This window comes from Streptomyces siamensis, from assembly GCF_039543605.1.
Taxonomy (GTDB): Bacteria; Actinomycetota; Actinomycetes; order Streptomycetales; family Streptomycetaceae; genus Streptomyces; species Streptomyces siamensis.
In genome coordinates, this window is record NZ_BAABKB010000047.1 from 1 (window position 1) to 182,026 (window position 182,026).

Consider the following 182,026-nt stretch of genomic DNA (forward strand, 5'->3'; position numbering starts at 1 on the left):
GAGGACTCGGACTTCGACGGCTCCGACTTCGACGCGGAAGGCGACTCCGACTTCGAGGACTCAGGCTTCGAGGACTCGGACTTGGAGGGTTCGGACTTCGACGGTGAGGCCGAGGATTCGGAAGGTGAGGTCGACGTGCCCGACTTGGAGGGCCCGGACGACGTCGAGGAGGGAGAGGACGGCGACGTCGGCGGGGTGGTCGGTGCGCACGCCCCGCCACCGGTCGGGGTGACGCACGGCGTCGTTTTCGGCGTCGTCGGCGTGGGGGTCACGACCACCGTCGGGAAGGGCCGTGGCGGACGATGCGTCCGACGGTCGTGGTGCGTGTTGTCACCCCGGTACCGGGCCGTCCACTTGTCGTTGTGCGGGTCGACGATGACGAACACGTTGATGATCGTCACGGAGGGCGCTATCACCACGACGTTCTGCGGCTGGAAGGACGCCCAGCGTTGGCCCGTCTGCTTGGGCGTGGACTTCTGCTGGACGGGCTCCTTCAGCGGGTTGCCGCAACCGCAGCGCGTACGGGGCACACCGTGGGAGTCGACGAGTACCGAGGTGCCGGACTGGAGGATCGCCTGGTAGCTGGTGGGGCCGCCGGAACGGTAGCCGTGGTTGGTCACACGCGTGTCGGCGCTCAGTTGAACCGGCGTGAGCGACCGCAGGTACGAGGGGATCTGTCCCGCCGTGATGCCCTCCACCGAGGCGAAGGCCCTGGCTTTGGACGGGTCCGCCTGCAGCGCCTTGATCTGCTTCTCCACGTTGCACGGGGAGACGTTCTTCCGGCCGGCGTACAGCCCCGGCGCCGAACCCACCACGCCACGCGTCACGTTGCCGGGCACCTCGGTGGTGCCTCCGCCCTGCGTTCGTGTCTCGACGGGCGCGCCGGTGGTCTTCGGTGTCGTACCTCCCGGCGCCGTGGTCTTCGGCGGCGTGGTCTTCGGCGTCGTGCCGCCCGGCTCCGTCGTCTTCGGCGGCGTGGTCTTCGGCGTCGTGCCGCCCGGCTCCGTCGTCTTCGGCGGCGGCGTCCCGGGCTCCGTGGTCTTCGGCGCCGAGGTGCCGGTCTTCGAAGTCTCCGGCGCGGTGCCGGTGTCGGTCGCCGTCGACTCCGTGAACGGGTCGGGCCCGGCCGCTGCCGCCGGCTGGAGGAACACCTCACCGGCGGTGTTCTTGCCACCGCCGCCGTTGTTGCTGAACAGGAGACCGACGACCACGGCCAGCGCGACGACGCCGGTCAACAGCGCGACCCGGGGTGCCGACCTCCACCAGGGATGCTCGGGCCCCTGCCCCGGACCACCGCGCCCGGACGGTCCGCCCCCGCCGCCCCCGCCGCCTCCGCGGCCGCCCGGACCGGACCCACCCGGCGGCGGCTCCGAGGGAACACGGCTGTCGGGCTGCGTGGGAGTGGGACTTGGCGTGGGCTCACTCGGCTGCGACGGACGCGCCAGCGGGCCGGAGGGCGGTCCTGTGGGTTGGCCGCCTGTGGATTGGCCGGAAGTCGGCGGTTCGACGCTCACGAGCTGCTCCCGTTGTAGGGATTCCGCGGCACCCGGTGCATCTCGCGCCGCTTTCTTCCACAACTGAACCATTGTGTGCTCCAGCCCCGTGCCCCCCGCAAGCCGACGCGGTCGGCCCCCTCCGAGGGGCGGCCCGTGCGGGCCCTGCCTAACGTGGCAGCGTGCGTCCCGAAACCCCGTCCGACCAGGCAAGAGCCCTCCGTGGTGAGCGGACGGCAGCTCACCACGGCTGGGGTCAGGCCATAGTGGCCGTACTGGCGGGGACGGTAGTGATGACGGTCGTCGCGGCGCTGGGACTGTGGGCGGCGGGAGCAGCGGACCTCCCCGACGGCGCGTTCGCGCGCGTTGTGGCGGCGACCGTGGTCACCGCGGTCGGCGGAACCGTCGAATTCGCGGGCGGCGCAGGCGTCGTCGCCGACACCGAGGCCGGCCTGACGGTGACTCCGCTGTCGGTGACGCTCGCCGGAACCCTGGTCGTCGCGGCCGGTTTCCTGCGACCGCTGCGCCACCGGGCCGTCACCGGCTCCCGTGAACTGGCCGGATGGGCGGCGCGGATCGCCGTCGTATGGCTCGTGGTCCTCCTCGCGCTCGCGCTGCCGGCCCGTCACACGTTCAGGATCTCCCTCGGCGACGACACCGTCGGCGACATCGGCGACCTGTTCGGCGTCACGCCCGAGGTGGGGTTCGCGGCGAACGTGCCGCAGACCCTGGGCTTCGGGATGCTGTGGCTGCTCGGCGTGCTCGTGCTCGCCCTGCTGGTCTCGCCCGGGGCACCGCTGCCCGCCCGGCTGCTGCGCTTCCAGGAGTCGGTCCGTCGGGCCGCGTTCGCCATGGTGGCCCTGCTGCTCGCGTACGTGGCCCTCGGTGCGGTCGTGGGGCTGGTCGTGGCGGCGACCCGCGGTCATGCGGCGGACACGTTCGCGGCGATCCTCCTCGGCCTCCCGAACCTCGTCTGGCTCGCCTTCACCATCGGGCTGGGCGCCACCTGGCACGGGCGCGTGGACGGGCCCTTCGGGCTGCCCATGCCGCCCCTGCTCGAAGAGGTCCTCCGCACACCGGACGTCTCCACCGTCGACCTCGGCACCCTGGCCGCCCACGACGGCCGGGTGTGGTGGCTGCCGGTCGTCGACGCGGTGCTGCTGCTCGCCGCCGCGTTCCTGATGGCGGCCCGCTCACCGGCGCGGATGCGGAGCCGGCAGCACGCGGTGCACATGGCGGTGGCGCTCGTGCTCACCGTGCTCATGATCTGCCTCGTCGGCCGTGTCTCGGCACACCTCGGTCTGTCGGTCCTCGGCATCGGCGACCTCGGCGGCGGCCTGGGGGGCGAACTGCTGCTGCGGCCCGACGTCTGGTCCGCGCTCGGCTGGGCAGCGCTGTGGGGCCTCGTCACCGGCTTCGTGGGCGGTCTGTCGGCGAGGCGCGTACACCGCCGAGGCCAGGCCGGGGTGGCGCCCGGCCCCTCCGACAGCACGCCGTCCGCCTGACGCCGCACGGCCGCGGGTCCGCCCCGGTCCGGCCCATCAGGTCTCTCCCAGCTCGTCCCCGTCGTACGACACCAGCCGCGTGGGTTCCCGGTCGTCCCGGGCCGGCGCCTGGACGACCCCGGTCTGCTCCCGCGGGTACGGGTCCGCTGGGTGCTCCGGTGCCGCGGCCGACGGGTCGTGCTCGGCCGCGAAGGTGCTCAGCCGTGTCCCGTCGCAGTACACCCACCGTTCGTGCTCACCGTCGTAGATCCAGACCGATTCGCCGTCCACGATCACCCCGATCCGCTGGCCCCGCGTGCGGTCGCGGAAGCTCTCCCCGTCGATCCGTCCGGTCGCGAGTTCCTCGGCGGCCCTGCGGTAGCGGATGAGCGCGTCCTCCACACGGGTCAGCAGCGGGCGCGGGTCCGCGGTGCGGGCGAGCGGACTGCCCGCCTCGGGGGGCGCCTGCGGCACCGGTACCAGGAGGCGGCCGTCGACCCAGGCCGACCAGCCGTTGGAGCAGACGACGCGGCCCCAGTCGCCGAGCCGGTCGACCAACTGCACGGGCAGCAGCGGGTCGAGCGGCACGGTCGGCCGGGACGGGTCCGGTTCCTCCCAGGCCGGGAGACCGTCCTGCGGCACGACATGCGTGGGGTGGAAGCCGGGAGTCGTCATCGGCACCTACTTCCGCAGGACGGCGGGCTCGTGCCGCTGGAGCAGCCGGTCGACCAGCCGTCCGAAGACGACGCAGAGCACCACGAGCATCCCCATGTTGAACAGCCAGACGTCCGGCGAGTGCCGGAACAACGGATCGGCGGTCAGGTCCCAGGGGACGATCCGCGCCAGCCCGATGGTCCCGGCCATCGCGCCCAGGGCCCAGCGTGCGGGCACCAGCCACGACAACTGCTCGATGCCGGGCACGCCGTTCAGTTTCAACAGCGCTCCGCAGAAGACCACTTGGACGATGGCGAGCAGCACCAGCAGGGGCATGGTGACCTCCTCCTTGGTCACCAGGGCGGACACGAGGAGGCCGAGCATCATCGCGGTGAAGGCGAGCAGGGCCACGGCCACCGTGAGTTCCACGAGAGGCGGCATGAGGACGCCCTTGCCGCCGGGGGCATTGAGGTCGACGCCGAGGAGGGCGACGAGGGTGAGGACGACGGCCTGGAGCACGGTGATGATGCCGAGGACGACGATCTTCGACATCAGATACGCCGATCTGGACAGGCCGACGGCGCGTTCGCGCTGGTAGATCACCCGTTCCTTGACCAGTTCGCGCACGGCGTTGGCCGCGCCCGTCAGGACTCCGCCGACGCACAGGATGAGCAGCGCGTTCATCGCCGTCTCCTGGGTCAGCCGGCTGCCCGCCAGGGCGCGGGCCATCACGCCCATGACGAACGGCAGCACGATCATGACGGCGAGGAAGGTCCGATCGCTGCTGAGGGCCCGGGCGTAGCGGCGGACGAGTGTCACGAGCTGGACGATCCAGCTCTGCGGCTTGTGGGGCGGCGCGACGGGACCGGTCGACCCGCGTGCCAGATGGGGCTGTCTGCTGGCGTTCTCGATGTACTGGCGGTGGAAGGGCGACTCCCGGTACTCCTCCGCCCAGTTCCGGCCGTGGTCCCGTTCGAAGGCCTCGAAGGCCTCCGGCCACTGCCGGTAGCCGAAGAAGGCGAGAGTGTCCTCGGGCGGCCCGTAGTAGGCGACCCTTCCGCCGGGGGCGAGCACGAGCAGCCGGTCGCAGACGTCGAGGCTGAGCACACTGTGGGTGACCACGATGACCGTGTGGCCGTCGTCGGCGAGGCCCCGCAGCATGTGCATCACCGAGCGGTCCATGCCGGGGTCGAGGCCCGACGTCGGCTCGTCGAGGAAGAGCAGGGACGGCTTGGTCAGCAGTTCCAGGGCCACGCTGACCCGTTTGCGCTGGCCGCCCGACAGGCTGTGGATGGACTGGTCGACGCGCTGTTCGAGGCCCAGCTCGCGGATCACCTCGTCGACCCGCGCCCGGCGCTCGGCCTTCGCGGTGTCCTGCGGGAAGCGCAGCTGGGCGGCGTAGCCGAGGGCCCTGCGCACGGTCAGCTGGGTGTGCAGGATGTCGTCCTGGGGGACCAGGCCGATGCGCTGGCGCAGCTCGGCGTAGTCGCGGTAGAGGTCGCGGCCGTCGTACAGGACGGTGCCTTCGTCGGCGGGGCGCTGCCCGGTCAGGGCGTTGAGGAGGGTGGACTTCCCCGAGCCGCTCGGGCCGACGACGGCCAGGAGGCTTTTCGCGCCGACGGGAAAGGACACCTCGTCCAGGAGCCGCTTGCGTCCGCGGTCGGTGTCGACCGTGAGGTCCTGGACGTCGAGCGAGATCTCGCCGGTGTCGACGTACTCCTGGAGCTCGTCGCCCACCAGACAGTAGGCGGCGTGGCCGATACCGACGATGTCACCCGGTGTGACCACGGCGCGGCCCACGGGCCGGCCGTTGAGGAACGTGCCGTTGTGGCTGTCGAGGTCGACGATCTCGTACGTGCCGTCCGCGTGGGCCCGCAGCTCCGCGTGCTCCCGGGAGACGATCAGGTCCTCGATGACCAGGTCGTTGGACGCGTCGCGGCCTATACGGACGGTGCGGGTGGGCAGCGGCCGGACGGCGCTCGGCCGCCGGAACGTGCCGGTGGCGCCCGGCGCGGAGACGCCCGAGGGGCGCTCGGAGGCTGGGGGCGGGCGGTCCACGAGAACCACCCGGGGGCCGTCCGCGGGGTTGCCGAAGCGGATGACGCTGCCGGGGCCGACGCCCCACTCGTGGACGCGCCGGCCGTCGGCGTACGTGCCGTTCGTGCTGTGCTCGTCCTCCAGCGTCCAGTGGTCGGCCTCCGGGCGGATCACCGCGTGGTGCCACGAGACCCGCTCGTCCTCGAGGACGACGTCGCTCAGGGGGTCGCGCCCCACGCGGTAGTCGCGGCTCGGACTCATCACCGTGGAGCCGGTCTCGGTCTCGAGGACGAGTTCCGGCGCAGTGGGCATGACCGGCCGCTCTCGCATGCCAAAATTCTAACGATTCGCCCACATGTGCGCCTGATCGGCAGGGTCTCTCGGCCCGCCGGACGTGTGTGCCGTCGCGCCGTGGGGGGCGGGGCGCTCAGGCGGCGGAGATGCCCAGCACCGCGGCGGTCCGCTGCATCCGCAGCGCGTCGACGGACTCGGCGAGCAGCTCGTACTCGGTGGTGTCGTCGCTGGTGGCGACACGGACGAGTTTTCCCGCGGCCAATTCCTCCGCGACCAGCTCCTGTTGGGCGGTGTCCCCGCACCAGGCGCGCAGCATGCTCGGCACGTCCGGAACGGTGTCCGGCACCGGCGCGATCGAGTTCGGCGGGAACGCGGGGTCCTCGGGCTGCGGGTCGAGCCGCTCCGCCATCCACGCGGCGCGGTCGCGCATCCACCACAGGGCCAGCGCCAGAGTCGGCGCGCGATAGGTCCCGAGGGGTACGCCGACACGCCGACCACCGCATATTCCGTACGCGGTGACGTGGCACAGGAATTCGTCGTGCACGATCGTTCCCCCATTGGCGTCGCTCGCTGCCGGCCGGGCCTCTCTTTCCCCGCGGCTCGTCTGCTGTGCACGATGGTGCTGATCGGGCGGTGATGCTCACAGAGCGTGGCTGAATTGCCCTGGTATCGAGTATCGCCACTCCTGACCCTCTGTCACCACGCCATTCCAGCCAGTCTCTTGGCATATTCACCGCCGCGGTTGGCCGAAACCCCACACGGGGCCGCACAACGCGCGATCCGGCCGTCCCGCCCGTCCGTGCGGGCGGTGACGTCCCGTCGCGGCACGGCGGAGCCCCGGACATTACCCGGGGGGTAATCGACGCCCCCGACAGCGCCCGGCATGGTGGTCGTACCGCATCCCAACAGGGCGCGACAGCCCGGGATTCGGGCTCTGACCAGCAGTTACGACCTCGATGGAGGCTGATTCACCATGTCCGCGAACACCGACCGCTACGAGACCGCCGTCGCCCGCTACTTCGAGGCCTGGAAGGCGAGCGGGCAGGACGCGCTGACGAAGTCGGTCGCCGCCGCCTGGGCCACCGACGGCACTTACACCGACCCGCTGGCCGACGTGCGCGGCCACGAGCAGATCGCCGCGGTGATCGCCGCGGCGCACGAGCAGTTCCCCGGGTTCTCCTTCCGCCTCCTGGGCAGCGTCGACGGCCATCACGACACCGCGCGTTTCGGCTGGGAGCTGGTCGACGAGTCGGACGGCTCGGCACCCGTCGCCGGGTCCGACGTGATCACCCTGGACGGCGAGGACCGTATCCGGAGCGTGTACGGGTTCCTGGACCGCGTCCCGGGCTAGGCCGCGGCCCGGGGCGTGGTGCGGAGCTGCGGGCAGGACCACGGGGGTGAGCTCGGCCGGCGTCCACCGCCGGCCGAGCTCCCGGTCCTGTATCACTCCTGAGGCTGCGCCTCCCCCTCCGACGGCGCCGCGGCTTGCGTCGTGCCCTCCCCGGCGGCCCGCTCCTTCAGGCTCAGCGACAGCTCGTCGTCCTTGACGTCGGCGAGCACCGTGTCACCCGGGTTGAGCGTGCCGTCGAGCAGCATGGTGGACAGCCGGTTGTCGAGTTCGGTCTGAATGGTGCGGCGCAGCGGCCGGGCGCCGAACTCCGGCTGGTAGCCCCGGTCGGCCAGCCATTCCTTCGCGGCCTCGGTGACCTCCAGGTCGATCTTCTGGGCCCGCAGCCGACGCCGGCTGTGCTCCAGCAGGAGGTCGACGATCCGCACCAGGTCGGAGCGGTTCAGGGCGTGGAAGACGATGATCTCGTCGATCCGGTTGAGGAACTCCGGGCGGAAGTGCGCCTGGAGTTCGGCCATCAGATCGTCCTTGATCTCGTCGAGGTCGCCCTGGTGGTCGAGGATGTGCTTCGAGGCGATGTTGCTGGTCATGATGACGACGGTGTTGCGGAAGTCGACCGTGCGTCCTTGCGCGTCGGTCAGACGCCCGTCGTCGAGGACCTGGAGGAGCAGGTTGAAGACATCGCGATGCGCCTTCTCGACCTCGTCGAAGAGCACCACGCTGTACGGCTTGCGGCGCACCGCCTCGGTGAGCTGTCCGGCCTCCTCGTACCCGACGTATCCGGGCGGGGAGCCGACGAGCCGGGAGACCGTGTGCTTCTCCTGGAACTCGCTCATGTCGAAGCGGATCATGCGCTCGGGGTCGCCGAAGAGGAGTTCCGCGAGCGCCTTGGCGAGTTCGGTCTTGCCGACGCCGGTCGGGCCGAGGAAGAGGAAGCTGCCGGTCGGCCGGTTCGGGTCCCCCATGCCGGCCCGGCCGCGGCGCACCGCCTGGGCGACGGCGGTGACCGCCTGGTCTTGGCCGATGATCCGCTCGTGCAGGACGTCCTCGAGTTTCATCAACCGGTCGCGCTCGGTCTCGGTCAACTGCGAGACCGGGATGCCGGTGCGCACGGAGAGCACTTCGGCGATGTCGTCCGCGGTGACGCTGGGCGCGGGGGTCCGGCCCTCGCCCACACCGGCGAGCTCTTCCTCCAACTCGCTGATCTGAACCTTGAGTTCGCCGGCACGCTCGAAGTCCTCGGTGCTGACGGCCTCGTCCTTCTCGCGACGCAGCCGGGTGAGCCGGTCCTCCATGTCGACGGTCTCGGTGGAGTCGTCGACGCTGCGCAGACTCACCCGCGCGCCCGCCTGGTCCATCAGGTCGATGGCCTTGTCGGGCAGGAAGCGGTCGCTGATGTAGCGGTCGGAGAGCGCCGCGGCGGCGTCCAGCGCCTCGTCCGTGAAGCGGACCTGGTGGTGTGCCTCGTAGGAGTCGCGCAGCCCGCGCAGGATCTCGATGGTCTCCTCGACGCTGGGCTCGGGGACCATGACCGGCTGGAAGCGGCGTTCGAGCGCGGCGTCCTTCTCGATGTACCTGCGGTACTCGTCGATCGTGGTGGCACCGACGACGCTCAGTTCTCCGCGGGCCAGTGCGGGCTTGAGGATGTTGCCCGCGTCCATGGCTCCCTCGCCGCCGGCTCCCGCGCCGACGACCGTGTGGAGTTCGTCGATGAACAGGATGACGTTCTTCTCGGCCTCGGTGACCTCGTCGATCACCTTCTTCAGCCGTTCCTCGAACTCGCCCCGGTACTTGGCCCCGGCGACGAGCCCGGAGAGGTCGAGTCCGACCACCCTGCGGTCGCGCAGCGCCTTGGGTACCTCACCGGCGACGATGCGCTGGGCGAGACCCTCCACGATGGCGGTCTTCCCGACGCCCGGGTCGCCGATCAGGACGGGATTGTTCTTGGTCCTGCGGGAGAGGACCTCGACGGTCTGCTCGATCTCCTCGGAGCGCCCGACGACGGGGTCGAGCTTGCCGCCGCGCGCCTCCTCGGTGAGATCCCGCCCGTACTCGTCGAGGGTGGGTGTGTCGCCGTGCCCTCCGGCCGACGCCGCGCGGCCCCCGCCGGGCGCGGCCCCCTCGGCCCGCATCGCCTGGCCCGCACCGGAACCCGGATCGGACAGGAGTGCGGCGAGGATGTGTTCCGGGCCTATGTAGGACGCTCCGGCCGCCTGTGACCGCGCGTGCGCCGCGAGCAGGGCACGCTTCGCCGCCGGGGTGAGCGCGGGCTCACCGGTGCCCGGGCCGGAGGGCAGCGTGTCCCGCAGGTCCCGCTCCAGCTGGTCGATGTCCACGCCTGCGTGTTCCAGCGCCTGGCGCGCGGCGGGCACCTGGGTGGCGGCCCACAGCAGGTGCACGGTGTCGAGGTCCGAGCCGTCCTCGGCCGCGCGGGCGCCGGCCGCGGCCAGCAGCTCGTGCGCGGAGTCGCTGAGCAGGCGCCCGATGGGGACGCGCTGCATCGCCGGCGGGGACGTCGCCGGGCTCATGCCGAAGAAGCGGTTGAAGAGATCGGAGAACGGGTCGTTCGACCCGAAGGGCGAGATCGTCACGGGGGCCCACCTGTCCGGCGACGGCACCTCGGCCGTGTGCCGGCCGCCATCTGTGTCGATTTCCGATGCTCATCCAGTGTTGGCCCACTGCTTCGGTCGCACAAATGCACTCGCGTCCCACACGCCCCACACTGCGGTCGCGGGAGCCGTCGCCCCTCGGGGCAAGACGACGTGATGTCCGGCCGGGCGCCGGAGCGCCCGGCCGGTCCGTGTCACGGCTCGATGATCTCGTCGATGCGGGCGAGCTCGTCCGCGTCGAAGTCGAGGTTTCCGATGGCCGCGACGCTGTCCTCGAGCTGCTGCGGGCTGCTCGCGCCGATCAGCGCGGACGTCACGCGGCCGCCGCGCAACACCCACGCCAGAGCGGTCTGGGCGAGGGACTGACCGCGCTGCTTGGCGATCTCGTCGAGGGCCCGCAGCTTCCGTACGAGGTCCTCGGTGACGGTCTCCGCGCTCAGGAACGGGCTGTCGCTCGCGGCGCGGGACCCCTCCGGGATCCCGTCGAGGTAGCGACCGGTGAGCAGGCCCTGCTCCAGCGGCGAGTAGGCGATGGAACCGACCTGGAGCTCGTCCAGCGTGTCCAGGAGCCCCTCCGCCTCCGGGCGGCGGTCGAGCATGGAGTAGCGGGGCTGGTGGATGAGCAGCGGGGTGCCCAGCTCGCCCAGGATGCGGGCGGCCTCACGGGTCTGCTCCGCCGAGTAGTTGGAGACGCCGACGTACAGCGCCTTGCCCTGCTGCACGGCGGAGTGCAGGGCGCCCATCGTCTCCTCCAGGGGAGTCTCCGGGTCGAAGCGGTGCGAGTAGAAGATGTCGACGTGGTCGAGGCCCATCCGGGCCAGGCTCTGGTCCAGTGACGACAGCAGGTACTTGCGGGAGCCCCATTCGCCGTAGGGTCCGGGCCACATCAGGTATCCGGCCTTGGTCGAGACGACAAGCTCGTCGCGGTAGGGCGCGAAGTCGGCCTTCAGCGCGTCGCCGAGGGCCGACTCTGCGGCGCCGGGCGGCGGACCGTAGTTGTTCGCGAGGTCGAAGTGGGTGACGCCGAGGTCGAAGGCGCGGCGGAGGATCGCCCGCTGGGTCTCCACGGGCCGGTCGGGGCCGAAGTTGTGCCACAGGCCGAGCGACAGCGCGGGGAGCTTCAGGCCGCTGCGTCCGGTGCGCCGGTAGGGCATGTCCGCGTAACGGTCGGGGTGTGCGGTGTACAACGCGTACTCCTGGAAGGCCGGGAAGTCAGGTCTCCACTCTCGCCCGCGCCCGCGGCAGCGGTCCAACGGGAGAATCGGATGGCATTGAGCGACGAGGGCTCTCAATCGGCGGCTAGGCTTCCACGTCATGGAACTGCGCCACCTTCAGCATTTCGTCGCCGTCGCCGAGGACCAGCACTTCACCCGGGCCGCCGAGCGGCTCATGGTGTCGCAGTCGGGGCTGTCGTCGTCGATCCGCGCCCTGGAGCGGGAGCTTCAGGCCGCGCTGTTCGTGCGCACCACCCGCCGTGTGACGCTCACCGAGGCCGGCCGGGCCCTGCTGGGCGAGGCGGAACGGATCCTCGCGCAGGTCCGCTCGGCCCAGGACGCGGTGGCCGCCGTGCAGGGCGTGCTGCGCGGCACGCTCTCGCTCGGCACCGAACAGTGCATCGCCGGGGTCCAGGTGGCCCGGCTGCTCGCCCGGTTCCGGAGGCGTCACCCCGACGTGGAGATCCGGCTGCGGCAGGCGGGCGCGGAAGCGCTGGCCGAGGAGGTCGCGGCGGGCGGGCTCGACCTGGCCTTCGGGGTGCGGACCCGGGCGGACACCGACCAGCTGCGTTCGGTCCCGCTGACCGGTGAGCCGATGACCGTGCTCTGCCATCCGGCACACCGTCTCGCGGGTGCCGCGGTGGTCACGCCCGAGGAGCTGGGCGGGGAGGCATTCGTCGACTTCCACCACGACTGGGGACCGCGCCGCACCACGGACGCGGCCTTCGCCGCGGCGGACGTACGGCGGACCGTGGCACTGGAGGTCAACGACGTGCACAGCCTGCTGGAGCTGGTCCACGAAGGTCTCGGCATCGCCGTCGTGCCGCGGCACTTCGGCCTGAAGCGCGAAGCGGGCGATCTCGTCTCGCTCCCGTTCAAGGGGGCACGTGAGACGTCGTACGAGACCGTCGCCATGCTTCCACCGCCGGAGGCGACCAGTCCGGCGGCGCGCGCGTTGATGGCGCTCCTGGAGACCGCCGAAGAGGGGGTCTGACACCACCAGGGGTCCTGGCGCTCCTGGCAGCACCGTTCAGCCGCCGCAGAATCGTGGACGTCCCCACGGGAACGCGAGTCGGGAGCGCGCGCATGAGGGATCACACACGCGCACGGTGCTGCGAGGGGCGGCCGTCACGGCGGCGGCCGGGCCGACCGGCACGGCGGGCGGTCTCCGGGCGACGGCGGCCACCGCGCCTGGCGGGGCGGGTGCCAGTCGGCTTCCCCGGGAGCCGGATTGCGGACGCGTGAGGAGCGGTGATGCGCGATGGTGGACGCATGCATGCAAAGGACATCCTCATCGACGCGTTCAGCCGCATCCAGGAAGAAGTCCATGCCGTCGTCGGGGGACTCTCCCCCGAGGATCTCGACGCCCGTCCGTCCGCCGACGCGAACTCCGTCGCGTGGCTGGTCTGGCACCTCACCCGCGTCCAGGACGACCACGTCGCCGACGCGGCCGGCCTCGACCAGGTGTGGCTCGCGCAGGACTGGGAGAAGCGCTTCGGGCTCGGACTGCCCCGCCACGACACGGGGTACGGGCACAGCTCGCAGCAGGTGGCCAAGGTCCACGTGGACTCGGGCGACCTGCTGACCGGGTACTACGACGCCGTCCACGAGCAGACCCTCGGAGTCCTGCGCGAGGTGACCGCCAAGGACCTGGAGCGCGTCGTGGACGAGCGCTGGACCCCGGCGGTCACCTTCGGCGTCCGGCTGGTGAGCGTCCTGGCCGACGATCTGCAGCACGTCGGCCAGGCCGCCTACGTACGGGGGCTGCTCGGCGCCGGTTGACGGCCGGGCGGCGGGGCAGCGCCCCGGGGTTCCTCAGAGCGCGGCCGCGTAGCCGGGCAGTACCACGTCGTGGAGGAGGGCGTTGCGCTCGTCGAACGGGATGAACGCGCTCTTGACCGCGTTGACCGTGACGGTGCGCAGGTCCTCCACGGTCCAGCCCGCCTCCTCGACCAGCAGTGACATCTCGCGGGTCATCGTCGTACCGGAGACGAGGCGGTTGTCGGTGTTGAGGGTGACCCGGAAGCCGAGGTCACGCAGTGCGGTGATGGGGTGCTCGGCGATCGAGGTGGCCGCACCCGTCTGGAGGTTGGACGTCGGGCACATCTCCAGGGCGATGCGGCGGTCGCGCACCCAGCCGGCGAGCCGGCCGAGCTTGCCGTCCACGATGTCCTCGGTGATCCGCACGCCGTGCCCGATGCGCTGGGCGCCGCACACCTGGAGGGCCTGCTGGATGCTCGGCAGGCCGTGGGCCTCACCGGCGTGGATGGTGAACGGGACGCTCTCGCCGCGCAGGTGCTCGAAGGCGGCCAGGTGGTCGGCGGGCGGGAAGCCGTCCTCGGCGCCGGCGATGTCGAAACCGACGACGCCGGCGTCACGGAAGGTGACCGCGAGATCGGCGATCTCGCGGGTGCGGTCGAACATCCGCATGCCGCAGAGCAGGGTGCCGACGCGCACGGGGGTGCCCGCGGCGGCGGCCTTGGCCATGCCGGCGGCCAGGCCCTCCTGCACGGTCTCGACGACCTCGGGCAAGGTCAGCCCGCCGTTCACCATCAGCTCGGGCGCGTAGCGGACCTCGCCGTAGACGACGCCGTCCTCGGCCAGGTCGAGGACGTACTCCTCGGCGGTGCGCAGCAGTCCCTCGCGGGTCTGCATGACCGCGAGCGTGTGCTCGAAGGTCGCTATGTAGCGCACCAGGTCACCGGAGTTGGCGGCCTCGTAGTACCAGTCGGCCAGTGCCTGCGGGTCGGTGGTCGGCAGGGTGTGGCCGACCGTCCCGGCGAGCTCCACCAGGGTGGCGGGGCGCAGACCGCCGTCGAGGTGGTCGTGCAGCACGGCCTTGGGGAGGCGGCGGATGGTGTCGATGTCGATGCGGGGCGCGGTCATGCGTGTCTTTCCTCGGGGTTCTCGGCAGGCTCGGCGGAGCTCCGGTGGCACTCGGGGCTCGGCGGGTGGGACGTCGGGTGCGGGCCGGGCGGGTGCCGCCGGGCCGTGCGAAGGGGGCGGCGGACCGCTCAGGGGGCGGGCTGGAGCAGGTCCCAGCGGTTTCCGTACAGGTCCTGGAAGACCACGACCGAGCCGTACGGCTCGTGCCGCGGCTCCTCCAGGAAGGTCACGCCGGCCGCCCGCATCCGCTCGTGGTCGCGGGCGAAGTCGTCGGTGTGCAGGAAGAAGCCCACGCGCCCGCCGGTCTGGTCGCCCACCCGGCCGCGCTGCGCGTCGTCCTTGGCCCTGGCCAGCAACAGCCCACTGCCGTCACGCCCGGCGTCCGGCGCGACGACGACCCAGCGTGAGCCGTCGGGCCGCGGCGTGTCCTCGACCAGCCGGAAGCCGAGGGCTTGGGTGTAGTGGCGGATCGCCTCGTCGTAGTCGTCGACGACGAGGGTGACCAGGGCGATGCGTCTCATCGGAGCCCCTCCAGGGTTATACGTAACACGTAGAGTACGGCATCCCGCCGTACGGTCGGGATGACCAGCGGAGGCGGCGTGCGTCACGGAGATTCGCGAGACGCGGAGCCGCCGGATTCGCGCCGTCGCGTACGCGGCGGAATCGGGCGGCTCCGCACAGGCGGCGGAATCCGACCGGCCACCCCGGGAACGCACGCGCCGCGCCGATCGTCTACTGTTCTGTAGACCGTCTACAGAATTGTAGTCACCGGGTGCGCGGTGTCCCGCGCACCCGTGGTGGAGGCGTGGTGGAAGGGGTCCCGATGTCCGCAGCAGCCCGGTGCGCGGCGTCGTCAGCAGCCCGGTTCGCGGCGTCGTCGCGCGCCGCCGACAGGACGCTGTCGTGAAGCGCGAGGACACCACGGAGCTCGCCGGTTCGGCGGCACTGGGCAGCGCGGTCGCGTTCGTGTTGCTGACGCTGGTCGTCGCCGGCCGCGGCGGGACCCCGCTGTTCGGCGACGAGAACCTGACCGCATGGTCGGTGGGGCACCGACCGGACGTGGCGCTCGCCCTGGCACGCGGCGTGACGGACACGGGCACCGGAGTCGTTCCGTACGTCCTGGCCGCCCTGGCGGGCCTCCTGGTCGCGCGGACGGCACGGCAGCGGCTCACCGCCGTCACCGCCTGCCTCTTGTGCCTGGCCGCCGCGCAGGCGGTCCGGTACGGAGTGATGTCGCTCGTCGCCCGCCCCCGCCCCGCGGCCGCCGACTGGGCCACCCACGCCTCGGGCTGGTCCTTCCCCTCGGGCCACACCACCACGTCGGCCGTCGCCGCCGGACTGCTCGCGCTCGCCGTGCTCGCCAGGGCTCCGCGCGGCCGCCTGCCGATCGCCCTGGCCATCGGCTGCTGGGCCGTTCTGGTCGGGCTGTCCCGGGTCTATCTGGGCGTCCACTGGTTCTCCGACGTCCTGGGCGGCTGGTTGTTCGCCACCTGCTGGCTCGGCCTGTGCGCCTACGTCCTCGCACGGTTCGCGCCCCGTGCCCACTCCGCGATATCGGCACCCTTCCTCCGCCCCGGCCCCACGACGGAAGAGGGCCGCCATGCATCGCACACGGAGCGGGAAGACCGCCCTCCATCTGCTCCGTAGGCCCCTCGGCCTGCTCCGTGGGCCCCTCGACCGCTCCGTGGTCACCTCGGCCGGGCCGTGGGCGCCGCCTACCTCGCCGCCGCGACGGCGCCCGGTCCGGGTCTGTGGCTGCGCCGCACCCACCATGTGGGCGCCCCGGGCACTCTCCACGACGCTGCCGAACCAGCCGCACGTCCTGCTCCCGGTCCTCGCGTACAGCCTGCTCCAGAAGGTGGCGGCGGGCCGGGTGGTGCGAGGCGCGCGACGGTGTCGGGCGCGCACATGGCATGGTGGAGATCGATCGTGAAGATCGCCACGGGCCCGCATCCCTCATCGGGTTCCCGTTCCGACTCTGCATCACAGGAGTGGACCGCCATGTCCGAGCTGCCGAAGTCGACGGGCGCCCCGGCCCGTCAGAACGTCACGTTCCCGAGCGCCGGAGGCACCGCGCACGGCTATCTCGCGCTGCCGCCGTCGGGATCGGGTCCGGGAGTGATCGTCATCCAGGAGTGGTGGGGCCTGACCGATCACATCGCGAACGTCGCGGACCGGCTGGCGGCGGAGGGCTTCGTGGCCCTCGCCCCGGACCTGTACGGCGGCAATGTCGCCCACGACAGCGGCGAGGCCCTGCGGATGATGCGTGAACTCCCCGTGGCGCGCGGCGTCGAACTGCTCTCCGGGGCCGTCGGCCATCTGCTGGCACTCCCCGAGGTCACCTCGGAGTCGGTGGCCTCGGTCGGCTTCTGCATGGGCGGCGGGTTTGTCATCGAGCAGGCCGCGGCCGACCCTCGCGTCGCCGCCGCGGTGCCCTTCTACGGAGTGGTCCAGGGCGAGCTGCCCGACTTCTCCCGTCTGAAGGCCCAGATCCTGGGGCACTACGGCGAACAGGACACGAGCATCACGAAGGAGAGCCGCGAGCGGCTGGTCGAGGCGATCGAGCGGCAGTCGGGCATCACTCCGGACATCCGTCTCTACCCCGCCGGCCACGCCTTCTTCAACGACGGCCGCCCGGAGACGTACGACCCCGGGTCCGCCGCGTCCGCGTGGCAGAGCACGCTGGCCTTCCTGCGGGAGCAGTTGGGCTGAGCGCGACACCACCGCGCCCGCTCGGCCAGGGACGGCACTTGGCGTCGCACGGCAGGCACCTCTTGTCACGTAGGAGGCACTTGGCCTCGCACGGGAAGCACTTCACGTCGCACGGGAGGCGCTTGGCCTCGCACGGGAAGCACTTCACGTCGCACGGGAGGTACTTCTTGCGGACATCATTTTCCCGCACGGTAGTTACCTGACGGTAATTCCCGGTGATTTGATGTGCGGCGCCACTCAACCCCCCTCACCCACAGGGAGATCCAGTGCCGCTCTCCTCAGCGCGCCGCACCCGGGGCGCAGCCGCGCTCACCCTCGCGCTCACCGCCGCGGGCCTCGCCGGAGCCGCGCCCGCGTCGGCCGCCGCCCCCTCGGCCGACGCCGCGACACCCGCGATGCGGGTTCTGACGTACAACGTCTTCCTCATGAGCAAGTCCCTCTACCCGAACTGGGGCCAGGACCACCGCGCCGCGGAGATCCCGAAGACCGCGTTCTTCCGCGGCAACGACGTCGTCGTGCTCCAGGAGGCGTTCGACAACGGCGCCTCCGACGCCCTCAAGAGCGCGGCGGCGGGCGGTTACCCGTACCAGACGCCGGTCGTCGGACGCAGCAGGAGCGGCTGGGACGCGACGGGCGGGGCGTACTCGTCGACCACTCCGGAGGACGGCGGGGTGACCGTACTGAGCAAGTGGCCGATCGTGCACAAGGAGCAGTACGTCTACAAGGACGCCTGCGGCGCGGACTGGTGGTCCAACAAAGGCTTCGCCTATGTGGTGCTGAACGTGAACGGCGCGAGGGTGCACGTCGTCGGAACCCATGCGCAGTCGACGGACCCGGGCTGCGGCGCGGGTGAGGCCGCGACCATGCGCAGCCGTCAGTTCAAGGCGATCGACGCGTTCCTGGACGCCAAGAACATCCCCGCGGACGAACAGGTCCTGGTCGCCGGTGACATGAACGTCGACTCCCGCACCCCGGAGTACGCCTCCATGCTCGCCGACGCGGACCTGGTGGGAGCGGACGCACGCACCGGGCATCCGTACTCGTTCGACACGCAGGAGAACTCCATCGCGCACGACCGTTACCCGACGGACCCGCGCGAGGACCTCGATTACGTGCTGCACCGGGCCGGCCACGCGCGCCCCGCGGCCTGGCGGAACGAGGTGGTCAAGGAGTCGTGCGCGCCGTGGACGGTGTCCAGTTGGGGCACCGACTACACGTACACGAACCTCTCCGACCACTACCCGCTGAGCGCGTACGCGGGCTGACGGGCGAGGGCCCCTGCCACGGCCGGCAGGGGCCCTCGGTCTCCTTCAGCGCTCTGCGGTGTCACCGGCCCCGGCGCGGACCGCGTCGAGGCGGGCCGTCTCCTCGTCGGTGAGGCGCAGCGCGCCGGCCGCCACGTTCTGTGCGAGGTGGTCCGGGTTGCCGGTGCCGGGAATGGCGAGCACGTGCGGACCCTGCCGGAGCGTCCACGCCAGGCGGACCTGGGCGGGCGTCGCGCCGTGTGCCTCCGCGACCGCGGTCACCTCGGGCTCGTCGGCCTCCCCCGGGCCCATCGCACCGCCCTGGCCGGCGATGGCGAAGAACGGCACGAACGCGATGCCCAGTTCGCCGCAGGCGCGCAGGACGGCGTCGGCCTGCGGATCCGGGGTGCCGAGCCCGAACTCGTTCTGCACGGACACCACCGGCGCGATCGCCCGAGCCTCCTCCAGGTGCCTGACCTCGACGTCGGAGACGCCCAGGTTCCGGACCAGGCCCGCCTCGCGCAGCTCGGCCAGCGCCCCGAAGTGCTCGGCGATCGAGTCCTGCCGCATGCGCCGCAGATACACCAGGTCGAGGTGGTCGCGGCCGAGCTGCCGCAGGTTCTCCTCGACATGCGCGCGCAGTTGGTCCGGCCTGGCCGAGGTGCCCCAGTCGCCCGCATAGTCGCGGTACGGGCCGACCTTGGTGGCGATCACCAGGTCGTCCGCGTACGGTGCCAGCGCGCTGTTGATCAACTCGTTCGCGGACCGCAGCGACGAGAAGTAGAAAGCGGCCGTGTCGATGTGATCGACGCCCAGCTCGACGGCCCGTCGCAGCACGGCGATCGAACGCCCCCGGTCGCTCGGCGTTCCGTGGTGGAACGCGGCGCTGCCCGTCAGCCGCATGGCCCCGAAACCGATCCGATTGACGCTGAGTTCGCCCAGCTTCCACGTTCCCGCGGCGTCCGCGGTGATCATCTCTGAGGTCATCGGGGCAGTTTGGCACATGCCGTCAGCCACGGCGGGACCGACGGACGTCCGGCCCGCACGGCTGTCCCGTCGGCGGCCCGGGCCGCGGAGCCGCGCCCCGGCTCACCTCACTGGCCGACCCTTCCGTCGACGCACTCGCGCAACAGGTCTGCGTGCCCGCAGTGTCGGGCGTACTCCTCGACTCTGTGGACCATCAGCTCCCGCACCGCGATCCCGTCCTTGCCCAGACGCTCACCCAGATCCGGGTGCTCGGCCAGCGCGGCGTCGGTCGCGGCCTGTTCGCGCTCCAGGTCGGTGTACGCGGCGTCGACCACGGCCTGCTCGGCGACGGCGCCGTCGAAGTCCGCGTCACGCTCGCCGTACAGTTTCGGCAGCGGGTCACCGTCGCTGATCCAGCTGCGCCAGTCCCGTTCCACCTCGGCGAGGTGGCGGAGCAGACCGAGCAGCGACATCGTCGACGGCGGAACGGACCGGCGGGCCAGTTGCTCCGCGTCCAGGCCCTCGCACTTCATCCGCAGGGTCAGGCGGTAGTTCGTCAGGTAGTCGTGGAGTGTGGCGAGCTCGCCGTCCGGGCCGGGCCCTTCGCTGTCGCGCGGGTCGTCGTCCGGGTCGATCCACATGTCGGGGTAGACGGTGGCCCGGGTCCAGCGTGCGGGATCATCGCTCATGCGCCCATGATCGTGCGTGAGGTCCCGAGACCGCCAGGCCTTTTCCGCCCCTTCCCGGCGACCCCCCACGCACGACGGCCCCCTGCTGTCGCAGGAGGCCGTCTGTGGGTGAAGCCGGCATCCCACGAGAGGATCCGTCTCCGTGCAGCATGCTAGTGCGCACCGCGTCGCGCGCCCGCCCGAGCAGTTCTCAACACGCCGGGCACAGCGCTCACCCGGCGTCCAGGAGGGGTCGTTCGGATCAGCCCGGTCCGCGATGTCCGGCACGGCCTGAACCTAGCCGGTCCGAACGACACCCTCTAGAGCTCCCGGTCCCCTTGCCAGGTGACTGCGGTCATGGCAGCCAGGCCGCCGTTGGCCAGGCCCCTGTAGGTCACCCTCCTGCCGGGGCCGAGCTCGCGCGCGACCTGTCGCGCCAGGTCCTTCCCCTCTCGGAACAGCCGAGCGAAGTCGGCGTCGTACTTGCCGTCCTCCAGGTCCCGGACGTACAGGTTCATCGTGGTGTCGATGCCGGCGGCCCACGTGCGCAGGGCCGTGACGAGCCCGTCGGACAGGCGCAGGGCGGCGGCCGGGTCGTCGGGGGCGAAGTCCCCGAATCCGTCGGCGCGCAGCGGGCCGAAGCCGAACTCGCCTTCCACCGTGACGTCCACCGGATGCGGTGGCGTGCCATGGCTGTCGCGCTCCCAGTACAGCCGGTCGCAGCCCCAGCACACCCACTTCGACGTGCTGTGGCGCTCGTCCCGGTAACGAACGGCCCATGACGGCCCGAGATGCCTGGCCAGCCGCCGGGTGACCGCCAGGCCCTGTCCGACATGCTTGCGCAGGGCCGGGCGGGAGACGAAACCCTCCGGCGGGCGGGCCAGCGACCACGAGCGCAGCGGATCGGCCAGGTCGTCCGGCAGACCGAGCCCGGGCGCGTCCAGCGCGATACCGCGGGTGAACGTCTCCACGTCCTCGGGCGCTCCGCCCTCGTACGGCTCGTACAAGGGAGACCGCTCGCCCCGGGCGTGCACCAGCACGTGTCGAGGTTCCTCAAGCGGCATACGAACTCCCTTGTTCCTGGGCGGGCTTCGATCCGTAGGCCCGCCGGGATCAAGCCTGCGCCCTGACGGCCCGACGGAAGGGCGCTGCCGGCCACCGTGCCGGTCGGCGTACTCGTCCGTCGTCGCCGCGCCCTGTCCGGCCGGTCACGCGCGAGCGGTCAGGCGGTCCACTCGTCGGCGAGCAGTCCGAGGACCACCACGTCCTTGAACCCGCCGTACACCCAGGCCGAGCGTCGCAGCGTGCCCTCGATCGTGAACCCGCACTTCCGCGCGGCCGCGATCATCGGCGCGTTGTCCGCCAGGGTCTCCACCTGCAGGCGCTGCATTCCGCGCACCGCGAAGCCGTACTCGCACAGCACCCGGACGATGTCCGAGCCCAGCCCCCGCCCGCGGAAGGCGGGCAGGACGGAAATGCCGAGGTGCGCGGTCCTGTTGTGGCTGTCGATGGACCACAGCATGGCCGCGCCGACCAGTTCCTGCGAGTCGAGGGCGACCACGGAGAACGGCGCCACCTTCTCCGACGGTTCGGACACCGCGAAGGGGGAGGCCGCCGAGTCCTGCCCGATCGGCTGCCAGGGCCGGGTGTCGCTCTGCGAGCGGACGGGCACGTCCTCGTGGAGCCCCGTGTGCAGCACGGACACGTCCGCTTCGTGCCGGGCCCTGAGCCCGACCTTTTCGCCTTTCATCATCCGGCATGACTACCTCACGGCACCGGATCGATCAATCGGATTGGCCCCCTCGTTGCCAGCCCACCTTCTGGAAGAGGCTCGCGCACGTCATCGATCGGGGACACGGTCCTGTTGGCTCATCGTGGTGACGAGGGTGGAGGAGATGTGGGCCAGGGCGGGGTCCGCAGCGATGAAGAACGTCTCGACTCCGGCCAGTTCGCGGTTCATGCGGGCCATCGGCATCTCGTGGTCCAGGTCGGGAACGCCACGGACTCCGCGGACGACGACGTCGATTCCGACTCGGCTGCAGTAGTCGACCAGCAGGCCGTCGGTGTGGGAGTCGACCGTGACGTTGCTCAAGTCGGTTGCTGCCGCGCGGAGCCGGTCCAGCCGTTCCGTGACGGAGAAACGGCCGGTCTTGTTCGCATTGACCATCACGCACACGACGACCTCGTCGAACAGGCGGGCAGCGCGCCGGAGTACGTCCTGGTGCCCTTGAGTGACCGGGTCGAAGGATCCTGGGAAGAGGGCTCGCATGATCGGAAAGAGTAACAAGCGGCCGTCCTCGGTACTGGGGTGCCGGGACAGCCGAACCACCGGGATCGAGCGTGGCTGGGCGAACGTCCAGCAGGCCGGGACAAGCGCAACGTCAGACGTGGATCACAGCCACGTGGGACACGCTCCAAAGACCACCCGGCATCGGACGGCACCCCCGCACGAACTCGCCGGACGGCCCGGCGCTACCGGCCCTCCGGCTCGGAAGCCGGCCGCCCCGTGCTGTCGCGCACCACCAGTTGCGTGGGCACGAGCGTGGTGCCGTGCTCCACCCCCTCCTGCCGCATCCTCCGCAGAACGCCCTCGACGCACAGCCGCCCGATCTCGGCGAAGTCCTGGTGCACCGTGGTCAGAGGAGGCAGGAAGGAGCCCGCCTCGGGGATGTCGTCGAAGCCGATGACGCTGACGTCCTCGGGGATCCTGCGGCCCCGCTCGTGCAGGGCCCGGAGCAGGCCCAGTGCCATCTGGTCGTTGGCGGCGAACACCGCGGTGCAGTCCGGTCGTTCGGCGAGGTGCAGCCCGGCACGGTAGCCGGACTCCGCCGACCAGTCGCCGCGCACCACGGGGGGTACGGTCCGGCCCGCGCCGGCGAGTTCGGCGCGCCAGGCGTCGGCTCGGCGCTGGGCCGCGAACGACTCCTCGGGACCGGCCAGGTGCCAGACCGTGCGGTGGCCGAGGTCCAGCAGGTGGCGGACCGCGGAGCGCGCTCCTCCGACCTGGTCGGTGTCGACCACGGTGTACCGGTCACCGGCGTCGGAGTCGGCCACGACGACCTGGACGTGCGGCGGCAGGGAGATCGTCGCGGTGTCGAGGAGATGGACCTCCATGATGACGATGACCGCGTCGACGGCGAGCTCGCCGAGCCGGGAGAAGGCTCCGCGCACCTCGTCCTGGGTCGGGACCGCGACGGGGAGCAGCGTGACGGCGTAGCCCTCCTGCGCCGCGGACGTGGCGATCGCCTCCAGGGTGCGCATGTTGCCCGTGGTGGAGAGGTTGAAGGTGATGACACCGATGGTGCGGAACTCGCCGCGCTTGAGGGCGCGGGCCGCGCTGTTGGGCCGGTAGCCCAGCTCCTTCATCGCGGCGAGCACCTGCCGCCGCGTCTCCTCGTTGACGCCCGCGTAGCCGTTGGACACGCGCGACACCGTCTGGGACGAGACGCCTGCCAGGCGGGCGACGTCCGCCATGGACGCGGTCTGCGCGCGGCGCCGGCCCCGCCGGCCGGTGAGCGTTCGTGCCCGGTCCTCGCTCGTCGAGGCACCGTCCGCTGTGTCCACCCGTCTCCCCTACTGCCCGAGTCTCAGATTCATCAGGTGACCCTTGACCACCGAGATGGGGGCAGTGTAGACATGCCGCCATCAGATGTTTACGTAAACATAACAGCCCGGAGCGAACTCGGGGCATCGATGTTTGCGTAAACATCGCGACGGCGCCCGGCGCCGGTTCCGAGATGGACGAGCGAGGAACGACATGACGACGCTTCAGCCACCGGCCGCGACACGGCCGCCGACCCGGCCACCGGCGAGACGGGACCGCCGCTCCTGGACGGGGTGGGGATTCATCGGCCCCTTCGCGGTGGTCTTCGCCTTTGTCTTCCTGGCACCCATCGCGTATTCGATCTACCTCAGCCTCTTCCGCGACCAGCTCATCGGCGGCACCACCTTCGTGGGGCTGGACAACTACCAACAGGCCCTTCAGGACGACCAGTTCTGGTCCTCACTCGCCCGCGTCTCACTGTTCCTGCTGGTCCAGGTGCCGATCATGCTGGGCATCGCGCTGCTCGTCGCCCTGGCCCTGGACAGCGGACGGCTCTACGGCCGGGACTTCTTCCGGATCTCGATCTTCCTGCCCTACGCGGTGCCCGCCGTGGTCGCGACCCTCATGTGGGGCTTCATGTACGGCACCCGGTTCGGTCTGGTCAGCGACATCAACGACGCCCTCGGTGTCTCGCTGCCCAACCCGCTGGGACCCGACCTGATCCTGGCGTCCATCGGCAACATCGTGACCTGGGAGTTCGTCGGCTACAACATGCTGATCTTCTACTCGGCACTCCGTGTCATCCCGCACTCCCTCTACGAGGCCGCGCAGATCGACGGCGCCGGACAGATACGCGTGATCACCGCGATCAAGCTCCCGGCCATCCGCGGCGCCCTGGTGATCGCGACGATCTTCTCGATCATCGGCACCTTCCAGCTCTTCAACGAGCCGAGCATCCTCCAGAAGCTGGCGCCCAACGCCATCACCACCGACTACACCCCGAACTACTACACCTACTCGCTGTCCTTCTCGGGCCAGCAGCACAACTACTCCGCCACGGTCGCCATCGTCATGGGCCTGATCACCATGGTCATCGCCTACGTCGTCCAGCTGCGCGGCATGCGCAAGGGAGCGTGAAGCGATGAGCACCCCCGTCAGCACCGTCTCCCAGCCCGCGCCCCCGCCGGCCGGTACCGCCGCCCCGGCGCCCCGGCTGCGCGCCGCACGCCGGCGCAGCCCCGGCCGCCCCCGGCGCAGCATGCTGCTCACCGCACTGACCGGACTGGTCCTGCTGTACTCCCTGGTCCCGCTGGTCTGGCTCGTCATCAGCGCCACCAAGACCCAGGAGGGGCTCGCCAGTTCGTTCGGACTGTGGTTCAACGGCGACTTCGCCCTGTGGGACAACATCAAGGAGACATTCACCTACAACGACGGCGTCTTCTCCCGCTGGCTGCTCAACACCGTCCTGTACGTGGTGGCCGGCGCGGGCGGTGCCACCCTGCTGGCCGTCCTCGGCGGTTACGCCCTCGCGAAGTTCGCCTTCCCCGGCAAGCGCGCAGTCTTCGCCGTCGTCATCGGCGCCGTCGCGGTACCGGGCACCGCCCTGGCCGTACCCACCTTCCTGATGTTCAGCAAGATGGGACTGACCGACACTCCCTGGGCCGTGATCATTCCGTCCCTCATCTCGCCGTTCGGCCTGTATCTGATGTGGGTCTTCGCGACCGAGGCCGTCCCCGGCGAACTGCTGGAGGCCGCCCGCATCGACGGCGCGGGTGAAGTGCGCACCTTCTTCCAGGTCGTTCTGCCCCTGCTCGCACCCGGCATCGTGACCGTCTCGCTGTTCACGATGGTCGCCACCTGGAACAACTACTTCCTGCCGCTGATCATGCTCAAGGACCCCGACTGGTACCCGCTGACCCTGGGCCTGAACAGCTGGAACGCCCAGGCCGCCACCGCCGGCGGACAGCCCGTGTTCCACCTGGTGATCACCGGATCGCTCATCACCATCCTGCCGCTGATCGCCGCCTTCCTCCTGCTCCAGAAGTACTGGCAGTCCGGACTCGCCGCCGGAAGCGTCAAGGAGTAGGCCCGCGCCCCGGCTTCCCGCCTCCGCACCACGGCGCACCCGCTCCCCCACCCCCCGACTCCCCCACAGCTCCTCAACCCTCATCAGGCACGGTTTCGGCCACGACGAAGTGGAAGCACCTCCATGCACATGAACCCCCGCCGCCTGCTGCGCGGCCTCGCCCTGGTCTCCGCCCTCGCCCTGGGCGCGACCGCCTGCGGTGGCTCCGACGACAGCGACGCCGCGCAGAAGGCGGTGTCCGCGAAGGACATCGACGCGGCCCTCAAGAAGGGCGGCAACCTCACGGTCTGGGCCTGGGAGCCCACCCTGAAGCAGGTCGTCGCCGACTTCGAGAAGGAACACCCCGCCGTCCACGTCAAGCTCGTCAACGCGGGCACCGGCAACGACCAGTACAAGGCTCTGCAGAACGCGATCTCCGCGAAGAAGGGCGTCCCCGACGTCGCGCAGATCGAGTACTACGCGCTGGGCGAGTACGCGCTGACCAAGGGGCTCGACGACCTGAAGCCGTACGGCGCGGACAAGCTCGCGGACAAGTACTCGCCCGGCCCGCTGAACGCCGTGAAGGCCGGGACCGAGAACATCTACGCCCTGCCGATGGACTCCGGGCCGATGGCGCTGTTCTACAACAAGAAGGTCTTCGACAAGTACAAGATCAAGGTGCCGACCACCTGGGACGAGTACCTGACGGCCGCCCGCGACCTGCACAAGGCCGACCCCAAGGCGTACATCGCCAACGACACCGGCGACGCGGGAGAGACCACGAGCCTGCTGTGGCAGGCCGGTTCGCGGCCCTACAAGGTCGACGGCACCACCGTGAAGATCGACTTCTCGGACGCAGGCGCGAAGAAGTACACCGAGGTCTGGCAGAAGCTCATCGACGAGAAGCTGCTCGCGCCGATCACCGGCTGGAGCGACGACTGGTACAAGGGACTGGGTGACGGCACCATCGCCACCCTGGCCACCGGTGCCTGGATGCCCGCCAACTTCGCCTCCGGTGTGAAGGCCGCCTCCGGCGACTGGCGCGCGGCGCCGCTGCCCGCGTGGACCGCCGGCGACAAGGCCAGCGCGGAGAACGGCGGAAGCTCGCTCGCGCTGCCCGCGCTGGGCAAGAACAAGGAACTCGCCTACGCCTTCGTCGAGTACGCGAACGCCGGCAAGGGTGTGCAGACCCGCCTCGCCGCGGGCGCGTTCCCCGCGACCACCGCGGACCTCCAGTCCAGCTCGTTCCAGAACACCGAATTCCCCTACTTCGGCGGGCAGAAGGCCAACAAGGTCTTCGCGGACTCGGCCGCGAACGTCGCCGCGGACTGGTCGTACCTGCCCTACCAGGTCTACGCCAACTCCATCTTCAACGACACCGTCGGCAAGGCCTACGTCTCCGGCACCAAGCTGACCGCCGGTCTGCAGACCTGGCAGGACGCCTCCGTCAAGTACGGCAACGAGCAGGGCTTCACCGTTCAGAAGTAGCCGGCCCGGAAGCGACCGACCGGAAGCGTCCCCGTGGGCGCGACCGGTCGGGCGCGCCCACGCACCCCGTGCCGCACCGTGCGGAACACCGGAAGGACCACCATGATCTCCACCCTCCTGTCCCAGCACCCCCATGGGCCGGACGGTGACCCCACCCCGCGTCTCGCGTACGGCGCCGACTACAACCCCGAGCAGTGGCCGCGCGAGGTGTGGCAGGACGACATCCGGCTGATGCAGGAGGCCGGCGTCAACATCGTCTCCGTGGGGATCTTCTCCTGGGCACGCATCCAGCCGGCCGAGGACGAGTGGGACTTCGCCTGGCTGGACGACGTGATGGACCTGCTGCACGCGGGTGGCATAGGCGTCGACCTGGCCACCGCCACGGCGTCCCCGCCGCCCTGGCTCACCACGGCGCACCCGGAGATCCTCCCGGTGACCGCGTCCGGTGAGACGGTGTGGCCGGGCGCGCGGCAGCACTGGCGGCCCACCTCGCCCGTCTTCCGCGCCCACGCGCTGCGCCTGGTGCGGAAGATGGCCGAGCGGTACGCGCACCACCCCGCGCTGGTGGCCTGGCACGTCTCCAACGAGCTGGGCTGCCACAACGTCTACGACTTCTCGGACGACGCCGCCCGCGCCTTCCGCGACTGGCTGCGCGTGCGCTACAGCACCCTCGACGGGCTCAACCACGCCTGGGGCACGGCGTTCTGGTCGCAGCGGTACAGCGACTGGGAGCAGATCCTGCCGCCCCGGCTGGCCGCCTCCCACCCCAACCCCACGCAGCAGCTGGACTTCAAGCGGTTCTCGTCCGACGCGCTGAAGGAATACCTGCGGGCGGAGCGGGACGTGCTCCGGGAGATCACCCCGGACGTCCCCGTGACCACGAACTTCATGGTCATGGGCGGCACCAAGGGCATGAACTACGCCGACTGGGCCGACGAGATCGACTTCGTCTCCAACGACCACTACGTGGTGCCCGATCCGCAGGACCGGGACGAACTGTCCTTCTCCGCCAACCTCGTCAGCGGCATCTCCGGCGGACGCCCGTGGTTCCTGATGGAACACTCCACGAGCGCCGTCAACTGGCAGCCCGTCAACGTGGCCAAGCGCCCGGGCGAGCTCGCCCGCGACTCGCTCCTGCACGTCGCGCACGGCGCCGACGCGGTCTGCTTCTTCCAGTGGCGCCAGTCGGCCGCGGGCGCCGAGAAGTACCACTCGGCGATGGTGCCGCACGCCGGGTCCGACAGCGACGTGTTCCGTGCGGTGACCGGGCTCGGCCGGACCCTGCGGGAGCTCGCCCCGGTCGCCGGGTCCACGCGGGAGCCGGCCCGGGTCGGGATCGTCTTCGACTGGGAGTCGTGGTGGGCGAGCGAGCAGGACTCGCACCCCACCTCCCTGCTCGACTACCGGCGGGAGGCCCTCGACTGGTACTCCGCCCTGCTCGCGCTCGGCGTCCGGGCGGACGTCGTCACTCCGCGAGCCGACCTCGACACGTACCAGGTCCTGATCGCCCCGGTGCTGCACGTGGTCCCCGCGGCGCTCGCCAAGCAGCTCACCCGGTACACCGAGAACGGCGGCCACCTGGTCACCACGTACTTCTCCGGAGTCGTGGACGAGAACGACCACGTGTGGCTCGGCGGTTATCCGGGCGCCCTGCGCGAGCTGCTCGGCATCCGCGTCGAGGAGTTCGGGCCGCTGCTCGACGGCGACACGGCCGACGTCCGGCTGGGCGACGGCGTGCCGGACGGGGCCGCGGGGCGCGTCACGTCGGGCACCCTGTGGACCGACCGGATCTCGGTGGACGACCCCGAGGTGGAGGTGCTGGCGCGATACCTCACCGGCCCCTTCGCCGACCGTCCCGCCGTCACCCGCCGCACGTTGGGCCGGGGTTCGGCCACGTACGTCTCCACCAGGCTCGGCCCGGACGGCCTCAGCGGTCTGCTGCCCGCGTTGCTCGCCCACGCCGAGGTCGGCAGTGAACTGCCCGACGGCGCACGGGGAAAGGTCGAGCTGGCCGTGCGCCGCGACGCCGCCGGCCGCTACCTCTTCCTCGTCAACCGCACCGACGAGCCGGTGCCGGTCGCCGGGCTCACCGGAGAACCGCTGACCGGCGGCGCCGAGGAGGACGGAACGCTCGTCCTGTCCCCCAGGGGCGTCGCCGTGCTGCGGCAGCCGGCGACCTGACGACCAGGGGGTTCGTTCGGATCGGCCCGGACTCGAGCTGATCCGAACGAACCCCCTAGGTCCGTCGCGCGGTCGCCCTCCCCTGACACCCCCGGACGGTCAGGCGCCCGTCCGGGGGTCGTTCCGCCGTGCCCCGCGCGGGGCACGGCGGTGCACCGAAACGTCGATCGACGAGTTGGGAGCACACATTGGCACGCCGTACCCGCACAAGACGGCTTCTGGGAACCATCTCCGTCACCGCCCTGGCCACCGGGGCAGCCCTGCTCACCGCCCCGCCGACGCAGGCGGAGACCTCCGCGGCGGCCCAGGCGTCCGTCACCGTCCGGCCCGATCCCTCCTACAAGGAGCAGAGCTTCGAGGGCTGGGGCACCAGCCTGGTCTGGTTCGCCGACGCCACCGGGGACTACCCGCCGGAGATCCGCGAGAAGCTGGCTCACCTGCTCTTCGACGACGACGGCCTCGCGCTCAACATCGCCCGCTACAACATAGGCGGCGGCAACGCCCCCGACGTCCAGGACTACCTGCGTGCCGGCGGGGCCGTCGACGGCTGGTGGAAGGCACCGGAGGGCACCACCCGCACGGACACCGACTGGTGGAGCGCCGACGACGCGGCCGACTGGAACCCGGACGCCGACGCCACGCAGCGCTGGTGGGTGGACCGGATCAAGAAGGACGTCGACCACTGGGAGACGTTCAGCAACTCCCCACCCTGGTTCATGACGAAGAGCGGCTACGTCTCGGGCGGGTTCGACGCCGACGCGGACCAGCTCAAGGAGGAGTCCGTCGACGACTTCGCCGCCTACCTGGCGGGGGCGACCGCGCGTCTGGAGAAGGCGCACCACATCAAGGTCGACACCCTCGACCCGTTCAACGAGCCCAACACCGGTTACTGGAGCACACGGCTGGGCGCGGACGGCGAGCCGGTCGGCGGCCGTCAGGAAGGCGCCCACATCGGACCGGAGCTCCAGCAGAAGGTGATCCGGGCGCTGGCCCCGGCCCTGAGGGCCGCGAGGACGGGCACGAAGATCTCGGCGATGGACGAGACCAACCCGGGCCTGTTCACGCAGAACTGGAACACCTACCCGCAGGACGTCCGCTCGCTGGTCGGCCGGATGAACGTGCACACCTACGGCACGAGCGGGCGCACCAGTGTCCGCGACCTGGCCAAGGCGGCGGACAAGCCGCTGTGGATGAGCGAGGTCGAGGGCGACTGGGGCGACGGGCAGAGCTTCACGGACATGCGGCCCGGTCTCGGCCTGGCCCAGCAGATGGTCGACGATCTGCGCGAACTCGAGCCGCGGGCCTGGGTGTTCTGGCAGCCCGTCGAGGACTACGACAACATGAAGCCGGGCGGGGAGTCGGCCAAGGGCGGCAACTGGGGCAGCATCCAGGTCCCGTTCAGCTGCACGTCGGCGGACACCCTGGAGACGTGCCCGGTCCGCACGAACACCAAGTTCGACACGGCCCGCAATTTCACCCACTACATCAAGCCGGGCGACCGGCTCGTCAAGACCGACGACAGGTCCAGCGCCGCCGCCGTGTCCAAGAGCGGCAACGCGGCGACCGTCGTGCACGTGAACAGCTCCACCGACTCCCGTACGGTGACGATCGACCTGTCCGGGTTCGGTCACATCGCGGGCAACGCGGCGGTCACTCCCGTCGTGACGAGCTCCGACGGCAAGCTGGTGCGCGGGACGCCGGTCCGGGTCAGCGGGCGGCAGGCGACCTTCACCGTGCCCGCCCAGTCGGTGACGTCGTTCCTCGTCAAGGGCGTGTCCGGGGTGGCCGAGGACGCGGCCCTGCTGCGCGAGGGCCGCGCCTACGAGCTGACCGGTGTGCAGAGCGGCAAGGACCTGACCGTCGCGGACGACGGCACCAAGCTCGTCATCAGGTCCGCGGGCACCGGGCCGGGCGACGCGGGACAGCGGTGGCGGCTGCTCCAGGTCACCGGTGACACCGGCAGCCGGCAGCGTTACGTGTTCGCCGACGCGGTCGGGGGCAGGCGGCTGGCCGTGCGGGGCGGAGCCCCGGTGGTGGAGGCGGACAGCGGTCCGCGCGACAGGGCCACGCAGTGGATCATGTCGACCACCGGCGACGGCACGTGGACGCTGGTGAACGCGGCCACCGGCGGGTTGCTGGAGGTGGGCGGCCAGGCCACCGCCGAAGGGTCGGCGGTCACGATGTGGACGCCGAACTCCGGCGCCAACCAGCGTTGGAGAATCACCGACGTGACGGACCGTCGGGCTTCGTAGGCCTGGCTGTCTCGCCCCCCCTGCGCCCGTGCGTGTGCCCGCCCTTCCGGGGCGGGCACATCGGCGTCCGCGGGATGCCGGGACCGCGGATCGTCAGGGCGTGGCGGAGGTGCCGGGGTGCTCGATGCCCGCGACGAAGGCGGCGATGTCGGCGACCACCCGCTCGGGCTGTTCCCAGTGGACGGCATGACCCGTCCCCTCGTAGGCGAGCAGGCGTGATCCGTGGATGGCGTCGAGGATCGTCTGCTGGTCCTCGCGGGGCAGGATGCCGTCCTGCTCTCCCCAGATCACGAGAGTGGGCACCAGGATGCCCGCGAGGGTGGCGCGGAGATCGGCCTGCAGCAGACCGTCCAGGGTCTCCTGCCAGACGTGCGCGGGAACTTTGAGGTTCTCCTCGACCATGGTCTCGACGAGGCCACGGGCGACCGGGCGGTCCCCCACGGCGGCGGCCATGAAGGCCTCGACGACATCGCGTGGCACGGGATCCGACAGCCCCTGCACGCTCTCCCGCATCGCGTCGACCGCCGGTTTGTCCGCGAGCGTCGCCGGCACACCGAGCAGCACCAGCCCGGCGATCCGGTCGGGGTGGCTGCCCGCGACGATCCGGGCCGGCACGCCGCCGGCGGCGGCGCCGACGAGGACGGCGCGCGGGATGTCCGCGGCGTCGAGGAAGGCCACGAGGTCGGCGGCGAAGTCCTCGGGCGCGTACCCGGTGGCAGGGCGGTCGGCGTCGCCGTGGCCGCGCAGGGTGGGCGCGTATCCGTGCAGGGCCGCCGGCAGACGCCGCAGCAGGGGCTCGAAGGACCACCAGGAGTCGGCCAGCCCGTGGACGAGGACGAGCGGTGTGCCCCCGGGGTACCCGGCCTCGGCGTACGGGAGGGTGGGTCCGTCGCGCAGCTGCGCGGACTTCAGGGAGATCACGGTCACGGCGTGCTGCCTCCTTCGGCCCGTCCGCCCGGGGCCGGCAGCCGGGAGATGAAGCGGGTGAGCGCGTCGACGTACTGCTCCGGGTGGGTGATGTGGGGGATGTGCCCAGCCCCTTCGAGGACCTGGTACCGCGCCTGTGGCACGGCCGCCGCCAGCCGGTCGAGGACCCTCGCCGTCCAGGGCGGGCTCTCGGAACCCCGGCTCAGCAGCAGCGGTACGGAGCAGCGGGCGAGGCCGTCGAGATCCAGGGTCGCCCAGCCGGGGTCGGACTGTTCGTCCAACCAGGTGGGCGCGTTGTGCACGAACGTCTCGCGCACCTCGGCCGGCAGCCGGTCCCACATGCCCGGCCCGAGGGCGACCTCCTCCACGAACAGCCAAGCGGCCTGCTCGTACTCGCCGTTGCGCAGATGGTCGAGGGTGGCGTCGATCGTGGCCTGGGTCGGGCGGAGTTCCGCCATGGCGTCCTGGTCGTCGGCGACGATCGCGAAGAGCGGGGGTTCGTGGGCGGTGACGCTCCGGAACAGTCCGGGGCTGCGTGTGGCCAGGCCCAGCGTGATCGAGGCCCCGAAGGAGTTGCCCGCCACGTGCGCGGACGCCCCCGCCACCTGCTCGATCACGGCCGCGAGGTCGTCCTCGTCCTCGCGCCGGGTGCCCTGACCCGGTGCCGCCTCACTGCGGCCGTGGCCCCGCCGGTCGTAGGTGATCACCCGGAACGACGCGCGGGCGTCGGCGTCGATGGCCGGCCGCCACGACATGTGGTCGTTCCAGGAGCCGTGGACCAGGACGAGCGGGTCGCCCTCCCCGACGACCTGGTAGTGGATGCCCAGGTCGCCCGAGTGAAGAAGCGGCATGCCGTGACTCCTCAGCGCGTCCGGGGATGACAGGGCTGCGGGCCGGCCCGCCATACGGTTGCCCCCAGTGTCCGCCGGGACGTGTGCGGCGTCGCCCCCGCGTCGGACATACGGGCTAACACCTGGGCTCACCCGCCGGGCGCGGCGTCCGTTAGGGTGTGCGTCGTACCGGACACGGGGTGCCCCGATCGAGGGCTGAGATCACACCCGTCGAACCTGAACCAGTTCGTACTGGCGGAGGGATGTCTTCATGCCATTGGCGCATGTTTCCGGCGGGCTGCCCGCCGACGGCCGGCCCGCCGTCTTCGACGGCAGGATGCCGAGCGCTCCCGGTGACCTGAGGGTCGAGGGACACGGAATCGAGCCCGTCCCCGAGGGGAACCGGTACGGCGGGGCGGGACGGCTGTTCACGGTGTGGTTCGCCCCCAATCTGACCATGACGGGTGTGTTCACCGGGACCATCGGCGTCGCGCTCGGCCTGGACTTCGGCACGGCGCTCGCCGCGGTCGTCCTGGGCACCGTGCTGGGCGCCCTGCCCACCGCGTATCTGAGCACCTGGGGCGGCCTCACCGGCACCGGTCAACTCCCTCTGGCGCGGCTGGCCTTCGGCCGTGCCGTGGCGCTGCCCGGCATCCTGCAGTGGGTGTCGTCGGTGGCCTGGGACGCGCTGATCGGGCTGTTCGGCGGGGACGCGCTGGCCCGGCTGTGCGGGTGGCCGTTCTGGGTCGGCGTACTGGTCATGATGGCCGCGCAGGGCGCCCTGGGCGTCCTGGGGTACGAGGCGATCCACCGCCTCCAGATCGTCATGACCTTCGTGCTCGCCGTCTCGTTCGCGGTCATCGCCTGGCGGATGCTGGACGGTGTCCACCCCGCCTCGACGGGTGCGGCGGTGGGTGCCGACCGTGCGGGCGCGTTCGTGCTGACCAGCACCATCGCGCTGAGCCTCGCCCTGTCCTGGGCGCCGTACGCGACGGACTTCAGCCGGTATCTGCCGCGGGGCACCTCCCGTCCGCGCATGTTCTGGTGCACGTTGCTGGGTCTCGTGGTGTCGTTCGTGGCCGTGCAGGTCCTCGGACTGTGGGGCGCGTCCGTGCTCACGGACCAGACGGCCGCGGGCGTCGACGAGTTGCTGGGCGGCGGGGCCGCCGGCGCGTTCGGACTGCTGGCGGTGGCGCTGGCGGCGGTGTGCAGCAACGCGATGAACGACTACAGCGGCTCGCTGGCGCTGCAGACCGTGGGGGTGCGTGTGCCCCGCCCGGTGGCCGCCGCGCTCGCCGCCGTGCTCGGCTTCCCGCTGGTGCTGTGGATGCACGCGGCCGACACCACCACGCGTTTCCAGAACGTGCTGCTGTTCGTCGGCTACTGGATCCCCGGGTTCGTCGCGATCGTCGTCGTGGACTGGGTCGCACGGGCCCGCGCCCGCGGTGGTGCGGCGTTCGACGTCACCGCCGAGGTGTCGCTGCCGCAGCCGGCCTGGCCCGCGCTGCTGGCGTTCGTCGCCGCGTTCGCCGCGGCCGTCCCGTTCATGGACACCGGACTGTACGTGGGTCCGGTCGCCGAAGCCCTGCACGGCGCCGACCTCTCCTACTACGTGGCGTTCCTCGTCGCGCTCGCCGTGTACGCCCCGCTGCGGTCGCGCGTCCGCACCGCCGTTCCCGTCCGCTGACGGCCCTGCACGCCGTCCGCACGCTGCACCGCTGAGAGGAGCACCCCCATGCCCCGGCCACCCCTGGTCCTGACGATCGCCGGTTCCGACTCCGGCGGTGGCGCCGGAATCCAGGCCGACCTGAAGACGATGCTGGCGCTCGGCGCGCACGGCATGAGCGTGATCACCGCGGTCACGGCACAGAACTCGGTGGGTGTGCAGGGTGCTTGGGAACTGCCCGTGGAGGCGGTGCGCGCCCAGTACCGCAGCGTCGTCGACGACATCGGCGTACAGGCCGTGAAGACGGGGATGCTGGCGTCGCCCGGTCTGGTCACGGCGGTGGCCGAACTGCTGGCGGACGTGCCCGCTCCCGTCGTCGTCGATCCGGTGAGCGTCTCCAAGCACGGGGACCGGCTGCTGGCCGACGACGCGCTGGACGCGGTCCGCGGCCGGCTGCTGCCGCTGGCGACGGTGGTGACGCCCAATCTCGACGAGGTCGCCGAGCTCACGGGCGTGACCGTGGAAGACGAGACGGGCATGCGCCGGGCGGCCGGGCGGCTGCTGGACTTCGGCCCCCGCTGGGCCCTGGTGAAGGGCGGTCATCTTCCGGGACAGGCCGTCGATCTGCTCACCGACGGGACCCAGGAGCACTGGCTGCGCGCGCCGCGGCACGACAACCGGCACACCCACGGCACGGGGTGCACCCTCGCCTCGGCGATCGCGGTGGGGCTGGCCGAGGGCCGTTCGGTGCCCGACGCGGTGCGCCAGGCCAAGGAGTACGTCACGTCGGCCATCGCGGCGGGCTTCGCGCTCGGTGCCGGCATCGGCCCCGTCGACCACGGATGGCGGCTGCGGGAGCGGCCCCAGGAACTCACCGCGCGGACAACGCCTTCAGGCTGAACGCCGCGGCCCCCGCCGTCCGTACTTGACCAGGAGAGCGACAGTCGACTGCTCGCCCGTCAGGTACGCGGGGACGCAGATCCGGATCCAAGGAGCACACCATGAAGGCGACCGCGCAGATCGGTGTCACAGGGCTCGCGGTGATGGGCCGCAATCTGGCCCGGAACTTCGCCCGGCACGGGTACACCGTCGCCGTCCACAACCGCACCCCCGCCCGGACCAAGGCGCTGGTCGAGGAGTTCGGGCACGAGGGCGCCTTCGTGGCGGCCGGAACGGCGGAGGAGTTCGTGGCCGCGCTGGAGCGCCCGCGCCGCCTCATGATCATGGTGCAGGCGGGCGCGGCGACCGACGCCGTCATCGAGGAGTTCGCCCCGCTGCTCGAATCCGGCGACATGATCATCGACGGTGGCAACGCCCATTTCGCCGACACCCGCCGCCGCGAGCAGTCGCTGCGCGAGCGCGGCATCCACTTCGTGGGGGCGGGCGTCTCGGGCGGCGAGGAGGGCGCGTTGAACGGCCCGAGCATCATGCCCGGCGGGTCACCGGAGTCGTACGCCTCGCTCGGCCCGATGTTCGAGTCGATCAGCGCCAAGGTCGACGGCGAGCCGTGTGCCACCCACATCGGCACGGACGGCGCCGGGCACTTCGTGAAGATGGTCCACAACGGCATCGAGTACGCCGACATGCAGCTGATCGGCGAGGCCTACGACCTGCTCCGGCGCGTCGGAGGGTACACACCCGCGCAGATCGCGGAGATCTTCCGCCGCTGGAACAAGGGCCGCCTCGACTCGTATCTGATCGAGATCACCGCCGAGGTCCTGGCGCACTCGGACCCCGCGAGCGGCGCGCCGTTCGTGGACGTCGTGGTCGACGCCGCCGGGCAGAAGGGCACCGGCCGCTGGACCGTGCAGACCGCGCTCGACCTGGGATCCCCGGTCACGGCGATCTCGCAGGCGACGTTCGCCCGTGCCGCCTCCAGCCAGTCCGGGCTGCGCGCCGCGTACCGGGACCTGCCCGGCGGCACCCACTGGGAGCTGTCCGCCACCGAGGCGGAACGCTTCACCAGCCAGGTCGAGCACGCCCTGTACGCGTCCAAGCTCATCGCCTACGACCAGGGCTGGAAGATGATCCTGGATGCCGCCGACGAGTACGGCTGGGACATCGACCTCGGCGAGGTGGCGAAGATCTGGCGCGGCGGCTGCATCATCCGGGCCGCCTTCCTGGACCGCATCCGTGCCGCCTACGCCGTCGACCCCGCTCTGGTCAGCCTGCTCTCGGACGCGGGGTTCGCCGCAGAGATCAAGGATGCGCAGGTCCCCTGGCGCGAGGTGATCGCGACGGCCGCACGCCGGGGTGTACCGGTGCCGGCGTTCTCGGCCGCCCTGTCGTACTACGACACGCTGCGCGCCGACCGCCTCCCCGCCGCCCTCACCCAGGGGCAGCGGGACTACTTCGGCGCCCACACCTACCGGCGCACCGACCGTGACGGCAGCTTCCACACGCTGTGGGGCGAGGCGGGCCGGGCGGAGACCGAAGTGCTGTGACGGACCCCGAAGTACCGTGGCCCGCGCCGGTGTCCACCGGCGCGGGCCGTCGTTTCGGCTCAGCCGAGCGGCTTCTCCAGCACCGCCTTGCGGTGGCTGAACGTCTCGATGGACCAGCGGCCGTGGTAGCTGCCCATGCCGCTCTCCCCGACTCCGCCGAACGGCAGGTCGGAGACGGTCAGATGGGCGAGCGGCAACCCGAAGCCGAGACCTCCGGAGGACGTCTCCGCGGCGATCCGCCGCCGGGTGGTGTCGGAGTCGGTGAAGACGTAGAGGGCGAGGGGCTTGTCGCGGTCGTTGATGAAGCCGATGGCCTCGTCGAGGTCGGCCACGGTGACGATCGGGAGGATCGGGCCGAAGATCTCCTCCTGCATCACGGGCGACTTGGGGTCTACGTCGGCGAGCACGGTCGGCGCGATGTACTTGGTCTCCCGGTCGCTGTCGCCGCCGACGACCGTGCGGCCGGAGCCGAGCAGCGCGGCGAGCCGGTCGAAGTGCCGTTGGTTGACGATCCGCCCGTACTCGGCGGACGTCCGCGGCTCGGTGCCGAAGAGCGCCTCGGTGGCCCGGGTGAGTTCGGCCTCCAGGGCGCGGGCGGTCTCCGGGTCGGTGAGGATGTAGTCGGGCGCGACGCAGGTCTGCCCGGCGTTGAGGAACTTGCCGCGGGCCAACCGGTCCGCGACGGTGCCGAGGTCGGCGTCGCGATCGACGAACGCCGGTGATTTGCCGCCGAGTTCGAGGGCGACCGGGGTGAGGTGTTCGGCGGCGGCCCGCATGACGATACGGCCGACCGTGCCGTTGCCGGTGTAGAAGATCTGGTCGAACCGCTCGGCCAGCAGGGCCGTCGTCTCGGGGACGCCGCCCTCGACGACGGCGACCGCGTCGGTGTCGAGGTGGCGCGGCAGCAACCGCGCGAGCGCGGCGGAGGTGGCCGGCGCCAGTTCGCTGGGCTTGGCGACCACGGCGTTGCCGGCGGCCAGCGCGCCGAGCATCGGGGTCAGCAGGAGTTGCAGCGGATAGTTCCAAGGGGCGATGACCAGCACGACGCCGAGCGGGTCGTACTGCGTCCAGGCCGTGGCGTCGGCGCCGAGGTGCGCCGGGACCGGGGCGGATTCCGGCAGCAGCCAGCCGTCGAGGTGTTCCAGGGTGTGGTCGATCTCGCGCACGGTGAAGTCGATCTCGGTACGGAAGGCTTCGGTGGAGCTCTTGCCGAGGTCCTCGCGGAGGGCGGCGGCGAGGTCCTCGCCGTGCGAGGTGAGCATCTCGCGCAGTCGGCGCAGTTGGTCCGTTCGCCACGCGACGGGCTTGGTGCGGCCGGAGCGGAAGGTGGCGCGCAGCCGGGAGACGACGTCGGCGGGCTGTTCGGGGATCGACTGGTTCACGGTGCCTCGCTGGTCGGGGCGCGGGCCGGGGGGTCGGCCGCGCGAACGTGCTCGACGGTTGGATGTATAAGCCAACCGTATCTGGATGTAATTGCCAACCTTTCCGGCTCGTGGAGAAATTCCGGGAGCGGCGGACTACTTTCCGTCACCGGACGCGATCGCCAGGTGGACGGCGGGCCGGCTACACGTCCGGAAGGGTCCGCCGACGGCGTTCGAGATGCGCTCGCTCGGCGTCGTTCGTGGTGAGCGCGACGGCCGCCTCGTAGGCCTGCGCGGCTTCCGCCGTGCGGCCCAGCCGGCGCAGCAGCTCGGCCCGTACGGCGTGGTGGGCGTGGTAGCCGTCCAGGTCGAGCGCGTCGACGATCGCGAGGGCCGCCGCCGGGCCGTCGGTCTCCGCCACCGCGACGGCCCGGTTGAGGGTGACCACCGGGCTGGGCGCGACGACCGTCAGCTGGTCGTAGAGGCGGAGGATCTGACCCCAGTCCGTGGCGCCGGCGGTCGGGGCGTCGCTGTGCACGGCGTTGATCGCGGCCTGGATCTGGTAGGGGCCCGGCCGGTTCAGGCGCAGACAGCGCCGTACCAGGCCCTGACCCTCGGCGATCAGGCCTCGGTCCCACCGGGAGCGGTCCTGGTCGGCGAGGACGACCAGGTCGCCGTCCGCCGTCGCGCGGGCGGGCCGGCGAGCCTCGATGAGCAGGACCAGTGCGAGCAGACCGAGGGCCTCGGGCTCGTCCGGCATGAGCTCGACCAGCAGCCGCGCCAGACGGACCGCCTCCGCGCAGAGGTCCTCCCGGCCGCCGTAGCCCTCGTTGTAGATCAGATAGACGACGGCGAGCACTCCCTTGACGCGCTCCGGGAGGTCGGCGTCACGCGGCACCCGGTACGGGATGCCCGCGTCGCGGATCTTCGCCTTCGCCCGGACCAGCCGCTGCGCCATGGTGGGCTCGGGGACCAGGAAGGCGCGCGCGATCTGCGGGGTGGTCAGACCACCCAGGAGTCTCAGGGTGAGCGCCACCTGGGTCTGGGTGGCGAGCGCGGGATGGCAGCAGGTGAAGATCAGGCGGAGCCGGTCGTCGCGCACGGGTCCCTCCTCGGCGGGTGCCTCCGGTGCGTACAGCCGGGCCGCCTCGGCGTGCCGCGCGTCCCGGGTGGACTCCCGGCGCAACCGGTCGACGGCTCGGTTGCGGGCGGTGGTGACGATCCACCCGGCGGGGCTCGCCGGTGTGCCGGTCTCCGGCCACTTGCGCACGGCCGTGGTGAACGCGTCCTGCACCGCTTCCTCGGCGAGGTCGATGTCGCCGAGGAAGCGGATGAGGACGGCGACCGCGCGGCCGTACTCGGCGCGGAACACGGCTTCGATCTCCGCCGCGGTGGCGGTCACGCGCGCCGCCCCGCCGTGGTGACGGTCATACGTCCTCGGCCTCGTGCGTGAACGGCCGCACCTCGATGGGCAGCGTGGTCGCCAGCGTCGCCTTGCGGCCCCAGGCGAGCGCCTCGTCCAGGTCGGGTGCCTTGATCAGGCAGATCCCGCCGAGGTACTCCTTGCTCTCCGTGTAGGGCCCGTCGGTGACCAGGACGTCGCCGTCCCGGGCGCGCAGCACGGTGGCCGTCTCGGGCCCGTGCAGGCCGCCGGCGAACACCCACGCACCGGCCTCGCGCAGCTCCGTGTGGAAGACGTCCAGTTTGTGCATGATCTCTTCCAGGACCTCGGGGGCGGGCGGCTCGCCCACCGGCTGCATGACGCTCAAGAGGTAGTACTTCATGGGGTGGCCTCCTCGGTGGTCTCTCCTTGACTACACGAACGGGAGACCGCCGGATCGACACGCGCCACGGGAGAAGCGGGAGAAATCTTCGATGACCACCCCACCCCATCCGCTCGTCACCTCCGCCCGGCGGCTGGCGGCCGAGGTGCTGGCGCCCCGGGCGGAGCGCGTCGACCAGGAGGGCGTGCCGACGGACAGCATCGAGGCGGTCAAGCGGTCGGGGCTGCTCGGGCTGAGCGCGCCGGTGGCGTACGGAGGGGCGGCGGCACCGGCCGCGGTGGTCCGGGAGGTCGCGGAGATCCTGGCGGGGGCGTGCTGCTCGACCTGGTTCGTCCAGACGCAGCACCACACGCCGGTCACGACGCTAGCCCAATGCGAACACCCCTTGCGGGAGCGCCTGTTGAGGCGACTGGCGAGCGGTGAGCTGCTGTCGGGGGTTGCCTACGCGCAGTTGCGTGCCCATCCGCGCGTCCCCGTGCGCGTGTCACGGGAGCGCGGCGGCTGGCGCTTCGACGGCACGGTGCCCTGGTACACGGGGTGGGGCCTCAACGACGTGATGCTGCTGGCCGGTGTGACGGACGCCGACGAGGCGCTGTTCGCGTTCACCGAGGCCCGCGAGCAGCCCGGTCTGCGCGCCTCGCCGCCGATGCGGCTCGCTGCGCTCACCGCGTCCCGGACGGTGTCGCTGGACCTGGACGGCCTCCTGCTGCCGGACGACGCCGTCGCCCTACGGGTCCCCTACGCGACGTGGGCGGCGGGTGACCGTCCGAAGAACACCAACGCCTCCCCCGCCGTCTTCGGCATCACCGAGGCGGCGCTCGGCCTGCTCGACGCCCCGGACGGCGAACCGGCCGCGCGGGCCGCCGCGCAGGAATTGCGTGCCCGCCTCGACGAGGTCAGGCGGGTGGCGTACGGGCTGGCCGACCACCCGGTGCCGGGCGAGCGGATCGAGGAGCGGTTGGCCGCCAAGACGCGGGCGTACGACGTGATGCGCGCGGCCACGACCGCCGCGGTGGTGGCCGGCGGCGGCCGGGCCATGGGTCTGGACAGTCCCGCGCAGCGGCTGGCGCGGGAGGGGATGTTCCTGCTGGTGCAGGGGCAGACGGCCGAGGTGCGCCGGGCGCACCTCGGCTCGCTGGGATCGCCGGCGCCGCTCAGCCCGTGAAGGGGACCTGCGCGGCGGGTGCGGGCGTCGACGCGAACGGATGCCGCCACAGGCCCTGTTCGGCCAGCCTCGGCAGGACGCCCTCGCCGAACCAGTACGCCTCCTCGAGATGCGGATAGCCGGAGAGCACGAACTCGTCGATGCCGAGCGCGTGGTACTCCCCGATCCGCTCGGCCACCTCGTCGTGGCTGCCGACCAGGGCGGTGCCCGCGCCGCCGCGGACCAGGCCGATCCCGGCCCACAGGTTGGGGTGGATCTCCAGTCCGTCGCCGCTTCCGCCGTGCAGTGCGAGCATGCGGCGCTGCCCCTCCGACTCGCTGCGGGCGAGACCGGCCTGCACCGCACGCACCGTCTGCGGGTCGAATCCGTCGAGGAGCCGGCCTGCCTCGGCCCAGGCCTGCTCCGAGGTGTCGCGGGTGATGACGTGCAGCCGGACACCGAACCGGAGGCGACGCCCCTCGTTCGCCGCGAGTCCGCGGATCCACGCGATCTTCTCGGCGACCTGGGCGGGCGGTTCGCCCCAGGTGAGGTAGACGTCGGCGTGCCGGGCGGCGACCTCACCGGCGAAGGGTGAGGAGCCGCCGAAGTAGACCTCGGGGACCGGGTCGGGCAGCCGGGCCAGCCGCGCGTCCTCGACGTGGAGGTGTTCACCGGACAGGTCGACGGTCTTGCCGTCCCACAAGTCCCGGACGATCTGCAGGAATTCGCCGGTACGGCGGTACCTGGCGTCCTTGTCGAGGAAGTCGCCGTAGGCGCGCTGTTCGTGACTCTCGCCTCCGGTGACCACGTTCAGGAGGAGACGGCCGCCGCTCTGCCGCTGGAACGTGGACGCCATCTGCGCGGCGAGTGTCGGCGACACGAACCCCGGCCGGAAGGCGACCAGGAACTTGAGTCGCTCGGTGTGCCGGCTGACCATCGCGGTGGTCAGCCACGCGTCCTCGCACCAGGCGCCGGTGGGGGTGAGCGCGCCGACGAAGCCGAGATCCTCGGCGGCACGGGCGATCTGGCTCAGATAGCCGATCGTCGGAGGCCGGTCCCGGCCGGACACGGTGGCGGGTGTGCCGTGGCCGCCGCCGACGACGTCGCGGCTGTCGCCGTTGGTGGGCAGGAACCAGTGGAAGGTGAGGGACACGGCGGCGGTTCTCCGATCGTGGGGCCCGGCGCGCGTCAGAGCAGGCCGTGGCGGGGCGGCTTGGTGCCGTCGAGTACGTGCCGGCCGAGGTGTTGGAGCTTCCAGCGGGCCGGGTCGTGCAGGGTGTGTGTGCGGGCGTCGCGCCAGTGACGGTGCAGATTGGCGGAGTCGAGCGCGGCGCGGGTGCCCGACACCTCGAACAGCGCGTCGGCCACCTCGTCGTCGGCGATCACTTTCGCGGTCATGGTTCAGCTCGCCGCGGCCAGCACGGGCCTGCCCGTCAGTGCGGCCGAGAACTGGTCCACCACGTGGGCGAGGGCCTCGGCGGTGGCCGGTGCCACGGTGACGCTGCCGTCCTCGCCCCTGGTGATGTCCTTGTCGAGGGTGAACCAGCCCTGGACGATGTGCGCCGCCCCCATGGAATTCAGCACCGGGCGCAGCGCGTAGTCGAGGGCGAGGACGTGCGCGGTGCTGCCTCCGGTGACCAGCGGCAGCACGGTCTTGCCGGTGAGGGCGTACTGCGGGAGCAGATCGAGCAGTGCCTTGAGGACGCCCGAGTAGGCGGCCTTGTAGACGGGGGTGCCGATGACGACGCCGTCGGCCCGCGCGAAGAGCTCGGTCGCCTCGACGACGGCGGGATGGCCGAAGTCGGCGCCGAGCAGGGCCTCGGCGGGGATGGTGCGGACGTCGAGCGGAATCACCTGGTGGCCCTGTGCGGCGAGCCGTGCGTCCAGGTGGCGCAGCAGTCCGGCCGTGCGGGAGGAGGCGGAGGGGCTGCCGGAGACGGACAGGACGAGGGACATGGGTCCTCTTTCGTGAGCGGAGAGGCCGAGGAGGCAGAGGTCGGCGGCGAGCCTCTTGACGGACGGGTTCGGCGGCGCCGGTGACGGATTCCGTGACGGGAGCGGAGAACTCCCGGTGTGCGGAACGAAGGCATGGCGCATTACGGGCGCGGCAATTCCGTGGGAAATGCGCGGAGTCGAAGAGAAACGGCGGTTCCGGGGTTCACAGGGGCGCGCCGGGAGGAATTCACCGGGGCGGACCGGGCCTGTGCGAAGGAAACCCCGCCGTGGGGCCGTCAGGCTTCGCGGCAACAGGAGGAGCTGGAGACACGCGCGAGATCGACATGGCGTCGCCGCGTGAGGTCCAGTCGCATCTGCATGCCGTCGATCGTCGCAGCCCCCGGTCCGAGCCGTCAAGGAATCAACGGCCGATCTCGCATCCCGGACCGCCGAATTTCACGAAAGCGCGACAGGGAAACCCTTGAAACTCCGCGCGTGGCAGGCGCATTCCGTCGTCGCGAGAATGGAGCAGCCGGAATACATCGCGCCGGTCACCCGCCTCGACCCGGTTCGGTTCGCCGCACCGCGCTGAACGGCGCCGCGCTGAGCCGCGCCGCCGATGAACTCCGCCTCTCGCAGCCCACGTCGAGCGAGACCGTGCGGCACGGAGCGCGAGCCAGGGGTGGCCCTGCCGGAGCGCGAGCGCCCCGGGTGCGGCCGGTGCTCCGGCGCCGCCGGACCGACTCCGTGCCGCGCGCCGCGGGCGACCCGCACGACACTTTCGTCCGCAGGTCGCGGGAGCTCGGGGGCAGCATGACGCCCTCGCCGTGATCCGTCGGCCGGCCGGGGCCACGACCTCTGTGACCATCCGAAGAGTCACTCGTTTGAAGGATCGACGTGCCATCACGGCAGCTCCTTCGGAAGGCATTTGCTCCATGCCCATCCCCCCACTCCCGCGGACCGTCCTGCACACCCGGGCCGGACTGGAACGGGCCGAGAGCGCCCTGGTCGAGGAGTACGGCGGTCTCGTACGCCTGGCGTACCTCACGCTGCCTCCCTCACTGAGCAGGCACCGGCGTGTTCTGCTCGCCCATTCCCTGGTACAGCGGTCGCTGCCGGGTTCCCGCGCAAGGTCCGCTCCCCGGGTTCCGGCACCACGGGGGAGGAGGACAGGGAAGACACAGCCGGCCGTCGCCGAGAAGGACCGGCTGCGCTCACACGTGGTGCGCTCCGCCCTGGCATACGCCCGGCCGCCCCGCGGCTGGCCCCGCCGGATGCCTCCGCCGCGCACCCTGCTGCCGACGCTGCCCGTGGTGTGGGGGCTGCGGCTGTTTCCCCGCGCGGGCGGCGCCGACGAGATCGCCCTGGGGCAGGCGCTCGCCGGTACCACGGCCGCGGCACGCACCGCGTTCGTGCTGCGCGAGGTGGACGGGCTGCCCGACCCGTCGATCGAGGCCCTGCTGCGCACCGCCGGTGTCGCCGACCCCGCGAGCGCCCTGCGGTCGGCGACCCGGCTCCAGGAGACCGTGGGGACGGCGGCGCGCACCCTGCTCGCGTCGCGGGAGTTCGACGCCTGCTCGGTGCAGACGCGCCCCACCGATCTGCTGCGCCGCAGGCGTCGCGTGCACCTGCTGTGGGCCGCGCTGACGGCCGTCGTCATCACGGCCGTACTCCTCGCGTTCTCCTGGACGGAATCCGGTCCGTCAGCGCCCCGCGACGACGTGCCCGCGGGACTTCCCCGCCCCGCGGACCTGGTCCGCACGGCCGCGGACGCCTGGAGCCGCACGGCGCGGATCGACTTCACCGCCTGGCCCGCGCGCGGCGACCGCACCCACGACGACGACCTCCTCACCCGGGCGCTGTCCGCATGGGCCCACCCCTCGCACGGCCGGTACGACACGACGTCCGGCACCCCCGCGGACCCGCCCCCGCGGGCACCGCAACTGCTCTACGCGGGGGACGTCGACGGCATCACGGTGGTCCTGCTGCACGACGGCGAACGCCTGGTGCGCTACAGCGAGCCGCTCGACGCACCCGCCGAGGGCACGCTCGTCCTGGCGCGCGCCGACGACGCGGACGTGACGACCGCCGCGGCCGTGCTCGTCGCGCGCGGCGCGAAGGGCGGCCGGTATCTGCTCGCCCCGTGGGTCGCCGAAGCCGGGACACGTGATCTGCTCGACCCCGATTCGCCCGCACGCCCGCTCGACGTGGCCGGGGACGGGATCACCGCGCCGGTCCCCGCCCCGACGGGCGGCGCGGCCTGCGACCACCGTCCCGTCCTGCAACTGCGGTCGTCCGCCCGTATCGCGGAGAAGCACGCCTTCCTGCTGACCGACCTGGGTGAGCTGTCGCCCGTGCACCTCACGTACACCCCGCTGCCCGGGCACGGCAGCCCACCGGCACGGCAGCCCAGGGAGGCGACGGGCGCGACCGCCCTGCTCGCCTGGGCACACCTGGCCTGCGGACTCGAGGACCTGCGCGGGAGCGGTGTACGGGCGGTCAACACCTGGGACTTCGCCGAGCAGGACCTGCCGGAGGGCGGCGGGCACGTGGTGTGGTCGTGCACCCGGGCCACCACCTGGCGCGGGCCCGGCGACGTGGGGCTGTTCCTGCGCACGCCCGCCGACTCGCCCGCCGCGCCGGCGGACCCGGTCGGCCGGGCCCGGGGGACGGCCGCGTGCAGCCGGTTCGGCCAGCACGTGGTGGCCGACACCCGCTGGCGTGCGCGCACCGGCCACTGGTACCTCCTCGCGGCCGGCAGCCGCGCGGTCACCCGGATCGAGGTCAGCGGGGATGTGACCGCCCGGGCGAACGGCCGGACGCTCGCGGTCCGCGCCGCACAGGACGCCCGGACCCGGGTGACGGCACGTCTCGACACCGGCGCGTCACTGGAACCGGTCGGCGACGGGGCGGGCCGCTGAGCCCGCTCCGTGCCCGCACGGGCGAGGTCAGTCCTCGTCGCCGGCGGGGACGACCACGAGGAACGCGTCCGTCTTCAGATCCATGACCACGGTCGCGGGGACGCCCTCGGTGCGACGCCGGGCCGCGTACTCCTCCGCGGTCCAGGATCCGCGCGGGGCTCCGGCAGGAAATCGCTCCAGCACCTTCGTACCCATACCGGCAGACACCTCCACCTGTGGCCTCGGACTCGGGCCGACGAGTCCCGTGACCTCCGCTTGCCCGCGTTTTCCGCGGACATGTCCCATCGATCGTGCGAAGATCCGCCGTTCGCATCCGCCGGTGCCGCTCGCGTGGAAGGGATCAGTGGAGAGTGCGGAAGGGGGGCGGCGAGCCGGAGTGACGGAGGGACCCCATGAGCGACGACGACGCCCGCGCCGGGCTGAACTGCCTGGTGACGGGCGCCACCGGCTACATCGGCGGACGACTGGTGCCGGAGCTGCTGGCCGAGGGGCACCATGTGCGCTGTCTGGCCCGCTCTCCCGACAAGCTGCGTGACCACCCCTGGGCGGGCGACGTGGACGTCATGCGCGGCGACGTCACGAACGTCGGCTCGGTCGCCGAGGCGATGCGCGGCATCGACGTCGCGTACTACCTCGTGCACGCGATCGGTTCGAGCCGCGATTTCGAGGACACCGACCGCAAGGCGGCCCTGATCTTCGCCGAGCAGGCGCGCGCGGCCGGAGTGCGCCGCCTGGTCTACCTCGGTGGCCTCACACCGGCGGGGGTGCCGGAGGCGGAGCTCTCCCCGCACCTCAGGTCCCGGGCCGAGGTCGGCCGCATCCTGCTGGAATCGGGGGTGCCGACCACGGTGCTGCGCGCGGCGGTGATCATCGGCTCCGGCTCGGCCTCCTTCGAGATGCTGCGCTACCTCACCGAACGGCTGCCCATCATGGTCACGCCGAGCTGGGTGCACACCCGCATCCAGCCGATGGGCGTACGGGACGTGCTGCGCACCCTCGTCGGCAGCGCCCGGATGCCCCGCGACGTCAACCGGGCCTTCGACATCGGCGGCCCGGACGTCCTGACGTACCGGGACATGATGCGGCGGTACGCGGCCGTCGCCGGGCTCCCCCGCCGGATCATCGTCGCCGTGCCGGTGCTCACCCCCGGACTCTCCAGTCACTGGGTGGGGCTGGTCACCCCGGTGCCCGCGTCCATCGCGCGTCCGCTCACCGAGTCGCTGCGGCACGAGGTCGTGTGCCACGAGCACGACATCACCCGGTACGTGCCCGATCCGCCGGGCCGGCCGATCGGCTTCGACGAGGCGGTGGCACTGGCCCTGCAACGCGTGCAGGACGCCCAGGTCACCACCCGGTGGTCGTCGGCCGCCTACCCCGGTGCGCCGAGCGACCCGCTGCCCACCGACCCCGACTGGGCCGGCGGCAGCCTCTTCACCGACGAACGCGAACTGATCGTGGACGCACCGCCCGAAGCGCTGTGGAGGGTCATCGAGGGCATCGGCGGCGACAACGGCTGGTACTCCTTCCCGCTCGCCTGGGCGGTGCGCGGCTGGATGGACCGGCTGGTCGGCGGTGTGGGCCTGCGGCGCGGGCGGCGGGACGCCACGCGACTGCGGGTCGGCGACTCGCTGGACTTCTGGCGCGTCGAGGAGATCGTGCCGGGCCGTCTGCTGCGGCTGCGCGCCGAGATGAGGCTGCCCGGCCTGGCCTGGCTGGAGATGTACGCGGAGGTGGCCGACGACGGGCGCACCCGGTACCGGCAGCGTGCCCTGTTCCACCCGCACGGTCTGCTCGGCCAGTTGTACTGGTGGAGCGTGTCGCCGTTCCACGCCGTCGTGTTCGGCGGCATGGCCCGCAACATCGCCAGGACTGCGGCCAAGGAGACTCCCTCGCGCAGGGGACACACCGCGATGTCACGTTGACGGCCGCATCCGAGGACGTCGCCCGAACCGAAGCAGGTGAACGCCAAAACCCTCGCAGCCCCCACTCGGAGCCACGCCATGACCCTCTCCATCGTCCTGTTCACCTCGGACCTGCGGCTGCACGACCACCCGCCGCTGCGGGCGGCCCTCGACGGATCGACGGCCGTGGTGCCGCTGTTCGTGCGCGACGAGGGCATCGCCGCGTCCGGGTTCACCGCCCCCAACCGGGCGGCGTTCCTCGCCGACTGTCTGGCCGACCTCGACGCGGGGCTGCGCGAGCGCGGCGGCCGTCTGGTGGTGCGGTCGGGCGACGTCGTCGAACAGGTGTGCGCGGTGGTCGCCGAGTCGGACGCCGACGAGGTGCACATGGCCGCTGGAGTCAGCGCGTACGCCCAGCGGAGGGAGGAACGGCTGCGCGCCGCCCTGGAGGCGGAGGGGTGCCGTCTGCACGTCCACGACACGGTGATCACCGCGGTCGCTCCCGGCGACGTCACCCCGGCCGCCTCCGACCACTTCGCCGTCTTCACGCCGTACTACCGTCACTGGTCGCAGCAGCATCTGCGGGAGGCTCTGGCCGCGCCCCGGGTGGTCCGGGTGCCGGACGGCGTCGGTTCCGAGGAGGTGCCCGCCCGCGAGAAGGTCGCCGGGGTGTCGGAAGGGCTGGCCGCGGGCGGCGAGGGCGAGGGCCGGCGGCGGCTGACGGCGTGGCTGCGCGGCGGCATCGGTGCGTACGACGACCGCCACGACGACCTGGCCGGCGACGCCACCTCCCGGCTCTCCCCCCACCTGCACTTCGGCACGCTCTCGCCGGTGGAGCTCGTCCGCCGGGCACGCGCGGCGGGCGGGCCCGGCGCCGCGGCCTTCGTGCGCCAGGTCGCCTGGCGGGACTTCCACCACCAGGTGCTGGCCGCCCGTCCGGCGGCGTCGGACGCGGACTACCGCACACAGCGCGACCGTTGGCGGACGGGGGCGCGCGCCGAGCAGGACATCGAGGCGTGGAAGCAGGGCCGCACCGGCTACCCGGTGGTCGACGCGGCGATGCGCCAACTGCGGCACGAGGGCTGGATGCACAATCGCGGGCGCCTGCTGACCGCGAGTTTCCTCACCAAGACGCTGTACGTGGACTGGCGGGTCGGCGCGCGGTACTTCCTGGAGCTGCTGGTCGACGGTGACGTCGCGAACAACCAGCTCAACTGGCAGTGGATGGCCGGTACGGGCACGGACACCCGCCCCAACCGGGTCCTCAACCCGGTGGTGCAGGGCAAGCGCTACGACCCCGACGGCACCTACGTACGCCGCTGGGTGCCCGAGCTGGAGGGCCTCACGGACGCCTCCGTGCACGAGCCGTGGAAGCTGCGGGGCCTGGAGCGGGCCGCCTATGACTACCCGGACCCTGTGGTGGAACTCTCCGAGGGACTCGCCCGGTTCAAGAACGCCCGGGGCCGCCTCTGACCGGATCAGGGGGCGGTCTTTACCGGGGGCAGAGGATTCCTTTCCGCGGGCATCCGTACTGGTGGGCGACCGAACCACTCGTACCGGACCCGTCCGCACCGGACCGGTCCACGACGCGGCCGGCCGCGGTGTCCGGCTCCGGGCCGCCGCACCGGCCAGGAGGCTTCATGCGCATCGCACGGAACGTGGGAACCCTCTTCGTGACCGGCGCGCTGACCATGACCCTGGCCGCGCTCGCCTGTCCCGCGGTGCTCGGCCTGCAGACGACGGCCGGCGACCAGAGCCGTGTCATCGCGAACACGGCGGCGGGCCCGCTGACCGAGGCCGACCGTGACTTCGTGGTGAAGGTGCGCGCGGCCGGTCTGTGGGAGTACCCGTCCGGGCAACTGGCCCTGCAGAAGGGCACCGTCCCGGCCGTCAGGACAGCGGGTCAGCACCTCGTCAGGGGCCACGCCGCGCTGGACGCCACCTGCCGCAAGGTCGCCGCCCGGCTCGGCATCACGCTGCCGAACAAGCCGTCCCCACAGCAGCAGGGATTCGTGGCGACGCTGAGCGGCGACAGCGGCAAGCAGTTCGACACCGACCTGGCCAACATCCTGCGGGTGACGCACGGTCAGATCTTCCCGGTCATCGCGAAGATCCGGGCCACCACCCGGAACACGCTGGTACGGCAACTCGCCGACCAGGCCAACGACACCGTGCTGGACCACATCACGGTGATGGAGAAGACCGGACTGGTGAACTTCGGCCAGGTGCTGGTCCAGGAGACCAACCCTCCGAAGCTGCCCCAGCAGAACCTGACGCCCCCGGCGCCGCAGCCGGGCGAGCCGACCGTCGTGCTCACCCCGCCTGCCGGCGGCTTCCCGTCCTCCCCGGCGTCCCCGCCGGCCGCCGCCTCCCCGTCCCCCTCCCCGACGGTGGGGTGAGCGGCCGGCGGCAGGGCGCCGGGGAACCGTGTCAGGGCGCCGGCCGGCTCTCGCCGGGCGCGGCGAAGGAGTCGTACAGGTTCGCGAGCGTGGCCAGCGCCTCGCTCAGTCCCTGCGGGCGGAGCGTCCCCGGCACCTGCCGTCCCGCCCAGCCCGGCCCGCCGAGCAGGACGGTGGGCCGGGACCGCGCGCCCTTGACGCCCCAGCTGGTGCTCGCGACGTGCCGGGCCAGCGGATGGTCGGCCGTGGAGCGTGCCTGCGCCCACAGCACGACCGCCACCGGGCCGAGGCGCCGCACGGCGGCGGTGAGCGCCTCCGTGGGGACGGCCGCGCCGAACATCCGTGTGGGCAGGCCCATTTCCGTGAGGCTCGCGTCGAGCGCCTCCAGCGGCAGGCTGTGCTGTTCGCCCGGGACGCAGGCCAGCAGCACGGGACCCACGCCCTGCGCTCCGGGTACGGCCACGGCGATGGCTCGGTGCAGCGCGCGGGAGATGTGCCAGGACAGCAGGTGCTCGACCTCCACGTAGCGGTCCCCGGAGGACTCCCACTTGCGGCCGACCGCGTGCAGCGTCGGCACCATCACCTCCTCCCAGGCCACGACGAGGCCGTGCCGGGTGACCAGCCCGGTCAACTGGTCGTCCAGAGCGGGTGCGTCGAGCCGGACCGCGGCGCGCGCGAGGCCCTTGCACTCCTTGCGCGCGTCCCCCAGCGGCAGGGCGCCGGGAGCCCGCGACCGCGGCCGGGCGGCGTCCGCGCGGTCGGCCTGCGGGCGGTCGTGCTCGGACGGTGACCGGTCGACGCCCTCCAGGGCGGCCCGGGCCGCCTCGGCGGGCGGAACACCGGCCGAGGTCAGCCGGCACATCTCCTCCAGCATCGCCACGTCCTGAGGCGTCCAGCGGCGATGGTGCCCGCCGGAGCGCGCCGCCGGTCCCACGCCGTACCTCCGGTCCCAGGAGCGCAGGGTGGTGGGCGACACCCCGAGGCGGCGCGCCAGGGCGCCCGTGGTGAGTCCCGGTTCGGCGGGTTGTGCGGCCGGTCCGTGCCGGTGCGCCGGTGGCAGGTCACCCATGCGGCGACTATACGACGCAGAAACGACGCGAGTTGTGGGGATGGACGTGCGCTTCACACGATGGGGATCCGGACGTGCCGGGGGCAGCGGCCGGCACCCGCCGGCCCGTGCCGGGCAGGTCCGGCCGTCCCGGCCGCGGCCGGGACCGACCCCGCACGACCGAGGAGCCCCGGCCATGACCGCAGATCCGATCCCGGAGCCGTGCGATGCCCCGCCGGTCGTGTCCGGCGCACGCCGCGAGGTGGTTCTGCTCCCGCGCCCGCGGAGCAACGGCACCGTCTCCGTACCCGCGCGCTCGGAGCCGGTCGTCGTGACCGACCTGATCGCGGACGCGTCCATCGGTGCGCGCCTGGTGGCGGGCGACGAGGCCGGTCTGGCCGCCGCCTACCGTCGCTGGGGCGCTCTGGTGCACACCCTCGCGTGGCGCTCGCTGGGCGACACACGGGAGGCCGAGGACGTCACGCAGCAGGTGTTCCTGGCCGCGTGGCGTGGCCGGCAGGGCTACCGGCCCGAGCGTGGCACGGTCGCCGGCTGGCTTGTCGGCATCACCCGCCGCAAGACGGCCGACGCGCTGGCCGCGCGCACCCGCCGCAGCGAACTGATCGCCGCTGCCGCCGGCTCGTTGCCGGCAGACGCCGACGGCGCCTCGGTCCACCCGGAGGCCGTGCTGGACCGTGTCCTCGTGCAGGGTGAGCTGGCGAAGCTGCCCCCTCCGCAGCAGCACGTGCTGCGCCTCGCGTTCTACGAGGACCTGACCCACACGCAGATCGCCCAGCGCACCGGCTGGCCGCTGGGCACCGTCAAGAGCCACTGCCGCCGCGGTCTGCACCAGCTGCGCCGCTGTCTGAGGCCCGAGGCGCACTGCTGACCGGCCGCGCCCGGCCGGCCGGACGTCCCCGGCGCCCGAGCCCCCTGTCACGGCCGGTCGGGAAACCCGTCGCAGCTTCGCGCCGATGCGGCCAATCCGTCGGCGTACCGGTTCCGGATCACGTACGTACCGTCGCGCTCGCCCGTCCTGGAGGACCACCCCGTGAAGGAAGCCGTGGAGATCGGGAAGAACCCGGCTGCGGAACCGAATCTGCCGGATCTGATGGCCGAGGTCGCCCGTGGCGACACGGAGGCCTTCGCCACGCTCTACGACGTCGTGGCGGGCCCGGTCCTGGGGATCGTGCGGAGGGTGGTGCGGGACGGGGCCCAGTCGGAGGAGGTGGCCCAGGAAGTGCTGGTCGAAGTGTGGCGGACGGCCGCCCGCTACCGTCCCGAACGCGGCTCGGTGATGAACTGGGTCCTCACCCTCGCCCATCAGCGATCCGTGGACCGGGTCCGCTCGGTCGAGGCGTCGGCCGCCCGGGAGCAGCGGGCCGCCCTGCTCGACCGCACGCCCGAGTTCGACGAGGTGACCGAGCAGGTCGAGGCACGCCTGGAGCACGAGCAGGTGCGGCGCTGTCTGCGCACGCTGACGGAGCTTCAGCGGCAGTCGGTGACGCTGGCCTACTACCGCGGGCTGACGTACCGCGAGGTGGCGGAGTTGCTGTCGCTGCCGCTCGGCACGGTCAAGACCCGGCTGCGCGACGGCCTCATCCGCCTGCGCGACTGCCTGGGGGTGGCGGCGTGAGGACGGCCGATCTGCACACTCTGACCGGCGCGTACGCGCTGCACGCCCTCGACGACGACGAGCGGGCGCGGTTCGAGGCGCATTCCGCGGACTGCGACGCCTGCACGCAGGAGGTCCTGGAGCTGCGGGCCGCCGCCGCGCGGCTGGCCCTCGCGGTCACGGTGTCCCCCTCCCCCGCGCTCAAGTCCGAGGTCATGCGGCGGATCACCGCCGTGCGACAGGAGGCGCCCCGCACCGTTCCGCTCACGCGGCCCGGACGTCTCGCGGCCCGCGCGCACCGCATGTCGCGCTGGGTGCCGGCCGCCTGCCTGGCTGCCGCGGCCCTGTTCGGCGGTGTGGCGGTGTGGCAGCACGACCGCGCCGAGGAGGCACAGGACCGGGCGCGGCAGTCGGAACGGCAGGGCGACGAGCTCGCCTCCGTGCTGGCCGCCCCGGACGCCCGGACACGGACGGCGAAGCTGGCGGACGGCGCGACGGGCACCGTGGTGGTGTCCAAAGGCCTCGACCGGGCCGTGTTCATCGCCTCGGGGATGGCGGCACCGCCGGACGGCAAGGTCTATCAGCTGTGGTTCGACGACGGGGGCAGCATGCGGTCGGCCGGGCTGATGGACCCGGGGCGCACCGACGAGGCGGTACTGATGCGCGGCCCCGTGGACAGGGCGTCCGGTCTGGGCGTCACCGTCGAACCGGCGGGCGGTTCGACCGAGCCGACCTCCGCGCCGGTGGCGCTGCTGGACTTCCCCGCCTGACCGTCCCGTCCCCCTCCGGCCTCCGGGGGGCGGGACGGTCTTCCCCGCGTCGCCCGTCGGCCCCCTTCCGGCGGGCGACGCTCCTTGAACGGGGCCGGCCGGAAGGGGGCCTGTCAGGTCGAACTCGGGGGCGTGGGCGCGGGCCCACGACGCTTCGGCGGCAGGGGGAAGAATCCGCTGGTCCTCGCGACGTACTCGGCGAATCCCGGGCGCTCGGCCATGTGCCGTTCGAGCATGGGCTTTCCGCTGCCCTTGATGAGCAGGCCACTCATCACCAGGGGGGACACGGCGGCCACCGCCGCCGCCGCGCCGGAGTCGCAGGCGAGCAGGTACAGGCCCCACCAGACGCAGAAGTCCCCGAAGTAGTTGGGATGCCGTGTCCAGCTCCAGAGCCCCTGGTCCATGATCCGGCCCCGGTTGGCCGGGTCGGCCTTGAACCGGGCCAGCTGGGCGTCACCCACCGCCTCGAAGAACAGGCCGAGCGTCCACAGCGCGGTGCCGGCCCAGGCGAACGCGGTGAGCGGGCCGGGCACGTACTGGGCCGCCTGCACGGGCAGCGACACCAGCCAGACCAGGGCCCCCTGGAGCAGGTAGACCTTGTGCAGCGCGTACAGGTCCCGGTTGCCCGGTGCCTTGGCGAGCATCGCCTCGTAACGGGGGTCCTCGCCGTGACCACGGCCCCGCCGCGCGATGTGCGCGGCGAGCCGCAGCCCCCACACCGAGGTCAGCGCGGTCACCAGGATCCGGCGTCCGTCGTCGCCCGTGCCGTCGGACGCGACGAACGTCACGAGGGCGACGGCGGTGAAGCCGAGCCCCCAGGCGATGTCGACGATGCGGTGGACGCCCTTGCGGACGGCGACGGCGAAGGTGGCCAGCATGACGGCGAGCGCGGCGCCTGCCGCGAGAGCCAGGTTCTGGGCGAAGGCACCCCAGGGGAAGCCGCTCACGGCTCGACCGGTCCCGTGTACCAGGGCCGCGGGGTGGCGGGCAGTCCACTGCGTCCGTGGGCGGTGGGCCGCACGGCGAGGACCTGGTCGACGCCCATGCGGCGTTCCTCGAACGCCAGGGCGCCGCCGACCAGATACAGCCGCCACACCCGGGCCGTCTCCTCGCCGACGAGCCGCACGACGTCGTCCCAGCGGTCCTCCAACGTGCGGTGCCAGGCCTCGACCGTGCGCACGTAGTGTTCGCGCAGCGACTCCACGGACCGTACTTCGAGTCCGGCGTCCTCCAGCATGCCGACGGTCTGCCCGAGCGGACGCATGTGCATGTCGGGAGCGATGAACGCCTCGATGAAGGCGCCGCCGCCGGGAGCGGTGGTCCCTCGCGACATCTGCTGGACGAGGACGCGCCCTTGGGGGCGGACCAGCCGGCGCAGGGCGGCGGCGAAGGCCGGGTACTCGGCGTCGCCGACGTGTTCGCCCATCTCCACGGTGGCGACCGCGTCGTAGGCGCCTCCCTCGATGTCACGGTAGTCCTGGCACACCACGTCCACCCGGTGCTCCAGGCCGCGTTCGCGGACCTGCTCACGGACGTACGCGGCCTGTTCGCGGGCCAGGGTGACGGCGGTGACCTGCGCCTTGTGCTGTTCGGCCGCGTACAGGGTGAGGGAGCCCCACCCACATCCGATGTCGAGCAGCCGGGCGCCGGGGACCAGGCCCAGCTTGCGGCAGATCAGTTCCAGTTTGGCCCGCTGCGCGTCGGCCGGGGTGAAGCCGGGCTCGTCGGAGGTCCAGTAGCCGCACGAGTAGGCCATCGTCTCGTCGAGGACGAGCCGGTAGAACTCGTTCGACAGGTCGTAGTGATGGCTGATGGCGGCCCGGTCGCGGGCCTTGCTGTGCAGGCCTCCGTGCAGCCGTGCCTGGGACACGGGTGCCGGGGGCGGCGGGCCCACGGCTCCGAGGCGCAGGGCGGCGGCTGCCGCGCGCGCACGGTCTGCGGGGGTGAGGCGGGGCGCGTGCACTCCGCGTTCGCGCACGGCGCCGCACATTCTGCGCAGCCCGTCGGCGAGGTCGCCCTCGACGTCGAGCTCACCCGTCACGTACGCCTGCGCCAGGCCCAGTTCGCCGGGCTGCCACAGCAGCCGGCGCAGGGCGCGCCGCGAGCGGACGACCACCACGGGCGCCTCGGCAGGACCGGCCTCGCTGCCGTCCCAGGCGCGCAGCCGCACGGGAAGCGGGCCGCCGAGCGCGTCCTCGGCCAGCGCCGCCAGCCGGTGGGCGGTGCCCTCGTGGGCGGGGCGGACGGTAGTCATCGGCTGAGGTCCTCCTTGGTGAGCAGGTAGTGCTGGACGTCGAGGTAGCCGGAGCGGAATCCGGCTTCGGAGTACGCCAGGTAGAACGTCCACATGCGGCGGAAGGTCTCGTCGAAGCCCAGTGCGTCGACGTCGTCGGTGCGGGCGGTGAAGCGTTCGCGCCACAGCCGGAGTGTCTCGGCGTAGTGCGCGCCATAGGCGTCCCTGCGGGTGACGCGCAGCCGGGTGTGGTCGCGGACGGTCTGCTCCACGGCTTCGACGGAGGGCAGCAGCCCGCCCGGGAAGATGTACTTCTGGATCCAGGTGTGGGTGTGCCGGCCGGCGAGCATCCGGTCGTGCGGCATGGTGATGGCCTGGAGGGCGGCGCGGCCCCCGGGGGCGAGCCGTTCGTCGAGCGTGCGGAAGTACACGGGCCAGAACTCCTCGCCCACCGCCTCGATCATCTCGACGCTCACCACGGCGTCGTAGGTCCCCTCGGCCTCGCGGTAGTCGCACAGCCGGATGTCGACCCGGTCGTCGAGCCCGGCCCGTGCCACGCGTTCGAGGGCGAGGTCGCGCTGTTCGTGGGAGAGGGTGAGCGTGGTGACGTGGGCTCCGCGGGCGGCGGCGCGTATGGCGAGCTCGCCCCAGCCGGTGCCGATCTCCAGGAGCCGGGTCCCTTCGGTGACCCCGGCGAGGTCCAGCAGCCGGTCGATCTTGCGGTGTTGTGCGGCGGCCAGCGTCGGCCAGGTGGCGGGGAAGCCGCGGAAGAGGGCGGAGGAATAGGTGAGGGTCTCGTCGAGGAAGACGGCGAACAGGTCGTTGGACAGGTCGTAGTGGTGGCTGATGTTGTCGCGGGATCCGCCCGGTGTGTTGCGCTGGGCGTCGGGCTGTTTCAGGGCCCACAGCCGGCGCAGCCGTTGCAGCGGGGCCGGGATCAGGTCGGCCGCGTGGCCGGCGAGCACGGTGAGGGCCGCGACCAGGTCGGGTGCGTCCCATTCGCCCGCCATGTAGGACTCGCCGAAGCCGACCAGGCCGTGCACGCCGATGCGGCGGTGGAAGGCGTCCGTGTCGTGCAGGTCGACGCGGGGGCCGCCCGTGCCCAGGCGCGTCCCGTCGTCGCATCGCACCTGGAGCGGGAGGCGCCCGAGCGCTCCGCGCAGGACGGCACGCGTCAGCGCGATCCGTGCCCAGGAGGCGTCCGGCGGCGTCGCCGGGGCCGGGTGGCCGCCACGGTCCGCGTCCTCGTGCCGCGTGGTGAGGGCACGGGGCTCGGCTGTCGTCATGTCGCTTTCTCCTGATCTCGGTGGCGGCGGGGCTGGATGGGCAGTCCTCGCAGGAGGAGCCGGATGCCGTGGAGGCGGATCGCCGCCGAGACGGCCACGGTGGACCACGGGCGCCGAAGCGCCTGGCCGAGCAGCGCGCGTGACGTCGCGTCGCGTCGTGTGCCGCGCAGCGTCGCGGTGAAGGGACGCCCACCGGCGCGCTCCAGACGAATCGTCAGATCGAGTCGTGGGCCGGGCGGGGGCAGACGCATGCGGTAGTCGCCGTCGACGGGGAAGAACGGCGACACGTAGAACTCCTTGCGCGTGTGCGCGATCCCGTCGCCGTCGGGGCGGAGCAGGTAGCAGTGCCGTTCGCCGTAGGTGTTGTGGACCTCGGCGACCACGCAGCGCGGTGTGCCGTCGGGGTCGTGACACCAGTACAGGGTCAACGGGTTGAAGACGTGCCCGAGGACGCGGGCGTGGGTGAGCATCGCGACCGGCCCGCCGCGCAGGTCGATGCCGTGGGCGGCGAGGAAACGGTCCAGGCCGGCGCGGACGGTGGGCTGGTCGCCGTCGAAGTGGTCGCGGGGGTCGAATCGGGCCAACGGGCGTAGGAAGAAGGGAAGTTCGGGGGGATGACCGGGGTCCGTCAGCCACATGTAGGTGCGGTGGCGCAGCGTGTGGCGGACCGGCGCGGTGCGGACGTGGACGACCGTGCACGGGTAGAGCGCGGGGGTGCGGATCACCAGACCACCCCCAGCGCGGCGGCCGCGGTCACGCCGGACCGGCAGCCGTCCTCGTGGAAGCCCCAGCCGTGGTAGGCACCCGCGAACGCGGTCACCGCGGTGTTCAGGGCGGGCAGTTGCCGCTGGGCGGCGACGGACTCCGGGGTGAAGACCGGGTGTTCGTACTCCATGCGCGCGAGGATGCGGTCCGGGTCGACGCGGTCCTCGCCACCCAGGGTGACGACGTAGGTCTCGGGGGCGTCGAGGCGCTGGAGCCGGTTCATGTCGTAGCTCACCCGGACCCGGTCCGCGGCGGCGGCGCAGGACGGCATCAGGTAGTTCCAGGAGGCCCGGGCGCGGCGGGCGCGCGGCAGCAGGGTGGTGTCGGTGTGCAGGAGGGTGGAGTTGCGGGAGTAGCGGAAGGCGCCGAGCACCTCGCGCTCCCGTTCGGTCGGGTCCGCGAGCAGCTGCAGGGCCTGGTCGGAGTGGACGGCGACGACGACGGAGTCGTACGAGGCGGTGGTGCCGTCGTCCGTGGTGATCTCCACGCCGTCGGCGTGCCGGCGCACCGCACGGACCGGGGCCGAGGTGTGCACGGCGTCGAGTTGTTTGGCCAGCCGGTCGACATAGGAGCGGGATCCGCCGGTGACCGTGCGCCAGACCGGTGAGTCGCCGATCGACAGCATGCCGTGGTGCTCCAGGAAGCGGAACAGATGGACCGCCGGGTGGTCGAGCGCCGTGTGGGCGTCGCAGGACCAGACCGCCGACACGAGCGGGGTCATGAAGTGTGCGACGAAGTAGGGCGAGAAACGCTCGCGCGTCAGGAAGTCCCCCAGAGTGAGGGTGTCCCCCGCGCCCTCGGTCCCCTCGGCGAGCAGGCGGCGGGCCGCCCGGTGGAAGACCGGGACCTCGGCGAGCATGCGCAGGTAGGGGCCGTGCAGCGCGTTGCGCGGGCGGGCGAGAAGTCCGGCGGGCCCGCGGGCGCCCGCGTACTCGAGGCCGCACCCCTCGCACCGCACCGACATGCTCATCTCGGATTCCTGGGTGGCGACGTCGAGTTCGCGCAGCAGCCGCAACAGGTTCGGGTACGTGCGCCGGTTGTGCACGATGAAGCCCGAGTCGACGCGGTGCACTCGCCCGTCGGACGAGGCGAGGTCGTGGGTGTGCGCGTGGCCGCCGAGCCGGTCGTCCGCCTCGTAGAGGGCCACGCGTCGTACCCGGCTCAGTACGTGGGCCGCGGTGAGTCCGGCCACGCCCGAACCCACCACGGCAGTACGTCGCCGTATGTCGTGCCGTCCCCGCTCCGCGCTTCCCCCGCCCACGTCAGGGGCGTTCTCCGACGCTCGCCGCACTGTGTCCTCCCACCCGGCTCCGATCAGCGTTCACCCCTTGTTCCGGAGCTGGGGCGCTTTCGGATTGCCCGAACGCGACCTTCCTCCGATCGGATGACGACGAGCCGGGCGACGGGCGTCGCCGTCAGCCCGTGCAGCGGGCCAGTTCCCAGGGATCGTGGGCGCTGAAGACGTCGACCTCGTCGCCGTGCAGCCGCACCAGTTCGCGCAGCCGGGCGTGGTTGGCGAGCCGCAGCGGCCGGTCCACCTCGGTGATCTGCTGGAGGATGTCCATGCCGGGGTGTCCCTGCGGGGCGTCGGGGTCGATCTCGCGGTGGAAGTAGTAGGCGTCGCCGCAGTGCAGGAGCCGGCGGCCGGAGTCCTGCACGGCGATCGCGCAGTGGCCGCGGGTGTGTCCGCCGAGCGGCACGAGCAGGATGTCCGCGTCCACTCCGGCCAGCGGCCGCACCGCGTCGAATCCGTACCAGGGGTCGCCCGAGGTCTGCGTGTACGTCACCCAGTGCGGCCGATGGGCCCACTGGGCAGGGCGGTAGCGGACACGGTCCTCGGGGTGGGCGCCCGGCGCCGCCATGGCCGCCCGGTGTTCGTCCTCGGAGAGGTGGACCTTCGCCCAGGGGAAGTCGGGCAGGCCGCCCGCGTGGTCGAGGTCGAGATGGCTGAGCACGATGTGCCGGACGTCCTCGGGGCGGAAGCCGAGCGCGGCGACCTGGCGGACAGCGGTCTCGGCGGGGTCCAGGACCGGCTGGGCGCGGCCGAGGAAGTCGGCGCCGAGGTTCTCCTCTGGCCGCGCCACGTCGGCGGTGCCGATGCCGGTGTCGACCAGGACGAGACCGTCGCGGTCGGTTTCGACGAGCAGGCAGTGGCACACCGCGGGCAGGCTCCCGTGGGCGGTGTCGATCGTCCGCATGGAGCCGCAGTTCAGGTGGTGGACCTTCACGATGAGTCCTTTCGGCCGCCTTGGACGCGGTGTCGCACGAAGGGCGTCGGGACGCCGCGGGCGTCAGAGGGCGACAAGAATTAGATAACGAACGTTCGTGAGCTAATAGCGAACGGTCGTTAGGTTAAAGTGATCCCATGAGCCCGCGCAAGTCCGTCGCCGAGACAGCCGCCACCCGTGACCGGATCATCGAGAGCGCCTTGACGCTGGCCTCCGCCGAAGGACTCGAAGGCCTCACCATCGGCCGCCTCGCGACCGAGCTGGAGATGAGCAAGGCAGGCGTGATCGGTCACTTCGGCAGCAAGGAGGGCCTCCAGCTCGCCGTGCTGGACGCCGCGACGGAGCGCTTCCGGCTGCGGGTTCCGGCCCGCGCCGTCGGCGCACGGCCCGGCACGGAGCGGCTGACGCGCGCCTTCGACGAGTGGATCGACTACATGTCGCAGGACGAAGGGCACGGGGGCTGCTTCCTCACCTCCGCGGCCGGCGAGTTCGACGGCCGCCCCGGCACGGTCCGCGACCGCGTGCTCGACGCGCTCGACACCTGGTCGGCGTATGTGACGGCGGAGCTGACCACGGCGGTCGCGAACCGCGAACTGCCCGAGCGCACCGATGTGGAGCAGCTCGCCTTCGAGCTCAACGGCGTGGCCCTGGCGGCGAACCAGTCGATCCAGCTGCACCGCGATCCGCTGGCGCCCACGCGGGCCCGACGCGCCGTCGCGCGCCTGCTCATCGCCCCCTGAAACGAGTCCCCGGCCTCCACAGAGGGGCCGAGAACATCACTCACGACCCTCCAGACCCGCGAGCTCTACACATAAAGAGAAAATAAGCGCAGAATGGGCGTAAGCGGCACTTACCGCATGCGCACCGGACGCGGTCGGGCCGTGGAGTTCGAGAGAGATCGAAGGAGACGAGTCATGGCCAACGTCTCGCATACCAGGGGTGACATCACCAGCCACCCCGACGTATCCGAAATGCGGGCTCGGTACGACCGCGTACTCGGCGGTCGCGATGTGGCGCTCGTGGACGGGCCGGTGTTCCTGCTCGGCCTGTACTGCGCGGTGTCCCCGTGGATACTCCACTACACGACGAACCAGCCGGCGCTGGCGGCCCACAATCTGATCCTGGGGATCGCGATAGCCGCGCTGGCCCTCGGGTTCACCATGATGCCGGAAAGGATGTACGGCCTGAGCTGGGCCATCTGCGCGATAGGCGCATGGCTGATCATCTCCCCGTGGGTGGTCGGCACCAGCCCGGACGCCGGAGTGGTCATCAACAGCATCATCATGGGCGCGCTGGCCGTGGTGCTGGGCGCCGTGTGCGCGGCGACGACTACCAGGGCCAACACCAGGGCGTGACCCGGCAGTTGCGCGGTCCCGGGCCCACCCGGGCGACGGCACCTTCTCGGGCATGACCCGACGACGGCACGTTCCCGGACACGGCCCGGCGACGGGAGAGGAACGGAGGTCGGCCACGGACGATCGCGGGCCGGCCCGCACCGAGCGGGCCGGCCCCTCCGCGTCCGCGCCCGGTCAGCGTCCTGGCACCAGCCACGGCTCCTGCGGCAGCGGACTGCCGGTCTCCAGCAGGGACTTGAGGTTGGACAGCACCGCCGCCCAGCCCGAGGCGGCATCGCGCAGCTCGGACTCGTCGGCGAGGTCCTCGTGGGTCACCGTGAGCCGGACGATGTCGGCGTGCGGCTGGATGTCGAAGGTGACCTGGGAGTACCGGTCCGCGTCACCCTCGCGCTCGGGCGCGGCCCAGGTGGTCACGAGGCGTGTCGGGCGGTCGCTCTCCACGACGGTGCCGATCACGTCGGCGACCCCGGAGCCGTCGGTGCGGCGGTGTTCCCAGCGGGATCCCGGCCGCCAGTCCGAGACGTTGCTGTGGCCCCAGTACCGGGCGGTCAGGTCGGCATCGGTGAGTGCGTCCCAGACCTTCTCCGGCGTGCTCCGGATGTAGATGACGTACACGAAGTCGGGCTTGTCGGTCATGGCTTCCTCGGCCTTTCGTCTGAGGGCGCTCAGTGCGCGCAGGCGCGGGCGCTCGAACTTGTCGATCCACCGCTCCTGGATGTCGTGGAGCGGCACCGGATTGAGGTAGTGGAGCTTCTCCCGCCCCCGCCGCACGGTGCTGACGAGGTTGGCGGCCTCCAGGACGGCGAGGTGCTGCGTCACCGACTGACGGGTCATGTCGATGTGCTCGCACAGCTCGCCGAGCGTCTGACCGCTGTGCTCGTGGAGCCGGTCGAGCAGTCGCCGCCGGGTCCCGTCGGCCAGCGCCTTGAAGACCTGATCCATTCCGGAGTCACTCTCTGATCGCACACTCAACGTTATGCAGGCAATCACTTGCATGTCAACTTCCGTCCTGATCCGCCCGTCCTGCGGGCACCCTCCTGACCACGGTGTGCGAGGCCCGGAGCACCCGCGCCGCGCGAGGCCTCTTGGCCGCGCCCCGCCCGGCGCGGCACGATCACCCGATGGACAACCGACCTGCCTTCGACTTCCCCAGGCCGCTGCTGATCGACGGGCTGGGGCTTCAGCTGCGCGAATGGTCCGACGACGACGTGGCGGACCTCGTCGCGATCTACGACGATCCCGAGATCGACCGGTGGACGCCGGTCCCGTCACCTTTCGACACGGTGGCCGCGAGCGCCTATCTGGCCGCCGCCGAGCAGAAGGGTGTCGAGGGGCGGACGGTGCAGCTCGCCATCACTACGGACGGCGGGGCGGCGCAGGGCGAGATCCTGCTGTTCCGCAACGCGGTCGACGAGCGGGACCTCGAACTCGCCTACGGGGTGGGGCCCGCCCACCGGGGCAGGGGCATCGCGACCCGCGCGGTGCGTCTCGCGGTGGACTTCGCCGGACGCCGGGTCGCTCCGCGGCGCATGGTGCTGTGCATCGAGAACGGGAACACGGCGAGCGAGCGCGTCGCCAGGGCCGCCGGCTTCTCGCTGACGAACGACCGGCCCGTGGTCCGGGAGGCCAAGGGGCGCGAGGTCGTCCTGAGGACCTGGAGCCACGACGCGAGCGACACCTCCGGGAGCGCGAGCTCCTGATCCGGTCCGCGACGCGCCCCGGGTCTCAGGGGCCGAGGAGGCGGCCCGCGAGTCTCACCCGCGAGAGAGCGGGCTCGCCGAGAGGTCGAGGGTGAACGCCACCCGGTCGAGTCCGGGGCCGTCGTAGTCGGCCTTCACGGCCGACTCGGTGAAGCCGAGCCGGGTGTGGAAGCCCCGCGACGCGGTGTTCTGCGGGCTGGTGACGCAGTGCACGTAGCGGCGGCCGTGCGACCCCGCGAGCGCGAAGAAGGCCCGGTACAGGACGCGGCCGATGCCCTGTCCGCGCAGGCGCGGGTCGACGCCGACGAAGTGCACGTAGGCGGCGTCGGGCTCGGTCTGCGAGAGGAAGCCGACCAGGAAGGCGGCCACCTCTCCGCCGTCGCCTTCCACCAGGAACCCGGTCGTGGTGAAGTGCTGGAAGTACAACCGCGGCAGCAGCAGCGCGCGTTCGAGCGCACCCGCCTGTCCCTTCAGGCCGCCCCACCACGCGTCCAGCACCCCGAGCACCCGCGCGTGGTCCTCTTCGACAGGGTGCCGCGCCGTCAGTCCGGCCGGAAGGTCGTCGATCATCCGCGCAGTCTGCCATCCGCCTCCGGCACCCCACCACGCCCGGTTCCGGCCGCCGCAGCGTCGCGTGTCCGGCCGCACGGAACACCGGCCCGGCCCGGCCCGGTTCCGGCCCGGCCGCGACCTGCCGATCCGGCACCGCGGTGGCGGTGACCGTCGGGGCTCCCGCTCCGACGGTCACCGTGCGTCACGCGCCGACGGGCGCGCGTTGCCTCACCCCCCGACGGGTGCGCGCTGCTTCCCCCACCGACGGGCGCGCCGTGCATCACGCGTCCACGGGCACCCTGGCGACACGACGGCAGGCACTCCGTGGGTCACGCGCCGGCGGGTTCCGCGTCGGGTGCCGCCGGCGCGGCCAGGTACTCCTCGCTGGTCTCCTTCGGGCCGAAGGGCCACACCTTCTCCAGGCGCGCCCAGACGACGAAGGCGACACAGCCCAGCGCCACCCAGGCCAGGGACCATTCGATCGGGTGGCGGCCCGGCGAGTTCTTGTCCGCGTAGCCGTAGATGGTGAGCCAGCCCGCCAGGGCGACGAAGCTCGGCACCGGGTAGAGCCACATCCGGTACGGCCGGTGCAGGTCGGGCTGCCGCTTGCGCAGCACCGAGAGGGCGACCACCTGGGCCAGCGCCTGGACGATCACCATGACCGTGGTCAGCAACTGGATGAGGGTGGCCAGGTCCGTGTGCCGGCCGATGAGGAAGCCGATCGCGGAGACGACGCCCATGGTCGCGAGGCCGAGCATCGGGAAGCGGTGCTTGGGGTGCAGCTTGGCGTAGGGGCGGAAGAACACGCCGTCGCGGGCCGCGTCGTAGGGCACGCGCGAGCCGCCGAGCAGTCCGGTGAAGACCGAGGCGAACGCCGTGACGAGGATGAGGACGGTGACCGTGTCGGCGGCGCCCTTGCCCCAGGTCTTCTCCAGCACCGCCGAGGCCACGGACGTGGAGGCGATGTCCGAGGGGTCGGTCATCCGGTGCCAGTCGATGACGCCCAGCGTGCCGATCTGGAGCAGCAGGTAGATCGCCATGATGCCGAGGATCGAGAACACGATCGAGCGGGGCAGGACGCGGCCGGGGTCCTTGATCTCGGCGCCCATGTAGGCGGTCGTGTTGTAGCCCAGGTAGTCGTAGATACCGATGGTCAGACCCGCGGCGAAGCCGATCCAGAAGTGACTGCTGGTCAGTTCGAAGGCGTGGGCCGGGTAGGTGAACGCGAGGTGTGCGCTGAAGTCGGTGGCCGCGGCGAGGATCACCAGGACCACCGAGATGATCATCACGGCCCACATGACGGCGGTGATCCTGGCGATGTGCTCGATCCCCCGCCACAGCAGGAGCACGACGAGCGCGACGATGCACAGACCGACGAGGTCACCCGTGGTCTGCCCCATGCCGGGGGCCAGATAGCCCAGGTACTGGACGAAGCCGACCACGCCGGTGGACATGATCAGCGGGATGAAGAGCATCGCCGTCCACACGAACAGGAAGGGCATCAGGCGGCCCGTGCGGTACTGGAAGGCCTGGCGCAGATAGACGTAACTGCCGCCGGAGCCGGGCATCGAGGCGCCAAGCTCGGCCCAGACGAGACCGTCCGCCAGGGCCAGCAGTGCTCCGGCGACGAACCCGATGACCGCCTGCGGTCCGCCGAACGCGGCGACCATCAAAGGGATCGTCACGAACGGCCCGATGCCGCACATCTGGCTCATGTTGATGGCCGTGGCCTGGAACAGGCCGACGCGGCGGACGAATCCGCCGCTCGGCGGGGGGCTACCGGACATGGGTCCTCCTCGGACGAGGCACGGAGGGAGAGAGACGGGTGCGGCCTCCTCGTCGGCGGCCGACGGATCGGAGCGGATCAAGGACGGCGGATCGAGAGGCGGATCGACGGGCGGGTCACCGGCCGGCGCCGGCTCTCCCGCCGGCTCGCCCGGCAAGGCTGACTGGGCGATAAAGTTAAGGAGCCTTACTAGATGCGTCAAGAGGGTGACCCGCATGCGTGAGAATGGTGCGATGCCCGCCCGTGACGTCGCAGAGCAGCCCGAACAGCCTTGGAACCGCAGGCGGTTGCGCAGTACCAACGAGCGACTGCTGCTGGACCGGCTGCGTACCGGCGGCGCCGCCTCACGCGCCCAGCTCGCCCGCGAGACCGGCCTGTCGAAGCCGACGGTCTCCAGCGCGCTCGCGGCCCTCGCCGGGGCGGGCCTGGTCCACGAGGTCGGCACGCACACACCCGAGCGTGGCCGGGTGGCCGTCCTCTACGCCCCGGACCCCTCGGCCGGTCACGCCCTCGGCATCGACATCGGTCGCGGGTGGCTGCGCGTCGCGGTCGCCGACCTGGACGGCACCGTGATCGCACGGACCGACGTACGCAACCGGGCCCGCACCTCCGGCGCACTGGCCGACCTGGTGGTCGCCACCGCCCACCAGGTCGTCGCGGGCTCGGGCGTCGGCGCGGACGAGGTGGCCCACGCGGTGATGGGCACGCCCGGCGTGTACGACGCGACGCAGCGGCGGGTGCGCTACGCGATGCACCTGCCCGGGTGGGGCCGCGCCGGTCTGTTCGACCGGATGCGCGAGGACCTGGGCATCCCGCTGGAGGTGCACAACGACGCCAACCTCGCGGCCCTGGGCGAGTACACCTACGGGGTCGGCGCGGGCAGCCGGCTGTTCGCGTACATCATGATCGGGACGGGTCTCGGGATGGGTGTCGTGAACGAGGGGCGGCTGTTCACCGGGGCGCACGGCGGGGCCGGGGAGATCGGCTTCCTGCCCTGGCCGGGCCGGCAGAAGCCGGAGACGCTGGAGGACGCGGTGTCCGGCGTGGCCGTGGTCGAGGCCGCCAGGCACTTCGGCATGACCGGGCAGCTCACCGCGAAGGCGGTCTTCGACGCGGCGCGCGCGGGCACTCCCGCCGCGGTCGACGCGGTCCGGCTGGAGGGCGAGCGGATCGCCCACACGGTGGCGGCCGCGGCGGCGGTGCTCGATCCCGATCTGGTGGTGCTGGGCGGCGGGGTGGGCCACAGCGTCGACCTGCTGCTGCGCCCCATACGCGAGACGCTGCGCACGCTGACACCGCTGCGCCCGCGGATCGTGCCCGGACGGCTGGGCGAGGACGCGGTGCTGCTGGGGGCCGTGGCGACGGCATTGGGCACCGCGCGCGACGTGGTGTTCGAGCGCCGCTCGGCCTCCTGAACGGGATCGTCCCTCCGAGTGCTCCGCCCGGTGGCGAGCTCCCAGACGGAGCCTCACCTCCGGGGGACGGGGCTTCCCCCCTACGGACCACCTCTCCTTGCAACACATCATGTCCGGGGCCAGGCACCTTGCTCGCTCCCGACCCGCTTCCCGACGGCGACTCACGTCCCAGTGGAGGCACCTTCCCCCCATCGGGCCCACTGCCCGGCGGCGATGCGCATGACGCGGGAGGCGCATTTCCCCCAGGTGGCCGCCCTGCTGACGGGGACTCACCGGTACCGGCGGCGGTGATCCGTCCGCCGGCTCGTACTCCGCGGCCCGGACGGCACCGGACCTCGCGGTGATTGACATGAATTACTCACCGGCCTAGCTTGTGGGCGCAGTTAGTAAAGTTTCCTAACTTGAGCTGACTCTCGCAGTGTCGCAGCGCGGATGCTCCCCCACCCCCAAGGAGACCACCGTGTTCCACCGCCGTGCCGCAAGACGGCGCCTCGCCACGGCCACTGTCACCCTGTGTGCCCTGTGCGCCCTGTCCACGTGCGCAGTGGCCGAGGCCGACGGGCCGGCGACCGTGCGCCCCGCGCAGCGGTCCCCGGTGACGAAAGTGGCCTCCGCCCCCGGCAGCACCACCGCACTCGGCGGCTACACGATCCGGTCGAGCGCCCAGGTCACCGACTCACCGGCGAAGGTGTCGAGCCCCGGCTATCCGGCGAGCGGCTGGGTACCCGCGGGCCCGCGCTCGACGGTGCTCGCGGCGCTGCTCGCCGACGGGAAGTACGCCGATCCGTTCCACTCCACGAACCTCCAGAAGATCCCGAAGTCCGACTTCGCCGTGCCCTGGTGGTACCGCTCGGACTTCACGGTCGACGACACCTCCGAGCGCAGCTATCTGGACTTCAGCGGCGTGATCTCCGCGGCCGACGTGTTCGTCAACGGCCACCAGGTCGCCAAGACCTCCGACGTGAAGGGCGCGTACACGCACCACGAGCTCGACATCACCTCGCTCGTGCGGGCCGGCACCAACACCGTCGCCTTCCGGATCCAGCCCAACGACCCGACCAAGATGCTCACCATGGGCTGGCTCGACTGGCTGCAACCGCCGCCCGACCAGAACATGGGCATCGTCCGGGACGTCCTGGTCCGCCGCGGCGGACCGGTCGCACTGCGCGACGCGCACGTGGTCACCGATCTGGACGTGCCCTCGCTCGCCTCCGCGGACCTGACCGTGAAGGCGCGGGCACGCAACGAGACGGACAAGGCCGTGACCGCCACCGTCTCCGGCAGCATCGGCCCCGCGGTCTTCGCCCGGACCGTCCCGCTCGGCCCGCACGAGACGAGGACGGTCACCTTCACCCCGGCCGACTCCCCCGGCCTGCACCTGAAGGCACCGAAGGTGTGGTGGCCCGCCGGCATGGGCGGACAGCCCCTGTACGGCCTCGATCTGAGCGTCTCCGTCGCGGGCGAGCGCTCCGACCGCGCGCACGAGGACTTCGGCATCCGCGAGGTCAAGGCTCCCCTGAACCGCGACGGGGCGCGGCAGTACAGCATCAACGGCCGCAGACTGCTGATCAAGGGCGGCGGCTGGTCGCCGGACGAGTTCCTGCGCTGGGACCGGACCTACGTCGAGGACCGGTTGAAGTACGTGCGTGATCTGGGGCTCAACACGGTCCGGCTGGAAGGGCACATCGAGCCGGACGAGTTCTTCGACCTGGCCGACAAGTACGGCGTCCTCACGCTGCCCGGCTGGGAGTGCTGCACCAAGTGGGAGGGCAACGTCAACAGCGGCGAGGCCGGGGAGCCCTGGACGGCCGCCGACTATCCCGTCGCCAAGGCGTCGATGGCCGCCGAGGCCGCACGGCTGCGCTCCCATCCCAGCGTGATCTCCTTCCTCATCGGCAGCGACGCCGCGCCGGACGCCACGATCGAGAAGAACTACCTGGACGCGCTCCGCGCTGCCGACTGGCCGACGCCCGTGGTCCCCGCAGCCAGCGACAAGTCCGCCCCTGTCACCGGCAGTTCGGGCATGAAGATGACCGGGCCCTACGAATGGATCCCGCCGAACTACTGGTACGCCAAGCGCGAGGGCGGCGCGACCGGCTTCAACTCCGAGACCGGCGCGGGCCCCGACATCCCCACACTGGACACCCTGCGCCGCATGATGTCGCCCGCCGAACTGGACACGCTCTGGAAGGACCCGGGCGCCAAGCAGTACCACCGTTCACCGTCGTCGACCTTCGCCACCCTGAAGATCTACGACAACGCCCTGGCCGGACGCTACGGCGCCCCCACCGGGCTGACCGACTACGTGCGCAAGGCGCAACTCGCCCAGTACGAGAACGTGCGGGCCCAGTTCGAGGCGTACGGGCGCAACGCCACGGACGCCTCGAAGCCCTCGACCGGCGTCATCTACTGGATGCTCAACAGCGGGTGGACTTCACTGCACTGGCAGCTGATGGACCGTTATCTGGACCAGGGCGGGGCCTACTTCGGCGCGAAGAAGGCCAATGAGCCGCTGCACGTCCAGTACTCGTACGACGACCGCTCGGTCGTCGTGGTGAACAACCGGCACGAGCCGGTCTCCGGGCTGACGGCCCGGGTCACGCTCTTCGACACCGACGGCACACAGAAGTACAACCGGACGGCGACCGGTGTGGACGTGGCCGGCGACGGGGCGCGCAGCACCGCTCTCACGGTGCCGTCCTCGGTGAGCGGGCTGTCCCCGACGTATCTCGCCCGGCTGGTCCTGACCGACTCCCGGGGCAAGGAGGTCAGCCGCAACGTCTATTGGCTGTCGACGAAGCCGGACACCCTCGACTGGGCCCGCACCGACTGGTACTACACGCCGACCACGAGCTACGCGGACCTCAGGGGCCTCGGCTCGATGGCGCAGGTCCCGGTCTCCGCGACGGCGACCACGGACACCGGGCCCGACGGCATCGCGACGACCAGGGTCACCCTGCGCAACACGGGGACGGGGAAGACCCCCTCGCTGCTCACCGACGCGCACCTGGTCGACGCCGAGGGCAGGCCGGTGCTGCCGGCCCAGTGGTCCGACAACCAGGTCAGCCTGTGGCCCGGAGAGTCCACGACACTCACGGTGACCTATCGGACGGCCGATCTGCGGGGCTCGGCTCCGCGGATCCGCGTCTCGGGCTGGAACACACCCGAGACCACGGTCCCGGCGACCTAGACGGGAAGCGCCGGGAAGATCGCGAGAGGCGGAGGAGCAGGAGAAGGGCGGGCCCGGTGCCGCGGGCCCGCCCTTTGGTCCGCTGCGGATCAGCTCACGTTCAGGGCCGTGTCGTCGATGACGAACGACGTCTGGAGCATGGAGCCTTCGGTGCCGGTGAACTTGATCGTGACCGTCTGCCCGGCGTAGGCGGTGCCGAGGGCGAAGGTGCGCTGGGTGTATCCCGAGGCTGCGTTCAGGTTCGAGTACGTGGCCAGGGTCGACAGCACGGTTCCGCCGCTGTTCAGCACCTGGGCCTTGAGGGTGTCGTACGCCGTGCCGGTGGTCGTCTCGGCCGTGTCCACATGGAGGTGGAAGCTGAGGGTCGCCGAGCAGCCGGACGGGATGGTCACCGACTGGGAGAGGGTGTCGGTGTGCGCGGAGCCGTAGCCGTTCAGCCACGCCTTGTACGAGCCGGTGCGGGCGGCCTCGCCGGTGTCGGTGGTGATCACACCGCTGCTCGCGCTCCAGGACGTGCTGCCGGACTCGAAGCCGGGGTTGGCGAGCAGCTGGGCGGCCGTGCAGGTGCCGCCGCCCCCGCCCCCGCTGCCGCTCGCGCCGGCGAGCCACTCGGTGGCGTTCAGGGCCAGCGCGGCGTTGGTGGCGCCGGAGTCGTTCCAGCCGTCGTAGAGCGTGTTGCCGGACTGACCGGTGCCGTCGTCGATGGGCGAGCTGTCGCCCCAGAACGCGACCCGGCCGCTGCCGAAGGTGCTGGTCGCGAAGAACGCGCCGGTGTTGCCGGAGTAACCGGTGCGGTAGAGCAGGCCCTTGACGGCGGGGTTGTCGGCGGGTTTGAGCGTCGCGGTGGTACCGCTCGCGATCAGGCTCTTGGTGACGGTGCCGAACGAGCCGTGCAGGACGGCGTTCGTGCTGTCGGCGACGGCGCTCGGATAGTCGGAGCCGATGCTCAGCGAGTCGACGGAGAAGCCGAACGGGTCGGTGCTGTCGACGCTGTTCGCGGTCATCAGGTCGTTGAATATCTCGACCGCGTCGTAGCCGTCGTTGTTGCGGTCGGCGCCCGTGTGGTCGGAGATCATGAACAGGCCGCCGCCGTTCTGCACGAACGTCATGATCGCGGTCTTCTCCGCCGTGGTGAACAGCGTGTTGGGCTCGGGCAGCACCAGTTCGTCGAAGTTCTTCAGGTCGGTCGCGGCGGAGCCTCCGTAGGTGAGGCTCGACCCCGAGGGCAGTGTCTTGAGGCTGTAGTCGCCCGTCTTCTGCAGGGCCACGCCCCATGAGGACAGTGCGCCGGTCCAGTCCGTCTCGGCGGACGGGGTGGAGTCCTGGCCGAGCGGGTCGGGCTGGCTGGTGGAGACGATCCAGTCGGCGTTGCCGGCCGTCTCGGCGTGGCCGTTGTCGAACAGGACGCGGTGGGGGGTGGCGGCCTGTGCGGGCGTGGCACCGGCCGTCTGGACGGCGGCTCCCGTGACGAGGAGTCCGAACACGGCCAGCGCCGTGGTGATTCTGTGGCGGGAACGTCTGAGTCCGAGCATCCGGCGAACCTCCGAGTGGGGTGGGGAGAGGCGGTGCGGGCGCCAAGTCTGCGCGCGTAGAACGGTGGGTGGCCGTCCACCACGCGACAGATTTTTGAACGGTACATGACTAGTCGACCGTCGAACAGGAACCCGGCGGAACCCGATCCGAGGCGGGCGGCACCGGAGCGGGACTGCCTCGGCTTCCAGGGGGCACTAGATAACAGCAGGGAACCGACATAGAGGGGCGGAGATGGAGATCTCAGGCATCATCAGTGCCATAGTCATCGGCATCATCATCGGTGTGCTGGGACGGCTCGTCGTCCCGGGCCGCCAGCGCATCGGCATTCTGCTGACGATCGTCGTCGGCATCGTGGCGGCATTGATCGGCTCGGCACTCGCCGCCGCCTTCGACGTCGCCGACACCAAGGGCATCGACTGGATCGAATGGCTCATCCAGATCGGGCTCGCGGCGCTGGGCGTCGCGGCGCTGGACCGGTCGAGGGCACACCGCTGACCGGCGAGGCCATTGCGAGTACAGGAGCCGTGTGCCGTGGTGCGCGCTCAATTCCGTTGCGGAGCGCGCACCCGCAGGGCTAGTTTCTGCGGGCTTCGCATCGCACGCCCGACATCACGGAGAGATCTTGCCGCCACGCGTCACACCGCTGACCGACCCCGAGACCACACCCTCCAGCCGACGCCTCGCATGGCTGGCCTCCGGCACCGACGGCGCTCCCCTCGGCTCGGCCTTCCTCCGGCTGTTCACCAAGGAGGGACAGTCCCACCTCGCCGAGCTGGAGATGGCCGTGCACCCCGCCGAGCGGCGGCAGGGAGTGGGCAGCCATCTGCTGGACGCGGCCGTCTCGGCGGCGCGTGAGGAAGGACGGCGCTCGCTCGTCGCCCAGGCCGAGGCCGGCTCGCCCGGCGACCTGTTCCTGGCGGCGCACGGATTCCGCCGGGTGCTCGCGCTGACGTACGCGCGGCTCCCGCTGGCGGACGCGGACGTCGCGAGCATCACCGAGATCGCCGAACGTCCGCACTCCGGCTACGCGTTGACCCACTGGGAAGGCGTCGTGCCGTCCGGCCTCGCGCTGTCGTTCGCACACTCGCGGCGGGCCATGGACGACATGCCGATGGACGACACCGACTACGGAACCGTCGTGTGGGACGTGGATCGGGTCGTGTCGGCGGCCGAGGCGATCGCCAAGCGCGGCGAGTCGCTGCACACGGTGGCGGTGCTGGACCGCTCGGACGGCTCGGTCGTCGGATTCTCCGAACTCGTCGTGCCCGGCGACGGCCGTGGCGATGCCCAGCACTACGGCACGGGTGTGCTCCCCGAGCACCGGGGCCACGGCCTCGGGCTCTGGATGAAGGCCGAGTCGATCCGCCTGGCCCGCCGGCACCACCCCGAACTCGGCGGACTGCTCACCGACACCGCCGACAGCAACGCGCCCATGCGCCGCATCAACGACGCGCTCGGCTATCTGCCCACGCACAGTGCGGTGGAGTACCAGCTCGACCTCTGATCCGGTCGCGCCCTTCGCGGCGCACCCGGCGGCGGGGGTGCGCCGACGCCCGGCCCCCCGCCCGGCCCCGCCTGGGCGGCGCCGCGCGGCCGCCGCCGCCCCGGCGGCCGACGCGGCCAGGTCCTCCAGTGCGGCGAGGCCCTCCTGGCTGGACGGATGGGCCGGAGTCCAGCCCAGTTCCCGTTCCGCCTTCGCGGAGGAGACCCGCATCGACGTCCCCGTCATCGTGTGCGCGTACGACATCGGCCTCATCACCCAGCGCGGCACGGTCATCGGCGCGGGCAGGCCGAACCGTGCGGCGACCGCGCGGACATGGGCGGCGAAGCCCAGCGGCGTGCGGTCGGCGATGTTGTAGGCCTCGCCGGGGCGCCCGCGCTCGACGGCCGCGACGACCGCGCGCGCCGCGTCCACGAGGTCGATCCACGGCAGGACGCGGCCCCGGTCGTGGGTGACGGGAAGCTGCCGCTTGCGCAGCATCGAGACGATGCCGTCGGTACCGCCGGGGCCGTAGAAGAGACCGAAGCGCAGCGCGACGCCCTCCAGTCCCTCGGCCTCGAACATGAGCCGTTCCTTGGTGCGCATCGCCGCGATGTGCCGTTCCAGTTGCGGGGTGGCGCCGGGCGGTCCGAAGGGGACGTCCTCGGTGACGACCTGGTCGCCGTGGTCGCCGTATCCGTACCCGAAGATCATCGACTCCGCGACGAACCGCCGTGCGCCGGTCGCGCGCGCGGCCTCGACGAGATGTGCGGTGCCTTCCGTGCGCAGCGCGTCGGTCGCGTACATGTCCCGGTGCCGCAGGGGTGCCTTGCGCAGGGCGGTCGCGGCGTGGACGACCGTGTCGAAGTGCCGGCCGTCGACGGCCCGCAGCAGCGCGTCGCGGTCCATCAGATCGGCGCGGACGCCGTTGCCGGTGCCCCGGCCGAGACCGGTGACGTGGTGGCCGGCTTCGGTCAGGGCCCTGGTGATGTGCCGGCCGAGAACGCCGCTCGCGCCGGCCAGGAGGATGCTCTGGTTCGTCGTCATGCCCGTGCGACGAACGGCGCGTGCCGGAATGTGACATCGCTCGGGGCGGCTCACCCGCACGGACCTCGGACGTCGCCCTCCGGACACGGAGCGTCCGTGCCCGGAGCACCTCAGAGCGCGTACACGTACGGCGTGGTGGTGGTCAGCGGCTGGAAGCCCAGCCGGGCGAGGACGGGGCGGCTCTGGCCGGAGGCGTCGACCTGGACGTAGCGGTAGCCGCGGTCGGCCGCCACCCGGGCGCGGTGCGCGACGAGCGCCCGGTAGATGCCCCGGCCGCGCCAGGCCTCGACGGTACCGCCGCCCCACAGTCCGGCGAACCGGGTCCCGGGCAGCAGCTCCATGCGGGCGGCGCTGACCGGTACGTCGCCTGCGAGCGCCACGACGGCGACCACCGTGTCCGCCTCGCCGGTGAGCTGGGCGAGCAGTTGGTGGCGCAGCCGTGTGCCGTCCGTGCCGAAGGCCTGTTCGTGGACCTCGGCCACGAGGTCCACGCCCGCCCGGTCGGTGACGGGCAGCAGGCGTACGCCCTCCGGCGGTTCGGCGTCCAGCGCCAGGTCGCCCAGTTCGGCGACCATCACGGTCTCCTCGGGTTCCGCGGTGAAGCCCGCGGCGCGCAGCCGGGACCCGAGGTCCTCCGGCTTGTCGTGCCCGTACAGCTTCCACTCGAACTCCCGCCGGAGTCCGGTGAAGTGGCGGATCTGGTCGGCGATCGCCGCGTCGGCCGTCGTCTCGTCCAGGTCCGACCAGACCACTCCGTTCCAGCCGTGCTCGGCGCCGGTCTGGCGCACCACCTTGCCGGCGCGTTCGACCCGCGCGCCCGGCGCGTCGGGCCGCGCCCCTTCCCGCATGTCCCGGTCGAACAGGGCCAGTACCGCAGCGTGATCCATGGGCTCACTCCAGCACCCGGGGGCCGCTCGGGGCAACGGGGATTTCACCTTGTGGGCGGCCGTCCCCGGTCCGCGGTCACGTACGCGCCCGGCCGGGGCCGTGGGACCCCGCCCGGGCGCGCTCCCCCGCCGCCTCCGGTCAGCCGGTGGCGGTCAGTTCCTGCCGTGTGCCGCTCGTGGCCGGGGGCTGGACGCGGCGCAGCCCGGTCAGACTGACGAACACCAGGGAGAACAGGCCCGCGGCGGCGAAGGCGGTGAAGCCCGCGGTGGTCGAGCCGGTCGCGAGCAACTGGCCGCCGAGCCAGGGGCCGAAGACGGCGCCGAAGCGGCCCATGCCGGAGGTCCAGCCGACCGCGGTGGCGCGGTTGTCGTCGCTGGAGCGGGCGGCCACCGTGGCGTAGATCATGGCCTGGGCGCTGAAGAGGAACAGGCCGGTCAGGAAGACCACGGTGTAGGTGAGCGGCAGCGGCATACGGACGCTGAGGGTGTAGACGCCGACGGCGGTGGCGCCGAACCAGATCGCGGCGATCCGCGGTCCGCCGAACCGGTCGGTGAGCCGGCCGCCGACGAGCATGCCGACGATGCCGCCGAGGTTGATGACGATGACGAAGCCGATCGAGGAGCCGAGGTTGTAGCCGTTGGCCTTCATCAGCGAGGGGAGCCACTGGGAGACGCCGTACACCAGGAGGAGGCCGCCGAAGGAGGCCAGCCAGAAGAGCACGGTCTGGATCCACAGTCCGCCGCGGAACAGGGCGGCGACCGCGCCGAAGCGGTCGGCCGCGGCCGGGCGTTCCCCGTCCCGGGCGGTGGGCTCGACGCCGTAGCGGTCGGCGAGTGCCAGCGCTTCCGCGTCACGGCCCTTGGCCTGGAGGAAGGCCATCGACTCGGGCAGGTACTTGGCGGCCAGCGGCACGCCGATGAAGAGCGGGATCACGCAGATCCAGAAGGAGACCCGCCAGTCGCCGGTCCACAGGGCCACGAATCCGGCGACGATGCCGCCGGCCTGGTGGGCGGTCATCAGGGAGCCCACGATCAGCGCGCCCCGGCCGCGCGGGGCGTACTCGGACACCAGCGTGATCGCGCTCGGCAGCAGCCCGCCGAGGCCGAGCCCGGCGAGGAACCGGCCGAGGCTGAAGACGCCGAGGCTGCCGGCCGCGGCGCAGACGGCGGAGGCCAGGGAGAAGACGGCGGTGGACACGATGATCGTCTTCTTGCGGCCGACCCAGTCGCTGACGGTGCCGGAGGACAGGGCGCCGATCAGCATGCCGAAGGTGGCGTAGGAGCCGACGTCGCCGGCCTTGCCGGGGTCGATGCCGAGCGCCTTGGTCTCCAGCATGTGCGGGAGGACGGAGCCGTAGATGAACATGTCCAGGCCGTCGAAGAGGACGACCAGCCAGCAGAGGCCGACGACCAGCACGGCCAGTCTGCTGCCGCCGCGAGCGGGCAGGGCGAGGGAGGAGGACATCGTTGTTTCCTCTCGTCCAGGAGATGTGGGCCCTGGAAGGGGGATCGGTGAGGCGGGTCGACGCGGCTCGTGCGGCTGACCCGATGGTGCGCCAGACGCTAAGGACTGCGCCCAGAAAGTGTCAACACTTTTGTCAACAATCCAGAAGACGATTCGGCCACCGCGCGACCGTGTCATGGGCGCCTGAGAGACAGCTGAAGAGCCAGGTCACGACGTGAGCGGGCAGCACGAATCGGCGTGCCGCCCGCTCACGGACCTGGCCGGAACGAGGCACGGGACGGGGTACGGAACGAGCCGTCCGACGGCCTGTCGCCCACGAGGGAACCCGCGGCGAACGCCGGGCGCCCGCCGCTCAAGGGGTCAGTGGACCGGCGGGGTTCCGTGGGTGTGGAAGGACTCGATGGTCTTCAGACCCCAGGCCTGCCCCTTCTTCCGCTCGTCCTCGGTCCAGGTGATGAGCGGCCAGTCGGGTGCCAGCACCAGACGCGTCAGCGGGTTGCACAGCTCGATCCGGTTGCCGCCCGGCTCGTACACGTACAGGAAGAAGGTCTGCTGGATGGCGTGCTTGTGCGGGCCCGTCTCGATGAACACGCCGCTGTCGATCGCCAGGTCGGCCGCGCGCAGGATGTCCTCGCGGGTGTCGGTGGCGAACGCGATGTGGTGCAGGCGCCCGTTCGAGCCGGTCCAGTCCTCGGTGTAGACGACGTCGTACGACTTGTTGCCGAACGTCAGCCACTGGGCGGCGATCCGCCCGCTGTCGAGCCGGATCTGCTCGGTGGGGCGGGCGCCGAGGACGGCGCGGACGAAGTCCCCGTTCGACGCGACGTCGGCGGCGAGGTAGTTGACGTGGTCGAGGCGCCGTACGCCCACCCCGTGGCCCGGTTTGGCCTGCGGCTGGTTCTTCAGGGCCGGCTTCAGCTCGTCGGGCGCGCGGTACCACTCGCTCTCCCAGTACAGGGCGAGTTCGTGGCCGTCCGGATCGGTGGTCACGTACAGCGGGCCGATGCCCGGCTCGTCCTCCACCCAGCGGCCCGGACGACCGCTGTTCTCGATCTCCTTGACGCGCCGGTGCAGGGCTTCCTCACCGGACGCCCGCAGGGCGGTGCGGCGGATGCCGGGGGTCGTGTGCGCGGTGAGGGTCAGGCTGTGGTGCTCGTAGTCGTCCCAGGTCCGCAGGTGGACGGAGTCTGCGGAGCGGCCGTTCTCGGTCAGGCCGAGGTAGTCGGTGAAGAAGCGGACGCTGGCGTCCAGGTCAGGGGTGAGCAGTTCGACGTGCCCGAGGTGGGCGATGTCTCCGAGGGGCGGCGCCATGCGGGCCTCCTTAAGGGTGTTGTGCGGCTCCGGACGGCCGGGGGAAGACCGTGCCGTCGAAGATCTTGCGTGCGGTGCGGACGACGGCGGTGCGGAGGGCCACCGGTACGGCGCCGTCGCGGCCGTACTCGATGCCGGATTCGAGGTCGAGGAACCCGGTGGGGTGTTCGATGCGCAGCCGGTCCCCCGTCGCGGGCAGCCGCGCGACGTGCTGCCCGACACCGCCCTCCACGCGCAGCCCCGCGGCGACGCTCGCGGCGCCGAGGACACCGATGGAGGTGTGGCAGCGCACCGGGATGAACGTGCGGGTCATGACCGCGCCGCCGTGCCGGGGCGCGGCCAGCAGGGTCAGCTTCGGCACGGTGGCGGCCTCGACGTCGCCGAGGCCCATCAGCTTGCCCGCCGCCAGGCGGATCTCCCGGAGCCGGTCGGCGAGCGCGAGGTCCTCCTCCAGGTCCTTGGGTGTCTCGTAGCCGGTGACTCCGACGGCCGAGGCGGCGATCAGTACGGTCGGCATGCCGTTGTCCACACAGGTCACGGGTGTGCCGGCGACGATGTCGCGGGCCTGGCCGGTGGGCAGCAGCGGACCGCCGCTCCCGGGGAACTCGATCACCACCGGAGCGGCCGTACCCGGCACCCCGGAGATCTCGGCGCGCCCGGAGTAGACGACGCGCCCGTCCTCGGTGGGAAAGGTCGCGACCGCCAGTTCCCCGCTGTTGACCATGCGGATGCGTACGCGGGTGCGGCCCTCCCCCGCCGCGACCAGTCCTCGTTCGACGGCGAACGGTCCCACCCCGGCGAGGATGTTGCCGCAGTTCTGACGGTCGCTCACCTCCGCCCGGTCCACGCCGATCTGGAGGAAGAGGTAGTCGACGTCGGCCGCGGGGTCCGCCGAGGCACGGACCACGGCGACCTTGCTGGTGAGGGGGTGCGCGCCGCCCAGGCCGTCGATCTGCCGCGGGTCGGGACTGCCCATGACCCGCAGCAGCAGTTCGTCGCGGGCGGCGGTGTCGGCGGGCAGGTCCTCGGCCAGGAAGTAGGCGCCCTTGGAGGTGCCGCCGCGCAGGAGCATGCAGCGCAGCGCCTCGGGCGCGGTCATGGCCGGTCTCCGCCCTGCCCGGGCGTCGCACCCCGGACGTGGTCCTCGTAGGGCACGTAGGACACGCCCAGTCGTACGAGGGTCTCGCGCAGGCCGTAGCGGTCCATGCCGAGCTGCCCCTCCGCGAAGGCGGTGCGGGCGGCGGCCTCCTTGTTCTCGCGGGCCTCGGACGCCTCGGCGGCGCGGCGGGCGTCCTCGCGGGGTACGCACACCACGCCGTCGTCGTCGGCGAGGATCACGTCGCCGGCCCGGACGATCTGGCCGCCGATCGCCACGGGCACGTTGACCGAGCCGCCCGTCGCCTTCACCGTGCCCTGCGGGCTGACCGCCGCGCACCAGGCCGGGAAGCCCATCTCGCGCAGTTCGGCGGTGTCCCGGACACCGGCGTTGATGACGAGGCCGCGCACGCCGCGCCGCTGGAGCGCGGTGGCGAACAGCTCACCGAACATGCCGTCGGTCGAGGGCGAGGTGGTGGTGACCACCAGGACGTCGCCCTCGCCGCACTGCTCGACGGCCGCGTGGATCATGAGGTTGTCGCCGGGCCACGAGAGGACGGTGACAGCGGTACCGGCGACGCGCGTGCCCTGCTGGATCGGGCGCAGACGGGTGCCGAGCAGGCCGGTGCGGCCCATCGCCTCGTGCACGGTGGCGACACCGAACGCGGCGAGCGCCTCGACGGCCTCGGCGTCCGCCTTCGGCGGGCCGGTGACGATCACGCCGCTCATGCCAGCTCCTTCGCGATCTGCGGGTAGGGACGCATGTACGCCTCGGCCATCGTCTTGTGGGCGAGGCCCAGGTTGGGCCCGGCGTTGCGCTTGAGCTGGACGCCTCGGCGGACGGCGAGGTCGGTGTAGTAGTCCCACAGGTGCTGCTGGGCGCCGAGACACTCCATGGCCTTGCGCTTGGTGTCCCACACCTCGGTGATGTCCAGGAGGACTTCGGGCCGGAAGCCGCTCATCTCGGGCTGGTGCGGTTCGAAGAAGAAGACCGGCGGTGCGCCGATGATCTCGCCGGGGCCGGGGTAGCCGATGGCCTGGGCGAGGACGCGGGCCTCCAGGGCCATGCGGTGGGCGGCCGGGTGGTCGCCGTTGTACGGGTCCTCGGCCGGGTGCGTGAGGACGACGTCGGGCTGTGTGTCGCGGTAGACGGCCACCAGCAGGTCGGTCAGTTCCGCGGTGGGGGTCAGCGGGTAGTCGCCGGCGTCGAAGAAGCGGATCTCGGCGCCGAGCGTGGCGGCGGCCCGCTCGGCCTCCGCCCGGCGTATCGCCTTGATCTCCTCCAGCTTCTTGCCCTCGCGCCAGGCCTTGGCGGACTCGCCGCGCTCACCGAAGGTCAGGCAGGCGACGGTGACCTTCTCCCCTCGCGAGGCGGCCAGGGCGACGGCTCCCCCGGCACGCCACACGAAGTCCCCGGCGTGCGCGGTGACGACCAGCGTCGATCGTGGCGGGGTTCCCCCTCGCTCCGGCGGAGCCGGAGGCTCGGGCGAGGCAGGCGCTGTGCCGTGCGTCATTGCAGAAATCTCCTTGGTGGACAGGTGCGTGCCCACCTCGGACCGTCCGCCGCACCGCGCGTCGGCCGCGCGCTGCGTCAGTCGCGCAGCGCGTCGATCACGCTGCCGAGGTGGACGCGGACGGCCGCTTCGGCCGCCTGCGGGTCCCTGGCCGAGATCGCCTCGATCATGGCCAGGTGTTCACTCAGGGACTGCTGGGCACGCCCCGGCCGCAGGGCCAACTGAAAGCGGTGTCGCACCAGTTGGGCGTTGAGCCGCTCCAGGAGCCCCACGGCCACCTGCTGACCGGAGAACTCCCTGATGCGGGCGTGCACTTCATGATTGAGCTCGGAATAGGTCACCGGCTCGCCGTCGGCGACGGCCTTGGTCATCGCCGCGCCCAAGTCGGCCAGCTCGGCCAGCTGTTCATCGCTGGCCTCGACGGCGGCCTTGGCCGCGCACAGCCCTTCGAGCGCCATGCGGCACTCGGTGATGGCCACCGCTTCCTCGACCGTCACGACCCGGACCCGGGACCCGCGGTTGCGGATCCGCTCGACCAGTCCCTCCGACTCCAGCTCGATCAGCGCCGCCCGGACGCTGGCCCGGGTGACACCGAACTGCTCGGCGAGTTCGTTCTCCACCAGCCGCTGGGCCGGTGCCATCTCTCCGCGCAGAATCGCCTGCCGCAGCTGCACCAGTGCATGCTGCTTGGCCTGTTCGCCGGTGCCTGGACGGGCTTCCTTCTGCATTGCGCCCTCCCTGAGTGAGTGCCTGTCGAACGTAAATCTAGACGAACAAGATTGTCAACAATTTTGTTTCGCATCTTGCCGACCGTCTTGTCGGCGCAGCGGCGGGGCGCCTTGTCAACGAGGGCCGTGCACGCCGAAGACGCCCGGCTCCGGCGGACCGGGCGGGCGTCTTCGGGTGGAATGCTTCGGGCTCGCGCCCGCTGTTCGGCTCGGGCGCGAGTCGGCTCGGCCGGCTCTGCACGGGGGCGGAGCAGACCCGGCTGCCGCGCGGGCCGGCTCGGCCGGCCGTGTCCGGGGTCAGCCCGCGCGGTAGAGCGACGTGAGCAGTTCCATCACCGCGGCGGTGGCCGGATGCGGGTCGTCCCGCCACCAGGCGATCCGTACCGCGACCGGCTCCGCGTCGCGCACGGGCCGGTACACGACTCCGGGCCGCGGGTACTGGTTGGCGGTGGACTCCGCCGTCACGCCGACGCACCGGCCCGTGGCGATCACGGTGAGCCAGTCGTCGACGTCGTACGTCTCCTCGGTCACCGGGCGGGCGTCCGGCGGCCACAGATCCGTGGTCGTGGTCCCGGTGCGGCGGTCGACGAGCAGGGTGCGCCCGCCGATGTCGGCGAGCCGGACCGAACGGCGCCTGGCCAGCGGGTCGTCGGCGGCCAGGGCGCACAGCCTCCGTTCGAGCCCCACGATGGCGGAGTCGAACCGCCGGTCGCCGGGAGGCCTGCGGACGACGGCCAGGTCACAGGCCCCCTCGGCGAGTCCGGCCGTGGCCGAGTTGACCCGCACGAGGTGCAGTTCGGTCTCCGGATGCCGTTCGCCCCAGCTCCGTTGGAAGGGCAGTGTGTGGCGGCCGAGCGCCGCCCAGGCGTAGCCGATCCGCAGCTGGGCGGTGCCGGACGTGGCCTGGCGGACCAGTTCGTCCACGTCGGCGAGGACCCGGCGGGCGTGCGCGACGACACGCAGACCGGTCCCCGTCGGGGTGACCTCGCGGGAAGTCCGCCGCAACAGCCTTGTCCCGAGGGCGCGTTCGAGCGAGGCCAGGGTGCGGGACACGGCCGCCTGGGAGACGCCCAGCACCTGGGCAGCGTCGGTGAACGTGCCCTCGTCCACGATCGCGACGAGGCAGCGCAGCTGCCGGAGCTCCACATCCATGACTCAAGCGTATAGATGGTTCGGCGAATGCATTTTGCGCAAGAGTGCTACCGGCGCACGATCGGGCCATGGACGCAGCGCCCGCCCCCGCGGCGGCACCAGATCCCGCTTCGGCCCCGGCTCGGGGTGCAGGTCCGGCTTCGGCTCCGGGCCGGGTCGGCACGGGCCCGCCTCCCGGCGCGAGCACCGGCACCGGCACCAGCACCAGCACCAGCACCAGCGAAGGCGCTGGTTCCGGCTCTCGTGCCCGGGGGCCGGCCGTCGCCACGATGTTCGTCAGCGGCCTGTCCAACCAGATCGGGGCCGCGGTCGGCTCCCTCGCCTTCCCCGTCCTCGGCCCACTCGGCGTCGTCGCCGTCCGGCAGTACGTCGCCGCGCTCGCGCTGACCGCCGTCGCACGGCCCCGGCTGCGCACGTTCACCTGGCGGCAGTGGTGGCCGGTGCTGCTGCTGGCCCTCGTGTTCGCGGCGATGAACCTGTCCCTGTACAGCGCGATCGACCGCGTCGGCCTGGGCCTCGCGGTGACCTTGGAGTTCCTGGGACCGCTCACCGTGGCCCTCGCCGCCTCACGTCGCCGGGTGGACGCGTGCTGTGCGGTGATCGCCGCGGCGGGAGTCGTCACCCTGATGCGCCCTCAGCCCTCCACGGACTACACCGGCATGGCGCTGGGGCTGCTCGCCGCGGTCTGCTGGGCGTCGTACATCCTGCTCAACCGCACCGTCGGCCGTCGCATCCCGGGAGCGCAGGGTTCGGCGGCCGCGGCCTGCCTGTCGGCCCTCGCCTTCCTGCCGGTCGGTCTGGTCGTCGTCCTCCACGACCCCCCGACCGCGGGCGCCGTCGGGTACGCCGTCGTCGCCGGCGTCCTCTCCTCGGCGGTGCCCTACTTGGCGGACCTGATCATCCTGCGCCGCGTGCCCGCCCAGACCTTCGGTCTGTTCATGAGCGTCAACCCCGTCCTCGCCGCGGTCGTGGGATCCGTCGTCCTGGGGCAGACCCTCGGCCCATGGGAGTGGTCCGCCATCACGGCGGTCGTCTGCGCGAACGCACTGAGCATCCTGTCGTCGCGCGTGTGACGTCTCGGCGGGCGGCCCACACGGACCCTTGGCCCGGCGCACCGAGAACGGTATGCACGCGCGACGCACGTGCACGGCATGCATGCGCGCACCGTGTACGGCGTGAACGCGCCCACCGTGTACGGCGTGAACGCGGTGCGCCCGGACGATCTCGAGCCCGCCGGGGTCGGAGCGCCGGCCGGGCCACCGATCTCGTACGGTGATCACCGGCGTCGGGCGGATCGGTCCGGCGCCCCGCACGGGGGCTCGGCTTGTGCGGTGCCGCTCGACACCCTTCGAGGAAGGTCTCGTACCTTGACAGCCAACGGTCCGCTCCCGCATGCCCGTTCGGCGGTGCTGCGCGCCGTCGGAGCGCTGCCCTGCACGCTCGTCGTCTACCGTGGCTGCTGCTGCGGCAATCCGCGCAAGTATCCGCAGAGCGACCACGAAGGCCAACTGGCCCGGCTGCGGGCCGGTGCCGAGGCCTCCGGGGGCCGGTTCGCCGTGCGTACGACGGACTGCCTCGGCCCCTGCGACCAGGCGAACGTGATCGTGGTGCGGCCGTCGGCCGAGGGGCGGCGCGGCGGGGGCCGGGCCGCCTGGATCGGATTCGCCCTGGACGACGACTGCACCGAGGAGCTGATCGGCTGGGCGACGGCCGGAGGTCCCGGCGTCGCCCGGCCGCCGGCCGCGCTGGAGCTCCAGTTCGTCCGGCCGCCGCGCGGGACCCGGTCCCGGGGACGCCGCTGACGCGGCACGGACCGTCACGGCGCCCCGCGTCGCGACACTCCGTGCCCGGACGTCCGGGACGGAGCGGTCCTGGACCCCGCGTCGGGGCAGGACCGCTCCGCCCGTGTCACCGGACCGGCGTCTCGCGGGACGCCGTGCCCGGTGCGGGCGCGTGGCCGGTGGGCCGGGCGGTGAACACGCCGCGGCCCTGGGTGCGGCTGCGCAACCGGGTCGCGTAGCCGAAGAGTTCGGCCAGCGGCACGGTGGCGGTGATCACCGTCGCGTCCGCCCGTGTCAGCGAGCCCGACACCCGTCCGCGCCGTGCGGCGAGATCACCGAGGACCCCGCCCACCGCGTCGTCGGGCACGGTGACGGCGACCTCGGCCACCGGTTCCAGGAGCGCCATGGTGGCGGCCCGGAGCGCCTCGCGCAGCCCGAGGCGGCCGGCCGTGCGGAACGCCATCTCCGAGGAGTCCTTGGAGTGCGTCGCCCCGTCGGTCAGGGTGACCCGCAGCCCGGTCACGGGATGACCGCCCAGCGGACCCTCCGCCAGGGCGTCCCGGCAGCCGGCCTCGACCGCGCGCTCGTACTCGCGCGGCACGCGGCCGCCCACGACCGTCGAACGGAACTCGAAGCCCGTCGCGCTCGCGGCGCCGTCGCCCGGCACGGCCTCCAGCGGTTCCACGTCGAGCACGACATGGGCGAACTGGCCTGCGCCGCCGTCCTGTTTGACGTGCCGGTAGACCAGACCGGACACCCCGCGCACGACGGTCTCCCGGTAGGCCACCTTTGGGCGGCCGACGGCGACCTCGATGCCGTGGGCCCGCCGGATCTTCTCCACCGCCACCTCCAGGTGCAGTTCCCCCACGCCCGACAGCGTCGTCTGACCGGTCTCCGGGTCGGTACGCACGACGAGCGAGGGGTCCTCCTCCGCGAGCCGCGCGAGCGCGGACACCAGACGGTCGGTGTCGACGGCACGGCGCGCCTCGACCGCGACCGACACCACGGGCTCGGCGACCGCGGGCGGTTCGAGGAGCAGCGGAGCCGTCGGGGCGCACAGAGTCGCCCCGGCGTGGGCGGACTTCGGCCCGATCAGCGCGACGATGTCGCCGGCGACGGCCGTGTCCAGCTCCGCGTACCGGTCGGCCCGGACCCGCAGGATGCGGCTGACCCGTTCGGTGCGGCTTGCGCCCACGTCCACCACTGTCTCTCCCTTCCGGATCGTTCCCGAGTACACCCGCGCGTACGTCAGCCTGCCCGTCGCCGTCGCGTTGACCTTGAACACCAGGGCGGCGAACGGCTCCTCTGGGTCGGCGGCCCGCTCCTGCCCCGCGTCGGCGCCGGTGCCGCGTACGGCGGGCACGTCCAGCGGCGAGGGCAGATACGCCACGACGGCCTCCAGCAGCGGTTCGATACCGCGGTTGCGGTAGGCCGAGCCGCAGAGCACCACGACGCCCTCGCCGGTCCGGGTCAGGTCGCGCAGCGCCGAGGCCAGTGTGGAGGCGCGCACGGTGGAGTCGGTGCAGAACTCCTCCAGCGCGGCGGGGTGGAGTTCCGCCACCGCCTCTTCGAGAACCCTTCTGCGCCGCCGTGCCTCGTCCAGCAGGGCTTCCGGCACCGGGCCCTCCTCGGCGGTGTCGACACCGTCGGCCCACACGAGGGAACGCATGCGCAGCAGGTCCACCACTCCGGTGAAGGTGTCCTCCGCCCCGATCGGCAACTGCACCACGAGCGGCGCCGGATGGAGCCGCTGCCGGATCGACTCGACGGCCGCGTCGAGGTCGGCGCCGGCGCGGTCCAGCTTGTTCACGAAGGCGATCCTCGGGACGCCGTGCCGGGCGGCCCGCCGCCACACCGACTCGCTCTGCGGCTCGACACCGGCCACGGCGTCGAACACCGCGATCGCGCCGTCGAGAACCCGGAGCGAGCGCTCCACCTCGTCGGAGAAGTCGACGTGGCCGGGTGTGTCGATCAGGTTGATCCGGTGGCCGTCCCACGCGCAGCTCACGGCCGCGGCGAAGATGGTGATGCCACGGTCGCGTTCCTGGGAGTCGAAGTCGGTGACGGTGGTGCCGTCGTGCACCTCTCCGCGTTTGTGTGTGGTGCCGGTGGCGTAGAGGATCCGCTCGGTGACGGTGGTCTTGCCCGCGTCGACGTGGGCGAGGATGCCCAGATTGCGGACGGTGGACAGCGGGCTGGTCAGGTGACGGTGCAGGTCGGTGCGCACGGCGCATGGCCTTTCGGGTGGTCCGGATCGGGTGGCGCGATTCCCGGACGGCGGCCCGTGGTTCGGGCCGTGGGAGATCTCCTGCGCACCGCGCCGTGACACGGCGGGCGCACACCGCCGCCTCAGCGCCGACGGACCGGGCCGTCGGCGGGCGCACGCCTGGGCAGGCCGAAGGCTGCCGGTGTGCGCGCGGGGGCGACGGGCGGTGACGCCTGTCGGCGTGAAGGGCGAGGGGCGGAGATCAGACGGTCGTCTCGGGCCTCCGGTACCGGCCGCGCAGCGGGTACCGGGCCCACGAGGACACGAGGATCACCTCGTACAGCGACGGGGGAACCACGACAGCGGTGCGGTCACGCACGGCCCGGCTCCCCTCACTCGTCACGATGCGCGGCGCCGATGCGGCGGTGCGCGAATGTGTGAGGAGTCTAGGGAAGCGGGGAGCTGCCCCGCACCGGAATATCCTCCGGACGGCGGTGGCCGCTCCACTGCGCGGCGCTCGGGCTGGGGTGGGGCTCGCTGTCGTTCCGTTGCGCCGTCTGTCCGGTGGGTGGGTCGGGTCCGTGCCGGTGATCCGCCCGNGCAACGGGCATTTGATTCACCGGCACGGCCCCTTCGGTGGGATAGCGGCTGCGGGTGCGACCGGGCTGAGGTCCAGCCGGTGACCCGCCCGACGGCACATCCCGTCCGGTCCGACGGCAGTCCCCGTCCCGCCATGAGGGCAGAGAGCAATCCCTCAGCCCGTCCGGCGATTGAGGACGAGGCCGTTCAGGCCGATCGGGGGGCCGGGGGCGGAGCCCCCGGGGGTGCGGTCGGCATCGGCACAGCCTGTCGGACACGTTCCGCACACCCCTGTCGGCGCTCGTGAGCGGTCGCGATAGCGTCTTCCCGGCACTGCGGCTCGGGCCGCCCACAGGTCTCACACGTCGGGATGGTCATGCGCGAGGATGCGATCGTCGAGGCTGCCGCAGGAGTGCACCTGGTGCACGGCAGCAACACGAACTGGGTGATTCTGAGCGACGGCGACGCCGTCACCCTGATCGACACCGGCTATCCGGGGGACCGCGCGGAGCTCCTCGCCTCCCTCGAAGCGCTCGGCCACGCGCCCGAGGCCGTCCGTGCCGTCCTCGTCACGCACGCGCACAACGACCATCTCGGCTCCGCCGACCATCTGAACCGCACCTTCGGCGTCCCGGTCCTGATGCACGAGGCGGAAGTGCCGCACGCGCGCCGTGAGTTCCTGCACCAGGTGAGTGTGGGACAGGTGCTGCGCCAGGGGTGGCGCCCCGGGGTGCTGCCGTGGGCGGTGCACGCCCTGCGGTCCGGCGGCAAGGCGGACGTACGGATGACGCGGCCCGAGGCGTTCCCCCATGAGGGACCGCTGGATCTGCCCGGCCGTCCGGTTCCGGTGCACACCCCGGGCCACACTCCGGGGCACTGTGTCTACCATCTGCCGGACGCCGGGATCGTGATCTCCGGTGACGCCCTCGTCACCGCGCATCCCACCGCACGGGGGCGCGGCCCGCAGCTGCTCCCCGCGATGTTCGACACCGATCGCGACGGCGCTCGGACCTCCCTCGCGCGCATCGAGTCCCTGCCCGCCGACGTCCTGCTGCCGGGCCATGGTCCCGTGCACCGTGGCGCGGTGGGCGAAGCGGCACGTCGCGCCCGCGAACTCGCCGGCTGAGGGGCCGGTCCGACAGATCCCGCGGCGGGCTAGCCGAGTTCGAGCGTGGTCACTCCGTAGACGCGCTCTCCCGCGAACGGCCTGACCGGTCCGGTGTACATGCGGGCCGTCTCGAAGGAGGGCGTGAGGCCGAGTTCTTCCGCGAGAGCGACACCCGTCGTGTTCGTCCGGGGCACGTCCACCGCGATCGGACGGCCGGCGGCGGCGTCGGCCAGCGCGGCGATCAGCGCCCGGGCGTCGTCGGCGGTGTCGGCGAACAGCGGGCCGACGCGCAGGGAGTCACGGGCCGGACGGATCACGGCGTACCCCGTGAGGTGCCCGTCCGCGGCGGTACGGACGAAGGTGCGGTGGCCCGGACCGGCCAGCCACGAGGCCAGGAACACCGGCCGGTCGGCCGGGTAGCAGGCGCTGTCGTACGCCGTGATGGCCGCACGGTCCGCGTCCGTGGCGGCCCTGACTCCCGTGGGTACCTCGCCCGCGGGGACGATCCCGCCGAACCGGGCCGTGCGGTAGGCGAGTTCGAAGCCGGACTGGCGGTAGTTGTCCTGCTGCGCCACCACGCCGTCGAGGCCGACGGTACGGCCGCCAGCGTGCGCGAGGGCCGTCTTCCAGGTGGTGAGGCCGTAGCCGCGGCCGCGCAGGTCTGGCCGTACCAGGTAGAAGCCCAGGAAGGCGTAGTCGGCGCCGTAGTTGACGACCGAGACGGCCGAGACGGGCTCGCCGCCGACGCGTCCGACGAAGAAGCCCTCGGGGTCCTGGGCGAAGAAGCTCGCGCTGTCCGACAGCCCGGGATTCCACCCCTCGTCCGCCGCCCACTCGCCGACCACCTTCCAGTCGTCGATCGAGGCCTGGGCGACGACGAGATGCTCCGGTCCCGCAGAGGTCATGTGGGCGCTCCATTCCGTACGGGGTCGCTTCGGTGCGGTGGTCCGCCGCACGCGCAGCATCCTTCCCGATCTCCGTACCGATCGCAGCCGCGACCGTCCGGCGCCGGGAGAGATTCGGCCAGTCCGGCGAACGACGTCCGCCGACGTGGGCAGTGGCGTCAATCCGGTCCGTTCTCGGGGGTGTTGCTCCACGGGCGGCCTAAAGTTGCCGTCATGAGTGTCGAACACGTGACCCTGCGCCCGGTGGCCGAGGACGATCTGCCCGCCCTGGAGCGGTTCCTGACGGAGCCCGAGGTGTCGTCCCCTTTCCAGTGGTTCGGCTGGTGGGACATCCGGCGCTGGCGGCGGCAGTGGGCGGACACCGGCCTCATCACCGAGGACGGGGGCCATCTCATGGTGGTGCGGGAGTCCGAGCGGCTGGGATTCGTCGCCTGGCGGAAGATCTCCTCCAGCCGGACCACGCACTACTGGAACATGGGTATCGCCCTGCTGCCGGACGCGCGCGGCAAGGGCGTGGGGACCGAGGCGCAGCGGCAGCTCGTCCGTTACCTCTTCGCCCACACGCTCGTGAAGCGCGTCGAGGCCGACACCGAGTCGGAGAACTTCGCCGAGCAACGCGCCCTGGAGAAGGCGGGATTCACCCGCGAGGGGGTGCTCCGCAGTGTCGTGTTCCGCGACGGACGGTGGCGTGACGGCGTCCGGTACAGCATCCTCCGCGAGGAAGTCGCGCCCGACGGTTCACCGGCCACCGCCTCCATTGACGCGAGCACGTCAGGGGACTAGCTTCCGGGAGCGCTCTCCTCTCCCCCTCCCGGACGGAGGCCGATCATGTCGACAACGTTGTCGCAGCAGTTGCGAAGAGCCGTGTCCGTCCTGCTCGCCCTCGCGGCGGGCATCAGCCTGCCCTCGTCGTCCGCCGCCGCGGCCGGGGCGACGCCCGGGGCCGGGCCGACGCCCGCACTCGCCGCGGCCGTCTGCAACAGGTACTGCGACGCCCGCGACCCCGCCCTGTCCCCGCAGGACCGGACCCCGGTCTCCACCACCCTCTTCTCCCGCTCGATCACCCTGCACTTCGACGACGCCGACGCGATGGGATGGGCGTCGCTGGACAACGGCAGCCCCGGGGACGAGGTCTGGCTCGACCGCTCCTTCGACGGCGGCCGCACCTGGAGCTCCGGCAGCAGGCTCGGCGACACCACCGTGCCCGCGGGACAGCGGGGGTGGCGCACCCTGATGTACAACGTGGACGACTGGAACGCCCGTGGCGTCGGCGCACTGCGGGCCTGCGGAAAGGCCGGTGACCGTGGCGACATCGCGTGCACCGCGTGGGCGCGCGCGACATGGAACGCGGGCGAGCGCCGCACCGCCGCGGCCACGGCCGAGATGATGTTCTACGACAACGCGACCGGGCTCTTCGCCACCACCGGCTGGTGGAACTCGGCGAACGCGCTCACCGCCGTGATCGACAACATCCGGGCGACCGGCATGGGCAGCTACCGCTACGCCGTCGCCACCACCTACGACCGCCAGCTGAGCGCCCAGGGCGGGCAGTTCCGCAACGACTACATCGACGACACCGGCTGGTGGGGGCTCGCCTGGGTGGCGGCGTACGACCTGACCGGGGACACCCGCTATCTCGCCACCGCGCGGGCCGACGCAGACCACATGGCCGCCTACTGGGACACCACGTGCGGCGGCGGGGTGTGGTGGAGCACCGCGAAGACCTACAAGAACGCGATCGCCAACTCGCTCTACATCCAGCTCAACGCGGCCCTGCACAACCGCCTCCGCGGCGACACGGTCCATCTCGCGCGCGCTCGGGCGGGCTGGACATGGTTCCGGTCGACGGGAATGGTGAACTCCGCGCACCTGGTGAACGACGGCATCAGCCTGTCCACCTGCCGCAACAACGGCGGCACCGTGTGGTCCTACAACCAGGGCGTCCTGCTGGGCGCGCTGACCGAGCTGAACCGCGCGACCGGTGACGGCGCGGACCTGAGCGCGGCACGGCAGATCGCGGACGCCGCCACCACGTCCCCTGAGCTCAACACCGCGGACGGGATACTGCGGGACCCGTGCGAGAGCGGGGACTGCGGGGCGGACGGCCCCTCGTTCAAGGGCGCCCACGTGCGTGGCCTGGGCAGGCTGGACGCGGCGCTGCCCGACCATCCCTACACCGCTTATCTGCGCAGGCAGGCGGACGCCGCGTTCCGCGGGGACCGCAATGCTCTCGACCAGTACGGGCTGCGCTGGACCGGCCCGCAGGACCGGGTCGACGCGGCCCGGCAGCAGAGCGCGCTCGACCTGCTGAACGCCACGCCCTGAGGGGCACGCGGGGCATCCGGTCCGCCGGACACCGCTCGGGCCCCACCGGTCACGGATCCGGTGGGGCCTTCGTCGGTGGCCGTGGATCAGCGCACCGCGACGGGCCGGAAGCGCCGGTACAGGACGGCTCCGCCCAGCAGCAGCGCGGCGCCCGCAGCGATCGTGGGCCCCGTCTGGCCCGCGCCGGTGCTGGCGAGGGCGGGTACCGGCTGCCCCGGGACCTGCTGGGGCACCACGGGGCGGGGGTGCGCCTTGGGCGGCGCCGCCGGGGGCGGCGTCGGCGTGGCCGGCTGCTCGGGACGGCCGCCGGAGGTGTTGGTCGCCTCGTTGCCCACGGCCGCGTTGCCCACCCCGACGACGTTCACGGAATTGCCGCTGACGTTCACGGGCAGGTCCACCGGGAGCTGCACACCGTTGCCCGACAGCAGCCCCGGCGAATCCTTTGCGCCGCCCTCGGCGACCGCGCCGCCGTGTGTCGAGCTCGCCCCCGTCTCCTTCGCCGCTCCCCCGTCACTCCTGGTGGCGCAGCTGTTGCCCGCCGCAGGGTTGAGCAGTCCGACCACGTTCACGGTGTTCCCGCACGCGTTCACGGGAACGTGCACCGGGAGCTGGATGGTGTTGCCGGAGATCAGTCCCGGCGACCCGACCGCGGTGCCGTCCGCCGCAGAGTCGGCGTGCGCCGGCATCGTCACGGCGAGCGCACCCGAGGCGGCGGCCGCGGCGATCAACCCATTTCGGGTAGCCCGTTTCATAGGTTTCCTGCCTTCCAGACATCGTCGCGGGCACTCACCCGCATCGCGTAAAACGCAGGAGAACCATCCGAGTTATGGCTTATCGGTCTTTCACCCCATCGAGCGTCACCGTTTTCGAACGCCCGCGTGCCGGGTCGTGACGGATTGCGACAGGAGCGGTCGCGAAGGGTAAGGCACATCGGCCCGGGCCGCTCGCCGGGAGGCGTGCCCCCGGGGCCGCGCTTATCGTGATCGAGGGGGTGTCGCCGGTCCACCGCGGGGCGAGCCTGGAGGCATGCATGCTGTCCGTGCACCAACGAGGCACGGTCGCCGGAGCCGCGACCGCGACGCTCGCGCTGCTCGCGGCGAGCCTCCCCACGGTGGCAGCCGCCGCGGACCAGCCCGACCTGTCGCGTTTCTACCAGCAGAAGGTCAAGTGGGCCGCCTGTACGGGCTCCGGCATGCCCCACGACATGCAGTGCGGCAAGGTGACCGTGCCGCTGGACTACGCGCGGCCCGGTGACGGCACCCTCGACGTGGCACTCGCCCGCTATCGGGCGACCGGTGCGTCGCGCGGGTCGGTGGTGCTGAACTTCGGCGGCCCGGGGGGCGCCGGGATATCCCAGCTCGCCGCCGACAGCAAGGATTTCATGGGGCTCACCAACGGCTACGACGTGGTGACCTTCGATCCCCGGGGTGTCGGCCGGTCCTCGCCGGTCAGCTGCGGCACGGGAGCCCAGGACGTCTCCGCCACCACGGACCCCACCGCCGAAGCGGGCGACCCCAAGGCCGCGCTCAGGACGGTGGAGCAGTACGCCAAGCAGTGCGTCAAGCACTCCGGCCCGGTGCTCCAGCACATAGGCACGGTCAACGCCTCCCGGGACATGGACGTCATACGTCAGGCGCTCGGCGACAAGAAGCTCAACTACCTCGGCTTCTCCTACGGCAGCCGGCTGGGCGCGGTGTACGCCGCACAGTTCCCCGACAAGACCGGCCGGATGACGCTCGACGGGGTGGACACGCTCACCGAACCGCTCACGGAGCAGTCCCTGGTGAGCGCACAGGGGCAGCAGACCGCACTGGACGACTTCCTCACCTGGTGCGTCAAGGACGTGTCCTGCCCCTTCGGCCAGGACGCGCGCGGCGCGCGGAAGCAGGTCGCCCAGCTCGTCGACTCGCTCGACCGGGACCCGATCACGTCGGCCTTCGGGGACCAGTTCACCGGCCAGGACCTGGTGGGCTCGATCAGCCAGGCGCTCTACAGCGAGTCGCTGTGGCCCTCGCTCGAACACGCCCTCGCCGCCCTGATCCAGGACGGCGACACGCATGCCCTGTCCCAGCTGTCGGGCGGCATCGCGCTGCCCCGTGCATCCACGGTGGGCCGGAAGGACGGCGGCCTCGTCGGCGACGAGGACGTCCCCGTCGACAATCTCCTGGCCGCCCTGATGGCGATCAACTGCGCGGACGATCCCGACCGGCCCACCGCCGCCCAGCTCACGAACGACATGAGCCGGCTGCGCGCCACCTTCGAGGAGGCCTCCCCGGTCTTCGGCCCGTTCCGGCTCAACCAGGTGATGCTGTGCTACGGCCGGCCCAAGGGCACCGACTTCATCCGCGAGCACGTGCGCGACGTCCACTCCCCGAAGATGCTGCTCGTCGGCACCCGCGGTGACCCCGCGACCCCGTACCGGTGGACCGTCGAGACCGCCGCGCGACTGGGCCCGTCGGCCGTGGTGCTCGACAACAAGGGCGAGGGGCACACCGGCTACACGTCGTCGAAGTGCGTGCACCAGAAGGTCGACGACTTCCTGTTGTACGGCTCCCTCCCGGGCAGCGGCAGCTCCTGCGGGGCCGACGACAAGGCACGCTGACGGCCCGGTCCGGCGGTGACACGGCCGGGTGACACGGACGAGCCGGCTACAACCTCTCGTACGCCGCGGTGGTCACACTGGGCAGGGCGCCGCCCGGACCGGGCACGGCGCACCGTTCGTGACGACTCCAGGGGGAACCGCCGATGCGCATCCGAACCGTACTCACTCTCTCGGCCGCCGCCACCGCTCTGCTCCTCGCGGTGCCCCAGAGCGGCTCGGCCACCCCGCAGCACACCGCCGGCCGGATCGCGAAGTGTGCGCAGAAGGTCCTCCAGCTGCGGGCCGAGCAGTCCGCTGACGCCCGCGTCGTGCACATCGGCGTCACGAACCGTTCCCCCCGGACCTGCACGGTCGACCGCATCCCCACCGTCACCTTCGGGGACCTGGACGGCGCCGCCCTGCCGACGCCCGCGGGAGAGAGCGGCCCGTACCGCCTCGGCCCGGGCCGGACGGCGTACGCGGCCGTCCGGACGATCGCCGACCCGGCCGACCCCGAGGCCCGCAGGGTGGACTCCGTCACCGTGTCGGCCGACCCTTCGCTGTTCGGGCGTTCGTTCACCGCGGAGCAGCTGGGCGCGGGGGACGCCGTGCTGGTGTGGGAGCCGGTGACGACGTGGTGGAAGCCGTCCGTGGCGGCCGCGGACAAGGCGCTCGGCCTCGGCTGAGCGGCTCCCGGCATCCACCCGGCGCGTGCGGTCGCCGGGCCGCGGACAACCCGGGCGGCAGCTCAGCTTTCGCCCCGGGCCGCGAGGTGGGTTTGACTCGTGGTGTGCGCCGGATGCTCTTGCCGCTGATCGTCGCCCTCGGCGCGGCCGGGGCGCTGGTCCTGGCATGCGCCGTGTCGGCGTGGTGGTGGTGCGCCGCGGGCGTCCTGCTGGTTCTGACCGCGCTCGCCGTGCATGACCTGACGCAGCGCCGCCGTGCGGTGCTGCGGAATCACCCCCTGCTCGGCCGCTTCCGGCGCGTCGTGACGGGACAGCACTCCGCCGGACGGGCCGACGACGGGCGACCGTACGGCCCCGGGGTGGTGGCCCTCGTGCGCGAGCGTGCCGCCGGTGCCGAGGCGCCCGAGCCGTTCGGCACCCGACGGGACGTGTACGCCGTCGGGCACGAGTTCCTGGAACCGTCCATGCGTCCGGCCGAGGTGCCCGACGAGCCGCCCGTGGTCCGCGTCGGCGGCCCCGACTGCACCAAGCCGTACGACATGGCGCTGCTCAACGTGTCCGCGATGAGTTTCGGCGCGCTGTCCTCGCATGCCGTCCTGGCGCTGAACAGGGGGGCGGCGAAGGGCGGTTTCGCGCAGGACACCGGCGAGGGCGGTCTGTCGGACCACCATCTGCGCGGCGGCGGGGACCTGATCTGGGAGATCGGCACCGGGTATTTCGGCTGCCGCACCGCCGAAGGGCGATTCGAGGCACGGGAGTTCGCGGACAAGGCGGCGCTGCCCGAGGTCAAGTGCGTGTCGCTGAAGCTCTCGCAGGGCGCTCATCCGGGGGCCGGCGCGACCCTGCCGGGTGTGAAGGTCGGTGCCGAGGTGGCCCGGGCGCGCGGTGTGCCGGAGGGTGAGACCGTGGTGTCACCGGCGCACCACCGGGAGTTCTCCACTCCGCGGGAGATGGTGTGCTTCCTGGCCCGCATGAGGGAGTTGGCGGACGGCAAACCCACCGGGTTCAAGCTGTGCGTGGGTTCGCGCCGTCAGTTCCTCGCCGTCTGCAAGGCGATGCTCGCCGAGGGGGTCACCCCGGACTTCATCGTCGTCGACGGCGCGGAGGGCGGTACGGGCGCCGCTCCGCCGGAGTTCCCCGGCGCCGTGGGGACGCCGCTCACGGAGGGCCTGCTCACGGTGCACAACGCGCTGGTCGGCGCCGGGCTGCGCGACCGTGTCCGGATCGGTGCGAGCGGTGGCGTCGCCACCGGCGCGGACATCGTCGGGCGGCTGGCACAGGGAGCGGACTACACGAACGCCGCGCGCGCGATGATGCTCGCCCTCGGCTGTCTCCGGACCCGTCGCTGTCAAACCGGTACCCGCCCGACGGGAATCGCCACGCAGGACCCTCGTCGGGTGCGCGCCCTGGACGTCGCCGACAAGGCCGAGCGTGTCCACCGGTATCAGCGGGCGACCGTGCGCAGCGCGTGCCGGATCATGGCGGCGGCGGGGGTGCGGGACCCGGCCGGCCTCGTGCCCCGTCTCCTGCTGCGGCGCACCGACGCGGCGACCGTCTGCTCGTACGCGGAGCTCCACGAGTGGTTGGCGCCCGGGGTGCTGCGGGCCGAGCCGCCCGCGTCGTGGCGGGCGGACTGGCGGGCGGCGGACCCGGACGTGTTCTGAACGCCCGCGGTCGACGGGCTCAGAAGTCCACCGGGTCGCGGACGATGGGACAGGTCATGCAGTGGCCGCCGCCCCTCCCCCGCCCGAGCTCGGCGCCGACGATGGTGATGACCTCGATGCCGGCCTTGCGCAGCAGCGTGTTGGTCTGGGTGTTGCGGTCGTAGGTGAACACCACGCCCGGTTCCAGCGCGACGGCGTTGTTGCCGCTGTCCCACTGCTGGCGCTCGGAGGCGTAGACGTCTCCGCCGGTCTCGACCACGCGCAGTTCGGACAGACCGAGGGCCTTCGCGACGACGTCGGTGAAGGGACGCGAGCCCTCGTCGGTGAGTTCGATCCCGGGGGCCTTGTCGCTCGGGCGGAGGGAGAAGGTGTGGACCGCGTCCATGATGGTCGGGTACAGCGTGACGAGGTCCCGGTCGGCGAAGGTGAAGACGGTGTCGAGATGCATGGCGGACCGCAGTTTCGGCATGCCGGCCACGATGACGTGCTCGGCGGCCCCGTTCTCGAAGAGGGCCGCCGCGACCTGGGTGATGGCCTGCCGTGAGGTGCGCTCGCTCATGCCCATCAGCACGATGCCGTTGCCGACGGGCATGATGTCGCCGCCCTCGAAGGACGCCTGTCCCCAGTCCCGTTCGGGGTCGCCCCACCACACGGAGGAGCCCGCGAAGTCCGGGTGGAAGGTGTAGATCGCCTTCATCAGGAGCGTCTCGTCGTGCCGTGCGGGCCAGTACAGCGGGTTGAGCGTGACCCCTTCGTACAGCCAGCACGTCGTGTCGCGGGTGTACAGGGTGTTGGGCAGCGGAGGCATCAGGTACTCGCGGACTCCCGTCGACTCGCGGGCCAGGGCGACGTAGCCGGAGCGGAACTCGTCCGGCAGGTCGGCGGTGGCCAGACCGCCGATCAGGTACGTGGCGAGCTCGGCGGGTTCGAGGGTCTCCAGGAAGGCCCGGGTGTCGTCGACGAGTCCGAGTCCGACCTCGTTCGCGGTGATCTTCCGGTCCAGGAGCCAGTCCCGGGCGACGGGCATCGCCACGGTCCGGGCGAGCAGTTCGTGCAGTTCGACCACGTCGACGCCGCGTCCGCGCAGCTTGTTGACGAAGTCGGCGTGGTCGCGCTGGGCGTTCTCCACCCACATGACGTCGTCGAAGAGCAGGTCGTCGGAGTTGGTGGGGGTCAGCCTGCGGTGCGCGAGGCCGGGCGCGCACACCAGCACCTTGCGCAGTCTGCCGACCTCCGAGTGGACGCCGTACGCGGGACGGCCGGTGGTGTCCTGACTGGTCACGGTGTGCCTTTCTCCGGGTCAGAGGCTGATCCAGCCCAGTGCGAGGGCGACGATGCCGAGGGCCGCACCCGCGGTCGACACGACGAGGATGACGAGTTCGCGGGGCGAGAAGAGCCGTCTGCCCTGCTCGCGCCGTGCCATCACGAACAGAACCGTGGCGGGCGCGTAGATGATGAAGGAGACGAGGAGGAACTTCAGTCCTGCCGCGTACAGCAGGAAGGCGGTGTAGAGGGTCGCGAGGAGTCCGACGGCCAGGTCCCCGCCGCGTCCGGTGCGCGCGATCTTGACGGCGAAGGCTGCCGCCAGCAGGAACGGAATCAGTGTCAGGGCGCTGGTCAGGTCCAGCGCGAAGTTGAACGCGTCGTCCGAGAACAGGGTGACGACCAGCATGATCTGAGTGAGGATCGTCGACATCACCAGGGCGGGCACCGGCACGTCGGCGGCGGTGGAGCGGGCGAGGAAGCGGGGCATGTCCTCGTCCTTGGCGGCGACGAACAGCACCTCGGCCGCCATCAGCGTCCAGGCGAGATAGGCGCCGAGCACGGAGACGATCAGTCCGGCGCTGACGAAGACCTTGCCCCAGGTGCCGACCGCGCTCTCCAGGACCCCGGCCATGGACGGCTGGCGCAGCTCGGCGATCTCACTCATCGGCATCAGCCCGTACGACACGATCGTCACCGAGGCGAAGATCGCGAAGACGCTCACGAAGCCGAGGACGGTCGCGCGGCCCACGTCCTCGCGGCGTCCGGCGTGCCGTGAGTAGACGCTCGCGCCCTCGACACCGAGGAACACGAACACGGTCGCCAGCATGGTGCCCTTGACCTGGTCGAAGAGCGAACCGGCGTAGTCGGCGCCGGCGAAGTTCTCGGCGAACACCTGCGGTTTCAGGTAGAAGAGCGCGAGGACGACGAAGACGAGGATCGGCACGACCTTCGCCACGGTGACGATCCGGTTGATGGCCGCGGCCTCCTTCACCCCGCGGCGGATGAGGAGGAAGAACGCCCACAGGCCGACCGAGGAGATCAGCACGGCGAGGACGGTGTCGCCCTCGCCGAGCGCGGGCGCGATCGCCCCGACGGTCGACATGATCAGCACCCAGTACGTCACGTTGCCGACGCAGGCGCTGGCCCAGTAGCCGAACGCCGAGAAGAAGCCGAGGTACTCGCCGAAGCCCGCCTTCGCGTAGGCGTAGACGCCCGCGTCGAGGTCGGGTCTGCGGATCGCCAGGCGCTGGAAGACGAAGGCGAGCATCAGCATGCCGGTGCCGGCGACGGCCCAGGCGATGAGGGCGCCGGCGACGCCCGTCTCCTCGGCGAACCGGCTCGGCAGGGAGAACACCCCGGCTCCGACCATCGAGCCGACGACCATCATGGTGAGAGTCAGCAGCGTCAGCTTCGCGGCCGGCGGCGCCTGCGCGTCCGTGTCCACCTGCGTCATGGGCGTCCCGCCGGGAAGGGCATCGTCGTGTGCGACCACGATGCGGACCTCGTCATCTGGCGACGCAGTGACCCTAGCAACGAATTGCACCAAATGCCCGATAGGGGAATTGGTCCTATGGTGCTGTTATGGAGCACGCACTCAGCCCCGCGACCCTCTCCGAGCTGCGCAGGCCGCGGCCCTACCCGGCGGTGTCGGTGCTGACGCCGACACACCGCCGCGAGCCCGACAACGCCCAGGATCCGGTCCGGTTGCGCAATGTGATGGCCGAAGCCAAGAAGCAGCTGGAGGCCGATCCCGCCGTCACCCGCGAGCGGCGCACCGATGTCCTCCAGCAGCTCGACCGGGCCGTGTCCGAGGTCGACCTGGCACATGTCGAGGACGGTCTGGTGATCTTCGCGGCACCCGGCGAACACCAGGTGTGGTCCCTGGCACGCACCGTGCCCGAGCGCGTCGTGCTCTCGGACACCTTCCTGACCCGCAACCTCGTCGCCGCACAGGCCTCCGAGCGCCCGTTCTGGGTGCTGTCCGTCGCCGCCGACCGTGTGACCCTGTGGAACGGCGGCGGAGGCCATGTCGTCGAGGACCACACGGGCGGCTTCCCGCTGCTCAGGGACCGCGAGAACTTCGACGCGGAACGTCAGGAGCAGATCGGCGACATGCCGAGCACCTTCCGCGACGAGGGCACCCGCCGGTTCCTGCGCGACGCGGACACCGTCCTCGCCTCGATCCTGCGGGAGAATCCGCGACCGCTGTACGTCACCGGTGAGACCGCCGCGCTCTCCCTGCTGGACGAGCTCGGCACCGTGACCAAGGACGCGACGCACATCCCGCACGGCGGGCTCGCACACGGCTCCGCCGAAGCCGTGTGGCAGGCGATCCGCCCGCTGATCAACGCCCAGGAACGCAAGGGCGCGGACGAGGTCGCGCGCGAGCTCGAAACGGCCCTCGGCCGCAAGGAGTTCGCCGCCGGCGTCGACGAGGTGTGGCAGAACGCGACCGAGGGCCGCGTCCGGCTGCTCGCCGTCGAGGAGAACTACCGGGTGACGGTCCGCGACGACGGCGACCACCTCGTCCCGGCGGAAAGCGGCGATATGGACTCCCGCGAGGACATCGTCGACGAGATCGTCGAACAGTGCCTGGAGACGGGCGCCGAGGTCCGCTTCGTCCCCGACGGGAGCCTCAGGGACGCGAAAGGCATCGCCGGGGTGCTGCGTTACTGATCACTCCGACCGACAATCGGACAGAGAACCGAACGTCGGCGGAGAGGTACGGAGCGCGTGAACGACCTGTTGGGTGTCGCAGTCCTGGGTGCCGGACACATGGGAGCCGACCACATACGGCGGATCGACCAGCTGGTGAGCGGCGCCCGGGTCGCCGCCGTGGCGGACCCCGAGACGGACCGGGCGAAGGACGCCGTGGCCGGCATCGAGAACGTCTCGGTGCACGCCGAGGCCGTCGCCGCCCTCGACGCGCCGGGTGTGCAGGCGGTGTTGATCGCCTCCCCCGGCCCGGCGCACGAGGAAGCTCTGCTCGCCGCCTTCGCGCGCGGGCTGCCGGTGCTCTGCGAGAAGCCGATGGTGCCGGATTCCGCCGGCGCGCTGCGGGTGGTGGAGGCGGAGGCGCGGCTCGGCCGCCGGCTCGCCCAGATCGGCTTCATGCGCCGGTACGACGCGGAGTACCTGCGCCTGAAGTCCCTGCTGGACGGCGGCCGGCTGGGCAGGCCCTTGATGCTGCACTGCACCCACCGCAACGTGTCGTCGCCGCCCCACTTCACCTCGGCGATGCTGGTCAACAGCTCCGTCTCGCACGAGATCGACGCCGCGCGCTGGCTGCTGGGCCAGGAGCTCACGGCCGTGACCGTGCTCCGCCCCCGGCCCTCCTCGCACGCCCCGGAAGGCCTGCTGGACCCCCAGTTCGTGCTGTTCGAGACCGCGGACGGTGCCGTGGTCGACGTCGAGGTCTTCGTCAACTGCGGCTTCGGGTACCAGGTGCGGTGCGAGGCGGTCTGCGAGTCGGGCAGCGCCCGGATCGGTGACGAGCACACGATGGTGGTGACGTCGGCGGGCGGTGCGCACGAGGAGGTGGCGCAGGACTATCTCGTGCGGTTCGCCGACGCCTACGACCGTGAGGTGCAGGCCTGGGTGGACGCCACCCGGCAGGGCCGGGTCACCGGCCCCGGCGCCTGGGACGGGTACGCGGCCTCCGCCGTCGCCGAGGCGGGCGTCCGGGCCCTGGAGGAGGGCGGCCGGGTGACCGTCGAACTGGCCCCGCGCCCGGACCTGTACGCGTGAACGACGGCGGCGGGCGCCCGGGCCCGCCGCCGTGCGCCGTCAGCCGCTGACGCTCGCCGCGCCCGTCTCGGTGTGCCCGGTGGACGCCCATCCCGGTGTGCCCGGTGAACACCCGTCTCGATGCGCCCGGTGGACCGGCGCGGCGTACCGGCAGCCGGCCTCGGCGGACTTGCCCGCCTTGGTCGCGTCGCCGGTGAAGCCGCTGCTCGCCGTCGGTCCGCGGCCGACACATCGCGTGGGCCGGGCTGTCGTCACCGGGGGTCGGGTGCCGCGCCGTCCGCCGGGTCCGGGACGAGGATCACCTTGCCGGTGACGGTGCCGGACTCGGCGAGTCGTACGGCCTCGGCCGCGCGGCTGAGCGGGACGCGCGCCGCCACCTGCGCGGTGATCGCGCCGTCGGCGAGCAGGGCGAGCACCTGGCCGAGGTCGGTGCGCAGCCGCTCGTGGAAGGCGGCCGAACGGCGCTTGCCCGCCCAGATGTTGTAGAAGTGCGTGCGCCGGCCGTTGGGCAGCAGGTTCCACAGGAGCAGCCGGCCGATGAGCTTGAGCACGGGCAGCTTGGAGGACCCGGCGACGTCCCGGGTGGCCGCGGTGCCGTACGAGACGAGGGTGCCGCCCTTCGCCAGCAGCCCGAAGGAGTCCACGATGCCGTCGCCACCCACGTGGTCGAAGACGGCGTCGACGCCGCCCGGCGCCAACTCCCGGACCTGGCGGGGGAGATCGGCGGCGCGGTAGTCGAGCGGTGTGGCGCCGAGCGCACGCACCGCCTCGTGGTGCCGGGGCGAGGCCGTGCCGATGACCCGGATACCGGCGTGCCTGGCCAGCTGTACCAGGGTGGAGCCCACTCCGCCGTTCGCCCCGTGCACCAGAACGGTCTGTCCGGCGCGGACGCGGGCGACGCGGTGCAGCATCTGCCAGGCCGTGATGCCGTTGACGACCACCGTCTCGGCCTCGGCGGGGTCCAGCCCGCCCGGGACCTCGACGAGACCGGCGACAGGGAGCGCGACGAGGCTGGCCCAGCCGCCCACCTTGGTCAGCGCGGCGAAGCGCCGGCCGATCAGGGAGGCGTCCACGCCCTCGCCGGCCCGGACGACGACGCCGACCATGTCGTACCCGGGCACGAAGGGGAACGGCGGCTGGTCGTAGTACTTGCCGCGGCGCATCTGCTGCTCGGCGAAGGACACCCCGGAGGCCTCCAGGGCGAGGACGACCTCGCCCGCGGCGGGCCGCGGTGCGGGGCGGACGCGGATCTCCAGGCCGGAGGGCTCCACGACACCCGGGAGGACGACCTCGGTCACCGCTCCCCCGGCGGTGTCGCCGCGCTCGGAGGGGTCGGTGTTCTCGACGGGGTGACTCTCCATGACGGCCTCCGGGTTCATGACGGTCAGAGCTCCTTCGTTATCGTCTCTCGCTTGCGTGAGAGGTTCTAACTAAAGCTTGCTCCTCTATATTCTGTTAGTCAAGAGCGGTCACCACCGCACCCCCAGCAGACGAAGAGGTGATGACGTGACCACAGGAGGCCGGACCGGTACGGGCCCGCGCGATCGGTTCCGCGCGCAGGTACGACAGGAGGTCAAGACGGCGGCGCTCGGGCAGCTGGCCGAAGGCGGTCCGGAGGCACTGTCGCTCAACGCGGTGGCCAAGCAGTTGGGCATGACGGGACCCGCGCTGTACCGCTACTTCGCCAACCGGGACAGCCTGCTCACCGAGCTGGTCGTCGACGCCTACGGAGATCTGGCGGTCGCACTGTCCCGGGCGGCCGGCCGCGAGGCGAAGGACCCCGACAGCGGCCCGGACGACACCCCCACGACCGACGCGGGCCGCACGACGGACGCGGGCGCGAGCGGCGCGGAGCCCTCGGACGCCGTCGCCCGCCTGACGGCGATCGCCCGGGCCTACCGCGCCTGGGCGCTGGCCGAGCCGCACCGCTACCGGCTCCTCTTCCGGGCGCCGCTCCAGGGGTACGACGCCCAGTCGACCAGCCTGGTCGAGGCGTCCCAGCCCGCCATGAACGTCGTACTGGACGCGGTGAGCGACCTGGCACAGCCGGACTCGCCGACTCCGGAGGGTCCGGCGGCGAAGTTCGGGCAATGGATGGAACGCCACGGGATCGAGGACGTCCCGGAGGCGATCGCCGCGCGGGCCACCATCCTGTGGGCCCGTCTGCACGGCTTGGTCAGCCTGGAGATCGAGGGCAACTTCGCCTCGATGGGCATCGATCCCGCGGCCCTGTACGACGCCGAGGTGAAAGACTTCACGAGCACTCGCACATATGCCCCTCGAACGGGAGAATGAACGACGGGCACAACCCCGCATTCACCCGTCAAGTCACGTACGCCACCTACGACTTGACCCGCCGCACGCGTACCGCAACCGTCCCGGGCGACCGGCCCGGGAGGACTGCGGCATATGCCAGGTGCACCACCGTATCGGGTGTTGCCAAATCCCTTACAGCGCGTCGCAGGCTGTGCAACAGTCGTAACGGTCCTTCCGTCACACCAGGTCGTACCGTCCCCGCATCGGAGTACGTCATGCCCTCCCATCTCTCTGCGGACCGCTCCGCCGCCCAGCCGCCCCGGCGCGGCTCGGTCGACGCGCTGATCTCGCAGACGCGGCAGCTGCGGGGCGAGGTGGATGCCGTACGGCGCGAGGCACCCTCCGACGGCACGGATCCTCAGGATCGCTGGCAGCGTGCACTGTGCAACCTGGCGATGCATCAACTCAACGACCTCGACGCGCACTTGGCGCAGCTGCGGGACGGGCCACCACCCTTCCCCGCCCCACCCGCGGCAGCGCCGGCCACCACTGCGGCCGTGCCCGCCGTGTCCCGGCACGGCTCACTGCTGAGCAGGGTCGGCAGCGCCGAGTGGAATCTGCTGACCGACGAGGCCGGCTGGTCGGGCGAGCTCTACCAGATTCTGGGCCGCGACCCCGCCGCTCCCCCGCTCACCCTGGACGAGCTCCCCTCCCTGGTGCTCGACGAGGACCGGGCGAAGCTGACCTCGATGGTCACGGACTGCCTCATCGACGCCAAACCGATCGACGGGGAGTTCCGCGTAGTGCGCCCCGACGGCGAGGTACGGGCCGTCCACATGATGGCCGAGCCCGTGCTCGACGCCGACGGCAGCACCACCTCGATGTGGGCCGTGCTCCGTGACGTCAGTGAACTGCGGCGCAGCCAGCGGACGGTGAGCGAGCGCCGTGACTCGCTGCAACACCAGCGGCACCTCGCACAGACCGAGCGGCGCATCGCAGTGGAACTGCAGGAATCCGTGCTGCCGCCCTGGCGCGGTTCTCTGCGGTCCCCGCACCGGGGTGCCGGAACCCTGGATCTGGCCGCGCACTACCTGCCGGCCTCGACCGGCGCGCTGATCGGCGGCGACTGGTACGACGCACTCGAACTCCCGGGCGGGGAGATGCTGTTGAGCGTCGGCGACCTCACCGGCCACGGGGTGACCGTGACCTCGGGCATGGCGATGCTGCTCGGCGCACTGCGTGGGATGGCCATGGCGGGCACCGAGCCGGGGCAACTCATGTCCTGGCTCAACCAGTTGCTCGACACCACCGTCCAGCCCGCCCTCGGCAGCGCCGTCTGCTGCCGCTACCGGCCCGAGACCCGCACCCTCAGCTGGGCACAGGCGGGTCACCCCGCCCCCCTGCTGTTCCGCGAGGGGACGGGGCGCGCGCTGACAGCACCGGACGGCGTGCTGCTCGGGGCGACCTCGGGAGCCGTCTACGGGCAGGCCGAAGAGACACTCGAAGAAGGCGACCTGCTGCTCCTGCACACCGACGGACTGGTGCCGCGGCAGTGGGGGTCCCCTCGCCGGGCCGAAGCCGGGAGCGAGGCAGGAACGGCCGCCGTACAAGGTCTGCTCGGCCTGGCCCCACGCTTCGACGGAGCCCGAACCGCCCAGGACTGTGTACGGATGGTGGTCGAGGAATTCGGCGAATCCGAGCGCGCGGACGACGCGTGCGTGCTCATCGCCCGGGTCGGTTCCTGACGGCTTCGCGAGCGGGGATCACACCGCGCCCTCCGACGGCGCCAAGGACCGGAATCGCCCTTGACCTTGTCGAGAGACCGGAGTCAAGCCCGGACCCACACCCGCCCACCGACCCGTGTCGTCGGCACGGGCTCCTTACGCCCGCGCGCTGTTTCCGCCGCCCCTCGGCTTCAACGAACCGTTGGGCAGGGCCAGTTTGATCTCCTCACGCAGGTCGTGGATCTTCGGATAGCTGGAGTACTGCCCGGTGAGCCGGTACATCTCGCGCAGCCTGTCCCAGGTCCGATGGGAGGAGTTGGCCCCCATCGAGGTCAGGGCGAGTCGCGCGTACCGGTCGGCCTGTTCGGGATCGTCGGCGATGAAGCAGGCCGACGCCAGGGAGATGTGGTCGAAGATCTTCGACCGGTCCCGGCCCGACTCACGCAGCTTCAGCGCCTCCTTCGCGTGGCGCTGAGCCGTGGCCGCCGCCGACGGCTCGTGCTCGGCGAGGGTGCGGTAGGCGAGGGCCTGCATGCCGTGCATGTCGGCCTCGTCGAACAGCTGCATCCAGCTCGGCGGAGGGACGTCGCCCCGGTCGGAGACGAACAGGTCCTCCGCCAGGCCGAGGGTGCGCCGCATCGCCTGCCCCTTGCCCATGGAGGCCTGCGCCCAGGCCTCGATGGTGTGGAGCATGGCACGGGTGCGGGGCAGCACCTCCTCGCCGGAACCCGACTTCGCCAGCTTCATGAGGTCGAGTGCGTCGTCGGGCCGGCCCAGGTGCACCATCTGACGAGCCGCTCGGGAGAGCGCCTCGCCGGCGCGGGGCCGGTCACCGCCTTCTCGGGCCGCGTGTGCGGCGATGACGAAGTACTTCTGAGCCGTGGGCTCCAGGCCGACGTCGTGCGACATCCAGCCCGCGAGGACGGCGAGGTTGGCGGCGACACCCCAGAGGCGTCGCTGCAGATGGTCGGGGTGCCGGTAGGAGAGCATGCCTCCCACCTCGTTCAGCTGGCCCACCACGGCCTTGCGTTGCAGCCCGCCGCCGCGAGCCGCGTCCCAGGCCCGGAACACCTCGACCGAGCGCTCGAGTTCCTCGATCTCCTGCGACCCGATGGGGGCGGCCTCGTACCGGTCGAACCCAGCGGGGTCGGCGTGCAGGGGATCTTCGAATCGGGGAGCGTCGGCCGCGAGGGCCGGATCGGTGTGGAGCCAGTCGTGCATGGCCGTGCTGAGTGCGGATCCCGCGGCGAGCGCGGCACCCGCGCCCACCAAGCCGCGTCGGTTGAGCATGAGGTCCATTCCCGTGAATTCGGTGAGGACCGCGGCGGTCCGTTCGGGCGCCCACGGCACTCCGTCGGGATGTTCCGCACTCCCGCCGCTCTGCCGCTTTCCCGTACGCCCGTGCCGGACCAGACCGAGGTCCTCGATGGTCACGACACGGCCGAGACGCTCGGTGAACAGGGCCGCCAGCACCCGCGGCACCGGATCGCGCGGGATCTCTCCCATGTCGATCCAACGCCGCACCCGCGAGGTGTCGGTCGCCAGTTGGGGGTGGCCCATGGCCGCCGCCTGCCGGTTGACCATCCTCGCGAGTTCGCCCTTGGACCAGCCGGCCAGGCCGAACAGGTCCGACAGACGGGTGTTGGGTTGTCCGTTCACGTCAAGCCCCCAGGTTCTCGGCTGATTTGACAGTAACCGCCTGTCAGTTGCTGAGCGACTATTCGCCAGGGTTCGCCAGGGTGCGCCAGATGGTGTGCCAGTGGACCTCGGGTGTCAGGTAGGAACGCGCCACCCCGACCCGGTTGCCGCAGGGACACTCCCCAGGGTGTTCCGGCGCGGCCGGGGCGGGTAGCGCGGCAACTCGCAGGCACACGAAGGGATCTGTATCGCCCATGTACGCAGCATCGTCCTCCGTGTCCGCTCCGCCCCGGTCGTTGCACACCCGCCCGGCGGGCAGCGGCCCCTACCTCGACCCCGCCCGCCAGGCGCCCGTGCTCGGTGCCGGCCGGACGCGACGCGTCCCGGGGCTCGGCACCCAGCCGCTCAGCGGGAGAATCGACTTGTCCGGCCCTCAGGGCGCGCAGCTGCGCACGGCGATCGCGTCGGTGCACCGGATCTGTCCGGAGTTCGCTCCGGTACAGGTGCTGCGCCGCAGCGGACGCTCCGTGCTCCTCGTGGGCACGACGGGGCGCAGCACGGCCGTCGCCAAGTGTTTACTCGACCAGTCACCGATGTGGGCCGACCGGATCCGGCACGAAATAGCTGCCTACCGCTCGTTCGTCCGGCACCGGCCGCCGGTCCGGGTGCCGCGGCTGATCGCGGCGGACCCGGACAACGGCACCCTGGTCATCGAGCGGATGCCGGGCCGGGTCGCGGCGCTCCAGCGGCACCCCGCCGAGGCCCCGCCCCGCGCGGACATCCGGGCGGCGCTGGGCGCGATCTGCCGGCTGAACGCCTGGCGGCCGCCGGCGGGCACGTTCGACGCCCCGCTGGACTACGCGGAGCGGATCTCCCGATTCCACGAGCTGGGTCTGCTCACGGACCGGGACATGGGCGATCTGCAGAAGCTGGTGCACGGCATCGCCCATTCGGCGGGCCGTCAGGGCATGGGGCAGTTCTGCCACGGTGATGCTCTCCTGTCGAACATCCTGCTCTCACCGGCCGGTCCAGTGCTGGTGGACTGGGAGCACGCGGGCTGGTATCTGCCGGGGTACGACCTGGCGACCCTGTGGGCGGTCCTCGGTGACGCGCCGGTGGCGCGGCGGCAGATCAGCCAGCTGGCCCAGTCGGCGGGGCCCACCGCGCGGGACGCCTTCCTGGTGAATCTGATGCTCGTGCTGACACGGGAGATCCGCACCTATGAGACGGCCGTGCAGCGTTCGATGCACGACACGGCCCCGGCGGCGCCCGGTCCGGCTCACCCGGGTGCCGCGCCGTCGGGCGAGGAACAGCGGTTGCTGTTGAGGCGGCTGCACGACGACTGCCAGATGGCCCGCCGGGCCGTACGAGCGGCGGTCGGCACTCGCTGACGGGGACGGAGGTCCGCGGTCGCGCCAGGACAGGGGCGCACCGCGGACCTCTGTCGTGTCGCGACCTCACCCGTTCGGTCCATTGGTCCACGCCATTGACGCCGTGCAGGCCGCGTCACCGCCGCCACGAAAACCTTCACAACGTGCGCTGACATGGGAAATCGCCTTCCACTGGGCATGATTGACGGATCGTCGGAGAGCCGGTAGCACTGACGCAGTTCGGCCCCGCACGCCCCACCGCGCCCGACCGTCCCAGGAGGCTGCATTGCCCAGGTCCGCCACCGTTCCCCAGGCCCCCAACGGGCGCAGACGCACGCGCAGGACGGCGGGCGCCGTCGCCTCCGCGGCGCTGCTGCTGCCGCTGCTCGGTGCCGCCCCGTCCGGCCAGGCCGAGGCGGAGTCCTCGGCGCGGCTCCAGCGGGCCTTCGCGGCCGCGGCCGCGGAGTACCACGTGCCGCAGAGCGTGCTGCTCGCCGTCTCCTATCTCCAGTCCCGCTGGGACGGGCACGACGGTGCCCCGAGTGTCACCGGCGGCTACGGCCCGATGCACCTGACCGACGCCCGGACGGCGATCGCGCGGGCCCCGCACCACAGCGACGGGACGGAGGACGCCCGCGGCGACAGCTCGCGCCCGGCCCGCATCCCCACCGCGAAGGTGCCGGAGAGTTCCCAACTCCCCGACCGTCTGAAGACGTTGACGAAGGCGGCCGAGCTGACCGGTCTGCCGGCCGAGGCGCTGCGGACGGACGCGGCGGCGAACGTGGAGGGCGGTGCCGCGCTCCTCGCCGCGGCACAGCGGGACCTCGGCGAGCCGCTCAGCTCCGACGCGGCCGACTGGTACGGCGCCGTCGCGCGCTTCTCGGGCGCGGACGACAGTTCGACGGCGGCGACGTACGCACAGGACGTCTACGAGGTGATGCGCGACGGTGCGGAGCGCACCACGGACTCCGGTCAGCGCGTGGCGCTCGCCGCCCAGCCGGCGCTCAGTCCCGACACGGCGACGCTGCGGCGGGCCGGACTGCGGACGGCCTCCGCCGAGGGCACGGAGTGTCCCGCGGAGGTGTCCTGCGAATGGATCCCCGCTCCGTACGCCGAGTTCGGGGACGGCGACTACGGCAACCACGACCTCGGCGACCGGCCGGGGGCGCAGAGCATCAAGTACATCGTCGTCCATGACACCGAAGGCACCTGGGACGGCGTACTGAACCTGGTGCAGGACCCCACGTACGTGTCGTGGAACTACACCCTGCGTTCGACCGACGGTCACATCGCCCAGCATGTGAAGGCCAAGGACGTGGCCTGGCACGCGGGCAACTGGTACATCAACGCCAAGTCGATCGGCCTGGAGCACGAGGGCTTCCTCGCCTCGCCGGACGCCTGGTACACGGAGGAGATGTACCGTGCCTCGGCGCGGCTGGTGAAGTACCTGGCGAAGAAGTACTCCGTTCCGCTGGACCGGCAGCACATCCTCGGGCACGAGAACGTGCCGGGCCCGACGACCTCCACCATCCCCGGGATGCACACGGACCCGGGCCCGTACTGGGACTGGCAGCACTACTTCACCCTGCTCGGGCACCCCCTGCACCGGACCGTGAAGCAGGGCGGCGGGCTGGTGACCGTCCTGCCGGACTTCGACAAGAACCGGCCGGAGTACACGGGCTGCGTGACCAAGGGAGAGCCCTGCGCGGCGCACGGCTCCGGTGAGGTGCGGCTGCACACGCAGCCGGACGAGAACGCGCCGCTGGTCAAGGACATCGGCCTGTATCCGAGCGGCGCCGACTCGACCATCGACGTGAACGACGTCGCCTCCCGTGTGTCCACCGGCCAGCAGTACGCGCTCGCCGAACGCGACGGCGACTGGACGGCGATCTGGTACCTCGGGCAGAAGGCCTGGTTCAAGAACCCGGCGAAGCAGCCGACGGCGGTGAACGCGTCCGGGCAGGTCGTCACGCCCAAGGCCGGCCTGGCGGAGATCCCGGTCTACGGGCGTGCCTACCCGGAGAAGGAGGCGTACCCGGCGGGCGTGCCCGTCCAGGCGGTGTCGCCGCTGCCGTACAAGCTGCTCCAGGGCCAGCGGTACGCGGTGGGCGACAAGGTGCCGGGCGAGTACTTCTACTCGCCGACCTTCGACACGGCTCCGCACAAGGTCGTGATCGGCTCGGACATGTACTACGAGATCCAGTTCGGGCACCGGGTGGCGTTCGTCCGGGCCGCGGACGTGACCGAGCTTCCGTCGCACTCGTGAGACGAGCGGCCGGGCCCGCCTGACGCGGGCCCGGCCGCCCATGGGTCAGGGGTCACGGTCACCCGTTCGGGCGCCGGGCGCCCGGTGGTCAGCCCTGCTGGAACAGCTCCGCCGGCAGCGGCTTCAGGAGGGCGTACAGGTCGTCCGTGATGGGGCGGTCCCAGGCGGCGATGGTCACCAGGACGTTGTCGCTGCGGTCGAACTGGACGCACGAGATGCGCGTCTCGGAGAGCTTCAGACGCCGCACGATCATCAGGTTGTCGCCCTGCATCACCGGCATGTCCTCGGTTCCGGTGACGGTGACCTCTTCGTCGTTCTCCAGGGCGAGGAGCAGCTGGGCCACCTCGAAGGGGACCTCGTCCTCGGCGACGTCGCGGGCCAGGGAGCCCTCCGGCAGATTGCCGATGATCATCGCGGGACCGCGTCCGCCGAACAGGTCGTAGCGCAGGAAGACGCCCTGGCAGCTGCCGTCGGGGGCGGGCAGCAGGCCCGCGCCGAGGTTGCCCGGCCAGTCGCCCGGGTCCATGGCCAGAACGTCGAAGTCGGGCCCGGCGGGCGTGGCGCTGCGGCGGCGGAGGAAGGACATGCCGCAATGGTACGTGCACGGGCGTGTGTCGGGCCTCGGGGGCGCCCGACGCGGACCGGTGCGAAGGGGCCTGGTCCCGGGGTGTGGGCAGGGGTGTCACCGCCGGTCACGGGACGGCTGTCGGCCGGGGCCGGCCGACGGCCGCCCGGATCGCCGGATCGCCCGTCCGGGTCAGCGTTCCGTCGCTTCTCCCAGGGCGGCGGGCAGCCCCGTCGGGTCCGTGCCGACCTTGCGGTAGACGGCCGACAGCAGGCGTACGACCGTGGGCTCCTCGGTGCGCAGTTCCTCGGCGATCTGCGCCGTGGTCCGGCCCCGTACGGTGAGCGCGGCGGCGGCCCGCTCGCGGGCCGTGAGCGTGTCCGTCTCGGTGCCGTGCAGGCGGCGCGGGCGCAGTCCGGCGGCGGTGAGTTCGTCGCGGGCGTCCTCGACGAGGCCGTCGGCCCCGCACTGGACCGCGGCGTCGAGGCCTCGGTAGAGGTGTTCGGCGGCTTCCTTGGGCCGCCCGGCGCGCCTCAGTTCGGTGCCGAGCGCGACCAGGGCGCAGGCCAGTTCGTAGGCGGCCGGTGAGCGTTCCAGGTGGCAGACGGCCTCTTCGAGGAGTTTCACGCGGTGCGAACCGGCGGAGACGTCGGCGGCGGCGCGCAGCGCCTGGCCGATCCCGGACGGCGCTCCGTACTGGCGGGCACGGTTCACCGCTTCGAGTGCCGTGGTGACGGCGCGTTCCGGTGCGTCGTGGCTCTCGGCCCGGGCGAGGTGCAGCTGCCAGGGGCACCAGGCGGGGTTGCGCATGCCGCGCGGGTCGAGGCGGCGCCCGGCGGAGGCCAGCTCGGCGGAGGCCTCCTTGGTGAGGCCGCGGGCGAGGAGCAGTTCGCCGTGCACGGTCTGGGCGTCGGGGAAGACGACGGCGGCGGGGAACGGCGCGCCGAAGGCGTAGTCGTCGGCGGTGCGCGCGGCCTCGGCGACCCGGCCACGGGCCAGCAGGACCTCGATGAGGACGCCCACCGCGTACCAGAGCGCCGGGACCCGGGGCCCGACCCGTTCGGCGAGGCGCAGGCCCGCACGCACGAAGTCCTCGGCCTCGGCGAGGCGGCCCCGGCGGTAGCGCAGGTAGGCGAGCAGGGTGTAGCCGAAGGAGAGGTGGGCGCCGTGCCAGCCCTGGGCCTCGAAGTCGGCGATCCCGGTGGCGAAGAGTTCCTCGGTGCGGCCCGGGCGGTCGGCGTACATGAAGGTGAGGGCGACCAGGACGGGCACCTCGAAGCCGCGGTCGGCCTCGGCCCAGCCGAATCCGCCGGCCAGGGCGCGTTCGGCGTGGCGGAGGGCGACGTGGGCGGGCTCGCCGCGCAGGGTGGCGTCCCAGGCGCGCAGGCCGATGACGTACCGCTCGGTGAGGTCGCGTCCGGTGAGCCGGTCGGCGAGGCGCGCCAGGCGGCGGGAGCGGGCGGGCGAATCCGGTTCGTCGGCGCGGAACGCGTCCCACATGAACTGCTCGGACTGCATGCGCAGGCGTACCCGGGCGTCGCCCGTCTGGCGGATCTCGTGGGCGAGGGTCGCCGAGGCCTCGGCGAGGCGGTCGCTGTGGGCGAGGACCTGGGAGAGGCGGTAGACGGTGTTGTGGCGCAGCTCGGGGTCGGCGATGGGTTCTTCGAGTGCGGCGCGCAGATGGTTGACGGTGGTCGCCGGTTCGGTGAGCAGGGAGGCGCAGCCCAGTTCGTACAGGACGGCGGCCCGGTCCTCGAAGGGCGGCGGTTCGCGCAGGGCGCGGGCGAGGTAGCGGCGGGCGGCGTCGGGGGCTCCGGCGCGCTGGGTCTCGCGGGCGGCGGCGCGCAGCTGCTGGACGATCCAGGTGTCTCCGTCGGGGTGGGTCTCCATGAGGTGGCGGGCGGCGGCCGACGGGCCGAGTCCCTCGTCGACGATGCACCAGGCGGCCTGGCCGTGCAGGGCGACGCGGACGCCGCCGGGGATGGCGCGGTAGACGGCGGTGGCGATGAGGGGGTGGACGAATTCGAGCGTGCCCGCGGCGTTCAGCGCGCCGGTGAGGATGCGGGCACCGCGCAGGGCGTCCGCGGCGTCGGCGGCTTCCTCGGGGCCGAGTCCGGCGACGGCGGCGGCGAGCGTGGGGTGGATCTCGGTGCCGAGCACGGCGCACGCCCAGGCGAAGCGGACGGTGGAGGTGCCGAGGCGTTCGAGGCGGGCGATGAGGCCGCTGCCCTTGACGGCGGCGGCGAGGTCGCGCAGCAGGTGTGCGCCGTCCTCGGTCGGGGTCAGTCCGCGGTCGCGGACCTTCGCGGTGAGTTCGACCGCCTCGAAGGGGTTGCCCGCGGTGACGGCCCAGCACTCGCGGCAGAAGGCGTCGTCGGCCTGGGCGCCGAGGTCCTCGCGCACGAGGCGGGCGACGGCCGCGGCGCTGAGCGGTTCGAGGCCGAGCGGGCGTTGGCCGGCGCGGCCGGGCAGACCCCTGAACGCCTCTGCGTGGTCGGGGAGTTCGTCGGGACGGTAGCCGACGACGAGGAGCAGCGGGAGCTGCTCGGCGCGGGGTGCGAAGGCGGCGAGCCAGCTCAGCGATTCCGCGTCGGCCCAGTGCGCGTCGTCGAGGACGAGGACCATCGGGGCGCGCTGCACCGCGAGGTGGGTGAGCACCCAGTCGAGTCCGTCGCGCAGGCCCTGCTGGTCGGGCGGGGCGCCCTCGGAGGGCGCGCACAGGCCGAGCGCAGGTCCGACGATCGCGTACCAGCTCCCCAGCGAGCTGCGGAGTTCGGACTCGGCGGCTCCGGCGAGCTGGGGCTGGAGGAGCTGGCGGGCCACGTGGAAGGCGACGTGCTGTTCCTGTTCGCCGCCGCGCGCGGACAGCACCGTGCATCCCTTGGCGGCGGCGCGGCGGCGTACTTCCGCGAGGAGGGTGGTCTTGCCGATCCCGGCCCGTCCGGCGAAGGCGAGCAGTGCGCCGCGCGGGCGGTCCGGCGGCTCACCTCCGTCCCTGCGCAGGCCGGTGAGCTCGCTCAACGCCTCTTCCACGGCGGCGAGTTCGTTCTCGCGCTCGAACATGGTCCGACGGCTGCGGACGGCGCGCTGCGTCATGATCCACCCCCTGCCACGGTGATGCAGCCGGCGCGGGGAGCGGGTGCGCACCGTGACGTTCAGGCACCTCAGCGTACGCCCGGATCTTCTCCGATGGGGTCGTTGGAGCAGGACTGACCACGAACGCGGGACAACATCCGGTGACCCGGCGCCCGTTCCGGCACCGAGGGGTCGTTCTTCAGGCGCTCGTGCGGTGTCGCGCGTGGTGGCGGGCGACCCGTGCCCGGTTGCCGCAGGACGGTCTGCACCACTCCTGTCGCGGGTGCTCCTTGATGAAGTACCGCACGCAGCGCGGCGCGTGGCAGGCACGCAGCCGCTGTCGCTCGGGGCCCGCGAGGAAGGCGAGGACGGCGTGGGCGAGCGTCGCGGTGAGCTCCGTCCGGCCGTCCGGGGGCTCCTGTCGTACGACGGGGTCGGCGCCGTCGGCCCAGGACAGGACGGGGACGGTCGGCACGCGGGCGGCGACCGTGTTGAGCCGCTCGACCGCCTCGGGCACGGGCAGCAGACGGGCGGCGTCCGCGGGGCTGGGCTCGCCGGGGCGCACGGCGCGGGCGAACAGCGCCCGGACCGCCGCGCGCAGCTCGCGCACCTCGCTCAGCGCGCGGTCGTCGGCGACGTACGCCGGGGCGTCCGGCAGCAGGCCGGGGTGGTCCCTGACCCAGGCGGTGAGCCCGGCGGGTGCGGTCAGGTCGTCCGCGACCCCGCCGTTCCCGTCGTGCCGCACGGTCAGGGCGAGGTCGAGGGCGAGTCGTGCGTCGCCGCTGATCGAGTCGTCCATGGCGCTAATGATAGGTCTGCTGGATTCCATTAGCACCAGCGGTCGTCCGGGCCGGGTGGTGACACCATCACGGGGCACCCGGCCGGTTGCCGACGCCGGGACCTCGGCGGCGCCCCGGGCCGCGGCACCGACGCGGCCTCAGCTCTCGTCCGCCCCGCTCGGCGGCACCACCGCCACCGGGCTCGCGGCGTGCAGCAGGACGGCCCGGGTGACCGAGCCCATCATCCGTGCGGGTGCGAGCAGGCGGCGCCGGTGTCGGCCGACGACGACGAGGTCCGCGTCCTTGGAGGCGGCGACGAGGTGACCGGCCGCGTCGCCCGGCGCCACGGTCAGCTCGACGTGGACGCCGGGGTGCCGTTTGCGGTGCGGGGCGACGAAGCCGTCGGCCAGGGTGCGGGTCTCGCCCTCGATGACGTCCTGGTCGGTGGCGGCGGGCACGAAGTCGCCGGGTGCGGACCAGATCTGGACCGGCCAGGGATAGGCGGCGATCACCTGGACGCGGGCCCCGCTCAGACCGGCCTCCTCGAACGCGAGGGCGAGGGTGGCCTCGTCCGGACCGTCGACGTGGAGGCCGACGACGACACGCGGCCCGGGTTCGGCGGCGGGCGCGTCGGGCACCTCGCGTCCGGGGCGCGGCACCACGACGACGGGGCAGGCCGCGTCGGCGGCGACGGCCATGGAGGTGGAGCCGAGCAGCAGGCTCGCGAATCCGCCCCTGCCCCGCGAGCCGAGCACCAACAGCTGGGCTTCGGCGCCGAGTTCGGGCAGCACGGCGGCCGGGGCGCCCTCCAGGGCGACGTACTCCGGGACGGGCGGGCCGGTCCGGTCGGCCAGGTGGGCGCTCACCTGGCCGAGCACCGGGTCGTCGGCGGGGTCCGGCGGGCCGGCGACCAGCACGTCGGGCTGCCCCCAGGGCGCGTACTGCCGCACGTGGACCACGCGCAGGGGCGCCTCGCGGGCCCGGGCCGCGGTGACCGCCAGCTCCAGGGCACGCAGACTGTCGTCCGAACCGTCGACCGCCGCGATGACCGGCAGGGTACTCATGGAATCCTCGCCTCCGGCACAGACTTCCGATCTTCCTGGGGCCAGCCTGACGCAGGCCCGGTCCCCAGGAAGGGGTCGTGGGTCGAGTGTCCGGAAAAAGGAGAAGGATTCACCTTCGGGCACGTCACCCCGGGGTGACGCACCGGCTCACGTCAGGTCGAACTCCCCCTCGCGCGCTCCCGAAACGAACGCTCCCCACTCCGCGGGCGTGAAGATCAACGAGGGGCTCTGCGGGCGGCCACTGTTGCGCATCGCGATGAAGCCCTCGACAAAGGCGATCTGGACGTCTCCCCGCCCTCGGCTGCTGGACTGCCACTCGGCGTTGCTGAGGTCCAGTTCCGGCTTGTCCCAGCCCGCGAGCGGGTGCTGCTCGATGGTGCTTTCGGCCACGTCCGTGCTCCTCCCGGTTCGTCGTCCGCCGCCAGCCTAGCGATCGGTCCGGGCGGCGGACAGGCCACGTGAGGGGGACGGATTCAGGAGGTGGGCGGTACGGAGCCGACCAGCCACATGGAGAAGAACTGGGAACCGCCCCCGTAGGCGTGGCCGAGGGCCCTGCGAGCGCCGTCGACCTGGTGTTCCCCGGCCTGTCCGCGCACCTGGAGGGCGGCCTCGGCGAACCGGATCATGCCGGAGGCGCCGATCGGATTGGTGGAGAGGACGCCGCCCGACATGTTGACGGGCAGGTCCCCGTCGAGTTCGGTCACCCCGGACTCGGTGAGCTTCCAGCCCTCGCCCTCCTCGGCGAAACCGAGGTTCTCCAGCCACATGGGCTCGTACCAGGAGAACGGCACGTACATCTCCACGGCGTCGATGTCACGGCGTGGATCCGCGATGCCCGCCTGCCGGTAGACGTCCGCGGCGCAGTCCTTGCCGGCCTGCGGCGAGACGAAGTCCTTGCCCGCGAAGAGGGTGGGTTCGCTGCGCATCGCGCCGCCGTGCACCCACGCGGGCGGCTTCGGGGAGCGTGCCGCGCCCGCCCGGTCGGTGAGGATCATCGCGCAGGCTCCGTCGGAGGAGGGGCACGTCTCCGAGTAGCGGATCGGGTCCCACAGCATGGGCGAGGCCTGGACCTTCTCCAGGGTGATGTCGTGTTCGTGGAGGTGGGCGTAGGGGTTCTTGAGCGCGTTGCGGCGGTCCTTGTAGGCGACGAGGGAGCCGACCGTGTCGGGGGCGCCGGTGCGCCGCATGTAGGCGCGCACGTGCGGGGCGAAGAAGCCGCCCGCCCCGGCGAGCAGCGGCTGCTGGAAGGGGATGGGCAGGGACAGGCCCCACATCGCGTTGGACTCGGACTGTTTTTCGAAGGCGAGGGTCAGGACGGTGCCGTGGACGCGTCCCGCGACGAGGTTGGTGGCGACCAGGGCCGTCGAACCGCCGACGGATCCGGCGGTGTGCACCCGGAGCATGGGTTTGCCGACCGCGCCGAGCGCGTCGGCGAGGTAGAGCTCCGGCATCATGACGCCCTCGAAGAAGTCGGGGGCCTTGCCGATGACGACGGCGTCGATGTCGGCCCACGTCAGTGCGGCGTCGTCGAGTGCCCGCCGGGCGGCCTCGCGGACCAGGCCCGCGATGGACACGTCCCTGCGGGCCGCCACGTGCTTGGTCTGGCCGATGCCTACGACGGCCACGGGCTCCTTGCTCATCGGGCGTCCCCTTCGAGTACGGCGACCAGGTTCTGCTGGAGGCAGGGACCTGAGGTGGCGTGGGCGAGTGCCCGGTCGGAGGCGCCGCGGTGGATACGGGCGGCTGCCTCGCCGATGCGGACGAGTCCGGCCGCCATCACCGGGTTGGCGGCGAGCGCGCCCCCGGACGGGTTGACGTCGACGCTGTCGTCGAGACGTAGCGCCTTGCGCAGGACCACCTCCTGGGAGGTGAAGGGGGCGTGCAGTTCGGCGGTGTCGACGGGCCGTTCGAACGCGCCGGCCCGCTCGGCGGCCAGCCGCGTGGAGGGCGAGTCGGTCAGATCGCGGACGCCGAGACCGTGCGCCTCGATGCGGTGGTCGATGCCGCGGATCCAGGCGGGACGCTCGCACAGGTCACGGGCGCGTTCGCCGGCCGCGAGGATCACGGCGGCGGCCCCGTCACCGATCGGCGGGCAGTCGCCGGTGCGCAGGGGGCGTACGAGGTGGTCTCCGTGGTCCACCGGACCGCGCAGCTGGGCGTGGGGGTTGGCGGAGGCCGAGGCGCGGCTGCGGGCGGCGATGCCGGCGAGCGCGGGCTCGTCGGTCTCGCCCGCGTCGATGAGCGCCTGCGCCTGGAGGGCGGCGAGGGCCACGGAGTCGGGCCACAGCGGGGCCAGGTAGTACGGGTCGAGCTGCCGGGTGAGGACGTCGCGCACGGAGCCGGGGGACGACTTGCCGTACCCGTACACGAGCGCGGCGTCGGCGTCGCCGGTGAGGAGTTTGGTCCACGCCTCGTAGAGGGCCCAGGCGCCGTCCATCTCGACGTGCGACTCGGAGATGGGGGGCCAGGCGCCGACCCCGTCGAGCGCCATGGTGAAGGAGAAGGCGCGGCCCGCGAGGTAGTCGGAGGATCCGGAGCAGGTGAAGCCGATGTCGCCGGCTTTCAGGCCCGTCGCGTCGAGCACCTGGTGCAGGACGGGAAGGAGCATCTCCACCTCGGAGAGCTCGTCGCTGGTGCGCCGGTGGTCGGTCTGGGCGAACGCGACGACGGCGATGTCCCTGATGGGCCGCATCTACAACAGCTCCTTGTACGTCTCGTAGTCCGCGTCCGGTTCGCCGGTGGGCCGGTAGTGGTCGGGGTATCGGGCGCCCGGCGTCCATACCGGCTCCACGCGCAGGCCCATGCGCACCTGGTCGTACGGGATGCCGCCGATGCGGCCGTGCAGGGCGAGGTCGGCGCCGTCGAGGGCGATGTGCGCGTAGACGTAGGGCACTTCGATGTCGAGGTTCTTGGCCTTGATGTTGACGATGCAGTACGTGGTCACGGTGCCGCGGGGGCCGACCTCGACCTGCTCGGAGGTGGCGACTCCGCAGGTGGGGCACGCTCCGCGGGGCGGCACGTAGACCTTGCGGCACGACGGGCATCGTTCGCCGACGGTCCGCCGGCCGGACAGGGCGTGGATGTAACCGGTCTGGGCCCGGCCGGGAGAGTAGACGTAGTCGAGGCGGGCCTGGGCGACGATGCCGGTCACCTTGTCCGCGAACTCCCCGCCGTGGGCCGCGGGTTCCTCGCCCGAGGCACTGCCGTCGTACGGTTCGAAGCAGGCGATGTCGGTGATGGCACCGGAGCGTTCGGCGGCCCAGCGGACACGGACGCGCATGCCGGTGCGTACGGCGTCGGGGCCCGGGGCGTCGAGGGCGTGCAGCAGGGCGGTGTCGGCGCCGTCGAGCCTGACCAGCACCCAGGCGAAGGGGGTGTCGAGGGGCTGGCCACGGCGGGGCTCGTGGTTCCAGGCCCAGGTGGTGACCGTGCCGGTGGGGGCGACCTCGACGAGGTCGCCGATCTCCTCGGCCGTGACCGGGTCGTACTCGACGGGTGGGACCAGTGTCCGGCCGTCGGCGGTCCGTACACCGAGCACGACGCGCTCGCGCAGGCCGGTGAGGAAGGCGCTCTGCACGGGGCCGAGCGAGCGGGTGAAGGGGAATTCGACGACGAGGGGGGCTTTGAGGACTTCGGGCATCCCGGATGTCTCCTTCGGAGGTCGGGCGCGCCGGCCGCGTGGGCCCGGGCCGGGCGGACCCGGTCACGGGGCTTCGAGGACCGGGGCGCGCCGGTGCGGGGATTCGGGTCCGGGCGGGCCCGGGCTTCGAGGCGGTGTGCCCCGATGCCGGGCCTCGGGCCCGAGTGCGGGCTCTGTCGTGCCTGTCCGTGCCGTTCCTCGGGGGCGGCGCGCGGACGGGAGCCGCGGGATCAGGCGCGCCGGTAGACGGGCGGACGTTGCTCGGCGAAGGCGCGTGCGCCCTCCTTGGCGTCGGCGGTGTCGAACACCGGCCAGCCGCGCCCCAGTTCGGCGGCCAGACCGTCGGTCTCGGTCATCTCGGCGGTCTCGTAGACCGACGCCTTGACGGCTTCGACGGCGAGCGGGCCGGCGGCGTTGACGAGCTCGGCGATCTCCAGGGCCTTGTCGAGAGCCGTGCCGTCGGGGACGACGTGTCCGATCAGGCCGATGGCGGCGGCCTCGCGCGCCGGGTAGGCGCGGCCGGTGAGCAGCATCTCCAGGGCGTGCGTGCGCGGGATCTGGCGTTGCAGCCGGACCGTCGAGCCGCCGATCGGGAACAGACCGCGCCTGACCTCGAAGAGGCCGAAGGTCGCGGACTCCCCCGCGACGCGGATGTCGGTGCCCTGGAGGATCTCCGTGCCGCCCGCGACGCAGTGTCCTTCGACGGCGGCGATCACCGGCTTGCGGGGACGGTGGTGACGCAGCATCGCCTTCCAGTGCAGATCGGGGTCGGCCTTGAGCCGGTCCCGGTACTCCTGGCCCTCCATCCCCCTGCCCGCCAGCGCCTTGAGGTCCATTCCGGCGCAGAAGGCGCCGCCCGCGCCGGTGAGCACGACCGAGCGGATCGCGTCGTCCGCGTCGGCCTCGAGCCAGCCGTCGTACAGGCCGACCAGCATCGGCAGCGAGAGCGCGTTCTTGGCCTCGGGCCTGTTGAGCGTGAGCACCAGTGTGGCGCCTTCGCGCTGCACGGTGAGGTGTTCCGTCCCACCCATTGCCGTCCTCCCGTCTCAGGAACGAGAACAGGTTGCAGGAGGCGAGGAGTCAGTACAAGAGTTTTCTGACAGACAGTCAGATTTCTTCGCCGGGACCCTTCACAGTTGGGTCGGGCTTTGCTCTGATGACCGTCGAGCCGAGGGCAGCCACGGACGTTCGGGGTCAGGAGGAGCGGTGGAGTACAACCTTGCCGACCTGTTCGAGTCGGTCGTCGACGTGGTCCCGGACCGTGAGGCGCTCGTCTACGTCGACCACCCGGGCACGGGCGCGGAGCGCCGGCTGACCTACGCGCGGCTGGACGAGGCGGCGAACCGGATCGCCCACCACCTCGCCGACAGCGGCGTACGCCCCGGTGAGCATCTCGGCCTCCACCTCTACAACGGCGTCGAGTACATCCAGACCGTGCTCGGCTGCCTGAAGGCGCGGATCGTCCCCGTCAACGTCAACTACCGCTACGTGGAAGAGGAGTTGGCCTACCTCTACCAGGACGCCGACCTGACGGCCCTGGTCTTCGACGCGGAGTTCACCGACCGGGTGGCGGCCGCCCTGCCGCACGCCCCGGCACTGCGGCACCTCGTGCGCGTGGGGGACCCGGCGCCCGGGGCGGCCGCGCTCGACGCGGTGGCGTTCGAGGACGCCGAGGCCGCGGGCTCCCCCGGCCGGGGCTTCCCGGCGCGCTCGGCGGACGACCAGTTCATCATCTACACCGGCGGCACCACCGGCATGCCCAAGGGCGTGATGTGGCGGCAGGAGGACCTGTTCTTCGCCGGGCTCGGCGGCGGCGCCCCGACGGGCGAGCCGGTCAAGAGGCCGGAGGAACTCGCCGAGCGGGTCGCGGCCGGAGGCGAGGGGATCACCTTCTTCCCCACTCCCCCGCTGATGCACGGGACGTCGACGCTCACCGCGTTCATCGGCTTCAACTTCGGCCAGCGCGTCGTGCTCCACCGCAAGTACGTGCCCGAGGAGGTCCTGCGGACCGTCGAGAAGGAGAGGGTCACGAGCATGTCGCTGGTCGGCGACGCGATGCTGCGGCCCCTCGTCGACGCGCTGAGCGGGCCCATGAAGGACACCGACTGCTCCGCCCTGTTCAGCGTCTCCTCCTCCGGCGCGATCATGTCGGACACGGTGCGCGAACAGTTCCAGGCGCTCGTCCCGAACGTGATGCTGCTCAACAACTTCGGCTCCTCGGAATCCGGCTTCAACGGCACCGCCACGGCGGACTCGGGCCCTCAGCGCGGCTTCCGCGTACAGGTCAACTCCCGTACGCGGGTAGTGGACCCGGTCACGCACGAGCCGGTCGCCGTCGGCGAGCCGGGCCGCATCGCCCAGCGCGGCCATGTGCCTCTCGGCTACTACAACGACCCCAAGAAGACCGCCGAGACCTTCTTCCAGCGGGGCGACGAGCGCTGGGTGCTGCTCGGTGACATGGCCACGGTCGACGAAGAGGGCATCGTCACCGTCCTCGGGCGCGGCTCGCAGTGCATCAACACGGGCGGCGAGAAGGTGTATCCGGAGGAGGTCGAGCAGGCGCTCAAGTCGCATCCGGACGTGTACGACGCCTTGGTCGCCGGCGTTCCCGACGAGACGTGGGGCAACCACGTGGCCGCCGTCGTCCAGCTCCGCGAGGGCGCGCCGCGGCCGTCCCTGGAGGACATCCAGACGCACTGCCGCACCCGCCTGGCGGGCTACAAGATCCCCCGGCAGCTCGTGCTCGCGGACACCATCCAGCGCTCCCCCAGCGGCAAGGCGGACTACCGCTGGGCCCGGTCGGTCGCGGTGGAGGCGGCCCGCTGACCTCGCGTCGCAGTCTTTGCACGGCATTGACCTTCCGGTTGAACGCCAGGTGAACCCCGGACGTACGCATGATCGCGGCCTCTGATCTGCCCCGAGCCCGGTCTGCCGCGTCGATGCCGGGCTTCGCATGGAAGGACCTTCGGCGTGTCGCACTCCACGCGCACTCGTCAGCTGCCGCAACGGCCGGACACGGAACCGGAACCGGATACGGACGCCGGTACGGAGGTCGCGGCGCGCGCGGACGGCGACGGGGCGTCCGACGCGGACACGGGCGGGTCTCACGGCTCGGACACGGGCGGGACTTCCGGCTCGGACACGGACGCCGGGGTGCGGGCGGAGGAGGACGGGGCCTCCGGCTCGGACGCGGACGCGGGCACAGACGCGGGCGCCGCCACCGAGAAGCACACAGAGGACACCTCGGAGCGGGACACGCAGGCGGACGCGGAGACGGCGCGGGACACGAGGCCGGACGCCGACTCGACACCGGAGCGGGACACGGAGCCGGACACGAAGGCGGCGACCGACGCACCGACCGTGGTGAAGCCGGACCCGGACACCTCGACCGACGAGGAGCCCAAGGCGCCCGAGGCGCCCGACGAGGAGCCGAAGGCGCCCGCGGCCGACGCCTCCGCAGGGCAGGCCGACACCCCCCTCGCGCGGGCCGACGGCCCGTCACGACGGCGAGGCTGGTGGGGCTGGCGGCTCAAGTACCCGCGTGCGGCGCGTGCCGTGACCGTCGGCACCTCGGTCCTGTCCGGGGTCCTGGTGCTCTTCGCCCTGCTCGTGCCGAACGAGCTCGACCGCCTCGCGCCCGACGCCTTCCTGCGGATCCCCGTGGAGGGAGTCCTGCTCGCCGGTCTGCTGCTGGTGCTGCCACCCCGGCCCCGGCGGATCGCGGCGGTCGTGGTCGGGCTGGTCCTCGGCCTGGTGACCATCCTGAAGTTCGTCGACATGGGCTTCTACTCGGTGCTGGCGAGGCCCTTCGACCTCGTCCTGGACTGGATCCTGTTCGACGACGCCGCCGAATGGGTCAAGGAGTCCTTCGGGAGGACCGGCGAGGTGGTCGCCGTGATCGCGGTCCTCGCGCTCGTCGTCGTCCTGCTCGCCCTCATGACCCTCGCCGTCGTGCGGCTGAGCGATCTCATGGCCCGTCACCGCCCCGTCGCCACGCGCACCGTGCTCGTCCTCGGTACCGCGTGGATCACCTGCGTGACGGTCGGCGTGCAGTTCACCGACGTACCCGTGGCCTCGCAGATCAACGCGGAGCTGGTGAAGAACCGCGTGCACCAGGTGCGGGCGGGCCTGCGCGACGGGAAGGTGTTCGCCGAGCAGGCGTCCGTCGACGCCTTCGCCGACACACCGCCCGACCAGTTGCTGACAGGACTGCGGGGCAAGGACGTCCTGTTCACGTTCATCGAGAGCTACGGCCGCACGGCGATCGACGACCCCGCGATGGCCGACCAGGTCGGCTCGGTGCTGTCCGAGGGGACGAAGTCGCTGAAGGCGGCCGGGTTCGCCTCGCGCAGCGCCTGGCTCCGCTCGCCCGTCACCGGCGCCGGGAGCTGGCTCGCCCACTCCACCTTCCTGTCCGGTCTGTGGATCAAGAACCAGCAGCGTTACCGGAGTCTGACCACCAGCGACCGGCACACCCTGACGAGCTACTTCCAGAAGTCCGGGGCCTGGCGCACGGTCGGCATCGTGCCGGGCGTCCGCCGCGCGTGGCCCGAGGGCAAGTTCTTCGGCCTCGACCACATCTACGACTCGGAGCATCTCGGCTACCAGGGACCGTACTTCAGCTGGACGCCCGTGCCGGACCAGTTCAGCCTGGAGGCCTTCGAGCGCCTGGAGCACGGCAAGAAGGACCGCAAGCCGATGATGGCGGAGATCATCCTGGCGTCCAGCCACAACCCCTGGGCCCCGGTCGCCCACATGATCGACTGGAACGACCTCGGTGACGGATCGGTCTTCGAGCAGATCAAGAAGGAGGGCAAGGACCCCAAGGAGGTCTGGAAGAACCCCGAGAGCGTGCGCACCGAGTACCGGAACGCCATCGAGTACTCGCTGCACAGCCTCATCGAGTACGTGGAGCGGTACGGCGACAAGAACACCGTGCTGGTCTTCCTCGGCGACCACCAGCCCGTCCCCACCGTCACGGCCGGCAGTTCGAGCCGCGACGTGCCCGTCACCATCGTCGCGCACGACCCCAAGGTCCTGGACCGGATATCCGACTGGGGCTGGACGGACGGCCTCAAGCCGGCGAAGAACGCCCCGGAGTGGCGCATGGACACCTTCCGCGACCGCTTCATGACGGCGTACGGCTCGCGTCCCGGCGCGAAGGCTGGTGAGGCCCCCTGACAGCACATCGACCACCAGTAGGTGCGCCCTCGTCAGAGCCGCTCCGGGTCTTCCGGACCCATCTCGGGCCAGCGGGGTGAGCTCGGACCCATCAGACGCGGCCTCGGGTAGGGCGGGCCCGGAGCAGGTGTGACCTGCGCGTGCATGAGGTACTGCCGGGTGAGATGGGCGACGAGATGAGGCAGCAGTTCCATGAAGGACTGCAGAGTCGGCGTGGCAGTGACGGCCGAGCGATCACTGCCATGTCGGCTGCGGTCCAGGACACCGGGCATCGTGCGCGACAGCTCAACCCCGAGCCGCCGACCTTCCACGCTGTTGCTCTGTCGGTCCGCTCGGCTCCAGGGAGCGACCGCGCCCACCCATGGGCTGGCGCCTGAGTCGAAGGCCACGAGTCGGCGTCGCCGATCGTCATCAGTGAGCGCCCAACGATCGATGAGCACAATGCATGGGGTACCTGGCGACTTGCTGTCGCCCCCCTCGACATCCTCGTCGTCGAAAGCCGACACCGTGATCCGATAGTCCATGGAGCGGATCAGTTCCTCGGCGAGCGCGGGCAGCGGGCGGACGGACTCCGAGTGATAGGGGTTCCAGTCATGAGCGCTCTCGCCGTACGGACGTACGTCGCGGTCCACGGGCAGCTGATCGCGGCTGGGGGCCGCTACCGTCAGATGGATACTCCGCGGCCCGTGGCCACGCGGTTTGAAGGCACTCGGCGTGCTCTCGTAAGGGCGGGGCCGTCCGGGTGGCAAAGGAGACTCGTGTGCGACCCGTACGATTCGCTGGGCGAGCCCGAGAACGGCCTCCTCGTACTCGTCGCGCAGCCGGTTCAGCTTGATCAAGCCGTATATGCCGTCGGCCGCGTACCGATCGCCGAACTGTGCCTGATCGACGTGGATATGCCTTACAGAATCAGGGAGTTGGCTGTAGTCCATACGCGTCCAGAGCGCCGGCACGATCGCACTCCGACCTGGCGAGCCGCTGCTGCGGGCTCGGACGACTCGCTCGTTGAAGGCGAACCACTCGCGACCGCAACTTTCGCTCGCGAAGTACCGGGGCGAGAACAACGGCACGAATACTCGGCACGTCGCCAGATTCTCACTGAGTTTCTCCGACCATCCGTCCCCGGAACGCAACTCTCGATCCATGAATCCGGCGGGTGCTCCCGCCGGGAGATCCGTGAGCGCCATGATGTGATCGCACAGGTCGCTGAACAACTGGTGCACCCAGTGATCCGGATCTCCGACCCCATCTCCCCAGGTGGGCGTGTGAGCATAACTCAGATAGAAATACGGTCGGTTGTCGACGCCGGGGCTCCCGTAGGTCGGAAGCCCCCGGGCGTAGTCCGTTTCGGGTGCGGTCTCCCGGTCTGCTTCGCGAGTCGAGTCGCCGCGAGACATTCCGAGCAACTCCAACGTGAGCCGCTCGGCCCGTTCGAGCGGTGCTGACCCGGCCTGAAGAAGAGCCCGGTGCTCCGAGGCCGGCACCGCTGCCGAGAGGTCCCCACCCTGACGGACCTCGGAAGCCAGCGCGTGCGTCAATACCCGGTTGAGCTGCCACAGATCGTGCTCGGTGAGCTCGCTCCTCAACTCGCGCCGTACACCGTGCGGCAAGGTCAGCTCGAATGCTCCGTTCTCCCCCGGCTCCGCGGCCAGGAGGCCGCTGACGAGTAATTCGGCGACATCCGGCGGCGCAGCCTCGGGCACCAGTCCCTGGCGGATGAGCTGCAGAAGCGGCGTGCCGAGCCGGTCGAACGGGGAACACAGAACCGCCAGGCGCGCCGCGGCCGGCGAGGCGGTGTGCAGGAAGCCGCTGACGGTCGGGGCGATGGATCGAGTTCGGAGCGGCGTCGGAATTCGGCCCGTCCGTGGAACCAGGACAGCGGCACATCCTTCGGGATCCGTCCTCATCACCGCACGCGACCAGCGATCCAACGCACGGCGTGAAAGGGAGAGCACTGGGAGGGGTTGCCAGTTGCTCCCGCCCCCAATCCTCGATGTCTCTCGTTGGTCCCCTCCGTCGCCGACCCTGCCGTCCGTACCATCCGGGAGCAGTGGAACGGGCGTGGCGAGGACCAGATGCGCATTGGCGCTGCCCGGGGCTTCCGCCGAGACGCGCACCGTGGGCAGATCGAGTGCGGTCCTGCGCCACAGTTTCTGCGGCAGCGGATTGAGAAGAGCCACTGCCGTGGACCGCGACCACGCATGCAGCAGCTGCCACACTCCCGGTTGTCGCCAGCCCGGAGCGGCGCAGTCCGAGACCACCAGTACCAGTCGTCGGCCATCGGACGGCCGCAACTGATCAGGGCCCGTCAACCGGCCAAGCCTGTCGTGCAGTTCAGGGCCTTCTTCACCGAAATCGAGTTCGCGCACCTGAAGGGTTCGGAACGCACCGAGGCAGTCCAGCGTGGCGGTGAGGTGGGTGACCGTCTCCCGCCACATCCGCATTGCCGGAGAGCGATCCACTACCAGCACCAGGGAAAACCAGCGTTCGGGCGCGGGACCGAAGGCAGGAATCAATTCTCCGCTGCGGGCGTATCCCTCCACAGTTGCGTCAACGTCCCACACCGACCGGCGGCCACGAGACCACTGCCGTTTCCAGGGGCGTAGCGCCCGAGCCACGCCGAGCTCGGGTGACGGGATGGCCACACGCGGCACTTCGGCCACATCGTCCGGGATCTGCTCGCACGTCCTTGGCTGACGGTCCTGTTGATCGCGTTCGCCGACCGCAGCAGGCAAGATCTCTTGCTCAGGACTCCGTTCCGGCGCCGCCACAGGTGGCTGTTCGTCAGGCTCCGCTTCGGCGGGCGCCACCGTGTCCTCAGCCACGTCACCCGCCATACGGGACGCGAGCCACAGGACGTCGGCCAAGGCCGACCCGTCCCACTCGGGAAGGGCTGTGCTCAGCGCCGACACCGCCCGTGCCAGCGAATCCTGGGCCCCGGCGGATCGATCAGGCACGGGACAACTCACGCAGGACGAGATCCAAGACCTCTTGTCGCTCTCCTCCGGCCGGCACATCACCACTGGTCAAAAGATGAACGGCGTTCAAGAGTTGATCGATCGCCAAGCTCTCGCCGTCCGAGACCCGGGCGACGAACGCCTCGATGAGCGGATCGAACAGATCGGAGCGGTCGTCGGCAGCGATCCGAAGATGCGCCTCCACCACCCTGCGCAGAGCCTCGACCGTGGGTCGAGGCATGGTGAATCGGATACATCGCCGCAGGAAAGCCGCCGGGAAATCTCGTTCACCATTGCTCGTCATCACGATGAAGGGGAAGTGGGCGCACTGTATCCGCCCTCGTGCGACGTCGCTGCGGGTGTCGCTGTCCCACTCACGCACTGCGACGACGTCCCTGTTGTAACGGGCGAGTTCGGGAATCTCGAACTCGCCACGCTCCAAAACGTCGAGCAGGTCACTGGGCAGGTCCAGGTCGCTCTTGTCGATCTCGTCTATGAGGAGGGCGCGGGGACGGTCAACGGGCAGCAGCGCCGTTCCGAGCGGACCCAGCTGGATGAAGGGCGCTATGTCGTCATCACCGGAGCCCGCGAGCCGTTGAGCGTGTATGCGCCCCAGCGCGTCATAACGGTACAGGGCCTCCGCCAGCATGCTTCGCGAGGTGATGTGCCAACGCAGCACGGCACCGAGTTTCAACTCGGCGGCGACCTGTTCGACCACAGTCGACTTTCCCGATCCTGCGGGCCCGGTGACCAGGAGCGGACGACGCAGCATCAACGCGGCGTTGACAGCCTGGACCAGGCCAGGGGGTGGCTGGAACTGCTTGTGCAGGGCCTGCCGGGGAAAGCTCCGCCAGGGAGGCGGCGCCCCCAGATCGACATCACGTGGCGTGCCGTCCCCGACATAGAAGGGCTGCCAGGTCATGCGGAGTTCCCCCTTGCGGTGTTGAACTGCCCGAACCAATCGCAAAAGTCGAGCCATTCGGTGTCGTGCCACACCGTCCGCCACCGCGCGAGGTGCTCACGGCCGTCCATATCCGCCTGGGTCCACTGCCCCCAATGGCGTCGATAGGCCTCACTGAACTCCGCGGGCAGCAAATGCCAGAACTTGTCCAGGCTGTCCTGGAACGCACGTGGCAGGCATCCTTCGGATTCCGGCCAGAACACGATCGGGGCGTAGGCCAACAGCACCTCCATGACTTGCACGAGGCGCTGGGGGCGATGCTCCAGCGCGATGGCCCGGCCATAGACGCCGTTCCCGAGCCGCTCGCCCAGTTGGGCTTCCTGGCCCTGACTCGTCTCATGCTCGCCCAGCCAGTCCACCGGAGCCCGACCGCTCTCGTACTTGCTCATCACTTCCAGCTTGTCCCGGGCCCGCTCGTTGATCCACCACAGGTGGTCGGGGGGACAGAGCCGTTCGCTCCAGCGCAGCACCACGTCGTGCGCGACGCCCAGGCGCTCGCCGAAGTAGGCCTCCTCCGGCCGCCAACGCAGCAGTAGCGACGCGGAGGCGGCGATCTCGACCCTGCGCAGCCTCACTCCAACTCTCTGGGCCTGCAAGGACGCCCACCTGACCACACCGGCCAAACACTTCTCGACATCAGCCCGGGCGGGCCGACACTCGAATTCCGCCTGCGCATATTTCTCGCCGCGGTCGAGCAGCCATGCCTCAAGGGTCTCGGGCCACTCGTCGGCGACAGCGGAGTGCATCACCACGACCAGCCGCAACCGCATCTCGGAGCCGCGCCTGCGCATGGCCTCGAAGGCATCGCCGAGCTCCACTTCGGCGCCGACGTCGCGTGCCCACGCAATCAGTCGCGGGTCGGCTTCGGCAATGTCGTCCTCGGCAGCCAACGTGGCGACAAAGGCGGCGAGAGGTGCCGTGCGTGACCCGGGTCGGTCGAGTTCCTCGACACGGGGAGCCCGCAGGCGCAAATACTCCACGGCATCGCGTAGGAGCTCACTCCCGGATGAGTCCGGCAACCGCGCCGTGCAGCGTCCGGCGGCCGACCACAGCGCGCGCCGCAACCGCTGCGAGGTCAGAGGCCGCCCAGGCCAGGCGGAGAGCAAATCGATGGTGCGCAGGCCGTCCAGAAGCCCGTCGACGACGCGAAGGGCCCAGGCTGACTCGACCGTCCCCGCCGATATGGTCTCTTCACGCAATACGGTACGCAGCCGCTCCAAAGCCTCGGCGTCCGCCACGGGTGCCCGCAGCGCGGCGACGGGGCCCACGGGGACAAGTGCGTGTTCCAGTGCCTCACCTGCGAGGGGACCGAGTAGGGGACCTGGCCGAGCGGGGTGGGCCACGTTGCGGGACAGCCACAGCCGCCCGCCCGGCTGCACGCCGTCGTACTCCACACGCCGCGCGTCCTGTTCGGGTGCGAGGTTCCGTACGGCGTCGAGTAGCGTTCGGGGGTGGAGAAACTCTCCCGCCCCGGAGACACCCTCATCCAGCACTTGGACGGCAGCCCGCGAGAAGGCCATCTTGTAAGCCGTCTGCGCGGCTCCTACAGACATGAGCATGGACAAGCGCGCTGCGCCCTGACGCACACCGCCGTCGACCGACCTGAGATCGGGTATAGCGCCGCCGGCGTGACAAGCGTCGACGAGGGCCAGGACCCCCGGCAGCCCTGGTGTCTCCAGAACCTGGTTCAGCAGTTCCCCGACGTTCACAGCGGTGGCTATCTCATCGGCGCGGGAGTCGGTTGCCATGAGATAGAGGGAGGAGTTCTGGCCCGCCGTGCTGCCGTGTCCGATGAGTGCGAGAACGAGGACGGCGCCTTCTCGGCCGGCCCGTTCTGCCGCGCCCCGGACGGCCGCCTCGATCCCCGCCTGACTTGCTGAGGGGCCGTACAGCAACGAGGGTTCGGTCACGGAACCCTTGGCGCACATGCCACGCCGCCGGTCGGTGAGTACGCCGTGCAGGGCCCTGGCCACGTCGTCCAGATCGTCAAGCGGTCCCATGTTCACGCACTTTGGCGCCACGACGAGGACATGTCGGCGGATCGGTGCAGTCATCCCGTCGTGGCTCTCTGGATCGCCTCGGCGACCGGGCCCGCCACAGCCGCGTGGGCCAGGTACTTGGTGGCCGGGTGCACCCACATGCCGTCCGAGTCCACCCGCATGGTGACCGGGAGAACGCCCGTGCCGCTGGGAAGCAGCGAATTCTCGAGTCGCGGTCGTGCGGCGACCAGGTCGTCCCGGTCCCAGAAGTTGAGCCACCGCTCCACGGAATCGGGTACCCGCAGAGGCTGCGGCCTCATCCGGGGACGTACAGCCGCACCCATCCCGATGGGCGAGCCCAGCGTGATCAAGAGACGTAAGTCGCCGCGGTACCCGTGCAGCGTCTCCATGGACACGACCGTGCCCAGTGAGTGTGCGATGACGATGGTGGGACCGGAGGAATCCAGTGCCTGCTCGATGCAACGACGGATCCGGCTGTCGAGGGTCAGTCCACGTTCGTCCTCCTCACCCCGCCGAAGATAGCGCGCGACCTGCCGCAACTGGCCGACCATCAGGCCGGCACTTGCCCATCGGCCGAAGGCACTCAGACCCGGCAGCCCGAGCAGCGTGTTGGCGGCTGTCAGGACCTGCCGGGCAGCGGCACCTGGACCCTGCGGTGACCCTTCGGGGGCGAGCTGAGCGCGGGCCCGGCGCAGTACGCGCCACGTGTCTTCCGTCGTGGGCTCGGACAGCCGTTCGTCGACGGCCGCGAGGAGCAGCTCTCCGACGAGATCAGCGTCATCCGCTCCGTCACCGTCGTCCCCCTGCTTTTGATCGCGGTGGAACAGGTTCCCGTAGTAAGCGAATCGAGTGTCCGTCGCCCGTCCGTGCCTCAGTTCCGGGGCCCACCGCTCGTGGCCTGCATCACAGGCTCCTGCCGCCAACGCGGACAGCCAGGAGTCCTGTTCAGCGACCGGGTCCCGTAAGCCGCCGATGCCGTGGACGAACACCAGACGAGGCTTCATCGACCCCCCGAAACGCTCCCTGCCCGGGGCCTCCGGGCGCACTTTCAGGCTAGCAACCACCATGCATTCATGGCCCCTTGTCGGCACAGACGCCAGGGCGAACCGTCTTCGGCGAGGAGCGGCGCGGCCCGGTCACCGCCAGTCCGGAGCCCCCGAAGCGGGCGGCAGCAGTGCTTCGATCTTCGATCGTATCTCCCCCATGACGGAGACGACGAGGACCTCGTGGTCCGCGGTCAGCCGGTCAAGGGGGACGGAGCAGCTGATGGCGTCGACGGCCGGGGTGTCGTAGCGCAGGGCGAAGCCGAAGCCCGCGATGCCGGGGACGGTCTCCTCCAGGTCGACGGAGTGGCCGCGCTCGCGCACCGCCGCGAGATCGGCGAGCAGCGCGGTGCGGTCCGTGCGGGTGTTCTCGGTGAGGGCCGCCAGCGGTCCGGTGGGCAAGGGGAGCGCGTCGTCGGGGCGTTCGGCGAGGAGCGCCTTGCCGAGGGCGTTGGCGTGGGCGGGGATCCGCCGGCCGACGCGGCTGATGGTGCGCGCGTACTCATGGGACTCGCGGGTCGCGAGGTAGACGACGTCGGAGCCGTCGAGCCGCGCCATGTGGATGGTTTCTCCGAGGGCGTCCGAGGCCTCGTCGAGGTAGGGGCGGACCATCCGCACCCGGCGGTCGCTGTCGAGATAGCTGGTGCCCGTGAGCAGGGCCCGGATGCCGATGCCGTAGAGGGATCCGGTGGTGTCCGTGCGCACCCAGCCGCAGTCGACGAGTGTCCTGAGCAGCTGGTACATGCTGCTGCGCGGCACGCCCAGTTCCTCGGCCAACTCGTCCAGGCGTGAGGGGTGGTCGCCCCGGTCGGCCAGCAGTTCCAGCAACGCGACCGTGCGGGCCGCCGACTTCACCCCGCGGATCCCTGCGCTCTCCGGCATGGGCCCCATCGTAAATCCGCGTCGCCTCACCCATTGACCTTCGTGGTTCACGAACCTAGCCTCCATCCTCATACATGGACGCCATCTGCATATGAGGATGAGAGATGACAGGGTTCAGCGTGGAGGCCGAAGCCGTGGCGCAGCGACTGCGGGACGGCATGGCGGGCGGAGTGCTCTCCTTCCCGCTTACGAGCTTCCGGGAGGACGGCGACCTCGACCCGGAGGCGTACCGGGCCTATCTGACGGACCAGTTGGCCGCCGGACCGGGTGCGGTGTTCCCCGCCTGCGGGACCGGTGAGTTCAGCGCGCTGGACGAGGACGAGTACCGCACGGTCATCGAGATCACCGTCGAGGTCGCCGACGGCCGGCTCCCCGTCGTCGCCGGCATCGGCTACGGGTGGGCCCAGGCACGGCGGTTCGCCAAGATCGCCGAGGAGGCGGGCGCGGACGCCGCGCTCGTCCTGCCGCACTACCTGGTCGAAGCCCCGCAGGACGGCCTGGTCGAGCAGCTGCGCCGCATCGCCGCCGGCACCCGGCTGCCGCTCATCGCGTACCAGCGCGGCCCGGTCGCCTTCACCCCCGAGGGTCTGCGCCGGATCGCCGGTATCCCGACGGTCATCGGCCTGAAGGACGGGCACTGCGACCTCGACCGGCTGCAGCGGCTGACGCTCGCCGCCCCCGACGGCTTCCTTTTCTTCAACGGCGCGGCCACCGCCGAGATCCAGGCCCGGGCGTACGCCACCGTCGGCGTCCCCGCCTACTCGTCCGCGGTGCACGCCTTCGCGCCGGAGATCGCGAGTGCCTTCTTCACCGCTCTGCGGGACGGCGACGAGACGACCCTCACCGACCTGCTGCGCGACTTCTACATCCCGCTCGTCGAACTGCGCGACCGCGTGCCCGGATACGCCGTGTCACTCGTCAAGGCCGCCGCCCGGCTGCGCGGCCTCCCGGTCGGCGCCGTGCGCGCGCCGCTCACCGACCCCGGCCCGGCCGACCTCGCCGAGCTGGAGCGGATCCTCGACGCCGGTCTCCATCTCGTCGAGGCGGTGCGCCGACCGGCCCGGTGACCCCGCGCGGCCCGGACAGGACCCGGGCCGCCCCCAGATGTACCCGGCAGCCCGACCCACAGTTCAAAGGGGAACTGACTTCATGCCTCTGCTCGTAGTCGGAATCAGCGTGCTGATTCTGCTGCTCCTGATGACGAAGCTGCGACTGAACGGCTTCGCCGCCCTCCTCCTCGTGGCCGTCGGTGTCGGCGTCGTCCGCGGCATCCCGCTGGAGAAGATCCCCGACGTCCTGTCGGAGGGCATCGGGGGCCAGATCGGCGACACGATGCTCACCATCGGGCTCGGCGCCATGGTCGGCCGCGTCATGGGTGACTCCGGTGCCGCACAGCGCATCGCCGGCCGGCTTCTCGACGCGTTCGGCCCGCGCTGGGTCCAGGTGGCCATGGTGGTCACCTCGATGCTGATCGGCGTGACCATGTTCTACGAGGTCGCGTTCATCATCATCGTGCCGATCGCGTTCACGCTGGTGAGGGTCACCGGGGCGAAGCTGCTCTGGGTCGGGCTGCCGATGTCCATCGCGCTGTCCACCATGCACAGCTTCCTGCCGCCGCACCCCGGTCCCACCGCCGTGGCCTCCACCTTCCACGCGTCGATCGGGCTGACGCTGTTCTACGGCCTGTTCATCGCCGTACCGGCCGGCGCCCTCGTCTCGCTCGTCTGGCCGCGCCTGCCGTTCGTCCGGGCGATGGACCCGGCGATCCCGCAGGGCCTGGTCAGTGAGCGTGAGTTCACCGACCAGGAGATGCCCGGCCTCGGCTGGTCGCTGTCCGTGGCCCTGTTCCCCGTCGTCCTGATCGCCGGTGCCGCGGTGACCGACCTCGCGACCTCCGCCCAGACGCCCTTCCTGCACTTCGTCGCGTTCGTCGGCTCGGCGCCGATCGCCCTCCTGCTGACCCTGCTCCTCGCCGTGTGGGCGTTCGGACCGCGGATCGGCCGCAGTCTCGACGAGGTGAGCGCCTCCTGCACCTCCGCCGCGAAGGCCATGGCGATGATCCTCCTGGTCATCGGCGCGGGCGGCGCCTTCAAGAACGTGCTCGTCGAAGGCGGGATATCCGACTACATCAAGGACGCCACCGCGCACTGGTCGATCTCGCCGATCGTCCTCGCCTGGCTGATCGCCGTCATCCTGCGCATCGCGCTCGGCTCGGCCACGGTCGCCGTGGTCACGGCCTCCGGCGTGGTGCTGCCGCTGCTGGCCGGAAGCGGGACGCACCCGGAGATGATGGTGCTCGCCGTCTCCTGCGGCTCGATCGCCTTCTCCCACGTCAACGATCCCGGCTTCTGGCTGTTCAAGGAGTACTTCAACCTGTCCGTCATCGACGCGATCAAGGTCCGGACCACCTACACGACGGTGCTCGCGGTGCTCGGCCTCGGCGGTGTCCTGGCCGTCGAGTGGGCGCTGGACGTACTCAGCCTCTGACCTCTCCCTCATTACCCCCCAGCCCGTATCGCCCCGTATGCAAGGATTCCGATGAGAACGAGCCAGCAGCCGACCGTCACCGAGTTCTCCGTCTATCCCGTCGCCGGACGGGACTGCATGGAGCTGAACCTGTCGGGCGCCCACGGCCCCTACTTCACCCGCAACGTGGTCGTCCTCAAGGACTCCGAGGGCCGTACGGGTCTCGGCGAGGTGCCCGGCGGCGAGAAGATCACACGGACGCTGCGCGATGCCGCGCCGCTCGTCGTCGGTTCCGGGGTGGGCGACTACAAGCGCGTCCTGCGGGAGATCGGGAACCGCTTCGCGGACCGCGACGCCGGCGGGCGCGGCACCCAGACCTTCGATCTGCGCACCACCGTGCACGCGGTCACCGCCGTCGAGTCGGCGCTGCTCGACCTGCTGGGCCAGCACCTGGACGTGCCGGTCGCGGCGCTGCTCGGCGATGGGCAGCAGCGCGACTCCGTGCGGGTCCTGGGCTACCTCTTCTACGTCGGCGACCCGGACCGCACCGATCTGGACTACGTCCGCGAGCCCACTTCCGACGTGGACTGGTACCGGGTCCGGCACGAGGAGGCCCTCACCCCCGGGGCGATCGTCCGGCAGGCCGAGGCCGCGTACGACCTGTACGGCTTCCGGGACTTCAAGCTCAAGGGCGGTGTCCTGGAGGGCGCCGAGGAGGTCAAGGCCGTGCGGGCCCTCAAGGACCGCTTCCCCGAGGCCCGGATCACGCTGGACCCCAACGGCGCGTGGTCGCTGCGCGAGGCCGTCGAGCTGTGCGCTCCGCTGGTCGGCACGCTCGCCTACGCGGAGGACCCCTGCGGGGCCGAGGGCGGCTACTCCGGGCGCGAGATCCTCGCCGAGTTCCGCCGGGCCACCGGACTGCCGACCGCGACGAACATGATCGCCACCGACTGGCGGCAGCTGACGCACGCCCTGGCCCTCCAGTCCGTCTCCATTCCGCTGGCCGACCCGCACTTCTGGACCATGCAGGGCTCGGTCCGGGTGGCCCAGCTGTGCAATGCCATGGGCCTGACCTGGGGCTGCCACTCGAACAACCACTTCGACATCTCGCTCGCCATGGTCACGCACTGCGGGGCGGCGGCGCCGGGCGAGTACAACGCGCTCGACACCCACTGGATCTGGCAGGAGGGCCTGGAACGGCTCACCGTCGAGCCGCCGCGCATCACCGGCGGCGAGATCGCCGTCCCCGACGCCCCCGGCCTGGGCGTCAGCCTCGACATGGACCGCCTGCTCGCGGCCCACGAGCTCTACCGGGAGAAGGCCCTGGGCGCCCGCGACGACGCCGTCGGCATGCGCTACCTCGTCCCGGACTGGCAGTTCGACCCGAAGCGCCCCTGCCTGGTGCGCTAGCCACCTGCCGCGCGGCACCCCGGCCGCCACCAGAGCGCGGCGGCCGGGCCGCGCGGGCCCCTGAGCGCGAGAAAATCCGGGCCACCCCCTTGTCCGAGCACCGGTGAGCCTGAATTACTGATCCCGAACACATCGACCGAATGATCGGTCGCCCGGAATGATGCGGTTGGTGAGGGAGGAGTCCCCATGGCGGATTCCACGGGACCGAAGGACCTGCTGGACGCGGGCGAGCAGCTGGACGCGGACGGGCTGCGGGCGCTCCAACTGGAGCGGATGCGGGCGTCGCTGCGGCACGCGTACGAGAACGTGCCGTTCTACCGGGAGTCCTTCGACAAGGCGGGGGTCCGCCCGGACGACTGCCGTTCGCTCGCCGACCTGGCGCGCTTCCCGTTCACCACGAAGGCCGACCTGCGCGCGAACTACCCGTACGGGATGTTCGCCGTCCCGCAGGACCGGATCAGGCGGCTGCACGCGTCGAGCGGCACGACCGGACGGCCGACGGTGGTCGGTTACACGGAGAACGACCTGTCGATGTGGGCCGACATGGTGGCCCGCTCCATCCGCGCGGCCGGCGGCCGGCCCGGCGACAAGGCGCACATCGCCTACGGCTACGGACTCTTCACCGGCGGCCTCGGCGCCCACTACGGCGCCGAACGGCTCGGCTGCACGGTCATCCCCGCCTCCGGAGGCATGACCGCACGCCAGGTCCAGCTCATCCAGGACCTGAAGCCCGAGATCATCATGGTGACGCCCTCCTACATGCTGACGCTGCTCGACGAGTTCGAGCGGCAGGGCGTCGACCCGCGCGGCACCTCGCTGCGCGTGGGCATCTTCGGCGCGGAGCCCTGGACCGAGGAGATGCGGCGCGAGATCGAGGAGCGCTTCGCGATCGACGCGGTCGACATCTACGGCCTGTCGGAGGTGATCGGCCCTGGGGTCGCCCAGGAGTGCGTGGACACCAAGGACGGGCTGCACATCTGGGAGGACCACTTCTATCCGGAGGTCGTCGACCCGATCACCGGTGAGGTGCTCCCGGACGGCGAGGAGGGCGAGCTGGTCTTCACCTCGCTCACCAAGGAGGCCATGCCCGTCATCCGTTACCGCACAAGGGACTTGACGCGCCTGCTGCCCGGCACGGCACGGGTCTTCCGGCGCATGGAGAAGATCACCGGCCGCAGCGACGACATGGTGATCCTCCGCGGGGTCAACCTCTTCCCCACGCAGATCGAGGAGATCGTGCTGCGCACACCGGGGGTGGCGCCGCACTTCCAGCTGCGGCTGACCCGGGAGGGCCGCCTCGACGCGCTCACCGTGCGGGCCGAGGCGCGCGCCGGCGCCACCCCCGAGATCCGCGACGCCGCGGCGCGGGCGATCAAGGCGGCGGTGAAGGACGGGATCGGTGTGTCGGTCTCGGTCGAGATCGTCGAACCGGAGTCGCTGGAACGGTCGGTGGGCAAGATCAAGCGGATCATGGACCTGCGGGAACTCCGGACGCCGTGAGCCACGGGCCGCTGAGGCCTGTCCGGCGGTTCACGGCGTCGCCGGGCGGGTGCGATCCGTCGCCGAGCAGGCGGGAATTGTCGCCGGACGGGCGGGAGTCGTCGCCGGGCGGGCGGGAACCGCCTGACAGGACCTAGTCCTCGCCGAAGCGGTCCCGCAGCTCCCGTTTGAGGATCTTCCCGCTGGCGTTGCGCGGCAGCTCGTCCACGAACAGGACCCTCTTCGGTGCCTTGAAGTGGGCGAGCTTCTCGCGTGCGTGGGCGAGGAGTTCGGATTCGGTGACCTCGCCGCGGGCGACGACCACGGCGGTGACGGCCTCGATCCAGCGCTCGTCGGGCAGCCCGATCACGGCGACCTCGGCGACCTTCTCGTGCGTGTACAGCGCGTCCTCGACCTGCCGTGAGGCGACCAGTACGCCACCGGAGTTGATGACGTCCTTCACCCGGTCGACGACGGTGAAGTAGCCGTCGGCGTCGCGCACGGCGAGGTCCCCCGAATGGAACCAGCCGTCGCGGAAGGCCTCCGCGGTCTCCTCCGGCTTGTCCCAGTAGCCCTCGCACAACTGCGGTGAGCGGTAGACGACTTCGCCCGGCGTCCCGTCCGGCACGTCCTTGCCGTCCTCGTCGACCACCCGCGCGTCCACGAACAGCACGGTGCGTCCGCAGGAGTCCAGCCGCCCCTTGTGCTCGTCGGGGCCTAGGACGGTGGCCAGCGGTCCGATCTCGCTCTGGCCGAAGCAGTTGTAGAAGGCCAGCTTCGGCAGTCGTTCGCGCAGCCGCTCCAGGACGGGCACCGGCATGATCGACGCGCCGTAGTACGCCTTGCGCAGTCCGCCGAGGTCGCGGGTCGCGAAGTCGGGCCGGTTCGCCAGGCCGATCCACACGGTGGGCGGTGCGAACAGGCTGTCCGCGCGGCCGGCCTCGATCAGGTCGAAGAGGCGGTCGCCGTCGGGCGCGTCGAGGATGATGTTCGACGCGCCGACCGCGAGGTACGGGAGCAGGAAGACGTGCATCTGCGCCGAGTGGTAGAGCGGCAGCGAGTGCACGGGCCGGTCCCCCGCGCTCAGGTCGAGGGCCGTGATCGCGCTCAGGTACTCGTGCACCAGGGCGCGGTGCGTCATCATCGCGCCCTTGGGCAGGGCGGTGGTGCCCGAGGTGTAGAGCAGCTGCACGAGCGTGTCGCCGCGCGGCTCGTCGCCGTCGTACGGGACGGCCGAGTCCAACCGGGCGAGCAATGAGTCGTCGGCGTCCCGCAGCGCCAGGGTGCGCACGCCGTCGGGGAGCCGGTTTGCGAGGTCCGGGTCGGCCAGGACCAGGGTGCTGCCGGACTGCCCGACGATGTAGGCGAGGTCGTCGCCGGTCAGGTTCTGGTTGACCGGGACGTGCACGAGTCCGGCGCGGGCGCAGGCGAGGAAGCCGATCAGGTACGCGTCGGAGTTGTGTCCGTAGGCGCCGACCCGGTCGCCGGGGGTGAGCCCCTGTCCGAGGAGCACGCTCGCCGCACGGGAGACCGCGTCGTCGAGTTCCGCGTACGTCCACGAGCGCTCGCGGTAGTCGACCGCTGTGCGTGCCGGGGTGCGCCGGGCGCTGCGGCGCAGCACCCCGTCAACCGTGCTGCCCTGTCCTGGCGTCATGACACATGATCCTCGGTCCGCGGCACGAGGGAGGTCAAGACGAAGGCGCCGGGGTCTCGTCCGGATGCCCGGCGGCGCGCGGCCCGCGCAGCGGGATCGCGACGGAACCCCTCTCCGGACGACATACCCATTGGTACGCTCAACCGCCCTTTCCGCCAATGATGTTGGGAGGCACGATGCGCACCCGCCTGAGACGGTTCGTGGTCACGGCCGTCGCCCTGCTCACCGCCTCGGCCACGCTGCCCGCGGCCGCGGCCGAGCGGCAGGACCGTCAAGAACATCCCTCGCACGGCGGCCTGTCGGCCGTGATCCGCTACACCGAGTACGGCATCCCGCACATCGTCGCGAAGGACTACGCGAACCTCGGCTTCGGCACCGGCTGGGCGCAGGCCGCCGACCAGGTGTGCACCCTCGCCGACGGTTTCGTGACGCTGCGCGGGGAGCGCTCCCGCTACTTCGGTCCCGACGCGGCGCCGGACGGTTCGCTGTCCTCGGCGGCCAAGAACCTCTCCAGCGACCTGTACTTCCGTGGTGTCCGGGAGGCGGGCACGGTGGAGAAGCTGCTCGCGGAACCCGCGCCGCGGGGGCCCGGGCGGGACGCCAAGGATCTGATGCGCGGCTGGGCGGCCGGCTACAACGCCTGGCTCGCTCAGAACCGCGTCACCGATCCCGCGTGCCGGGGCGCCGACTGGGTCCGCCCGGTGACACAACTGGACGTGGCCGCACGGGGCTTCGCCCTGGCCGTGCTGGGCGGCCAGGGCCGGGGCATCGACGGCATCACCGCCGCGCAGCCGCCCGCGACGGCACCCGCCGGCACGGCCGCCCCGCAGGAGACGGGCAGCGCGTCCGCGTCCGGGACCACCGGGACCCCGAACGCACAGGCCACCGCCCGGGCCGCCCGGGAGCTCTTCGACAACGCCGACATGGGGTCCAACGCGGTCGCCTTCAGCGGTGCCACGACGGCCGACGGCCGGGGCCTGCTGCTGGGCAACCCGCACTACCCCTGGCAGGGCGGCCGTCGCTTCTGGCAGATGCAGCAGACCATCCCGGGGCGGCTGGACGTCCAGGGCGGGGCCCTGCTCGGTTCGGCGACGATATCCATCGGCCACACCGCCCGCGTCGCGTGGAGCCACACCGTCGCGACGGGCGTCACCCTCAACCTCCACCAGCTCACGCTGGATCCGGCCGATCCGACGTCGTACCTGGTGGACGGCACGTCGGAGCGGATGACACGGCGGAGTGTCACCGTGGCCGTGAAGGACGGCGCGCCCGTGACGCGCACCCAGTGGTGGACGCGGTACGGCCCGGTCGTCACCTCGCTCGGCTCCCAACTGCCGCTGCCCTGGACGTCCACCACGGCGTACGCGCTGGGCGACCCGAACGCGGCCAACCTCCGCGCCTCGGACACCGCGCTCGGCTTCGCCAAGGCCCGCGACACGGCCGGCGTGCTCGCCGCTCTGCGGCGCACCCAGGGGCTGCCCTGGGTGAACACGATCGCCGCCGACTCGGGCGGGCACTCGCTGTTCACCCAGTCCCAGGTGATCCCCCGCATCACCGACGACCTGGCGCAGCGCTGCTCGACCCCGCTCGGCAAGGTCACCTATCCGTCGTCCGGTGTCGCGGTCCTCGACGGCTCGCGCGGGGACTGCGCGCTGGGCAGTGACCCGGACGCCGTGCAGCCCGGGATCTTCGGACCGGCGAAGATGCCGGTGCTGCGGGACGCGCCGTACGCGGAGAACTCCAACGACAGCGCCTGGCTGGCCAACGCGGACCGGCCGGTGACCGGGTACGAGCGGGTCTTCGGCACGATCGGCACGCAGCGGTCGATGCGCACGCGCGGCGCGGTCGAGGACGTGGCGGCGATGGCGGGCCGTGGCCGGCTGACCGTACGGGATCTGCAGGCGCATCAGTTCGCGAACCGGGTGCCGGCGGGTGATCTGGCCGCGGACGACGTGGCGCGCGCGTGTGCCGCGCTGCCGGGCGGCACGGCGACCGGCAGCGACGGCAGGGCCGTCGACGTGACCGAGGCGTGCGGTGTGCTCGCGGCATGGGACCACTCCATGGACACGGGCAGCCGCGGCGCGCTGTTCTTCGACCGGTTCTGGCGGAAGCTGACGGCCGCCGTACCGGCCGCGCAGTTGTGGAAGGTGCCGTTCTCGGCGGCGGATCCGGTCCGTACCCCGAACACGCTGAACACCGGCGCGGCCGGCTTCGCCACGGCTCTCGCGGACACTGTGACGGAGTTGGGCGCGGCGGGTATCTCTCCGGACGAGAAGCTCGGTGCGCACCAGTTCGTCGTGCGCGGTGGCGAGCGCATCCCGGTGCCGGGCGGCACCGAGTCGCTCGGGGTGTGGAACAAGGTCGAGCCGGTGTGGAACCCGGCGGCCGGTGGGTACACCGAGGTCACCACCGGGTCGTCGTACATCCAGGCCGTCGGGTGGGACGGCAGCCGCTGCCCGGTCGCGCGCACGCTGCTGACGTACTCGCAGTCGTCGAACCCGAACTCGCCGCACTACAGCGATCAGACGCGGCTGTTCTCGGGTGAGCGCTGGGTCACGTCGCGGTTCTGCGAGAAGGACATCCTGTCCTCGCCGGGCCTCAGGGTGGTCCGGGTCGGCGAGCGCCGCTGACGCCTCGCACGGGGCCCCACCCTCCACGGGTGGGGCCCCGTGCGTCAGGACCGCCGGTTCACCGGCCCACGTGGCCCAGCTTCTCGGGGTTGAGGACGGCGTAGACCCCGTCGATGCGTCCGTCCTGCACGGAAATGGTGACGACCTGTTCGATGCCGTCGACCGCGAGCGCGAGGGCGGGGGCGCCGTTGGCGTCGACGACACGTGCCTCGCCGAACGGATAGCGGGCGACCAGTCCGGCGATGAACGCGACCACGTGGTCGCGGCCCACGACCGGGCGCAGCGCCGCCCTGACCTTGCCGCCGCCGTCGTTCCAGGCGATCACGTCCTCGGCCAGCAGATCGGTCAGGCCGCTCAGGTCACCGCTCTGCGCGGCCTCCAGGAAGCTCGCCAGCAGTTTGGCGTGGTCGTCCTCGGCGAGGGCGAACTTGTCGCGTCCCGAGGTGACCCGTCGGCTCGCGCGGTGGTGCATCTGACGGCAGTTCGAGGCGGTCGTGTCCAGGATGCGCGCGATCTCGTCGTAGGGCAGGTCGAAGGCCTCCCGCAGGACGAACACCGCGCGCTCCGGCGGTGACAGACGTTCCATCAGATGCACGGTCGCGTAGGCCACCGTGTCGCGCAGCTCGGCGGTGTCGAGCGGGCCGAGCGCTCCCGTCGCGACGGGCTCGGGGAGCCAGGGCCCGGTGTACGCCTCGCGGGTGACGCGGGCCGAGCGCAATTGGTCCAGGGCGAGGCGGGTGACGACCGTGATGAGGAAGGCCCGTGGTTCGCGGACGTCCGCCCGGTCGGTGCCGGTCCAGCGGAGGTAGGCGTCCTGGACGACGTCCTCGGCGTCCCACATGCTGCCGAGCAGCCGGTAGGCGAGGCCGAGCAGCAGCGGGCGGTACGCCTCGAACTGCTCGGTCGCCTGCTCCGGAGTCTCCAACTCCTCATTCCTTTCCTGCGGTTCGGCGTACGGCCGGCTCCCTGCCGATCAGCGCCCGGCCGTCACACCATTCAACTCGGCGGCGAACCCGGCGCGCCAGGAGGCGTACCTCGGCCGCCAGTCGAGGGTGAGCACGGCGCGCGCGTTGTCGGCGCCGCGCAGCCCGTTCATGAACGCCACGCCCCAGCTGCCGACGGCGAGCCGGGCGAGTGCCGCGGGTGCCTTCTTGGGCTCCTTGGCGCCGAGCATCCGGGCCAGCTCGGGCAGCCACTCGTGCAATGGCACCGGGGTGTCGTCGACGATGTTCAACGGGCCGCTGGCGGGCTTGTCGAGTGCGGCGATCACCGCGGTGGCGGCGTCGTGGGTGTGGGTGAAGGAGAACACCGAGTTCCCGCCGCCGACCAGCGGCACCTTCCCGGCCGAGACCTGCTGCACGAAGGACCCGTCGGAGGCGTAGACGGTGCCGGGCCCGTAGAGGTGTCCGAAGCGCAGGACCGTGCCGCCCGCGTCGGCGGTGCGCAGCTCCAGCTCCTTGAGCGCCTCCAGGACCGGGACGAACTGCTTCGGCGGGCGCTGCCACAGGGGGGCGTCCTCGTCGGCGGCGCCCTGTCCGGCCGGGTCGTAGGCGTAGGCCAGGCCCTGGGCGACGATCTTCTTGACGCCCGCGTCGTGGGCGGCCTCGTACAGGTTGCGGGTGCCCTCGGTGCGCAGCCGGTTGGTCAGGGCGAAGTCGCGGGCGAGGTGGCGCGGGTCGATGGCGGCCGGGATGGCGGTGAGCATGTTCACGACCGCGTCGGGGGCCGCCTCGCGCACCGCCTTGTGCAGCGACGAGCGGTCCAGGGCGTCGGCGGCGACGGTGCCCTCGCCGGGGGTGCGGGAGAGGGCCACCACCTCGTGTCCGACCGAGGCGAGCAGCGGGACGAGCGCCCGTCCGATGACTCCGGTGGCTCCGGCGACGAGTACGCGCATGGGAATTCATCTCCTGAATGTCGGGCCCCCGGGCGGTCCGGGGAGCAGCTCCCGGGGGCGTTTCGGCATCAGGACGGGCGAGTGCGTCTCCACGTGACAGGTCGCGAATGTGACCTGCGTCACACTGCCCGGGTGCGGCCCTCCCAGTAGGGGTCCCGCAGGCGCCGCTTGTACAGCTTTCCGTTGGGATCACGCGGCATGACCTCGATGAAGTCCACGCTCTTGGGACGCTTGTACCCGGCGAGCCGCTGCTCGCAGTGGGCGAGGATCTCCGCGGCGAGCGCCGGGCCCGGTTCATGGCCCGGTGCGGGCTCCACCACGGCCTTCACCTCCTCGCCCCAGTCGTCGTGCGGGATGCCGAAGGCGGCCGCGTCGGCTACGGCGGGGTGGGTGAGCAGCGCGGACTCGATCTCGGCCGGGTAGATGTTGACCCCGCCCGAGATGATCATGTCGATCTTGCGGTCGCGGAGGAAGAGGTACCCGTCCTCGTCGAGATATCCGAGGTCACCGACGGTGAAGAAGTCTCCGATGCGGTTCTTCCTCGTCTTGGCCTCGTCCTTGTGGTACGAGAATCCACCGGTGCTCATCTTCATGTACACGGTGCCGAGTTCGCCCGGCGGCAGCTCCTTGCCGTCGTCGTCGAAGACGGCGAGTTCGCTGATGGGCCAGGCCTTGCCGACCGTGCCGGGCTTCTTGAGCCAGTCCTCGGCGGTCGCGAAGGCGCCTCCGCCCTCGCTCGCCGCGTAGTACTCCTCGACACTGTGGCCCCACCACTCGATCATGGCCCGTTTCACGTGGTCGGGGCACGGGGCGGCGCCGTGGATCGCGTGCCGCATCGACGACACGTCGTAGCGCGCCCGCACCTCCTGCGGCAGCGCCAGCAGCCGGTGGAACTGGGTGGGGACCGTGTGGGTGTGGGTGCACCGCTGGGCGTCGATGACGCGCAGCATCTCCTCGGGCGTCCATTTGTCCATCAGCGCCAGCCGGTGCCCGATGTGCAGGGAAGCGCCGGCGAACTGGAGCACCGCGGTGTGGTAGAGCGGCGAGCAGACCAGGTGCACGTTTCCGTCGAACGGCTTGATGCCGAAGATGGCGAGGAAGCCGCCGAGGTACGACTCCTCGGGGAGTTTGCCGGGCAGCGGGCGCCGGATGCCGCGCGGGCGTCCCGTGGTGCCCGAGGTGTAGTTCATGACCCAGCCGAGGGTGCGGTCGGCGGGCGGTGACACGGGCTGCCCGTCGAGGAGTTCGGTGTACGGCCGGAAGCCTTCGACCGCGCCCACGGCGTAGCGGTGCGACGCCGGGAGCCCGGCCTCGTCGGCGGCCCTCCGGGCGGCGTCCCCGAACCGTTGGTGTGCGATGAGGACCTTGGCACCGGAGTCGGAGACGATCCAGGCGATCTCGGGGCCGACCAGGTGGTGGTTGACGGGGACGAGGTAGAGGCCCGCCTGGGACGCGGCGAGGTAGGCGACGAAGAACTCGGCGCAGTTGGGCAGGACGACCGCGAAGGCGTCGCCGCGTTCGAGGCCGGCGGCGCGCAGTCCGTGGACGAGCCGGTTGGCCTCGTCGTGCAGCCGCCCCGCCGTCCACTCTTCTCCGTCCGGCGCGACGAGCGCCGTGCGCCCGGGGTCGGCGGCGGCCTGGGCCCAGAATCCGTTCGGCGGTGTGTTCACGCGCGCTCCTCCCTGCCCGCGATGCGGTTGATGCGGTCGACGGCCCTCTCGAAACCCCGCGTCAGGTCGTCGAACACGGCCTGGACGCTGCGTTCGCTGTTCATCCGGCCGACGATCTGTCCGACCGGTGTGCCGAGCAGCGGCTCCACCTCGTACTTCTGGATGCGCGAGAGCGCCTCGGCCACCAGCAGCCCCTGGAGCGGCATGGGCAGCGTCCCGGGTCCGTCCGGGGAGTCCCAGGCGTCGGTCCACTCGGTACGCAGCTGGCGGGCCGGTTTGCCGGTCAGCGCGCGGGAGCGGACGGTGTCGCCGGACCCGGCCGCCAGCAGTTTGCGGGTGACGGCACGCGAGTGCATCTCGGCCTCGGTGACGGTCAGCCACAGCGAGCCGAGCCATACGCCCTGGGCCCCCAGGCTGAGCGCCGCGGCGACCTGCTGTCCGCTGCCTATCCCGCCCGCGGCCAGGACGGGCAACGGATCTACGGCGTCCACGACTTCGGGCGTCAGCACCATCGAGGCGATCTCCCCGGTGTGCCCGCCGGCCTCGTAGCCCTGCGCCACGACGATGTCGATGCCCGCGTCGGCGTGCTTGCGGGCGTGGCGGGCGCTGCCCGCCAGGGCCGCGACCAGGACCGAGCGGTCATGGGCGCGCTCGACGACGTCGGCGGGCGGTGAACCCAGCGCGTTGGCGAGGAGTTTGATCGGGTAGTCGAAGGCGACGTCGAGCTGGCCGCGGGCGACCTGCTCCATCCAGCCGGTGATGCGCCATCCGGACGCCTCGCCCTCCGCGAGCTCGGGCACGCCGTATTTGGCGAGGGTGTCCTCGACGTACTGGCGATGGCTTTCGGGGATCATCGCCTCGACCTCGGCCTCGGTGACGCCTTCCACCTTCTTCGCGGGCATGACCACGTCGAGGCCGTAGGGCATGCCTCCGACGTGCGCCTCGATCCAGTCGAGGTCGCGGGCGAGTTCGTCCGGTGCGGTGTAGCGGACCGCGCCGAGCACCCCGAATCCGCCCGCGCGGCTGATGGCCGCGGCGACGGCGGGAAACGGCGTGAAGCCGAAGATGGCGTGCTCGACTCCCAGTCTCTTGCTCAGCTCCGTCTGCATGGGCGCAGGATGCCGCAGTCCTCCGGACGAGGGAAGGCCTTTTCTGATGCTCCGTCAGATTTCTTCACGCCTCTCCGCGAGGGTTGACACGAGCACGTCTGACAGGAAAGTTTCACTCCGCACACTGGGTCCGGAAAGATACTTTCAGGCGACGCGGGAGGCAGCTCGATGACCGAAGGCGCTGAGGAAAGAGCGGACGGCGGGCTGACCCGTCGTCAATGGGGCCGCGCCGTACTGGCCGTGGGCGGGGCGCTGGCCCTCGCCCCGCTCCCCGCAGGCCCTGCGGTGGCCGCACAGGGGAAGGGGCATCGCACGACGCTGCGCCACGGCAGCGCCCGGGAGGCGGGCCTGCTCGGCGACCATCTGGATCAACTGGTCACGGACGCCGAGGCGTTCCTCGCGCCCTCGCCCCGACACCCCTGGTACGCCGGCGCGGTGCTCCTCGCCGGACGCGGCTCGACCGTGGCCCTGCACAGGCCGATCGGCATGGCCGTGCGCTACTCGGCGTACGACGACAAGACGGACACCGGCGTGGAGTTCCCGCCGGACCAGCAGATCCCGGCCGCCGAGGACACCGTCTACGACCTCGCCTCCGTGTCGAAACTGTTCACCTCCATCCTCGCGGTGCAGCAGATGGAGCGCGGCGCGCTGGAGCTGGAGGCGACCGTCGCCTCGTATCTCCCCGAGTTCGCGGGCGGCGGCAAGCAGGACGTGACCATCCGTCAGCTCCTCACGCACACCTCCGGATTCCGCGCCTGGATCCCGCTCTACAACGCGCCGACGCGCGAGGGAAAACTCAAGCTCATCTGGGACGAGAAGCCCCTCAACGCGCCCGGCACCGTCTACCTCTACTCCGACCTGAACCTGATCTCGCTCCAGCTGGTCCTGGAGAAGATCACCGGCCGCGCCCTCGACGTGCTCCTGCACGACGAGATCACCGCGCCGCTGGGCATGAGCCGCACCCGCTACAACCCGCCCGCCTCCTGGAAGCCGCGGATCGCCGCCACCGAGGACGCACGGCTTCCCTGGTCGGGGCTGAACCGCGGCCTCGTGTGGGGCGAGGTGCACGACGAGAACGCCTACTCCCTCGGCGGAGTGGCGGGGCACGCGGGTGTGTTCTCCTGCGCCTGGGACCTCGCGGTCCTCGGCCGGACACTGCTGAACGGCGGCGCGTACGGCAAGGCCCGCATCCTGCGGCAGGAGACCGTCGACCTGATGTTCACGGACTTCAACACGGCCTTCCCCGGCGACGAGCACGGCCTCGGCTTCGAGCTCTACCAGCACTGGTACATGGGCGCGATGGCCACCCCGCGCACGGCGGGCCACACCGGCTTCACCGGCACCTCGATCGTCCTCGACCCGACGACCGACTCCTTCCTCGTCGTCCTCGGCAACTCCGTGCACCCGGTGCGCACCTGGCGATCCGGTTCCGCTCCCCGGGTCGCCGCCGCGACCAACCTGGCACGGGCCGTGCCGGTCCGCCCCGCGCGCGGGCGTACATCCTGGTTCTCCGGTACGGCGAACGCCACGACGGCCACACTGGCCCTGCCCCCGCTCGACACCGCAGCGGGCCCCGCCCGCCTGCACTGCGCCCTGTGGTGGGACACCGAACCGCAGTCGGACCTCCTCTTCCTGGAGTCCTCGACCGACGACGGAGCCACCTGGCAGCCGGTGCCGTTCACCACGGCGGCGCCCGGTAAGGAGCCTCAGGAGCATCCGGCCGGTACGGCCACCGGCTGGTCCGGGCGGGTGTGGCACCGGCTCGTCGCCCCGCTGCCGCAGACGCCACGGCTCACGCTGCGCTGGCGGTACGCGACCGACCGCCTGTACGTCGGACGCGGCGCGTACGTCGACGGCCAGCGGGTCGAGAGCGGCGACCGTGTCTTCTTCGACGAGGCACGCCCGGCGGACGCCGCCCGGATCGAGGCGGTCGGCTGGGTGGCGTCCCGGGACTGACAGCTCACGGGTGACGGCTGTGCCGGCCGGCCGGGTGGGACGCGCCCGCACCGGCCTGGCCGGGACGGTCGTGGCAGCGCCCGGCCGGAACGGTCGTGGCAGCGCCCGGCCGGAACGGTCGTGGCAGCGCCCGGCCGGAACGGTCGTGGCAGCGCCCGGCCGGAACGTTCCCGGGAGCGTTCCGGCCGACGCGCTCGTGGGCGTGCCGGGCCGGAGCGGTCGTGGGAGCGACCGGCCGGCACCGCCGTCCCGACGCTCAGCTCTGCCGGCCGGCCTCCTCCAGCACGGCCATCGCCGCGTTGTGTCCGGGCACCCCGCTCACCCCGCCGCCGCGCACCGCCCCCGCACCGCACAGCAGCACGTTGGCGTGCCGGGTCTCGACGCCCCAGCGGCCCGTGCCCTCCTGCGCGTACGGGAAGGCGAGGTCGCGGTGGAAGATGTTGCCGCCCGGCAGCCGCAGGTCGCGCTCCAGGTCGAGCGGGGTCTTCGCCTCGATGCACGGACGGCCGTCGGCGTCGGTGGCCAGGCAGTCGGCCAGCGGCTCCGCGAGATGGGCGTCCAGCTGCGCCAGCGTCGACTTCAGCAGCTCGTCCCGCACCGCGTCGTTGTCCCGTTCGAAGAGCCGGGCCGGAGTGTGCAGGCCGAACAGGGTGAGGGTCTGGTAGCCCTGGTCGACGAGGTCCTGGCCGAGGATGCTCGGGTCGGTGAGCGAGTGGCAGTAGATCTCTGAGGGCGGCGCGGCGGGCAGCTCTCCGGAAGCGGCCTGCGCGTGGGCGGCCGCCAACTGCTGGTACCCCTCGGCGATGTGGAAGGTCCCGGAGAACGCCTCGCGCGGGTCGACGGCGCTGTCACGCAGCCGGGGCAGCCGCTTGAGCAGCATGTTCACCTTGAGCTGGGCGCCCTCGGCCGGGGTGGGCGGCTCGTCGCCGGTGAGGTGGGCGAGCTCCTGCGGCGACGCGTTGACGAGGACGTGCCGGGCCGCGACGACGCCCTCGCCGTCGGCGGTCCGGTAGGTGACCTCGGCGGACGTGCCGTCCGTCGCGACGCGGATCGCCTCGTGACCGGTGGCGATCGTGGCGCCGGCGTTGCGGGCCGCGCCGGCGATCGCGTCGGTCAGCGCCCCCATGCCGCCGACCGGCACGTCCCAGGCCCCGGTGCCGCCGCCGATCACGTGGTAGAGGAAGCAGCGGTTCTGCCGCAGCGAGGAGTCGTGGGCGTCCGCGAACGTCCCGATCAGCGCGTCGGTGAGGACGACACCGCGGACCAGGTCGTCGGCGAAGTACTCCTCCACCGCGGCGCCGACCGGCTCCTCGAAGAGCATCCGCCAGGCGTCCTCGTCGTCGACGCGGGACCGCAGTTCCTCGCGCGTGGGCAGGGGTTCGGTGAGCGTAGGGAACACCCGCTCGGCGACGCGGCCGGTCATGCCGTAGAAGCGCTGCCACGCCTCGTACTCGCGGTCGGAGCCGGTCAGCCGCGCGAACGCCTCGCGGGTGCGCCGCTCGCCGCCGCCGACGAGCAGCCCGGTGGGCCGCCCGTCACGCTCCACGGGCGTGTAGGAGGAGATGGTGCGCCCGCGGACCCGGAAGTCGAGGCCGAGGTCCCGGACGATCTTCCGGGGCAGCAGGCTGACCAGGTACGAATAGCGCGAAAGGCGCGCGTCGACTCCGGCGAACGGACGGGTCGAGACGGCCGCGCCGCCGGTGTTCCCCAGACGTTCCAGAACCAGCACGGACCGTCCGGCCCGGGCCAGGTAGGCGGCGGCGACCAGTCCGTTGTGGCCACCGCCGACGATCACGGCGTCGTATCCCTCGTGTGCAGGCATGGTTCTTCGTAGCACGTGATGATCTACGTCGGCCAGGGGTGCGCGGCAAGCGGCGGGCGCCCGAGCGGGCGGGGGCGGTGCTGACTCGCCGTTCAGCGGAGGGCGGGCGGCCGGCGCTCGGCGGCCCCGACAAGACGCCCGGCCGCCGCCGGGGTACGGTGCCCGGCGCTCCCGACACGCGGCCCGACCGCCTCCGGAGCGCGGTGGCGACACCCGGCCCGGTCGTCTCCGGAGCGCGATGCCGACACCCGGCCCGGTCGCCACCGGAGCGCGATGCCGGACGTGCGCGACACTCCGCCCGGCCGCCACCGGGTGGGGTGACCGGCGCTCCCGACCCGCTGCCCCGTCGCCGGCGGAGTGCGGTGACCGGTGGCCGGTGACCGGTGGCCGTGACTCCCCGTTCAGTGGCCGCCGGACGCCCGCTGCTGTCGTAACGCCGCCACCCTGCGGTACAGCTCGACGGCCTCCTGGCCGTGTCCCAGCTGCTCCAGGCAGTGCGCCTCGTCGTTGCGGCTGCCGAGGGTGTCGGGGTGGTCGGGGCCGAGGACCCGTTCGCGGGCGGCGGCGACGGCGCGGTACTCGGTGAGGGCGTCGGCCCAGCGGCCGAGCCAGCCCAGGCCGACGGCGACCTCCCTGCGGCTGACGAGGGTGTCCGGGTGGTCGGAGCCGAGGACGCGTTCGCGGATCGCGCACACGTCACGGGACTCCGCGAGCGCCTCCTCCCAGCGGCCCATGCGGCCCAGGTTCACCCCCAGGCCGTGCCGGGCGCGCAGGGTCTCGGGGTGCGTCGGTCCCTGCACGCGGACGCGGTCGTCGATCAGGTCGCGGTAGAGCGTCAGGGCCTGCGCGCTGCGCCCGAGCCTGCCGAGGCTGATGCCGACCTCGTAGCGGGCGGCGAACGTGTCGGGGTGGTCGGGCCCCAGCGCCTGGGCACGCGCGTCGGCCACTTCCTGGTAGGCGCGGAGCGCTTCGGGCCAGTGCCCCAACTGCCCGAGGGCGTAGGCGACCTCGTACCGGGTGACGAGGGTGTCGGGGTGGGTGGGGCCGAGGACGCGGGCCCGGGCGGCGGCGACCTCGCTCGCCATGCGGTACGAGTCCTCCAGCCGTCCGAGCCTGCTCAGGTTGAACGCGAGGTTGTGGCGGCAGCGCAGCGTGTCGGGGTGGTCGGCACCCATGGCCCGCTCGCGGGCGGCGAGCACCGAGGTGTAGGTCTGGTGCGCCTCGAAGTGACGGCCCAACTGGCCGAGCACGTACGCCATTTCCTGGCGCGCAGCGAGGGTGTCGGGGTGATCGGGCCCCAGCACCCGCTCCCTGGCCTCAGCAACGTGCGCGTACTCGCGCAGCGCGTCGGCGGGGCGCCCGGTGCGGCTCAGCGTGAAACCGACCTCGTAGCGGCTGGCGAGCGTGTCGGGATGGTCGGGTCCAAGAGCGTGCTCGCGTTCGGCGGCGACGGCACGGTGCACCTCGCCCGCCTCGGTCCACCGGCCGAGCCTCCCGAGGCTCAGCCCGGCGTTGTGCCGCCCCGCCAGTGTGGTGATCAACTCCGTTGACGGGGCGGGGCGTTCGGGGGCCGCGGGCCGGGCCGTCACGGCCGCCGAGGGCCGGGCGATCCAGTCTCCGGTGAGGCCGGCCGACGCGTCCGGCGGGGTGCTGCGCAGCCCGGGTCCAGCGGCCTTGTGGCCGGTGGTCATGCCATGGGTCCAGGACGGGAGCCGGGGTTCGCGGGACGGCGGCTGTTCGGGGCGCGTCTGTGTCGAGGGCGCCACCGCACGGCGGCCCGTGACCGCCGGGGTGACCACCGTCGGCACGTACATCGGGGTGGCGCGGCCCGCACCGATGCGGCGGGCCAGCTCGCGGGCGTCCTGCGGGCGCTCCTCGGGCTGCTTGGCGAGCAGGTCCAGGATGATCCGCTCGACGTACTCGGGCAGTTCGGCGCGATGGCTGCGCGGCGGCTCGGGCGGTGTGTCGCGGTGGCCGACGAGGACCGCCCACGCGTCGTCGAGGTCGAACGGCGGTGCCCCGGTGGCGATCTCGTAGAGCACGCACCCGAACGAGTACAGGTCGCTGCGCTGGTCGACATGGGAGCCGCTGATCTGCTCCGGCGACATGTAGTGCGGCGTGCCCATGGCGATGCCGGTGCCGGTCAACCGGGAGGTGAAGCCGATGTCGTGGCCGAGGCGGGCTATGCCGAAGTCGCAGATCTTCACGGTGCCGTCGGCAAGACGCATGATGTTCGCGGGCTTCAGGTCGCGGTGCACGATGCCCTGCTGATGGGTGTAGGCCAGCGCGGCGGCCACCTGGTCGGCGACGTCCACCACGTCGGCGACCGCCAGCGGATGGTGCTTGTTGTCCTCCAGGAGCTGGCTGAGGTTGCGCCCGTCCAGCAGTTCCATCACCAGGTACAGCACTCCGTCGGACTCGCCGAAGTCGTGGACCACGGTCACACCACGGTGCTGGAGGGCCGCGGCGACGCGGGCCTCGCGGCGGAACCTCTCACGCAGGACACGCGTGAAGGACTGGTCGTGGTGCGGTCCCAGCGGCTTGAGGCACTTGACGGCGACCTGTCGACCCAACGACTCGTCGCGCGCACGCCACACCTCGCCCATGCCGCCGCGCCCTATCAGATCGAGCAGCCGGTACCGGCCCTGGATCAGCCTGGAGTCCGCCATCTCGTGTGATCGCCCCCGTCACTGCTCAGCCCGCGCCCTCCCCCGGCCCGTCCAGTATGGCGAGCTATCTGCCGACTTTGTATGGTGCGGGGCGCGAGCCGGGGCCGAGCCGTGACATGGCGCGCAGAATGTGTTTGGGCGGGAGTTGCCAGCGCAGACGTGCGGGAACACAGCGCAGGGCGGTGCCCGTGACGCGCAGGTGCCGGGTCACCGAGGCGGGCGGCGGTACGGGCCTGCCGTACAACTCGTGGGCGTACGGCGGCAGAGAGGCGTACGCCAGCCGTGCCACGCGCCGCCAGAGCACGGCGCGCGCCGGGAGCAACAGCGGGTGGACGGGCGGACGCCGCAGGAAGGCGTCCACCTCCTGGGCCTCGGGCCCCGCCGCGAGCTCCGGAAGCATCTTGTCGAAGTAGGCGGCCAGCTCGGCCCGGCTCGCCGGTACGTCCGCGGGGTCGAGCCCGACCAGTCGCGCGCTGACCAGGTGTTCGGCGACGTACCGGTCGGCCTGCTCGTCCGTCAGCCGGAAGCCGGAGCGCCGCAGCACGTGGAGGTAGGAGTCGATCTCGGCGCAGTGCACCCACAACAGCAGTCCGGGTTCGTCGACCGGGTGGCGCTCCCCCGTGCCGGGGTCGGTCGTCGTGAGCATGCTGTGAATCTTTCGCACCCTCGCCCCCGCCTTCTCGGCGGCCTCACCCGTGCCGTACGTCGTCGTGCCGACGAAGTTCGCGGTGCGCATCAGCCGGCCCCAGGCGTCGCGCCGGAAGTCGGAGTTCTGCGTCACCCCGCGCACGACGCGTGGGTGCAGGGCCTGGAGGTACAGCGCGCGGATGCCGGCGACCCACATCATCGGGTCGCCGTGCATCTGCCAGGTCACGGAGCCGGGACCGAAGAGTCCCGGGTCGCCCGGGAACGTGCTCTCCACCGTGTCAGGCTAACGCCGGACCCGGGGCATCCCCAGTCCGATCCACGAGATGATCTCGCGCTGGATCTCGTTGTTGCCGCCGCCGAAGGTGAAGATCACCGCGGAGCGGTAGCCGCGTTCGAGCTCGCCGTGCAGGACGGCCCCCGCGGAGCCCTCCTTGAGCACCCCGGGCGCGGCGACGATCTCCATCAGCCAGGCGTATGCGTCGCGGCGCGCCTCGGAGCCGTACACCTTGACCGCGGAGGCGTCCTGCGGGGTGAGGGTGCCCTCCTGGACGGCGTTCACCATCTTCCAGTTGAGCAGTTTCATGGCGTCGAGCCGGGTGTGGGTCTGCGCGAGCCGGCGGCGCACCCACGGGAGGTCGGCCACGCGGCGGCCGTCGGTGAGCTTGGTCTCCATGGCCCAGCGCTGAACGTCGTGCAGGGCCCGGATCGCCATGGTGCCGTGCGCGGCGAGCGTCACGCGTTCGTGGTTGAGCTGGTTGGTGATCAGCCGCCACCCCTTGTTCTCCTCGCCGACCCGACGGGTGACGGGGACCCGGATGTTCTCGTAGTAGCTGGCGGTGGTGTCGTGCGAGGCGAGTGTGTTGATCAGCGTGCACGAGTAGCCGGGGTCGGAGGTCGGCACCAGGAGCATGGTGATGCCCTTGTGCGGCGGGGCGTCGGGGTCGGTGCGGACGGCGAGCCAGACCCAGTCGGCGGTGTCGCCGTTCGTCGTCCAGATCTTCTGCCCGTTCACGACGTAATCACCTTCGCCGTCACGGACCGCCTTCGTCTTCAGCGCGGCGAGGTCGGTGCCGGCGTCGGGCTCGCTGTAGCCGATCGCGAAGTCGATCTCGCCGGAGAGGATCCTGGGCAGGAAGTGGGACTTCTGCTCCTCCGTCCCGAACTGCATGATCGTCGGTCCGACGGTGTTCAGGGCCATCAGGGGCAGGGGCACGCCCGCCTGGGCCGCCTCGTCGAAGAAGATGAACTGTTCCATGGGGGTCAGCCCGCGCCCGCCGTACTCCTTCGGCCATCCGACGCCGAGCCAGCCGTCCGCGCCCAGACGTCGGACGGTCTCGCGGTAGAAGCGCTTCTGCGAGGCGGGGTCGGCGTACCGGGCGTAGGCGTTGTCGGGCACCAACTGGGCGAAATAGTCACGCAGTTCGGTGCGCAGACGCTGCTGCTCCGGCGTGTATTCGAGATGCACGGCGCCTCCTGTTGCCCGGTGCCCGAGCTGGTTCTCCCGGCTGGTCGGCGCACAGAGTAGAACGTGTTGCAGAACTTGGGAATGCCGATGACGCGTCAGAGGGATTTCCCGTGGGCCCCTTCGGCGACCACCGCCACTCTTCCCCCCGGGCCGGCGCGAGACGTGGACCTCGACGTCGGCCTCACGGCGCTGCTGGACGGCTTCGAGCTGCTGATCCGGCCGGCCTGACGTCCGGTGCACGCAGGAGGGCGGCCCCGGTCGAGGACCGGGGCCGCCCTTCCGTCACCGCTCAGTGGGCCACGGGAGTCGCCCCCGCGGTGACCTCCTGCCGGTCTCCGGCGGCCGGCTTCGGCGCCAGTACCCGTTCGGCCAGGAACCCGAAGACGAGCCCGAAGGCGGTCCACAGGGTCAGCTGGATGGCGAGGGCCGCGAGCCGGAACTGCCAGAGCAGGGTGCCCGAGAAGTCCTTCGGAACCTCGTTCACGGCCGGCAGGAAGGCGTAGGCGAGACCGATCGTGAGGACGAAGAACGCGCCCGCCGCGATCGTCGCGTTCCAATTGCCGAGGCGCGGCGCGAGGCGCTTGCCCAGGATCACGGTCGCGACGGCCAGCAGCACGCTGAGCACCATCATCAGGAAGTACAGGGTCGTGCGCTTCCCGATGGTGTCGGGATCGCCGACCGACGGCGGGTTGGCCGGGTACTTCAGGAACGGCACGACATAGACCGCGAGCAGGCCCGCCACCGACAGCAGCAGCGCGCTCGCCCGCGGCCCGAAGCGGCCGATCCTGCCGAGCGCGAAGCAGTACGCGAGAGCGGCGATACCACCGAACGCGACCCCGTAGACGAGGACGCCGGTGGCCAGGCCGCCGGTGGACTGCATCGTCCGGGACACCGCTTCCACGCCGTGCTCGTGCGCGTGGGAGTGCGCCTCTTCGTAGCCGATCGCCGAGTCGACGCGCGGCTCGCCCAGGAAGTAGGCGACGACCAGGGCGAGCAGGCCCGCGGCGAGTCCCGCGAGCATGCCACGCACCAACAGGTTTCTTACGATTGAGGAATTCATCGGCTCGTACGTCCCGTGTCCGTCAGTGGCACGGGAAGCCGAGCAGGTGGCGGGCGTCGTGGACCCACTCGTGGACGTTCTCGCCGGACACGACTGCGGTGGCGCCCTGTTCGGCGCCGACGAAGTAGAGCAGGACCAGCATCAGGATGCCGAAGAAGACCGCCCAGGGGGCGATCGCGCCGATCGGCAGCTTGGCGGGTACCGCGGTGGGTGTGGCGGTCGGCTGAGCGACGGACTGCGCCATGGGGCAGAACCTCCTGGGGAACTCGCGTCCCATTTCGGTGGTGCACTGGACGACAGCCGCGGGTCTGACTTGCCCCGCCCTCACCGCCCCTGGAGTGGGGGGTTCGTGCTGGGCTTACAGTGGCGCGACCGTGCCGGATTTCCACCGGGCTTCCGCCGAGCCGTCGTCGATTTCGACGCGACGGTACCGCGTCGGCGGGTTCCGGCCAAGGGCGCACGAGGGAGCACGGGGCGCGCCCCACGGACCGGGTGTGCCGCGGATTCCCTTGCCCCGTAAGGCTTTTCGGGTCGGCGGACACCACGAAACCCATGAGAGTGAGGACATGACAAGTCGAGTGATCTTGATCTCAGCCGCGATCGGCACCGCGCTGCGCGAGGCCCGCTTCGACGACGGACGTCCGCTCGACGCGTCCGGACTGCGGCTCGCGCGGGCGGCCGCGGGACGACTGCCGGCCGCGGAGCGGCAGTGGGTCTCCCCCGTCGTGCGCTGCCGTGCGACCGCCGACGCGCTCGGCCTCGAAGGCGTGCCGGACGCACCGGAGTTGGCCGGGCTCGACGTGGGCCGCTGGCGCGGTGCGACGCTGGCGGAGGTGAGCGCCGAGGAGCCCGAGGCGGTGGCGGGCTGGCTGGCCGACCCCGGAGCCGCGCCGCACGGCGGCGAGTCGGTACGGGCGTTCTGCGACCGGGTGGCCGGCTGGCTGGACGGCACCGCGCACGTGTCGGGCCGGACGGTCGCCGTGGTCGAACCGGAGGTCGTACGGGGCGCGCTGGTGCGGGTTCTGGGGGCGCCGGACGCGGCCTTCTGGCGCGTCGACGTACCGCCCCTGACCGCCACGGAGTTCAGCGGGCGATCGGGGCGCTGGAACGTCCGCGCGGGGCGGCCGCTGGTGGAGCCGGGCTGAGGTGACGGCCGGAGCGCGCCGCCGGCCGGACCTCCGTTCGCCCCACGGAGTTCCGGTCGCCCCACGGAGTTCCGGCAGCCCGTCGGAGTTCCGGTCGCCCCACGGAGTTCCGGCAGCCCGTCGGATTACGGTCGTCCCACGAAGTTACGGTCGTCCGTCGGAGCGCCGTTCCCGGCCCGGAAGTTCCCGTCCCGTCCCGCCGTGCCGCTCCCACCCGCGCCCGGGCGGGCAGGCCGGCGGCTCCGGAGGGTGCTCGGCCCAGAACGGCCGCCACGGCGCTCGGCGCCGACCTGCCCGGACGGCGCGCTCGGCGCCGGACGGCCCGGGCCGCGCTCAGCCCAGGATCGCGAGAAAGTCCGAGCACGCCTGCGCGCAGGCACGGCACTCCTTCGCCGCGTCCTGCGCACCGTCGTACTCGTCGAAGACGTCGGCGCCCTCCAGACAGACGTCGCGGCACCATTCCACCTGGGAGCGGACGGCGGCCTCGTCCCGGTGCACCCCTTCGGACAGCACCAGGCAGGTCGCGTCGCACACTTCCGTGCACTGGATGCCCTTGCGGCGTACGAGGTCCTGTTCCTTGGGCCCGTCCGGATCCATGAGGCTCGCGCGCAGCGCACAGACCCTGGCGCACTCGGTGCACGCCTGGGCGCAGGCGAAGCGGTCCTCGAGGAACCGGATGAGCTCCTGCCGGGAAGTCGTCGATGTCACGACGCGCGGGTAGCCGCGCGCCTTCGCGTCAAACCCGTCCACCGCCTCCGGAACGCGGTCCTCGTGCGCACGGTGCGCGCCGGGGGGCCGCCCGACGTCACGCGCCGGCCGCCTCCTGAGCGATCCGGTCGAACTGGGCTCCCATCGCCTCGGAGAGCGCCTGGGCGGCGGACAGCGGGCGGACCATGACCATGAAGTCGTCGATCTTCCCGTCCTCGTCGAAGTGGAGGAAGTCGCAGCCGGTGATCTTCTTGTCGCCGACCTTCGCCTCGAAGACGAGCGCGTGGTCGCGGCCGTCCGCGCCGCCGATCTCGCGGACGTAGTGGAAGTCGGTGAAGACGCGTGTGACACCGCGGAGGATGGCAGCGGTGATCGCCTTCCCGGGGTAGGGCTTGAAGGCGACGGGGCTGTGGAAGACGACGTCGTCGGCCAGCATGTCCTCGACCGCGGCGAGGTCACCGGCCTCCACGGCCTTGCGGAAGGAATCCATCACGCCCACCTCATCCTCATACCCATACTCAACAAATTGACTATTCGCTGATCACACTAGCCACGCGGCAGGGCGCCGTCCAGCCTCGGAGACCGTTCGGCCTCGGAGACCGTTCAGCCACCCGTCGGGGCGGCCGTGGTGCCGCGCACCACCAGGCGCGGGGCGATGACGGTCTCCTCCCCCGACCCGGACCCCTCCCACGGGCCCGCTCCCTCCGACGCCCCGCCACCGGAGGCCGCATCTCCCTCCAGACGCGCCAGGGCCCGGCCGACCGCCTCCCCCGCGAGCCGGGAGATGTCCTGGCCGACGGTGGTGAGGTCGATGTGCGCGAGGCGTGACAGACGGCTGTCGTCGAAGCCCACGACGGAGATGTCACCGGGCACCGAGACGTGGGCGCGCAGGAAGATGTCGAGGACACCGGTGGCGCAGCGGTCGTTGAAGGCCAGGACCGCGGTGGGGCGGGAGTCCGCGTCGAGCAGGGCGCGGGCCGCGGCGGCGCCGTCCTCCTCGGTCGGGCCGCCCGGCAGGACCCGGGCCCGGTCGCCGAGGCCGTGCCGGTTCATGGCGGTGCGGTAGCCGCGGCGCCGTTCGGCGGCGCCCGGTGCCCGGCCGCCGTCGATGTGCGCGACGTCGCGGTGGCCGAGTGCGACGAGGTGGTCGACGGCCCGGCGGGCACCTTCGTCGTCCGCGGTACGCACGACGTCCACCCCGGCGGGGGGCGGGCGCAGCCGCCGGGCCACGGACACGACCGGGACCTGGGCGGCGAGTTCAGCCAGCCGGGCGGTGGGGGCCCGTGGTCCGAGCAGGATCAGCGCCTCGCAGCGGTCCGCCAACAGAGCCTCCACCGCCTGCTGTTCGCCGCGGCTCGGGGTGACGGCACTGAGCGCGAGCTGGTAGCCGGCCGGCTCGGCGGCGGCGTACAGACCCTCGACCAGGTCGGCGTGGAAGGGCTCCTGGAGGCCGAACTGCACGCCGAGCAGGCGCGAACGGCTGCTGCGCAGCAGGCGGGCGCGCGCGTCGGGCCGGTAGCCGATCTCCCGCGCCGCCGCGAGCACGCGCTCGCGGGTGGCGGCACCGGCACCCTTGGTCCCGCGCATCACGATGGAGACCAGGGCGACGGACACCCCCGCCCGTTCCGCGACGTCGGCGAGGGTGGGCCGCTTCCCGCCCGGACCCGAGGAGCTCGGAGACACGGCTGCCCTCCCTGTTCGGCATGGCTTCCCGTTCGGCACGACTTCCCGTTCGGCACGACTTCCCGACGAGATCGTAGACCAGCGCCGAACGCACTGGTCGGAAGTACTGCAACGTTCTAGTCCACCGCGCCCGCGACACCTTGACAAGGCGCTCGACCGCTGGCGTACTGCTGCTCCGGGACTGGAACGTTCTAGCAAATGCGAGAGCCGGAAAGCAGGCGATGCACGGTGTACACGCTGGCGGTCTGTGCCGAGATGGTCTTCGGGGACCTCCCCGTCCCCGAGCGGGCGCGACGCATCCACGACGCCGGTTTCCAGGTCGAGATCTGGGACTGGACGCGGCACGATCTGACCGCCCTGGAGCGGAGCGGGGCGGCCTTCTCCTCCATGACCGGCTACGTCCGCGGAAGTCTGACGGATCCGGACGGCGCGGACGAACTGCTGCGCACCGCCGCGGAGTCGGTGCGGGTCGCGGAGCGCCTCGGCTGCCCCCGGCTCAATCTGCACGGCACCGGTCTCGACGGCGAGGGCCTGCCGGTGACCGCGGTGACCGGCGAGGCCACCGGTCCGATGTGGATCGCCGCCCAGCGCACGCTGAGCCGGGTCGCGGACCTGGGCGAGCGCTCCGGGGTGGTCTTCACGCTGGAGAACCTCAACACCGCCGTGGACCACCCCGGTGTGCCGTTCGCGAAGGCCTCCGACACGCTGGCCCTGGTGGCGGCCGTGGACCGGCCGGGACTGCGGATGAACCTGGATCTCTACCACGCGCAGATCGGCGAGGGGAATCTGATCGAGCTGGTCCGCCGCGCCCACGGCCTGGGCCTGATCGGGGAGATCCAGGTGGCGGACGTACCGGGCCGCCACGAACCCGGAACCGGGGAGATCAACTACCCGGCCGTCGCGGCCGCCCTGACGGACCTCGGGTACGACGGCACGGTCGCCCTGGAGGCCTGGGCCTCCGAGGACAGCGACCTCGCGCTGGAGCGCTTCCGGACCGCGTTCACACCCTGACGGCGCCGGCGCCCGAGTCGCCGAATCGCCGAATTGCCGAATCGTCGAGTCGCTGAATCACCGAATCGCCAACCGACGTACGGAGAAGCCGTATGACCACGCAACAACCCCTCGCCGTCGGCCTGGTCGGCGCCGGCCGGATGGGCGCCTTCCATGCCGAGACCCTCGCCCACCGGCTGCCCGGCGTCCGCCTCGCCGCGGTCGCCGACCCGGCGCCCGGCGCCGCCCGACGCCTGGGCGACCGGCTCGGCTGTACGACGACGTACACCGAGATCGCGGAGCTGCTCGCCGACCCGCGGATCGAGGCGGTGGTGCTGGCCACTCCGGCGCGCACGCACGCCGATCTGGTCGTGGCGGCGGCCCGCGCTGGCAAGGCCGTCTACTGCGAGAAACCGATGGCCGTCACACTCGCCGAGGCCGACCGGGCGACGGCCGCGGCCCGCGAGGCGGGCGTTCCTCTCCAGGTCGGCTTCAACCGCCGCTACGACAAGGGCTTCCGTGCCGCCCACGACAGGATCGTGGAGGGCGGCATCGGCACCCCGCAGCTGCTCCGCTCGCTCACCCGTGATCCGAAGCTCGCCGATCCGGCGCTCGTCCCGCCGTGGACGATCTTCCTGGAGACCCTCATCCACGACTTCGACACCCTGCGTCATCTCAACCCGGGGGCCGAGGCGGTCGAGGTCTTCGCACTGGCGGACGCGCTGGTGCGCCCCGACTTCAAGGAAGGTGGTCTGCTCGACACCGCCCTTGTCACCATCCGCTTCGACAACGGCGCCCTCGCCACCGCCGAGGCCAGTTTCCAGGCGGTGTACGGCTACGACGTGCGCGGTGAGGTCTTCGGTTCGGCCGGCATGCTCACCATGGGCGACATGCGCCGCACTCACCTGACCGGCTACGGCCCGCGGGGCGTCACCGCCGAGTGCGTCGACTACGACCAGGACCTCTTCCACGACGCGTACGTGGCGGAGATCGCCGACTTCACCGACTGCGTCCGCCGCGGGGGCACCCAGGCGGTCACCGGCGAGGACGCGCGCGCCGCCCTCGCCATCGCCCTGGCGGCGATCCGGTCGGTCTCCGTCCGGGGACCCGTCCGGCTCGACGAGCTCAAGAGCGACTGACCCGCGTGGTCGTGCCCCGGACTTCGAGAACGGGGTCGGCGAGGACGAGCGACGCGGGGCGGGCGGGATCGGCGATCCGGTCGAGCAGGCGCTGCGCTGCGCGGCGGCCGACGTCGTGGCCGGCGTTGTCCACGGTGGTGAGCCACAGGTGGCGCAGGCGCGCGAGGTAGGTGTTGTCGTAGCCGACGAGGGAGAGGTCGCGGGGCACCTGGAGGCCGAGCTCCTCGGCGGCCGAGAGTGCGCCGACGCAGGCCATGTCGTTGAACGCGAAGACGGCGGTGGGCCGTTCGCGTGCCGCGAGCAGCCGGACCATGGCCCGGTAGCCGCCCTCCTCCGTCAGGTCGCCCTGCTCCACGACCGCCTCCCGGCCGAGCCCGTGCTCGCGCATGACGGTCTCGAAGCTGCGGCGGCGCAGTTCACCGACGGTCCCCTCCCCCGCGATGTGGGCGACGCGGTGGTGTCCGAGGGCGAGGAGGTGCTCGGTGGCGAGCCGGGCGCCGCGCTCGTCGTCGTTGGCGACGATGTCCACGCCGGGCAGTTCGGGTTCCCGTGCACCGGCCACCACCGTGGGGACCCGCGCCGCCGCGGCCCGCAGCGCCTCGGAGGGCGGGAGGGTGCCGACGGCGATCAGACCGTCGACGCGCAGGTCCATGAACGTGCGGGTGAGGTCCTCGCCGAGGCGCCGGCTGAGATGGCCGTCGGCGAGGAGCGTGTGCAGACCGGAGTCGTGCAGCCGGGAGTTCAGGCCGTCGAGCAGTTCGACGAACCAGGGGTTGCGCATGTCGTTGAGCAGCACGCCGACGGTGCGGGTGCGGCGCTCGCTGAGGCTGCGGGCCGCGGCGTTGGTGCGGTAGCCGAGTTCCTCGACGGCGGCCAGCACGACCTGCCGCTTCTCCTCGCGGACCTGGTCGGAGCCACGCAGCACGAGGGAGACCAGCGACTTCGACACCCCGGCCCGCTCGGCGACGTCACGGATCGTCGGCGCTCTCATGGTCTGGACCGTTCCACAGCGGTGGCGAGCTTGTCAAAGGGTGGCAGGAGGGTTGACACGTGCACTGATGGAGCCCAGTGTGAGCTCGAGGCAGTCTTGGACCGGTCCAAAAAGGGGCAGTCATGGTGCGTACACTCGGCGTTGCGGTCGTGGGGTTCGGCTGGATGGGACGGGTGCACACCCAGGCCTACGCACGTGTGCCGCACCATTTCCCCGGGCTCACGCTGCGGCCCGAGCTGGTCGCCGTGGCGGACGAGGTGCCGGGCCGCGCCGAGGAGGCGGTCGCGCGGTACGGCTTCGCCACGGGCACCCGCGACTGGCGTACCGTCGCCGCCGACCCACGCGTCGAGGCGGTGAGCATCGCCGCACCGAACTTCCTGCACCGCGAGATCGGTGTGGCCATGGCCGAGGCCGGCAAGCACATCTGGATCGAGAAGCCGGTGGGGCTCACCGCCGCGGACGCCCGCGCGGTGTCGCAGGCCGCGGCCAAGGCCGGGGTGCAGGGCACCGTCGGCTTCAACTACCGCAACGCGCCCGCCGTCGCCGCCGCCCGCGAACTGATCTCCTCCGGCGAGATCGGCACCGTCACCCATGTCCGCATCCGGCTCCTCAGCGACTACGCCGCACACCCGGAGGGGGCGCTGACCTGGCGCTACGAGAGGGAGTGCGGCGGCAGCGGCGTCCTGGGCGACCTGGCCTCGCACGGCGTGGACCTGGCCCGGCACCTGCTCGGCGAGATCGAGGCGCTCACCGCGGACACCGCGGTCTTCCTGCCGCGACGGGCACGTCCGGCGGGTGCCACGGCCGGCCACGCACGGGCGACGGGCGGCGAGTTCGGCACCGTGGAGAACGAGGACTACGTCAACTGCCTGCTGCGCTTCGCCTCCGGCGCCCGGGGCGTGCTGGAGGCGTGCCGGGTCTCGGTGGGCGAGCAGAACAACTACGGCTTCGAGGTGCACGGCACCCGGGGCGCGGTGTTCTGGGACTTCCGCCGCATGGGCGAGCTCGCGGTCAGCCGGGGCACGGCCTACCAGGACCAGCCGGTCAGCACGGTGTACGTGGGCCCCGGACACGGCGAGTACGCCGCCTTCCAGCCGGGCGCGGCCAACAGCATGGGCTACGACGACCTCAAGGTCATCGAGGCGCACCACTTCCTGCGGTCCATCGAGGACGGCACTCCGCACGGGGCGACGCTCGACGACGCGGTGCACAGCGCGGAGATGCTCGACGCGATGGCACGCTCCGCCGAGCGGGGTTCCTGGGTGAGCCTCGCATGACCGGAGTCCTGCGCGGCGCGACGCGGGGCTTCGCCCGGGGCGACGCGGGCAGCGGACCTGCGAGGTGGGGGTGTGAGGGTGGCCGTGCCGCCCGACGAGGGCCCCGACAGGTGCGGGCACCTCTCACCCGCGAAAACCCGTTGGAACGACGACGGCCGCGGTGATTAGGGTCGGGTCATGAGTACGCGCACCTTCCGCATCACTGTTCGCGGTGTCTTCGACGGGCTCGGCGCCGACCAGCGGGCCGAGCTCCTTGCCCGGGCCGCCGAGCACGACGTCCTGCGCGCGGCGTTCACCCCCGAGGGTCACCTCAGCTACGACATCGCCGCACGCCCCGCCTTCACCTTCCGCTTCCTCGATTCGGGGGACGCCGAGGAGGACATCCTGGAGGCGACCGAACGCGCCGAGGAAGCCGCGAGGGCCTGGCTCGGCGAACGCGGTTACGGCTACAAGAACCTCAGGTCGCAGGCCGAGGACCTGTCCCAGGCGCCGCTGGGCAAGCGACAGCGCCGCGAGGCCGCCCGCAAGGGCGTGTGAGCCCGGCTCCGCGACCCCCGCGCGTACGGCGTCGCCGTGTCCGGTGCCGGACCGACGGCGCGCACCACGCGCGCCGGCCTCCCGGCCGCCTGCCACCTCCTCCGGTGTCTCCCCGCGTTCCGTGCTCAGGGCCGCACGAGCAGCTGGAACTCGAAGGCGTACCCCGAGGCACGGTAGATGTGGGTGCCGTACTCGACCGCGCGGCCCGTGTCGTCGTACGCGGTGCGCCGCATGGTGAGCAGGGCCGCGCCCGCAGGTTCGTCCAGGCGTTCCGCTTCGCCGGCGCCGGCCGAGCGGGCGCCGACCGACTGGCGTGCGCTGTGCAGGGTGATGCCGGCGGCACGCATCATGCGGTACAGCCCGGTCGACTCCAGCCGGGCGGTGTCGAGGTCCAGGAGTCCCTCGGGGATGTGGTTGCACAGGACGGCCACGGGCCGGCCGTGGGTGAGGCGCAGTCGTTCCAGACGGTGGACTCCGCCGCCCTCCGCGATGCCGAGGGCGGCGGCGACCTCGCCGTCCGCCGGCTCGACCGCGTTGTGCAGGACGAGGGTCGTGGGGAGCTGGCCCGCGTTCTCCAGGTCGTCGTAGAGGCTGGTGAGTTCCAGCGGGCGCTTCACCTGGCTGTGCACGACCTGCGTGCCCACGCCGCGGCGGCGGACCAGGAGTCCCTTGTCGACCAGGGTCTGGATGGCCTGGCGGACGGTGGGGCGGGACAGGCCGAGGCGTCCCGCGAGTTCGACCTCGTTCCCGAGCAGGCTTCCGGCGGCCGGTGTGCCCCGCTGGATACCTGCCTCCAACTGCCGTGCGAGCTGGTAGTAGAGCGGCACGGGACTGTTCCGGTCGAGCGTGAAGTCGAGGTCCGCGGGCGGGACGGCGGTCGTCGCCCGCGGGGATCCGGCGGCCTGCCGGGTTCGCCCCCTTGGCATCGTGTCCTCCTGACGGTCGAGCCACCGGGCCCCCGGTGCGGGGCCCTCGGGCGGCGGGGAGTTCAGAGGTGGTGCCGACGGTCGGCGACCCGACGGTCGTAGCGTTCACGGGCGCGCACGGCGGGTTCGCGGGCGGCGACCTCCGCGACGGGCACGTCCCACCAGGCCTCGGCCGCCGGGGCGGTGGGCGTCGGGTCGGTCTCGACGTACACGCAGGTCGGCCGCTGCGATCCGCGCGCTTCGGCGAGGGCGTGGCGGAGTTCGCCCACGGTCTTGGCGCGGAGCACGTCCATGCCGAGGCTGGCGGCGTTGGCGGCGAGGTCCACCGGGAGCGGGTCGCCGGTGAAGGTGCCGTCGGGGGCGCGGTAGCGGTAGGCGGTTCCGAAGCGTTCGCCGCCGGTCTCCTCGGACAGGCCTCCGATGGAGGCGTAGCCGTGGTTCTGGATCAGCACCAGGTTGACGGGCAGGTGCTCCTGGACGGCGGTGACGATCTCGGTGGGCATCATCAGGTACGTGCCGTCACCGACCAGTGCCCAGACCGGGGCGTCCGGCGCTGCCTGCTGGACTCCGACGGCGGCCGGGATCTCGTAGCCCATGCAGGAGTAGCCGTACTCCAGGTGGTACTGGCGCGGGCCGCGGGCCCGCCACAGTTTGTGGAGGTCTCCGGGCAGTGATCCGGCCGCGTTGACGATGACGTCGTCGTCACCGACGACGGAGTCCAGGACGCCGAGGACCTGTGTCTGGGTCGGGACCGCGTGCTCGTCCGGCGCGCGGAACGCGGCCTCGACGATCTCCTCCCAACGGCGTTTGCCCTCGCGGTACTCGGCCTCGTAGGCGGGGTCGACGCGGTGCGCGGCGAGGGCCGCGGTCAGCGCCTCCAGGCCGGTGCGCGCGTCGGCCACCAGAGGCCGGGCGGCGAGCTTGTGCGCGTCGAGGCCGGTGATGTTGAGGTTGACGAAGCGGACGGCCGGATTTTGGAAGAGCGTCCGGGACGCGGTGGTGAAGTCGCTGTAGCGGGTGCCGACGCCGATGACCAGGTCGGCGGTGCGCGCGACGGCGTCGCACACGGCGGTGCCGGTGTGGCCGATGCCGCCGAGGTCGGCGGGGTGGTCGTGGCGGAGCGATCCCTTGCCGGCCTGGGTGGAGGCGACCGGGACTCCGGTGGCGTCGGTGAACGCCCGGAGGGCGTCCTCGGCCTCGCTGTGGTGCACTCCCCCGCCCGCGACGAGGAGGGGGCGCCGGGCGGCGCGGATCGCCCGTACGGCCTCGGCGAGTTCGACCGGGTCGGGCGCGGGACGGCGTACCGGCCACACGCGTTCCGCGAAGAACGCCTCGGGCCAGTCGTAGGCCTCCGCTTGTACGTCCTGGGGCAGCGCGAGCGTGACGGCGCCGGTCTCGACGGGGTCGGTCAGGACCCGCATGGCGCTCAGCGCGGACGGGATCAGTGCCTCCGGGCGCGTGATCCGGTCGAAGTAGCGGGAGACCGGGCGCAGTGTGTCGTTGACGGAGACGTCGGCCTCGACGGGGTGCTCCAGCTGCTGGAGCAGTGGATCGGCGGAGCGGGTGGCGAAGTAGTCGCCCGGCAGGAGCAGTACGGGCAGCCGGTTGATCGTCGCGAGGGCCGCGCCGGTGACGAGGTTGGTGGCGCCGGGGCCGATGGAGGTGGTGACGGCCTGCGCGGAGAGGCGGTTGAGCTGGCGGGCGTGGGCGACGGCCGCGTGCACCATGGCCTGTTCGTTGCGCCCCTGGTGGAAGGGCATGGCGTCCTCGCCGGCCTCCAGGAGGGCCTGGCCGATGCCGGCCACGTTGCCGTGTCCGAAGATGCCCCAGGTGCCGGCGATCAGCCGGTGGCGTACGCCGTCGCGCTCGCTGTACTGGACGGACAGGAAGCGCACCAGGGCCTGGGCGGTCGTCAGGCGGCGCGTGGTGGGGCTCATCGGGACCTCTCGGGGGCGGTGTAGAGGGGCAGTCGGGGATCTACGGGCTGCTCGGGCCAGGTGTCGCGGATCCAGGCGTGGTCGGGGTGGTCGCAGATCAGCCAGGCGCGCTCGGTGCCGGGTCCCGCCATGACGTTCAGGTAGTACATGTGGTGGCCCGGCACGGCCATGGACGGTCCGTGCCAGCCGTCGGGGACGAGGACGACGTCCCCGTCGCGGACCTCGGCGAGCACGTCCGTGCCGCGTCCGTCTCCCGAGGGCGAGACGCGGTGGTAGCCGAGGCCCGGCGTGCCCCGATGGCCGGCGAACTCGAAGTAGTAGATCTCCTCCAGTTCGGACTCGATGCCCGGCCGGTGCTCGTCGTGCTTGTGCGGAGGGAAGGAGGACCAGTTGCCGCCGGGGGTGATCACCTCGACGGCGATGAGGCTGTCGCACTCGAATCCGTACTCCGGGCCGGCTCCGGCGGGGGCCGCGGCGGCGAAGTTGTTGACCTGCCGGGAGCAGGTGCCGCTGCCGCGCAGTTCGACCGGCACGTTCGAGGCCGGGCCGTAGCGCGCGGGCAGCCTGCGGGTGCAGCGGGCTCCGGTGAGCGCGAACCGTCCGCCGTCCTCGGAGACGATCGCGACGTCGGCGTCGCGAGGCACGTACGCGAAGTCGGTGACGCCGCTGAAGACATCGGCCCGGCCGGTCAAGGAGAACGTCTCGCCGTCGACGGAGACGGTGCACCCGCCGGACAGCGGAAGCACGATCCATTCGCTGTCGCCGGTGTCGAGGCCGTGCGTGCCGCCGGGCGGCAGTTCCAGTACGCGCAGACTCGAGTGGCCCCAGCCCGCCGACTCGGGGTTCACGTCCACGGCGTAGGCGCCGGTCGCGGCCTTGCCCGCGGGGAGATGGTGCGCGGTGGTCATCGGGCGTCTCCTGCAAAGGGGTTGGGGCGGGGGCTCGGGCACGGGGGCTCGGGTGGTGGCTCGGGCACGGGGTTCTGGCGGGGGCTCGGGCCGGCGTCTCGCCCACGGGACCGGGCCTGTGACTCGTCCTTCGGACCGGGCGAGTGGCTCGTCCACGGGACCGGGCGAGTGGCTCGTGCGCAGGGCATCAAACGGGTTGTTCCTGCGCGGAGTTCACGCGAGCGGCCGGCGCGCAGGGCCGACGGGAGGCTCACGCAAGGAGGTTCAGAGCAGCCCGACCGCGGTGTCCACCGCGCTCTCCACGCTGCCTTCGGCGGGATACAGCAGCGACCGTCCGACGACCATGCCCTGGACGGTGGGCAGCCGCAGGGCCTTGCGCCATCTCTCGTAGGCGCCTTCCTGGTCCCCGGCCACGTCGCCGCCGAGCAGCACCGCGGGCAGGGTGGACGTCTCCAGCACCTGGGCCATGTCGTCGGGGTCGGCGGTGACGGGGAGTTTGAGCCAGGTGTAGGCGGAGGTGCCGCCGAGCCCCGAGGCGATGGCGATGGAACGGGTGACGGCCTCGGCACCGAGGTCGTTGCGGACCGTGCCGTCCACCCGGCGCGAGACGAACGGCTCGACGAACAGAGGGAGTCGGCGGGCCGCCATGTCGTCGACGGCGCGGGCGGTGCTCTCCAGGGTCTCCAGTGATCCGGGGTCCTCGTGGTCGATACGCAGCAGGAGCTTGCCGGCGTCGAAGCGGAGCCGTTCGATATCCGCGGCGCGGTGGCCGGTGAAGCGGTCGTCCATCTCGAAGGACGCCCCGGCGAGCCCGCCGCGGTTCATGGAGCCCATCACCACCTTTCCGTCCAGGACGCCCAGGAGCAGCAGGTCCTCGAGGATGTCGGCGGTGCCGAGCACCCCGTCCACACCGGGCCGTGACAGGGCGACGCAGAGGCGTTCGAGGAGGTCCGCGCGGTTCGCCATGGCGAGCCGGTGACCGCCGACGCCGAGCGCGCCGCGGGCGGGGTGGTCGGCGGCGACGATCATCAGCCGGCCGCTGTCGCCGACGAGCGGGCGACGGACACGGCGGGCGGCCGCCTCGGCGATGGCCTCCGGGTGCCGGGCACGCACCGTGACGAGGTCGGGGATGCTGATACTCAAGTCGGGCTCCGTTCGGGGGTGGCCTCGGTCAGCCGCGCGCGAGAAGGTCCTCGACCTCGGACTCGGTGGGCATGGCGGAGGAGCAGGCGAGCCGCGACGCGACGATCGCGCCGGCCGCGTTGGCGTAGCGGATGGTCTTCTCCAACGGCAGTCCGGCCAGCAGGCCGTGGCAGAGCGAGCCGCCGAACGCGTCTCCCGCGCCGAGGCCGTTGACGACCTCGACGGGGACGGGCGGGACCTCTGCGACGGTGCCGTCGCGGTGGACGGCGAGAACTCCGTCCGGACCCTGTTTGACGACGGCGAGTTCGACGCCCGCGTCGAGCAACGCCTGGGCGCAGGCTCGCGGTTCGCGGACGCCGGTGGCGATCTCGCACTCGTCGAGATTGCCGACGGCCACGGTGGCGTGGCGCAGGGCCTCGGCGTAGTACGGGCGCGCGGAGTCGGGGTCCTTCCAGAACATGGGGCGCCAGTCGAGGTCGAAGACGGTGATCCCCGACCTGTCGCGCGCCTTCAGCGCAGCGAGCGTGGCCGAGCGGCTGGGCTCCTCGCTCAGGCCGGTGCCGGTGATCCAGAAGACGCGTGCCGCGCGAATGGCGAAGAAGTCCAGTTCGTCGGTGCGGATCTCCAGGTCCGGTGCCTTGGGCTGCCGGTAGAAGTACAGCGGGAAGTCGTCGGGCGGGAAGATCTCGCAGAACGTGACCGGCGTGGGGTAGGCGTCCACCGGTGTGACCCAGCGGTCGTCGACGCCGAACTCCTTGAGCGCCTGGTGGAGGTAGCCGCCGAAGGGGTCCTGACCGGTGCGGGTGATCACCGCGGTGCTCCGGCCGAGTCGTGCGGCGGCGACCGCGACGTTGGACGCGGAGCCGCCGAGGAACTTCCCGAAGGACTCGACCTGTGCGAGTGGAACCCCCGTCTGCAGGGGGTAGAGATCGACGCCTATGCGTCCCATGGTGATGAGGTCGAAGGAATCAACGGACTCAGGCATGCGTGACGCTCCTGATGCGTGGGATGCGGGCCGACGGGGCGCCCGATGCCTCTTAGGTGTAGGACCCTTCGTTCCCCTGTGTCAAGAGTATGTACGGACATTCGGACCTGCTCCTGAAATGATGTCTTAACAAAGTATTGACAGGCGGGTGCAACAGGGACTTGTATCCCGTCCCAACGAAGCAGCCGCGGCACCACCACACGACCCGGACCCCCGGTCCGGGCCCCGCTGGGTCTTGCGCCCCGCGCCGTCCCCTTCCCTTTCCCCGTCGCACAGTGAGGTGCTGGAAAGATGGACCGCACGTTTCACACCCGTTCACGCAGAATCGCCCCGCTCGTAGCGGTGGCGGCGGCATCCGCCCTCCTGGTCGCCGGCTGCTCCAGCAGCTCGGGCGGCAAGAAGGCGGAGGAGAGCAGCGCCGACGGGTCGGCCGGCAAGGCCAACACGCCCCGGATGACGGTCGCGCTGGTCACGCACCAGGCCCCCGGCGACACGTTCTGGGACATCGTCCGCAAGGGTGCGGAGGCCGCGGCCGCCAAGGACAACATCAAGCTCGTCTACTCCGCGGACCCGAACGCGGGCACCCAGGCCAACTTCGTCCAGAACGCGATCGACCAGAAGGTCGACGGCATCGCCATCACCCTCGCCAAGCCGGACGCCATGAAGGACGTCGTGGGCAAGGCGAAGTCGGCGGGCATACCCGTGGTCGGGCTCAACTCCGGTGTCAGCGACTGGAAGAAGCTGGGCCTGATGTCGTTCTTCGGCCAGGACGAGACGGTGGCGGGCGAGGCGCTCGGCAACAAACTCAACGCGGAAGGCGCCAAGAAGGCCGTCTGCGTGATCCAGGAGCAGGGCAACATCGGTCTGACCCAACGCTGCGACGGCGTGAAGAAGACGTTCAGCGGCACGACGGAGACGCTCTACGTCAACGGAACCGACATGCCGTCCGTGAAGTCGACGATCACCGCGAAGCTCAAGCAGGACAAGGCCATCGACTACGTCGTCGCCCTCGGCGCCCCCTTCGCGCTGACCGCCGTGCAGTCGGTGGGCGACGCCGGCAGCAAGGCGAAGATCGCCACCTTCGACCTCAACAAGGACCTGACCACGGCCATCGGCAAGGGCACCATCCAGTTCGCCGTGGACCAGCAGCCCTACCTCCAGGGCTATCTGGCGGTCGACTCCCTCTGGCTCTACAAGAACAACGGCAACTACAGCGGCGGCGGTGAGCAGCCGACCCTGACCGGCCCGGCCTTCGTCGACAAGAGCAACGTCGACGCCGTCGCCAAGTTCGCCTCGAAGGGCACCCGGTGATGAGCATGGCCCAACAGGCTGAGCCGGCGGTGACCACACCGCCGGCCCCCGGCCCCAAGGAGACCGACGGGCGGACGGCGCAACGCCCCCTGGCGCTCAGACTGCTCGCCCGCCCCGAGGTCGGTGTCTTCCTCGGTGCGGTCGCCGTGTTCGTCTTCTTCCTCGCGGCGGCGCCGTCGGTCCGCTCCGGCAGCTCGATGGCGACCGTGCTCTACCAGTCGTCGACGATCGGCATCATGGCCCTGCCGGTGGCCCTGCTGATGATCGGCGGCGAGTTCGACCTGTCGTCCGGCGTCGCCGTGATCACCTCGGCGCTCACCGCGAGCATGCTCAGCTACCAACTGACCATGAACGTCTGGGCCGGCGTGATCACCGCCCTCGTGGTGTCACTGGCGGTCGGCGCGTTCAACGGCTGGATGATGGTCCGCACCGGGCTGCCGAGCTTCCTCGTCACCCTCGGCACCTTCCTGATCCTGCAAGGCGTGAACCTCGCGATCACCAAACTGGTGACCGGCAACGTGGCCACCGACGACATCAGCAACATGGACGGCTTCGGCCAGGCGCGGAAGATCTTCGCCTCGTCCTTCGACGTCGGCGGCGTCCAGGTGAAGATCACCATCGTGTGGTGGCTGGTCTTCGCCGCGCTCGCCACCTGGGTGCTGCTCCGCACCAAGTACGGCAACTGGATCTTCGCGGTCGGCGGCAACCAGGAGAGCGCCCGCGCGGTCGGCGTACCGGTTACCTTCACCAAGATCACGCTGTTCATGACCGTGGGCTTCGGCGCCTGGTTCGTGGGCATGCACCAGCTGTTCTCCTTCAACACCGTGCAGTCGGGCGAGGGCGTCGGCCAGGAGCTGATCTATATCGCCGCCGCCGTGATCGGCGGCTGCCTGCTCACCGGCGGCTACGGCTCCGCGATCGGCCCGGTCTTCGGCGCCTTCATGTTCGGCATGGTGAACCAGGGCATCGTCTACGCCGGTTGGAACCCCGACTGGTTCAAGGCCTTCCTCGGCGTGATGCTGCTCGGCGCCACGCTCATCAATCTGTGGGTCCGCCGCACGGCGACCCGGAGGTGAACCGACCCATGACCATCAAAGGTTCCGGCCCCTCCGGCGCCGTACTCCAGGACACCCCGGCCGACGACGGCACCACCCCGATCGTCGAACTCCGCGCCGCCGGCAAGTCGTACGGCAACATCCGCGCCCTGCACGGCGTCTCCCTCACCGTCCGCCCGGGCCAGGTCACCTGCGTCCTCGGCGACAACGGCGCCGGCAAGTCCACCCTCATCAAGATCATCTCCGGGCTGCACCAGCACACCGAGGGCGAGTTCCTCGTCGACGGGCGGCCGGTCCGCTTCGGCAGCCCGCGCGAGGCCCTCGACGCCGGCATCGCCACCGTCTACCAGGACCTCGCCACCGTCCCGCTGATGCCGGTCTGGCGGAACTTCTTCCTGGGCTCCGAGATGACCCGCGGCCCCTGGCCGGTACGACGCCTGGACATCGCGCGGATGAAGCGGACCGCCGACCAGGAACTGCGCAACATGGGCATCGTCCTGGACGACCTGGACCAACCCATCGGCACGCTGTCCGGCGGCCAGCGCCAGTCCGTGGCCATCGCCCGCGCCGTCTACTTCGGCGCCCGCGTCCTCATCCTCGACGAACCGACCGCGGCGCTCGGCGTCAAGCAGTCCGGCGTCGTCCTCAAGTACATCGCCGCCGCCCGCGACCGCGGACTCGGCGTCATCTTCATCACCCACAACCCGCACCACGCCTACATGGTCGGTGACCACTTCAGCGTCCTTCGGCTCGGCACCATGGACCTCAGCGCGGACCGCGACGAGGTGGGCCTGGAGGAGCTCACCAACCACATGGCGGGCGGCGCCGAACTCGCCGCGCTCAAGCACGAACTGGCGCAGGTACGCGGCGTCGACGTCGAGGGGCTCCCGGAAGCCGAGGACCTCCAGGCCACCGCCCCCGTACCGGCCACCGAGGAAGGGACCTCCTGACATGACCCAAGCCCTGGACCGCATCCGGGTCGGCTCGGCCCCGGACTCCTGGGGCGTCTGGTTCCGCGACGACCCGCACCAGGTGCCCTGGGAACGCTTCCTGGACGAGGTCGCCGAGGCGGGCTACTCCTGGATCGAGCTCGGCCCGTACGGCTATCTGCCGACCGACCCGGCCCGGCTCGCCGACGAGGTGGCCGCCCGCGACCTGCGGGTGTCGGCCGGGACGGTCTTCACCTCCCTGCACCACGGGCCGGCCGTGTGGGACGCCACCTGGGAGCACGTCGGCCAGGTCGCCGCGCTCACCCGCGCCGTGGGCGGCCGGCACCTGGTCGTCATCCCCTCCTTCTGGCGCGACGACAAGACCGCCGAGCTCCTCGAACCGCGGGAGCTGACCGCCGAGCAGTGGGCCCATCTGACCAAGGGCATGGAACGGCTCGGTCACGAGGTCAAGGAGACGTACGGCCTCGACATCGTGGTCCACCCGCACGCGGACACCCACATCGACACCGAGGACCACGTCGAACGCTTCCTCGACTCCACCGACTCCGACCTCGTCAACCTGTGCCTGGACACCGGGCACTACGCCTACTGCGGCGGCGACAGCGTCAAGCTCATCGAGACCTACGGCGAACGCATCGGCTACCTCCACCTCAAGCAGGTGGACCCCACCGTCCTCGCCGACGTCGTCGAGAACGAGATGCCGTTCGGTCCCGCCGTGCAGCGCGGTGTGATGTGCGAACCCCCCACGGGCGTACCGGATCTGGAGCCGGTGCTGGCCGCCGCCCAGCGACTGGGCGTCGACCTGTTCGCCATCGTCGAGCAGGACATGTACCCCTGCGAGCCGGACAAGCCGCTGCCCATCGCCGTCCGCACCCGCGCGTTCCTCCGCTCCTGCGGCGCCTGACCACCCGAAGGGACCACCGACCACCATGACCCAGCACGCAACCCTCGGGGTCGCCGTCATCGGCACCGGCCGGATGGGCGCCGACCATGTGCGCCGCATCTCCGAGGTGACCAGCGGGGCGCGGGTGAGCGCCGTCGTGGACATCGACGCCGAGCGGGCCAAGCAGCTCGCCGCCGGCATCGCCGGATGCACCGCGTACACGGACCCGGCCGCCGCGCTGGCCGCGGACGACGTCGACGCCGTGATCGTCGCGTCCCCCGGACCCGCGCACGAGGCGGCACTCCTCACCGCCTTCGAACACGACCTGCCGGTGCTGTGCGAGAAGCCGCTCACCCCTGACGCGGCGTCGGCGCTGCGGGTCATGGAGGCCGAACAGCGGCTCGGCCACCGGCGGGTCCAGGTCGGGTTCATGCGGCGCTACGACGCCGAGTACCTGAGGCTCAAGGCACTGCTGGACAGCGGTGAGCTGGGCCGGCCGCTGATGCTGCACAACCGGCACCGCAACGCCGACGTCCTGCCGTACTTCACCGAGCAGATGCTCATCAACGACTCCGTCGTGCACGAGATGGACGTCGCCCGCTGGCTGCTGGACCAGGAGATCACCGCGATCACCGTGATGAAGCCGAGGCCCTCGGGCAACGCGCCCGAGGGCCTGTCCGACCCGCAGTTCGTCGTGTTCGAGACGGACGGGGGCGTCCTGGTCGACGTGGAGATCTACGCGAACTGCCGCTTCGGCTACCAGGTGCAGGCCGAGGCGGTCTGCGAGAACGGCACGGCACGCATCGGCGAGGCCCACGGAATGCTCGTCAACACGGCCGGACGGTGGGGCGGTTCCATCGCCCCCGACTTCGTGGAGCGCTTCGTGGACGCGTACGACCGTGAGGTGCAGGCCTGGGTCGACGCCACTCTGCGCGGCGAGGTCACCGGACCCAGCAGCTGGGACGGCTACGCGGCGGCCGCCGTCTGCGAGGCGGGGGTGCGTGCCCAGGCGGAGGGCCGCCGGACGGAGGTCGAGCTGATCGCCCGGCCCGCGCTGTACCGCTGAACCGGCGGCCGTCCACCCGGCGGCCGCCCCGACGGTTCCCGCGGCCCTCCTGCTCCGGGACGACCGGTCGCGATACCGGGGCGCCGCTCGGGCACCGGCGGATCGGGCGTGCGCGGCGCCCCGGCCGTCGTCCGCGCCTGCGGGCGGCCCGGAGACACCTGCGGTCCGTCCCCGCCGCGCGCGCATCCGGCGGGGGTCGCACACGACTCGTCGGCCGCGGGCGTCCGCCCACGTGACCATCACCCCTCGCGCCGGATTCGACCAGCCGTCCAAGGCGTTGCCGCTTCCACACGGTGCTTGCCGGAACGCTCACCGCCAAGCCCGTTGACCAGGAGTGACGAATCTCCCCGATTACACTGCAGGCGGCCGGTCACGTAGTGCGGCCGCCTGCCGCACCATGCCGCCGCGTCCGCGGCCCGACAGGGCGCGACGCCCCGTGGACAACACCCGACGCGCCGGCCGGAACGTCGCCACAGGCACAGGAGAGCCGGAGATGAGCATGCCCGAGTCGCTGAGAGTGCGCCGGGAAGTGTCCCCGGTGGAGTTGTTCTACGACCTCGTCTTCGTCTTCGCGGTCTCCCAGCTCTCCCACCACCTCCTGGAACACCTCACTTGGCGGGGCGCCGCGGAGACCGCCGTGCTGCTGGTCGCCGTCTTCGGCACCTGGGTCTACACCAGCTACGTGGCCACGCTGCTCGACGTCCACCGTGACGTCACCCGATGGATGGTGGTCATCGTCATGGGCCTGGGGTTGTTCATGAACTCCGCGATTCCCCGCGCCTTCGGGGAACGGGCCTGGGTCTTCGTCGTAGCGCTGCTGCTGATCCTGTTCTTCGTCTGTGCCGTGACCGCCGTGGCCGGCCGAACCGACACGCTGCGTGAGCACTTCCGCCGCACCCTGATCTGGATCTTGGCCTCCGCCCCGCTGTGGATCGTCGGAGCCATCGCGGGCTCCGGGCCCCGCCTGTGGTGGTGGGCCGTTGCCGCCTTGATCGACCTGACCGGCACCTGGCTGGCCCACCCGCTGCCCGGCCGCGCCCTCAGCAGCCAGGAACTCCCCTTCGACTCCGATCACATGATCGAACGCCTCCGGCTGTTCTTCATCATCATCCTCGGTGAAACCGTCCTCACCACAGGCACCGCCATGGCCGACACCCCTGTCGACGTGTCCAGTGTGCTCGCGGCCATCGGCGCGTTCACCGCCCCGGTCTGCCTGTGGGCGGTCTACTTCGGCGGTGCCGAGGACGCCTTCACCACTGCCGTCGCCACCACCACCGATCCCTTGCGGTCAGTCCGGATGGGCACGAACAGCGCCTACGCCGTACTGGCCGCCCTGGTTGCCCTCGCTGTCGGCAGCGAACTCGCCATCGTCCACCCTCTCGGCCACGGCTCCCTCGCCCTTGCCTTCCTCCTTTTCGGCGCTCCAGCGCTCTATCTCGCCGCCACCGCCTGGTTCTTCCGCACCACCACCCATGGAGCCTGGACCGAACGACTTCTCGCCTGCGCCGCCTGCCTGGCGGCCGGCATCGCTGCGATCTGGCTGCCCGCGCTCGCCTCCCTCGCCGTCCTCGACATCATCCTCATCGCGACCGCCACCGCCCTCTCGCACGTCCACAAGAATCTGACACGCTCTCTGCACGCCACCTCCGAAACCTGACGCCCTGCCAGAACCGGCGCGACATGATCCGTCCCGATGGCTCGCGAAGCCCATCGACAAGGGTCCGGCGGCTGTCCGTCAGATCGCCCACCGGGTGCGGTCCCGCGTTTTCCTCGAGACCAAGTCCGCTGCAGGTTTGGGTGACGGATTGACCTGCCCCACCTCTCAGGTTCCAGTTCTGCCGGCTGACTGACGGCCTTCACGAAAGGCTGCCGACATGTCCTGCGCCTGCTTCGCCACCTGCGAGCAGCAGGAGCCGTTGATGGGCTCAGTCTTCTGACGGAACGTCAAGTTGATGGTCGGTAGCCCAGGAAGCGAGGGTACGCAGCCGTTCGTGGGTGGGGGTGCCGACGGCGGCGGTCCAGATGACGAGCTGCTGCTCCGGGTCGGTGCTGGCCGTGAGCGTGTCCCAGTCGAGGGACAGTTCACCGACGGCGGGGTGGTTGAGCTTCTTGGATCCGACGGCGCGGGTGGCCACGCGGTGGGCGGCCCACCACTGGCGGAAGTGGGGGTCGAGGACGGACAGTTCGCCGACGAGCGCGGTGAGGCGGGGATCGTCGGGATACTTGGCGGCCTCCATGCGCAACTGGGCGACGGCCGTACGTGCGACGTTCTCCCAGTCGGCGTACAACGTGCGCATGGCCGGGTCGGTCATCAGGATCCGGAGGAAGTTGCGGTGCTTCTCGGAGATCGTCGCGAAGTCCGTGATGAGGGCGGCCGCAAGCTGGTTCCAGGCGATGATGTCCCCGCGCCGTCCGAGGACGATGGCGGGTGTGGCACTGAGGTCGTCCAGCAGTCGCTGGAGCTGCGGCTGGACCTTCTGCCGGGCGCGATTGCGCGGGCGCGGGGTCTGCTTCCCGGCGAGACCGAAGACGTAGGTGCGCTGGTCGTCGTCGAGGTGCAGGGCCTGTGCCAGAGCGATCAGAACCGCTGTGGACGGCTGGAGGCGGCCCTGCTCCAGCCGGGTGTAATAGTCGGTGGAGATCGCGGTGAGCTGAGCCACCTCTTCGCGACGCAGGCCACCGACGCGGCGCCGCCGTGGCGGGTCGGGAAGGCCGACGGTGCGGGGGCCGAGTTCGGCCCGGCGGGCCTTGAGGAACTCGCCCAGCTCGTTCAGATGCGCGTCAGGGCTCATGAAGTCAGTCTCGCATCGCCGTTCCCGCGCGAAGGGGGGAGAGTTTCTTCCCAGGATGATTCTCTCCCATGAAAAGACCCTCCCCTTTTCTTGCTCCAAAGTCGGCGTGAGGATTGTGCGTGCGGCTGTCGGAAAGACAGAGCGTCCATTCTTCGGATGGAAAGTCCGAGGGGGGCGTTGTCCAGCCACCAGCCCCCAAAGAGCGCGGCCGACCCCGGAAAGGGTGCTCGCTCTGCATGATTCGAACCCATGGAGAGCACGACATGGCACAAAAAGCCTCCGCCGCGCAGAAGGCCATCAAGCCTCGGTCCACGGTCGACCGCCCGGAGAGCACCTGGCTGCAGAAGGTCACGGAAGAGCACTACCGCGGCCCTCGCACCCGCAGCAACTGATCACACAGGCACACAAGCCCGTTCAGGGGCCGAAACACGAGTGGAAAGACCCCACCCGGCTTCGAGGCCCTTGAACGGCACCCCCCGCACCAACCCTTTCATCGGAGACTGGCCATGACGCAACTCCTCGCGGGCAAGACGGCTGTCATCACCGGCGCCAGCAAGGGCATCGGACGAGCGACGGCGGAACTCTTCGCCGCCGAAGGCGCCAACGTCGTCATCACGGCGCGCAACCAGGCCGGCATCGACGACGTCGTGGGCGCGATCACCGAAGCCGGCCACACCGCCATCGGTGTCGTGGCCGACTCCGCCGACCCCGCCGCCCCGAGCGCTGTCTTCGGCAAGGCGATCGAGGCGTTCGGCCAGGTCGACATCCTCGTGAACAACGCCGGTTACGGCGACATGTACGCGATCGAGGAAACGACCGATGAGCACTTCGAAGAAGTGGTCCAGATCAACTACTTCGGCGTGTTCCGCTTCTGTCGCGAGGCGGTCCAGCACTTCATCCCGCGCGACGAAGGCGTGATCGTCAACGTGACGTCGGTCAACGGCTCGTTGCCGGTGTGCGGTGTCGCCTACACCTCGACCAAGGGCGCGGTGAACACGATGACCAAGAACATCGCGCTCCGCTTCGCGGGCACCGGCATTCGCTGCAACGCGGTCGCTCCCGGGGAAACCGACACGCCGATGATGCAGGCCTGGGCCGCCGGCGAGCTGCCGGGCGGTTCGACCATGCTCGAGTACGCCGCCACCTACTCGAACACGAAGCTGGCGCCGACGCAGCCGATCGACCAGGCGAACGCCATTCTGTATCTCTCCAGCGACATGAGCCGAGCGGTCACGGGCCGCGTTCTCACCGTCGACAATGGCGCATACATGTACTAGTGAGAAAAAGCACGGCGTGGAGAAGGTCGAAGTCATGCTCGACGAACATGACTTCACGGTCGAGTTGAACGACAACAAGACCGTCGACAGCCTGCTTGGTCATCTCCAGATGGACATGACGGTGGGCGAGGACGGCGGAAGACGTAGGGCTACTGGACCTCTCCAAGTACCAGTACAGGATGACGATCAAACCGGCGTGATGCCCACCCCGGGGGGAAACGACAGGCTTCGCAGTCACACCCCAGGAACGGATTATGACAACGCAACAGCACGAGATCGGCTCGGGCTTCGGGTTCGGCAGCACCGCCGCCGAAGTCCTGAACGGTATCGACCTCACCGGAAAGCTCGCGGTCGTCACCGGCGGCTACTCCGGCATCGGACTGGCGACGACCCGCGCGCTGGTCGCGGCCGGAGCCCATGTCGTCGTCCCCGCGCGGCGGCCCGAGGCCGCCCAGGCCGCGATCGCGGATCTGGACGACGTGGAGGTCGACGAACTCGATCTCTCCGACCTCGACAGCGTCCGCGCCTTCGCGGAGCGCTTCCTCGCCTCCGATCGCGCCATCGACCTGCTCATCAACAACGCCGGCATCATGGCCTGCCCCGAGACCCGCGTGGGTCCGGGCTGGGAGGCGCAGTTCGCGACCAACCACCTCGGCCACTACGCCCTCGTCAACCACCTCTGGCCCGCGCTCGCACAAGGCGGCGCGCGTGTCGTATCGACCTCTTCGCTGGGGCACCAGCTCTCGGACATCCGCTGGGACGACGTCCAGTGGGAGCGCGGCTACGACAAGTGGCAGGCGTACGGGCAGGCGAAGACGGCGAACATCCTCTTCGCCGTACAGCTCGACGCGCTCGGCAAGGACTCCGGCGTGCGGGCGTTCGCGGTCCACCCCGGCAACATCATGACCGACCTGCAGCGCCATCTGCCCCAAAAGGAGATGGTCGCCTTCGGCTGGGTCGACGAGCAGGGCAACATGCTGGCGACCGACTTCAAGACGCCCGAGCAGGGCGCGTCGACCCAGGTGTGGGCCGCCACCTCCCCGCAGCTCGCCAACACCGGCGGCGTCTACTGCGAGGACACCGACGTCGCGGACATCAGGCCTGTGAGCCAGAGCAGCGGTGTGGAGGGCCTCGGCCCGGGCGTGGCGGCGTACGCGATCGACCGTGAGGCCGCGGCACGCCTGTGGCGGCTCTCGGCCGACCTGACCGGCGTGGACGCGTTCCCCGCGGCCTCCTGACGACGCCTACCCCGGCAGGACCGTCACCTGCCCACATGGTGCGGAACACGGACACGGCATCGCCGCGAACCGGTTCCTCGCCCTGTGGGCAGGCCCGACGGTCGACCGCCAGAAGCTCGGCCGATCGACAGAGGCAGCCGCGACGGTCGACGCCGAGGCGGATTTTCGCCCCTTTGTTGCTCCTCGCCGCCCGGATCGAGGAGCTTCTTGACGCCCACCCTCTAATGCAGTGCGGAGCGGATGCCTCGGGTCCTTCTGACCGATGAGGTCCCCTTGAAGACTGGCACCGATTCCGCAG

153 protein-coding genes, 1 pseudogene and 2 riboswitches are annotated in these 182,026 nt (G+C 71.6%); of the genes and pseudogenes, 68 read left to right on the forward strand and 86 right to left on the reverse strand.

Going from position 1 to position 182,026, the window contains the following annotated elements:
- On the reverse strand, positions 1–1,235 hold a 1,235-nt coding region (locus ABEB03_RS42070), incomplete at its 3' end, for a DUF6777 domain-containing protein (protein ID WP_425589381.1).
- 440 nt (positions 1,236–1,675) lie between these two features.
- Between ABEB03_RS42070 and ABEB03_RS42075 the strand changes: the two genes are divergently transcribed.
- A complete protein-coding gene (locus ABEB03_RS42075; RefSeq protein WP_345658348.1) occupies positions 1,676–2,998 on the forward strand; it encodes a streptophobe family protein in 1,323 nt (440 codons plus the stop codon).
- Between the two features lie 36 nt (positions 2,999–3,034).
- Here the strand turns inward: ABEB03_RS42075 and ABEB03_RS42080 are convergent, their stop codons facing one another.
- The 3 genes from ABEB03_RS42080 to ABEB03_RS42090 form a co-directional block, all read right to left on the reverse strand.
- A complete protein-coding gene (locus ABEB03_RS42080; RefSeq protein WP_345658349.1) occupies positions 3,035–3,652 on the reverse strand; it encodes an SH3 domain-containing protein in 618 nt (205 codons plus the stop codon).
- A gap of 6 nt (positions 3,653–3,658) precedes the next feature.
- Positions 3,659–5,998, reverse strand: coding sequence for an ABC transporter ATP-binding protein/permease (locus tag ABEB03_RS42085; RefSeq protein WP_345658350.1), 2,340 nt, complete (start codon positions 5,996–5,998; stop codon positions 3,659–3,661).
- Between the two features lie 97 nt (positions 5,999–6,095).
- On the reverse strand, positions 6,096–6,506 hold the full coding sequence (locus ABEB03_RS42090) for a hypothetical protein (RefSeq protein ID WP_095932216.1): 411 nt from the start codon (positions 6,504–6,506) through the stop codon (positions 6,096–6,098).
- 429 nt (positions 6,507–6,935) lie between these two features.
- On the opposite strand from ABEB03_RS42090, the gene ABEB03_RS42095 reads away from it, so the two are divergent.
- On the forward strand, positions 6,936–7,313 hold the full coding sequence (locus tag ABEB03_RS42095) for a nuclear transport factor 2 family protein (RefSeq protein WP_345658352.1): 378 nt from the start codon (positions 6,936–6,938) through the stop codon (positions 7,311–7,313).
- A gap of 92 nt (positions 7,314–7,405) precedes the next feature.
- On the opposite strand, the gene ABEB03_RS42100 is transcribed toward ABEB03_RS42095, so the two are convergent.
- Positions 7,406–9,901 carry an ATP-dependent Clp protease ATP-binding subunit gene (locus ABEB03_RS42100; RefSeq protein ID WP_345658353.1) on the reverse strand — a complete coding sequence of 832 codons (2,496 nt, stop codon included), beginning with the start codon at positions 9,899–9,901 and terminating at the stop codon, positions 7,406–7,408.
- Positions 9,902–10,113: 212 nt separating this feature from the next.
- On the reverse strand, positions 10,114–11,106 hold the full coding sequence (gene mgrA, locus ABEB03_RS42105) for an L-glyceraldehyde 3-phosphate reductase (RefSeq protein WP_345658354.1): 993 nt from the start codon (positions 11,104–11,106) through the stop codon (positions 10,114–10,116).
- Positions 11,107–11,233: 127 nt separating this feature from the next.
- Between mgrA and ABEB03_RS42110 the strand changes: the two genes are divergently transcribed.
- The gene (locus ABEB03_RS42110; protein WP_345658356.1) at positions 11,234–12,127 is read left to right on the forward strand and encodes a LysR family transcriptional regulator; all 894 of its coding nucleotides are present in this window, start codon (positions 11,234–11,236) and stop codon (positions 12,125–12,127) included.
- Between the two features lie 278 nt (positions 12,128–12,405).
- Entirely contained in the window at positions 12,406–12,915 is a 510-nt protein-coding gene (locus tag ABEB03_RS42115) for a mycothiol transferase (protein ID WP_345658357.1), read from the forward strand.
- Between the two features lie 33 nt (positions 12,916–12,948).
- Here the strand turns inward: ABEB03_RS42115 and ABEB03_RS42120 are convergent, their stop codons facing one another.
- Entirely contained in the window at positions 12,949–14,019 is a 1,071-nt protein-coding gene (locus ABEB03_RS42120) for an adenosine deaminase (protein WP_345658358.1), read from the reverse strand.
- 128 nt (positions 14,020–14,147) lie between these two features.
- The gene (locus tag ABEB03_RS42125) at positions 14,148–14,540 is read right to left on the reverse strand and encodes a VOC family protein (protein ID WP_345658359.1); all 393 of its coding nucleotides are present in this window, start codon (positions 14,538–14,540) and stop codon (positions 14,148–14,150) included.
- A gap of 382 nt (positions 14,541–14,922) precedes the next feature.
- On the opposite strand from ABEB03_RS42125, the gene ABEB03_RS42130 reads away from it, so the two are divergent.
- From ABEB03_RS42130 to sph, 3 genes are all read left to right on the forward strand, one after another.
- Positions 14,923–15,666, forward strand: coding sequence for a phosphatase PAP2 family protein (locus ABEB03_RS42130; RefSeq protein WP_345658360.1), 744 nt, complete (start codon positions 14,923–14,925; stop codon positions 15,664–15,666).
- Positions 15,667–16,020: 354 nt separating this feature from the next.
- Entirely contained in the window at positions 16,021–16,731 is a 711-nt protein-coding gene (locus ABEB03_RS42135; protein ID WP_345658361.1) for a dienelactone hydrolase family protein, read from the forward strand.
- Positions 16,732–16,997: 266 nt separating this feature from the next.
- On the forward strand, positions 16,998–17,996 hold the full coding sequence (sph, locus tag ABEB03_RS42140; protein ID WP_345658362.1) for a sphingomyelin phosphodiesterase: 999 nt from the start codon (positions 16,998–17,000) through the stop codon (positions 17,994–17,996).
- A 45-nt stretch (positions 17,997–18,041) separates the two neighbouring features.
- Here sph and ABEB03_RS42145 read toward each other — a convergent pair whose 3' ends face one another.
- The 6 genes from ABEB03_RS42145 to ABEB03_RS42170 form a co-directional block, all read right to left on the reverse strand.
- A complete protein-coding gene (locus ABEB03_RS42145; RefSeq protein ID WP_425589382.1) occupies positions 18,042–18,980 on the reverse strand; it encodes an aldo/keto reductase in 939 nt (312 codons plus the stop codon).
- Between the two features lie 89 nt (positions 18,981–19,069).
- Complete coding sequence (locus ABEB03_RS42150; protein WP_345658364.1) at positions 19,070–19,630, reverse strand: DinB family protein; 561 nt, start codon at positions 19,628–19,630, stop codon at positions 19,070–19,072.
- A gap of 299 nt (positions 19,631–19,929) precedes the next feature.
- Positions 19,930–20,673, reverse strand: a complete 744-nt coding sequence (locus ABEB03_RS42155) for a hypothetical protein (protein WP_345658365.1) — start codon at positions 20,671–20,673, stop codon at positions 19,930–19,932.
- A gap of 158 nt (positions 20,674–20,831) precedes the next feature.
- On the reverse strand, positions 20,832–21,362 hold the full coding sequence (locus tag ABEB03_RS42160) for a GNAT family N-acetyltransferase (RefSeq protein ID WP_345658367.1): 531 nt from the start codon (positions 21,360–21,362) through the stop codon (positions 20,832–20,834).
- 87 nt (positions 21,363–21,449) lie between these two features.
- Positions 21,450–21,878, reverse strand: a complete 429-nt coding sequence (coaD, locus tag ABEB03_RS42165; protein WP_345658368.1) for a pantetheine-phosphate adenylyltransferase — start codon at positions 21,876–21,878, stop codon at positions 21,450–21,452.
- A 203-nt stretch (positions 21,879–22,081) separates the two neighbouring features.
- The gene (locus ABEB03_RS42170; protein ID WP_425589383.1) at positions 22,082–23,173 is read right to left on the reverse strand and encodes a LacI family DNA-binding transcriptional regulator; all 1,092 of its coding nucleotides are present in this window, start codon (positions 23,171–23,173) and stop codon (positions 22,082–22,084) included.
- Positions 23,174–23,366: 193 nt separating this feature from the next.
- Between ABEB03_RS42170 and ABEB03_RS42175 the strand changes: the two genes are divergently transcribed.
- From ABEB03_RS42175 to ABEB03_RS42195, 5 genes are all read left to right on the forward strand, one after another.
- Positions 23,367–24,290, forward strand: a complete 924-nt coding sequence (locus tag ABEB03_RS42175; protein ID WP_345658369.1) for a carbohydrate ABC transporter permease — start codon at positions 23,367–23,369, stop codon at positions 24,288–24,290.
- A 4-nt stretch (positions 24,291–24,294) separates the two neighbouring features.
- On the forward strand, positions 24,295–25,239 hold the full coding sequence (locus tag ABEB03_RS42180; protein ID WP_345658370.1) for a carbohydrate ABC transporter permease: 945 nt from the start codon (positions 24,295–24,297) through the stop codon (positions 25,237–25,239).
- Between the two features lie 123 nt (positions 25,240–25,362).
- The gene (locus ABEB03_RS42185; RefSeq protein ID WP_345658371.1) at positions 25,363–26,706 is read left to right on the forward strand and encodes an ABC transporter substrate-binding protein; all 1,344 of its coding nucleotides are present in this window, start codon (positions 25,363–25,365) and stop codon (positions 26,704–26,706) included.
- A 102-nt stretch (positions 26,707–26,808) separates the two neighbouring features.
- Positions 26,809–28,887 (forward strand): beta-galactosidase, encoded by a 2,079-nt coding sequence (locus ABEB03_RS42190; RefSeq protein ID WP_345658372.1) that lies wholly within the window; start codon positions 26,809–26,811, stop codon positions 28,885–28,887.
- A 188-nt stretch (positions 28,888–29,075) separates the two neighbouring features.
- Entirely contained in the window at positions 29,076–31,139 is a 2,064-nt protein-coding gene (locus tag ABEB03_RS42195) for an RICIN domain-containing protein (RefSeq protein WP_345658373.1), read from the forward strand.
- A 93-nt stretch (positions 31,140–31,232) separates the two neighbouring features.
- Here the strand turns inward: ABEB03_RS42195 and ABEB03_RS42200 are convergent, their stop codons facing one another.
- Positions 31,233–32,066 (reverse strand): alpha/beta fold hydrolase, encoded by an 834-nt coding sequence (locus ABEB03_RS42200; protein ID WP_345658374.1) that lies wholly within the window; start codon positions 32,064–32,066, stop codon positions 31,233–31,235.
- Positions 32,063–32,917, reverse strand: a complete 855-nt coding sequence (locus tag ABEB03_RS42205) for an alpha/beta fold hydrolase (RefSeq protein WP_345658376.1) — start codon at positions 32,915–32,917, stop codon at positions 32,063–32,065. Before ABEB03_RS42205 ends, ABEB03_RS42200 begins: the two co-directional genes overlap by 4 nt.
- Before the next feature lie 165 nt (positions 32,918–33,082).
- Positions 33,083–33,177, forward strand: a riboswitch (TPP riboswitch).
- On the opposite strand from ABEB03_RS42205, the gene ABEB03_RS42210 reads away from it, so the two are divergent.
- The 3 genes from ABEB03_RS42210 to gndA all read left to right on the forward strand — a co-directional run bounded on the left by ABEB03_RS42210 (position 33,168) and on the right by gndA (position 37,006).
- The gene (locus tag ABEB03_RS42210) at positions 33,168–34,583 is read left to right on the forward strand and encodes a purine-cytosine permease family protein (protein ID WP_345658378.1); all 1,416 of its coding nucleotides are present in this window, start codon (positions 33,168–33,170) and stop codon (positions 34,581–34,583) included. (Overlaps the previous riboswitch by 10 nt.)
- A 48-nt stretch (positions 34,584–34,631) precedes the next feature.
- Positions 34,632–35,462, forward strand: coding sequence for a bifunctional hydroxymethylpyrimidine kinase/phosphomethylpyrimidine kinase (gene thiD, locus ABEB03_RS42215; RefSeq protein WP_345658380.1), 831 nt, complete (start codon positions 34,632–34,634; stop codon positions 35,460–35,462).
- 101 nt (positions 35,463–35,563) lie between these two features.
- Entirely contained in the window at positions 35,564–37,006 is a 1,443-nt protein-coding gene (gndA, locus tag ABEB03_RS42220; RefSeq protein WP_345658381.1) for an NADP-dependent phosphogluconate dehydrogenase, read from the forward strand.
- Positions 37,007–37,065: 59 nt separating this feature from the next.
- Here gndA and ABEB03_RS42225 read toward each other — a convergent pair whose 3' ends face one another.
- The 3 genes from ABEB03_RS42225 to ABEB03_RS42235 form a co-directional block, all read right to left on the reverse strand.
- Positions 37,066–38,388 carry an aldehyde dehydrogenase family protein gene (locus ABEB03_RS42225; protein WP_345658383.1) on the reverse strand — a complete coding sequence of 441 codons (1,323 nt, stop codon included), beginning with the start codon at positions 38,386–38,388 and terminating at the stop codon, positions 37,066–37,068.
- 181 nt (positions 38,389–38,569) lie between these two features.
- A complete protein-coding gene (locus ABEB03_RS42230) occupies positions 38,570–39,769 on the reverse strand; it encodes an RNA polymerase sigma factor (RefSeq protein WP_345658385.1) in 1,200 nt (399 codons plus the stop codon).
- Positions 39,770–39,794: 25 nt separating this feature from the next.
- A complete protein-coding gene (locus ABEB03_RS42235) occupies positions 39,795–40,151 on the reverse strand; it encodes a YciI family protein (protein WP_345658386.1) in 357 nt (118 codons plus the stop codon).
- A 91-nt stretch (positions 40,152–40,242) separates the two neighbouring features.
- On the opposite strand from ABEB03_RS42235, the gene ABEB03_RS42240 reads away from it, so the two are divergent.
- A complete protein-coding gene (locus ABEB03_RS42240) occupies positions 40,243–41,316 on the forward strand; it encodes an acyl-CoA dehydrogenase family protein (protein ID WP_345658387.1) in 1,074 nt (357 codons plus the stop codon).
- Here the strand turns inward: ABEB03_RS42240 and ABEB03_RS42245 are convergent.
- The 4 genes from ABEB03_RS42245 to ABEB03_RS45520 form a co-directional block, all read right to left on the reverse strand.
- Positions 41,306–42,448 carry an LLM class flavin-dependent oxidoreductase gene (locus tag ABEB03_RS42245; RefSeq protein ID WP_345658388.1) on the reverse strand — a complete coding sequence of 381 codons (1,143 nt, stop codon included), beginning with the start codon at positions 42,446–42,448 and terminating at the stop codon, positions 41,306–41,308. The two genes, ABEB03_RS42240 and ABEB03_RS42245, sit on opposite strands and share 11 nt — an antisense overlap.
- Positions 42,449–42,483: 35 nt before the next feature.
- The gene (locus ABEB03_RS42250; RefSeq protein WP_425589384.1) at positions 42,484–42,693 is read right to left on the reverse strand and encodes a hypothetical protein; all 210 of its coding nucleotides are present in this window, start codon (positions 42,691–42,693) and stop codon (positions 42,484–42,486) included.
- A gap of 3 nt (positions 42,694–42,696) precedes the next feature.
- Positions 42,697–43,251, reverse strand: coding sequence for an NADPH-dependent FMN reductase (gene ssuE / locus ABEB03_RS42255; RefSeq protein WP_345658389.1), 555 nt, complete (start codon positions 43,249–43,251; stop codon positions 42,697–42,699).
- Between the two features lie 275 nt (positions 43,252–43,526).
- Positions 43,527–43,610, reverse strand: a complete 84-nt coding sequence (locus tag ABEB03_RS45520) for a putative leader peptide (RefSeq protein WP_425589386.1) — start codon at positions 43,608–43,610, stop codon at positions 43,527–43,529.
- A 555-nt stretch (positions 43,611–44,165) separates the two neighbouring features.
- On the opposite strand from ABEB03_RS45520, the gene ABEB03_RS42260 reads away from it, so the two are divergent.
- A complete protein-coding gene (locus ABEB03_RS42260) occupies positions 44,166–46,151 on the forward strand; it encodes a hypothetical protein (protein WP_345658390.1) in 1,986 nt (661 codons plus the stop codon).
- 27 nt (positions 46,152–46,178) lie between these two features.
- Here the strand turns inward: ABEB03_RS42260 and ABEB03_RS42265 are convergent, their stop codons facing one another.
- Entirely contained in the window at positions 46,179–46,346 is a 168-nt protein-coding gene (locus tag ABEB03_RS42265; RefSeq protein WP_179332286.1) for a hypothetical protein, read from the reverse strand.
- A 197-nt stretch (positions 46,347–46,543) separates the two neighbouring features.
- On the opposite strand from ABEB03_RS42265, the gene ABEB03_RS42270 reads away from it, so the two are divergent.
- From ABEB03_RS42270 to ABEB03_RS42280, 3 genes are all read left to right on the forward strand, one after another.
- Entirely contained in the window at positions 46,544–48,073 is a 1,530-nt protein-coding gene (locus ABEB03_RS42270; protein WP_345658392.1) for an SDR family oxidoreductase, read from the forward strand.
- A gap of 78 nt (positions 48,074–48,151) precedes the next feature.
- The gene (locus tag ABEB03_RS42275) at positions 48,152–49,525 is read left to right on the forward strand and encodes a cryptochrome/photolyase family protein (protein ID WP_345658393.1); all 1,374 of its coding nucleotides are present in this window, start codon (positions 48,152–48,154) and stop codon (positions 49,523–49,525) included.
- 167 nt (positions 49,526–49,692) lie between these two features.
- Positions 49,693–50,451 carry a DUF4142 domain-containing protein gene (locus ABEB03_RS42280; protein ID WP_345658394.1) on the forward strand — a complete coding sequence of 253 codons (759 nt, stop codon included), beginning with the start codon at positions 49,693–49,695 and terminating at the stop codon, positions 50,449–50,451.
- 31 nt (positions 50,452–50,482) lie between these two features.
- On the opposite strand, the gene ABEB03_RS42285 is transcribed toward ABEB03_RS42280, so the two are convergent.
- Positions 50,483–51,520, reverse strand: coding sequence for a MerR family transcriptional regulator (locus tag ABEB03_RS42285; protein ID WP_345658395.1), 1,038 nt, complete (start codon positions 51,518–51,520; stop codon positions 50,483–50,485).
- A 175-nt stretch (positions 51,521–51,695) separates the two neighbouring features.
- Here ABEB03_RS42285 and ABEB03_RS42290 point away from each other — a divergent pair, with 175 nt between their 5' ends.
- The 3 genes from ABEB03_RS42290 (at position 51,696) to ABEB03_RS42300 (ending at position 53,884) form a co-directional block, all read left to right on the forward strand.
- Entirely contained in the window at positions 51,696–52,388 is a 693-nt protein-coding gene (locus tag ABEB03_RS42290) for a sigma-70 family RNA polymerase sigma factor (protein WP_345658396.1), read from the forward strand.
- Between the two features lie 162 nt (positions 52,389–52,550).
- Positions 52,551–53,135, forward strand: coding sequence for a sigma-70 family RNA polymerase sigma factor (locus ABEB03_RS42295; RefSeq protein WP_345658397.1), 585 nt, complete (start codon positions 52,551–52,553; stop codon positions 53,133–53,135).
- A complete protein-coding gene (locus ABEB03_RS42300; protein ID WP_345658398.1) occupies positions 53,132–53,884 on the forward strand; it encodes an anti-sigma factor in 753 nt (250 codons plus the stop codon). The genes ABEB03_RS42295 and ABEB03_RS42300 overlap by 4 nt, the downstream gene beginning before the upstream one ends.
- Positions 53,885–53,997: 113 nt before the next feature.
- On the opposite strand, the gene ABEB03_RS42305 is transcribed toward ABEB03_RS42300, so the two are convergent.
- From ABEB03_RS42305 to ABEB03_RS42330, 6 genes are all read right to left on the reverse strand, one after another.
- Entirely contained in the window at positions 53,998–54,831 is an 834-nt protein-coding gene (locus tag ABEB03_RS42305; protein ID WP_345658399.1) for a DUF1295 domain-containing protein, read from the reverse strand.
- Positions 54,828–56,138, reverse strand: coding sequence for a cyclopropane-fatty-acyl-phospholipid synthase family protein (locus ABEB03_RS42310; RefSeq protein ID WP_345658400.1), 1,311 nt, complete (start codon positions 56,136–56,138; stop codon positions 54,828–54,830). Before ABEB03_RS42310 ends, ABEB03_RS42305 begins: the two co-directional genes overlap by 4 nt.
- A complete protein-coding gene (locus ABEB03_RS42315) occupies positions 56,135–57,403 on the reverse strand; it encodes a cyclopropane-fatty-acyl-phospholipid synthase family protein (protein ID WP_345658401.1) in 1,269 nt (422 codons plus the stop codon). The genes ABEB03_RS42310 and ABEB03_RS42315 overlap by 4 nt, the downstream gene beginning before the upstream one ends.
- Positions 57,400–58,128, reverse strand: a complete 729-nt coding sequence (locus ABEB03_RS42320) for a DUF1365 domain-containing protein (RefSeq protein ID WP_345658402.1) — start codon at positions 58,126–58,128, stop codon at positions 57,400–57,402. Before ABEB03_RS42320 ends, ABEB03_RS42315 begins: the two co-directional genes overlap by 4 nt.
- On the reverse strand, positions 58,125–59,429 hold the full coding sequence (locus ABEB03_RS42325; protein WP_425589387.1) for an NAD(P)/FAD-dependent oxidoreductase: 1,305 nt from the start codon (positions 59,427–59,429) through the stop codon (positions 58,125–58,127). Before ABEB03_RS42325 ends, ABEB03_RS42320 begins: the two co-directional genes overlap by 4 nt.
- Before the next feature lie 154 nt (positions 59,430–59,583).
- On the reverse strand, positions 59,584–60,396 hold the full coding sequence (locus tag ABEB03_RS42330) for an MBL fold metallo-hydrolase (RefSeq protein WP_345658403.1): 813 nt from the start codon (positions 60,394–60,396) through the stop codon (positions 59,584–59,586).
- 137 nt (positions 60,397–60,533) lie between these two features.
- On the opposite strand from ABEB03_RS42330, the gene ABEB03_RS42335 reads away from it, so the two are divergent.
- Together ABEB03_RS42335 and ABEB03_RS42340 are read left to right on the forward strand one after the other, a co-directional pair.
- Positions 60,534–61,136 carry a TetR/AcrR family transcriptional regulator gene (locus ABEB03_RS42335; protein ID WP_345658404.1) on the forward strand — a complete coding sequence of 201 codons (603 nt, stop codon included), beginning with the start codon at positions 60,534–60,536 and terminating at the stop codon, positions 61,134–61,136.
- A gap of 174 nt (positions 61,137–61,310) precedes the next feature.
- Positions 61,311–61,751 (forward strand): SPW repeat protein, encoded by a 441-nt coding sequence (locus ABEB03_RS42340; protein ID WP_345658405.1) that lies wholly within the window; start codon positions 61,311–61,313, stop codon positions 61,749–61,751.
- Between the two features lie 174 nt (positions 61,752–61,925).
- Here the strand turns inward: ABEB03_RS42340 and ABEB03_RS42345 are convergent, their stop codons facing one another.
- Entirely contained in the window at positions 61,926–62,693 is a 768-nt protein-coding gene (locus ABEB03_RS42345; protein WP_345658406.1) for an ArsR/SmtB family transcription factor, read from the reverse strand.
- A gap of 179 nt (positions 62,694–62,872) precedes the next feature.
- Between ABEB03_RS42345 and ABEB03_RS42350 the strand changes: the two genes are divergently transcribed.
- Complete coding sequence (locus ABEB03_RS42350; protein ID WP_345658407.1) at positions 62,873–63,451, forward strand: GNAT family N-acetyltransferase; 579 nt, start codon at positions 62,873–62,875, stop codon at positions 63,449–63,451.
- Between the two features lie 54 nt (positions 63,452–63,505).
- Here ABEB03_RS42350 and ABEB03_RS42355 read toward each other — a convergent pair whose 3' ends face one another.
- Both ABEB03_RS42355 and ABEB03_RS42360 read right to left on the reverse strand, forming a co-directional pair.
- Positions 63,506–64,021, reverse strand: a complete 516-nt coding sequence (locus ABEB03_RS42355; RefSeq protein ID WP_345658408.1) for a GNAT family N-acetyltransferase — start codon at positions 64,019–64,021, stop codon at positions 63,506–63,508.
- 311 nt (positions 64,022–64,332) lie between these two features.
- Positions 64,333–65,790, reverse strand: a complete 1,458-nt coding sequence (locus ABEB03_RS42360; protein ID WP_345658409.1) for an APC family permease — start codon at positions 65,788–65,790, stop codon at positions 64,333–64,335.
- 232 nt (positions 65,791–66,022) lie between these two features.
- Here ABEB03_RS42360 and ABEB03_RS42365 point away from each other — a divergent pair, with 232 nt between their 5' ends.
- On the forward strand, positions 66,023–67,204 hold the full coding sequence (locus ABEB03_RS42365; RefSeq protein WP_345658504.1) for an ROK family protein: 1,182 nt from the start codon (positions 66,023–66,025) through the stop codon (positions 67,202–67,204).
- Between the two features lie 460 nt (positions 67,205–67,664).
- Complete coding sequence (locus ABEB03_RS42370) at positions 67,665–70,394, forward strand: glycoside hydrolase family 2 protein (protein WP_345658410.1); 2,730 nt, start codon at positions 67,665–67,667, stop codon at positions 70,392–70,394.
- Positions 70,395–70,483: 89 nt separating this feature from the next.
- On the opposite strand, the gene ABEB03_RS42375 is transcribed toward ABEB03_RS42370, so the two are convergent.
- Entirely contained in the window at positions 70,484–71,926 is a 1,443-nt protein-coding gene (locus ABEB03_RS42375; RefSeq protein ID WP_345658411.1) for a hydrolase, read from the reverse strand.
- A gap of 232 nt (positions 71,927–72,158) precedes the next feature.
- Between ABEB03_RS42375 and ABEB03_RS42380 the strand changes: the two genes are divergently transcribed.
- The 3 genes from ABEB03_RS42380 (at position 72,159) to ABEB03_RS42390 (ending at position 73,786) form a co-directional block, all read left to right on the forward strand.
- Positions 72,159–72,422, forward strand: a complete 264-nt coding sequence (locus ABEB03_RS42380; protein ID WP_345658412.1) for a GlsB/YeaQ/YmgE family stress response membrane protein — start codon at positions 72,159–72,161, stop codon at positions 72,420–72,422.
- A 127-nt stretch (positions 72,423–72,549) separates the two neighbouring features.
- Positions 72,550–73,431, forward strand: a complete 882-nt coding sequence (locus tag ABEB03_RS42385) for a GNAT family N-acetyltransferase (protein WP_345658413.1) — start codon at positions 72,550–72,552, stop codon at positions 73,429–73,431.
- Positions 73,432–73,468: 37 nt separating this feature from the next.
- Positions 73,469–73,786, forward strand: coding sequence for a hypothetical protein (locus tag ABEB03_RS42390; RefSeq protein ID WP_345658414.1), 318 nt, complete (start codon positions 73,469–73,471; stop codon positions 73,784–73,786).
- A gap of 47 nt (positions 73,787–73,833) precedes the next feature.
- Here the strand turns inward: ABEB03_RS42390 and ABEB03_RS42395 are convergent.
- From ABEB03_RS42395 to ABEB03_RS42435, 9 genes and pseudogenes are all read right to left on the reverse strand, one after another.
- Positions 73,834–74,454: pseudogene (locus ABEB03_RS42395) on the reverse strand (NAD-dependent epimerase/dehydratase family protein); the annotation flags it as partial.
- Between the two features lie 110 nt (positions 74,455–74,564).
- Positions 74,565–75,341 (reverse strand): GNAT family N-acetyltransferase, encoded by a 777-nt coding sequence (locus ABEB03_RS42400; RefSeq protein WP_345658415.1) that lies wholly within the window; start codon positions 75,339–75,341, stop codon positions 74,565–74,567.
- A 139-nt stretch (positions 75,342–75,480) separates the two neighbouring features.
- Entirely contained in the window at positions 75,481–76,806 is a 1,326-nt protein-coding gene (locus ABEB03_RS42405) for an MFS transporter (RefSeq protein WP_345658416.1), read from the reverse strand.
- A gap of 360 nt (positions 76,807–77,166) precedes the next feature.
- A complete protein-coding gene (locus ABEB03_RS42410; protein WP_345658417.1) occupies positions 77,167–78,117 on the reverse strand; it encodes a catechol 2,3-dioxygenase in 951 nt (316 codons plus the stop codon).
- Between the two features lie 10 nt (positions 78,118–78,127).
- Positions 78,128–79,216, reverse strand: a complete 1,089-nt coding sequence (locus ABEB03_RS42415; RefSeq protein WP_345658418.1) for a 4-oxalomesaconate tautomerase — start codon at positions 79,214–79,216, stop codon at positions 78,128–78,130.
- On the reverse strand, positions 79,213–79,941 hold the full coding sequence (locus ABEB03_RS42420) for a 4-carboxy-4-hydroxy-2-oxoadipate aldolase/oxaloacetate decarboxylase (protein WP_345658419.1): 729 nt from the start codon (positions 79,939–79,941) through the stop codon (positions 79,213–79,215). The genes ABEB03_RS42415 and ABEB03_RS42420 overlap by 4 nt, the downstream gene beginning before the upstream one ends.
- On the reverse strand, positions 79,938–80,726 hold the full coding sequence (locus ABEB03_RS42425; protein ID WP_345658420.1) for a PIG-L deacetylase family protein: 789 nt from the start codon (positions 80,724–80,726) through the stop codon (positions 79,938–79,940). The genes ABEB03_RS42420 and ABEB03_RS42425 overlap by 4 nt, the downstream gene beginning before the upstream one ends.
- Before the next feature lie 77 nt (positions 80,727–80,803).
- The gene (locus ABEB03_RS42430) at positions 80,804–81,454 is read right to left on the reverse strand and encodes a GntR family transcriptional regulator (protein WP_095932276.1); all 651 of its coding nucleotides are present in this window, start codon (positions 81,452–81,454) and stop codon (positions 80,804–80,806) included.
- Between the two features lie 297 nt (positions 81,455–81,751).
- Positions 81,752–82,606, reverse strand: coding sequence for a LysR family transcriptional regulator (locus ABEB03_RS42435; protein ID WP_345658421.1), 855 nt, complete (start codon positions 82,604–82,606; stop codon positions 81,752–81,754).
- A 269-nt stretch (positions 82,607–82,875) separates the two neighbouring features.
- Here ABEB03_RS42435 and ABEB03_RS42440 point away from each other — a divergent pair, with 269 nt between their 5' ends.
- Both ABEB03_RS42440 and ABEB03_RS42445 read left to right on the forward strand, forming a co-directional pair.
- The gene (locus ABEB03_RS42440; protein ID WP_345658422.1) at positions 82,876–83,679 is read left to right on the forward strand and encodes an EamA family transporter; all 804 of its coding nucleotides are present in this window, start codon (positions 82,876–82,878) and stop codon (positions 83,677–83,679) included.
- 294 nt (positions 83,680–83,973) lie between these two features.
- On the forward strand, positions 83,974–84,408 hold the full coding sequence (locus tag ABEB03_RS42445; protein WP_425589385.1) for a (2Fe-2S) ferredoxin domain-containing protein: 435 nt from the start codon (positions 83,974–83,976) through the stop codon (positions 84,406–84,408).
- Positions 84,409–84,514: 106 nt separating this feature from the next.
- Here the strand turns inward: ABEB03_RS42445 and fusA are convergent, their stop codons facing one another.
- Complete coding sequence (gene fusA / locus ABEB03_RS42450; RefSeq protein ID WP_345658423.1) at positions 84,515–86,614, reverse strand: elongation factor G; 2,100 nt, start codon at positions 86,612–86,614, stop codon at positions 84,515–84,517.
- Positions 86,615–87,548: 934 nt separating this feature from the next.
- Between fusA and ABEB03_RS42455 the strand changes: the two genes are divergently transcribed.
- Complete coding sequence (locus ABEB03_RS42455) at positions 87,549–88,298, forward strand: MBL fold metallo-hydrolase (protein WP_345658424.1); 750 nt, start codon at positions 87,549–87,551, stop codon at positions 88,296–88,298.
- Between the two features lie 29 nt (positions 88,299–88,327).
- Here the strand turns inward: ABEB03_RS42455 and ABEB03_RS42460 are convergent, their stop codons facing one another.
- Positions 88,328–89,185 (reverse strand): GNAT family N-acetyltransferase, encoded by an 858-nt coding sequence (locus ABEB03_RS42460; RefSeq protein WP_345658425.1) that lies wholly within the window; start codon positions 89,183–89,185, stop codon positions 88,328–88,330.
- Positions 89,186–89,398: 213 nt separating this feature from the next.
- Between ABEB03_RS42460 and ABEB03_RS42465 the strand changes: the two genes are divergently transcribed.
- Entirely contained in the window at positions 89,399–89,968 is a 570-nt protein-coding gene (locus ABEB03_RS42465) for a GNAT family N-acetyltransferase (protein ID WP_345658426.1), read from the forward strand.
- Between the two features lie 45 nt (positions 89,969–90,013).
- Positions 90,014–91,510 (forward strand): glycoside hydrolase family 76 protein, encoded by a 1,497-nt coding sequence (locus tag ABEB03_RS42470; protein ID WP_345658427.1) that lies wholly within the window; start codon positions 90,014–90,016, stop codon positions 91,508–91,510.
- 86 nt (positions 91,511–91,596) lie between these two features.
- On the opposite strand, the gene ABEB03_RS42475 is transcribed toward ABEB03_RS42470, so the two are convergent.
- Positions 91,597–92,262, reverse strand: coding sequence for a chaplin (locus ABEB03_RS42475; protein ID WP_345658428.1), 666 nt, complete (start codon positions 92,260–92,262; stop codon positions 91,597–91,599).
- A gap of 278 nt (positions 92,263–92,540) precedes the next feature.
- Between ABEB03_RS42475 and ABEB03_RS42480 the strand changes: the two genes are divergently transcribed.
- From ABEB03_RS42480 to ABEB03_RS42490, 3 genes are all read left to right on the forward strand, one after another.
- Entirely contained in the window at positions 92,541–94,112 is a 1,572-nt protein-coding gene (locus ABEB03_RS42480; protein ID WP_345658429.1) for an alpha/beta hydrolase, read from the forward strand.
- A 143-nt stretch (positions 94,113–94,255) separates the two neighbouring features.
- Complete coding sequence (locus tag ABEB03_RS42485; protein WP_345658430.1) at positions 94,256–94,777, forward strand: DUF4232 domain-containing protein; 522 nt, start codon at positions 94,256–94,258, stop codon at positions 94,775–94,777.
- A gap of 113 nt (positions 94,778–94,890) precedes the next feature.
- The gene (locus ABEB03_RS42490) at positions 94,891–96,441 is read left to right on the forward strand and encodes an FMN-binding glutamate synthase family protein (RefSeq protein WP_345658431.1); all 1,551 of its coding nucleotides are present in this window, start codon (positions 94,891–94,893) and stop codon (positions 96,439–96,441) included.
- A 19-nt stretch (positions 96,442–96,460) separates the two neighbouring features.
- Here the strand turns inward: ABEB03_RS42490 and ABEB03_RS42495 are convergent, their stop codons facing one another.
- The gene (locus tag ABEB03_RS42495; protein WP_345658432.1) at positions 96,461–97,723 is read right to left on the reverse strand and encodes an arginine deiminase; all 1,263 of its coding nucleotides are present in this window, start codon (positions 97,721–97,723) and stop codon (positions 96,461–96,463) included.
- Between the two features lie 18 nt (positions 97,724–97,741).
- Entirely contained in the window at positions 97,742–99,160 is a 1,419-nt protein-coding gene (locus ABEB03_RS42500) for a basic amino acid/polyamine antiporter (RefSeq protein ID WP_345658433.1), read from the reverse strand.
- Positions 99,161–99,288: 128 nt separating this feature from the next.
- Between ABEB03_RS42500 and ABEB03_RS42505 the strand changes: the two genes are divergently transcribed.
- Positions 99,289–100,383: a baeRF3 domain-containing protein gene (locus ABEB03_RS42505; RefSeq protein WP_345658434.1), complete on the forward strand. Its 1,095-nt coding sequence runs from the start codon at positions 99,289–99,291 to the stop codon at positions 100,381–100,383.
- Positions 100,384–100,440: 57 nt separating this feature from the next.
- Positions 100,441–101,454: a Gfo/Idh/MocA family protein gene (locus tag ABEB03_RS42510; RefSeq protein WP_345658435.1), complete on the forward strand. Its 1,014-nt coding sequence runs from the start codon at positions 100,441–100,443 to the stop codon at positions 101,452–101,454.
- Positions 101,455–101,705: 251 nt separating this feature from the next.
- Here ABEB03_RS42510 and ABEB03_RS42515 read toward each other — a convergent pair whose 3' ends face one another.
- Positions 101,706–102,815 (reverse strand): medium chain dehydrogenase/reductase family protein, encoded by a 1,110-nt coding sequence (locus ABEB03_RS42515; RefSeq protein WP_345658506.1) that lies wholly within the window; start codon positions 102,813–102,815, stop codon positions 101,706–101,708.
- Positions 102,816–102,960: 145 nt separating this feature from the next.
- On the opposite strand from ABEB03_RS42515, the gene ABEB03_RS42520 reads away from it, so the two are divergent.
- Both ABEB03_RS42520 and ABEB03_RS42525 read left to right on the forward strand, forming a co-directional pair.
- Positions 102,961–103,749 carry a TetR/AcrR family transcriptional regulator gene (locus ABEB03_RS42520; RefSeq protein ID WP_345658436.1) on the forward strand — a complete coding sequence of 263 codons (789 nt, stop codon included), beginning with the start codon at positions 102,961–102,963 and terminating at the stop codon, positions 103,747–103,749.
- A gap of 236 nt (positions 103,750–103,985) precedes the next feature.
- Positions 103,986–105,455, forward strand: a complete 1,470-nt coding sequence (locus ABEB03_RS42525; protein ID WP_345658437.1) for a PP2C family protein-serine/threonine phosphatase — start codon at positions 103,986–103,988, stop codon at positions 105,453–105,455.
- 135 nt (positions 105,456–105,590) lie between these two features.
- On the opposite strand, the gene ABEB03_RS42530 is transcribed toward ABEB03_RS42525, so the two are convergent.
- Positions 105,591–107,093, reverse strand: a complete 1,503-nt coding sequence (locus ABEB03_RS42530; RefSeq protein WP_345658438.1) for a DNA-binding protein NsdB — start codon at positions 107,091–107,093, stop codon at positions 105,591–105,593.
- A 233-nt stretch (positions 107,094–107,326) separates the two neighbouring features.
- Here ABEB03_RS42530 and ABEB03_RS42535 point away from each other — a divergent pair, with 233 nt between their 5' ends.
- A complete protein-coding gene (locus ABEB03_RS42535; protein WP_345658439.1) occupies positions 107,327–108,463 on the forward strand; it encodes an aminoglycoside phosphotransferase family protein in 1,137 nt (378 codons plus the stop codon).
- A 265-nt stretch (positions 108,464–108,728) separates the two neighbouring features.
- Positions 108,729–110,708 (forward strand): N-acetylmuramoyl-L-alanine amidase, encoded by a 1,980-nt coding sequence (locus ABEB03_RS42540; RefSeq protein ID WP_345658440.1) that lies wholly within the window; start codon positions 108,729–108,731, stop codon positions 110,706–110,708.
- Positions 110,709–110,796: 88 nt separating this feature from the next.
- Here the strand turns inward: ABEB03_RS42540 and ABEB03_RS42545 are convergent, their stop codons facing one another.
- The 9 genes from ABEB03_RS42545 to ABEB03_RS42585 all read right to left on the reverse strand — a co-directional run bounded on the left by ABEB03_RS42545 (position 110,797) and on the right by ABEB03_RS42585 (position 120,862).
- On the reverse strand, positions 110,797–111,294 hold the full coding sequence (locus tag ABEB03_RS42545) for a hypothetical protein (RefSeq protein WP_345658441.1): 498 nt from the start codon (positions 111,292–111,294) through the stop codon (positions 110,797–110,799).
- A 171-nt stretch (positions 111,295–111,465) separates the two neighbouring features.
- Entirely contained in the window at positions 111,466–114,369 is a 2,904-nt protein-coding gene (locus ABEB03_RS42550; protein ID WP_345658443.1) for an ATP-binding protein, read from the reverse strand.
- Between the two features lie 178 nt (positions 114,370–114,547).
- On the reverse strand, positions 114,548–115,147 hold the full coding sequence (locus ABEB03_RS42555) for a CGNR zinc finger domain-containing protein (RefSeq protein WP_345658444.1): 600 nt from the start codon (positions 115,145–115,147) through the stop codon (positions 114,548–114,550).
- A gap of 138 nt (positions 115,148–115,285) precedes the next feature.
- Positions 115,286–116,191, reverse strand: a complete 906-nt coding sequence (locus ABEB03_RS42560; protein ID WP_345658445.1) for a universal stress protein — start codon at positions 116,189–116,191, stop codon at positions 115,286–115,288.
- Positions 116,192–116,338: 147 nt separating this feature from the next.
- Positions 116,339–116,581 carry a DUF397 domain-containing protein gene (locus ABEB03_RS42565; RefSeq protein WP_028799506.1) on the reverse strand — a complete coding sequence of 81 codons (243 nt, stop codon included), beginning with the start codon at positions 116,579–116,581 and terminating at the stop codon, positions 116,339–116,341.
- 83 nt (positions 116,582–116,664) lie between these two features.
- Positions 116,665–117,831 carry a thiolase domain-containing protein gene (locus tag ABEB03_RS42570; protein WP_345658446.1) on the reverse strand — a complete coding sequence of 389 codons (1,167 nt, stop codon included), beginning with the start codon at positions 117,829–117,831 and terminating at the stop codon, positions 116,665–116,667.
- Positions 117,828–118,883 (reverse strand): thiolase domain-containing protein, encoded by a 1,056-nt coding sequence (locus ABEB03_RS42575; RefSeq protein WP_345658447.1) that lies wholly within the window; start codon positions 118,881–118,883, stop codon positions 117,828–117,830. The genes ABEB03_RS42570 and ABEB03_RS42575 overlap by 4 nt, the downstream gene beginning before the upstream one ends.
- Positions 118,884–119,831, reverse strand: a complete 948-nt coding sequence (locus tag ABEB03_RS42580; protein ID WP_345658448.1) for a Zn-ribbon domain-containing OB-fold protein — start codon at positions 119,829–119,831, stop codon at positions 118,884–118,886.
- Between the two features lie 230 nt (positions 119,832–120,061).
- Complete coding sequence (locus ABEB03_RS42585; RefSeq protein ID WP_345658449.1) at positions 120,062–120,862, reverse strand: crotonase/enoyl-CoA hydratase family protein; 801 nt, start codon at positions 120,860–120,862, stop codon at positions 120,062–120,064.
- Between the two features lie 175 nt (positions 120,863–121,037).
- On the opposite strand from ABEB03_RS42585, the gene ABEB03_RS42590 reads away from it, so the two are divergent.
- Both ABEB03_RS42590 and ABEB03_RS42595 read left to right on the forward strand, forming a co-directional pair.
- Positions 121,038–122,657: an acyl-CoA synthetase gene (locus ABEB03_RS42590; RefSeq protein ID WP_345658450.1), complete on the forward strand. Its 1,620-nt coding sequence runs from the start codon at positions 121,038–121,040 to the stop codon at positions 122,655–122,657.
- A 144-nt stretch (positions 122,658–122,801) separates the two neighbouring features.
- Complete coding sequence (locus ABEB03_RS42595; RefSeq protein ID WP_345658451.1) at positions 122,802–125,012, forward strand: alkaline phosphatase family protein; 2,211 nt, start codon at positions 122,802–122,804, stop codon at positions 125,010–125,012.
- A 32-nt stretch (positions 125,013–125,044) separates the two neighbouring features.
- Here the strand turns inward: ABEB03_RS42595 and ABEB03_RS42600 are convergent, their stop codons facing one another.
- From ABEB03_RS42600 to ABEB03_RS42620, 5 genes are all read right to left on the reverse strand, one after another.
- Entirely contained in the window at positions 125,045–127,969 is a 2,925-nt protein-coding gene (locus tag ABEB03_RS42600) for a TIR-like protein FxsC (protein WP_345658452.1), read from the reverse strand.
- Positions 127,962–128,891 (reverse strand): AAA family ATPase, encoded by a 930-nt coding sequence (locus tag ABEB03_RS42605; RefSeq protein WP_345658453.1) that lies wholly within the window; start codon positions 128,889–128,891, stop codon positions 127,962–127,964. The genes ABEB03_RS42600 and ABEB03_RS42605 overlap by 8 nt, the downstream gene beginning before the upstream one ends.
- The gene (locus ABEB03_RS42610) at positions 128,888–130,984 is read right to left on the reverse strand and encodes a vWA-MoxR associated conflict system protein (RefSeq protein WP_345658454.1); all 2,097 of its coding nucleotides are present in this window, start codon (positions 130,982–130,984) and stop codon (positions 128,888–128,890) included. The genes ABEB03_RS42605 and ABEB03_RS42610 overlap by 4 nt, the downstream gene beginning before the upstream one ends.
- Positions 130,981–131,934: an alpha/beta hydrolase family protein gene (locus tag ABEB03_RS42615; protein WP_345658456.1), complete on the reverse strand. Its 954-nt coding sequence runs from the start codon at positions 131,932–131,934 to the stop codon at positions 130,981–130,983. Before ABEB03_RS42615 ends, ABEB03_RS42610 begins: the two co-directional genes overlap by 4 nt.
- A 132-nt stretch (positions 131,935–132,066) precedes the next feature.
- Complete coding sequence (locus tag ABEB03_RS42620) at positions 132,067–132,855, reverse strand: IclR family transcriptional regulator (RefSeq protein WP_345658457.1); 789 nt, start codon at positions 132,853–132,855, stop codon at positions 132,067–132,069.
- A 104-nt stretch (positions 132,856–132,959) separates the two neighbouring features.
- On the opposite strand from ABEB03_RS42620, the gene ABEB03_RS42625 reads away from it, so the two are divergent.
- From ABEB03_RS42625 to paaK, 4 genes are all read left to right on the forward strand, one after another.
- Entirely contained in the window at positions 132,960–133,922 is a 963-nt protein-coding gene (locus ABEB03_RS42625) for a 5-dehydro-4-deoxyglucarate dehydratase (RefSeq protein WP_345658459.1), read from the forward strand.
- Between the two features lie 82 nt (positions 133,923–134,004).
- Positions 134,005–135,342 carry a gluconate:H+ symporter gene (locus tag ABEB03_RS42630; RefSeq protein WP_345658460.1) on the forward strand — a complete coding sequence of 446 codons (1,338 nt, stop codon included), beginning with the start codon at positions 134,005–134,007 and terminating at the stop codon, positions 135,340–135,342.
- A 51-nt stretch (positions 135,343–135,393) separates the two neighbouring features.
- Positions 135,394–136,731 carry an enolase C-terminal domain-like protein gene (locus ABEB03_RS42635; RefSeq protein WP_345658461.1) on the forward strand — a complete coding sequence of 446 codons (1,338 nt, stop codon included), beginning with the start codon at positions 135,394–135,396 and terminating at the stop codon, positions 136,729–136,731.
- Positions 136,732–136,917: 186 nt separating this feature from the next.
- On the forward strand, positions 136,918–138,231 hold the full coding sequence (gene paaK / locus ABEB03_RS42640) for a phenylacetate--CoA ligase PaaK (RefSeq protein WP_345658462.1): 1,314 nt from the start codon (positions 136,918–136,920) through the stop codon (positions 138,229–138,231).
- 133 nt (positions 138,232–138,364) lie between these two features.
- On the opposite strand, the gene ABEB03_RS42645 is transcribed toward paaK, so the two are convergent.
- Complete coding sequence (locus ABEB03_RS42645; protein WP_345658463.1) at positions 138,365–139,864, reverse strand: acyl-CoA synthetase; 1,500 nt, start codon at positions 139,862–139,864, stop codon at positions 138,365–138,367.
- Between the two features lie 176 nt (positions 139,865–140,040).
- On the opposite strand from ABEB03_RS42645, the gene ABEB03_RS42650 reads away from it, so the two are divergent.
- Positions 140,041–142,494, forward strand: a complete 2,454-nt coding sequence (locus ABEB03_RS42650; RefSeq protein ID WP_345658464.1) for a penicillin acylase family protein — start codon at positions 140,041–140,043, stop codon at positions 142,492–142,494.
- Between the two features lie 58 nt (positions 142,495–142,552).
- Here ABEB03_RS42650 and ABEB03_RS42655 read toward each other — a convergent pair whose 3' ends face one another.
- From ABEB03_RS42655 to ABEB03_RS42670, 4 genes are all read right to left on the reverse strand, one after another.
- Positions 142,553–143,419 carry an RNA polymerase sigma-70 factor gene (locus ABEB03_RS42655; protein ID WP_095932306.1) on the reverse strand — a complete coding sequence of 289 codons (867 nt, stop codon included), beginning with the start codon at positions 143,417–143,419 and terminating at the stop codon, positions 142,553–142,555.
- A 48-nt stretch (positions 143,420–143,467) separates the two neighbouring features.
- Positions 143,468–144,388, reverse strand: coding sequence for an NAD-dependent epimerase/dehydratase family protein (locus ABEB03_RS42660; protein ID WP_345658465.1), 921 nt, complete (start codon positions 144,386–144,388; stop codon positions 143,468–143,470).
- A 119-nt stretch (positions 144,389–144,507) separates the two neighbouring features.
- Positions 144,508–146,058: an acyl-CoA synthetase gene (locus ABEB03_RS42665; protein WP_345658466.1), complete on the reverse strand. Its 1,551-nt coding sequence runs from the start codon at positions 146,056–146,058 to the stop codon at positions 144,508–144,510.
- Positions 146,055–147,167, reverse strand: a complete 1,113-nt coding sequence (locus tag ABEB03_RS42670) for a nitronate monooxygenase (RefSeq protein WP_345658467.1) — start codon at positions 147,165–147,167, stop codon at positions 146,055–146,057. Before ABEB03_RS42670 ends, ABEB03_RS42665 begins: the two co-directional genes overlap by 4 nt.
- 168 nt (positions 147,168–147,335) lie before the next feature.
- On the opposite strand from ABEB03_RS42670, the gene ABEB03_RS42675 reads away from it, so the two are divergent.
- Positions 147,336–149,123 carry a serine hydrolase gene (locus tag ABEB03_RS42675; RefSeq protein ID WP_345658468.1) on the forward strand — a complete coding sequence of 596 codons (1,788 nt, stop codon included), beginning with the start codon at positions 147,336–147,338 and terminating at the stop codon, positions 149,121–149,123.
- A 256-nt stretch (positions 149,124–149,379) separates the two neighbouring features.
- Here ABEB03_RS42675 and ABEB03_RS42680 read toward each other — a convergent pair whose 3' ends face one another.
- The 4 genes from ABEB03_RS42680 to ABEB03_RS42695 all read right to left on the reverse strand — a co-directional run bounded on the left by ABEB03_RS42680 (position 149,380) and on the right by ABEB03_RS42695 (position 155,727).
- Positions 149,380–150,945: a phytoene desaturase family protein gene (locus ABEB03_RS42680; RefSeq protein WP_345658469.1), complete on the reverse strand. Its 1,566-nt coding sequence runs from the start codon at positions 150,943–150,945 to the stop codon at positions 149,380–149,382.
- A 401-nt stretch (positions 150,946–151,346) separates the two neighbouring features.
- Positions 151,347–153,614, reverse strand: a complete 2,268-nt coding sequence (locus tag ABEB03_RS42685) for a serine/threonine-protein kinase (protein ID WP_345658470.1) — start codon at positions 153,612–153,614, stop codon at positions 151,347–151,349.
- Between the two features lie 64 nt (positions 153,615–153,678).
- Positions 153,679–154,476, reverse strand: a complete 798-nt coding sequence (locus ABEB03_RS42690) for an oxygenase MpaB family protein (RefSeq protein WP_345658507.1) — start codon at positions 154,474–154,476, stop codon at positions 153,679–153,681.
- A gap of 69 nt (positions 154,477–154,545) precedes the next feature.
- Positions 154,546–155,727, reverse strand: a complete 1,182-nt coding sequence (locus tag ABEB03_RS42695; RefSeq protein ID WP_345658471.1) for an acyl-CoA dehydrogenase family protein — start codon at positions 155,725–155,727, stop codon at positions 154,546–154,548.
- 87 nt (positions 155,728–155,814) lie between these two features.
- Between ABEB03_RS42695 and ABEB03_RS42700 the strand changes: the two genes are divergently transcribed.
- Positions 155,815–155,955: a hypothetical protein gene (locus ABEB03_RS42700; protein WP_345658472.1), complete on the forward strand. Its 141-nt coding sequence runs from the start codon at positions 155,815–155,817 to the stop codon at positions 155,953–155,955.
- Between the two features lie 61 nt (positions 155,956–156,016).
- On the opposite strand, the gene ABEB03_RS42705 is transcribed toward ABEB03_RS42700, so the two are convergent.
- Entirely contained in the window at positions 156,017–156,787 is a 771-nt protein-coding gene (locus ABEB03_RS42705) for a CbtA family protein (RefSeq protein ID WP_345658473.1), read from the reverse strand.
- Positions 156,788–156,809: 22 nt separating this feature from the next.
- Entirely contained in the window at positions 156,810–157,031 is a 222-nt protein-coding gene (locus ABEB03_RS42710) for a CbtB domain-containing protein (RefSeq protein WP_028799529.1), read from the reverse strand.
- Between the two features lie 38 nt (positions 157,032–157,069).
- Positions 157,070–157,210: riboswitch (cobalamin riboswitch) on the reverse strand.
- 143 nt (positions 157,211–157,353) lie between these two features.
- On the opposite strand from ABEB03_RS42710, the gene ABEB03_RS42715 reads away from it, so the two are divergent.
- Complete coding sequence (locus ABEB03_RS42715; RefSeq protein WP_345658474.1) at positions 157,354–157,932, forward strand: histidine phosphatase family protein; 579 nt, start codon at positions 157,354–157,356, stop codon at positions 157,930–157,932.
- Positions 157,933–158,265: 333 nt separating this feature from the next.
- On the opposite strand, the gene ABEB03_RS42720 is transcribed toward ABEB03_RS42715, so the two are convergent.
- The 3 genes from ABEB03_RS42720 to ABEB03_RS42730 all read right to left on the reverse strand — a co-directional run bounded on the left by ABEB03_RS42720 (position 158,266) and on the right by ABEB03_RS42730 (position 160,323).
- The gene (locus tag ABEB03_RS42720) at positions 158,266–158,640 is read right to left on the reverse strand and encodes a ferredoxin (RefSeq protein WP_345658475.1); all 375 of its coding nucleotides are present in this window, start codon (positions 158,638–158,640) and stop codon (positions 158,266–158,268) included.
- A 97-nt stretch (positions 158,641–158,737) separates the two neighbouring features.
- Complete coding sequence (locus ABEB03_RS42725; RefSeq protein ID WP_095932358.1) at positions 158,738–159,130, reverse strand: nuclear transport factor 2 family protein; 393 nt, start codon at positions 159,128–159,130, stop codon at positions 158,738–158,740.
- Positions 159,131–159,243: 113 nt separating this feature from the next.
- Complete coding sequence (locus tag ABEB03_RS42730; protein WP_345658476.1) at positions 159,244–160,323, reverse strand: LacI family DNA-binding transcriptional regulator; 1,080 nt, start codon at positions 160,321–160,323, stop codon at positions 159,244–159,246.
- A gap of 198 nt (positions 160,324–160,521) precedes the next feature.
- On the opposite strand from ABEB03_RS42730, the gene ABEB03_RS42735 reads away from it, so the two are divergent.
- Positions 160,522–161,334, forward strand: coding sequence for a TIM barrel protein (locus tag ABEB03_RS42735; RefSeq protein WP_345658477.1), 813 nt, complete (start codon positions 160,522–160,524; stop codon positions 161,332–161,334).
- 92 nt (positions 161,335–161,426) lie between these two features.
- Positions 161,427–162,452: a Gfo/Idh/MocA family oxidoreductase gene (locus tag ABEB03_RS42740; protein ID WP_345658478.1), complete on the forward strand. Its 1,026-nt coding sequence runs from the start codon at positions 161,427–161,429 to the stop codon at positions 162,450–162,452.
- On the opposite strand, the gene ABEB03_RS42745 is transcribed toward ABEB03_RS42740, so the two are convergent.
- Positions 162,439–163,443, reverse strand: a complete 1,005-nt coding sequence (locus tag ABEB03_RS42745) for a LacI family DNA-binding transcriptional regulator (RefSeq protein ID WP_345658479.1) — start codon at positions 163,441–163,443, stop codon at positions 162,439–162,441. The genes ABEB03_RS42740 and ABEB03_RS42745 overlap by 14 nt on opposite strands.
- Before the next feature lie 122 nt (positions 163,444–163,565).
- On the opposite strand from ABEB03_RS42745, the gene ABEB03_RS42750 reads away from it, so the two are divergent.
- Together ABEB03_RS42750 and ABEB03_RS42755 are read left to right on the forward strand one after the other, a co-directional pair.
- Entirely contained in the window at positions 163,566–164,720 is a 1,155-nt protein-coding gene (locus ABEB03_RS42750) for a Gfo/Idh/MocA family protein (protein ID WP_345658480.1), read from the forward strand.
- 177 nt (positions 164,721–164,897) lie between these two features.
- Complete coding sequence (locus ABEB03_RS42755) at positions 164,898–165,257, forward strand: DUF6204 family protein (RefSeq protein ID WP_345658482.1); 360 nt, start codon at positions 164,898–164,900, stop codon at positions 165,255–165,257.
- A 125-nt stretch (positions 165,258–165,382) separates the two neighbouring features.
- Here ABEB03_RS42755 and ABEB03_RS42760 read toward each other — a convergent pair whose 3' ends face one another.
- From ABEB03_RS42760 to iolC, 5 genes are all read right to left on the reverse strand, one after another.
- The gene (locus ABEB03_RS42760; protein WP_345658484.1) at positions 165,383–166,183 is read right to left on the reverse strand and encodes a GntR family transcriptional regulator; all 801 of its coding nucleotides are present in this window, start codon (positions 166,181–166,183) and stop codon (positions 165,383–165,385) included.
- Between the two features lie 62 nt (positions 166,184–166,245).
- Positions 166,246–168,120 (reverse strand): 3D-(3,5/4)-trihydroxycyclohexane-1,2-dione acylhydrolase (decyclizing), encoded by a 1,875-nt coding sequence (gene iolD / locus ABEB03_RS42765; protein WP_345658485.1) that lies wholly within the window; start codon positions 168,118–168,120, stop codon positions 166,246–166,248.
- Positions 168,117–169,028 carry a 5-deoxy-glucuronate isomerase gene (iolB, locus tag ABEB03_RS42770; RefSeq protein ID WP_345658487.1) on the reverse strand — a complete coding sequence of 304 codons (912 nt, stop codon included), beginning with the start codon at positions 169,026–169,028 and terminating at the stop codon, positions 168,117–168,119. The genes iolD and iolB overlap by 4 nt, the downstream gene beginning before the upstream one ends.
- A 264-nt stretch (positions 169,029–169,292) precedes the next feature.
- A complete protein-coding gene (locus ABEB03_RS42775; protein ID WP_345658488.1) occupies positions 169,293–170,171 on the reverse strand; it encodes a Cgl0159 family (beta/alpha)8-fold protein in 879 nt (292 codons plus the stop codon).
- 28 nt (positions 170,172–170,199) lie between these two features.
- Positions 170,200–171,156: a 5-dehydro-2-deoxygluconokinase gene (gene iolC / locus ABEB03_RS42780; RefSeq protein WP_345658489.1), complete on the reverse strand. Its 957-nt coding sequence runs from the start codon at positions 171,154–171,156 to the stop codon at positions 170,200–170,202.
- A 291-nt stretch (positions 171,157–171,447) separates the two neighbouring features.
- Between iolC and ABEB03_RS42785 the strand changes: the two genes are divergently transcribed.
- The 6 genes from ABEB03_RS42785 (at position 171,448) to ABEB03_RS42810 (ending at position 178,078) form a co-directional block, all read left to right on the forward strand.
- A complete protein-coding gene (locus tag ABEB03_RS42785) occupies positions 171,448–172,467 on the forward strand; it encodes a sugar ABC transporter substrate-binding protein (RefSeq protein ID WP_345658490.1) in 1,020 nt (339 codons plus the stop codon).
- The gene (locus ABEB03_RS42790; RefSeq protein WP_345658491.1) at positions 172,467–173,543 is read left to right on the forward strand and encodes an ABC transporter permease; all 1,077 of its coding nucleotides are present in this window, start codon (positions 172,467–172,469) and stop codon (positions 173,541–173,543) included. The genes ABEB03_RS42785 and ABEB03_RS42790 overlap by 1 nt, the downstream gene beginning before the upstream one ends.
- An 8-nt stretch (positions 173,544–173,551) precedes the next feature.
- On the forward strand, positions 173,552–174,472 hold the full coding sequence (locus tag ABEB03_RS42795; RefSeq protein ID WP_345658493.1) for an ATP-binding cassette domain-containing protein: 921 nt from the start codon (positions 173,552–173,554) through the stop codon (positions 174,470–174,472).
- Between the two features lies 1 nt (position 174,473).
- On the forward strand, positions 174,474–175,376 hold the full coding sequence (locus tag ABEB03_RS42800; RefSeq protein WP_345658494.1) for a sugar phosphate isomerase/epimerase family protein: 903 nt from the start codon (positions 174,474–174,476) through the stop codon (positions 175,374–175,376).
- Positions 175,377–175,401: 25 nt separating this feature from the next.
- Positions 175,402–176,421 carry a Gfo/Idh/MocA family protein gene (locus ABEB03_RS42805; protein WP_345658495.1) on the forward strand — a complete coding sequence of 340 codons (1,020 nt, stop codon included), beginning with the start codon at positions 175,402–175,404 and terminating at the stop codon, positions 176,419–176,421.
- Positions 176,422–176,914: 493 nt separating this feature from the next.
- Positions 176,915–178,078, forward strand: coding sequence for a low temperature requirement protein A (locus ABEB03_RS42810; protein ID WP_345658496.1), 1,164 nt, complete (start codon positions 176,915–176,917; stop codon positions 178,076–178,078).
- Positions 178,079–178,346: 268 nt separating this feature from the next.
- Here ABEB03_RS42810 and ABEB03_RS42815 read toward each other — a convergent pair whose 3' ends face one another.
- Positions 178,347–179,213, reverse strand: a complete 867-nt coding sequence (locus tag ABEB03_RS42815) for a helix-turn-helix domain-containing protein (protein WP_345658497.1) — start codon at positions 179,211–179,213, stop codon at positions 178,347–178,349.
- 263 nt (positions 179,214–179,476) lie between these two features.
- Here ABEB03_RS42815 and ABEB03_RS42820 point away from each other — a divergent pair, with 263 nt between their 5' ends.
- From ABEB03_RS42820 to ABEB03_RS42830, 3 genes are all read left to right on the forward strand, one after another.
- Positions 179,477–179,605, forward strand: a complete 129-nt coding sequence (locus ABEB03_RS42820; RefSeq protein ID WP_345658498.1) for a hypothetical protein — start codon at positions 179,477–179,479, stop codon at positions 179,603–179,605.
- A 114-nt stretch (positions 179,606–179,719) separates the two neighbouring features.
- Entirely contained in the window at positions 179,720–180,490 is a 771-nt protein-coding gene (locus ABEB03_RS42825) for an SDR family NAD(P)-dependent oxidoreductase (RefSeq protein WP_345658499.1), read from the forward strand.
- A gap of 254 nt (positions 180,491–180,744) precedes the next feature.
- Positions 180,745–181,728: an SDR family NAD(P)-dependent oxidoreductase gene (locus tag ABEB03_RS42830; protein WP_345658500.1), complete on the forward strand. Its 984-nt coding sequence runs from the start codon at positions 180,745–180,747 to the stop codon at positions 181,726–181,728.
- The last annotated feature ends 298 nt before the right edge of the window (positions 181,729–182,026 follow it).

Excerpts from the sequence above, each read along its gene's own strand:
- iolC (WP_345658489.1), bottom strand. The coding sequence starts at position 171,156 with ATGCCTGAGTCCGTTGATTCCTTCGACCTCATCACCATGGGACGCATA.
- ABEB03_RS42790 (WP_345658491.1), top strand. The coding sequence starts at position 172,467 with ATGAGCATGGCCCAACAGGCTGAGCCGGCGGTGACCACACCGCCGGCC.
- ABEB03_RS42175 (WP_345658369.1), top strand. The coding sequence starts at position 23,367 with ATGACGACGCTTCAGCCACCGGCCGCGACACGGCCGCCGACCCGGCCA.
- ABEB03_RS42435 (WP_345658421.1), bottom strand. The coding sequence starts at position 82,606 with ATGGATGTGGAGCTCCGGCAGCTGCGCTGCCTCGTCGCGATCGTGGAC.
- ABEB03_RS42235 (WP_345658386.1), bottom strand. The coding sequence starts at position 40,151 with ATGAAGTACTACCTCTTGAGCGTCATGCAGCCGGTGGGCGAGCCGCCC.
- coaD (WP_345658368.1), bottom strand. The coding sequence starts at position 21,878 with ATGCGAGCCCTCTTCCCAGGATCCTTCGACCCGGTCACTCAAGGGCAC.
- ABEB03_RS42355 (WP_345658408.1), bottom strand. The coding sequence starts at position 64,021 with ATGATCGACGACCTTCCGGCCGGACTGACGGCGCGGCACCCTGTCGAA.
- ABEB03_RS42420 (WP_345658419.1), bottom strand. The coding sequence starts at position 79,941 with ATGAGCGGCGTGATCGTCACCGGCCCGCCGAAGGCGGACGCCGAGGCC.
- ABEB03_RS42525 (WP_345658437.1), top strand. The coding sequence starts at position 103,986 with ATGCCCTCCCATCTCTCTGCGGACCGCTCCGCCGCCCAGCCGCCCCGG.
- ABEB03_RS42680 (WP_345658469.1), bottom strand. The coding sequence starts at position 150,945 with ATGCCTGCACACGAGGGATACGACGCCGTGATCGTCGGCGGTGGCCAC.
- ABEB03_RS42555 (WP_345658444.1), bottom strand. The coding sequence starts at position 115,147 with ATGGACGACTCGATCAGCGGCGACGCACGACTCGCCCTCGACCTCGCC.
- ABEB03_RS42415 (WP_345658418.1), bottom strand. The coding sequence starts at position 79,216 with ATGACCGCGCCCGAGGCGCTGCGCTGCATGCTCCTGCGCGGCGGCACC.
- iolB (WP_345658487.1), bottom strand. The coding sequence starts at position 169,028 with ATGACCACCGCGCACCATCTCCCCGCGGGCAAGGCCGCGACCGGCGCC.
- ABEB03_RS42185 (WP_345658371.1), top strand. The coding sequence starts at position 25,363 with ATGCACATGAACCCCCGCCGCCTGCTGCGCGGCCTCGCCCTGGTCTCC.
- ABEB03_RS42125 (WP_345658359.1), bottom strand. The coding sequence starts at position 14,540 with ATGAGACGCATCGCCCTGGTCACCCTCGTCGTCGACGACTACGACGAG.
- ABEB03_RS42180 (WP_345658370.1), top strand. The coding sequence starts at position 24,295 with ATGAGCACCCCCGTCAGCACCGTCTCCCAGCCCGCGCCCCCGCCGGCC.
- ABEB03_RS42190 (WP_345658372.1), top strand. The coding sequence starts at position 26,809 with ATGATCTCCACCCTCCTGTCCCAGCACCCCCATGGGCCGGACGGTGAC.
- ABEB03_RS42365 (WP_345658504.1), top strand. The coding sequence starts at position 66,023 with ATGCCCGCCCGTGACGTCGCAGAGCAGCCCGAACAGCCTTGGAACCGC.
- ABEB03_RS42610 (WP_345658454.1), bottom strand. The coding sequence starts at position 130,984 with ATGACTGCACCGATCCGCCGACATGTCCTCGTCGTGGCGCCAAAGTGC.
- ssuE (WP_345658389.1), bottom strand. The coding sequence starts at position 43,251 with ATGTCCCTCGTCCTGTCCGTCTCCGGCAGCCCCTCCGCCTCCTCCCGC.
- ABEB03_RS42150 (WP_345658364.1), bottom strand. The coding sequence starts at position 19,630 with ATGAGCGATGATCCCGCACGCTGGACCCGGGCCACCGTCTACCCCGAC.
- ABEB03_RS42810 (WP_345658496.1), top strand. The coding sequence starts at position 176,915 with ATGAGCATGCCCGAGTCGCTGAGAGTGCGCCGGGAAGTGTCCCCGGTG.
- ABEB03_RS42630 (WP_345658460.1), top strand. The coding sequence starts at position 134,005 with ATGCCTCTGCTCGTAGTCGGAATCAGCGTGCTGATTCTGCTGCTCCTG.
- ABEB03_RS42250 (WP_425589384.1), bottom strand. The coding sequence starts at position 42,693 with ATGACCGCGAAAGTGATCGCCGACGACGAGGTGGCCGACGCGCTGTTC.
- ABEB03_RS42110 (WP_345658356.1), top strand. The coding sequence starts at position 11,234 with ATGGAACTGCGCCACCTTCAGCATTTCGTCGCCGTCGCCGAGGACCAG.
- ABEB03_RS42675 (WP_345658468.1), top strand. The coding sequence starts at position 147,336 with ATGACCGAAGGCGCTGAGGAAAGAGCGGACGGCGGGCTGACCCGTCGT.
- ABEB03_RS42760 (WP_345658484.1), bottom strand. The coding sequence starts at position 166,183 with ATGCCAAGGGGGCGAACCCGGCAGGCCGCCGGATCCCCGCGGGCGACG.
- ABEB03_RS42290 (WP_345658396.1), top strand. The coding sequence starts at position 51,696 with ATGACCGCAGATCCGATCCCGGAGCCGTGCGATGCCCCGCCGGTCGTG.
- ABEB03_RS42605 (WP_345658453.1), bottom strand. The coding sequence starts at position 128,891 with ATGACCTGGCAGCCCTTCTATGTCGGGGACGGCACGCCACGTGATGTC.
- ABEB03_RS42285 (WP_345658395.1), bottom strand. The coding sequence starts at position 51,520 with ATGGGTGACCTGCCACCGGCGCACCGGCACGGACCGGCCGCACAACCC.
- ABEB03_RS42335 (WP_345658404.1), top strand. The coding sequence starts at position 60,534 with ATGAGCCCGCGCAAGTCCGTCGCCGAGACAGCCGCCACCCGTGACCGG.
- ABEB03_RS42635 (WP_345658461.1), top strand. The coding sequence starts at position 135,394 with ATGAGAACGAGCCAGCAGCCGACCGTCACCGAGTTCTCCGTCTATCCC.
- ABEB03_RS42805 (WP_345658495.1), top strand. The coding sequence starts at position 175,402 with ATGACCCAGCACGCAACCCTCGGGGTCGCCGTCATCGGCACCGGCCGG.
- paaK (WP_345658462.1), top strand. The coding sequence starts at position 136,918 with ATGGCGGATTCCACGGGACCGAAGGACCTGCTGGACGCGGGCGAGCAG.
- ABEB03_RS42515 (WP_345658506.1), bottom strand. The coding sequence starts at position 102,815 with ATGGAGAGTCACCCCGTCGAGAACACCGACCCCTCCGAGCGCGGCGAC.
- ABEB03_RS42280 (WP_345658394.1), top strand. The coding sequence starts at position 49,693 with ATGCGCATCGCACGGAACGTGGGAACCCTCTTCGTGACCGGCGCGCTG.
- ABEB03_RS42480 (WP_345658429.1), top strand. The coding sequence starts at position 92,541 with ATGCTGTCCGTGCACCAACGAGGCACGGTCGCCGGAGCCGCGACCGCG.
- ABEB03_RS42785 (WP_345658490.1), top strand. The coding sequence starts at position 171,448 with ATGGACCGCACGTTTCACACCCGTTCACGCAGAATCGCCCCGCTCGTA.
- ABEB03_RS42830 (WP_345658500.1), top strand. The coding sequence starts at position 180,745 with ATGACAACGCAACAGCACGAGATCGGCTCGGGCTTCGGGTTCGGCAGC.
- ABEB03_RS42645 (WP_345658463.1), bottom strand. The coding sequence starts at position 139,864 with ATGACGCCAGGACAGGGCAGCACGGTTGACGGGGTGCTGCGCCGCAGC.
- ABEB03_RS42505 (WP_345658434.1), top strand. The coding sequence starts at position 99,289 with ATGGAGCACGCACTCAGCCCCGCGACCCTCTCCGAGCTGCGCAGGCCG.
- ABEB03_RS42240 (WP_345658387.1), top strand. The coding sequence starts at position 40,243 with ATGACCACCCCACCCCATCCGCTCGTCACCTCCGCCCGGCGGCTGGCG.
- ABEB03_RS42085 (WP_345658350.1), bottom strand. The coding sequence starts at position 5,998 with ATGCGAGAGCGGCCGGTCATGCCCACTGCGCCGGAACTCGTCCTCGAG.
- ABEB03_RS42740 (WP_345658478.1), top strand. The coding sequence starts at position 161,427 with ATGACCACGCAACAACCCCTCGCCGTCGGCCTGGTCGGCGCCGGCCGG.
- ABEB03_RS42690 (WP_345658507.1), bottom strand. The coding sequence starts at position 154,476 with ATGCACGGCGACCCGATGATGTGGGTCGCCGGCATCCGCGCGCTGTAC.
- ABEB03_RS42500 (WP_345658433.1), bottom strand. The coding sequence starts at position 99,160 with ATGACGCAGGTGGACACGGACGCGCAGGCGCCGCCGGCCGCGAAGCTG.
- ABEB03_RS42375 (WP_345658411.1), bottom strand. The coding sequence starts at position 71,926 with ATGCTCGGACTCAGACGTTCCCGCCACAGAATCACCACGGCGCTGGCC.
- ABEB03_RS42115 (WP_345658357.1), top strand. The coding sequence starts at position 12,406 with ATGCATGCAAAGGACATCCTCATCGACGCGTTCAGCCGCATCCAGGAA.
- ABEB03_RS45520 (WP_425589386.1), bottom strand. The coding sequence starts at position 43,610 with ATGCAGATGCGACTGGACCTCACGCGGCGACGCCATGTCGATCTCGCG.
- ABEB03_RS42620 (WP_345658457.1), bottom strand. The coding sequence starts at position 132,855 with ATGCCGGAGAGCGCAGGGATCCGCGGGGTGAAGTCGGCGGCCCGCACG.
- ABEB03_RS42745 (WP_345658479.1), bottom strand. The coding sequence starts at position 163,443 with ATGAGAGCGCCGACGATCCGTGACGTCGCCGAGCGGGCCGGGGTGTCG.
- ABEB03_RS42580 (WP_345658448.1), bottom strand. The coding sequence starts at position 119,831 with ATGCCCGAAGTCCTCAAAGCCCCCCTCGTCGTCGAATTCCCCTTCACC.
- thiD (WP_345658380.1), top strand. The coding sequence starts at position 34,632 with ATGCCCCGGCCACCCCTGGTCCTGACGATCGCCGGTTCCGACTCCGGC.
- ABEB03_RS42270 (WP_345658392.1), top strand. The coding sequence starts at position 46,544 with ATGAGCGACGACGACGCCCGCGCCGGGCTGAACTGCCTGGTGACGGGC.
- iolD (WP_345658485.1), bottom strand. The coding sequence starts at position 168,120 with ATGAGCCCCACCACGCGCCGCCTGACGACCGCCCAGGCCCTGGTGCGC.
- ABEB03_RS42625 (WP_345658459.1), top strand. The coding sequence starts at position 132,960 with ATGACAGGGTTCAGCGTGGAGGCCGAAGCCGTGGCGCAGCGACTGCGG.
- ABEB03_RS42380 (WP_345658412.1), top strand. The coding sequence starts at position 72,159 with ATGGAGATCTCAGGCATCATCAGTGCCATAGTCATCGGCATCATCATC.
- ABEB03_RS42570 (WP_345658446.1), bottom strand. The coding sequence starts at position 117,831 with ATGAGCAAGGAGCCCGTGGCCGTCGTAGGCATCGGCCAGACCAAGCAC.
- ABEB03_RS42080 (WP_345658349.1), bottom strand. The coding sequence starts at position 3,652 with ATGACGACTCCCGGCTTCCACCCCACGCATGTCGTGCCGCAGGACGGT.
- ABEB03_RS42795 (WP_345658493.1), top strand. The coding sequence starts at position 173,552 with ATGACCATCAAAGGTTCCGGCCCCTCCGGCGCCGTACTCCAGGACACC.
- ABEB03_RS42430 (WP_095932276.1), bottom strand. The coding sequence starts at position 81,454 with ATGCAGAAGGAAGCCCGTCCAGGCACCGGCGAACAGGCCAAGCAGCAT.
- ABEB03_RS42825 (WP_345658499.1), top strand. The coding sequence starts at position 179,720 with ATGACGCAACTCCTCGCGGGCAAGACGGCTGTCATCACCGGCGCCAGC.
- ABEB03_RS42485 (WP_345658430.1), top strand. The coding sequence starts at position 94,256 with ATGCGCATCCGAACCGTACTCACTCTCTCGGCCGCCGCCACCGCTCTG.
- ABEB03_RS42650 (WP_345658464.1), top strand. The coding sequence starts at position 140,041 with ATGCGCACCCGCCTGAGACGGTTCGTGGTCACGGCCGTCGCCCTGCTC.
- ABEB03_RS42755 (WP_345658482.1), top strand. The coding sequence starts at position 164,898 with ATGAGTACGCGCACCTTCCGCATCACTGTTCGCGGTGTCTTCGACGGG.
- ABEB03_RS42615 (WP_345658456.1), bottom strand. The coding sequence starts at position 131,934 with ATGAAGCCTCGTCTGGTGTTCGTCCACGGCATCGGCGGCTTACGGGAC.
- ABEB03_RS42705 (WP_345658473.1), bottom strand. The coding sequence starts at position 156,787 with ATGAATTCCTCAATCGTAAGAAACCTGTTGGTGCGTGGCATGCTCGCG.
- ABEB03_RS42095 (WP_345658352.1), top strand. The coding sequence starts at position 6,936 with ATGTCCGCGAACACCGACCGCTACGAGACCGCCGTCGCCCGCTACTTC.
- ABEB03_RS42275 (WP_345658393.1), top strand. The coding sequence starts at position 48,152 with ATGACCCTCTCCATCGTCCTGTTCACCTCGGACCTGCGGCTGCACGAC.
- ABEB03_RS42470 (WP_345658427.1), top strand. The coding sequence starts at position 90,014 with ATGTCGACAACGTTGTCGCAGCAGTTGCGAAGAGCCGTGTCCGTCCTG.
- ABEB03_RS42310 (WP_345658400.1), bottom strand. The coding sequence starts at position 56,138 with ATGACTACCGTCCGCCCCGCCCACGAGGGCACCGCCCACCGGCTGGCG.
- ABEB03_RS42670 (WP_345658467.1), bottom strand. The coding sequence starts at position 147,167 with ATGCAGACGGAGCTGAGCAAGAGACTGGGAGTCGAGCACGCCATCTTC.
- ABEB03_RS42800 (WP_345658494.1), top strand. The coding sequence starts at position 174,474 with ATGACCCAAGCCCTGGACCGCATCCGGGTCGGCTCGGCCCCGGACTCC.
- ABEB03_RS42715 (WP_345658474.1), top strand. The coding sequence starts at position 157,354 with ATGACAAGTCGAGTGATCTTGATCTCAGCCGCGATCGGCACCGCGCTG.
- ABEB03_RS42260 (WP_345658390.1), top strand. The coding sequence starts at position 44,166 with ATGCCCATCCCCCCACTCCCGCGGACCGTCCTGCACACCCGGGCCGGA.
- ABEB03_RS42205 (WP_345658376.1), bottom strand. The coding sequence starts at position 32,917 with ATGCCGCTTCTTCACTCGGGCGACCTGGGCATCCACTACCAGGTCGTC.
- ABEB03_RS42575 (WP_345658447.1), bottom strand. The coding sequence starts at position 118,883 with ATGCGGCCCATCAGGGACATCGCCGTCGTCGCGTTCGCCCAGACCGAC.
- ABEB03_RS42710 (WP_028799529.1), bottom strand. The coding sequence starts at position 157,031 with ATGGCGCAGTCCGTCGCTCAGCCGACCGCCACACCCACCGCGGTACCC.
- ABEB03_RS42545 (WP_345658441.1), bottom strand. The coding sequence starts at position 111,294 with ATGTCCTTCCTCCGCCGCCGCAGCGCCACGCCCGCCGGGCCCGACTTC.
- ABEB03_RS42725 (WP_095932358.1), bottom strand. The coding sequence starts at position 159,130 with ATGGATTCCTTCCGCAAGGCCGTGGAGGCCGGTGACCTCGCCGCGGTC.
- ABEB03_RS42160 (WP_345658367.1), bottom strand. The coding sequence starts at position 21,362 with ATGATGAAAGGCGAAAAGGTCGGGCTCAGGGCCCGGCACGAAGCGGAC.
- ABEB03_RS42560 (WP_345658445.1), bottom strand. The coding sequence starts at position 116,191 with ATGAGTACCCTGCCGGTCATCGCGGCGGTCGACGGTTCGGACGACAGT.
- ABEB03_RS42685 (WP_345658470.1), bottom strand. The coding sequence starts at position 153,614 with ATGGCGGACTCCAGGCTGATCCAGGGCCGGTACCGGCTGCTCGATCTG.
- ABEB03_RS42425 (WP_345658420.1), bottom strand. The coding sequence starts at position 80,726 with ATGACGCACGGCACAGCGCCTGCCTCGCCCGAGCCTCCGGCTCCGCCG.
- ABEB03_RS42265 (WP_179332286.1), bottom strand. The coding sequence starts at position 46,346 with ATGGGTACGAAGGTGCTGGAGCGATTTCCTGCCGGAGCCCCGCGCGGA.
- ABEB03_RS42465 (WP_345658426.1), top strand. The coding sequence starts at position 89,399 with ATGAGTGTCGAACACGTGACCCTGCGCCCGGTGGCCGAGGACGATCTG.
- ABEB03_RS42145 (WP_425589382.1), bottom strand. The coding sequence starts at position 18,980 with ATGTGCCAAACTGCCCCGATGACCTCAGAGATGATCACCGCGGACGCC.
- ABEB03_RS42700 (WP_345658472.1), top strand. The coding sequence starts at position 155,815 with ATGACGCGTCAGAGGGATTTCCCGTGGGCCCCTTCGGCGACCACCGCC.
- ABEB03_RS42460 (WP_345658425.1), bottom strand. The coding sequence starts at position 89,185 with ATGACCTCTGCGGGACCGGAGCATCTCGTCGTCGCCCAGGCCTCGATC.
- ABEB03_RS42660 (WP_345658465.1), bottom strand. The coding sequence starts at position 144,388 with ATGCGCGTACTCGTCGCCGGAGCCACCGGAGTCATCGGACGGGCGCTC.
- ABEB03_RS42475 (WP_345658428.1), bottom strand. The coding sequence starts at position 92,262 with ATGAAACGGGCTACCCGAAATGGGTTGATCGCCGCGGCCGCCGCCTCG.
- ABEB03_RS42585 (WP_345658449.1), bottom strand. The coding sequence starts at position 120,862 with ATGGGTGGGACGGAACACCTCACCGTGCAGCGCGAAGGCGCCACACTG.
- ABEB03_RS42735 (WP_345658477.1), top strand. The coding sequence starts at position 160,522 with ATGCGAGAGCCGGAAAGCAGGCGATGCACGGTGTACACGCTGGCGGTC.
- ABEB03_RS42405 (WP_345658416.1), bottom strand. The coding sequence starts at position 76,806 with ATGTCCTCCTCCCTCGCCCTGCCCGCTCGCGGCGGCAGCAGACTGGCC.
- ABEB03_RS42135 (WP_345658361.1), top strand. The coding sequence starts at position 16,021 with ATGTCCGAGCTGCCGAAGTCGACGGGCGCCCCGGCCCGTCAGAACGTC.
- ABEB03_RS42410 (WP_345658417.1), bottom strand. The coding sequence starts at position 78,117 with ATGGCGCCGCCCCTCGGAGACATCGCCCACCTCGGGCACGTCGAACTG.
- ABEB03_RS42440 (WP_345658422.1), top strand. The coding sequence starts at position 82,876 with ATGTTCGTCAGCGGCCTGTCCAACCAGATCGGGGCCGCGGTCGGCTCC.
- gndA (WP_345658381.1), top strand. The coding sequence starts at position 35,564 with ATGAAGGCGACCGCGCAGATCGGTGTCACAGGGCTCGCGGTGATGGGC.
- ABEB03_RS42820 (WP_345658498.1), top strand. The coding sequence starts at position 179,477 with ATGGCACAAAAAGCCTCCGCCGCGCAGAAGGCCATCAAGCCTCGGTCC.
- ABEB03_RS42455 (WP_345658424.1), top strand. The coding sequence starts at position 87,549 with ATGCGCGAGGATGCGATCGTCGAGGCTGCCGCAGGAGTGCACCTGGTG.
- ABEB03_RS42120 (WP_345658358.1), bottom strand. The coding sequence starts at position 14,019 with ATGACCGCGCCCCGCATCGACATCGACACCATCCGCCGCCTCCCCAAG.
- ABEB03_RS42210 (WP_345658378.1), top strand. The coding sequence starts at position 33,168 with ATGCCATTGGCGCATGTTTCCGGCGGGCTGCCCGCCGACGGCCGGCCC.
- ABEB03_RS42360 (WP_345658409.1), bottom strand. The coding sequence starts at position 65,790 with ATGTCCGGTAGCCCCCCGCCGAGCGGCGGATTCGTCCGCCGCGTCGGC.
- ABEB03_RS42315 (WP_345658401.1), bottom strand. The coding sequence starts at position 57,403 with ATGACGACAGCCGAGCCCCGTGCCCTCACCACGCGGCACGAGGACGCG.
- ABEB03_RS42155 (WP_345658365.1), bottom strand. The coding sequence starts at position 20,673 with ATGCCGCTTGAGGAACCTCGACACGTGCTGGTGCACGCCCGGGGCGAG.
- ABEB03_RS42815 (WP_345658497.1), bottom strand. The coding sequence starts at position 179,213 with ATGAGCCCTGACGCGCATCTGAACGAGCTGGGCGAGTTCCTCAAGGCC.
- ABEB03_RS42400 (WP_345658415.1), bottom strand. The coding sequence starts at position 75,341 with ATGGATCACGCTGCGGTACTGGCCCTGTTCGACCGGGACATGCGGGAA.
- ABEB03_RS42490 (WP_345658431.1), top strand. The coding sequence starts at position 94,891 with ATGCTCTTGCCGCTGATCGTCGCCCTCGGCGCGGCCGGGGCGCTGGTC.
- ABEB03_RS42350 (WP_345658407.1), top strand. The coding sequence starts at position 62,873 with ATGGACAACCGACCTGCCTTCGACTTCCCCAGGCCGCTGCTGATCGAC.
- ABEB03_RS42550 (WP_345658443.1), bottom strand. The coding sequence starts at position 114,369 with ATGACGCAGCGCGCCGTCCGCAGCCGTCGGACCATGTTCGAGCGCGAG.
- ABEB03_RS42535 (WP_345658439.1), top strand. The coding sequence starts at position 107,327 with ATGTACGCAGCATCGTCCTCCGTGTCCGCTCCGCCCCGGTCGTTGCAC.
- ABEB03_RS42340 (WP_345658405.1), top strand. The coding sequence starts at position 61,311 with ATGGCCAACGTCTCGCATACCAGGGGTGACATCACCAGCCACCCCGAC.
- ABEB03_RS42750 (WP_345658480.1), top strand. The coding sequence starts at position 163,566 with ATGGTGCGTACACTCGGCGTTGCGGTCGTGGGGTTCGGCTGGATGGGA.
- ABEB03_RS42345 (WP_345658406.1), bottom strand. The coding sequence starts at position 62,693 with ATGGATCAGGTCTTCAAGGCGCTGGCCGACGGGACCCGGCGGCGACTG.